This window comes from Aeromonas sp. sif2416, from assembly GCF_019218665.1.
In the GTDB taxonomy this organism is placed as follows: Bacteria; Pseudomonadota; Gammaproteobacteria; order Enterobacterales; family Aeromonadaceae; genus Aeromonas; species Aeromonas encheleia.
The window spans coordinates 1-230,686 of the sequence record NZ_JAHUXC010000003.1 but is presented as its reverse complement, the minus strand read 5'-3'; the positions used below and the strand labels follow the sequence as shown (position 1 = coordinate 230,686).

The 230,686-nt window shown below is 62.0% G+C and carries 199 protein-coding genes, 2 tRNA genes, 1 other RNA gene, 1 pseudogene and 1 riboswitch (1 of these 204 cut by a window edge); of the genes and pseudogenes, 77 read left to right on the top strand and 126 right to left on the bottom strand.

Going from position 1 to position 230,686, the window contains the following annotated elements:
* On the bottom strand, nucleotides 1-1,446 hold the 5' portion of the coding sequence (locus KW821_RS07310) for a Na+/H+ antiporter NhaC family protein (protein WP_042652340.1). 135 nt of this gene lie to the left of the window's left edge; the window shows 1,446 of its 1,581 coding nt (coding positions 1-1,446); it begins with the start codon at nucleotides 1,444-1,446; its stop codon lies off the left edge, out of view.
* An 86-nt stretch (nucleotides 1,447-1,532) separates the two neighbouring features.
* Nucleotides 1,533-1,704, bottom strand: a riboswitch (Lysine riboswitch).
* A gap of 321 nt (nucleotides 1,705-2,025) precedes the next feature.
* On the opposite strand from KW821_RS07310, the gene KW821_RS07305 reads away from it, so the two are divergent.
* Nucleotides 2,026-2,430 (top strand): H-NS family nucleoid-associated regulatory protein, encoded by a 405-nt coding sequence (locus tag KW821_RS07305; RefSeq protein ID WP_042652341.1) that lies wholly within the window; start codon nucleotides 2,026-2,028, stop codon nucleotides 2,428-2,430.
* 71 nt (nucleotides 2,431-2,501) lie between these two features.
* Here KW821_RS07305 and KW821_RS07300 read toward each other — a convergent pair whose 3' ends face one another.
* The 5 genes from KW821_RS07300 to KW821_RS07280 form a co-directional block, all read right to left on the bottom strand.
* Entirely contained in the window at nucleotides 2,502-3,065 is a 564-nt protein-coding gene (locus KW821_RS07300) for a cob(I)yrinic acid a,c-diamide adenosyltransferase (RefSeq protein ID WP_218290960.1), read from the bottom strand.
* Complete coding sequence (locus KW821_RS07295; protein ID WP_042652343.1) at nucleotides 3,062-3,292, bottom strand: DUF3820 family protein; 231 nt, start codon at nucleotides 3,290-3,292, stop codon at nucleotides 3,062-3,064. Before KW821_RS07295 ends, KW821_RS07300 begins: the two co-directional genes overlap by 4 nt.
* Nucleotide 3,293: 1 nt before the next feature.
* On the bottom strand, nucleotides 3,294-3,965 hold the full coding sequence (gene queE / locus KW821_RS07290; protein ID WP_218290959.1) for a 7-carboxy-7-deazaguanine synthase QueE: 672 nt from the start codon (nucleotides 3,963-3,965) through the stop codon (nucleotides 3,294-3,296).
* Nucleotides 3,966-4,026: 61 nt separating this feature from the next.
* Entirely contained in the window at nucleotides 4,027-4,734 is a 708-nt protein-coding gene (gene queC / locus KW821_RS07285; RefSeq protein ID WP_371317596.1) for a 7-cyano-7-deazaguanine synthase QueC, read from the bottom strand.
* A gap of 28 nt (nucleotides 4,735-4,762) precedes the next feature.
* Nucleotides 4,763-5,374: a tRNA-uridine aminocarboxypropyltransferase gene (locus KW821_RS07280; RefSeq protein WP_371317601.1), complete on the bottom strand. Its 612-nt coding sequence runs from the start codon at nucleotides 5,372-5,374 to the stop codon at nucleotides 4,763-4,765.
* On the opposite strand from KW821_RS07280, the gene rrtA reads away from it, so the two are divergent.
* On the top strand, nucleotides 5,373-5,951 hold the full coding sequence (gene rrtA, locus KW821_RS07275) for a rhombosortase (protein WP_218290956.1): 579 nt from the start codon (nucleotides 5,373-5,375) through the stop codon (nucleotides 5,949-5,951). The two genes, KW821_RS07280 and rrtA, sit on opposite strands and share 2 nt — an antisense overlap.
* A gap of 127 nt (nucleotides 5,952-6,078) precedes the next feature.
* Here the strand turns inward: rrtA and pyrF are convergent, their stop codons facing one another.
* From pyrF to cmk, 6 genes are all read right to left on the bottom strand, one after another.
* Nucleotides 6,079-6,777, bottom strand: a complete 699-nt coding sequence (gene pyrF / locus KW821_RS07270) for an orotidine-5'-phosphate decarboxylase (protein ID WP_218290955.1) — start codon at nucleotides 6,775-6,777, stop codon at nucleotides 6,079-6,081.
* Between the two features lie 157 nt (nucleotides 6,778-6,934).
* A complete protein-coding gene (lapB, locus tag KW821_RS07265; protein WP_218290954.1) occupies nucleotides 6,935-8,101 on the bottom strand; it encodes a lipopolysaccharide assembly protein LapB in 1,167 nt (388 codons plus the stop codon).
* A gap of 9 nt (nucleotides 8,102-8,110) precedes the next feature.
* Nucleotides 8,111-8,395, bottom strand: a complete 285-nt coding sequence (locus KW821_RS07260) for a LapA family protein (protein WP_042652349.1) — start codon at nucleotides 8,393-8,395, stop codon at nucleotides 8,111-8,113.
* Nucleotides 8,396-8,551: 156 nt separating this feature from the next.
* Nucleotides 8,552-8,836 (bottom strand): integration host factor subunit beta, encoded by a 285-nt coding sequence (gene ihfB, locus KW821_RS07255; protein WP_005299934.1) that lies wholly within the window; start codon nucleotides 8,834-8,836, stop codon nucleotides 8,552-8,554.
* Nucleotides 8,837-8,928: 92 nt separating this feature from the next.
* Entirely contained in the window at nucleotides 8,929-10,599 is a 1,671-nt protein-coding gene (rpsA, locus tag KW821_RS07250) for a 30S ribosomal protein S1 (protein ID WP_005327816.1), read from the bottom strand.
* A 93-nt stretch (nucleotides 10,600-10,692) separates the two neighbouring features.
* Nucleotides 10,693-11,385, bottom strand: a complete 693-nt coding sequence (gene cmk, locus KW821_RS07245) for a (d)CMP kinase (RefSeq protein WP_218290953.1) — start codon at nucleotides 11,383-11,385, stop codon at nucleotides 10,693-10,695.
* Between the two features lie 248 nt (nucleotides 11,386-11,633).
* Between cmk and ribA the strand changes: the two genes are divergently transcribed.
* Nucleotides 11,634-12,227 carry a GTP cyclohydrolase II gene (gene ribA / locus KW821_RS07240; RefSeq protein ID WP_042652352.1) on the top strand — a complete coding sequence of 198 codons (594 nt, stop codon included), beginning with the start codon at nucleotides 11,634-11,636 and terminating at the stop codon, nucleotides 12,225-12,227.
* Nucleotides 12,228-12,315: 88 nt separating this feature from the next.
* On the opposite strand, the gene KW821_RS07235 is transcribed toward ribA, so the two are convergent.
* Nucleotides 12,316-13,191: a LysR family transcriptional regulator gene (locus KW821_RS07235; RefSeq protein WP_042652353.1), complete on the bottom strand. Its 876-nt coding sequence runs from the start codon at nucleotides 13,189-13,191 to the stop codon at nucleotides 12,316-12,318.
* A 92-nt stretch (nucleotides 13,192-13,283) separates the two neighbouring features.
* Here KW821_RS07235 and KW821_RS07230 point away from each other — a divergent pair, with 92 nt between their 5' ends.
* Nucleotides 13,284-14,498, top strand: a complete 1,215-nt coding sequence (locus KW821_RS07230; protein WP_218290952.1) for an MFS transporter — start codon at nucleotides 13,284-13,286, stop codon at nucleotides 14,496-14,498.
* A 64-nt stretch (nucleotides 14,499-14,562) separates the two neighbouring features.
* Here the strand turns inward: KW821_RS07230 and KW821_RS07225 are convergent, their stop codons facing one another.
* The 5 genes from KW821_RS07225 to KW821_RS07205 all read right to left on the bottom strand — a co-directional run bounded on the left by KW821_RS07225 (nucleotide 14,563) and on the right by KW821_RS07205 (nucleotide 20,488).
* On the bottom strand, nucleotides 14,563-15,117 hold the full coding sequence (locus tag KW821_RS07225) for a VOC family protein (protein ID WP_218290951.1): 555 nt from the start codon (nucleotides 15,115-15,117) through the stop codon (nucleotides 14,563-14,565).
* Nucleotides 15,111-15,875 carry a hypothetical protein gene (locus tag KW821_RS07220; protein WP_042652356.1) on the bottom strand — a complete coding sequence of 255 codons (765 nt, stop codon included), beginning with the start codon at nucleotides 15,873-15,875 and terminating at the stop codon, nucleotides 15,111-15,113. Before KW821_RS07220 ends, KW821_RS07225 begins: the two co-directional genes overlap by 7 nt.
* A 159-nt stretch (nucleotides 15,876-16,034) precedes the next feature.
* The gene (gene nfsA, locus KW821_RS07215) at nucleotides 16,035-16,760 is read right to left on the bottom strand and encodes an oxygen-insensitive NADPH nitroreductase (RefSeq protein WP_218290950.1); all 726 of its coding nucleotides are present in this window, start codon (nucleotides 16,758-16,760) and stop codon (nucleotides 16,035-16,037) included.
* 67 nt (nucleotides 16,761-16,827) lie between these two features.
* Nucleotides 16,828-18,393 carry an AbgT family transporter gene (locus KW821_RS07210; RefSeq protein ID WP_218290949.1) on the bottom strand — a complete coding sequence of 522 codons (1,566 nt, stop codon included), beginning with the start codon at nucleotides 18,391-18,393 and terminating at the stop codon, nucleotides 16,828-16,830.
* A 154-nt stretch (nucleotides 18,394-18,547) separates the two neighbouring features.
* Nucleotides 18,548-20,488, bottom strand: a complete 1,941-nt coding sequence (locus KW821_RS07205) for an EAL domain-containing protein (RefSeq protein WP_218291221.1) — start codon at nucleotides 20,486-20,488, stop codon at nucleotides 18,548-18,550.
* Between the two features lie 169 nt (nucleotides 20,489-20,657).
* On the opposite strand from KW821_RS07205, the gene KW821_RS07200 reads away from it, so the two are divergent.
* From KW821_RS07200 to KW821_RS07185, 4 genes are all read left to right on the top strand, one after another.
* Nucleotides 20,658-21,359, top strand: coding sequence for a DUF2982 domain-containing protein (locus tag KW821_RS07200; RefSeq protein WP_218291220.1), 702 nt, complete (start codon nucleotides 20,658-20,660; stop codon nucleotides 21,357-21,359).
* 83 nt (nucleotides 21,360-21,442) lie between these two features.
* Nucleotides 21,443-22,381, top strand: a complete 939-nt coding sequence (locus tag KW821_RS07195) for a LysR family transcriptional regulator (protein ID WP_218290948.1) — start codon at nucleotides 21,443-21,445, stop codon at nucleotides 22,379-22,381.
* 53 nt (nucleotides 22,382-22,434) lie between these two features.
* Entirely contained in the window at nucleotides 22,435-23,454 is a 1,020-nt protein-coding gene (locus KW821_RS07190) for a response regulator (protein ID WP_218290947.1), read from the top strand.
* Nucleotides 23,455-23,513: 59 nt separating this feature from the next.
* Nucleotides 23,514-23,945 carry a PAS domain-containing protein gene (locus tag KW821_RS07185; protein WP_042652362.1) on the top strand — a complete coding sequence of 144 codons (432 nt, stop codon included), beginning with the start codon at nucleotides 23,514-23,516 and terminating at the stop codon, nucleotides 23,943-23,945.
* Between the two features lie 74 nt (nucleotides 23,946-24,019).
* Here the strand turns inward: KW821_RS07185 and ltaE are convergent, their stop codons facing one another.
* The 3 genes from ltaE to KW821_RS07170 form a co-directional block, all read right to left on the bottom strand.
* Nucleotides 24,020-25,036, bottom strand: coding sequence for a low-specificity L-threonine aldolase (gene ltaE, locus KW821_RS07180; RefSeq protein WP_042652363.1), 1,017 nt, complete (start codon nucleotides 25,034-25,036; stop codon nucleotides 24,020-24,022).
* Nucleotides 25,037-25,125: 89 nt separating this feature from the next.
* Complete coding sequence (locus KW821_RS07175; RefSeq protein WP_218290946.1) at nucleotides 25,126-25,842, bottom strand: short-chain dehydrogenase; 717 nt, start codon at nucleotides 25,840-25,842, stop codon at nucleotides 25,126-25,128.
* Between the two features lie 80 nt (nucleotides 25,843-25,922).
* On the bottom strand, nucleotides 25,923-26,330 hold the full coding sequence (locus KW821_RS07170) for an XRE family transcriptional regulator (RefSeq protein ID WP_218290945.1): 408 nt from the start codon (nucleotides 26,328-26,330) through the stop codon (nucleotides 25,923-25,925).
* A gap of 122 nt (nucleotides 26,331-26,452) precedes the next feature.
* Here KW821_RS07170 and KW821_RS07165 point away from each other — a divergent pair, with 122 nt between their 5' ends.
* Nucleotides 26,453-27,352, top strand: coding sequence for an aldo/keto reductase family oxidoreductase (locus KW821_RS07165; RefSeq protein WP_218290944.1), 900 nt, complete (start codon nucleotides 26,453-26,455; stop codon nucleotides 27,350-27,352).
* Between the two features lie 71 nt (nucleotides 27,353-27,423).
* Here KW821_RS07165 and KW821_RS07160 read toward each other — a convergent pair whose 3' ends face one another.
* Together KW821_RS07160 and KW821_RS07155 are read right to left on the bottom strand one after the other, a co-directional pair.
* Nucleotides 27,424-27,702 carry an RNA-binding protein gene (locus KW821_RS07160; protein ID WP_081965963.1) on the bottom strand — a complete coding sequence of 93 codons (279 nt, stop codon included), beginning with the start codon at nucleotides 27,700-27,702 and terminating at the stop codon, nucleotides 27,424-27,426.
* 217 nt (nucleotides 27,703-27,919) lie between these two features.
* Entirely contained in the window at nucleotides 27,920-28,462 is a 543-nt protein-coding gene (locus KW821_RS07155; RefSeq protein ID WP_218290943.1) for a hypothetical protein, read from the bottom strand.
* A gap of 178 nt (nucleotides 28,463-28,640) precedes the next feature.
* Between KW821_RS07155 and mepA the strand changes: the two genes are divergently transcribed.
* The 20 genes from mepA (at nucleotide 28,641) to nuoN (ending at nucleotide 49,238) form a co-directional block, all read left to right on the top strand.
* Complete coding sequence (gene mepA, locus KW821_RS07150) at nucleotides 28,641-29,384, top strand: penicillin-insensitive murein endopeptidase (RefSeq protein WP_218290942.1); 744 nt, start codon at nucleotides 28,641-28,643, stop codon at nucleotides 29,382-29,384.
* A 56-nt stretch (nucleotides 29,385-29,440) separates the two neighbouring features.
* Entirely contained in the window at nucleotides 29,441-30,031 is a 591-nt protein-coding gene (locus tag KW821_RS07145; protein WP_218290941.1) for a LemA family protein, read from the top strand.
* Nucleotides 30,028-30,759: a YgcG family protein gene (locus tag KW821_RS07140; protein WP_218290940.1), complete on the top strand. Its 732-nt coding sequence runs from the start codon at nucleotides 30,028-30,030 to the stop codon at nucleotides 30,757-30,759. The genes KW821_RS07145 and KW821_RS07140 overlap by 4 nt, the downstream gene beginning before the upstream one ends.
* 22 nt (nucleotides 30,760-30,781) lie before the next feature.
* The gene (locus KW821_RS07135; protein ID WP_042652370.1) at nucleotides 30,782-31,399 is read left to right on the top strand and encodes a TPM domain-containing protein; all 618 of its coding nucleotides are present in this window, start codon (nucleotides 30,782-30,784) and stop codon (nucleotides 31,397-31,399) included.
* A 176-nt stretch (nucleotides 31,400-31,575) separates the two neighbouring features.
* Nucleotides 31,576-31,663 (top strand) — tRNA-Ser (locus KW821_RS07130).
* A 611-nt stretch (nucleotides 31,664-32,274) separates the two neighbouring features.
* A complete protein-coding gene (locus KW821_RS07125; RefSeq protein WP_042652371.1) occupies nucleotides 32,275-33,033 on the top strand; it encodes a flagellar motor protein in 759 nt (252 codons plus the stop codon).
* Nucleotides 33,008-33,886 (top strand): flagellar motor protein MotB, encoded by an 879-nt coding sequence (locus tag KW821_RS07120; RefSeq protein ID WP_218290939.1) that lies wholly within the window; start codon nucleotides 33,008-33,010, stop codon nucleotides 33,884-33,886. Before KW821_RS07125 ends, KW821_RS07120 begins: the two co-directional genes overlap by 26 nt.
* A gap of 258 nt (nucleotides 33,887-34,144) precedes the next feature.
* Nucleotides 34,145-34,549: an NADH-quinone oxidoreductase subunit A gene (locus KW821_RS07115; protein WP_042652373.1), complete on the top strand. Its 405-nt coding sequence runs from the start codon at nucleotides 34,145-34,147 to the stop codon at nucleotides 34,547-34,549.
* Nucleotides 34,550-34,578: 29 nt separating this feature from the next.
* Nucleotides 34,579-35,253: an NADH-quinone oxidoreductase subunit B family protein gene (locus tag KW821_RS07110; protein ID WP_042652374.1), complete on the top strand. Its 675-nt coding sequence runs from the start codon at nucleotides 34,579-34,581 to the stop codon at nucleotides 35,251-35,253.
* Between the two features lie 2 nt (nucleotides 35,254-35,255).
* Nucleotides 35,256-37,061 carry an NADH-quinone oxidoreductase subunit C/D gene (gene nuoC, locus KW821_RS07105; protein WP_218290938.1) on the top strand — a complete coding sequence of 602 codons (1,806 nt, stop codon included), beginning with the start codon at nucleotides 35,256-35,258 and terminating at the stop codon, nucleotides 37,059-37,061.
* A gap of 48 nt (nucleotides 37,062-37,109) precedes the next feature.
* Nucleotides 37,110-37,652 (top strand): NADH-quinone oxidoreductase subunit NuoE, encoded by a 543-nt coding sequence (gene nuoE, locus KW821_RS07100; protein WP_042043686.1) that lies wholly within the window; start codon nucleotides 37,110-37,112, stop codon nucleotides 37,650-37,652.
* Nucleotides 37,649-39,016 (top strand): NADH-quinone oxidoreductase subunit NuoF, encoded by a 1,368-nt coding sequence (gene nuoF, locus KW821_RS07095; RefSeq protein ID WP_218290937.1) that lies wholly within the window; start codon nucleotides 37,649-37,651, stop codon nucleotides 39,014-39,016. The genes nuoE and nuoF overlap by 4 nt, the downstream gene beginning before the upstream one ends.
* 62 nt (nucleotides 39,017-39,078) lie before the next feature.
* A complete protein-coding gene (gene nuoG, locus KW821_RS07090) occupies nucleotides 39,079-41,808 on the top strand; it encodes an NADH-quinone oxidoreductase subunit NuoG (RefSeq protein ID WP_218290936.1) in 2,730 nt (909 codons plus the stop codon).
* A complete protein-coding gene (nuoH, locus tag KW821_RS07085) occupies nucleotides 41,805-42,773 on the top strand; it encodes an NADH-quinone oxidoreductase subunit NuoH (RefSeq protein WP_218290935.1) in 969 nt (322 codons plus the stop codon). The genes nuoG and nuoH overlap by 4 nt, the downstream gene beginning before the upstream one ends.
* A 9-nt stretch (nucleotides 42,774-42,782) precedes the next feature.
* The gene (gene nuoI, locus KW821_RS07080; RefSeq protein ID WP_042652379.1) at nucleotides 42,783-43,325 is read left to right on the top strand and encodes an NADH-quinone oxidoreductase subunit NuoI; all 543 of its coding nucleotides are present in this window, start codon (nucleotides 42,783-42,785) and stop codon (nucleotides 43,323-43,325) included.
* Between the two features lie 9 nt (nucleotides 43,326-43,334).
* Nucleotides 43,335-43,886, top strand: coding sequence for an NADH-quinone oxidoreductase subunit J (gene nuoJ, locus KW821_RS07075; protein WP_042652380.1), 552 nt, complete (start codon nucleotides 43,335-43,337; stop codon nucleotides 43,884-43,886).
* A gap of 85 nt (nucleotides 43,887-43,971) precedes the next feature.
* Nucleotides 43,972-44,280, top strand: coding sequence for an NADH-quinone oxidoreductase subunit NuoK (gene nuoK, locus KW821_RS07070; RefSeq protein ID WP_042652381.1), 309 nt, complete (start codon nucleotides 43,972-43,974; stop codon nucleotides 44,278-44,280).
* Nucleotides 44,277-46,124 carry an NADH-quinone oxidoreductase subunit L gene (gene nuoL, locus KW821_RS07065; protein ID WP_218290934.1) on the top strand — a complete coding sequence of 616 codons (1,848 nt, stop codon included), beginning with the start codon at nucleotides 44,277-44,279 and terminating at the stop codon, nucleotides 46,122-46,124. The genes nuoK and nuoL overlap by 4 nt, the downstream gene beginning before the upstream one ends.
* Before the next feature lie 89 nt (nucleotides 46,125-46,213).
* On the top strand, nucleotides 46,214-47,731 hold the full coding sequence (gene nuoM / locus KW821_RS07060; RefSeq protein ID WP_218290933.1) for an NADH-quinone oxidoreductase subunit M: 1,518 nt from the start codon (nucleotides 46,214-46,216) through the stop codon (nucleotides 47,729-47,731).
* Between the two features lie 43 nt (nucleotides 47,732-47,774).
* On the top strand, nucleotides 47,775-49,238 hold the full coding sequence (nuoN, locus tag KW821_RS07055) for an NADH-quinone oxidoreductase subunit NuoN (RefSeq protein ID WP_042652384.1): 1,464 nt from the start codon (nucleotides 47,775-47,777) through the stop codon (nucleotides 49,236-49,238).
* Between the two features lie 256 nt (nucleotides 49,239-49,494).
* On the opposite strand, the gene purL is transcribed toward nuoN, so the two are convergent.
* Nucleotides 49,495-53,388, bottom strand: a complete 3,894-nt coding sequence (gene purL, locus KW821_RS07050) for a phosphoribosylformylglycinamidine synthase (RefSeq protein WP_218290932.1) — start codon at nucleotides 53,386-53,388, stop codon at nucleotides 49,495-49,497.
* Between the two features lie 149 nt (nucleotides 53,389-53,537).
* Here purL and mltF point away from each other — a divergent pair, with 149 nt between their 5' ends.
* Complete coding sequence (gene mltF / locus KW821_RS07045) at nucleotides 53,538-55,031, top strand: membrane-bound lytic murein transglycosylase MltF (RefSeq protein ID WP_218290931.1); 1,494 nt, start codon at nucleotides 53,538-53,540, stop codon at nucleotides 55,029-55,031.
* 341 nt (nucleotides 55,032-55,372) lie between these two features.
* Here the strand turns inward: mltF and KW821_RS07040 are convergent, their stop codons facing one another.
* The 20 genes from KW821_RS07040 to trmJ all read right to left on the bottom strand — a co-directional run bounded on the left by KW821_RS07040 (nucleotide 55,373) and on the right by trmJ (nucleotide 74,329).
* Nucleotides 55,373-55,606 (bottom strand): zinc ribbon domain-containing protein, encoded by a 234-nt coding sequence (locus KW821_RS07040; RefSeq protein ID WP_218290930.1) that lies wholly within the window; start codon nucleotides 55,604-55,606, stop codon nucleotides 55,373-55,375.
* Between the two features lie 103 nt (nucleotides 55,607-55,709).
* Nucleotides 55,710-57,221 (bottom strand): ribosome biogenesis GTPase Der, encoded by a 1,512-nt coding sequence (gene der / locus KW821_RS07035; RefSeq protein WP_218290929.1) that lies wholly within the window; start codon nucleotides 57,219-57,221, stop codon nucleotides 55,710-55,712.
* Nucleotides 57,222-57,295: 74 nt separating this feature from the next.
* A complete protein-coding gene (gene bamB / locus KW821_RS07030) occupies nucleotides 57,296-58,480 on the bottom strand; it encodes an outer membrane protein assembly factor BamB (protein WP_218290928.1) in 1,185 nt (394 codons plus the stop codon).
* Nucleotides 58,473-59,123 carry a tetratricopeptide repeat protein gene (locus KW821_RS07025; protein ID WP_218290927.1) on the bottom strand — a complete coding sequence of 217 codons (651 nt, stop codon included), beginning with the start codon at nucleotides 59,121-59,123 and terminating at the stop codon, nucleotides 58,473-58,475. Before KW821_RS07025 ends, bamB begins: the two co-directional genes overlap by 8 nt.
* Nucleotides 59,124-59,126: 3 nt before the next feature.
* Nucleotides 59,127-60,404 (bottom strand): histidine--tRNA ligase, encoded by a 1,278-nt coding sequence (hisS, locus tag KW821_RS07020; RefSeq protein WP_042652391.1) that lies wholly within the window; start codon nucleotides 60,402-60,404, stop codon nucleotides 59,127-59,129.
* Nucleotides 60,405-60,558: 154 nt separating this feature from the next.
* Nucleotides 60,559-61,674: a flavodoxin-dependent (E)-4-hydroxy-3-methylbut-2-enyl-diphosphate synthase gene (gene ispG / locus KW821_RS07015; protein ID WP_042652392.1), complete on the bottom strand. Its 1,116-nt coding sequence runs from the start codon at nucleotides 61,672-61,674 to the stop codon at nucleotides 60,559-60,561.
* Between the two features lie 10 nt (nucleotides 61,675-61,684).
* Nucleotides 61,685-62,617 carry a RodZ domain-containing protein gene (locus KW821_RS07010; RefSeq protein ID WP_218290926.1) on the bottom strand — a complete coding sequence of 311 codons (933 nt, stop codon included), beginning with the start codon at nucleotides 62,615-62,617 and terminating at the stop codon, nucleotides 61,685-61,687.
* A complete protein-coding gene (gene tapF / locus KW821_RS07005; protein ID WP_126623341.1) occupies nucleotides 62,607-63,398 on the bottom strand; it encodes a PilW family type IVa pilus biogenesis/stability lipoprotein TapF in 792 nt (263 codons plus the stop codon). The genes KW821_RS07010 and tapF overlap by 11 nt, the downstream gene beginning before the upstream one ends.
* Nucleotides 63,399-63,410: 12 nt before the next feature.
* A complete protein-coding gene (locus KW821_RS07000) occupies nucleotides 63,411-64,514 on the bottom strand; it encodes a bifunctional tRNA (adenosine(37)-C2)-methyltransferase TrmG/ribosomal RNA large subunit methyltransferase RlmN (protein WP_042652395.1) in 1,104 nt (367 codons plus the stop codon).
* Between the two features lie 167 nt (nucleotides 64,515-64,681).
* Nucleotides 64,682-65,110: a nucleoside-diphosphate kinase gene (ndk, locus tag KW821_RS06995; RefSeq protein WP_042652396.1), complete on the bottom strand. Its 429-nt coding sequence runs from the start codon at nucleotides 65,108-65,110 to the stop codon at nucleotides 64,682-64,684.
* A 279-nt stretch (nucleotides 65,111-65,389) separates the two neighbouring features.
* Complete coding sequence (pepB, locus tag KW821_RS06990) at nucleotides 65,390-66,673, bottom strand: aminopeptidase PepB (RefSeq protein WP_042652397.1); 1,284 nt, start codon at nucleotides 66,671-66,673, stop codon at nucleotides 65,390-65,392.
* The gene (gene pepB, locus KW821_RS06985; RefSeq protein WP_218290925.1) at nucleotides 66,670-67,959 is read right to left on the bottom strand and encodes an aminopeptidase PepB; all 1,290 of its coding nucleotides are present in this window, start codon (nucleotides 67,957-67,959) and stop codon (nucleotides 66,670-66,672) included. The genes pepB (KW821_RS06990) and pepB (KW821_RS06985) overlap by 4 nt, the downstream gene beginning before the upstream one ends.
* A gap of 158 nt (nucleotides 67,960-68,117) precedes the next feature.
* The gene (gene fdx / locus KW821_RS06980; protein WP_005324284.1) at nucleotides 68,118-68,456 is read right to left on the bottom strand and encodes an ISC system 2Fe-2S type ferredoxin; all 339 of its coding nucleotides are present in this window, start codon (nucleotides 68,454-68,456) and stop codon (nucleotides 68,118-68,120) included.
* A 1-nt stretch (nucleotide 68,457) separates the two neighbouring features.
* Complete coding sequence (gene hscA / locus KW821_RS06975) at nucleotides 68,458-70,305, bottom strand: Fe-S protein assembly chaperone HscA (RefSeq protein ID WP_218290924.1); 1,848 nt, start codon at nucleotides 70,303-70,305, stop codon at nucleotides 68,458-68,460.
* Between the two features lie 28 nt (nucleotides 70,306-70,333).
* Entirely contained in the window at nucleotides 70,334-70,852 is a 519-nt protein-coding gene (hscB, locus tag KW821_RS06970; protein ID WP_218290923.1) for a co-chaperone HscB, read from the bottom strand.
* Between the two features lie 109 nt (nucleotides 70,853-70,961).
* A complete protein-coding gene (iscA, locus tag KW821_RS06965) occupies nucleotides 70,962-71,285 on the bottom strand; it encodes an iron-sulfur cluster assembly protein IscA (protein WP_042652401.1) in 324 nt (107 codons plus the stop codon).
* Nucleotides 71,286-71,300: 15 nt separating this feature from the next.
* Nucleotides 71,301-71,684: a Fe-S cluster assembly scaffold IscU gene (gene iscU / locus KW821_RS06960; protein WP_005299770.1), complete on the bottom strand. Its 384-nt coding sequence runs from the start codon at nucleotides 71,682-71,684 to the stop codon at nucleotides 71,301-71,303.
* 55 nt (nucleotides 71,685-71,739) lie between these two features.
* Nucleotides 71,740-72,954, bottom strand: coding sequence for an IscS subfamily cysteine desulfurase (locus KW821_RS06955; RefSeq protein WP_218290922.1), 1,215 nt, complete (start codon nucleotides 72,952-72,954; stop codon nucleotides 71,740-71,742).
* 52 nt (nucleotides 72,955-73,006) lie between these two features.
* Nucleotides 73,007-73,510 (bottom strand): Fe-S cluster assembly transcriptional regulator IscR, encoded by a 504-nt coding sequence (gene iscR, locus KW821_RS06950; RefSeq protein ID WP_042652403.1) that lies wholly within the window; start codon nucleotides 73,508-73,510, stop codon nucleotides 73,007-73,009.
* Between the two features lie 93 nt (nucleotides 73,511-73,603).
* Nucleotides 73,604-74,329, bottom strand: coding sequence for a tRNA (cytosine(32)/uridine(32)-2'-O)-methyltransferase TrmJ (gene trmJ / locus KW821_RS06945; RefSeq protein ID WP_218290921.1), 726 nt, complete (start codon nucleotides 74,327-74,329; stop codon nucleotides 73,604-73,606).
* Nucleotides 74,330-74,515: 186 nt separating this feature from the next.
* Between trmJ and KW821_RS06940 the strand changes: the two genes are divergently transcribed.
* A complete protein-coding gene (locus KW821_RS06940; protein WP_218290920.1) occupies nucleotides 74,516-74,932 on the top strand; it encodes a hypothetical protein in 417 nt (138 codons plus the stop codon).
* Here KW821_RS06940 and KW821_RS06935 read toward each other — a convergent pair.
* Nucleotides 74,897-75,412 (bottom strand): SCP2 domain-containing protein, encoded by a 516-nt coding sequence (locus KW821_RS06935; protein WP_218290919.1) that lies wholly within the window; start codon nucleotides 75,410-75,412, stop codon nucleotides 74,897-74,899. The two genes, KW821_RS06940 and KW821_RS06935, sit on opposite strands and share 36 nt — an antisense overlap.
* A 190-nt stretch (nucleotides 75,413-75,602) precedes the next feature.
* Between KW821_RS06935 and KW821_RS06930 the strand changes: the two genes are divergently transcribed.
* Nucleotides 75,603-76,598, top strand: coding sequence for a peptidase U32 family protein (locus KW821_RS06930; protein WP_218290918.1), 996 nt, complete (start codon nucleotides 75,603-75,605; stop codon nucleotides 76,596-76,598).
* Between the two features lie 77 nt (nucleotides 76,599-76,675).
* Nucleotides 76,676-77,548, top strand: coding sequence for a U32 family peptidase (locus KW821_RS06925; RefSeq protein ID WP_218290917.1), 873 nt, complete (start codon nucleotides 76,676-76,678; stop codon nucleotides 77,546-77,548).
* Nucleotides 77,549-77,704: 156 nt separating this feature from the next.
* On the opposite strand, the gene nlpI is transcribed toward KW821_RS06925, so the two are convergent.
* The 7 genes from nlpI to queA form a co-directional block, all read right to left on the bottom strand.
* A complete protein-coding gene (gene nlpI / locus KW821_RS06920) occupies nucleotides 77,705-78,649 on the bottom strand; it encodes a lipoprotein NlpI (RefSeq protein WP_331854090.1) in 945 nt (314 codons plus the stop codon).
* A 90-nt stretch (nucleotides 78,650-78,739) separates the two neighbouring features.
* The gene (locus tag KW821_RS06915) at nucleotides 78,740-79,108 is read right to left on the bottom strand and encodes a rhodanese-like domain-containing protein (RefSeq protein WP_218290916.1); all 369 of its coding nucleotides are present in this window, start codon (nucleotides 79,106-79,108) and stop codon (nucleotides 78,740-78,742) included.
* Between the two features lie 99 nt (nucleotides 79,109-79,207).
* Nucleotides 79,208-80,155, bottom strand: coding sequence for a protein translocase subunit SecF (secF, locus tag KW821_RS06910; RefSeq protein WP_042652411.1), 948 nt, complete (start codon nucleotides 80,153-80,155; stop codon nucleotides 79,208-79,210).
* A gap of 9 nt (nucleotides 80,156-80,164) precedes the next feature.
* Nucleotides 80,165-82,018: a protein translocase subunit SecD gene (secD, locus tag KW821_RS06905; protein ID WP_042652412.1), complete on the bottom strand. Its 1,854-nt coding sequence runs from the start codon at nucleotides 82,016-82,018 to the stop codon at nucleotides 80,165-80,167.
* An 18-nt stretch (nucleotides 82,019-82,036) separates the two neighbouring features.
* Complete coding sequence (yajC, locus tag KW821_RS06900; protein WP_033129086.1) at nucleotides 82,037-82,372, bottom strand: preprotein translocase subunit YajC; 336 nt, start codon at nucleotides 82,370-82,372, stop codon at nucleotides 82,037-82,039.
* 51 nt (nucleotides 82,373-82,423) lie between these two features.
* Nucleotides 82,424-83,560 (bottom strand): tRNA guanosine(34) transglycosylase Tgt, encoded by a 1,137-nt coding sequence (tgt, locus tag KW821_RS06895; protein ID WP_218290915.1) that lies wholly within the window; start codon nucleotides 83,558-83,560, stop codon nucleotides 82,424-82,426.
* A gap of 72 nt (nucleotides 83,561-83,632) precedes the next feature.
* The gene (gene queA, locus KW821_RS06890; RefSeq protein ID WP_218290914.1) at nucleotides 83,633-84,685 is read right to left on the bottom strand and encodes a tRNA preQ1(34) S-adenosylmethionine ribosyltransferase-isomerase QueA; all 1,053 of its coding nucleotides are present in this window, start codon (nucleotides 84,683-84,685) and stop codon (nucleotides 83,633-83,635) included.
* A 211-nt stretch (nucleotides 84,686-84,896) separates the two neighbouring features.
* On the opposite strand from queA, the gene KW821_RS06885 reads away from it, so the two are divergent.
* From KW821_RS06885 to KW821_RS06870, 4 genes are all read left to right on the top strand, one after another.
* Entirely contained in the window at nucleotides 84,897-85,343 is a 447-nt protein-coding gene (locus KW821_RS06885) for a CBS domain-containing protein (RefSeq protein WP_218290913.1), read from the top strand.
* A gap of 642 nt (nucleotides 85,344-85,985) precedes the next feature.
* Nucleotides 85,986-86,552 carry an alkyl hydroperoxide reductase subunit C gene (gene ahpC, locus KW821_RS06880; protein ID WP_042652416.1) on the top strand — a complete coding sequence of 189 codons (567 nt, stop codon included), beginning with the start codon at nucleotides 85,986-85,988 and terminating at the stop codon, nucleotides 86,550-86,552.
* A 142-nt stretch (nucleotides 86,553-86,694) separates the two neighbouring features.
* Nucleotides 86,695-88,281, top strand: a complete 1,587-nt coding sequence (gene ahpF / locus KW821_RS06875) for an alkyl hydroperoxide reductase subunit F (protein ID WP_218290912.1) — start codon at nucleotides 86,695-86,697, stop codon at nucleotides 88,279-88,281.
* A 188-nt stretch (nucleotides 88,282-88,469) separates the two neighbouring features.
* A complete protein-coding gene (locus KW821_RS06870; RefSeq protein ID WP_042652418.1) occupies nucleotides 88,470-88,715 on the top strand; it encodes a hypothetical protein in 246 nt (81 codons plus the stop codon).
* Nucleotides 88,716-88,861: 146 nt separating this feature from the next.
* Here the strand turns inward: KW821_RS06870 and KW821_RS06865 are convergent, their stop codons facing one another.
* On the bottom strand, nucleotides 88,862-90,421 hold the full coding sequence (locus KW821_RS06865) for a diguanylate cyclase (RefSeq protein WP_042652419.1): 1,560 nt from the start codon (nucleotides 90,419-90,421) through the stop codon (nucleotides 88,862-88,864).
* Nucleotides 90,422-90,781: 360 nt separating this feature from the next.
* On the bottom strand, nucleotides 90,782-91,531 hold the full coding sequence (locus KW821_RS06860; RefSeq protein WP_218290911.1) for a class I SAM-dependent methyltransferase: 750 nt from the start codon (nucleotides 91,529-91,531) through the stop codon (nucleotides 90,782-90,784).
* A 171-nt stretch (nucleotides 91,532-91,702) separates the two neighbouring features.
* Between KW821_RS06860 and KW821_RS06855 the strand changes: the two genes are divergently transcribed.
* The 3 genes from KW821_RS06855 (at nucleotide 91,703) to KW821_RS06845 (ending at nucleotide 93,225) form a co-directional block, all read left to right on the top strand.
* Entirely contained in the window at nucleotides 91,703-91,909 is a 207-nt protein-coding gene (locus KW821_RS06855) for a hypothetical protein (RefSeq protein WP_218290910.1), read from the top strand.
* A gap of 61 nt (nucleotides 91,910-91,970) precedes the next feature.
* Entirely contained in the window at nucleotides 91,971-92,678 is a 708-nt protein-coding gene (locus tag KW821_RS06850; RefSeq protein ID WP_218290909.1) for a dihydrofolate reductase family protein, read from the top strand.
* Between the two features lie 61 nt (nucleotides 92,679-92,739).
* Complete coding sequence (locus KW821_RS06845; protein WP_218290908.1) at nucleotides 92,740-93,225, top strand: VOC family protein; 486 nt, start codon at nucleotides 92,740-92,742, stop codon at nucleotides 93,223-93,225.
* Between the two features lie 187 nt (nucleotides 93,226-93,412).
* Here KW821_RS06845 and KW821_RS06840 read toward each other — a convergent pair whose 3' ends face one another.
* The 4 genes and pseudogenes from KW821_RS06840 to KW821_RS06825 all read right to left on the bottom strand — a co-directional run bounded on the left by KW821_RS06840 (nucleotide 93,413) and on the right by KW821_RS06825 (nucleotide 96,917).
* Complete coding sequence (locus KW821_RS06840; RefSeq protein WP_052445683.1) at nucleotides 93,413-93,823, bottom strand: LysR substrate-binding domain-containing protein; 411 nt, start codon at nucleotides 93,821-93,823, stop codon at nucleotides 93,413-93,415.
* Nucleotides 93,798-95,453, bottom strand: coding sequence for an SEL1-like repeat protein (locus tag KW821_RS06835; RefSeq protein WP_218290907.1), 1,656 nt, complete (start codon nucleotides 95,451-95,453; stop codon nucleotides 93,798-93,800). Before KW821_RS06835 ends, KW821_RS06840 begins: the two co-directional genes overlap by 26 nt.
* A 945-nt stretch (nucleotides 95,454-96,398) precedes the next feature.
* Nucleotides 96,399-96,540: pseudogene (locus KW821_RS06830) on the bottom strand (IS3 family transposase); the annotation flags it as partial.
* 41 nt (nucleotides 96,541-96,581) lie between these two features.
* Nucleotides 96,582-96,917, bottom strand: a complete 336-nt coding sequence (locus KW821_RS06825; protein ID WP_042652424.1) for a helix-turn-helix transcriptional regulator — start codon at nucleotides 96,915-96,917, stop codon at nucleotides 96,582-96,584.
* A 220-nt stretch (nucleotides 96,918-97,137) separates the two neighbouring features.
* On the opposite strand from KW821_RS06825, the gene KW821_RS06820 reads away from it, so the two are divergent.
* A complete protein-coding gene (locus KW821_RS06820; protein ID WP_218290906.1) occupies nucleotides 97,138-97,806 on the top strand; it encodes a hypothetical protein in 669 nt (222 codons plus the stop codon).
* Nucleotides 97,807-98,007: 201 nt separating this feature from the next.
* Here the strand turns inward: KW821_RS06820 and gcvP are convergent, their stop codons facing one another.
* From gcvP to KW821_RS06790, 6 genes are all read right to left on the bottom strand, one after another.
* Complete coding sequence (gene gcvP, locus KW821_RS06815; protein WP_218290905.1) at nucleotides 98,008-100,884, bottom strand: aminomethyl-transferring glycine dehydrogenase; 2,877 nt, start codon at nucleotides 100,882-100,884, stop codon at nucleotides 98,008-98,010.
* A gap of 265 nt (nucleotides 100,885-101,149) precedes the next feature.
* Nucleotides 101,150-101,539 (bottom strand): glycine cleavage system protein GcvH, encoded by a 390-nt coding sequence (gene gcvH / locus KW821_RS06810; protein ID WP_042652427.1) that lies wholly within the window; start codon nucleotides 101,537-101,539, stop codon nucleotides 101,150-101,152.
* 78 nt (nucleotides 101,540-101,617) lie between these two features.
* Nucleotides 101,618-102,715, bottom strand: a complete 1,098-nt coding sequence (gcvT, locus tag KW821_RS06805; RefSeq protein ID WP_218290904.1) for a glycine cleavage system aminomethyltransferase GcvT — start codon at nucleotides 102,713-102,715, stop codon at nucleotides 101,618-101,620.
* Between the two features lie 452 nt (nucleotides 102,716-103,167).
* Nucleotides 103,168-104,403: an FAD-dependent 2-octaprenylphenol hydroxylase gene (locus KW821_RS06800; RefSeq protein WP_218290903.1), complete on the bottom strand. Its 1,236-nt coding sequence runs from the start codon at nucleotides 104,401-104,403 to the stop codon at nucleotides 103,168-103,170.
* Between the two features lie 92 nt (nucleotides 104,404-104,495).
* A complete protein-coding gene (ubiH, locus tag KW821_RS06795) occupies nucleotides 104,496-105,719 on the bottom strand; it encodes a 2-octaprenyl-6-methoxyphenyl hydroxylase (protein ID WP_218290902.1) in 1,224 nt (407 codons plus the stop codon).
* A gap of 207 nt (nucleotides 105,720-105,926) precedes the next feature.
* On the bottom strand, nucleotides 105,927-106,496 hold the full coding sequence (locus tag KW821_RS06790) for a UPF0149 family protein (RefSeq protein ID WP_042652431.1): 570 nt from the start codon (nucleotides 106,494-106,496) through the stop codon (nucleotides 105,927-105,929).
* A gap of 173 nt (nucleotides 106,497-106,669) precedes the next feature.
* Here KW821_RS06790 and zapA point away from each other — a divergent pair, with 173 nt between their 5' ends.
* From zapA to KW821_RS06750, 8 genes are all read left to right on the top strand, one after another.
* Entirely contained in the window at nucleotides 106,670-107,002 is a 333-nt protein-coding gene (gene zapA, locus KW821_RS06785) for a cell division protein ZapA (RefSeq protein WP_042652432.1), read from the top strand.
* Nucleotides 107,003-107,018: 16 nt separating this feature from the next.
* Nucleotides 107,019-107,201, top strand: a non-coding RNA gene (gene ssrS, locus KW821_RS06780) — 6S RNA.
* A gap of 206 nt (nucleotides 107,202-107,407) precedes the next feature.
* Nucleotides 107,408-108,424: a LacI family DNA-binding transcriptional regulator gene (locus KW821_RS06775; protein ID WP_218290901.1), complete on the top strand. Its 1,017-nt coding sequence runs from the start codon at nucleotides 107,408-107,410 to the stop codon at nucleotides 108,422-108,424.
* 51 nt (nucleotides 108,425-108,475) lie between these two features.
* Entirely contained in the window at nucleotides 108,476-109,963 is a 1,488-nt protein-coding gene (locus KW821_RS06770) for a sugar ABC transporter ATP-binding protein (RefSeq protein ID WP_218290900.1), read from the top strand.
* Nucleotides 109,944-110,936, top strand: coding sequence for an ABC transporter permease (locus tag KW821_RS06765; protein WP_218290899.1), 993 nt, complete (start codon nucleotides 109,944-109,946; stop codon nucleotides 110,934-110,936). Before KW821_RS06770 ends, KW821_RS06765 begins: the two co-directional genes overlap by 20 nt.
* 109 nt (nucleotides 110,937-111,045) lie before the next feature.
* Nucleotides 111,046-111,999 carry a substrate-binding domain-containing protein gene (locus tag KW821_RS06760; RefSeq protein ID WP_218290898.1) on the top strand — a complete coding sequence of 318 codons (954 nt, stop codon included), beginning with the start codon at nucleotides 111,046-111,048 and terminating at the stop codon, nucleotides 111,997-111,999.
* A 78-nt stretch (nucleotides 112,000-112,077) separates the two neighbouring features.
* Nucleotides 112,078-113,175, top strand: a complete 1,098-nt coding sequence (locus tag KW821_RS06755) for a sugar phosphate isomerase/epimerase (protein ID WP_218290897.1) — start codon at nucleotides 112,078-112,080, stop codon at nucleotides 113,173-113,175.
* Nucleotides 113,172-114,314: a Gfo/Idh/MocA family protein gene (locus tag KW821_RS06750; protein ID WP_218290896.1), complete on the top strand. Its 1,143-nt coding sequence runs from the start codon at nucleotides 113,172-113,174 to the stop codon at nucleotides 114,312-114,314. The genes KW821_RS06755 and KW821_RS06750 overlap by 4 nt, the downstream gene beginning before the upstream one ends.
* A gap of 128 nt (nucleotides 114,315-114,442) precedes the next feature.
* Here the strand turns inward: KW821_RS06750 and emrD are convergent, their stop codons facing one another.
* The 4 genes from emrD to KW821_RS06730 all read right to left on the bottom strand — a co-directional run bounded on the left by emrD (nucleotide 114,443) and on the right by KW821_RS06730 (nucleotide 118,022).
* Entirely contained in the window at nucleotides 114,443-115,642 is a 1,200-nt protein-coding gene (emrD, locus tag KW821_RS06745; RefSeq protein WP_218290895.1) for a multidrug efflux MFS transporter EmrD, read from the bottom strand.
* A 449-nt stretch (nucleotides 115,643-116,091) separates the two neighbouring features.
* A complete protein-coding gene (locus tag KW821_RS06740) occupies nucleotides 116,092-116,757 on the bottom strand; it encodes a glutathione S-transferase family protein (protein WP_218290894.1) in 666 nt (221 codons plus the stop codon).
* A 17-nt stretch (nucleotides 116,758-116,774) separates the two neighbouring features.
* Nucleotides 116,775-117,383, bottom strand: coding sequence for a glutathione S-transferase family protein (locus tag KW821_RS06735; protein ID WP_218290893.1), 609 nt, complete (start codon nucleotides 117,381-117,383; stop codon nucleotides 116,775-116,777).
* A 180-nt stretch (nucleotides 117,384-117,563) separates the two neighbouring features.
* Nucleotides 117,564-118,022, bottom strand: a complete 459-nt coding sequence (locus tag KW821_RS06730; protein ID WP_042652442.1) for a hypothetical protein — start codon at nucleotides 118,020-118,022, stop codon at nucleotides 117,564-117,566.
* A 200-nt stretch (nucleotides 118,023-118,222) separates the two neighbouring features.
* Here KW821_RS06730 and suhB point away from each other — a divergent pair, with 200 nt between their 5' ends.
* The gene (gene suhB, locus KW821_RS06725) at nucleotides 118,223-119,026 is read left to right on the top strand and encodes an inositol-1-monophosphatase (protein ID WP_042652443.1); all 804 of its coding nucleotides are present in this window, start codon (nucleotides 118,223-118,225) and stop codon (nucleotides 119,024-119,026) included.
* Nucleotides 119,027-119,188: 162 nt separating this feature from the next.
* On the opposite strand, the gene KW821_RS06720 is transcribed toward suhB, so the two are convergent.
* A complete protein-coding gene (locus KW821_RS06720; RefSeq protein ID WP_218290892.1) occupies nucleotides 119,189-120,064 on the bottom strand; it encodes an OmpA family protein in 876 nt (291 codons plus the stop codon).
* Nucleotides 120,065-120,294: 230 nt separating this feature from the next.
* Between KW821_RS06720 and rnt the strand changes: the two genes are divergently transcribed.
* Together rnt and KW821_RS06710 are read left to right on the top strand one after the other, a co-directional pair.
* The gene (gene rnt, locus KW821_RS06715) at nucleotides 120,295-120,957 is read left to right on the top strand and encodes a ribonuclease T (RefSeq protein WP_042652445.1); all 663 of its coding nucleotides are present in this window, start codon (nucleotides 120,295-120,297) and stop codon (nucleotides 120,955-120,957) included.
* A gap of 271 nt (nucleotides 120,958-121,228) precedes the next feature.
* Nucleotides 121,229-122,551, top strand: a complete 1,323-nt coding sequence (locus tag KW821_RS06710) for a Na+/H+ antiporter family protein (protein WP_218290891.1) — start codon at nucleotides 121,229-121,231, stop codon at nucleotides 122,549-122,551.
* Nucleotides 122,552-123,037: 486 nt separating this feature from the next.
* Here the strand turns inward: KW821_RS06710 and KW821_RS06705 are convergent, their stop codons facing one another.
* The 4 genes from KW821_RS06705 to KW821_RS06690 all read right to left on the bottom strand — a co-directional run bounded on the left by KW821_RS06705 (nucleotide 123,038) and on the right by KW821_RS06690 (nucleotide 129,253).
* On the bottom strand, nucleotides 123,038-124,936 hold the full coding sequence (locus KW821_RS06705) for a DEAD/DEAH box helicase (RefSeq protein WP_042652448.1): 1,899 nt from the start codon (nucleotides 124,934-124,936) through the stop codon (nucleotides 123,038-123,040).
* A 185-nt stretch (nucleotides 124,937-125,121) separates the two neighbouring features.
* Entirely contained in the window at nucleotides 125,122-125,583 is a 462-nt protein-coding gene (locus KW821_RS06700; protein ID WP_218290890.1) for a hotdog fold thioesterase, read from the bottom strand.
* Nucleotides 125,584-125,693: 110 nt separating this feature from the next.
* A complete protein-coding gene (locus KW821_RS06695) occupies nucleotides 125,694-126,182 on the bottom strand; it encodes a hypothetical protein (RefSeq protein WP_218290889.1) in 489 nt (162 codons plus the stop codon).
* The gene (locus tag KW821_RS06690) at nucleotides 126,182-129,253 is read right to left on the bottom strand and encodes an FAD-binding and (Fe-S)-binding domain-containing protein (RefSeq protein ID WP_218290888.1); all 3,072 of its coding nucleotides are present in this window, start codon (nucleotides 129,251-129,253) and stop codon (nucleotides 126,182-126,184) included. Before KW821_RS06690 ends, KW821_RS06695 begins: the two co-directional genes overlap by 1 nt.
* 166 nt (nucleotides 129,254-129,419) lie before the next feature.
* Here KW821_RS06690 and KW821_RS06685 point away from each other — a divergent pair, with 166 nt between their 5' ends.
* The 3 genes from KW821_RS06685 (at nucleotide 129,420) to KW821_RS06675 (ending at nucleotide 133,450) form a co-directional block, all read left to right on the top strand.
* Nucleotides 129,420-130,346 carry a cation diffusion facilitator family transporter gene (locus KW821_RS06685; RefSeq protein ID WP_218290887.1) on the top strand — a complete coding sequence of 309 codons (927 nt, stop codon included), beginning with the start codon at nucleotides 129,420-129,422 and terminating at the stop codon, nucleotides 130,344-130,346.
* Between the two features lie 276 nt (nucleotides 130,347-130,622).
* Nucleotides 130,623-132,164, top strand: coding sequence for a TerC family protein (locus KW821_RS06680; protein ID WP_218290886.1), 1,542 nt, complete (start codon nucleotides 130,623-130,625; stop codon nucleotides 132,162-132,164).
* 164 nt (nucleotides 132,165-132,328) lie between these two features.
* Entirely contained in the window at nucleotides 132,329-133,450 is a 1,122-nt protein-coding gene (locus tag KW821_RS06675; protein ID WP_218290885.1) for an alkene reductase, read from the top strand.
* Between the two features lie 90 nt (nucleotides 133,451-133,540).
* Here KW821_RS06675 and KW821_RS06670 read toward each other — a convergent pair whose 3' ends face one another.
* Complete coding sequence (locus tag KW821_RS06670; RefSeq protein ID WP_218290884.1) at nucleotides 133,541-134,560, bottom strand: adenosine deaminase; 1,020 nt, start codon at nucleotides 134,558-134,560, stop codon at nucleotides 133,541-133,543.
* A 204-nt stretch (nucleotides 134,561-134,764) separates the two neighbouring features.
* On the opposite strand from KW821_RS06670, the gene KW821_RS06665 reads away from it, so the two are divergent.
* From KW821_RS06665 to asnB, 3 genes are all read left to right on the top strand, one after another.
* On the top strand, nucleotides 134,765-135,514 hold the full coding sequence (locus KW821_RS06665) for an HAD-IIA family hydrolase (RefSeq protein WP_042652456.1): 750 nt from the start codon (nucleotides 134,765-134,767) through the stop codon (nucleotides 135,512-135,514).
* Nucleotides 135,515-135,667: 153 nt separating this feature from the next.
* Entirely contained in the window at nucleotides 135,668-136,036 is a 369-nt protein-coding gene (locus KW821_RS06660) for a cupin domain-containing protein (protein ID WP_218290883.1), read from the top strand.
* A 193-nt stretch (nucleotides 136,037-136,229) separates the two neighbouring features.
* The gene (gene asnB / locus KW821_RS06655) at nucleotides 136,230-137,894 is read left to right on the top strand and encodes an asparagine synthase B (RefSeq protein ID WP_218290882.1); all 1,665 of its coding nucleotides are present in this window, start codon (nucleotides 136,230-136,232) and stop codon (nucleotides 137,892-137,894) included.
* Between the two features lie 130 nt (nucleotides 137,895-138,024).
* On the opposite strand, the gene KW821_RS06650 is transcribed toward asnB, so the two are convergent.
* The gene (locus KW821_RS06650) at nucleotides 138,025-139,521 is read right to left on the bottom strand and encodes a C69 family dipeptidase (protein WP_218290881.1); all 1,497 of its coding nucleotides are present in this window, start codon (nucleotides 139,519-139,521) and stop codon (nucleotides 138,025-138,027) included.
* 1,011 nt (nucleotides 139,522-140,532) lie between these two features.
* On the opposite strand from KW821_RS06650, the gene KW821_RS06645 reads away from it, so the two are divergent.
* Both KW821_RS06645 and KW821_RS06640 read left to right on the top strand, forming a co-directional pair.
* A complete protein-coding gene (locus KW821_RS06645) occupies nucleotides 140,533-141,033 on the top strand; it encodes a thioredoxin family protein (protein ID WP_218290880.1) in 501 nt (166 codons plus the stop codon).
* Between the two features lie 218 nt (nucleotides 141,034-141,251).
* Nucleotides 141,252-141,875, top strand: a complete 624-nt coding sequence (locus tag KW821_RS06640; RefSeq protein ID WP_218290879.1) for a glutathione S-transferase family protein — start codon at nucleotides 141,252-141,254, stop codon at nucleotides 141,873-141,875.
* 83 nt (nucleotides 141,876-141,958) lie between these two features.
* Here KW821_RS06640 and maiA read toward each other — a convergent pair whose 3' ends face one another.
* The 6 genes from maiA to KW821_RS06610 all read right to left on the bottom strand — a co-directional run bounded on the left by maiA (nucleotide 141,959) and on the right by KW821_RS06610 (nucleotide 147,562).
* Entirely contained in the window at nucleotides 141,959-142,597 is a 639-nt protein-coding gene (maiA, locus tag KW821_RS06635) for a maleylacetoacetate isomerase (protein ID WP_218290878.1), read from the bottom strand.
* A 106-nt stretch (nucleotides 142,598-142,703) separates the two neighbouring features.
* Nucleotides 142,704-143,702 (bottom strand): fumarylacetoacetate hydrolase family protein, encoded by a 999-nt coding sequence (locus KW821_RS06630; protein WP_042652463.1) that lies wholly within the window; start codon nucleotides 143,700-143,702, stop codon nucleotides 142,704-142,706.
* An 8-nt stretch (nucleotides 143,703-143,710) separates the two neighbouring features.
* Entirely contained in the window at nucleotides 143,711-144,871 is a 1,161-nt protein-coding gene (locus KW821_RS06625) for a homogentisate 1,2-dioxygenase (protein WP_218290877.1), read from the bottom strand.
* Nucleotides 144,872-144,921: 50 nt separating this feature from the next.
* Nucleotides 144,922-146,031, bottom strand: a complete 1,110-nt coding sequence (hppD, locus tag KW821_RS06620) for a 4-hydroxyphenylpyruvate dioxygenase (RefSeq protein WP_218290876.1) — start codon at nucleotides 146,029-146,031, stop codon at nucleotides 144,922-144,924.
* A gap of 239 nt (nucleotides 146,032-146,270) precedes the next feature.
* Nucleotides 146,271-146,921, bottom strand: coding sequence for an HAD family hydrolase (locus tag KW821_RS06615; protein ID WP_218290875.1), 651 nt, complete (start codon nucleotides 146,919-146,921; stop codon nucleotides 146,271-146,273).
* The gene (locus KW821_RS06610) at nucleotides 146,918-147,562 is read right to left on the bottom strand and encodes a TIGR01621 family pseudouridine synthase (protein ID WP_218290874.1); all 645 of its coding nucleotides are present in this window, start codon (nucleotides 147,560-147,562) and stop codon (nucleotides 146,918-146,920) included. The genes KW821_RS06615 and KW821_RS06610 overlap by 4 nt, the downstream gene beginning before the upstream one ends.
* 88 nt (nucleotides 147,563-147,650) lie before the next feature.
* On the opposite strand from KW821_RS06610, the gene KW821_RS06605 reads away from it, so the two are divergent.
* The gene (locus tag KW821_RS06605) at nucleotides 147,651-149,234 is read left to right on the top strand and encodes a GGDEF domain-containing protein (RefSeq protein WP_218290873.1); all 1,584 of its coding nucleotides are present in this window, start codon (nucleotides 147,651-147,653) and stop codon (nucleotides 149,232-149,234) included.
* Between the two features lie 105 nt (nucleotides 149,235-149,339).
* Here KW821_RS06605 and KW821_RS06600 read toward each other — a convergent pair whose 3' ends face one another.
* The 3 genes from KW821_RS06600 to KW821_RS06590 all read right to left on the bottom strand — a co-directional run bounded on the left by KW821_RS06600 (nucleotide 149,340) and on the right by KW821_RS06590 (nucleotide 153,337).
* Nucleotides 149,340-150,896 (bottom strand): PAS domain-containing methyl-accepting chemotaxis protein, encoded by a 1,557-nt coding sequence (locus KW821_RS06600; protein WP_218290872.1) that lies wholly within the window; start codon nucleotides 150,894-150,896, stop codon nucleotides 149,340-149,342.
* 119 nt (nucleotides 150,897-151,015) lie between these two features.
* Nucleotides 151,016-152,674: a fatty acid--CoA ligase gene (locus tag KW821_RS06595; protein ID WP_218290871.1), complete on the bottom strand. Its 1,659-nt coding sequence runs from the start codon at nucleotides 152,672-152,674 to the stop codon at nucleotides 151,016-151,018.
* A 96-nt stretch (nucleotides 152,675-152,770) separates the two neighbouring features.
* Complete coding sequence (locus KW821_RS06590; protein WP_218290870.1) at nucleotides 152,771-153,337, bottom strand: alpha/beta hydrolase; 567 nt, start codon at nucleotides 153,335-153,337, stop codon at nucleotides 152,771-152,773.
* A 292-nt stretch (nucleotides 153,338-153,629) separates the two neighbouring features.
* Here KW821_RS06590 and KW821_RS06585 point away from each other — a divergent pair, with 292 nt between their 5' ends.
* On the top strand, nucleotides 153,630-154,682 hold the full coding sequence (locus KW821_RS06585) for an AraC family transcriptional regulator (RefSeq protein WP_042652472.1): 1,053 nt from the start codon (nucleotides 153,630-153,632) through the stop codon (nucleotides 154,680-154,682).
* A 384-nt stretch (nucleotides 154,683-155,066) separates the two neighbouring features.
* Here KW821_RS06585 and KW821_RS06580 read toward each other — a convergent pair whose 3' ends face one another.
* From KW821_RS06580 to KW821_RS06525, 12 genes are all read right to left on the bottom strand, one after another.
* The gene (locus tag KW821_RS06580; RefSeq protein WP_256353369.1) at nucleotides 155,067-157,592 is read right to left on the bottom strand and encodes an RND family transporter; all 2,526 of its coding nucleotides are present in this window, start codon (nucleotides 157,590-157,592) and stop codon (nucleotides 155,067-155,069) included.
* 28 nt (nucleotides 157,593-157,620) lie between these two features.
* Nucleotides 157,621-158,688, bottom strand: coding sequence for a YCF48-related protein (locus KW821_RS06575; RefSeq protein ID WP_218290869.1), 1,068 nt, complete (start codon nucleotides 158,686-158,688; stop codon nucleotides 157,621-157,623).
* 97 nt (nucleotides 158,689-158,785) lie between these two features.
* Nucleotides 158,786-160,147 carry a DUF1329 domain-containing protein gene (locus tag KW821_RS06570; RefSeq protein ID WP_242379664.1) on the bottom strand — a complete coding sequence of 454 codons (1,362 nt, stop codon included), beginning with the start codon at nucleotides 160,145-160,147 and terminating at the stop codon, nucleotides 158,786-158,788.
* 31 nt (nucleotides 160,148-160,178) lie between these two features.
* A complete protein-coding gene (locus KW821_RS06565; protein WP_042652475.1) occupies nucleotides 160,179-162,083 on the bottom strand; it encodes a DUF1302 domain-containing protein in 1,905 nt (634 codons plus the stop codon).
* Nucleotides 162,084-162,546: 463 nt separating this feature from the next.
* Nucleotides 162,547-163,176: a CoA transferase subunit B gene (locus tag KW821_RS06560; RefSeq protein WP_042652476.1), complete on the bottom strand. Its 630-nt coding sequence runs from the start codon at nucleotides 163,174-163,176 to the stop codon at nucleotides 162,547-162,549.
* Between the two features lie 104 nt (nucleotides 163,177-163,280).
* Entirely contained in the window at nucleotides 163,281-163,976 is a 696-nt protein-coding gene (locus KW821_RS06555; protein ID WP_218290868.1) for a CoA transferase subunit A, read from the bottom strand.
* Nucleotides 163,977-164,148: 172 nt separating this feature from the next.
* The gene (locus KW821_RS06550) at nucleotides 164,149-165,168 is read right to left on the bottom strand and encodes a YeiH family protein (protein ID WP_218290867.1); all 1,020 of its coding nucleotides are present in this window, start codon (nucleotides 165,166-165,168) and stop codon (nucleotides 164,149-164,151) included.
* Nucleotides 165,156-166,145 carry a DsbA family protein gene (locus KW821_RS06545; RefSeq protein ID WP_218290866.1) on the bottom strand — a complete coding sequence of 330 codons (990 nt, stop codon included), beginning with the start codon at nucleotides 166,143-166,145 and terminating at the stop codon, nucleotides 165,156-165,158. Before KW821_RS06545 ends, KW821_RS06550 begins: the two co-directional genes overlap by 13 nt.
* 391 nt (nucleotides 166,146-166,536) lie before the next feature.
* A complete protein-coding gene (locus KW821_RS06540) occupies nucleotides 166,537-167,871 on the bottom strand; it encodes an MFS transporter (RefSeq protein WP_042652479.1) in 1,335 nt (444 codons plus the stop codon).
* Between the two features lie 189 nt (nucleotides 167,872-168,060).
* Nucleotides 168,061-169,113, bottom strand: a complete 1,053-nt coding sequence (locus tag KW821_RS06535; RefSeq protein WP_218290865.1) for a 3-keto-5-aminohexanoate cleavage protein — start codon at nucleotides 169,111-169,113, stop codon at nucleotides 168,061-168,063.
* Between the two features lie 58 nt (nucleotides 169,114-169,171).
* Nucleotides 169,172-170,020: a TauD/TfdA family dioxygenase gene (locus KW821_RS06530; RefSeq protein ID WP_218290864.1), complete on the bottom strand. Its 849-nt coding sequence runs from the start codon at nucleotides 170,018-170,020 to the stop codon at nucleotides 169,172-169,174.
* Nucleotides 170,021-170,105: 85 nt separating this feature from the next.
* Nucleotides 170,106-171,086, bottom strand: a complete 981-nt coding sequence (locus tag KW821_RS06525) for a quinone oxidoreductase (RefSeq protein ID WP_218290863.1) — start codon at nucleotides 171,084-171,086, stop codon at nucleotides 170,106-170,108.
* A 356-nt stretch (nucleotides 171,087-171,442) separates the two neighbouring features.
* Between KW821_RS06525 and prpB the strand changes: the two genes are divergently transcribed.
* From prpB to prpF, 4 genes are all read left to right on the top strand, one after another.
* Nucleotides 171,443-172,327: a methylisocitrate lyase gene (prpB, locus tag KW821_RS06520; protein WP_042652483.1), complete on the top strand. Its 885-nt coding sequence runs from the start codon at nucleotides 171,443-171,445 to the stop codon at nucleotides 172,325-172,327.
* A gap of 75 nt (nucleotides 172,328-172,402) precedes the next feature.
* Nucleotides 172,403-173,566 carry a 2-methylcitrate synthase gene (prpC, locus tag KW821_RS06515; protein WP_042652484.1) on the top strand — a complete coding sequence of 388 codons (1,164 nt, stop codon included), beginning with the start codon at nucleotides 172,403-172,405 and terminating at the stop codon, nucleotides 173,564-173,566.
* The gene (acnD, locus tag KW821_RS06510) at nucleotides 173,566-176,181 is read left to right on the top strand and encodes a Fe/S-dependent 2-methylisocitrate dehydratase AcnD (protein ID WP_218290862.1); all 2,616 of its coding nucleotides are present in this window, start codon (nucleotides 173,566-173,568) and stop codon (nucleotides 176,179-176,181) included. The genes prpC and acnD overlap by 1 nt, the downstream gene beginning before the upstream one ends.
* Before the next feature lie 91 nt (nucleotides 176,182-176,272).
* The gene (gene prpF / locus KW821_RS06505; protein WP_218290861.1) at nucleotides 176,273-177,487 is read left to right on the top strand and encodes a 2-methylaconitate cis-trans isomerase PrpF; all 1,215 of its coding nucleotides are present in this window, start codon (nucleotides 176,273-176,275) and stop codon (nucleotides 177,485-177,487) included.
* A 143-nt stretch (nucleotides 177,488-177,630) separates the two neighbouring features.
* Here the strand turns inward: prpF and KW821_RS06500 are convergent, their stop codons facing one another.
* The 12 genes from KW821_RS06500 to KW821_RS06445 form a co-directional block, all read right to left on the bottom strand.
* A complete protein-coding gene (locus KW821_RS06500) occupies nucleotides 177,631-177,885 on the bottom strand; it encodes a DUF6719 family protein (RefSeq protein ID WP_218290860.1) in 255 nt (84 codons plus the stop codon).
* A 368-nt stretch (nucleotides 177,886-178,253) separates the two neighbouring features.
* Nucleotides 178,254-181,490, bottom strand: a complete 3,237-nt coding sequence (locus KW821_RS06495) for an Ig-like domain-containing protein (protein ID WP_218290859.1) — start codon at nucleotides 181,488-181,490, stop codon at nucleotides 178,254-178,256.
* A 398-nt stretch (nucleotides 181,491-181,888) separates the two neighbouring features.
* Entirely contained in the window at nucleotides 181,889-185,155 is a 3,267-nt protein-coding gene (locus KW821_RS06490) for an Ig-like domain-containing protein (protein ID WP_218290858.1), read from the bottom strand.
* Nucleotides 185,156-185,594: 439 nt separating this feature from the next.
* Complete coding sequence (locus KW821_RS06485; RefSeq protein ID WP_218290857.1) at nucleotides 185,595-186,116, bottom strand: fimbrial protein; 522 nt, start codon at nucleotides 186,114-186,116, stop codon at nucleotides 185,595-185,597.
* A 10-nt stretch (nucleotides 186,117-186,126) separates the two neighbouring features.
* Entirely contained in the window at nucleotides 186,127-187,245 is a 1,119-nt protein-coding gene (locus KW821_RS06480) for a fimbrial protein (protein ID WP_218290856.1), read from the bottom strand.
* A 79-nt stretch (nucleotides 187,246-187,324) separates the two neighbouring features.
* The gene (locus tag KW821_RS06475) at nucleotides 187,325-189,877 is read right to left on the bottom strand and encodes a fimbrial biogenesis usher protein (protein ID WP_218290855.1); all 2,553 of its coding nucleotides are present in this window, start codon (nucleotides 189,875-189,877) and stop codon (nucleotides 187,325-187,327) included.
* Nucleotides 189,878-189,892: 15 nt separating this feature from the next.
* Nucleotides 189,893-190,582: a fimbria/pilus periplasmic chaperone gene (locus KW821_RS06470; protein WP_218290854.1), complete on the bottom strand. Its 690-nt coding sequence runs from the start codon at nucleotides 190,580-190,582 to the stop codon at nucleotides 189,893-189,895.
* A 9-nt stretch (nucleotides 190,583-190,591) separates the two neighbouring features.
* Entirely contained in the window at nucleotides 190,592-191,062 is a 471-nt protein-coding gene (locus KW821_RS06465; protein WP_218290853.1) for a hypothetical protein, read from the bottom strand.
* A 440-nt stretch (nucleotides 191,063-191,502) separates the two neighbouring features.
* Nucleotides 191,503-192,057: a fimbrial protein gene (locus KW821_RS06460; protein WP_218290852.1), complete on the bottom strand. Its 555-nt coding sequence runs from the start codon at nucleotides 192,055-192,057 to the stop codon at nucleotides 191,503-191,505.
* Between the two features lie 384 nt (nucleotides 192,058-192,441).
* A complete protein-coding gene (locus KW821_RS06455; protein WP_218290851.1) occupies nucleotides 192,442-192,747 on the bottom strand; it encodes a FaeA/PapI family transcriptional regulator in 306 nt (101 codons plus the stop codon).
* 113 nt (nucleotides 192,748-192,860) lie between these two features.
* Nucleotides 192,861-193,358, bottom strand: a complete 498-nt coding sequence (locus tag KW821_RS06450) for a transcription termination/antitermination NusG family protein (RefSeq protein ID WP_218290850.1) — start codon at nucleotides 193,356-193,358, stop codon at nucleotides 192,861-192,863.
* Nucleotides 193,359-194,494: 1,136 nt separating this feature from the next.
* Nucleotides 194,495-194,582: transfer RNA gene (locus KW821_RS06445), tRNA-Ser, on the bottom strand.
* A 184-nt stretch (nucleotides 194,583-194,766) separates the two neighbouring features.
* Between KW821_RS06445 and KW821_RS06440 the strand changes: the two genes are divergently transcribed.
* The 4 genes from KW821_RS06440 to KW821_RS06425 all read left to right on the top strand — a co-directional run bounded on the left by KW821_RS06440 (nucleotide 194,767) and on the right by KW821_RS06425 (nucleotide 198,533).
* The gene (locus KW821_RS06440; RefSeq protein ID WP_042652487.1) at nucleotides 194,767-195,423 is read left to right on the top strand and encodes a Bax inhibitor-1/YccA family protein; all 657 of its coding nucleotides are present in this window, start codon (nucleotides 194,767-194,769) and stop codon (nucleotides 195,421-195,423) included.
* 164 nt (nucleotides 195,424-195,587) lie between these two features.
* A complete protein-coding gene (locus tag KW821_RS06435) occupies nucleotides 195,588-195,842 on the top strand; it encodes a hypothetical protein (protein WP_218290849.1) in 255 nt (84 codons plus the stop codon).
* 1 nt (nucleotide 195,843) lies between these two features.
* Nucleotides 195,844-197,976 carry a YccS family putative transporter gene (yccS, locus tag KW821_RS06430; RefSeq protein WP_218290848.1) on the top strand — a complete coding sequence of 711 codons (2,133 nt, stop codon included), beginning with the start codon at nucleotides 195,844-195,846 and terminating at the stop codon, nucleotides 197,974-197,976.
* A 200-nt stretch (nucleotides 197,977-198,176) separates the two neighbouring features.
* Complete coding sequence (locus KW821_RS06425; RefSeq protein ID WP_218290847.1) at nucleotides 198,177-198,533, top strand: TusE/DsrC/DsvC family sulfur relay protein; 357 nt, start codon at nucleotides 198,177-198,179, stop codon at nucleotides 198,531-198,533.
* A 99-nt stretch (nucleotides 198,534-198,632) separates the two neighbouring features.
* Here KW821_RS06425 and dedD read toward each other — a convergent pair whose 3' ends face one another.
* The 7 genes from dedD to KW821_RS06390 all read right to left on the bottom strand — a co-directional run bounded on the left by dedD (nucleotide 198,633) and on the right by KW821_RS06390 (nucleotide 207,391).
* Nucleotides 198,633-199,400: a cell division protein DedD gene (gene dedD / locus KW821_RS06420; RefSeq protein WP_218290846.1), complete on the bottom strand. Its 768-nt coding sequence runs from the start codon at nucleotides 199,398-199,400 to the stop codon at nucleotides 198,633-198,635.
* Nucleotides 199,401-199,481: 81 nt separating this feature from the next.
* On the bottom strand, nucleotides 199,482-200,735 hold the full coding sequence (gene folC, locus KW821_RS06415) for a bifunctional tetrahydrofolate synthase/dihydrofolate synthase (protein ID WP_218290845.1): 1,254 nt from the start codon (nucleotides 200,733-200,735) through the stop codon (nucleotides 199,482-199,484).
* Between the two features lie 2 nt (nucleotides 200,736-200,737).
* Nucleotides 200,738-201,601: an acetyl-CoA carboxylase, carboxyltransferase subunit beta gene (gene accD / locus KW821_RS06410; RefSeq protein ID WP_042652492.1), complete on the bottom strand. Its 864-nt coding sequence runs from the start codon at nucleotides 201,599-201,601 to the stop codon at nucleotides 200,738-200,740.
* A gap of 119 nt (nucleotides 201,602-201,720) precedes the next feature.
* Nucleotides 201,721-202,530 (bottom strand): tRNA pseudouridine(38-40) synthase TruA, encoded by an 810-nt coding sequence (gene truA / locus KW821_RS06405; protein ID WP_042652493.1) that lies wholly within the window; start codon nucleotides 202,528-202,530, stop codon nucleotides 201,721-201,723.
* Nucleotides 202,531-202,691: 161 nt separating this feature from the next.
* Nucleotides 202,692-204,791 (bottom strand): FimV/HubP family polar landmark protein, encoded by a 2,100-nt coding sequence (locus tag KW821_RS06400; RefSeq protein ID WP_218290844.1) that lies wholly within the window; start codon nucleotides 204,789-204,791, stop codon nucleotides 202,692-202,694.
* A gap of 283 nt (nucleotides 204,792-205,074) precedes the next feature.
* A complete protein-coding gene (locus KW821_RS06395; protein WP_042652495.1) occupies nucleotides 205,075-206,091 on the bottom strand; it encodes an aspartate-semialdehyde dehydrogenase in 1,017 nt (338 codons plus the stop codon).
* Between the two features lie 142 nt (nucleotides 206,092-206,233).
* Nucleotides 206,234-207,391 carry a 4-phosphoerythronate dehydrogenase gene (locus KW821_RS06390; protein ID WP_218290843.1) on the bottom strand — a complete coding sequence of 386 codons (1,158 nt, stop codon included), beginning with the start codon at nucleotides 207,389-207,391 and terminating at the stop codon, nucleotides 206,234-206,236.
* Nucleotides 207,392-207,717: 326 nt separating this feature from the next.
* Between KW821_RS06390 and KW821_RS06385 the strand changes: the two genes are divergently transcribed.
* Entirely contained in the window at nucleotides 207,718-208,440 is a 723-nt protein-coding gene (locus KW821_RS06385) for a phosphatase PAP2 family protein (RefSeq protein WP_218290842.1), read from the top strand.
* A 461-nt stretch (nucleotides 208,441-208,901) separates the two neighbouring features.
* Here KW821_RS06385 and KW821_RS06380 read toward each other — a convergent pair whose 3' ends face one another.
* Together KW821_RS06380 and KW821_RS06375 are read right to left on the bottom strand one after the other, a co-directional pair.
* Nucleotides 208,902-209,729, bottom strand: coding sequence for a MetQ/NlpA family ABC transporter substrate-binding protein (locus tag KW821_RS06380; RefSeq protein WP_218290841.1), 828 nt, complete (start codon nucleotides 209,727-209,729; stop codon nucleotides 208,902-208,904).
* A 428-nt stretch (nucleotides 209,730-210,157) separates the two neighbouring features.
* Entirely contained in the window at nucleotides 210,158-210,355 is a 198-nt protein-coding gene (locus KW821_RS06375; RefSeq protein WP_042652500.1) for a hypothetical protein, read from the bottom strand.
* Between the two features lie 301 nt (nucleotides 210,356-210,656).
* On the opposite strand from KW821_RS06375, the gene KW821_RS06370 reads away from it, so the two are divergent.
* Nucleotides 210,657-211,196 (top strand): isochorismatase family protein, encoded by a 540-nt coding sequence (locus KW821_RS06370; RefSeq protein WP_218290840.1) that lies wholly within the window; start codon nucleotides 210,657-210,659, stop codon nucleotides 211,194-211,196.
* A 228-nt stretch (nucleotides 211,197-211,424) separates the two neighbouring features.
* On the opposite strand, the gene modF is transcribed toward KW821_RS06370, so the two are convergent.
* The gene (gene modF, locus KW821_RS06365) at nucleotides 211,425-212,888 is read right to left on the bottom strand and encodes a molybdate ABC transporter ATP-binding protein ModF (RefSeq protein ID WP_218290839.1); all 1,464 of its coding nucleotides are present in this window, start codon (nucleotides 212,886-212,888) and stop codon (nucleotides 211,425-211,427) included.
* Between the two features lie 317 nt (nucleotides 212,889-213,205).
* Between modF and KW821_RS06360 the strand changes: the two genes are divergently transcribed.
* Complete coding sequence (locus tag KW821_RS06360; protein WP_218290838.1) at nucleotides 213,206-215,083, top strand: S8 family serine peptidase; 1,878 nt, start codon at nucleotides 213,206-213,208, stop codon at nucleotides 215,081-215,083.
* Between the two features lie 18 nt (nucleotides 215,084-215,101).
* Entirely contained in the window at nucleotides 215,102-215,563 is a 462-nt protein-coding gene (locus tag KW821_RS06355) for a hypothetical protein (RefSeq protein ID WP_218290837.1), read from the top strand.
* A 173-nt stretch (nucleotides 215,564-215,736) separates the two neighbouring features.
* On the opposite strand, the gene KW821_RS06350 is transcribed toward KW821_RS06355, so the two are convergent.
* Both KW821_RS06350 and KW821_RS06345 read right to left on the bottom strand, forming a co-directional pair.
* Nucleotides 215,737-216,432, bottom strand: a complete 696-nt coding sequence (locus tag KW821_RS06350) for an EAL domain-containing protein (protein WP_218290836.1) — start codon at nucleotides 216,430-216,432, stop codon at nucleotides 215,737-215,739.
* Nucleotides 216,413-216,823 (bottom strand): winged helix-turn-helix domain-containing protein, encoded by a 411-nt coding sequence (locus KW821_RS06345; protein WP_218290835.1) that lies wholly within the window; start codon nucleotides 216,821-216,823, stop codon nucleotides 216,413-216,415. The genes KW821_RS06350 and KW821_RS06345 overlap by 20 nt, the downstream gene beginning before the upstream one ends.
* A gap of 939 nt (nucleotides 216,824-217,762) precedes the next feature.
* On the opposite strand from KW821_RS06345, the gene KW821_RS06340 reads away from it, so the two are divergent.
* Nucleotides 217,763-220,150: a glycoside hydrolase family 3 protein gene (locus tag KW821_RS06340; protein WP_218290834.1), complete on the top strand. Its 2,388-nt coding sequence runs from the start codon at nucleotides 217,763-217,765 to the stop codon at nucleotides 220,148-220,150.
* A gap of 84 nt (nucleotides 220,151-220,234) precedes the next feature.
* Here the strand turns inward: KW821_RS06340 and KW821_RS06335 are convergent, their stop codons facing one another.
* Nucleotides 220,235-221,212, bottom strand: a complete 978-nt coding sequence (locus KW821_RS06335; RefSeq protein WP_218290833.1) for an AraC family transcriptional regulator — start codon at nucleotides 221,210-221,212, stop codon at nucleotides 220,235-220,237.
* A 373-nt stretch (nucleotides 221,213-221,585) separates the two neighbouring features.
* The gene (gene ppsA, locus KW821_RS06330; RefSeq protein ID WP_042652507.1) at nucleotides 221,586-223,961 is read right to left on the bottom strand and encodes a phosphoenolpyruvate synthase; all 2,376 of its coding nucleotides are present in this window, start codon (nucleotides 223,959-223,961) and stop codon (nucleotides 221,586-221,588) included.
* 309 nt (nucleotides 223,962-224,270) lie between these two features.
* On the opposite strand from ppsA, the gene KW821_RS06325 reads away from it, so the two are divergent.
* Nucleotides 224,271-225,083 (top strand): pyruvate, water dikinase regulatory protein, encoded by an 813-nt coding sequence (locus KW821_RS06325; protein WP_033130900.1) that lies wholly within the window; start codon nucleotides 224,271-224,273, stop codon nucleotides 225,081-225,083.
* Between the two features lie 113 nt (nucleotides 225,084-225,196).
* Here the strand turns inward: KW821_RS06325 and KW821_RS06320 are convergent, their stop codons facing one another.
* The gene (locus KW821_RS06320) at nucleotides 225,197-225,490 is read right to left on the bottom strand and encodes a hypothetical protein (protein ID WP_256353368.1); all 294 of its coding nucleotides are present in this window, start codon (nucleotides 225,488-225,490) and stop codon (nucleotides 225,197-225,199) included.
* A 356-nt stretch (nucleotides 225,491-225,846) separates the two neighbouring features.
* Between KW821_RS06320 and KW821_RS06315 the strand changes: the two genes are divergently transcribed.
* Entirely contained in the window at nucleotides 225,847-227,223 is a 1,377-nt protein-coding gene (locus KW821_RS06315) for an amino acid permease (RefSeq protein ID WP_218290832.1), read from the top strand.
* A 261-nt stretch (nucleotides 227,224-227,484) separates the two neighbouring features.
* On the opposite strand, the gene KW821_RS06310 is transcribed toward KW821_RS06315, so the two are convergent.
* The 3 genes from KW821_RS06310 to KW821_RS06300 form a co-directional block, all read right to left on the bottom strand.
* Nucleotides 227,485-228,186 (bottom strand): SIMPL domain-containing protein, encoded by a 702-nt coding sequence (locus tag KW821_RS06310; RefSeq protein ID WP_218290831.1) that lies wholly within the window; start codon nucleotides 228,184-228,186, stop codon nucleotides 227,485-227,487.
* Nucleotides 228,187-228,241: 55 nt separating this feature from the next.
* The gene (locus KW821_RS06305) at nucleotides 228,242-228,799 is read right to left on the bottom strand and encodes a hypothetical protein (RefSeq protein WP_218290830.1); all 558 of its coding nucleotides are present in this window, start codon (nucleotides 228,797-228,799) and stop codon (nucleotides 228,242-228,244) included.
* A gap of 88 nt (nucleotides 228,800-228,887) precedes the next feature.
* On the bottom strand, nucleotides 228,888-230,686 hold a 1,799-nt coding region (locus KW821_RS06300; RefSeq protein ID WP_218290829.1), incomplete at its 5' end, for a type I secretion C-terminal target domain-containing protein.

Below are 230,686 nucleotides of genomic sequence, written 5' to 3'. Positions count from 1 at the left end.
GGCACCGAAGGCGATGGCCAGCGCATAGGGCAACTGGGTCATCACGTGATCGATGTGATGGCAGCCGGCGCCGGTGGCCGACAGTATGCTGGTACTGGAGATGGGCGAGCTGTGATCGCCGAACACCGAGCCCGCCAGCACCGCGGCCAGCATCGGCAGCATCAGGCTGATGTCGCTGGCGGCCGCCATGTCGCCGGCCAGTGGCAGCATGATGCCGAAGGTGCCCCAGCTGGTACCGGTGGCAAACGCCATGGCACAGGAGAGGATGAACACCACCGCCGGCAGCACTTCGATCGGCAGGTTGCCATTGGCCATGGAGGCCAGATATTTGCCGGTCTCCACGTCGCGCACCACGGCGCCTATAGTCCAGGCGAACAGCAGTATGTTGATCGCCGGCAGCATGGCCATGATCCCTTGCGGGGCGGCCTTCATCCAGTTTCTGGCCCCAAGCTTGAGGCGCATGGCCAGACCGATGGAGACCACCAGGCTGCACAGGGCGCCATAGACCAGGGAGGAGCCGACGTTGGTGTTCTCGAACGAGCCGAGCACGCTGAACGGCAGGCCTTTGCCCTCCAGCACGGCGGCGCCGGAATCGATCATGAAGTAGACGGTCGCCAGGGTCAGGGTCAGGATCGGCAGCACCATGTCGATCATGCCGCCATTACTCTCCTCCGGAGACTCCATGTCCAGCCCGATGGGGCGGCCCTTGGACTCGTCCCACAGCTTGCCCTCCAGCGCCCACTGCTCATGCTGACGCATGGAGCCGATGTCGAGCTGGAACGCGATCACCACCAGTACCATGATCAGGGTGAACACGGCATAGAGGTTCATCGGGATCATCTCGACGAAGGCGGAGATGGGACTCTGATCGGTCAGGCCATGGGCCGCCATGATGCCGCCCACCAGGGCGATGATGTAGGCCCCCCAGGAGGAGATGGGCATCAGCACGCAGACCGGTGCGGCGGTGGAGTCGAGCAGATAGGCCAGCTTGGCGCGGGAGATCTGGAAGCGATCGGTGACCGGACGGCAGATGGCCCCCACCGACAGGCTGTGGAAGAAGTCATCGATGAAGAAGGCAAACACCATCATGCCGGTGAGCGCCTTGGCCCCCTTGCGGGTCTTGGCACGGCGTTCGGCCCACTCGGCGAAGGCCCGGGTCGCACCGGAGACGCTCATCAGGCTGATGAGGCCGCCCAGCAGCAGCATGAACAGGATCATGTTGACGTTGTCACGGTTCAGCGCACCGTCGACCCAGACGATCTTGAGCACGGTGTTCAGCATGTAATGCAGGGAATCGAGCGGGGAGAACTGGTTGAGCAGCAGGCTGCCGGCCACGATACCGACCCCCAGCGACACCAAGACGCGACGGGTGATGATCGCCAGGGCGACGGCCAATAAGGGGGGAATGACTGACCAACCGGAGTCGGCGTAATGAACGATGTCCATGATCTCTTTGCACCTAAAGACAGCAGGTGGAGATCTACCGAGAGGATCTAAAGAAACAAAACCCGGGGCGGGCATACTCCTCAGCCCCTTCAGGTAGCGCTCCATAGTGGATGACTATGGCAGTCCTGCACCTATTAGATGCAGAACCAGCAACCCGGTATGATGGCCTGGTCACTTCGGCGCCGACTCCTTTCATCGAGCATCGCAGGCATCACCCTCCGCTCGGTTACTCATAGGCAGCGCGCCTCTACTTAAAGGTATTCGGGGCACATTTTATCGGGACACCGCGTGATAGCAAGTTTTTTGATTAAAATTCAATGTTAGTGCAGGGATCTTACGCAAAATGGTAGTCAAATGGTGCGAACAATCCAATATAGACAACATTTTCATCTACTTGAATCTCATTTGGAGATGACAACCTCAATACCTGTGCTATATCTTCCCGCCAATTATCCATCCAGCTTAATTTACCTGCCGAATTAATTAATTCAGTTTGCTTGACTTGATGCCAAACCACCCTTTAAATTATCGAAAAGCACATCTCATTTCCTTAATATTCCTGCGCGCGTGGTAGCCTATATGAACGAATTTCTGAAAGTCCTGCTGAATATCCGTAGCCTGCGGGCGACTTGCCGTGAATTGACTCTGGAACAACTGGAAGAGGGTCTGGAAAAACTCACCGCCATCGTCACCGAGCGCCAGCAGGATGAATCCGCCGAGCGTCAGGCCCGTGCAGAGCACCAGCGAAAAATTACCGAATATGCCGAGATGTTGAAGGCCGCAGGCATAGATCCAGCCGAATTAGTGGGTAGTGTTGCCATCGATGCTCCCAAGGCCGGCAAGGGCAAGCGAGCGCCCCGCCCCGCCAAATATCGTTATCTGGATAACGGGGTGGAAAAAACCTGGACCGGTCAGGGTCGCATGCCCTCCGCCATTGCCAAGGCCGTGGCCGAAGGGAAATCCGTGGAAGATTTTGCCATCTGATGCATCCCGTATTGTTCAAATAAAAAAACCTCGCCTGGCGAGGTTTTTTTATTTCCGTAGATGGTGGTCACTCAGCCCCGATCGGCCGCCTTGACCCACAACACCTCGGGGGTGCCGGTGCAGGCCAGCAGGTATCTGGCCACGGTGAAGAACCAGTCACTCAGCCTGTTCAGATAAGGCAGGATGGCCGGATTCACCTGCTCTGCACGGCTCAAGCCCAGCAGCAGGCGCTCGCAGCGCCGGGTCAGGGTACGCACCACATGAGCCTGCGCCGCCGCCCGTGAGCCACTCGGCAAAATGAAATTGCGCAATACCGGCAACTGGGCGCTATAGGCATCGATCTGTTGCTCGAGTCTGGCGGTCCAGCCCTCGTTGACTTGCCACAGGGCGGCATTCTGCGCCGCACTGGAAAAAGCCAGCTCCCCGCCCAGATCAAACAACTCCTGCTGCAACTGCACCAGCTGGGCCAATAACACCGCCTCTTGCGACGGTATTTCGGCAATAAGCAGACCTATCTGGGAATTCAATTCATCCACGGCGCCATAGGTCTCGACCCGCATATCATCTTTGGCAAGCTGGGCACCGTCCGCCAGACGGGTGAGGCCCTTGTCTCCTTGCCGGGTATATATTCTCATACTGACATCCTGTTAATAATGGGAATAATCATGGTCTCCAGCCCATTGAGCTTGATCTCGTACGCCAGCGCCAATGACTGGCCCAGGCTACCTGCTGGAAAACCTGTCCGTGCCATCCATACAAGATAGGGCTCGGGAATATCGATGATGCGTCGCCCCTGATATTTACCGTATGGCATCTTCTTCGCCAGGCTGAGCAATACCCGCTCGTCAGATAATCCATCCATATTAATCAATATTCAGATATTTGTGGGTCTGGATGGAGAGCCGCCAATTACGGGCGATACAGGTCGCCATGGCCAACTCGGTCGCCCTGGCCTTCTGGCTGATGGGCTGCAGCGCTATCATCACATCGGGACGCAGGCTGGCCGTCGCCAGCAAGGCATCGAGCTCCTCGATATGGCGTTCAGTGGCCACCGGGTGCTTGATCTCGTTGGCACGCTCGAGCGCCGACACCAGCACCGGCAAGCCCCCCTTCATGCCTATCTTGGGAGAGACGGTGACCCAAGTGTCGTCGTGGGTCTGGATCTCGCTGGTACCACTGGTCTCGATCTGCACCTGATACCCCGCCGCCAGCAAGGCCGCTGATAGCTCATGCAGGTCATACAGGCAGGGCTCACCACCGGTTAACACCACGTGGCGGGCCCGGTAACCCAGCGTCTCGAAGCTGGCCAGGATCTGCGCCGTGCTCATCTTGCTCCAGCCATCGGACTCGTTGGAACGATCAAGCACCTCGCTACTGCCCACCTCACGCGCCGGATCCACCACCCAGGTATGACGGGTGTCACACCAGGGACAGCCCACCGGGCAACCCTGCAGGCGAACGAAGATGGCGGGCAGGCCGGTGAAGACGCCCTCCCCCTGGATGGTCTGGAAGATCTCGTTGATTGGGTAGTGCATGCTGATCACGGCTTGTTGCAAAAGGCGCGGATTATACCCCAAACCGGGGCAAGACGCAGGCTCAGGATCCGCTTTTCTCACCCAGCCCGGTTTTCTCACGCAGGCGGGCCATGACCCCGACCCGATCGGCCAGATAATGGTGCAAGCCTCGGCTGCGCAGCTCGCAGGCGGGACAGCTGCCACAGCCATCCCCCAGGATGCCGTTGTAACAGGTGAGCGTCTGCTGGCGCACCCTGTCGAGCTGACCATAATGATCCGCCAGCGCCCAGGTTTCGGCCTTGTCGAGCCACATCAGCGGCGTCTCGAAGCGGATGCCGCGATCCAGCCCAAGGGAGACCGCCTGGTTGAGCGCCTTGACGAACTCGTCGCGGCAATCCGGGTAACCGGAGAAGTCGGTCTCGCAGACCCCGGTGATCACCGTCTCGGCGCCGACCTGATAGGCATAGATGGAGGCCAGGGTCAGAAACAGGATGTTGCGGCCCGGCACGAAGGTGTTGGGCAGGCCGTTGTCTTGCAGCTCGCCGCTGACCGGGATCTCGTCCCGGGTCAGGGCCGAAACCGCCAGCTCCCCCAGCATGGTCACATCCATCACCTTGTGAGCGGCGATACCAAACTCGCTGGCCAGACGGCGAGCGGTGTCGATCTCCTCCCGGTGGCGCTGACCATAGTCGAAGGTGATGGCGTGCACTTCATCATAGCGGGCCAGGGCCTGCACCAGGCAGGTGGTACTGTCCTGACCACCACTGAATACCACGACGGCTTTTTTCACGTTCATCACTCCTGTTTGCAATTCAGATTCAAGCGCGGCGACCTTGTGCAAAGTCATGCCACTGCTGGTTCAACTGGGAAAAGAGGTTCATCAGCGGGGCGAAGCGCTCGGGCTCCCCCTCCCACTGGGATAACAGATGGTAGCCCGCCTCCAGGGTCGACAGCGCCTCGGGGAACGGCTTCTTGCGAATGGAATATTGACCCGCCATGGCGCCGAGTTTGATCCTCGGCAACTGCAGCAGAGCCGGGTTGCTGTGCAACATGCGATACGCCTTGCGCCAGGTACCATCGAGCAGGATAAAATGCACCTCATGGGCTGGCGGGATGCGCTCGCGCACCTGCGCCAGGGTCAGGGCCTGATCGTCTGGCCACAGCAAATAGCATTGCACCTTGGGATCAGCGAGCAGGGCATTGAGCCAGTCGGCATCGGCGAAGCTCTCCCCCACATGAATGCGGGCCTGGCTGAGGGAAGCGGCCAGCAGGACGGCCGTGCCCTTGGGGTGAGCCACCTCGGTCGGATGCTGCAGAATGTGGAGCGGGGCAAGATGGGGCACCTGCTGAATATAATCACACAGGCAGGCTTTGAGGGCTCGGGTGCAGCGTGTACAGTAACGGCTCTCTTTGTCGTTGGGCCGTTTCATGTTGTCAGAAAAATCGGGTTTGCTCTGGGTCATCACGCTTTCGCTCGTCACTGCCTTGCTCTTCCTCACAGTACCAAATCACCTGATCTCCTTCGATCGTACCCTGATAGCCCAGGGCGAAGGGTGGCGCATCATAACAGGCAATCTGGCCCACACCAACGGATGGCACCTGCTGCTCAATCTGAGCGGCCTGGGCGTGCTCTACAGCCTGTTTCGAGAGTACCTGGGGGGTTGGCGCCTGCCCGCGCTGCTCTTGTTGCTAGGGACGGCCGTCGGCCTGGGGATCTGGTGGTGGTGCCCGCAGACCCAGTGGTACATGGGGCTGTCCGGCGCCTTGCATGGGCTCTTCGTGTGGGGCGCCTTGCAGGATATCCGTCATCGCCGCCATTCGGGCTGGCTGATGTTGCTGGGGATCCTCATCAAGCTCGGACTGGACTTCTACAGCGCCGGTGAGAGCCCGGCCTCCCTGCTGATCGGCGCCCGGGTTCACATCGAATCACATCTGATTGGCTCAGCCGCAGGCCTGTTGCTCGGCCTGCTGCCATTCGGTCTGGGTGCCCAGACCGTCAAGCCCTGAGCTCAGCTGATGGCCGGGCGGCCAGACCGCTCAGAACCTGATCACCGCATCTTCCCACATCGCTACCGTTCAACAGACAGCAGGCCGGATTGAAAATCCGGCCTGCTGTCATTCAGGGCTCGGCGCCTTATCGGCTCAGCTCGGCGTTGATGCTGGCCAGCACCGCGGCCGGATCGGCGGCCTGGGTGATGGGACGCCCTATCACCAGGTAATCGGCCCCCGCCTCTATCGCCGCCAACGGCGTCATGACGCGGCGCTGATCCCCCGCCGCCGAGCCGGTCGGGCGAATGCCCGGCGTGACCAGCTTGAAGTCGGCCCCGAGCAAGGTTTTCAACTCATGAGCCTCCTCGGCGGAGCAGACAACCCCATCCAAGCCAGACACCTTGGTGAGCTTGGCCAGCCGGATCACCTGCTCGGCCGGGCCGACGCTGAGGCCGAGGGGCGCCATGTCGGACTGCTCCATGCTGGTCAGCACTGTCACGCCGATCAACAGGGGCGCCTTGTCGCCATAGGGCGCGAGCGCTTCTTTGGCGGCCCGCATCATGCGCTCGCCCCCGCTGGCGTGGACGTTCACCATCCAGACGCCCAGCTCGGCACTGGCCGCCACCGCCTTGGCGACTGTGTTCGGAATGTCGTGAAACTTCAGATCCAGAAACACATCGAATCCCTTGGCGACCAGCTGACGTACGAATTGGGGGCCAAACAGGGTGAACATCTCCTTGCCTACCTTGAGGCGGCACTGGGCCGGGGAGATCTGTTCAATGAAGGCGAAGGCATCGGCCTCGTGCTGATAGTCCAGCGCAACCAGTACTTTGGGATCTAGCATTTCACTTCCTATGGGTTGTTGTTCACCGTCCAGACCACGGCTCAGCTTGAGGCCCTGGGATCTGGTATTTCATCATTTTTCTGAGCAGCGATTCATCGTCCAGGCCAAGGCCCAGCCTGAGGCACTTAGGCGCTGACATTTCGCCTCTTACCAGCGGCTATTCACCATCCAGGCCACGGATCGGCTTAATGGAGCCCCACTGCCGGCAGGAGGGGCACTGCCAGAACAGCGAGTGGGTGGCGAAGCCGCACTGACGGCATTTGTGAGTGGATTTGATCTTGATCTGCTCGCCGACCAGCTGCTGCAGCAGCTCCAGGCTCTCCTTGGCGGGCCCCTCCTCGGCGCTGGCCAGCTGGAAGCCGACCAGCTGATAGAAGCCCTTCATGGACGGGTGGCGGCGCAGCTGGCGCAGCACCAGCGCACGGGCCTGACTCAGGCCGTCGCGCGCCTCCACCAGATTGGCCAGGGCCAGGGTCACGCTGACACCGGCATGATCCTCCACCGCCTTCTCCAGCAGCGGGATCAGCTCCTGGCTGCGGCCCATCTGCTGATAGCAGCTGAGCAGCTTGGGCATGGCTTCGGAGGCAAAGTCCATGTCCTGCTCGAACACCCGCAGCAGCTCCTTGCTGGCCTCTTCATGCTTGCCTTCCTCCATGGCCAGCTCGGCCAGCCGCAGACTGGCGCGGGCACAGGCGGGATTGACGCCGAGCGCCCGCTTCAACTTGGCGCGCCCCGCCGCCTTGTCCCCTTCACGCAGAGCACTCTCTGCCTGCTCGCAATAGAAATGGGAGATGGGGTCGGCCAGCTTCTTGCCCTGGAACTTCTGCAGACGAACCGCGACCTCGATGGCCTTGTCCCAGTCACGCAGTTGCTGATGGATGACGAGCAGCTGCGCCAGCGCCGTCTCTTCATAGTCACCGTCCTCGCACAACTCGTTCCAGAGCGCCTCGGCCCTGTCCAGCAAGCCGGCGGCAAGGAAGTCACGAGCCAGCTCCTGCAGCGCGAGTTGACGCTGCTCCCGGGTCAGCTGGCGGGTAACGAGATTCTGGTGGATCTTGATGGCGCGATCGACTTCGCCACGCTGGCGAAACAGATTGCCGAGAGAGAGATGGGTTTCGATGGTTTCGCTGTCCACTTCCAGCAGTTGGATGAACAGATCCACTGCCTTGTCCGACTCGTCAGACAGCAAATAGTTGAGACCCGCCACATACTGGCGGGAGAATTGGTTACTCTGTTGCTGGGTGTCCTGGCGAACACTCCTGCGTCCCATGTACCAGCCATAACCAGCGGCAATAGGCAACAGCAGGAAAAGCAGTTCAAGCATCGAGGGACATTATTCCTTGGCTGTCGACCGGGCCAGCTCCAATTCGCGGGATTGACGACGCATGGTGCGATTGAGGGTGCGGTTTTGCAGTTTGAGACGCACGAAGAGCAGACCGAATACCAGCCAGCCCAGCAGGAAACCGCCGGCGAGGAAGAATCCCAGTAGCATGGAGAGCGAGAACTCGCCCTGGGCTATCAGATAATTGAACTGCACCTGTTGACCGTTTTGCGAACCGATGGCGAGGGTCAGCACAAACACCAGTACCAAGGGGATGAGGGCCAAGATACGCTTCATAGGAGCTCCCTGTCTGTGGCTAATGAGAGATTGATTATCCTTAAAATCACGGGAAGACTCTAGAGCGAATGGGAAAAGACTTCGAGAAACCGGACTATTGGCATAATCCAAGTCACAAAAATAAAAAAGGCATACCCAGGTATGCCATTTTCTGCATTATTCGATGATATTCACGCGCTCGCGTAACTCTTTGCCGGGCTTGAAGTGCGGGACATATTTCCCGGTCAGTTCAACCTTGTCCCCGGTCTTGGGGTTGCGACCCACACGGGGGGCACGATAGTGCAGTGAAAAACTTCCAAATCCTCGGATTTCAATCCGGTCGCCGTTTTGCAAGGTCGACGCCATCTGCTCAAGGATCTCCTTGATCGCGGCTTCGACATCTTTGGCCGGCATATGCATGCGGCTGGCAGCCAATTGTTCGATGAGATCTGATTTGGTCATAAGGTTAAATCTCCTTCCCCGATCACATGCAATATTCATTATGCCAAGATAAAAAAGGGCGGCGTGAAGCCGCCCTTTTCTTGCATCAAGGATTACTCACCCTTGGCGGCTTTGAACGCTTCCATCATAGCATTGCTGAACACAACTTCTTCTTGTTGGTTCAGGCTATCGATAGCAACACGCTCGTCAGCCTCGTCCTTAGCACGGACAGACAGGCTTACGGTGCGGTTCTTACGATCAACGCCCATGAACTTGGCTTCAACTTCATCACCGACAGACAGAACCAGAGTCGCGTCTTCTACACGGTCACGAGCAGCATCGGAGGCACGCAGGTAGCCTTCTACGCCGTCAGCCAGTTCGATCACGGCACCCTTGGCATCAACCTCGGTAACCTTACCCTTCACGATAGCACCTTTCTTGTTATCAGACAGGTACTTGTTGAACGGGTCTTCTTCGATCTGCTTGACGCCCAGGGAGATGCGCTCGCGCTCCGGGTCCACTTGCAGAACAACGGCTTCGATCTCGTCGCCCTTCTTGAATTCACGAACTGCTTCTTCGCCCTGGTTGTTCCAGGAGATGTCAGACAGGTGAACCAGGCCGTCGATGCCGCCGTCCAGGCCGATGAAGATACCAAAGTCAGTGATAGACTTGATTTTACCGGAAACACGGTCGCCCTTGGCGTGAGTTTCGGCAAACAGCTGCCACGGGTTGGATTTGCACTGCTTCAGACCCAGGGAGATACGACGACGTTCTTCGTCGATGTCCAGAACCATCACGTCAACCACGTCGCCAACGTTAACAACCTTGGACGGGTGGATGTTCTTGTTGGTCCAATCCATCTCGGATACGTGTACCAGGCCTTCAACGCCTTCTTCGATTTCAACGAAGCAGCCGTAGTCGGTCAGGTTGGTCACGCGGCCAGACAGACGGGTGGTCTCCGGGTAACGCTTGGCGATAGCAACCCAGGGATCTTCGCCCAGCTGCTTCAGACCCAGGGATACACGGGTACGCTCGCGGTCGAACTTCAGAACCTTGACTGCGATCTCGTCGCCAACGTTGACGATTTCGGAAGGATGCTTAACGCGCTTCCACGCCATGTCGGTGATGTGCAGCAGGCCGTCAACGCCGCCCAGATCTACGAATGCACCGTAGTCGGTCAGGTTCTTGACGATACCCTTAACTTCTTGACCTTCTTGCAGGTTGGCCAGCAGGCTTTCGCGCTCGGAGGTGTTCTCGGTTTCGATCACGGCACGACGGGAAACGACAACGTTGTTGCGCTTCTGGTCCAGCTTGATGACCTTGAACTCGAGTTCTTTGTTTTCCAGGTGAGCGGTGTCACGGATCGGACGCACGTCAACCAGAGAACCCGGCAGGAAGGCACGGATGCCGTTCAGTTCAACGGTGAAACCACCCTTGACCTTGCCGTTGATGATACCGATAACGGTAGCTTGCTCTTCGTATGCCTTCTCAAGCTGCAGCCAGGCTTCGTGGCGCTTGGCTTTTTCGCGGGACAGCTTGGTTTCGCCGAAACCATCTTCGATAGAGTCCAGAGCCACGTCAACGGTGTCGCCTACATTGATTTCCAGCTCGCCCAGGGCGTTCTTGAATTCTTCAGCAGGAATGGCAGACTCGGATTTCAGACCAGCGTCAACCAGTACAAAACCGTTCTCGATAGCAACGACGGTACCCTTGACGATGGAACCTTGACGGGTTTCAACGGCGTTCAGGGACTCTTCAAAGAGTTGAGCAAAAGATTCGATCATTGTTTGTGTCACAAATGAAACATCCACTCGCAATCCGGCACAAGCGGGGTTGTTTTAAATTATCTGCGCCATCCATGGTGCAGACGACTGACATCAGCTCGTGCTGATATCACCAAGTTGTTGCTCCGCATAGGCGAGCACCGTCACCAGCACTTCATCTATGGTCATAGACGTTGAGTCTACCACAAGAGCATCTTCTGCGGGTTTCAGGGGGGCTACGGCGCGATTTCTGTCGCGATCGTCACGTTCCCGAATCTCGGTTAAAAGACGCTCAAAGTTAACATCAAAGCCCTTATCTTGCAACTGCTTATAACGGCGCTGTGCCCGCTCCTCCGCGCTGGCGTCGAGGAAAATCTTCACCTCGGCCTCAGGGAAAACCACGGTGCCCATGTCACGGCCATCGGCGATGAGGCCAGGTGCCTGGCGGAAGGCACGCTGACGGCGCAGCAGTGCTTCGCGGACGCGGGGGAAGGCGGCGATCTTGCTGGCAGCGTTACCCGCCTCTTCGGTACGGATGGTGCGAGAGACGTCTTCTCCTTCCAGCACCACCTTGACCTGTTCGCCGTCGACCTGGAATTGCACATCCAGATTGGCGGCCAGGGGCACCAGCGCCGCTTCGGAATCGAGTTCCACATCGTGATGCAAGGCGGCCAGAGCCAGCACCCGGTAGATGGCGCCAGAATCGAGCAGGTGCCAACCCAGCTTCTCGGCCAGCAGTTGGCACAGGGTGCCTTTACCGGCACCACTCGGGCCATCGATTGTCATCACGGGGGCCATATGAGGCATAAATCTTCTCCTGCACAGGGGGTCACACATCCCTGTTGGGATGGGGAAATAGGCGCCGATTATACCCAAATGCACGGGCTCTGGCAGTCGTCAGGCCACACAATTGCGCAGAAGTCGTCGCGATTGCCCCCTTTATGACCAATCAGGCAAAGCATTCCTCAATGCAAGGTTTTGTTCTTATGGTTGTTATGGGCAAGGCGCGCTAAACTGGCCGCCTTTTTTAAGCAGCTGTAGTCAGGAGCAACCCTATGAGCAGCATTAGCCTCGTGGCTAAATCCAAGTTGCCGACCCCCTGGGGCACCTTCACGCTGGTAGGCTTTCAGGAAACCGGTACAGGCAAGGATCACGCCGCACTGGTGATGGGCGATATCGCAAATGGTGAGCCCGTGCTGGGCCGAATTCACTCTGAGTGTCTGACCGGGGATGCCCTGTTCAGCCTGCGCTGCGACTGCGGCTTCCAGCTGCAGGCTGCCATGCAGAACATCGCCAAGGCCGGTCGTGGCGTCCTGTTGTACGTGCGACAGGAGGGCCGTGGCATCGGCCTGCTCAACAAGATCCGGGCCTACCACCTGCAGGATCAGGGCGCCGACACCGTCGAGGCCAATGTGGCATTGGGATTTGCCGCCGACATGCGCGATTACACCATCTGCGCCGACATGCTCAAGGCGCTGGAGGTCAAGAGTCTCAAGCTGATGACCAACAATCCGCGCAAGCTGAAGGCGATGGAGAGCTTCGGCATCCCGGTGGTGGAGCGGGTTCCCCTGCAGGAGGGGCGCAACCCCCACAACGAGTTCTATCTCTCCACCAAGGCGGACAAGCTGGATCACCTGTTCAAGAAGTAACGAACCGATCATCCGCAGCCTCGGCAAACGCCTCCCATCGGGAGGCGTTTTTATTTGTGCGGGGCACGGCCCAATCCGGCGTGCTGCCTCATGGCTGGGCCTGCGCCAGCAAAAAATCACGCAGCGCGCGATTAGCCATGGAGAGCGGATCCCCCCGCCGCCAGGCCACACAGAGATCGAGGAAGATCGGCGGTGCGAAGGGCACCCCGATCAGCGCCGTCTCCTCATCCAGCGCCATCCGCAGGAAGGTGGTCACGGCAAATCCCTGGCGCACCACCGCCTTGAGCAGCGGGATGAGGTTGCTCTCAAAGCCGATGTTGGGCTCTATGCCCAGACCCTGCGCCAATGCCTCCATGTGTTCACGGTGATAGAAACCACGGCGGAACATGGCGAGCTCCTGGCTGAAGAATTGCGGCAGCGAGACGGCGCCGGCCTGGCGCAGCGGGTGCTCCTCCCCCACCACCATCAGCATCTCCTCGCGCAGCAGCTGGGCCCCCTCCAGCCCGGGCGGCAGATCGCTGGTGATGAGGATGGCGAGATCCAGGCTGCCATCCACCATGCGGCTGAGCAGCTCGCGGGTGCCGGCCTCCTCCACCCGGATCTTGAGGCCCGGGTAGCGATGCTTGAACGCCATCAGGATCGGGGGGAAGTAATAGGACCCCATCATGTAGGGGATGCCGATGCGCACTTCACCCCGCTCCAGCCCCTTGAGCTCGGCCATCTCCGCCTCGGCCTGATGCATCTGCAGCAGCAGGCGCTCGGCATGGCGGCAGAGCACCTCCCCCTCCGGGGTGAGCCGCACGCTGCGATCCTGCCGATCGAATAGCCGCAGCTCGAGCTGCTGCTCCAGCTTGGCGATGGCCATGCTGACTGCCGGCTGCGCCACGTGCAGCCCATGGGCTGCCCGGGTGAAGGAGCCGGCGTCGCGCACCGCCAGCAGATAGGTTAGCTGTTTCAGATCCATATCAATTATATTTATCAGATTGATAACATAAATATATTATATTTATATCAAGCGACCCACTACTCTGCAAAAAAGTCGTCGGGACAACGCATATGATCGAAGCAGGTAGTCGCGAGTGGATACGCGCCACCCTGGCCCTGAGCCTGGGATCCTTCCTGGTGTTTCTCAATCTCTACCAGACCCACCCATTGTTACCCCTGCTGGCGGACGTCTTCTCCGTCAGCTCACTGTCGGCGGGCTGGACGCTGGCGGGCTGCACCGCCGGGCTCGCGGGCTCACTGCTGATCTGCGCCCGGCTGGCCGATCGCTTCGGGCGACGCCGGATCATGCTATGGACGCTGACCGGCGCCATCCTGCTCTCCCTGTGCATTCCCTGGGTGACCCAATTCGAGCAACTGGTGACGCTGCGCATCCTGCAAGGCGTGCTGCTGGCTGGACTGCCCGCCACCGCCATCGCCTACATGGGGGAGGAGTTCAGCAAACGCGCCCTGCTCTCTGCGGTCGGCGTCTACATCGCCGCTAACTCCCTCGGCGGGATCGCGGGCCGGGTAGTCGGCGGCCTGCTGGCCGGCTGGTTTGGAGATTGGCAACATACCTTCCTCGGGATAGGGCTGATAAGCCTCGCCCTGCTACCGCTGGTCATCTGGCTGCTGCCGGCCCAGACCCGTTTCGTGGCCGTGGTGGCGGCGCCCGGACAACTGCGCGGGGCCATCAAAAGCCACCTAAGCAACCCGCTGCTGGTCGGTGCCTATCTCATCGGCGGGCTCAACTTCATGGTCTTCCTGAACCAGTACAGCTATCTCACCTTCCTGCTGGCCAAGGCCCCTTTCTCATTGCCGACCCAGTGGCTGGGGATGCTGTTCCTGACCTACCTCACCGGTACCCTGGCCTCCTCCCTGAGCGGGCGCGGCGCCCAGCGCTGGGGTGCCCAACGGCTGCTGCTGGCCGGGATAGCGCTGATGGCGCTCGGCAGTCTCATGCTGTTGCATGGCTCGTTGACCGCCATCCTCGGCGGTCTGCTCATCTCGAGTTTCGGCTTCTTCCTCGCCCACGCCTGTGCCAGCGCCTGGGTCGGCCAGCATGTGGAGCACAACCGGGCGCTCGCCTCGTCACTCTATCTGGTGGGGTACTACCTGGGGGCCAGTCTGGGGGGGCTCTACTTGCACCCCTTCTGGGAGCGGGGAGGTCTGGGGGGATTGGTGCTCGGCATCGAGCTGGTGCTCTGTGTCACCGCCGCCCTGAGCCTCTGGCTCGGCCAGCTGAAGGGGCGCAGCGTGCGTCCCCTCTCCTGTCACTCCTCCTCCTGAGGCTCCAAGCCCAACAAGATCAGGCCCCGATGTCGGGGCCTGATCTTGTTGGGTACAGACGGGTTCACAGGCCGTCGTAATAGTCCGTCGGCACCGGCACCACGGCGCCGCTGCGCAGCTCCTCATCGATCACCTCGCTCAGGGGGCGCAGGTGAAACTTGATCTGCCCGGAGGGTAGCATCAGCCCCACATCCGGGTTGCGGCCATCATCGATGTTGCCGGTCTTGAACGGCAGACCGGGATGGTTTGCCACCAATTCATGCAACGACGGCACCACCAGCTCGATGTGCTCGAGCCCCGCCTGATGGCTGCGGCCCGGCTTGGGCGCGGCCAGCTCGATGCAGGGCACGCTCAGCGCTTGCCAGCACAGGGGTTGATGCAGCCGATAGGTGGCGATGGGGCGACCCCCTATCATCCCCTCCACCAGCAGCACGCCATGGCGGGCCAGTTCGGCTTTCAGGCTCAGGTATTCGGGCAGGCTGGCGGCACGGTAGCAGAGGTGATCCACCACAGGGGTAGTGATCTCCCCCATCAGCGGCGTCAATTCGGCCAGCAGTTGGCCGACGAATGGGGCCATGGGCCCCAGTGTGGTATCCAGTGGATGGGACATGATCACCATTTCTTCTTGGGTTGGAACAGGACGTCCAGCTCGTCCGCCTCTTTGTCCTTGATGGTCTGCAGCTCCTTCTCGCTGTGCTGCTGCAGATGCTCTTCCAGCTGACGCATCCCCTGACGCATGTCCTCTTCCCGCGCCAGCAGGTAGGGATCCTTGTCGGAAACATTGACCAGCGCCCCCAATCCCTTGGTGTAGAGCTGGCGGCAGGTGCCGTATTGCCCCTGGATCTGGGCATCCATGGCCCGCTTGATCAGGTTGGCGATGTTGATCTTGAGCTGCATCAGCTCGAGGCGGCGATCCTCCTGGGCGAAGCCGTGGGGATCTATCTTGCCCTTGTTGTGCTCGACCCGCAGCACGGCCCGCATCTTCTTGGCCAGCTGCAACATCTGGATGGCCTGGCGATCGGACTCCGGGGTCTTGAAGTGGCCCTCGTCCTGGCCGCTGTAGTTCTCCTGCACGCTCTTGATTTGGGTCTGGACGTCGGCGATGCGCTGCTTGATCTGGCCGCTCGGCATCACCTGCGCGATGGCGCGGTAGGCGTCCAGGATCCGGTGTTGCAACAGCAGCACCATGTTCTTGGAGAAGGGCACCAGGTTGACGTTCAGCAGCACTTCTTCGGTCTCGTCCGCCACGGCTTTGTGGCGGGCGATGGCCTGGCGCTTGTCCGCCTCGGCCTTCTGTTTGTATTGCTGCACCACGTTATAGGCGATAACCAGAAACAGGAGTGCGCCAATAGACAGCAATATCAAGGTCAAAATCATAGGATGTTCAAACTCCTGTCCCAAATCAATTGCGTGATCCTACAACAGCTTACCCGCATTAGGTAGCGCGGGGTTCTGCCCTGCCTCACAGAATGCAAGCCGGCGCCGCCGCGGGTCGCGACAGGCACGCGCCATCACTCATATCGCCCGCGGCCCTCATTACTTGAGGCAAAAACCCTTGGATTGCAGGAATCCCAGCATGAAGGGGCGCGCCTCCTTGCCGAGGATCGCCTTGATCTGGCCGCTCCAGGTCTGCTGCTTGTTGTTGCCGCTGCGGGCCAGGTAGTAGTCGTGGATCTGCCGATCGTAATCCGCCAGCAAAGGGAGATCGAGCTCGCCCGGATAACGGTTCTCGTGCACGACAAGATCGCGGGGCAGCCTGGGCTTTTGCTCCGGCTGCTGGGCGGGGTGGCCAAGGCAGAGGCCGAACAGGGGGATCACCTGATGGGGCAGCCCCACCGCCTCGCTCACCGCCGCCGGGTTGTTGCGGATCCCGCCGATGTAGACGCCGCCGAGCCCCAGGGATTGGGCGGCCAGCAGGGCATTCTGGGCCATCAGGGCGCCGTCGATGGCCCCGATCAGCAGTTGCTCCACGAAGCCGGTCTGGGCGTCCGGCACTATCTGGCTGTGGCGTTGATAGTCGGCGCAAAACAGCAGGAACTCCGCCGCCTCGGCCACATAGGCCTGGTGCCCGGCCAGCTCGGCCAGGGTGGCGCGCAGCGCCTTGTCCGTCACCCGGATGATGCTGTTGGCCTGCAGGAAGCTGGAGCTGGAGGCGGACTGGGCGGCGCTCAGGATCTGATCGAGCTGCCGGGGGGTGATGGGCTCGGGGGTAAACTGGCGAATGGAGCGATGGGCGAGAATAAGATCGATGGTCGGGTTCATGGTGCCTCCGGAAAGAAGGCCTCACTTTACCCAAAAAAAGCGAGGGGCCCAAGGCCCCTCGTCACCCTCAGGGGGCAGGATACACATAGGGCGCCTGCAACCCGAGCGGGAAGCCCATCGCCCAATACAGCAGTAGGAAGATGCTCCAGCTCACCAGGAAGGCCAGCGAATACGGCAGCATCATGGAGACCAGGGTGCCGATCCCGGTGCTCTTCACATACTGCTGGCAATAGACCACCACCAGCGGGAAGAACACCATCAGCGGGGTGATGATGTTGGAGGCGGAATCCCCCACCCGGTAGGCCGCCTGGGTCAGCTCGGGGGAGATCCCGACCGCCATCAGCATGGGCACCAGGATGGGGCTGATCAGCGCCCACTTGGCCGAGGCCGACCCCACCACCAGGTTGACGCTGGCGGTCAGCAGTATGATGCCGACTATGGTGACCTCCCCCGGCAGCGCCAGGGCATGCAGCACCTCGGCGCCGGACAGCGCCAGCAGGGTGCCCAGATTGGAGTCACCGAAGGCCTTGATGAAGAGTGCGCAGAAGAAGGCCATCACCATGTAGGAGCCCATCTTGTTCATGGTGGCCGACATGGCATCGATCACATCCTTGCCGCTCTTGAAGTTCCCCGCCACGAAGCCGTAGACGATGCCAGGCAGGATAAACAGCAGGAAGATGAGCGGCACTATGGACTTCATCACGGGCGCGGCGAAGGTGGTCAGCGAGCCATCTGCCGCCCGCATCGGCGAATCGCCCGGTGACAGGGCCAGTCCCAGCAGCACTATGGCCGCCAGCATGGCAAAGCCGGCCCAGTTGAAGGCGCGGCTCTCCTGCGCGCTGTAGCGTCCCATCTCGTCGGCGCTCTCGAGCTCCTCGTTGAGGGGGATGTGTCTGAGACGCGGCTCCACCACCTTCTCGGTGATGAACCAGCCCACGCAGATGATCAGCAGGGAGGAGGCACCGGTGAAGAAGATGTTGCACAGGGTGTTGACCATGTAATCGGGGTCGAGCAGCTGGGCCGCCGACTGGGTGAAACCCTGCAACAGGGCATCACCGCCCGAGGGGAGGAAGTTGGCGGCAAAGCCACCGGAGACCCCGGCAAAGGCCGCGGCTATCCCGGCCAGCGGGTGGCGCCCGGCGGCGTGGAAGATGATGCCACCTATGGGGATGACCAGCACATAACCCGCATCGGCCGCCGTGTGACTGACGATGGCCACCAGGATCAGCATGGGGGTCAGGAAACGGGCGGGGGTGACTTTCAGCAGCTTCTTCAGGCCGGTGTTGATGAAGCCGGACTGCTCGGCCACCCCGACCCCCAGCATGGCCACCAGCACTATGCCGAGCGGGGCGAAGCTGGTGAAGGTCGTGACCATGCTGGCGAGGAACTCGGCCAGGCCAGCCCCGGTCAGCAGGTTGTTGACCACGACGGCCTCCCCGGTACGGGGATTGACCAGATCAAAGGAGAACTGGGAGAGGATCCAGGAACCGACCCAGACGATCAGCAAGGCATAGAGGAACAGCATGGCGGGATCCGGCAGTTTGTTGCCTGCCTTCTCGACCCCGTTCAGGAAGCGGTTCAACCAGCCGTTGGGCGGGCTGGCCGGACGCTCGTTCACTGTGGCTTGACTCATTATGGTGATACTCCATTACCAAGGAATGAGCGCGCATCCTAGCGACAAACTCCAATGAATCCCATGATATAAGCCATAAATTCGATTAATTACGTTTAATTTTGCATAAAATACTCAAGAAACGGGATATACCGCACATTATCGAATACCGGATTCAATCGCCCACCAGCGGATAATGCCCTGCTTTGCCGTGGATCCCGAAGCCCGCCGCCACCACCTGCTCCGCCGTCAGCGGGGTGCTGAACAGGAAACCCTGGAACACATGACAGCCCTGGGCGCGCAGGGCCGCCAGTTCGTGCTCGTCCTCCACCCCCTCCGCCAGGATGCCGAGCCCGAGACTGGTGGCCATGGCGACGGTGGCCCGGATCACCGGCAGATTCAGACCGACCACGAAGGAGCGATCCAGCTTGATGGTATCGATGGGCAGGCGGTTGAGGTAGGCAAGGGAGGAGTAGCCGGTGCCAAAGTCGTCGATGGCGATCTTGATCCCCTGCTCGCTCAGGGCGTCGAGGATCTCGATGCAGCCCTTCATGTCCAGCATCAGCACGGTTTCGGTCAGCTCCAGCGTCAGCAGCCTGGCATCGACGCCAAACTCCCTCAGCTGCTCGGCCACCAGCTCCGGCAGGGAGGGGGTGAGCTGGAAGCCGGACAGATTGACCGAGACCGGCACCCTCACCTGGTATTGCTGCTGCCACGCCCCCATCTGGGCCAAGGCGGTGGAGAGCACCCAGCCCCCGATCTCGCGGATCAGCCCCATGTCCTCGGCCAGGGGAATGAACTCCGCCGGAGAGACCTGCCCCAGCACAGGGTTGTACCAGCGCAGCAGTGCCTCGTAACCGATCAGCCTGCCCTGCGCCACATCCACCAGGGGCTGATAGCAGAGGCTCAACTCCCCCCGACCTATGGCCTTGGCCAGGAACTGTTTCAGGGTCAGCTTGCGGTGCAGGCTCTGCTGCATGCTGGGGGTGAAGCGCTGCCAGCGCAGGCGGCCCATCTGCTTGGCCTGATACATGGCCATGTCGGCGCGGGTGATCAGGTTGTCGCCGTCATCGGCGTCGTCCGGATAGATGGCGATGCCGATGCTGCCGCCTATGGTGACCTCGGGCACCCCACTCAGCTGCAGTGGCTTGGTCATCTGGGAGAGCATGAGATCCGCCACCTCCTGCGCCCGTTCGCTTGACTGGTTGAGCGGCACCAGGGCCGTGAACTCGTCACCGCCGAGGCGGGCCAGTTCGACATCCCGCGGGCAGATCTGCTTGAGCCGGCCAGCCACCCGCTCCAGCAGGCGATCCCCCGCCTTGTGGCCATAGTTGTCGTTGACCAGCTTGAAGTTGTCCAGATCCATGAACACCAGGGCGAAGCGCCCCCCCAGGCCGCAATAGGCCTCGAGGGACTTCATCAGGCCATAGCGGTTAAGCAGGCCGGTGAGGGAGTCGTGCCAGGCCAGGTGGCGGTGCTCCAGCTCCTCGAGCTTGCGATCCGTGATGTCACGCATGGTGAGCAGGATCCTGGCCCCTTGCTGGATGTGGCGAAACTGGTACTGGAACCAGCGCATCCCCTTGAGGGTACGGCACTCCCCCTCGGCCACCACCTCGTCGAGATGGGACAGACGCCGGTAGAAGGCCTCATCGCTGCCGGAGAAGATCTGGGTCAACTGGGTGATGGCATTGCCGAAGCACAGATCGAAGTGATGGTTGCCGCTCTCGAGCCGTCCCTTGTTGTCGAACAGACAGGCCAGGGTATCTCCGGCGGCGAGCGACGACTCCTGATAGAGGGTGTCGGCATCGATCACCGCCTCCGTCATCATCATCAGGCGTCCGGCGATCTCGACCCCGGAGAGGCGCAGGTAGACCTGCTTCCTGACCCCTTTGGGGGAGATGGTCCACCACTCGTTGTAGCTGCGGCCCTGCTGGAAGTCGCCGAGATAGCGCTGCAGCAGCAGGTCGATGGCGGCGGCCATGTCGGCCGAGAAGTCGCGGGATTGCAGCTCGGTCAGTGAGCTCGCCTCCCACAGCACCAGTGCGGCGCCATTGGCCCAATAGATGTGGTGATGCTGGATGTCATAGATCCAGATGGGGGTATGCAGCACATCTATCGCATTCAGTAAGCGTTCGTCTAGCGTATTCATGTTGGGAAGTGATTCATGATGGAGCTCATAGCAACACCAGCCACGATGACGCGCCGAGCGGGGCCCTCGTGCTGGTACAAAATCAGATCCAGCCCATAATCTGGAAAAAAGCATGCGAAAAAAGGGCCGACTTCATATGAAAACGCTACATGTGATACCCATGGTCAGAAAAAATGGACTCACACTGGTATGGCTGGGCATAGCCGTAACCATTGCTATGATTTTTATACTTTTTTTGCTCCGCGAACAACCCTTAATCCCCGCCATGATCGGGCTGCTGGCTGGCTTGATGATGACGCTTATCGGGGCCCTGAAACTAAGTGAGCCTCATTTAAGCCTCTCCCTGTGTCACGATTGCCTGCAATATCACCATAAGTACGGGGGTTGGATCCTGAAATGGAGAAATATTCAGCGGATCGACCAGCCACGTATCCATTTAGGGTGGGATCTGGTCGCCCTGCCCTACATCGGCTTGAAAATTAAGGATTACGACGATTTTTTGACGCTGATCACACCCAGGCTGGCCGTCCGCCTGCTGACCGAGCAACGGGCCGTGTTGCTGCAGGCGATCAACAGCGAGCGGCCGGAATGCCTGAGCGGAGGCTGCGGCGCCAGCCTGCTGGGAGAGGGCTTGCTGGAAGAGAGCCGGTTCCGCTCCCCCTCCGGCCAGCGTTACGAGGGGGTCATCGCCATGCTGGGCAACCGCATGGTCCGCCTGCGCGATCTGCTGGGCTATGACCTGCTGGTGCCCGACAACAGCCTGGATCGGGCACCCGCCGAATTTATCCGCCTATTGAACCAGTACAGACGCGAGTCGAATCTAATCCAGATCAATTAAACGCCGGATTGCGCTTGCCAAGCCGGGTGACTGTTTCATATGGTCACTGGCTTGTTACATTCAGAACACCCCTTATACCGCTTATGAAGTACATCGAAGAGTTCTATCTGTTCGTCAAGGTGGTGCAAGAGGGCGGTTTCTCCCACGCCGCTGCCGCGCTGGGCATGCCGACCGGCACCATCAGTCGACGTATTTCCCAGCTGGAAGAGCAACTCGGCTGCACCTTGCTGCACCGCTCCACCCGCAAGCTGCGCCTCACCGACGAGGGGCTGCGTTATTATGAGCGCCTGTGCACGCCGCTGGCCGAGATAGAGCAGGCAGCCGGCGAGATCCAGGGCCAGGAAACCGACATCAGCGGCGTGATCCGCCTAGCGGCCCCCATCGCCCTCTCCAATACCATCCTGATCGACATGCTGGCCGACTTCGGCCTGCGCTACCCCAAGGTGCAGTTCGACATCAGCCAGACCAATGATCACCATCCACTGTGCGAGCAGGACAGAGACCTGATGTTCTTCAACGGCGAGCTGCCCCAGGTGCTGCCCAACGCCCAGTGCCTCGGCCACATCGAGTATGGGCTGTTCGCCTCCCCCCTCTACCTGGAGAAGATGGGGACCCCGTCCCACCCGGCCCAGCTGGAGGAGCACGATCTCATCTATTGCTGGCCGCATCAGCACTGGCAGCTGATCGGGCGGGACGAGCAGAGGGTGCAGGTCAAGCGAGCCGCCCGGCTGACCGTCCATCAGACCCAGGCCGCGGTGCGGGCCGCCCGCCGTCACCTCGGCATCGTCAACGCCCCGCTGCACTATGTGCACCCCTTCCTGCAGGACGAGCAGCTGGTGGCCGTCTTGCCGGACTGGCGCTCGGATCGGCGCCCCTTCTACATGCTGCGCTGCCAGCCCCAGTTCACCCCGTTGCGTGTTAAGATGTTCGCCGAATTCGTCGAGAAATACTCCGCCCACTACCGCAATCGCCAATGGGACGAGCAATTTTCACCGGCCACCCCCCTGCCCCATTGCATCTGACGGTTGGCGGCCCACACTTAGCGCAACTCTCGTGACACAGGTCTGCTAACACCATGAATGTATTGATATGTGATGACTCCGGGTTTGCGCGAAAGCAGCTGGCCCGGGCCCTGCCTGCGGACTGGAACGTCATGCTGCACCAGGCGGCCGACGGCCTGGCAGGGATAGAGCAGATCCTGATGGGGCACGGCGATCTGATCTTTCTGGATCTGACCATGCCGGAGATGGACGGCTACGGGGTGCTGGAGACGCTCAAGCGAGAGGGGCTGCGCAACAAGGTGATCGTGGTCTCCGGCGATATCCAGCCGGAAGCCTATCAACGTGTCATGGCGCTGGGAGCCCTGGACTTCATCAAGAAGCCGGCCGCCCCCGAGACCCTGCGCGCCCTCCTCCAGCGCCACGGCCTGTGGCAGGAGGCGAGCACCGCGAGCCGCGAGCCCACAGCCCCCGTCCACCCGGTGTTGGCCGAGAGTACTATTCCGTTCAACGCCGAGCTGCGCGATGTCTATCAGGAGCTGGCCAACGTCGCCATGGGTCAGGCCGCCGATCTGCTGGCACGCCTGCTCGACGCCTTCGTGCTGCTGCCCATCCCGAACGTCAATGTGCTGGAGGTCTCCGAGCTGCACATGGCGCTCTCGGCCGCCGCCGAGTCGGATACCCTCTCCGCCGTCTGCCAGGGCTTCATCGGTGCCGGCATCGCCGGGGAGGCCCTCATCCTGTTCCACGACGCCAGCTTCCAGGATCTGGCCCGGCTGATGAAGCACCAGGGCGTGCTGGATCACGGTGCCGAGCTGGAGCTGCTGATGGATACCGCCAACGTGTTGATCGGCGCCTTCCTGCGCGGCTACGCCAGCCAGCTCGATACCCCCTTCAGCCAAGGCCATCCGGTGGTACTCGGCCAGCACAGGTCCATCCAGGATCTGATCCGCACCAACCAGAGCCGCTGGCGCCGCACCCTGGCCATCGAGATCAACTACAAGATCCGGGACTACGAAGTGCAGTGCGATCTGCTGCTGCTGTTTACCGAAGATTCCATCGCCACCATGAACAACAAGATCATGCACATGCTCTAGCGGTTTGCTCCCATCGCCAGCATCCATAACAACATCAAGCACATTCTCCAGGAGTGACCATGGAAATCCGTGAATTTCATTGGCTGATGAACATAGTACAGAACCTGGACGTGGGGCTGGTGGTGCTCGACAGGGAGTACAGAATACAGGTGTGGAACGGCTTCATGGAGAGCCACAGCAGCCGGCTCGCCGGCGAGGTGCGCGATCGGGTGCTGTTCGACCTCTTCCCCGACGTGGATCGGGCCTGGCTGGAGCGCAAGGCCAACATGGTGTTCAAGCTCAACAACCGCGCCTTCAGCACCTGGGAGCAGCGCCCCTACCTGCTGCGCTTCTCCAACTACCGCCCCATCACCGGCTCGGCGCCCCACATGTACCAGAACCTGACCCTGGTGCCGCTGGCCGACTTCGGCGGCCAGGTCACTCACATCGCCATCATGATCTACGACGCCACCGACGAGGCCATGCTGATGCTGGACAGACGGCAGGGCTGAGACGCAGTTTCGACCTCATGAAGAAGGGCGCCCCGGGGCGCCCTTCTTTCGATCATCTGTGACCGAAGCCACTGTTAGCGCCCCATGTACTCGGTGAAGGCGTCGATCACCTCTTCGATGTCGTCGTCATTGATCTGCAGATGGGTCACCAGCCGCAGTTCGCCGTAGCCGGAGAAGAGGATGCCCCGCTCCTTCATGAAGGCGAGCAAGGGGGCGCTCTCACCAGAGCTCAGCCGCAGGAACACCATGTTGGTCTGCACCAGGTCCGGATCCAGCTCGATGCCGGGCAAGGCCGCCAGCCCCTCGGCCAGCCGTCTGGCACGGCGGTGATCGTCCGCGAGGCGGGTCACATGCTGCTCCAGGGCGAACAGCCCGGCCTGGGCCAGGCTCCCCGCCTGGCGCATGCCACCGCCGAGCATCTTGCGCAGCCGTCTGGCCCGTGCGATCAAGTCCTGTGCCCCCACCAGCAGGGATCCCACCGGTGCCCCCAACCCCTTGGAGAGGCAGATGGAGACGCTGTCGAAGGGGGCCGCAATCTCGTGCACCGCCTGACCGCTCGCCACCACGGCATTGAACAGCCGGGCGCCGTCCAGGTGCAGCCGCAGCCCCTGGCTGTCGGCGAAGCGGCGCATCTCGTGCAGATAAGCCAGCGGCAGTACCTTGCCGTTGTGGGTGTTCTCGAGGCAGATGAGTCGGGTCTGGGCAAAATGGGCGTCATCGGGGGCGATGGCGGCGCGCACATCGGCCAGCGCCAGGGTGCCATCGGCCTGCATGGGCACCGGCTGCAGGGCCACCGAGCCCAGCACGGCCGATCCTTGCGCCTCATAGCGATAGATGTGAGCGGCATTGCCGAGCACGGCCCCTTCCCCACGCTGGCAGTGACTCATCATCGCCAGCAGATTGGACATGGTGCCCGATGGCACAAACAGCGCCGCCTCTTTGCCCAGCAGCTCGGCGCCGCGGCGCTCCAGCGCGTTGATGCTGGGGTCTTCCCCATAGACATCATCGCCCACCTCGGCGTGCAGCATGCTCTGGCGCATGGCATCCGTGGGCTGGGTGACGGTATCACTTCGTAAATCGATATAGCGCATGACATCCTCCTGATGCAGGAGGATGAAGTTAGCCAGCCAGGGCTGACTTGGCAAGCAAACCGTCGCGGGAATGTGAGCCCGCTGACGGCTCACCAGGGCAGCGGCCGCCCCTGTAAGTCCACAAATGAGCCCGACTGCGCCAGCGACAGGCCCGCGATGAGATCCAGCAGTTGCGGCGCCACCAGGTTGGGATCTTGCAGGCTGCCCGGGGGCAGGTCGTGCAGGAAGGGTTGCTGCATGGGGGTGTCCATGAGTCCGGGGTGGACCGTGATGACCCCGGCCCGGGGGAAACGTTCGGCCCACTCGGCGGCCAGGATCCTGGCGCCCATGTTGAGCGCGGCCTTGCTCATCCGGTAGCTGTAGCGGCTGGTCGAATGTGGACCGCCCACCTCTTGGCTGCCCAGGCTGCCCGCCAGATCGGAGAGGGAGCAGAGCCACAGACGGGCATCCGGCGGCATCAGCCGGCTCAGGCTGGCGCCGAGGGCAAGGTGCGGCCAGGCATTGGCCTGCAGGCTCTCCCCCAGCCACTGGGGTATGACCTCTTCCACCCGCCGCTCCGGCATGAAGTTGAGATCATAGAGCAGGCCTATGGTGTTGATCACCACGCTCGGCAGCGTCGCGGGCTCATAGAGGGTGAACAGCGCCTCGAAGGAGAGCGGGTCCACCTCCTGCAGCGGGAAATAGCGGGCCGGATCCAGCCCCTTTGGCGGCAACCTGCCCGCCAGCTGCCACTCCTCGCCACGCTTGGCCAGCTCCCGTGCCAGCGCCGTGCCCAAGCCTCCACTGCCCAGGATCAGATAGCCCATATCACTACCCTTGAATTTGCCGTTTGTTTAGAGGGTATCAGAATAATGGCCGACGGCAGCTCAGGCCGCCTCTCCCTGACTCAGGCATCACCCAGATGGCGGCCAAATTCACGGGCCCGCGCCAGGTCCAGAAAACCGTCTGCCTGCTTGTGGCTGCGCAAAAACTGGTAATAGGCGAGCAGGGTCACCAGCTGGTGCTCGTCGGGCTGGGGGGAGTTCGGCATCCGCTCCTGCAGCAGAATGCCCGCGGCGGCCAAGGCCTCCCTGTCGACTACCTCGGCCTGACGATAGAGGTAGCCACAGCCGGTGGCGAGCCACTCAAGCGAGCAGTTGGCCCCCATGGCGATCTGGTTGGCCTTGCCCAGACCGGGTTCGGCCCCCTTCAGGTATTTGCGCAGCAGCGCCTCACTCAACCCCACCTTGCGGGCGAAGGCGCTGACGCTGCCCTCCCCGATCAGGCTCTGCAGCCTGGTGGCAAATCCTTCCATTTATCCCTTCCCCCAGAACCAAAGTTCGAATTTGCGAGGGGCGCATTATTGCCTTGTCCAACAGAAGAGACCAAGATGCTGGCAGCATTTATTCCTCTTCATCTATCCGCCTAGGAGTCACCATGTCCGTATCCCGTCTCGCCCTGCACGCCCAGGGTCCGACCTTCTCCCGCCTCATCATGGGCTACTGGCGCCTGATGGAGTGGCAACTCTCCCCGGCCGCGCTGCTGGATCTGCTGAAATACCACCTGGATCTGGGGGTGACCACCATAGATCACGCCGACATCTACGGCGGTTATCAGTGCGAGGAGGCCTTCGGTCACGCCCTGCGCCTCGAGCCCTCCCTGCGCAGCCGGATGGAAATCGTCAGCAAGTGCGGCATCGCCCTCACCGCCAAGCCGGAGCATGCCCTCAACCACTACAACACCGGCAAGGCCCACATCATCGCCAGTGCCGAGGCCTCCTTGCAAAAACTCGGCACCGACCATCTGGATCTGCTGCTGATCCACCGCCCGGATCCGCTGCTGGATGCCGATGCGGTCGCCGATGCCTTCATCACCCTCAAGCAGGCGGGCAAGATCAAGCACGCCGGGGTATCCAACTTCAGCGCGCGCCAGTTCGAGCTGCTGCAATCGCGCCTCGACTTCCCGCTGGTCACCAACCAGCTGGAGATCTCGCCGCTCAACCAGGACTGCACCCTGGACGGCACCCTGGATCAGTGCCAGCAGCTGCGCATCAAGCCGATGGCCTGGTCCTGCCTCGGTGGTGGACGGCTGTTCAACGATCCCGCCTATGGCCCGCTGCGCGCCGAGCTCGAACAGATCCGCCTCGAAGTGGGTGCCGAGCACATCGAACAGCTGGTCTACGCCTGGGTGATGATGCTGCCGAGCCAGCCGCTGCCGCTCATCGGCTCAGGCAAGCGGGAGCGGATCGCCGCCGCCGTCGCCGCCGAATCCATCCAGCTCAGCCGCCAGCAGTGGTTCCGCATCCGCAAGGCCGCGCTCGGTTACGACGTGCCCTGACCCTCGCAGGCAAACCGCACAAACAAAAACGGCATGGAGTGATCCATGCCGTTTTTCGTTATCGAGACGATTCAACGATGGCGCTGAGGGCGACCACGAGGTGCATCTGTCTTCGGTTTGGCCTGATTGACTGTGATAGTGCGGCCGCCTATTTCGGTGCCATGCAACCCGGCGATGGCCTTCTCGGCATCCCCGTTGACAGGCATTTCAATGAAGCCAAAACCCTTGGACTGACCGGTATCGCGGTCGATGATGATATCGACCTTCTCTACCTCTCCAAATTGGCTGAACACATTTGTCAGTTCGTCGGCCGTCATCCGGTACGACAGATTACCTACGTAAATCTTCATGCCATCCACTCTCGATTCAAGGTGCCTTATCTATGCATCCACCGACCTGGAAGTAAGGGCACAACCCCCAGGCCGGACCTGCCATGGCATCATGCCGTGGCACTCCCCACCCCGTAGTCCAAGTCATTGATCTCTTGGACTAACGGAGCAGGAAAGATCAATTCGAATCAGAGGCAGTATCTGAGCTTTATGGCAAATTGTCGAGAAAATAGTCAACTCATATGGGTTGCAGCACGCTCAGCACCTCGCCGAGGGCACGACGGCCGTGCCAGGCTCGCTTAAAGCCGAAACGGTAGATACCGGGCGCCACTTCGTGGGTACCTTCCCGGCTCAGCCCCAGCAAGGCTGCGGCCTCGGCCAGGGTGTCGGCATCGAGTGCGAGATCCAGGCTGAAGTCGAGCCACTGACCATCGTGACCCACCTTGCGATCCCGCGCTATGCCGACCAGCGCCGATCTGGGCAGGGCCAGCGCCTTGTCGTCGCCGCCGTTGAGCAGATAGAGGTGGCGCTCGTCCCAGGCGAGCTCGGCCAGCCGCCAGCGCTGCCAGTTGCGCGGCAACACCATCATCAGCAGCACTATGCCGCCAAACACCAGGCCGACCCAGGGCAGCAGCCCCATCTCGGGGTAACCCAGCCCCAGCGCGGCCACGACTGTGCCCAGGCTCGCCAGCAGCAGGCCGATCATGACCCCGTAGAAGCGTCGCACCGGGGGCATCAGCCAGCGTATTCCCGCCTGCGCTGCCAATTCACTGACTCTCATCTCCAGATCCTCTCTCGATTGGAACGGTCTTGGCGTTCCTGTTTGGCGTTGGCACGCATTGTGCGTGAGCCGGCCCGCCCGTGGCAACCCGCTTGGCGATGCGGATGACGACCGGCCGGCTCTGTTGATATGATTGAGGTTCTCTGAGCCCAGCCACGCCACCATCGTCGAGAGTCTCATGCTTGCCACCACCCTGCTGTTCATGACCAGTGCCCTCTACGCCGAGGCCATTGGCGGTTACTCGGCCGGTTGCCTGACCCATGCCATGGCCCTGCCGCTGGAGGGACCCGGCTATCAGGTGATCCGCAGCAAGCGGCTGCGCTACTACGGCCATCCCGATCTCATCCACTACCTCACCCAACTGGCCAACCAGACCCGGCTGGCCGGCATGCCGGATCTCTATATCGCCGATCTGGCCATGGCGCGGGGCGGCCCCTTCAGCTCCGGCCATCGCAGCCACCAGACCGGCCTCGACGCCGACATCTGGTTCCGGATGGCCGATCGCCCCATCAGCAAGTGGGAGCAGGATGCCCCCAAGGAGTGGGCGCTGATCGACGAGCCCAGCTACCGGCTGCTGCCGGGCCGCTTCGGGCCGCAGCAACTCACGTTGCTGCGGCTGGCCGCCAGCCAGCCCGAGGTGACCCGCATCTTCATCAACCCCGTGCTCAAGGCCGAGGTGTGCCGGCGCGCGAGTGACGAGCCCTGGGTGCACAAGCTGCGTCCCTGGGTTGGCCACTTCAGCCACTTCCACGTCAGGTTGCGCTGTCCGGCGGGCAGCCCGGATTGCCAACCCCAGGCGCCGATCCCGCCAGGCAACGGCTGTGGCGCCGAGCTGGCCTCCTGGATCAAGGACAAACCCCAGTTGCCCAAGGTGTCAATGAGCTACCAGGCCCCGGTGCTACCGAGCCGTTGTGGCGGCTGACCACAAGCTGGTATGGTGTCAGCGCCGAATCAAATAGATCCAATGGAGACAACAAGATGGCCACTTCTCTCTGGCGCACGCCCACGCAGAGCCTGTTGATGCTGACCCTGCTACTGGGGTTGACCGGATGCGGCATGAACAACATCCCGACCCTGGATGAACAGGTCAAGGCGAGCTGGGGCCAGGTCGAGAACCAGTACCAGCGCCGCGCCGACCTCATCCCCAACCTGGTGGCGACCGTCAAGGGCTATGCCAACCACGAGCAGGAGACCCTGAAGGCGGTGACCGATGCCCGCGCCCGGGTTGGCAGCCTGCAGCTAAGCGATCCGTCCCAGCTCAAGGCGTTTGAAGCCGCGCAGGATCAGCTCTCCAGCGCGCTCTCCCGACTGATGGTGGTGGTCGAGCGCTACCCGGATCTCAAGGCCGATCAGCAGTTCCTCACCCTGCAGGCCCAGCTGGAGGGCACCGAGAACCGCATCGCGGTGGCTCGCCGCGACTACATAGAGGCGGTGCGCCAGTTCAATACCGAGATCCGCACCTTCCCGGGCGTCATCTGGTCCAAGCTGCTCTACTCGGACTTGACCGCCAAACCCAGTTTCAGCGCCAAGCCGGGTGCCGATGAGGCGCCCAAGGTCAGCTTCCAATGAGCTCAGTGATCCGCTGGCTGCTGCCCTGCCTGCTGCTGTGGGCGACGGCATTGCAGGCGGCCCCCGCGTTTCCGGCCCTCAGCGGCCGGGTGGTGGACGAGGCGAGCCTGATGTCGCGCAAGCAAGCCCATCAGCTCACCCAGCAACTGGCTGCCTTCGAGAAGCGCAGCGGCATCCAGCTGGTGGTGGTGTCGGTCGACAGCCTGGATGGCAACACCATCGAAGAGTACGGCTATCAGCTGGGTCGCCACTGGGGCATAGGTCAGAAGGCGCTCAACAACGGCGTGCTGCTGCTGATCGCCCAGGATGAGCGCAAGGTGCGCATCGAGGTGGGTTATGGCCTGGAGGGGGCCCTGCCCGATGCCATCGCCGCCAACATCATCCAGACCCGGATCCTGCCCGCCTTCAAACGCGGCGACATGGTGGCCGGCATAGTCGCCGGCAGCCAGGCCATCATGCAGGCCCTGGCCGGTGAGTACCAACCGGCGGATGCAGCCAAGCAGGACGACAAGCTGGGGGGGCCCTGGCTGTTCATCCTGGCGGTGATCGTGATGCTGGTGCTGCACAACCTGCGAGGTGGCGGCGGAGGTGGCTCGGGCGGGCGTCGCCGGGCGGCCTATCTGGCCACGGGCTTCGGGGCAGGTCGTTCCGGCGGCGGTTTCGGTGGCGGCGGCTTCAGCGGTGGCGGCGGCAGTTTTGGGGGCGGTGGTGCCTCCGGTGGCTGGTAATCAGGGATAAAGAGACAACACAATGATTTCTAAACAGTTTTATCACACCTTGCAGGCCAGGGTACGGCAAGCCGAACAGGCAACGGACGCCGAGCTGGTCACGGTGCTGGCCCCAGCCAGCGACGGTTATCGCTACATCCCCACCCTGTGGGCCGCGCTGCTGGCCATGCTCACCCCCCTGCTGGTGTTCCAACTCGGCTTCTGGCTCGGCTGGTACGAGATCCTGCTGGTGCAATGGTCGGTCTGGCTGCTGCTCAGCCTGCTGTTCCACTGGACCCCCATCAAGATGCGGCTGATCCCGAGGAAGGTGCGCCAGCACCGGGCCGCGCTGATGGCCCGCCTGCAATTTGTAGAGCAGGGGCTGCACCGCACCCGGGACAGGCTGGGGGTGCTGATCTTCGTCTCGGTGGCCGAGCACTATGTGGAAATCCTGGTGGACGATGGCATCGCCCAGCACATCGACAACGCGCAGTGGCAGCAGATCATCGATGACTTCGTGGTGCGGGTGCGCAACAAGGAGGTCGAGCAGGGTTTCCTCGAGTGTGTGGAGCGCACCAGCGCCATCCTGACCGATGCGTTCCCGGCCACCCGGGATCAGAACGAGTTGCCCGACAGCCTGATCATCCTGGACAAACCCTGATCCGGCTTAAAAAACCGGCATTCTGTTCAAGGGATAGGCATTCGATAAAGATTCTGAAAAATAAGGGGAAAAGTGTTTGACCCCGGGTCAGCTTTCCCCTAAATTACGCCCCGTTCCAGCGCAATGGCGCAACGAACCGGTGTTGGCTGAACACCTTAAACAGCAGACAAAAATTTGGTGAGGTGTCCGAGTGGCTGAAGGAGCACGCCTGGAAAGTGTGTATACGGCAACGTATCGAGGGTTCGAATCCCTCCCTCACCGCCAAATAAAGCAAAAGGGCCTGTCGCAAGACAGGCCCTTTTGCTTTATCCGGTGATGGGCGGCTCGGTTCTAACCCTGGTTCGACAAGGGGGCAGGACAGCCCCCTTGGACAGCCGCAGGCTGCCCGCAGGGCGAGCGCCAGGGATGGCGCGAGTCAATCCCGACCCACCGCCAAACAGTAAAACCCGACCTCATGGTCGGGTTTTTGCTTTGAGGGCTCGTCGCAAGACGGGCCCTTTTGCTTTATCCTGTGACGGGCGGCCCGGTTCGGCCCCTGGTTCGACAATAGGGCAGGCCACCCTCCCGGACGGCCAAAAGCTGCCCATAGGAAGTCCGTGCAATCCCGATTGAACACCCCATCGTAAGAACCCGCCCCCCAGCCGGGCTTTGCTGGCTGGCACCCCCTGGTTGCCACCGCCTCTCCCCTGCTCGACTCGACTGTAAAAACCACTTTCTCCCCTTCCCCTCATGATTCTCTCTCCCCGGCCGAAAACAAGGGGGATGCCGGCATCGGTTTGGCCTCTCAGATATTGCTCATCGATTGGATATCGTTTTGAAAAACTGATAGTTAAATGGCTACACTAGCCGCATTCAATACATAGGGACCTGGATACATGAGTCTGATCGGTTTGCTATTTGCCTTGGCAGCCATATTGGGTGGCAACATGATCGAGGGCGGGCATCCGAGCGCCCTGCTCGATCTGCCCGCCTTCCTCATCGTGATCGGGGGAACCGTGGGGGCCGCCCTGACTCAGTTCCCCTTCTCCGTCGTCGGTAAAACGTTCAAACGCTTCAAGTGGCTGCTTACTCCCCTCAAGCTCGACATGCTGGAGCAGGCCCAATTGCTGGAAACCCTGGCGGGCAATGCGCGGCGCAGCGGCATGCTGGCGCTGGAGGGCATGATCGACGACATCAAGGATCCCTTCCTGCAGAAGGGGGTGCAGATGATGGTCGACGGTTACGAGAAGACCAAAATCCACGAGGTGCTGGAGAACGAGATTGAGTTCGAGCAGGAAGATCTCGAGCAGACCGTCAAATTCTACGAGGCCATGGGCGGCTACTGCCCGACCATGGGGATAGTCGGTGCCGTGTTCGGCCTGATCCATGCCATGGGGCTGCTCGATCAGCCCGACAAGCTGGGGGGTGCCATCGCCGTGGCCTTCATCGCCACCATCTACGGGGTCGGCGCCGCCAACCTGATCTTCCTGCCGTTTGGCAACCGCTACAAGGGCTTCGCCCACCAGATCCGCCACTACAAGGAGATGACCCTGACCGGCATCCTCTGCATCGTCGACGGCGAGTCACAACAGCGGCTGCAAGTGACCCTGGAACCCTACCTCGGAGGCCATGGTGGCGAAAAAGAAAAAGGCTGAGGCGCCGGAGAACCATGAGCGCTGGCTGGTCTCCTATGCCGACTTCATGACCCTGCTGTTCGCCCTGTTCGTGGTGCTCTACTCCTTCGCCATGGCCAAGCAGTCGGAAACCCGGGTGCTGATCCAGGGCTTCATCGAATCCCTCGGCAAGATCGGCCTCATCTCCCTGCCCGCCGGCTCCCCCGTGATGCAGGGCGGCACCGGCATCCTGGAGCCCGAGTCCAAGACCACTCCGGGGACCTCCGACAAGGAGAAGGTGCTGGAGACGGAGGCCCCCACCTCGGCCGCCGACCCCTTCAACGAGACCATAGGCGCCTCGGAGAAACCCAGTGCGACCGAAGCCTGGCCGCACAAGACCAAGGAGCAGGAATGGGCCACCCTCACCAAGCAGAAGCTGGAGCAGCAGCTCAAGAACCAGATTGAATCCAAGGATCTGGAGGTGGAGCAGCTCGGCAGCCAGCTGGTGATCCGCATCGGCGAGAAGAGCCTGTTCCCCGCCGACTCGGCCTTCCTCCAGCCCCAGTTCATTCCCCTGGTCAACAAGGTGTCCGATGTGCTGGCCGACATCCCCGGCATGGTGGTGGTGACCGGCCACACCGACAACTCACTGACAGCGGTGGAGCTCTATCGCAACAACTGGGAACTGTCGGTGCTCAGATCCGCCGCCATCGTCCATATCCTGCTGACCAACCCCAAGCTCGATGCCAGACGGATCGTGGCCCAGGGCGTGGCCGACACCCAGCCTCGCTATGCCAACGACACAGCTGCACACAGGCAAGCCAACCGGCGGGTGGAGATAGTGCTCTCCCAGGGCAAGGCGGCGGAGCAAGCCCTTCCCCTCCTCGCCCCCTGATGAAAAGACCCCGCATTGCGGGGTCTTTCGCTTTTCCGATTAGTTTATTTTTCAAGCGAACTTGCCATTTTCTTTACCCCGTAAAAGCGATTGAAAATGATTCTCAAACAGGAAGATTGACCTTGCTAGCAAAAAGCGATTTTCCTCCCGCTGATTAATAATTAATCCTTTGAAATGACATGTAAATCAGTATGGAACTGGCATAATACGTAGCATCCTTGTTAAGTCACATGATTAATTCGGTTAGGGAAAACTCCTATGTTTGCTGATATTGCTGTCCAGCATTGGGCCTTTGCTGTCTATGTCATTGGGGCCATCTGCATCTGCCTGACCATGATAGGCGTCGCGGCCTTGCTGGGGGGGCGAGCCTATGGCCGCGCCAAAAACCGACCCTTCGAATCCGGCATCGAATCCGTCGGCAACGCCCGTCTGCGTTTCTCCGCCAAGTTCTATCTGGTCGCCATGTTCTTCGTCATCTTCGACGTCGAGGCGCTCTATCTCTTCGCCTGGTCCGTTTCCGTACGAGAAAGTGGCTGGGTCGGCTTCATCGAAGCCACCATCTTTATCACCCTGCTGCTGGTAGGCCTCATCTACCTGTGGCGTATCGGTGCCCTCGACTGGGCCCCGAAGAAGCGCGTCCTGACTGACAAGAAGCCAGACTGATTTACCGATTATTCCTTTGAGGTTGCACCATGAAGTACACCCTGACCCGGATTGACCCGGATGCGCCCGTTGAGCGCTACCCCCAGGAACAGCGCCAGACCGTCGATGATCCGCTGGCGCAACAGGCGAGCCGCGGCATCATGATCGGGCGGCTCGAGGAGGTGTTGCAAGACACCGTCAACTGGGGCCGCAAGAACTCGCTCTGGCCATACAACTTCGGTATCTCTTGCTGCTATGTCGAGATGTGTACCGCCTTCACCTCCCCCCATGACGTGGCCCGCTTCGGCGCCGAGGTCATTCGTGCCTCGCCACGCCAGGCGGACTTCATGGTGATCGCCGGCACCCCCTTCATCAAGATGGCCCCCGTCATCCAGCGCCTGTACGAACAGCTGCTCGAGCCAAAGTGGGTCATCTCCATGGGCGCCTGCGCCAACTCGGGCGGCATGTACGACATCTACTCAGTGGTGCAGGGCGTGGACAAGTTCCTGCCGGTCGACGTCTATATTCCCGGTTGCCCGCCCCGCCCCGAGGCCTTCCTGCAGGCCCTGATGCTGTTGCAGGACTCCATCGGCAAGGAGCGGCGCCCCCTCTCCTGGGTGGTGGGCGATCAGGGGATCTATCGCCCCGAGATGCCGGCCGAGAAGGATCGCAAGCGGGAAGAGCGCATCCAAGTCACCAACCTGCGCACGCCGGATGAGATCTGACCATGAAATTGACCCGAGAGTTTCCCAATAACTACAGCATGGCCCAATGGCAGCCCTCCGATCACGCCGATGCCCAGGTGGTCGGCGAGCTGTTTGCCCATTTCGGCGCCGAGCGCTTCACAGTCCAGACCACCCGCACCGGGGTGCCCGTGCTCTGGCTATCCCGCGACCTGCTGCTGGATGTGGTCGGCTTCTTGCAAAAGCTCCCCTCCCCCTTCGTGATGCTGTTTGACTTGAGCGCCACCGACGAGCGGATGCGCAGCCATCGCCACGGCCTGCCCGAGAGCGACTTCACCGTCTTCTACCACCTCATCTCCATCGATCGTAACGCCGATGTGATGCTGAAGGTGCCGCTGATGGAGAGCGATCTGCACCTGCCGACCATCAGCCGCCACTTCCCCAACGCCAACTGGTACGAGCGGGAAGTCTGGGATCTGATGGGCATCACCTTCGATGGCCACCCCCACCTCACCCGCATCATGATGCCCAAGAGCTGGCAGGGTCACCCGCTGCGCAAGGATTACCCGGCCCGGGCCACCGAGTTCGATCCCTTCATGCTCGATGCGGTCAAACAGGATCAGGAGCAGGACAACCTGCTGTTCAAGCCGGAAGAGTGGGGCATGAGCCGGGGCAACGAGAACGAGGACTACATGTTCCTCAACCTCGGCCCCAACCACCCCTCCGCCCACGGCGCCTTCCGGCTGGTGCTGCAGCTCGATGGCGAGGAGATCCGCGACTGCGTGCCCGACATCGGCTATCACCACCGTGGTGCCGAGAAGATGGGTGAGCGCCAGTCCTGGCACAGCTACATCCCCTACACCGACCGGGTCGAGTACCTGGGCGGGGTGATGAACAACCTGCCCTATGTGCTGGCGGTCGAGAAGCTGGCGGGGATCACCGTGCCCAACCGGGTCGACATGATCCGGGTGATGATGTCGGAGCTGTTCCGCATCCAGAGCCACCTGCTGTTCCTCGGTACCTATATCCAGGACGTGGGGGCCATGACCCCGGTGTTCTTCACCTTCACCGACAGGCAGAAGATCTACCTCATCATCGAGGCCATCACCGGTGCGCGCATGCACCCGGCCTGGTTCCGCATCGGCGGCGTGGCGCACGATCTGCCGATCGGCTGGGCCCGCCTCATCCAGGACAACCTGCTGAGCTGGCTGCCCAAGCGGCTGATGGAGTATGAGAAGGCCGCCATGCGCAACAGCATCTTGCGCGGTCGCACCATAGGCGTCGCCGCCTACAACACCGCGCAGGCGCTGGCCTGGGGCACCACGGGCGGCGGTCTGCGCGCCACCGGCCTCAACTTCGACGTGCGCAAGTGGCGCCCTTATTCCGGCTACGATCAGTTCGAGTTCGAGGTGCCGGTGGGCAGCAATGGCGATGCTTACGATCGCGCCACCGTGCGCATCGAGGAGATCCGCCAGAGCATGCGCATCATAGAGCAGTGCATGAAGAACATGCCGGAGGGACCGTTCAAGGCGGATCACCCGCTCACCACACCGCCGCCAAAAGAGCGCACCCTGCAGGACATCGAGACCCTGATCACCCACTTCCTGCAAGTGTCCTGGGGGCCCGTGATGCCGGCCGCTGAGTCCTTCCAGATGATAGAGGCGACCAAGGGGATCAACAGCTACTACCTGACCAGCGACGGCTCCACCATGAGCTACCGGACCCGGATCCGCACCCCGAGCTTTGCTCACCTGCAGCAGATCCCCTCGGTGATCCGCGGCCAGATGGTGTCGGATCTCATCGTCTACCTGGGCAGTATCGATTTCGTTATGTCGGATGTGGATCGTTAAGTCCCCGCAGTGACGGGACAAGAAGAATAAACGACAAAAGGTTAAGTCATGAGCCAGCAATGTCAGTGCAAAAATACATCGTCCTCAGCGGGACAGAGTGCGTGTCAGGGCAAGGGCGACGGATTCGCCCTGAGCCAGGCCGAGCGCGACGCCATCTTGCATGAGACGCACCACTACGAAGATCCCCGCGCCGCCAGCATAGAAGCACTCAAGATAGTGCAGCAGGCGCGCGGCTGGGTCCCGGACGGTGCCATCCATGCCATCGCCGCCGAGCTGGGCATCCCCGCCAGCGACGTGGAAGGGGTCGCCACCTTCTACAGCCAGATCTTCCGCCAGCCGGTCGGCCGCCACATCATCCGTGTCTGTGACAGCATGGTCTGTTACATCAACGGCCATGAGCAGTTGCTGGCGGGTCTGAAAGATGTGCTGGATCTGGCCCCCGGCCAGACCTCGGCCGACGGCCGCTTCACCCTGCTGCCGGTCTGTTGCCTCGGCAACTGCGACAAGGGGCCGGCGCTGATGATCGACGACGACACCTTCGGCGGGCTGGATGCGATCGGCCTGCTTAAAACCCTGGAGGCTTACCCATGAGCCTGGCATCCCTTGGCACCGCCAACCGCACCCCCCGAGCCCCCGAGACCCATCCCCTCACCTGGCGGCTGCGCGACGATGGCCAGCCGGTCTGGATCGAGGAGTACCAGGCCAAGCAGGGCTACGAGGCCGCCCGCCGCGCGCTGGGCCAGATGAGCCCGGACGAGATCGTCAGCACCGTCAAGGACGCGGGCCTCAAGGGCCGCGGTGGCGCCGGCTTCTCCACCGGGGTGAAGTGGGGCCTGATGCCCAAAGACGAGAGCATGAACATCCGTTACCTGCTCTGCAACGCCGACGAGATGGAGCCGAACACCTACAAGGATCGGCTGCTGATGGAGCAGCTACCCCACCTGCTGATCGAGGGGATGATCATCTCCGCCAAGGCGCTCAAGGCCTACCGCGGTTACATCTTCCTGCGTGGCGAGTATGTGGATGCCGCCATCCACCTGCGCCGCGCGGTGGAAGAGGCCAAGGCCGCCGGCCTGCTCGGCAAGAACATCCTGGGCTCGGGCTTCGACTTCGAGCTGTTCGTCCACACCGGTGCCGGTCGTTACATCTGCGGCGAAGAGACGGCGCTGATCAACTCCCTGGAAGGGCGCCGCGCCAACCCGCGCGCCAAGCCCCCCTTCCCCGCCGTCTCCGGCGTCTGGGGCAAGCCCACCTGCGTCAACAACGTCGAGACCCTGTGCAACGTACCCGCCATCATCGGCAACGGCGTGGCCTGGTATCAGGGGCTGGCGCTGCCGGGCTCGGAGGATCACGGCACCAAGCTGATGGGCTTCTCCGGCAAGGTCAACAATCCTGGCTTGTGGGAGCTGCCGTTCGGCATCACCGCCCGCGAGCTGTTTGAGAACTACGCCGGTGGCATGAAGGCCGGTTATCGCCTCAAGGCGTGGCAACCGGGCGGCGCCGGCACCGGCTTCCTGCTGCCCGAACACCTGGACGCCCAGATGTATGCGGGCGGCATCGGCAAGGTCGGCACCCGCATGGGCACCGGCCTCGCCATGGCGGTGGATGACAGCGTCAACATGGTCTCCTTGCTGCGCAACATGGAAGAGTTCTTCGCCCGTGAATCCTGCGGCTGGTGCACCCCCTGCCGCGACGGCCTGCCCTGGAGCGTCAAGCTGCTGCGGGCACTGGAGCGCGGCGAGGGCCAACCCGAGGATCTCGCCACCCTGGAGCAGCTGTGCAGTTTCCTCGGCCCGGGCAAGACCTTCTGCGCCCATGCCCCCGGCGCCGTCGAGCCCCTTGGCAGTGCGATGAAGTACTTCAGGTCCGAGTTCGAGGCCGGGGTCAAGGCCCCCCATGACAATCACAAGCTGTTCAAGGGTATCCAGCCCAATCTGCTGGGCGAACGCTGGTAACACGAGGCGTCATGCCTGCTGCGAGCCATGGATTTTATCTAATTTGATGTCAGGGAAGTTGTATGGCCACCATTTATGTAGACGGTAAAGAGTTCGAGGTAGACGGCGCAGACAACCTGCTGCAAGCCTGTCTGTCGCTGGGTCTGGACGTCCCCTATTTTTGCTGGCACCCGGCGCTCGGTAGCGTCGGTGCCTGCCGCCAGTGTGCGGTCAAACAGTATCAGAATGCCGATGACAAACGCGGCCGCCTGGTCATGTCCTGCATGACCCCGTCCACCGATGGCACCTATATCTCCATCGAGGACGAAGAGGCGAAAGAGTTTCGCAAGACGGTGGTGGAGTGGCAGATGACCAACCACCCCCACGACTGCCCGGTGTGTGAAGAGGGCGGCGCCTGCCACCTGCAGGACATGACGGTGATGACAGGCCACAACAGCCGTCGCTACCGCTTCACCAAACGCACCCACCAGAATCAGGATCTCGGCCCCTTCATCAACCACGAGATGAACCGCTGCATCGCCTGCTATCGCTGCGTGCGCTACTACAAGGATTACGCCGGTGGCGAGGATCTGGGCGTCTATGGTGCCCACGACAACGTCTACTTCGGCCGGGTCGAGGATGGCACCCTGGAGAGCGAGTTCTCCGGCAACCTGGTGGAGGTCTGCCCCACCGGCGTCTTCACCGACAAGACCCACTCCGAGCGTTACAACCGCAAATGGGACATGCAGTTCGCCCCCAGCATCTGCCAACAGTGCTCGGTCGGCTGCAACATCAGCCCGGGTGAGCGCTATGGCGAGCTGCGCCGCATCGAGAACCGTTACCACGGCGCGCTGAACCACTACTTCCTGTGCGACCGCGGCCGCTTCGGCTACGGCTATGTCAACCTGGCCGACCGCCCCCGCCAGCCCCTGCTCCATGATGGCAACGACCGACTCGCCATCACGGTCGACGGCGCCCTCAACCGCGCCGCCGATGCCCTGCGCACCGCCGCCGGCGTCATCGGCATCGGCTCGCCTCGCGCCTCGCTGGAGAGCAACTTCGCCCTGCGCGAGCTGGTAGGTGCCGACAACTTCTATTGCGGCGTCGAGCAGAGTGAATGGGAGTGCCTGCAGAAGATGCTGCATATACTGCAGCACGGCGGCGTGCGTACCCCCAGCCTGCGCGACATGGAGGATGCCGACGCCATCCTGGTGCTGGGTGAAGATGTCACCATGAGCGCCGCCCGCATCGCCCTGGCCCTGCGCCAGGCGGTCAAGGGCAAGGGCCGCGAGATCGCCCGCAAGCTGAAGGTGGACCTGTGGCAGGTCGCCGCGGTGCAGACCCTGGCGCAGAACGATCGCTACCCGCTACTCATCACCAGCCTGGATCAGACCCGCCTCGACGATGTGGCCAGCGGCACACTGCATGCGCCCCACGCCGATCAGGCCCGGCTCGGCTTCGCCATCGCCCACCTGCTCGATGGCTCGGCCCCGACCCCGCACGACTTGAGTGCCGATCAGCAGGCCCTGGCCACGCGCTGGGCCGAGCTGCTCGGCAATGCCAAGAAGCCGCTCATCATCGCCGGCTCCGGCGCCCGCTCCCAGGCCCTGCTCGAGGCGGCCAGCAACATAGCGCGCGCCCTCAAGGGCCGTGCCCAGGAGGTGAGCCTGGCGCTGGTGGCGCAGGAAGCCAACAGCCTGGGGCTGGCCATGCTGGCCGCATCGGATGCGCCGCTGGAAGCCGCCCTGAGCCGTATCGAAGGGGAGGAGAAGCTGGCGCTGATCACCCTGGAGAACGATCTCTATCGCCGCGCCCCGCGCAACCGGGTCGATGCCGCCATCAAGCGCCTGCAGCACCTGCTGGTGGTCGATCATCAGGATACCCAGACCGCCCAGCAGGCGCACCTGGTGCTGCCTGCCGCCAGCTTCGCCGAGGCCGACGGTACCCTGGTGAACATGGAAGGTCGCGCCCAGCGCTTCTTCCAGGTCTATGCCGCCGCCTTCTACGACGCCGACATCCAGGTGCGCGAGAGCTGGCGCTGGCTGGCCGCGCTGCAGGGGGCGCTGGATCACACGCCGCTGCGCTGGGCCACCTTCGACGAGGTGAGTGCCGCCTGCGCCGCCTCAGTGCCGCTGCTGGCCGCCATGCTGGAGGCCGCGCCCAACGCCGGCCTGCGCATCCGTGGCATGAAGCTCGCCCGCGAGCCGCACCGCTACAGCGGCCGCACCTCCATGCTGGCGGATCAGAACGTGAGCGAACCCAGGGTGGCTCAGGATCCGGACTCCCCCTTCAGCTTCTCCATGGAAGGCTACGCCGGTGCCCGCCAGCCGATGCAACAGGTGCCGTTCGCCTGGGCGCCGGGCTGGAACTCCCCCTCTGCCTGGAACAAGTTCCAGAGCGAGGTGGGTGGCAACCTGCGAGCCGGCGATCCCGGTCGCCGTCTGCTGGAGCCGGGTGAAGACAGCCTCGGCTGGTTCGAGACCATCCCCGCCCCCTTCGGCGCCCAGGCGGCGCTGCAGGTGGTGAGCTACGAGCAACTCTTTGGCGGGGAAGAGCTCTCCGCGCGCAGCCCCGTCATCCAGGCGCGCATGGCCGCCCCCGAGCTGGTGCTGAACCCGGGCGACGCCGCCCGCTTCGCCCTCCATGCCGGCAACCTGGTGGCCTTCTCCTGGGGCGGCCACCACTGGCGGCTGACCCTGCGGGTCAGCGAGCGGCTGGCACAGGGGCTGCTCGGTCTGCCGCTGGGCGCCCATGGCCTGCCGACCGCGCTGCACCAGGCCTATGTGACTGATCTGCAGGAGGCCATAGCATGAGCGATGGAATGATCGACCTGTTGCTGGAAGTCGGCAAGGCGCTGATCGTGCTGGTGGGGATAGTGGGGGCCGGTGCCTTCATGAGCTTCATCGAGCGCCGTCTGCTGGCGCTGTGGCAGGACCGTTACGGCCCCAACCGGGTAGGCCCCTTCGGCTTGCTGCAGCTGGCGGCCGACATGGTCAAGATGTTCTTCAAGGAGGACTGGATCCCGCCGTTCGCCGATCGCCGGATCTTCGTGCTGGCCCCCATCATCGCCTTTACCTCCTTCATCCTGGCGTTTGCGGTGGTGCCCATCACCCCCACCTGGGGGGTGGCGGATCTCAACGTGGGTCTGCTCTACATCCTGGCCATCGCGGGGCTGGCGGTCTACGCCGTGCTGTTCGCCGGCTGGTCGAGCAACAACAAGTACTCCCTGCTCGGCAGCCTGCGCGCCTCGGCCCAGACCCTCTCCTACGAGGTGTTCCTCGGCCTCTCCCTGATGGGGATAGTGATCCAGACCGGCAGCTTCAACCTGAGAGAGATCGTCGAGGCGCAGGCCGGCCTGTGGAACGTGGTGCCCCAGATCCTGGGCTTCGTCACCTTCCTGTTTGCCGGCGTCGCCGTCACCCACCGTCACCCGTTCGACCAGCCGGAGGCCGAGCAGGAGCTCGCCGACGGCTATCACATCGAATACGCGGGCATGAAGTGGGGTCTGTTCTTCGTGGGCGAGTACATCGGCATAGTGCTGGTCTCCTCCCTCATAGTGACCCTGTTCTTCGGTGGCTGGCACGGCCCCTGGTTGCCGCCCTTCATCTGGTTTGCGCTGAAGACCGCCTGCTTCATGGTGTTCTTCATCCTGCTGCGGGCTTCCCTGCCCCGCCCGCGCTTCGACCAGGTGATGTCCTTTGGCTGGAAAGTCTGCTTACCGCTTACCTTGCTCAACATGCTGGTAACCGGCGCCGTAGTGCTGATAAATGTGCAGTGAGGCACGACTATGAAAATTACTAGCATTATCAAGGGTGTTGGCACCCAGTTACGCAGCCTGGGGATGGTGTTCTCCCATGCCTGGCGGCCCCGTGAGACCCTCAGCTATCCGGAGCAGGCGGTCTATGCCGCCCCTCGTTTCCGCGGTCGCATCGTGCTGACCCGGGATCCGGACGGTGACGAGCGCTGCGTGGCGTGCAACCTGTGCGCCGTGGCCTGCCCGGTCGGCTGCATCTCGCTGCAAAAGGCGGAGCGGGACGATGGCCGCTGGTACCCGGAGTTCTTCCGCATCAACTTCTCCCGCTGCATCTTCTGCGGCCTGTGCGAAGAAGCCTGCCCCACCACCGCCATCCAGCTCACGCCGGATTTCGAGATGGGTGAGTATCGCCGCCAGGATCTGGTGTACGAGAAGGAAGACTTGCTGATCAGCGGGCCCGGCAAATACCCGGACTACAACTTCTACCGCATGAGCGGGATGGCGATCGACGGCAAGCCCAAAGGGGAAGCCGAGAACGAAGCCAAGCCCATCGATGTCAAGAGCCTGCTGCCCTAGGAGTCAATCATGGAACTGGCATTTTATGCCGCGGCCCTGGTCGCCGTTTACAGTACGCTGCGGGTGATCAGCACCAGCAATCCGATGCATGCGCTACTCAATCTCATCATCTCGCTCATCGCCGTGGCCATGATCTTCTTCTGCCTGGGGGCCTCCTTCGCAGGCGCCCTGCAGGTGATCGTCTACGCCGGCGCCATCATGGTGCTGTTCGTGTTCGTGGTGATGATGCTGAACCTGGGGTCATCCCAGGATCAGGAGCGCAACTGGCTCACCCCCATGACCTGGGGTGGACCCGCCCTGCTCTCCCTCGTCCTGCTCGGCTTTCTGGCCTATGGCATCCTCGGAGTCACCGGTGGCGAGCTCGGCCTGACCGACGTCAGCGCCAAGGAAGTCGGCATCGCCCTGTTCGGCCCCTATGTGCTGGCGGTGGAGCTGGCCTCCATCCTGCTGCTGGCGGGTCTGGTCACCGCCTATCACCTCGGTCGTGAAGACAAGAGCGGGGAAGTGCTCTCCGTCCCCAAACCCACCGCTCGCCCGTCCCAGGAAGGAGGTCAGTCATGAACGGAATCCCAATGGTGATGCATGACCTCTTGCTGGCAGCTGGCCCCCTCTCCCTTTCTATCCAGCAAGCGCAAGGAGAATGGCTATGAACGGAATCCCAATGGAATACGGCCTCCTGCTGGCCGCCATCCTGTTCTGCATCGGCCTGTGCGGCCTGCTAATTCGTCGTAACTTGCTGTTTATCCTCATGAGTATCGAAATCATGATGAATGCGTCCGCGCTGGCGTTCGTGGTGGCTGGCAGCCGCTGGGCCCAGGCCGACGGCCAGATCATGTACATACTGGTGATTTCTCTGGCGGCAGCGGAGGCCAGCATAGGCCTGGCCCTGTTACTGCTGCTCTATCGTCGTTACCACACCCTGAACGTGGACACTGTGAGCGAGATGCGCGGATGAGCCTCTTATACCTGACTTTCCTCTTTCCCCTGTTGGGATGGCTGGTGCTGGCCTTCTCCATCGGCCGCTTCGGTGAGCGCAGCTCGGCACTGATCGGCGTCGGCAGCATCGGCCTGTCGGCCCTCACCACCCTCTGGGTCGGCCTCGACTTCATGACCAAGATGCCGGTGGGCGGCGTCTACACCCAGACCCTGTGGCAGTGGATGTCGGTGGGGGAATTCACCCCCACCTTCCGCCTGGCGCTGGATGGCCTGTCGCTGACCATGCTGGGGGTGGTGACCGGGGTGGGTTTCTTCATCCACCTGTTCGCCTCCTGGTACATGCGCGGGGAAGAGGGCTATTCGCGCTTCTTCACCTACACCAACCTGTTCATCGCCAGCATGGTGTTCCTGGTGCTGGCCGACGATCTGCTGTTCGTCTACCTGGGCTGGGAAGGGGTGGGGCTGTGCAGCTACCTGCTGATCGGCTTCTACTACCGCAATCCGGCCAACGGCGCCGCCGCCCTCAAGGCGTTCGTGGTGACCCGGGTCGGTGACGTCTTCCTCGCCATCGGCCTGTTCATCCTCTACCGCGAGCTCGGCACCCTCAACATCCATGAGCTGCTGGTGCGCGCCCCCGTGGTGTTCGCCGAGGGCTCCCCTGCCCTGTCGCTGGCCTGCCTGATGCTCTTGGGCGGCGCGGTCGGCAAGTCTGCCCAGCTGCCGCTGCAGACCTGGCTGGCGGATGCCATGGCGGGTCCGACCCCGGTCTCGGCGCTGATCCACGCGGCCACCATGGTGACCGCCGGCGTCTACCTCATCGCCCGTACCCACGGTCTGTTCCTGCTGGCCCCGGAGATCCTGCATCTGGTGGCGCTGGTGGGTGCCATCACCCTGGTGCTGGCAGGCTTTGCGGCCCTGGTGCAGACCGACATCAAGCGGATTTTGGCTTACTCCACCATGAGCCAGATCGGCTACATGTTCCTGGCCCTCGGGGTCGGTGCCTGGGAGGGGGCCATCTTCCACCTGATGACCCACGCCTTCTTCAAGGCGCTGCTGTTCCTCTCCGCCGGCGCCGTCATAGTCGCGACCCACCACGAGCAGAACATCTTCAAGATGGGGGGCCTGCGCAAGAGCCTGCCGCTGGTCTATGCCTGCTTCCTGGTGGGGGGCTCGGCCCTTGCTGCGCTGCCGCTGGTCACCGCCGGCTTCTACAGCAAGGACGCCATCCTGTGGCAGGTGCAGGCCAGTGGCCAGAGCGCCCTGCTGTGGGCCGGTCTGGTGGGGGCCTTCCTGACCTCCCTCTACACCTTCCGTCTGATCTTCATCGCCTTCCATGGCAAGCCCCAGACCGAGGCCCACGCCGGTCACGGCCTGGCCCACAAGCTGCCGCTGCTGGTGCTGCTGGTGCTCTCCACCGCCGTCGGCTCCATGATAGTGCCGCCGCTGGCCGGGGTACTGCCGGCCGGCCCGGGTGACAGCATCGAGGAGGGACGCCACAGCCTTGAGATCCTCTCCGGGATCATCGCCGTGGCAGGCATCGCGCTGGCCGCCTTCCTGTTCCTCGGCGAGCGTCGCCTGGCGAAGGGGATCGCCGAGAGCGCTCCTGGTCGTCTGCTCAGTACCCTCTGGTTCAATGCCTGGGGCTTCGACTGGCTGTATGACTGGATCTGGGTCAAGCCCTACCTGCTGGTGACCCGACTGCTCGGCAAGGACCCGCTGGATCGGATGATGAACCTGCCCGCCGTGCTGGCCCAGAGTGGCCACCAGCTACTGGCCTGGACTGTGTCCGGCAAGTTGCGCTGGTACGCAGCCTCCATGGGGATGGGCGCCGCCCTGATCCTGGCCCTGCTGTTGCTCGGCTGACCCCGATGCGGTCCCTGAACTCACGGCAGGCCCGCTGGGCCTGCACTGCAGCTAGCAGCATGACTAGCAAATAGACGAGAGCTGATATCGTGACCTTACTCTGGATCTTGTTAATTCCTTTTATCGGCGGCTTGCTCTGCTGGCAGATGGAGCGGCTCGGTGGGCAATTCGTTCGCTGGGTGGCGCTGCTGTCGATGAGCGCCTGCCTGTTGCTCTCCGGTGCCATCTGGCTCAGCGGTGACTTCTCCCTCGCCAATCCGGGCCTCCCGGTCTGGGCGGCCGAGTGGCAACAGCCCTGGATCCCCCGCTTCGGCATCTCCCTGCACCTGGCGGTGGATGGCCTCTCCCTGCTGATGGTGATGCTCACCAGCTTCATCGGCGTGCTGGCCATCCTCTGCTCCTGGAAGGAGATAGTGCAGCGCATCGGCTTCTTCCACCTGAACCTGCTCTGGATCCTGGGCGGCGTGCTCGGCGTCTTCATGGCGGTGGATCTGTTCCTGTTCTTCTTCTTCTGGGAGATGATGCTGGTGCCGATGTACTTCCTGATCGCGCTCTGGGGCCACTCGGTCACCGACGGCAAATCCCGGATCAACGCCGCCACCAAGTTCTTCATCTACACCCAGGCCAGCGGCCTGGTCATGCTGGTCGCCATCCTCGGGCTGGTGTTGACCCACCACGCCGCCACCGGTGTCTTCACCTTCAACTACCTCGACCTGCTCAACACCCCGATGAGCAAGGGCGTGCAGTGGCTGCTGATGCTGGGCTTCTTCGTCGCCTTCGCGGTCAAGATGCCGCTGGTGCCGCTGCACGGCTGGTTGCCGGACGCTCACAGCCAGGCGCCGACCGCGGGCTCGGTGGATCTGGCGGGCATCTTGCTGAAGACCGCCGCCTACGGCTTGCTGCGCTTCACCCTGCCGCTGTTCCCCGAGGCTTCGGCCGAGTTCGCCCCCTATGCCATGCTCCTTGGCCTGTTCGGCATCGTCTACGGCGCCCTGCTGGCGTTCGCCCAGACCGACATCAAGCGGCTCGTGGCCTACACCAGCATCTCCCACATGGGCTTCGTGATGATCGCCATCTACTCGGGCAGCGAGCTTGCGCTGCAAGGGGCTGTGGTGCAGATGATCGCCCACGGCCTCTCCGCCGCCGGCCTGTTCATCCTGTGCGGCCAGCTCTACGAGCGGCTGCACACCCGGGACCTGCGCCTGATGGGCGGTCTCTGGGGCCGACTGCGCTACCTGCCAGGGGTGATGTTGTTCTTCTCGGTGGCCTCCCTCGGCATGCCGGGCACCGGCAACTTCATCGGCGAGTTCCTGATCCTCATCGGCAGCTTCCAGGTGGCCCCGGTCATCACCGTCATCGCCACCTTCGGTCTGGTGCTGGCCTCGGTCTACTCCCTCATCATGCTGCAACGGGCCTGCTTCGGTGCACCCAAGGATGAGAAGCCGCTCAAGGGGCTGGATGGCCGGGAACTGGCCATGATGCTCACCATCGCCGGCCTGCTGGTGCTGCTCGGCCTCTATCCCCAGCCCGTGCTCGACACCGCCAGCAGCAGCCTGCTGAGCGTGCTGCACTGGTATGCGCTGCCAAGCACAGGAGCGCTGCAATGATGCTTTCTCTTTCGCCTTCTTCGTCCACGTCAGGAGCACTGTCATGACGTTCACCGCTTCTCAACTGCTGGCCCTGCTGCCCCTGCTGCTGACCACCGGGGCCATGGTGGCCCTGATGCTGGCCATCGCCTGGAAACGCTGCGATGACACCGCCTTCGCGGTGACCATCACCGGCCTGAACCTGGCCCTCTTCTCCCTGCCCATAGTGATGGCCCAGGGGGATCAGGGTGTCACCCCGCTGCTGCAAGTGGACAGCTATGCGGTCTTCTACATGGGGCTGGTGCTCATCGGCGCCCTGGCGACCTGTACCTTCGGCCGCTCCTGGCTCAAGGGCTATCCGGACAACCGGGAAGAGTTCTACCTGCTGCTGCTGATCGCCACCGCCGGCGGGCTGGTGCTGGCGGGCTCCCGCCACCTCGCCTCCCTGTTCATCGGGATCGAGATGCTGACCCTGCCCATGTTCGGCCTGGTGGGCTACGCCTACCGCGAGCGTCATTCGCTGGAGGCCAGCATCAAGTACATGGTGCTCTCCGCCGCCGCCACCGCCTTCCTGCTATTTGGCATGGCGCTGCTCTACGCCCAGGCGGGCAGCCTGAGCTTCAGCGATCTCGGCCTGACCCTGGCCCAGAGCCCGGCTCACCATCCGCTGCTGATGGGCGGCCTGGGTCTGATGCTGGTGGGCTTCGCCTTCAAGCTCTCCCTCGCCCCCTTCCACCTCTGGACCCCGGATGTGTACGAAGGCGCCCCCGCGCCGGTGGCCACCTTCCTCGCCACCGTCAGCAAGATCGCCGTGTTCTGCGTGCTGCTGCGCTTCTACCTGGCGGTGCCGGCCACCTCGGATCCCATGATCCACTGGCTGCTGGCGGCCATGGCGGTCATCTCCATCGTCATCGGTAACCTCTTGGCGCTGATCCAGACCAACATCAAGCGGATGATGGGTTACTCCTCCATCTCCCACTTCGGCTACCTGCTGGCGGTGGTGGTGGCGAGCCGCCTCGGCCAGATGCCGGTGGAAGCGGCCGGGGTCTACCTGCTGATGTACCTGTTCACCAGCCTGGGGGCCTTCGGCGTCATCAGCATGATGTCCAGCCCTTATCGCGGCAAGGATGCAGACTCCCTGCACAGCTACCGCGGCCTGTTCTGGCACAGACCCTACCTGACCGCCGTCATGACGGTGATGATGCTCTCCCTGGCGGGCATCCCCATGACGCTCGGCTTCATCGGCAAGTTCTACCTCATCGGGGTCACGGTCGATGCCCAGCTGTGGTGGCTCTCCGGCGCCATAGTGCTCGGCAGCGCTCTGGGGCTCTACTACTACCTGCGGGTCATGGTCACCCTCTATCTGCGGGAACCCGGCATGCAGCTGCGCGATGCCAAGGCCGACTGGGCCTTCTCCTCCGGCGGACTGGTGGTGCTGCTCTCCGCCATCCTGGTGGTGGCGCTGGGTATCTACCCCCAGCCGGTCATCAGCCTGGTGCAGGGTTTCCAGAACGTGGTGCTGCGCTAGCATCACGCTCAGTCCCAACAAAAAACCGGCCCCCGTGGCCGGTTTTTTTATCTCCATAACTTGCCGAGGTACGTGTCGCGTCGGCTCGGCTCGCCGGCCAACCCCTCCCCCTTCAGCCCGCTCTGCCATCTGCCATCTGCCATCTGCCATCTGCCATCTGCCATCAACTCACAGAACCGGATGACAGGCTCATGAACCAATAAAAAAACCGGCCACGGGGGCCGGTTTTTGATTTTCTGCGCAGTACGGGGCGGGATTAACCCAGGCGTACCCGTGCGTTTCTGAACATCCGCATCCAGGCACCATCCTCGCCCCAGTTGTCCGGGTGCCAGGAGTTCGCCACCGTGCGGAACACCCGCTCCGGGTGCGGCATCATGATAGTGGCGCGACCATCAAGGGTGGTGACTGCGGTGATACCATCCGGTGCGCCGTTCGGGTTGGCCGGGTATTGCTCGGTCACCTGACCGCGGTTGTCGACGAAGCGCAGCCCCACCAGACCGCTGGCCTGCAGCGCGGCAAGGTGAGCAGCATCGCGCACCTCCACCCGCCCTTCACCGTGGGAGACGGCGATGGGCATCACCGAGCCCTGCATGCCCGCGAAGAAGGCGGAGGGGGAATCCTGCACCTGCACCAGGCTGAAGCGGGCCTCGAAACGCTCGGAGCGGTTTCGCACGAAGCGCGGCCACAAGTCGGCCCCCGGGATCAGGGTGCGCAGGTTGGACATCATCTGGCAGCCGTTGCACACGCCCAAGGAGAGGGTATCGCCGCGCTCGAAGAAGCGCTGGAACTGCTCGCGGGCGCCGTCGTTGAACAGGATGGACTTGGCCCAGCCTTCCCCCGCCCCCAGCACGTCGCCGTAGGAGAAACCGCCGCAGGCCACCAGGGTCTGGAACTGGCTGAGCTCAACACGACCAGAGAGGATGTCACTCATATGCACATCCACCGCGGTGAAGCCGGCACGATCGAAGGCCGCGGCCATCTCCACGTGGGAGTTGACCCCCTGCTCGCGCAGCACCGCCAACCGGGGGGAGGCCCCACGGGCGATGTAGGGGGCGGCCACGTCTTCACTCGGGTTGAAGCTCAAGCTGGCGTGCAGACCCGGATCCGCGGCGTCCTGACGGGCGGCGTGCTCCTGATCGGCGCACTCCGGGTTGTCGCGCAGGCGCTGCATCTGCCAGCTGGTCTCGCCCCAGGCGGTACGCAGGGCGGTGCGGCTGGCGCGATAGAGCTCATGGCCCTCCCGCTGCAACGAGATGATATCGCCGTCACAGGCGGTGCCCAGCACGTGGGAGCAGGCCGCCAGACCGTGACCGGCCAGCAGGGTCAGCACCGCTTCCTTGTCGTCGCGGCGCACCTGGATGACGGCACCCAGCTCCTCGTTGAACAGCGCCGGCAGCAGCTCGCCACCGATGCGATCGAGCTGGATGTCGAGGCCGCAATGACCGGCGAAGGCCATCTCGGTCAGGGTGACGAACAGGCCGCCATCGGATCTGTCGTGGTAGGCGATGAGCTTGCGATCCGCCACCAGCGCCTGGATGGCGTTGAAGAAGCCCTTGAGCTGGACCGGGTTGTCGAGATCCGGTGCGCTGTCGCCGAGCTGGCGATAGACCTGGGCCAGGGCCGAGGCGCCGAGGCGCTGCTTGCCGTTGCCCAGATCGATCAGGATGAGATCCGTCTCGCCGAGATCGGTGCGCAGCTGCGGGGTGACGGTGTTGCGCACGTCCTCCACCCGGGCGAAGGCGGTGATGAGCAGGGAGAGCGGCGAGGTGACGCTGCGCTCCTCGTCATCCTGCTGCCAGCGGGTCTTCATGGACATGGAGTCCTTGCCGACCGGGATGGTGATGCCGAGCGCCGGGCAGAGCTCCTCGCCCACCGCCTTGACCGCCTCGTACAGGCCGGCATCTTCCCCCGGGTGACCGGCGGCGGCCATCCAGTTGGCGGAGAGCTTGACCCGCTTCAAGGAACCGATGTGGGCCGGTGCCAGGTTGGTCAGCGCCTCGGCCACCGCCATGCGGGCGGAGGCGGCGTGGGAGAGCAGCGCCACCGGGGTACGCTCGCCCATGGACATGGCTTCGCCGTGATAGCTGTCGTAGGTGGCGGCGGTGACCGCGCAATCGGCCACCGGGATCTGCCAGGGGCCGACCATCTGATCGCGGTTGACCAGGCCGGTCACGCTGCGATCGCCGATGGTGATGAGGAAGGATTTCTCCGCCACGGTCGGCAGGCGCAGCACCCGCTCGGCCGCCTCGCTCAGGGTGATGCCGTCCAGCTGCAGCGCCTTGCCACGGGCCGGCAGGCTGGCCACGTCGCGGTGCATCTTGGGGGCCTTGCCGAGCAGCACGTCCAGCGGCAGATCGATGGGCTGGTTGTCAAAGTGGCTGTCGGAGAGGGTGAGATGCTTCTCTTCGGTGGCGGTGCCGATCACGGCATAGGGGGCGCGCTCGCGCTCGCACAGGGCCTTGAACAGCGGCAGCTTGTCCTGGGCCACGGCCAGCACGTAACGCTCCTGGGATTCGTTGCACCAGATCTCCAGCGGGCTCATGCCCGGCTCGTCGCTCTGGATGGCGCGCAGGTCGAAGCGACCACCGCGTTCGCCATCGTTGACCAGCTCCGGCATGGCGTTGGAGAGGCCACCGGCCCCCACGTCGTGGATGAAGACGATGGGGTTGTCATCGCCCAGCTGCCAGCAGCGGTCGATCACTTCCTGGCAGCGGCGCTCCATCTCGGGGTTGTCCCGCTGCACAGAGGCAAAGTCCAGATCCTCGGCGGACTGGCCGGAGGCCATGGAGGAGGCCGCGCCGCCCCCGAGGCCGATGTTCATGGCCGGGCCACCCAGCACGATCAGGGCGGCCCCGACCGGGATCTCCCCCTTCTGCACGTGCTCGGTGCGGATGTTGCCGATGCCACCCGCCAGCATGATGGGCTTGTGGTAGCCCCGCACCTCGACGCCGTTGTGGCTCGGCACCTTCTCTTCGAAGGTACGGAAGTAACCGAGGATGGCCGGACGACCGAACTCGTTGTTGAAGGCGGCGCCGCCGAGCGGCCCCTCCTGCATGATGTCAAAGGCGCTGACGATGCGGCTCGGTTTGCCGAAATCCTGCTCCCAGGGCTGCTCGAAGCCGGGGATGCGCAGGTTGGAAACTGAGAAGCCCACCAGACCCGCTTTGGGCTTGGCGCCACGGCCTGTCGCACCCTCGTCGCGGATCTCGCCGCCGGAGCCGGTGGCCGCCCCCGGGAAGGGGGAGATGGCGGTCGGGTGGTTGTGAGTCTCCACCTTCATCAGGATGTCGACCCGCTCCTGGTGATACTGGTACTCACCGCTGGCGGGGCTCGGGAAGAAGCGGCCACCCTCGCTGCCTTCCATCACGGCGGCGTTGTCTTTATAGGCAGACAGGACATGATCCGGCGTCTGCGCGAAGGTGTTCTTGATCATCTTGAACAGCGACTTGGGTTGCTGCTCGCCGTCTATGGTCCAGTCGGCGTTGAAGATCTTGTGACGACAGTGCTCCGAGTTCGCCTGGGCAAACATGTAGAGCTCGATGTCGTTGGGATTGCGGCCAAGCCGGGTGAAGTTCTCCACCAGGTAATCGATCTCGTCATCGGCCAGGGCCAGGCCCAGTGCCACGTTGGCCTCAGCCAGCGCGGTGCGGCCACCGGCCAGCACATCCACCTGGGTGAAGGGGCGCGGCTCCTGATGGGCAAACAGGGCGCTCGCTTGGCTCAGCTCGTCGAACACCGTCTCCATCATGCGATCGTGCAGCAGGGCCGCCAGCTCGCCGCGCTGGACGGCGGTCAGGGCCTGCTTGGGCTGCAGATAATAAGCAATGCCGCGCTCCAGCCGCTTGACCTGGTTCAGGCCGCAGTTGTGGGCGATGTCGGTTGCTTTGGAAGACCAGGGGGAGATAGTGCCGGGACGGGGGGTAACGAGAAACAGCTGACCGCTGGGGGTGTGTTCTGGGATGGTCGGGCCGTAGCGCAGGAGCTGGCCCAAGGTCGCTCGCTCGGGCGGCGACAAGGGGGATGATAGCTCGGCAAAGTGCACATATTCGGCATAGACGCTCTCTATCTCTACTCCTCTCTGCACGCAGCTTTGCAGCAGCTTGTGGACACGAAACTCAGACAGTGCTGGGGCACCACGCAAGATTTCCATATACCTTTCTCACCAAGTTTTAGAGTGTGGGGGGATTTGAGACGCGCGTATTATAGGGATCAGGCCCACAACGGACAAACGTTTTTCTCACTTAGACCGATGTGACTCGCTCCACACACTCTGGTATAAAGGAGCCTCTTTTTTGACAAATGCCGATTTTTTCAACAAGGGTATTCAACTACTTGCGCTGCATTTTTCGACTGTGTATCGGGATGTTGCTGACGCTGGCCCTGGCCGGCTGCGACTTCTATTCCCCCTCCAGCCAGCTGGAGCAGATCCGTCAACGGGGCGAGATCCGGGTTGGCACCCTCTATGGCCCCACTTCCTATTACCAACGTGACGACATCGCCCAGGGCTTCGATTACGAGCTGGCGCAGAACTATGCCGACTGGCTGGGGGTCAAGCTGACCATCATCCCGGCCTACAGCACCGCCGGGCTGGTCGAGCTGCTGGAGCAGGGCAAGCTGGATCTCGCCGCCGCCGCCATAGTGGTGACGCCGGAGCGGCGCAAGCTGTTTCGCTTCGGCCCCGGCTTCTACCAGGTCTCCCCCAAGCTGGTCTATCGCAATGGCTCCCCCAAGCCGAAGGATCTCGGCGACATCAAGGGCACCATAGTGGTACCCGCCGGCTCCACCGGGGAGGATCTGATGAAGATACTCGCCAAGCAGTACCCCAACCTCGACTGGAGCACCAACCGGGATGCGGATGTGGAGGAGCTGCTCAAGCAGGTCGCCGACGGCAAGCTCGACTACACCGTGGTACAGGACACCGTGCTGGCCCGCGCCCAACGCTACTACCCCGAGCTCACCGAGGGGCTGACCCTCGACAAGAAGCAGGCCGTAGCCTGGGCCATGACCAAGCTGCCCGATGACAGCCTCTATGCCAGCATCATCGACTTCTTCGGCCAGCGCTTCATGGACGGCTCCATCGCCAAGCTGGACGAGAAGTACTTCGGCCATGTGCAGAACTTCGACTTCGTCGACACCCGCACCTTCCTGCAGCGGGCCAAGAGCCGGCTGCCCAAATACCAGGAGCTGTTCCAGACTCACGCCAAGGAGATCGACTGGCGCCTGCTGGCGGCCATCAGCTATCAGGAGTCCCACTGGGATCCGGAGGCGCGCTCCTATACCGGGGTGCGCGGCATGATGATGCTGACCGAGCCCACCGCCAAGGCGATGGGGGTCAGCAACCGGCTGCACCCGGAGGAGAGCATCAAGGGCGGCGCCCGCTACCTGCAGGAGATGATGGAGAAGGTGCCGGACTCGGTGCCGGACGACGAGAAGGTGTGGTTCGCCCTCACCGCCTACAACATCGGCTACGGCCACATGATGGATGCGCGCCGCCTGACCAAGGAGCTCGGCAAGAATCCCGACGCCTGGAGCGATGTGAAGGAGGTACTGCCGCTGTTGCAGCAGGCCCGCTGGCATCGCAAGGTGCGCTACGGCTATGCCCGGGGTGGCGAGGCGCGCAACTACGTCAACAACGTGCGCCAGTACTACCAGAGCCTGCTCTGGCTCGACAACGAGCAGCAGAAGGCCCACCGCCGCGAGGAGCTGGACGAGGATGACAACAGCGAGCCGGCAGCGAGCGGTGAGCACCCCACCATCATCGCCGAGGTGGTCAAGCAGATCATCGCCCCTTGACCCGGGTGTGTTATCCGGCTGAGTTCTCTGTTAACATCGTTCCAGGCCTGAGCCTGTCTGACAGGTGCTTATCGCAACATATTCATCAAGTTGCGATACTGATGACAGAATGCACCGACGGGCCTCAACATCAGTGCCAGGATGACCAGGGAGGAGAACAAGATGCGAACTCGCAGAAGAGCCACGTTGACCAGGAAGACCAAGTGTTCCTGGAGCCCAAGACGCAAGCTCAAACTCAATGACATGAAACGCAAGATATGGCGCCGAAACCGCTCCTACACCTTGCTGATCGCAGAGCACACAGAATAAAAAACCCGGCAAATGCCGGGTTTTTTATTGCCTCACGCCGACTCGACCGGACTCACCGCAAGGAGCACTGCCCGCTTCGAGACCAGGCTGTTGCAGTGATTGCAGAAGTAATCCACCGCCCCGCAGGCCCTCAGCCGCTCCAGCGCCTGCTGGCAGCTCGGGCAGCGGGCCAGGATCCGGTAGCGGGTCTGGCATTGGCCACAGGCGGTCTCGCCGCTGCGGCTGTCCAGCTCGGCGCTACAGGCCGGGCACGTCAGGATGCTCATCGATGACTCCTCATGAAGTGAATGAGCGCCGGGTGGGCCCAGGGCTCATCAACCTCTCGGTTCAAGGTAAAAAAACGGCTGCCGCGGGGGCAGCCGTCTCGGCTTATTTCTTGCTCTTGGTCCGCGCCTTGAGCAGGCGATCCCGTTGCCGCTCCTGGCTCAGGGTCAGGGTGTTCTTCCTGCCCTCGAAGGGGTTGACCGATTCCTGGAATTCAACCCGGATCGGGGTGCCCATGATCTTCAGGGACTTGCGGAAGTAGTTGATCAGATACCGCTTGTAGGAGTCCGGCAGATCGTTCAACTGGTTGCCGTGAATGACGATGCGCGGCGGGTTGTAACCACCGGCGTGGGCATACTTCAGCTTGACCCGGCGACCGTTCACCATGGGCGGCTGGTGATCTTCCTGCGCCATCTGCATGATGCGGGTCAGCATGGCGGTGCTGGTACGGCGGGTGGCGGACTGGTACGCCTCCTGGATGGACTCGAACAGGTGGCCGACACCGCTGCCGTGCAGGGCGGAGATGAAGTGCACCCGGGCGAAGTCGATGAAGCCGAGGCGACGATCCAGCTCGTTCTTGACATCCTCTTTCACCTTCTGATCCAGGCCATCCCACTTGTTCACCACCAGTACCACTGAGCGGCCGGAGTGGAGCACAAAGCCGAGGATGCTGAGATCCTGATCGGTGATGGTCTCGCGCGCGTCTATCACCAGCAGGCAGACGTTCGCATCCTCAATCGCCTTGAGGGTCTTGATGACGGAGAACTTCTCCACCGTCTCGTGCACCTTGCCACGACGACGCACCCCGGCGGTGTCGATGATGACGTACTTCTGATCGTCACGCTCCATCGGGATATAGACGGAGTCGCGGGTGGTGCCCGGCATGTCATAGACGATGACGCGGTCTTCACCCAGCATGCGGTTGGTCAGGGTCGACTTGCCGACGTTGGGACGACCGACGATGGCGAACTTGATGGGCAGGTCGGCGAACGGGGTCTCCTTGGTGTCTTCCCTGGTGTCCAGCTCACCGGCGGCAACCATGCGCAGCAGGGCTTCTTCGTCGAAGTCCTCTTCCAGTTCCTCTTGCGCATCCTCCTCGCTGCCAGCGGCGGCCTCGACCAGCTCTTCCAGGTGGGGGGCCAGCGCCAGTTCCAACAGGCTCAGCACGCCACGACCGTGGGCGGCGGCGATCTGGTAGACCTCCCCCAGCGCCAGAGCGTAGAACTCGGACACGGCGGAATCACCGTCGATGCCGTCGGTCTTGTTGGCGACCAGGAACACCTTCTTGTGAGTCTTGCGCAGGTGCTCGGCGATGGCTTGATCCGCCGCCGTCAAACCCGCCCGCGCATCCACCATAAACAGCACCACATCGGCTTCTTCGATGGCCAGCAGGGACTGCTCGGCCATCTTCAGCTCGATCCCCTCCTCGGTGCCATCGATACCGCCGGTATCGACCACGATAAATTCCAGCTCGCCCAACTTCGCCTGGCCGTATTTGCGGTCCCGGGTCAGGCCGGGAAAATCGGCGACCAAGGCATCCCGGGTACGGGTCAGGCGGTTAAACAGGGTGGATTTCCCCACGTTGGGGCGGCCCACCAGGGCTACTACAGGAGTCATAAAAGCCTCATTCTCAAGACGACAAAGGCTCCGGGTCCGAAGACCAGGAGCCGGATATTCAGATTGAAGGGTGATCAGGGACGCTGCAAGGCGTACAACTTGCCACCACGGCTCTGCACATACAGGGTGTCACCGTCCACCAGGGGGGCGGCATAGAGACCACTGCTGTCGAGCTGCTGCATCGCCTTGATGGTACCGTCGGTACGATCCAGCCAATACAGGTAACCTTCCACATCGCCGACCACCACATAGTCACCGAAGATGACGGGGGCGGTGACGCTGCGATTCTCCAGCTGGGTGTTGGACCACAGCTCCAGTCCGTTGCGACGATCGACCGCAAACAGGTGGCTGCGACTGTCGGTCAGCACTATGGCGTTGCCGGTGACAGCCAGGTCGCGATAGCCGGAATACTTGCGTTTCCACACCTCGTCCCCTGTCATCAGCTTGCGCGCCATCAACTGACCATTGTAGGCGATGGCATAGAGCTCATCACCGGCGATGAGCGGGGTCGCATCCACGTCCACCATGCGATCCAGTTCGGTCGCACCGCGGGGATCCGCCACCTTGGACTGGCGCACCGGCTGGCCATTGCTGAGCAGGGCGATGCCGACCTTGCCATCGGCACGGCCATAGAGCACGGCGCCGTTGGTGATGACGGGGGCACTGGCACTGCGCAGGGTCAGCGGGGGCTGCTCCTCGGACAGGGTCCACTGCTGCTTGCCTTCGTCGGTGTCCAGGGCAATCAGGCGACCGGAGGTGGTCAACACCACCACCCGACCATCCTCGACCGCCGGGCTCGCCACCACTTCACCCGGCACTGTGGTCTGCCACAGCACTGCCCCGTCCGCCTCGTTCAGGGCGTAGACCACCCCGTTCTCGGAGCCGAGGAACAGCTTGCCGTAGCGAGAGACCAGACCGCCGGAGAGACGGGCGCTGCGCTTGTCGACATTGGCCGGCAGTTCCGCCAGATCCACGCTCCACAGCACCTGACCGCTCTTGCGATCGAAGGCGGTGACATCGCCATCCCGGGCGGCGGCATAGATATGATCTTCTTCCACTGCAGGTTTCAACTGGGAGTAGAAGTCACCTATGCCATCCCCGACGGAGGAAGACCACTGGGTATCGGCGGTGAACGCCGACTCCACCACCGGCAGCGCGGCCATCGGGGTCAGATCTTCTTCCGAGCTGAACAGGGAACAGCCCTGCAAGGCCAGGGAGACCGCAGCCCCCAGCATCATTCGTTTGTACAGATTACGCATCCGGTGCCCCACCCGCAGTCACGGCTGGCAGCGCCAGATCGTCCATCTTCAGCTTGAGCTCGGCGCTCGCCTGCAGGCCGCCGGCATCCGCCGCCGCCTGGTAGGCTTCGCGCGCCTCTTCCGGCTTGCCCTGCTTGAGCAGCACATCGCCACGGGCCTCGGCAATCTGGGCCTTGAAGGCGTCGTTGTTGATCTTGGTGAGCTGGGCCAGGGCCTCGTCGGCCTTGCCCTGATCGTTCAGGACCCGGGCCAGACGCAGGGCGGCGATGGGCTTGAGGCTCTCGTCCCCGCCTGTCGCGACCAGGGTCAACTGCTCGACCGCCAGATCCAGCTTGTTGGCCTTGACGGCAGCCGCCGCCAGTTGCAGGGCCGCCAGCTCGGCGTAAGCATCGCCCTTGTGTGCCGTGATGAAGCTCTTCGCCTGCTCAAGGGCTGCATCGTCGCCCTTGGCCAACTGGGCGGTCATCTCGTTGTAAGCCTGGGAGGCGGCCTCCTGGCTGGTCAGCTGATGCTCGTTGTAATAGCGCCAGCCAAAGAGGCCGACCAGGCCGATCACAGTCCCTGCAAGTACCGAGGTCCCGTTCTCTTTCCACCAGCTCTTGATGACTTCGACCTGTTGTTCTTCGGTGGTATAAACTTCCACAGCTTATTCTCCTTTAGCTGCCAGCAGGGCGATGGCGGCATCGACCGTAACGGTCTGTTGCTCGGCCTGGCCACGCAGATACTTGATGGTGATCTCCCCGCTTTGCACCTCGGTCTCGCCGAGGATCAGGGCAATGGCCGCGCCGCTCTTGTCGGCACGCTTGAGTTGTTTCTTGAAGTTGCCGCCACCGCAATGGCTCATCAGCCGCAAGTCCGGCAGCGCATCACGTAGCCGCTCGGCCAACTGGAAGCCGGCTTGCTCTGTGCCCTCGCCCACCATGGCGAGATAGACATCCACCGCCGGGCGGATGTCGGCGTTGAGCTCGAGGGTCTCCAGCATCAGCACCAGTCGCTCCATGCCCATGGCAAAGCCGACCGCCGGGGTCGCTTGACCACCGAGCTGCTCCACCAGACCGTCATAGCGGCCACCGGCCAGGACTGTGCCCTGGGCACCCAAGCTGGTAGTGACCCACTCGAATACGGTGAGGTTGTAATAATCGAGACCGCGCACCAACCGCTCGTTCACCTCATAGCGAATACCGGCCGACTCGAGCAGGCGCTTGAGCCCCTCGAAGTGGGCCAGGCTCGCCTCGCCAAGGTGATCGAACAGGCGGGGGGCGTCCGCCAGTATGGCCTGCACCTTCTCATCCTTGGAGTCGAGCACCCGCAGCGGGTTGCTGTACATGCGGCGCTGGCTCTCTTCGTCCAGCTGATCCTTGTACTGCTCCAGATAGGCCACCAGCGCATCGCGGTAAGCGGCACGCTCCTCAGTCTGGCCCAGGGTGTTGAGCTGCAGGGTGACGTGATCGCTGATGCCGAACAGCCGCCACAGGCGATGAGTCAGCATGATGAGCTCGGCGTCGATGTCCGGCCCGTTGATGCCAAACAGCTCGACCCCGAACTGATGGAACTGGCGATAACGGCCCTTCTGGGGACGCTCGTGACGGAACATGGGGCCCATGTACCACATCCGGCGTTCCTGGTTATACAGCAGGCCGTGCTCGATGCCGGCACGTACGCAGCTGGCGGTCCCTTCCGGACGCAGGCTCAGGCTGTCGCCGTTGCGATCCTCGAAGCTGTACATCTCTTTTTCGACCACATCGGTCACTTCACCGATGGCGCGTTTGAACAGATGAGTCTGCTCGACGATGGGCATGCGCACTTCGCTGTAGCCATAACTGGCCACGACCTGGCGCAGGATCTGTTCCACTTTCTGCCATACCGGGCTCTGCTCCGGCAGGCAATCATTCATACCGCGAATCGCTTGGATCTGTTTTGCCACGTTGATACTCGAGAAAAAGACGTGAAATTTGGCCGCATTATAGGGATTTTCGACCCCGAGGTAAAATCAGGGTGCCCAGATGCGGGATTTAAAATCAACTACCTAAAGCCGGGGCCACCCCAGGTGGCCCCGCTCTGGTTGAACCTTTACCGGTTCAACCCTTGTCTATCTGGATCTGGTTGGCCGGATCCAGCATGGCCGCCCGGGCACGGATGCGCCGCTCCAGGGTCGGAATGAGATCCTTGTTGTCGAGCCGGTCGACCCGCTGCCCCCCTTCGTAGAAGGCACTCTTGTTGGCGGCCCCCGCCAGCCCCAGATCCGAGACCAGCGCCTCGCCCGGGCCGTTGACCACACAGCCGATGATGGAGACATCCATCGGGGTGATGATGTCTTCCAGCCGCTCTTCCAGGGCGTTCACCGTGCTTATCACGTCGAACTCCTGACGCGAGCAGGAGGGGCAGGCGATAAAGTTGATGCCACGGGAGCGGATGCGCAGGGACTTGAGGATGTCAAAGCCCACCTTCACCTCTTCCACCGGATCGGCGGCCAGCGAGATGCGGATGGTGTCACCGATGCCATCGACCAGCAGCATGCCGAGCCCGATGGCCGATTTCACCGCGCCGGCGCGGAAACCGCCCGCCTCGGTGATGCCGAGGTGCAGCGGCTGCTCGATCTGCTTGGCCAGCAGGCGGTAGGCACCCACGGCCAGGAAGACGTCGGACGCCTTGACGCTCACCTTGAAGTTGTCGAAGTTGAGGCGATCCAGGTAATCCACGTGGCGCATGGCCGACTCGAGCAGGGCTTCGGGGGTCGGCTCGCCGTATTTCTCCTGAATATCGCGCTCCAGGGAGCCACCGTTGACCCCGATGCGGATCGGGATGTTGTAGTGGCGCGCACAATCCACCACGGCGCGTACCCGCTCCTCGTTGCCGATGTTGCCCGGGTTGATGCGCAGGCAGTCGGCGCCGTATTCGGCCACTTTCAGGGCGATACGGTAGTCGAAGTGGATGTCGGCGACGATGGGAATGCGAGTCTGCTGCTTGATGAGCTTGAAGGCTTCAGCCGCCTCCATGGTAGGCACCGAGACCCGGACTATGTCCGCCCCCACCCGCTCGATCCGCTGGATCTGCTCGACGGTGGCGGCCACGTCCGTGGTCTTGGTGTTGGTCATGGTCTGCACAGTGATGGGGGCATCGCCCCCAACCGGCACGTTGCCGACCATGATCTGCTTGGATTTACGACGAATGATGGGGGATTCGTGAGCGGACATGGCGGACAGATTACTCCTGCGGCAGTGAGAAGCGAGCAGTCCGGCCGTTGTTGTAACGGCTCATGTCGAAGGACTTGCCCTGATATTCGAGATTGACCGCCATCGGCGCGCCAACGATGAATTTGAGTGGCTCGGGTCCTTCCAGCACGAGTACGTCATTTGCCTTCTTCAGACCGCTGAACAGGGTCTTGCCGTTGGCATCCTTGACATCCAGCCAGCAGTCGGCGGTGAAGCTCATCTTGAGCTGGGGCAGCTTGCCCGGCTCGGTGCTGGCTTCATCGGCCGGAGCCACGGTCGCCACCGCGGCAGACGCCTCGGTTGTCACCGCGGCGCTGACCTCGACGACGGCCGGCTCGAGGGCAACGGCATCGCTCACCACGGGATCGACGGCAATGGCCACCGCCTCGGAGGCGACGGGCAGCACGGGATCGGCCACGTCTATGGCGGTCACCGAGTTGGCACTCGGCATGTTGCCGGTCGTCCCCATCTCGGTCGCCGCCAGGGCGTCATCACCGGCGGAGCGACGAGCCGTGCTCTGCCACCACCAGGCGATGGAGAGCGCGATCAGCACCAGGATCACCAACCAGGTCACCACCTTGAGCCGACTGTCGTTGGCTTGCTGGCGGGAGCGGCGGGAGAAGCTCTGCATGTCGATGTTATCGGGTGGCGTCAGCCCCAGCTTGTCGTAAGCCGCCAGTATGGTCTCCTCGGGGATGCCGACCAGCTTGGCATAGGCACGCAGATAGCCGCGGATAAAGGTATGAGAAGTGTGCTTGTCATAGCTATCCGCTTCGATCTCGGAAATCAGGGTCAGACGAAGGTGAATGCGGGACGCAACTTGCTCTCGTGTCCAGCCGAGCTGCTCACGGGCGTTGCGCAGCAGTTGGCCTGGGCCTACTGCCTGGGAGTCGTCTTGAAAATCGTGTGGCTGTTCAGTAGTCATTGGCTAAGTAACGCTTGGCTTGTTGCGAAGTGGGATATTGCTTTACCAGCTCAGTCCCGAATTGGTGAAGTAATGCCGGCTTGTCCATGGCTTGCGCCAGCCGTAGCCTCAACCAGAGGCTGTCCTCGTTTTCGTCTGCCACCTCGGCAAAACGAACGAGGTAAGACTGCACGTCAGGCAGCTTGCCATCTTTCATGGAAAGCTCGGCCATGTCCAGCAATAACCTTGGATTGCGAGGATTATACCCCAAGGCCAGACGATAGTATTCGCCAGCCTTATCATTTCTATTATTTTGCAGGGCGCAGAGCGCCGCATTCTCGTAGGTATCGGCGATCTTGACGTAATCCGGCTGGCTGACCGCCTGCATGAAGGCCTTCTCGGCTTCGTCGAAACGACCCCGGTTACAGAGGAAGGCACCGTAGTTGTTCATCGCGTCAGCATTGGTCGGATCTATGTCGAGGGCCTTGCGATAGTTGGTCTCGGCCGCCTTGAAGTCTTCGACCTGCTGGTAGAAATAGGCGAAGCCGATATAGACCTGAGGGTTGCTGGGGTCGTACTGCAGGGCGCGATCAAGATTGAACTTGGCCTGTTCGGCATTGCCCTGGCGCAGATATTGAATGCCCAGATCGAGACGCGTCTGGGCAGCCGCCTTGAAGTCGGGTCCCACTTCACGCTGGGTCGAATTCTGGCCAGCGTAAGTGGTCTCGGTGACACAGCCTGGCAGCGCGCAGAGCGCCGCCACTACGATCAATGTACGGATATCCATTTCCTGTCTATACAATGGCTTAGCGGTTCAAACCATTTTGACGGAAATCCCATCCCGTTGCATCCGATTTTTCATGGTGCGTTTGGTACGGTCGATCACCTCCCCCACCAGCTGGCCACAGGCCGCGTCTATGTCTTCTCCCCGGGTCTTGCGCACTATGACGGTGAAGCCATATTCCATCAACACCTTGGAGAAACGGTCGATGCGACTGTTGCTCGGCTTGCCAAAGGGGTTGCCCGGGAAGGGGTTGAACGGGATCAGGTTGATCTTGCAGGGGGTGTCTTTGAGCACCTTGGCCAACTCGTGGGCCTGCTGCATGTCGTCATTGATATGATCGAGCAGCACATACTCCACGGTCACCCGGCCACCGTTGGCATTGGACTTGGCCAGATAGCGGCGTACCCCGGCGAGGAAGTTCTCGATGTTGTACTTGTCGTTGATCGGCATGATCTCGGAGCGCAGCTCGTCGTTCGGCGCGTGCAGGGAGATGGCCAGTGCCACGTCAATCTGGTCACCCAGCATGTCAAGGGCAGGCACCACCCCTGAGGTCGAGAGGGTGACGCGACGCTTGGAGATGCTGAAACCGAAGTCATCCATCATCAGCTTCATGGCCGGTACCACGTTGGCCAGGTTGAGCAGCGGCTCACCCATGCCCATCATCACCACGTTGGTGATGGGACGCTTGCCACCGACGACCTTGGCGGCGCGCCACACCTGACCGATGATCTCGGACACCTTCAGGTTACGGTTGAAGCCTTGTTGGGCGGTGGAGCAGAAGGTGCACGCCAGCGCGCAGCCGACCTGGGAGGAGACGCACAGGGTGGCCCTGTCCCCTTCCGGGATATAGACGGTCTCGACTTCCTGATCGCCGACCTGCAACGCCCACTTGATGGTGCCGTCGGAGGAGCGCTGTTCGCGGCTGATCTCAGGTGCACGGATCTCGGCGATGGTCTTGAGACGCTCACGCAGCGCCTTGTTGACGTTGTTCATCTGATCGAAATCATCACAACCAAAGTGATAGATCCACTTCATTATCTGATCTGCCCGGAATGGCTTCTCGCCCAGCTCGACGAAGAAGGCACGCATGGCATCCCGATCGAGATCCAGCAGGTTGGTTTTTGTTTCGCTCATCAATGGCCTCAGCTCACACACTTCATAAATTATTGGCTGACTTACGTCAGGGGGCGGCATTGTACAAATAATGGGTCTGGCTTTCCACCTGGAGAATAAGAGGAGTTGGCCCAAAAGACCAAAAAACAAAAGGGAGCCGAGGCTCCCTTGGTCATCAACGGGTGAAATCAGCCGCGCGGGCAGATCTCGTCGTCGGAGAAGAAGTAGGCGATTTCACGGGCGGCAGAGGCCGGGGCATCGGAGCCGTGTACGGCGTTGCGATCGATACTCTCGGCGTAGCAGGCACGCAGGGTACCGGCCAAGGCCTCTTTCGGGTTGGTGGCACCCATGATCTCGCGATGGCGACGGATGGCCTCTTCCCCTTCCAGCACCTGCACCATGACGGGACCGGAGGTCATGAAACCGACCAGCGCATCATAGAAAGGCTTGCCCTGATGCTCGGCGTAGAAACCGGCGGCCTGCTCGCTGCTCAGGTGCAGCATCTTGGCGGCGATAACCTTCAGGCCAGCGCTCTCGAAACGGTTGTAGATGGCACCGATCAAGTTCTTGCTGACAGCATCCGGCTTGACGATAGAAAAGGTACGTTCGATAGCCATTGAGATCTTTCCTTAACTACAGAGTTTTATTGTAAGAATCCATGTTCGGCGGCGATTATACGTAAACAAAAACCGAAATAACACACAAAAAAGCAACTTTTTATTAAACAAACACATCGCTAAAACAACATCACCACTCATCTTGTCCCAGTGCGTCGGGAAAAAATGTGCGCTTGTGCACGATCACCGTGTTAACCCGCTAAAACTGTATCTATTGCTCAAGAAAACAGCACCATCGAAAAGGGCACCCTGGGGTGCCCTCGTTCTTCGTCATGCCGCTCAGCGCGTCTCCGCCAGCAGGGCTTGCGCTATGGTGCGCATCCCCAGGGTATTGGCGCCCGGTGACCACAGGTTGTCACCGTTCTCGCTGAAGCAGGCGGCGAGATCGACGTGCAACCAGCCCTGCCCTTCGTTGGCCACGAAGCGGGAGAGGAAGCCCGCCGCGTTGGAGGCACCGCCCGGGCCACCCCCCGGCACGGGGCGGCTGTTGGCCGTGTCGGCATAATGGGACGGGCACTGCTGCCGGTGCCAGGGCTCCAGCGGCAGCGGCCAGGCTGGCTCCTGCTCGGCATCCGCATAGGCCATGGCACGGCTCACCAGCCCCTTGTCCAGCCCGAACAGCGCGTTGTAGCGTCCCCCCAGCGCCATCACCGCCGCCCCGGTCAGGGTCGCGGCATCGATGACCAGCGGAGCCCCCGACTCGGCGGCGAGCTGCAGGCCATCGGCCAGCACCAGTCGCCCCTCGGCATCGGTGTTGACGATCTCCACAGTGGTGCCGTTCTTGTAGGTGAGGATATCCCCCAGCTTGTAGGCATGGCCGGAGACCAGGTTCTCGGCACAGCAGAGGATGAGCTTCACCCGCTTGTCGAGCCCGCGCAGTATGGCCAGCGCCAGCGCCCCTGTCACTATGGCGGCGCCTCCCATGTCATGCTTCATGGTCAGCATGCCCTGGGAAGTTTTCATGGAGTAGCCACCGGAGTCGAAGGTGATGCCCTTGCCCACCAGGGCGGCGGCCACCGGGGCCTTGGGATCCCGGCTTGGATTGAAGTCCAGCTCCAGCATCACCGGCTCGCGATCGCTGCCACGACCGACCTGATAGAGCCCGACCCAGCCCGCCTGCTGCAGCGCCTCCCCCTTGAGGATGCGATGGCTGATGCGATCCGGCGCCAGCTCGGTGATGAAGGCGGCCGCCTCCACCGCCAGATCCAGCGGCCCCAGCTGTTCCGGGGTGGCATTGGTCATCTCGCGCACCCAGCGGCCGCACAACCAGCGCGCCTCCAGCTCCTCCCTGTCCTCTTCGGAGGAGGTCGCCCACTGCAGCTCGACCTCGGCCTTGGGGGTCTGCAGGCCCTGGGCAAAGGCCCACTGCTGCTCGCGTTCCCAATGACCGCAGAGCGCGGCCTTCTGGATCCCCTGACCACAGAGGCGGCGGGCCGCCTGCTGAATGTCCAGCAATGGGGTAGCGGTCACCAGATGGATCACCATGCCATCGGTGCGGTGCGAGAGCAGCGCCCCCTCGCCCCACTCGGGGGCGGCAAATTCGCGACTCAGCCAGACGTTCATGCACACACCTCCTGCAACCAGCGGGCGATAGTGCGCAGGCCGTGGCCCTTGGCGCCGGTCGCCCACAGCTCGTTGCCCGATTTTTGATAGGAGGCCGCCAGATCCAGGTGCACCCAGCCCTTGCCCTCATCGCGCACGAAGCGGGACAGGAAGGCGGCCGCGGTGGTGGCACCGGCGGTGCCTTCGGCGGAGGCCACGTTGCCCAGCTCGGCGAAGGCCGAGGTGAGCTGGCCCGCATGCCAGGACTCGAGCGGCAGGGGCCAGGCCTTCTCGTGTTCAAGCTTGGCAGCGACCAAGGCGCGCTGTTGCTCGGTTTCATCCAACGCAAACACCGCGTTGTAGTCGCGGCCGAGCGCGGTCTTGGCGGCGCCGGTCAGGGTGGCGGCATCGAGGATATGGGCGGCGCCACTGTCGCTCGCGGCCAGCAGGCCATCGGCCAGCACCAGGCGCCCTTCCGCGTCTGTGTTCTGGATCTCGACCGAGATGCCGTTCTTGTAGGTGAGGATGTCACCGAGCTTGAAGGCGTGGCCGGAGACCAGGTTCTCGGCGCAGCAGAGGATCAGCTTGACCCGCTTGTTCAGCCCGCGGCTGATGGCGAGCGCCAGGGCGCCGGTCACCATGGCGGCACCGCCCATGTCGGACTTCATCGGCAGCATGTTGTCAGAGGACTTCATGGAGTAGCCACCGGAGTCGAAGGTGATGCCCTTGCCCACCAGGGCGGCCACCACGGGGGCGTGGCGATCCCCGGTCGGGTTGTAGTCCAGCTCCAGCAGCACCGGCTCGCGCTCGCTGCCACGGCCCACCGACCAGATCCCGATATGTCCGGCCTCACGCAGCGCCTCACCGGCGGTGATGCGGGCGGTCACCTGATCGCCACCCAGGCCGCGGATCAGCAGCAGGGCCGATTCCGCCAGGCTCATGGGATAGATCTCTTCCGGGCAACCGTTGGTCACCTCGCGCACCCAGCGGGTCGCGCGGATCAACGCATCCAGCTCGCTGGCCTCGGTGGCACTCTGCTCGCCGAAGTGCACCTCACGCTGCCCCTTGGCGGCATAGAAGCCTTGGGCGAAGGCGTAACGGCGCTCCAGATCCCAACCCTCGCCGGCCAGGCTTACCCGCTTGATGCCGGTCGATTCGAGTCGGCGGGCCGCGCGCTGGATAGTGCGCAACGCATCCTTGTCCAGATGGATCAGGGTCTCGTCACCGCTGAAACTGAGCAGGGCGCCTTCGCCCCAGACGGCGGCGGCAGCCTGGGCGGATAACCGTACGTTCATCATGTCAGCCATCTTCTCTTGCTTCCTTTTTTATGGGCACTTGCATTAACGAATAGGGGAATAACGAATACAAAAAAGGCCGTACCCCCGAGGGTTACGGCCTTCACCATATCATCACTGCGCCATGAGATGCTGCACGTGCAATTCACTCATGTGTAATTAACGTCGCATCAATGGCGTTCGGAGGCGAGGTTGATGGTGTACTTGGGCAGTTCCACCACCAGATCCTCGTCCGCCAGACGGGCCTGGCAACTCAGGCGGGATTCCGGCTCCAGCCCCCATGCCTTGTCCAGCATGTCATCTTCCAGCTCATCGCTCGGCTCGAGGGAGTCGAACCCCTCCCGCACCACGCAGTGGCAGGTGGTACAGGCGCAGGACTTCTCGCAGGCATGCTCGATCTCGATGCCGTTGCGCAGGGCGATGTCCAGTATGGTTTCACCGGTCGCGCCCTCGAGGGCAGCGCCGTCCGGACAGAGTTCGGGGTGAGGCAGAATGATCAGTTTTGGCATATTACACCTTGTTGACGTTTTGGCCGGTCAGCACCTTGCGAATGGAAGCATCCATGCGACGGGCCGCAAACTCGCCACTGACGGCATCCGCCGCCTCGATGGCATCTTTGATTTGATTGGTGGTGCCCGTGGCACGCATGGTCAGCAGGTGGGCGATGGCAGAGTCGATCTCGGCACGCTCGGTCACGCTCAACAGCGCCTCGCCATCGGCGGCCAGGGCGGCATTGAGGCTCTCGACTACGCGATCGGCCTCGACCTTCTGCTCCGCCAGCATGCGGGCCTCCATGTCCTGCTGGGCATTGGCGATGGAGGCGCTCAGCATGCCGAGGATGTCCTCCTCCGCCAGCCCGTAGGAGGGCTTGACCTGGATCTCGGCCTGCACGCCGGAGGATTTCTCCATGGCGCTGACCGACAGCAGCCCGTCCGCATCCACCTGGAAGGTGACGCGAATGTGGGCGGCGCCGGCCGCCATCGGCGGAATGCCGGTCAGGGTGAAGCGGGCAAGGGAGCGGCAATCCGCCACCAGCTCGCGCTCCCCCTGCACCACGTGGATCGCCATCGCGGTCTGGCCATCCTTGAAGGTGGTGAACTCCTGGGCGCGGGCCACCGGGATGGTGGTGTTGCGCGGGATCACCTTCTCGGCGAGGCCCCCCATGGTCTCGAGGCCGAGAGAAAGCGGGATGACGTCCAGCAGCAGCATCTCGGCGTCGGGCTTGTTGCCCACCAGGATGTCGGCCTGGATGGCGGCACCGATGGCCACCACCTTGTCCGGATCTATGCTGGTGAGTGGCGGACGCTGGAAGAACTCCCCCACCAGCTCGCGCACCAGCGGCACCCGGGTGGAGCCCCCGACCATCACCACCTCCAGCACTTCCACCTGCTCCAGACCCGCGTCGCGCAGGGCGCGACGGCAGGCCAGCAGGGTGCGCTTGACCAGCGGCAGGATGAGCGCATCGAACTGGGCGCGGCTCAGCTCCCCTTGCCAGCCGGCGAAGCTGCAGGCCACGCTGTCGGCATCGGTCAGGCCGTGCTTGACGGCGGCCGCCACATCCAGCAACTCGCGCTGGGTGCGGGCCTCGAGCTGGCCGCTCAGGCCGGCCTGCGCCTTGATCCAGTCCGCCAGCAAGTGATCGAAGTCATCGCCACCGAGGGCGGAGTCGCCACCGGTCGCCATCACCTCGAACACGCCGCGATGCAGGCGCAGGATGGAGATGTCGAAGGTACCGCCGCCGAGATCATAGACGGCGATCACCCCTTCCTGACCGGAGTCGAGGCCGTAGGCGATGGCGGCCGCGGTCGGCTCGTTGAGCAGGCGCAGCACGTGCAGACCGGCCAGCCGGGCCGCATCCTTGGTGCCCTGACGCTGGGCGTCATCGAAATAGGCAGGCACCGTGATGACCACGCCGTCGAGGGCGCCACCGAGCGAGGCGACGCCACGTTCGGCCAGCGTCTTCAGGATCTCGGCCGAGACCTGCACCGGGTTGACCAGCCCTTGACGGGTCTGCAACTGGGGCATGCCGTTATCGGCGGCGACGAACTGATAGGGCAGCTGGCGGGTATCGATGTCGGCCAGCGCCTTGCCCATCATCCGCTTGACGGAGACGATGGTGTTGTGGGGATCGAGGGCGGCTTCGCGCTTGGCGTCGAAGCCAACCCGGATGGCGTCGGCCTGATAGTGCACCACCGAGGGCAGCAGATCGCGCCCCTGCTCGTCACACAGGGTGTCGGCGTGGCCGCTGCGCACGGCGGCGACCAGGGAGTTGGTGGTGCCGAGATCGATGCCAACGGCACGTTTATGCTGATGAGGTGCGGCGCTCTGGCCGGGCTCGGCGATTTGCAGTAATGCCATGGGTAATCAAAATTCCAGCGTTAGAGGTTCAAGACTCGAACAGCGAGTCTTCGAATCGTTCCAGCTCCTCGAGGAGCTTGTCGACAAACTTGAGTTTGCGCACGCAATCGGCGGCGGTCTGATCCTCACCCGCGGTGAGACAGTCGGTCAGCCGTTGCATCAGCGACTGGTGATCATGCCTGATCTCGCGGCGAAAATCTTCGATGGCGCGCTCAGGACTGGATTCCCCCTTCAACTCGGCGAGACGCTCGCGCCACTCCAGCTGTTGCATCAGGAAGGCGGTATCTTGCAGGGTCTGTTGCTCGCCACGGATGTCGGTGCCACGCAGGGAAAGCAGATACTCGGCTCGGCGCAGGGGCGCCTTGAGGGTGGTGAAGGCATCGTTGATCTGGGCGGCACGCTGCACCGCGGCCAACTGCTCCCGTTCCGGGGCTGTGGCAAAACGATCGGGATGGAACTTGGTCTGCAACTGGCGGTAGGTCTCTGCCAGTTGGCGGATATCGAGCTCGAAGCCCTGTGCCAGCCCGAACAGCTCGAAATGATTCATCTTGGATCCTCAGACAAGGAAGCTTGCGCCGCAATCACACTCGTCTTGAGAGTTGGAACGGCCGGATGGGAAGTCACCTTCCCGTCCAGCCGTATTGATTACCAACGCCTCAGACACTGAAGCTTTCGCCACAACCACACTCGCCCTTGGCGTTGGGGTTGTTGAACTGGAAGCCCTCGTTGAGGCCCTCCTTGACGAAGTCCAGCTCGGTGCCATCCAGATGGACCAGGCTCTTGGCGTCGATGATGATCTTGACGCCCTTTTGATCAAACACCTGATCCTCAGCGGTCAACTCATCCACGAATTCGAGCACATAGGCGAGCCCAGAACAGCCGGTGGTCTTGACGCCGAGGCGCAGGCCGATGCCCTTGCCCCGGTTGGTCATAAAAGAGGAAACCCGCGCCGCTGCGGCATCTGTCATGGTAATGGCCATACTGCTCTCCGGACCTTAGAGACCTTTCTTCTGCTTGTAATCGGCGATGGCGGCCTTGATGGCATCCTCCGCCAGAATGGAGCAGTGGATCTTCACCGGTGGCAGGGCCAGCTCTTCGGCGATGTCGGTGTTCTTGATGCCGGCAGCCTCGTCCAGAGTCTTGCCCTTGACCCATTCGGTCACCAGGGAGCTGGAGGCGATGGCGGAGCCGCAGCCGTAGGTCTTGAACTTGGCGTCTTCGATGATGCCGTCGTCGCTGATCTTCAGTTGCAGTTTCATCACGTCGCCACAGGCCGGGGCGCCGACCATGCCGGTCGCGATGCTGGGGTCGTTCTTGTCGAAGCCACCTACGTTACGGGGATTCTCGTAGTGGTCGATTACTTTTTCACTGTAAGCCATATCTAACTCCTGCTAATTCCGTTGTTCACCAAACCCTTGCCTCTCTGGCAAGCGATCAGTGATGAGCCCATTCGACCGTGTTCAGATCGACACCGTCCTTGAACATCTCCCACAGGGGGGACATCTCGCGCAGACGACCGATGGAGTCGCAGATGAGCTTGATTGCGTAATCAATCTCTTCTTCCGTGGTGAAGCGACCGATGCTGAACCGGATGGAGCTGTGTGCCAGCTCATCGTTCATCCCCAGGGCGCGCAGCACGTAGGAAGGCTCCAGGCTGGCAGAGGTACAGGCTGAACCGGAAGAGACCGCCAGATCCTTCAACGCCATGATGAGGGATTCACCTTCCACGTAGGCGAAGCTGACGTTCAGGTTGCCCGGGACGCGATGCTCCAGATCACCGTTGATATAGACTTCTTCGATATTCTTGATGCCATGCCACAGACGCTGGCGCAGGGCCATGATGTGCTGGCTCTCGCTCGCCATCTCTTCCTTGGCGATGCGGAAGGCTTCGCCCATGCCGACGATCTGGTGGGTCGGCAGGGTGCCGGAGCGCATACCGCGCTCATGACCACCACCGTGCATCTGGGCTTCCAGGCGCACCCGCGGCTTGCGGCGCACGTACAGGGCACCGATCCCTTTCGGGCCGTATACCTTGTGGGCGGACATGGAGAGCAGGTCGACCTTGAGCGCTTCCACGTCAACCGGGATCTTGCCGACGCTCTGGACCGCGTCCACGTGCAGCAGGATCTTGCGGGAGCGGCACAGCTCGCCGATGGCGGCGATGTCTTGGATCACGCCGATCTCGTTGTTGACATGCATGATGCTCACCAGGACGGTGTCATCGCGCAGGGCGCCTTCGATCTGCGCCAGAGTGAACAGGCCGTTGGGCATCGGCTCGAGGTAGGTCACCTCGTAGCCTTCACGCTCCAGCTGGCGGCAGGTGTCGAGCACCGCCTTGTGTTCGGTCTTGGAGGTGATGATGTGTTTGCCCTTGCCAGCATAGAAGTGGGCAATGCCCTTGATGGCCAGGTTGTTGGATTCGGTCGCGCCGGAGGTGAAGACGATCTCGCGAGGGTCTGCACCGATCAGCTCTGCCACTTGATTACGGGCCTGATCCACCGCCTCTTCGGCCTGCCAGCCGAAACGGTGAGAACGGGAGGCAGGATTGCCAAACAGGCCATCCATGGTGAGGCACTGCATCATTTTTTCTGCGACACGCGGGTCCACCGGACAGGTTGCCGAATAATCAAGGTAAATAGGCAGTTTCATGTTTTTCTCCGTTACGACGGGGTCACACAGCGACCCGTCGTGGAAAGCACGTTTATAGTTGGACTTTCAAGCTCACATCACCGCGTTCAGCCCGTTCAACCAGGGACAACACGGTCTTCATTTGTTCATCTTGCTTGCCAGCGATGCGTCGCACGTCGGCTTGACCCACCAGCTCCGCCAGGGTGATGTCCCCCAGGAAACTGGAGATGCGCTCGCTGAGATCGCGCCACAGGGAGTGGGTCAGACACTGGGTACCGCCATGGCAGCCCCCCTTGCCGAGACACTTGGTCGCATCGACCGACTCATCGACCGCGGTGATCACCTGACCCACCGAGATCTCGCCAGGGGCCAGTCCGAGACGATAACCGCCACCCGGACCACGCACGCTGCTCACCAGCCCATGTTTGCGCAGACGGGCAAACAGTTGCTCCAGATAGGACAAGGAGATGCCCTGGCGCTCTGAAATATCAGCCAGGGGCACGGGCCCCTGCTCTGCATGCAACGCCACGTCGAGCATGGCTGTCACAGCGTAACGTCCTTTTGAGGTCAGTCTCATATGCCTTACCGTCTTGCGAACAAATCAATATGGGCACATGGTCACATACCCGACTAAAACAGTCAAGTATATGGTTGAGTAAATCAGTCGGGATTAATCCTGCGGCCGGGCTTTCTGCACCGAGGTGAGAATACCGCGCAATATATTCAATTCAACCACTTCCGGCCGGGCACGATTGAACAGACGACGCAGCTTGCTCATCACATGACCGGGGTGCTCCTCGGTGATGAAACCGGTCTTCTGCAGAGTCTGCTCCAGGTGCAGATAGAACCCTTCCAGCTGCTGCGCACTGGGATAATCGACCCGCTCCTCGTCGGATTCGGGCAACTGATCCTGCAGCCAGCGCATCCGCACCTCGTAGCAGAGGGTCTGCACCGCCATGGCCAGGTTGAGGGAGCTGTACTCGGGATTGGCCGGGATGGCCACGTGGTAGTGGCACTTCTGCAGCTCGTCATTGGTGAGGCCGGTGCGTTCACGGCCAAACACCAGAGCGACCGGGTGCTTCACTCTCTCCGTCACCAGCTTCTCGCCCGCCTCGCGGGGGTCCAGCATGGGCCAGCTCAGGGTGCGGGAGCGGGCGCTGGTGCCGATGACCAGACCACAGTCGGCGATGGCGTCATCCAGCGTCGGGACGATGCGGGCGTTGACCAGCACATCGCTGGCCCCTGCCGCCAGGGCGATGGCGTTGTCATCTGGCAAGGCTTGCGGATCCACCAACACCAGCTGAGTCAGCCCCATGGTCTTCATGGCGCGTGCCGCGGAGCCCATGTTGCCGGTGTGAGAGGTGTTTACCAAAACGATACGAATCTGATCCAACATGCCCAGTCAATCTTCAGTCAAAAAATGGCGCGTAATTGTAACATAACCAATCGCTATTTTGGCACCGGTTCTGGCGCCACATTTAAGCACAAAAGTGGCCATTCGTATAACCAACCAGCATGAGCGCCGAAAAAGCGCGAGCTAACCTTAAAGAGTGCAAGGTGCATCACCCGGAGTCGCCACCCCATGCTGCCCGCCTGGCTCTACGAGCAGTTACCCAACCTCTACCTGCTGCTGTCGGCGGGGCTGCTGCTGTTCGCCCAGACCCCGCTGCTCTGGCTGGCAGCGGCCCTGCTGTTTGTGGCGGGTGCCCTGGTCTGGATGATGCGCTCCAACTACAGGCGCACCGATCTCGTCATCTTCCCGGCCAAACACTGGTTTCAACCCGAGTGGTGTTACGAGGCCCTGCCCTTCGCATGGCTGGCGCTGGGGCTCTTGCTGCTGCGCCTGCCCGACACCACGGCGCTGCTCGCCCTGCTACCCTGCCTGTGGGGCTGTCGTTGCCTGTGGGCCCGCCGCCATCGCCGCCACCATGCCGAGGGCATAGCACGGCACCTGAGGCGCAGCTCAGCACACCGGCGCGGGCACTGGCTCCTGCGCTGAACGGGTGCGCTCGACCAGGGTCGCCAGATCCATCAAGGGATACTTCATCAGGCTGGGCAATGCCTCAAGATCCAGGCTGTCCAACAGGTTCTTCAGCTCCAGCCCCAGCTCGGTATCCCCTTCGATCTTCAGCCTGCGCTGGAAGAAGAGGGAGTCCGGATCTTCCTTGCGACCGGCGATCAGGATGAGATCGTGACTGCAGCCACTGAAGCAGACATCGGCCGCCTCGCAGTCACGGGCCACCACCAGCCTGCCCTCCTGCGCGCTGATGAACCAGCTGAGTTCGAGATCGGAGACCTCGACCTTGAGCCACTTGCCCGCTAGGAAATCGAAGTCCCCGTCCAGGATGGCCTCCTTGAACACCTGCGCCAGCAGGCGCTCCATCAGACTCTGTTGCAGGGTGAAGGGCACCAGCTTGAGCGGGCGGCGCAAGATACGGGGTGCCTGTTCGACCAGGCGACGTTGCAGTTGTTGGAACACGATAAACTCCCAGTTTTTTGCGCATTCAAGCACAGGGGCCGTGGCAGGATCCTGTTGAAAATCAAACTTGTGCCGACTTACCTCAAGAAGGGTAAAGCCACCTAAAGCTGCCTCAGGTCAAAAAGTGGGGACGCGTCGATGCATACAATCGAGCCACTTTTGCATTTTTTGCCCTCTCGGAGCGTACCCGATGGAATTACTCTGTCCGGCAGGCAGCCTGCCGGCGCTGAAAACGGCCGTGGATAACGGGGCCGATGCGGTCTATATCGGCTTCAAGGACGACACCAATGCCCGCCACTTTGCCGGTCTCAACTTCACCGACAGCAAGCTGGAAAGGGCGGTGGATTACGTACACCAGCACGGCCGCAAGCTGCACATCGCCATCAACACCTTCGCCCACCCGGGATCTGACGCCAGGTGGAAGCAGGCGGTGGATCGCGGGGTGGCACTCGGAGCCGATGCCCTGATCATCGCCGATCTCGCCGTGCTCGATTATGCCAGCCGTCACCACCCCGACATGGAGCTGCACGTCTCGGTGCAGGCCAGCGCCACCAACGCCGCCGCCATCCGCTTCTACCAGCAGCACTTCAACGTCGGCCGGGTGGTGCTGCCGCGGGTGCTCTCCATGCATCAGGTCAGGCAGCTGGCCCGCGAGACCGACGTCGGCCTAGAGGTGTTCGCCTTCGGCAGCCTCTGCATCATGGCGGAGGGGCGCTGCTACCTCTCCTCCTACATGACGGGGGAGAGCCCCAACACGGTGGGGGCCTGCTCGCCGGCCAAGTTCGTGCGCTGGGAGGAGACCCCGACCGGCCTCGAATCCCGCCTCAACGAAGTGTTGATCGACCGTTACGGTCCCGGGGAAAACGCCGGTTACCCGACCCTGTGCAAGGGGCGCTTCGAGGTGGATGGCCAGACCTATCACGCCCTGGAGGAGCCGACCAGCCTCAACACCCTGGGCCTCCTGCCCGAGCTGTTCCAGACCGGGATCCAGTCGGTCAAGATCGAGGGCCGCCAGCGCAGCCCCGCCTATGTGGAGCAGGTGACCCGGGTCTGGCGCGCCGCCATCGACAGCTACCAGGCCAATCCGCAAGCCTATAACGTCAAGGCCGAGTGGGATGCCCAGCTCGCCCGCGTCTCAGAGGGGAGTCAAACTACCCTGGGCGCCTATCATCGCCAGTGGCAATAAGGAGACCCCATGCCATTCCTGCTCGGGCCAGCCGGCTCTGCCGCCAGCCTCTTCCGTCAGCGCGAGGACCTCATCTGATGCAATTCTCTCTCGGGCCCCTGCTCTTCTACTGGCCCAAGGCCGACACCCAGGCCTTTTACGACGCCGCGGCCCAGAGCCAGGCCGACATCATCTATTTGGGGGAGACGGTCTGCAGCAAGCGCCGCGAACTCAAGGTGGACGACTGGATCACCCTGGCGCGCCAGGTGGCTGGCTCGGGTAAGCAGGCCGTGCTCTCCACCCTGGCGCTGATCTCGGCCCCCTCCGAGCTCAAGGAGGTCAAACGGCTGGTCGACAACGGCAGCCTGCTGATCGAGGCCAACGATCTCGGCGCCGTCCAGCTCGCCCGGGAAGCCGGCCTGCCCTTCGTCTGCGGGCCGGCCATCAACGCCTACAACGCCGACGTGCTGCGCATGCTGCTTAAGAACGGAATGACACGCTGGGTGATGCCGGTGGAGCTCTCCCGCGACTGGCTGGTGCAGCTCAGTCAGGATCTGGGCCCGGCCCGCCAGCAGTTCGAGGTGGAGGTGTTCGCCTACGGCCATCTGCCGCTCGCCTACTCGGCGCGCTGCTTCACCGCCCGCTCCCTCGACAAGCCCAAGGATGGCTGCGAGCTCGCCTGCATCCACTACCCCACCGGGCGGCTGGCCAGCAGCCGCGAAGGGCAGAAGGTGTTCAATCTCAACGGCATCCAGACCCAATCCGGCTACTGCTACAACCTTGGCAACGAGATCAAAGGCATGGAGGGCTTGGTGGACGTGGTGCGCCTCTCCCCCGAGGGGATGGATACCCTGGACATGCTGGCCCGCTTCAAGGCCAATCAACAGGGTCAGGCCCCCCTGCCCCTGCAGCAGGAGCGGGACTGCAACGGCTACTGGCGCCAGATCCCCGGCATGAGCCTGGTGGAATGATCCGGGAACCCCAGACAGCAAAAGGCCTCGGTGCGTCGACCGCCACGGCTACTGAGACCAGAAATCCCCGGCGTGAGCCTGGTGGAATGATCCGGGAACCGCAGACAGCAAAAAGGCCTCGTTGAGAGGCCTTTTTTACATCGCTCGCATCCAGTATCAGGAGGCTTGCTTGCTGCTCTTGCCCTGTGCACTGGCACCAGGCGGCAGCGGCTTGCGCGCCATCAACTCCAGTTCGAGCAGGGCATAGCGGTGCTCGATGAAGTCATACACGTTGTTGGCGAGCGCCAGCTTGAAGTAGCTGATGGCTTCCTTGCGGTTGCCCTTGGCCAGCTCAAACTTGCCGAGGTAGAAATAGGTTTCACACAGGCGCTCTGCCAGCTCCCGGTTATCCTTCACCCCTTTCACCACGTTGCCCATCAGCTGGGTGGCGTTGATCTCGCCGGTATAGAGGCGCACCAGATCCCAGTTCCAGGCGTCGTCGTCATACTTGCCCAGCCGCTCTCGCATCCGGCTCATGGCCGCCGAGGCATTGAGCTTCTGCTCGGCCAGATAGAGCCAGAGCACCCGGTAGGGATCTTCCGGCTGCGCCTCGTAGAACCGCTTCATGTCGGCGGCAGCCAGCTCGGGACGGTTGCCATAGTAGAGCGCTATGCCACGGTTGAGGTAGGCGTAGTCGTAATCCGGGGCCAGTTCGAGGGCGGAGTCGAATGCCTCGTAGGCCTCGTCATAGTTCTGTTGCTGAACCAGATAGACACCGATGAAGTTGTAAGCCTCGGCAAAATCGGGTTTTTCCCGCAAGGCGCGGTTGAAATCCAATCTGGCAAGGGAACGCAACCCGACCCGGTCAAACACCACGGCACGCTCATAAAACAGTTCGGCCCGCTGCTCTGTCGTCAATTCCATTTCACTGAGCATCTGCCCGAGTCGCGCCAGCGCCAACTCGCTCTGGTAAGAGACCTGCAGAGGGGTCGCCAATACCAGTGAAGCGGGTTGCGGCTTGGGAACTTGAGGAGCTTCAACCTGACTGCTACTGCTGCATCCCCACATGGGGAGCAACAACAGGATACCCGTGAGGTATCCAATCCCTTTCCTGACGTTCAATGAACACTCCGACGCTTACGCTTGACCCGCCATATGGTAAAGGTCCACCGACAGTTTGTCATGTGGCGGAACCCCTATCCTTCAAATAAATCAGGATTCGACAGGGTATCCGGCATCACTCCAACCACGAAAGCCCCCATCGACACTGACCACCCGGCTATAACCCATCTTCTGCAGGTTGGCGGCGGCCAGGATGGAGCGAAAACCCCCACCACAGTAAAGATAAAGCTCGGTGGCCGGATCCGGATAACGGGTCTCGATGTCCCGCTCTATCACCCCGCGACCCAGATGCTCGGCCCCCGGCAGGTGACCTTTCGCCCATTCGTTATCTTCCCGCACGTCGATCAGATGAAAGGCCCTGCCCTCCTCCTGCCAGCGTTTGATCTGATGCACGTCAGTCTCTTGCACCTGGGTGCGAACGGCCTCTACCAGCGCCAGAAAACGGGGATTGTGATGCATGGCTTGCTCCTTGTTCTCGCACATTTTACCCAATTAATGGGGAGCATAATGACTCACCCTGACCCTAAGAGAAAGGGCGCCTTGTGGCGCCCTTGTCGATTACGGCAGGATCTCTTGTTGATCCGCACCCTCTTTTTCCACCTGGGTCGGCAGCATGTGCTCCCGCTTGACCCCGAAGAACATGGCAGAGGCACTCGCTACATAGATGGAGGAGTAGGTCCCGAAGGCCACCCCGATCACCATGGCGATGGCAAAACCGTGGATCAGCGGACCGCCCTTGAGCAGCAGCGCCACCACCACCACGAAGGTCAACCCCGAGGTGATAATGGTCCGGCTCAGGGTCTCGGTCATGGAGAGATCCATGATCTCGGCGGTATCCCCCTTGCGCACCTTGCGGAAGTTCTCCCGCAGGCGGTCGAACACCACTATGGTGTCGTTCAGGGAGTAGCCCACCAGCGTCATCAGCGCCGCCAGCACGGTCAAGTCGAACTCGTACTGGAAGTAGGCGAAGATGCCGAGGGTGATGATGACGTCGTGCGCCAGGGAGAGGATGCCCCCCATGGCCAGACGCCATTCGAAGCGCACCGCCACGTAGGCCAGGATACAGAGGATGGAGGCCAGCATGGCCAGGGCACCGTCTGTCGCCAGCTCGTCACCCACGGAAGGACCGACGAACTCGACGCGCTTGAGCACGGCGCCTTCATCGATCAGCTTGGCAGCCGCCAGCACCTCGTTGCCCTGCTGTTCCACCTTGACCCCCTCTTTCGGGGTCATGCGCACCAGCACGTCGCGGCTGGAGCCGAAGAATTGCAGGGTAGCCCCTTCAATCTTCTGCTGATCCAGTGCCTCGTGCATCTTGTCCAGGCTCACCGACTGCTGGAACCCCACCTCTATGGTGGTGCCACCGGTGAAGTCCAGCCCCCAGTTCAGACCGCGATCGAACAGGCAGAACAGGGCGAACATCGTCAGCAGGGCAGAGAACACCATTCCCGACTTGGCGAAGCGCATGAAGGGGATCGGCTTTTCAAAATGTAGAATCTGAAACATGTCTCTTCCTTAGATCGGCAGCTTGTCGATGCGCCGTCCACCCCAGGCCAGATTGATAATGGCGCGGGATACCGTGATGGCCGTAAACATGGAGGCGGTCAGACCGATGCCCAGCGTCAGGGCGAAGCCCTTGATGGCGCCGGTGCCGATACCGAACAGGATCACGCAGGTGATGAGCGAGGTGACGTTGGAGTCGGCGATGGTCGAGAAGGCACGGTCGAAGCCCATGTGAATGGCTTGCTGCACCCCGCGGCCGTTGCGGATCTCTTCACGAATACGCTCGTAGATCAGCACGTTGGCATCCACCGCCATACCCAGCGTCAACACAATACCGGCGATACCCGGCAGGGTCATGGTGGCACCCGGGATCATCGACATGATGCCGACGATCAGCACCAGGTTCATGCTGAGGGCCAGGTTGGCTACCCAACCGAAGGCACGGTAGTAGATCCCCATGAACAGCACGATCACCAGCATGGCCCAGCCGATGGCTTCCATCCCGCTGTCGATGTTCTGCTGACCCAGGCTCGGGCCTATGGTGCGCTCTTCCACGATCTGGATGGGCGCAATCAGGGCACCGGCACGCAGCAGCAGCGCCAGGTTGTGGGCTTCGTTGGCGTTGTCGATCCCGGTGATGCGGAACTGGCTACCCAGTCGTGACTGTATGGTCGCGACGTTGATCACCTCTTCCTGCTTGCGGAACTTGCGCTTGCCATCCGGGCCAGGCTGACCCACCGGCTTGTACTCGATGAACACGGTCGCCATGCCCTTACCAACGTTGTCCTTGGTAAAGTTGGCCATCTTGTTGCCACCCTGGCCATCGAGCTTGATGTTGACCTGGGGACGGCTGTATTCGTCGAAACCGGACTGGGCACCCACTATGTGGTCACCGGTCAGGATGATGCGCTTTTGCAGCACCACGGGACGGCCGTTGCGATCGTTGTAGACCTTGGAGCTCGGCGGCACCCGGCCATCGGCGGCAGCCTGGATGTCGGCGCTCTCATCGACCATGTGGAATTCCAGGGTCGCGGTCGCGCCCAGGATCTCCTTGGCACGGGCGGTGTCCTGGATACCGGGCAGCTCGACCACGATGCGCTCGGCACCCTGTTGCTGCACCAGCGGCTCGGCCACACCCAGCTCATTCACCCGGTTACGGATGATGGTGATGTTCTGCTCGAGGGCGTACTTCTTCACTTCCTTGATCTTGGCGTCACTCAAGCCGGCCAGCAGGATGAAGTCGTCACCCTTCTGCTCGGTGGTGAAGGTGAGATCCGGATTCTGGCGGCGCAGGAAAGAGGCGGCCTTGGCCTGATCTTCTTCCTCGCGGAACACCACCTGCACCTGATCGCCCACCCGGCGCACGCCGGAGTAACGGATCTTCTGGGTACGCAGCTCGGTGCGGAAATCCTGCACCATCTGCTCTTGCTGCTTGGTCAGCGCCTCGGCCATGTCCACTTCCATCAGGAAGTGCACACCACCGCGCAGGTCCAGACCCAGCTTGAGCGGCGCCGCACCTATGGCTTCGAGCCAGGCCGGCGTGGACGGAGCCAGGTTCAGGGCCGTGATAAAGTTGTCGCCCAGCTTGCCGGCGACGACATCGCGCGCCTTGAGCTGATCTTCGGTGTTGTTAAAACGGACCAGGATGAAGCCGTGTTCGAACGCCGCATGCTTGACCGGGATCTGAGCCGCCTCGAGCGTCTCCTTCACCAGATCCAGCGTCTCTAGTTTGACTTCGGCGCCGCGGCTGGCAGATACCTGCAGGGCCGGGTCTTCGCCGTAAAGATTGGGGGCTGCATATAGAAAACCGATGGCGATCACGAAGACCACCATCAGGTATTTCCACAGCGGATAGCGATTTAACACGCTGTGCTCCTCGGGAGATTAAAGGGACTGGATAGAACCCTTGGGCAGAACGGCAGAGACGAAATCACGTTTGATGGTGACTTGAGTCTGATCGTTCAGGGCCAGCACCAGGTATTCGCTATCGGCGGAAACCTTGGCGATCTTGCCAACCAGACCGCCGGAGGTGAGCACTTCGTCACCCTTGGCCAGGGAGCTCATCAGATCACGATGAGTCTTGGCACGCTTGGCCTGGGGACGATAGATCATGAAGTAGAAGATAAGGCCGAACACGGCCAGCATGATGATCATTTCCATGCCACCACCCTGTGCACCCGGAACCGCGCCTTCTGCATATGCCTTGGAGATAATGCTCATTTAACAACCTCTTGTTTGATGTAGATTTGATAACTAGATTATAAATCGTTGTTATTTCACGTCATTTTCAGCTATCGGAGGCACAGGCTTCCCTTGCCGACGGTAAAACTCAGTTACAAAGTCGTCTAATTTACCCTGCTCGATCGCGTCCCGCAAACCCTGCATCACCCGTTGGTAATAACGCAGGTTATGGATGGTATTCAGACGAGCGCCGAGGATCTCGTTGCACTTGTCCAGATGGTACAGATAGCTGCGGGTGTAGTTCTTGCAGGTGTAGCAATCGCAGTCCGCGTCCAGGGTGCTGGTGTCTTCGCGATACTTGGCGTTGCGGATCTTGACCACCCCATCGGTGGTGAACAGATGGCCGTTGCGGGCGTTGCGGGTCGGCATCACGCAGTCGAACATGTCGACGCCGCGGCGCACCCCTTCCACCAGATCCTCCGGCTTGCCGACGCCCATCAGATAGCGTGGCTTGTCGGCCGGGATCTTCGGGCAGACGTGCTCGAGGATCCGGTGCATGTCTTCCTTGGGCTCACCCACGGCGAGGCCACCGACCGCGTAGCCGTCGAAACCGATCTCCAGCAGGCCGTTCAGCGACACATCCCGCAACTCTTCATACACGGAACCCTGGATGATGCCGAACAGGGCGTTCTTGTTGCCCAAAGCATCAAACTTGTCGCGGGAGCGCTTGCCCCAGCGCAGGGACATCTCCATGGACTTGCGCGCCTCTTCGTAGGTCGCCGGATAGGGGGTGCACTCGTCGAAGATCATCACGATGTCGGAGCCCAGATCGTACTGGATCTCCATGGATTTCTCGGGGTCGAGGAAGATCTTCTCACCGTTGATGGGGTGACGGAAATGCACGCCCGCCTCGGTGATCTTGCGGATGTGACCCAGGCTGAACACCTGGAAACCACCGGAGTCGGTCAGGATCGGGCCCTGCCAGTTCATGAAGTCATGCAGATCACCGTGGGCGCGCATCACCGCCTGCCCCGGCCGCAGCCAGAGGTGGAAGGTGTTGCCGAGCAGGATCTGGGCGCCGGTCTCGCGCACCTCTTCCGGGGTCATCCCCTTGACGGTGCCGTAGGTGCCGACCGGCATGAAGGCCGGGGTCTGCACCACGCCGCGTTCGAATACCAGCTGACCGCGACGGGCGCGGCCGTCGGTGGTTTTCAGTTCAAATTTCATTGCTACCTCGATTCAGTCAGAGAAACAGTCTGACAGCAGAGGACCCGATGGGCCCGGTATAAAGGGCGAGGCTTATGCCTGCGCCCGGCGACGGGTGACGAACATGGCGTCCCCGTAGCTGAAGAAACGGTATTGCTCGGCCACGGCCGCCTGATAGGCCGCCATCACATGGTCATAGCCGGCGAAGGCGCTGACCAGCATGATCAGGGTCGACTCCGGCAGGTGGAAGTTGGTGACCATGGCATCGACGATCTGGAACTCATAGCCCGGGAAGATGAAGATGTCGGTGTCGCTGAAGAAGGGCGCCAGCGGCTTGCCCTGGGCCAGGCTCACCTTGGCCGCGCTCTCCAGAGAGCGCACCGAAGTAGTGCCCACCGCAATCACGCGGCCACCACGAGCCCGGGTCGCGTTGATGGCATCCACCACCTCCTGTGGCACTTCGGCATACTCCGAGTGCATGTGGTGATCTTCGATCCTGTCCACCCGCACCGGCTGGAAGGTCCCCGCACCTACATGCAGGGTGACGAAGGCCGTTTCAACCCCCTTGGCGCGGATCTTTGCCAGCAGGGGCTCATCGAAGTGCAGCCCCGCGGTCGGCGCCGCCACGGCGCCCGGCTTCTGGTTGTAGACGGTCTGGTAGCGCTCCTTGTCGGCGTCCTCGTCGGGCCTGTCGATATAGGGCGGCAGCGGCATGTGACCGATGGCCTCCAGGATCTCCAGCACCGGACGCGGGTCCAGGAAGTGGATCTCGAACAGGGCGTCGTGGCGGGCGCGCATCTCGGCCTCGACCCCACCATCCAGGTTGAGGCGGGTGCCGGGCTTGGGCGACTTGGAGGAACGCACGTGGGCCAGCACGCTGTGCTCGTCCAGGATGCGCTCCACCAGCACCTCCAGCTTGCCGCCGCTGGCCTTCTGGCCAAACATGCGCGCCGGTATGACCCTGGTGTTGTTGAACACCAGCAGATCGCCGGGGTTGAGCCGGTCCAGCACATCCACAAATTGACCATGGCGCAGGGCGCCGCTTTGACCATCGAGCTGCAACAGACGACTGGCGGTACGTTCCGTCATGGGATAGCGGGCAATCAGCTCGTCTGGCAGATCAAAATGAAAATCGGATACTTGCATCTTTCACCTCGGGGGAATCGGCGGCTAGTCTAGTTATCCCCTTCCAGCAAGGCAACCCAAAAGACCAAAAACCCAAGAGAGACAAGGGATAGCGCTCGTTTTTGTGACACCTTGCCGGTTAATGATTCTTTAATGATCTGTATTGACCCTGATCATGTTTTGGCGCCAGCGGCTGGACTATGGTGAAACCAGAGACACAAGGAGTCCCACCATGATGACCCTGTCCGAAATCATGACCGAACATCTCTTCACCCTGGGGCCACAGAACAGCGTCAAACAGGCGATGGATCTGATGCAGCAGGAGCGGATCCGCCACATCCCCATCGTCGACGAACACCATCACCTGCTGGGCCTAGTCACCCTCTCCGACATCCTGGCCACCCGCGAATCCAAGCTGCTGCTGATCAACCCGGAGCGGGAGGCCGAGTTCACCGACAGCGTCCAGCTCGACGAGATCATGACCCACCAGGTGGCGAGCGTGGATCCCCACGCCGGCATCAAGGAGGCCGCCCTCTACCTGCAGCGCCACAAATATGGCTGCCTGCCGGTCATCCGGGGCAGCAAACTGGTGGGCATAGTCACAGAGTCGGATTTCATCGCCGTCGCCATCAACCTGTTGGAGCTGATGGAGGAGCAGGAGCCACCTGTGGACTTCTGATCGCCCAATCCTGTAATTAAATTACAATAAAAGCGTTTTCAGCGGAAAAATCGGCCATTAATCTGAAAGTCTTTCATTTTGATTGAAAAATTACACCACAACCTTGATTTGTGATCGCCGTCACACTATGATGCCCGTCATGCAATTATTGCCGAAGGGGAGATAAGGGATTGTGCACCCGGGTCTTCTCTTCATATGTCTGCAAGTTTGCACACCCCGTAGTAAGTCTTTGCTGTAAAGCATTTGTTATATCGCCATTCCTTGTTTGATGACCCGGCCCTATCCTCGCGATAGCGCCGGGATTTTTTTATCCGCCTCTCCCTGCCCCTCTTTCGCGCCACAGGCCGATTGCCGCCCTAGCCTCCTCACATTTCATAAAACAAGATCCCATCCGGGCCTTGAAAATGTGAGCTACAGGACAGAAATTGAACTTCGCCAATGAGTTATCTTCGAAGGCCTGAGATATTCATGTTAGGTACAGTTGCGATGGGCTATCTAATAAGTAGATTTAAGTGATTCAAAATTGTGGCTTTAACCGATTAGCGAAAGGCCCTATGATGACCCCATCGAAAGTTAAGCGCCTCGTCTGGCAAGACTCTTCACTACCGGACGGGCATATGTACATCACCAAGGAGCAAATACATGTCTACCTATATCAACACTGAAATCAAGCCGTTCAACGCTACCGCCTACCACAATGGCAAATTCGTTCAGGTGTCTGACGCTGACCTGAAAGGCAAGTGGTCCGTGGTGTTCTTCTACCCGGCTGACTTCACCTTCGTTTGCCCGACCGAGCTGGGCGACCTGGCCGACAACTACGCTGCATTCAAGAAGCTGGGCGTCGAGATCTACGCCGTCTCTACCGACACCCACTTCACTCACAAGGCCTGGCACGACACTTCTGACACCATCAAGAAGATCCAGTATCCGATGATCGGTGACCCGACCGGCGCCATCACCCGCAACTTCGGCGTGATGATCGAAGAGGCTGGCCTGGCTGACCGTGGTACCTTCGTGATCGACCCACAGGGCGTCATCCAGATCGTTGAAATCAACGCCGGCGGTATCGGCCGTGACGCTCTGGAACTGCTGCGCAAGGTCAAAGCTGCCCAGTACGTTGCCGCTCACCCGGGTGAAGTGTGCCCGGCCAAGTGGCAAGAAGGCGATGCCACCCTGGCCCCGTCCCTGGATCTGGTAGGCAAAATCTAAGCCTCCTGCTCTCCAAGACCGGCCCACTCAAGGGCCGGTCTGCTTTCTGGCTCAGTGCTTTCTGCGTTCACTGTTTTTTGCATCCAGTGCTTTCTGTATCCAGTAATAGTGCCGACCCGCCATAACAAGAAGGAATTCGAAGATGTTAGATACCAACCTCAAACAGCAGCTCAACGGTTACTTGCAGTACATCGTCAATCCCATCGAGATCAGCGTGTCCGGCAATGACAGCGACAAGTCCGCGGAGCTGCTGGCCCTGGCCACAGAAATCAGCGACATGTCCCCCAAGATTTCCATGACCGATGGCACTGCCGCTCGCAAGCCTTCCATGAGCATCGCGCCGAAGGGCCAGGCCCCGCGTGTTCATTTTGCCGGCATCCCCATGGGTCATGAATTCACCTCCCTGGTGCTCGCCCTGCTGCAAAGCGGCGGCCACCCCTCCAAGGCCGATCCGGCCGTGCTGGAGCAGGTCAAGAACCTGAAGGGTGAGTTCCACTTCGAGACCTATATATCCCTCTCCTGCCACAACTGCCCGGACGTGGTACAGGCCCTGAATCTGATGGCCACCCTGAACCCCGGCATCACCCACACCATGATCGACGGTGCCCTGTTCCAGGATGAGGTGAATGAGCGTCAGATCATGGCGGTGCCGAACGTCTACCTGAACGGTCAGCCGTTCAGCCAGGGCCGCATCTCGCTGGAAGAGATCGTCGCCAAGCTCGATACCGGCGCAAGCGAACGCAAAGCCGCCGAGCTGAGCGAGAAAGCTCCCTACGACGTATTGGTCGTCGGCGGTGGCCCGGCTGGCGCGGCCGCGGCCATCTATGCCGCCCGTAAAGGGATCCGTACCGCCATCGTCGCCGAGCGTTTCGGTGGTCAGGTGATGGACACTGTCGGCATCGAGAACTTCATCTCCGTGCCCTACACCGAAGGCCCCAAGCTGGCTGCCAGCCTGGAGCAGCACGTCAAGCAGTACGGCGTGGAAGTGATCACCGAGCAGCGCGCCGCCGCCATCAGCAAGGATGGCTACGTGAACGTGGAGCTCGCCTCCGGCGCTACCCTCAAGAGCCGCGCCGTGATCCTGGCCACCGGTGCCCGCTGGCGCGACCTTAACGTGCCGGGCGAAGTTGAATACCGCACCAAGGGCGTGGCCTACTGCCCGCACTGCGACGGTCCCTTCTTCAAGGGCAAGCGGGTGGCGGTGATCGGTGGCGGTAACTCCGGCATAGAAGCGGCCATCGACTTGGCCGGCATCGTCGAGCACGTCACCGTCGTGGAATTCGCCGATACCCTGCGTGCCGACGAGGTGCTGCAGAAGAAGGCGCGCTCCATGGGCAACATCGACATCATCATGAGCGCCCGCACCACCGAAGTGATCGGTGACGGCAGCAAGGTGGTTGGCATGGATTACGAAGACCGCACCACGGGTGAGATCAAGCACCTGGCGGTGGCCGGTATCTTCGTGCAGATCGGCCTGGTGCCAAACACCGAGTTCCTCAAGGGGAGCGAAGTAGCACTGACCCGCTTTGGCGAGATCGAGATCGACACCAAGGGCGCGACCTCACTGCCCGGTGTCTACGCCGCCGGTGACGCCACTACCGTGCCGTTCAAGCAGATCATCATCTCCATGGGTGCCGGTGCCACCGCCGCGCTGGGGGCGTTCGATTACCTCATCCGCAATGCGGCGCCGGAAGCCGCCGCCGTCAAGGCCGATGCTGTGACCGCCTGATAGGCCCATCGCCAACAAAAAGCCGACTCCCTGGAGTCGGCTTTTTTTATCTCCCTTGCAGGCCAGGCATGAGAGAGACAGTGCCTCCCTGACCAGACGGCTTGCTAGCCCTGACCTCCCCGCCCCAATCGATAACCCCAGCATAGGCGGGCTATCCTTAATGGGATCTCATCACGGAGGTAGTCAAAATGAGGCTCATGTTGTTGTTGGCAGGCCTGCTCTTCGCCGGCACTGCCTTCGCGTTTCACTGTCCCATGGACATGAAGAGGATTGACGATGCCCTGGCCGCGGGCCCTCCCATCAGTGCCGAGCGGCTGGCGGAGGTGAAGCAGCTGAGGGCCGAGGGCGAGACCCTGCACAAGGAGGGCAAGCATCAGGAGTCCATAGATACCCTGGCCAAGGCCATGACCCTGCTTGGCATCGACAAGACCTGATCCCGCCTGCACATCCTGGCGACGAGAGGCATCATCCGGCCGGTGATGCCCAACGCAGAGGCGATACAAACAACAAGGCCCTCGCCATGGCGAGGGCCTTGTCATGCGGGAGCCGTATCACGCTCATCGAGCAAACGGTATGCCGCTTACTCTCCCTCGATGCGATAGATGCGGTTCTTGCCAGCCCGTTTGGCCTGATACATCGCATTGTCGACCATGGCCAGCAGCTCCTCGGGGGTGCGGCCATTGCTGCTGCCGATGCCGGCACTGAAGGTGACCAGCATCCCCTTCTCCCGCCACTTCAGCTCGCTGACGCGGCAACGCCACTGCTCCATCAGCAGCTCGGCCTCCGCCAGCGTGCCGTGTTCGAAGAGGGCGACCAGCTCCTCGCCGCCGTAACGGCACAGGGAAGCACTCTCACCCAACAGCTCCTGACCCAGCTCGACGCTGCGACAAAGCGCCGCATCTCCGCCGGTATGGCCATAGACATCGTTGATCTGCTTGAAGTTATCCAGATCGACCAGGGCCAGCACGAAGGGGCTTCCCTCCTCATGCAGCTGACGAAGGCGCCCATCCAGGAAGCGTCGATTGTAGATGCCGGTCAGGGCGTCCCTGTGTGCCATGTCAAACGACTCTTGCAGGTGATCAGACACCTGATTCAGCGCCTGATCCAGCAGCGCCATCTCCGGGAACACCGGCAGGACGCTCGATGAGGGACCCCCCATTGCGCCGGCACCGAGTTGGCGGATCCGGTTGACCAGGCTGTCGATGAGCACCAGCAACCGTAGGCGGAAGAAGGCCGACATGGTGATGAAGAGCGCGCAGGCGACGACCAGCAGCCCCAGGGCGAGGCTGCCCCCCAGCACGGCCACCGAATCTCGCCTTGGCTGGACAGTGATGGCCAGCCAATGTTCACGCTTGGGTAGCGTCCCATAGGCCACATACTCGTTGCTCTGCTCCGAGTAGAAGGAGCCGGATTGCGAGGTCAGGCGCGCCAGCCAGGGGGCCTGCAATATCTGGCCGTTGTAGGCCGACTGCGAGCTCACCAGGATCTGGTTGGTGCGGCGATCAATCACCATGTGGCTCAAGGCGTTGTCCCCGTACAGCATGTCTCTGAGCATCTGCGACCATTCCGCGACGTTCACATCGGTGCCGATGACACGGGCCCCCTCCTGCTGGCCATCCGTCAGCCGATGGGCGAGGGTCAGGATATAGTCGCCGGTTAAGATGTCCTGATAGGCCGGCGTCCAGTAAAACGTCCGGGCCGCCAGCGCCCCCTTGAACCAGGCGCGGGAGTTCACATTGACCCTGGCGTTCACCCAGGCCTGATCCGCCTCCTCGCTGCCGGAGAAGAAGCGTCCGGTCGAGTCGGCATAGAAGATCAGCGTGATCAAGGAGTCGAGGGCGGCCTTGTTACCCCAGAGTTCGCGGTATTCCTGCCGGGCCCGAGTCGACGAGATCACCGGGTTCAGTTTGTCCGCGGTAACCTCGACGGCCATCAGCTGCTCGATGTGATCGAGCATTCTCGCCTCGGCGACCACGGCCATGCTGTTGAGACTGACCAGCTTCTGCTCAACGACCACCCCATGGTTGTAGACCGAGAGGGCAAACATGCCACCGATCCCGAGCAGCATCGGCAAGGCCAACAGCCAGAGATAGCCCGTGATAAAGGCAAAATTTTTCTTCGTGCGTTTGAAAATCAACATACTTGGGGTCCTGCTCATCACCTCGTGGTGCAACCTGCATGCGGCATGGCCCCATCGGAGGGCGCACAGTATGCCGCCATCACTTTAGGGGTAGTGAATCATTTTCCCGACCTCATTCAACTGTGATTCAGGCAACTTTTTCATCGAAATGAGGTTTCGTTAAGTGGAACAGAGAGATAGGAGATATTTTCTGGTTAAAAAAAACCAGTAGGCAAGCCCGCCGGTTTCGCCCTCCGCGAGGAGGTATCCTGGAACAAGGGGACAAACGGAGCACTTCGTCGGCAGACAGCGCCATCGGCAGGGGCTTTAATGAACATCACCCTGCCCGTGTCTCCCCTTGGTGTCCCCCATCGCCCGGGGCTAGACCCGGCCGCTGTAGACCAGGGTGCAATAGTTGAAGGCTATCTGGCCATCGACGGCGCAGCGGGCAAACTCGCGGCGGATCAGCGCCGTCAGTCCCTCATAGGCCGGTGTGCCCATGGCGGGCGCATAGGAGGAGGAGTTGAGCCGCCCCAGTACCCCATCGAGGTCGAACAGCTGGCGGTTCTCGAAACGATCGAGCCGATAGTCCCCCTCGAAGAAGGCGCGAAAATCGGCCTCGCCGAGATTGCGATGGTTCACCTCCTCATAATCCCCGGAATAGGTGCGCAGCCCCGCCTCATAGGCCTCGAGGAAGTGGGTATTGGTCAGCCTGTCGTTCCAGATCAGCGCAACCCGGCCACCGGGCCTGAGCAGCCGACGACATTCGGCTTTGAAGGCGGCGCGGTCGAACCAGTGGAAGGCCTGGGCGACGGTGACGAGATCCACGGCGCCCGCAGGCAAGCCGGTGGCCTCCGCACTGCCACTGTGCCAGCTGAGGTTGCCGGCCCCCGCCAACAGCCGCTCGGCGGCGCTGCGCATCTCGGCATTGGGCTCCACCGCCCACAGCTGACTCACCCTGGGCGCCAGCAGCGCCGTCAGTATGCCGGTGCCCGCCCCTATGTCGGCGACCACAGCCGAGGGCCCCATGCCGAGCTCCTGCGCCAGAAAATCCAGCATGGCCGCCGGGTAGCCGGGGCGATACTTCACATAGGCCTCGACCCGGGCCGAGAATCGCTGGGTACTGTCCATTGCTCACTCCTCTCTGGTTATCTCTGTGCCAACCCTGCGCCACGCCGCCCACTGGCAATGATTCAGGCATGGGCGCGCGTCGCCCTCCCCTGGTGGCCAGATTCACTATGCCACTACACTCAACACAGCACGAGCACATCAGGTCGGCTATCCAGCACCGCAGGAGTCCCCATGCCGAGATCCCACTATCTACTCCCCCTCATCGCGGCCCTGCTGAGCGGATGCGGCGCCGAGGTGGTTGGCACGGCCGTGATCAACGGGAAACTGCAGGCAGAGCAGGCGGAACAAGCCAAGGTGCAGGCGGAGCAGCTCAAACTGCAGCTCGATGAGGCCATGAGAGCCACCCAGGCTGCCGCTTCCGCGGCCAACGCCCAGTAAACACACCGCCCCGTACCGGCTCACCCCTTTACCCGACTCGCATCACCACAGGAGGATTGCCATGAGAAGAGTCATCGTCTCTGCCTTTGTGTCCCTCGACGGCATCATGCAAGCCCCCGGCGGGCCAAAAGAGGACCCCACCGGCGGCTTTGCCCTTGGCGGCTGGATGTTCAACTATGCGGACGACAGCATGGACATCTCGGCCGCGGGCTTCGACGGCAAGGATCGCGAGCTGCTGCTCGGGCGCAGAACCTACCAGATCTTCGAGGCCTACTGGCCTTATCAGCCCCATGATCACCCCATCGCCAAGACGCTCAACGCCGCGAAGAAACACGTCGCCTCGCGCACCCTGACGCGGCTCCAGTGGCACAACTCGAGCCTGCTTGAGGGCGATGTCGTCGCGGCTGTCATCGCCCTCAAGGGCCAGCCTGGCCCCGATCTGCAGGTGATTGGCAGCGGCAACCTGATCCAGACGCTCCAGGCCGCGACCCTGGACCCGTCGCTGGGTATGCCACTGCCGGGTATGCCGCTGATAGACGAGTACCACCTCTGGACCTTTCCGGTGGTGCTTGGCCGGGGCAAGCGCCTGTTCGGCGAGACGGCCAGGCCATCGGCACTGCGGCTGGTGCGCTCCCGGGTGTCAGACTCCGGCGTGCTGATGAGCACCTATGTGCCAGACGGCGATATCCAGCCCGGCACCTTCCCCGGCAGCGCACCGAGCGAGCTGGAGTTGGCCAGGCGCCAACGGATGGCCAATGATAAATGGTGACGAAAAAGGACCCGCCTCCCTTGTGGCGGCGCAGGACGGCCTATCAGGATGGAGAAATGACATGAATACCCCCGCAAAGAACACCATTTGCCTCTGGTATGACGGCGACGCAGAGGAGGCGGCGCAGTTCTACGCCAGCACCTTTCCCGACTCCTCCGTCGGTGCCGTCTACCATGCGCCTTGCGACTTTCCGTCTGGCAAGCAAGGGGATGTGCTGACGGTCGAGTTCAGGGTGATGGGGATCCCCTGCCTCGGGCTCAATGGCGGACCCGGGGTCAGGCACAACTGGGCGTTCTCGTTTCAGGTCGCCACCCAGACCCAAGCCGAAACGGATCACTACTGGCACGCCATCATCGACCACGGCGGCCAGGAGAGCGAGTGCGGCTGGTGCCAGGACAAGTGGGGCATCTCCTGGCAGATCACCCCGGTCGCGCTGTTGCAGGCGATCACCGATCCCGACCCCGCCGCCGCCAGGCGCGCGTTCGAGGCGATGATGCAGATGAGAAAGATCGACATCGCGACCATAGAGGCGGCGCGCCGCGGCTGAGATTATTATCGCCTCAGGACGCATCTCGTATAAAAACAAAGCCCTCGCCAACTGGCGGGGCTTTTACTGGGGATAAAACGGCTGGTTCAAGTGGGAAACTGATTGCCTATCAAATGCCATATCAGGCACCGTACCACAAACCTTTAGTCAGACAACATCACCTCGATAAAGGCCTTGGCCGCCGCGGTCAGGGTTTTATGGAGGCATAGAACAGCGAAAAAACGCGCAGGCGCCCGCGCAGTTCCGGCATGATTTCCACCAGAGTGCCGCGCGCAATCCGCTCGGCGACGATGAAATCATAAGCCTGACAAATACCCAGCCCGCTCTCTGCCAGCGACACGACACCGAGGGGATCATCTGTGACCTCCAGCGCGGCCTCCGGCATCCAATCCACATCCACGCCCCCCTCGCACAATTGCCAGGGGAGCGCGCGGCCGGTGCTGGGGATCAAAAACAGAATACAGCGATGGGTTTTTAATTCCGCCAACGAAGAAGGCATGCCCATGCGCTCGATATAGTCGGGCGCCGTGAATAGCCCCAGGGGTACCTCTTCCAGCTTGCGCGCCAGCTCGTTACGGCTTGGATGGATACTGCTCAAAATAGCGACCGGCCAGTGCCTGCGCCGCTGCCAGTGCGGCGGGGGGCAATTCCTTGGCCACAGCGTCGCGCCACTCAGCCGCCTTGCCACTGCCGTTGGCCGCGGCAACCGAGAACCAGGCATATGCCTGTTTGACATCCTTCGGCACCCCTTGGCCGCTGGCATACATCATCCCCAGGCTGGTTTGCGCCCCGGCATACCCCTGTTCGGCGGCCTTGCGGTACCAGGCCGCGGCCTGCTTGAAGTCCTTTGGCACCCCATCGCCGCGGTAATACATCACCCCCAGGCTGGTTTGCGCCCCGGCATACCCCTGCTCGGCGGCCTTGCGGTACCAGGCGACCGCCTGCTGGTCATCTTTTGGTACCCCCTGCCCGTGTTCATACATCACCCCCAGACTGGTTTGCGCATTGACCTCACCCTGCTCGGCGGCCTTGTGATACCAGGCGAGCGCCTGCTTGAAGTCCTGTGGTACCCCATCGCCGTGGTAATACATCAGGCCCACATTGTTTTGCGCATCGGCATCCCCCTGCTCGGCGGCCTTACGGTACCAGACGAGCGCCTGCTGGTCGTCCTGTGGCACCCCTTCACCCCGTTCATACATCACGCCCAGATTGAACTGCGCTTTGGCATATCCCTGCTCGGCGGCTTTACGATACCAGGCTAACACCTGCAGGAAGTCCTGTGGCACCCTTTGGCCGCGGTAATTCATCACCCCCAGGTTGTTCTGCGCCATGGCATACCCCTGTTCGGCGGCTTTGCTGATCCAGGCGAGCGCCTGCTTGAAGTCCTGTGGCACCCCTTCGCCGTTGTAATACATTACCCCCAGGTTAAATTGCGCATGGGTATCCCCTTGCTCGGCTGCCTTGCGATACCAGGCAGCGGCCTGCTTGAAGTCCTGTGCTACCCCCTGGCCGCGGTAATACATCAGTCCCAGGTTGTATTGCGCCCCGGCATCCCCCTGCTCGGCGGCTTTGCGGTACCAGGCGAGCGCCTGCTGGTCGTCCTGTGGCACCCCTTTGCCGTGGTCATACATCACGCCCAGGTTGAATTGCGCATTGGCCTCCCCCTGCTCGGCGGCTTTGCGATACCAGGCGAACGCCTGCTTGTCGTCCTGAGACACCCCTTGGCCGGTGGCATACATCAGGCCCAGGCTGCTTTGCGCCTTGGCATCCCCCTGATCGGCGGCTTTACTACTCCAGGTGAATGCCTGCTTGAAATCCTCTGGCACCCCTTGGCCGGTAGCATGCATCAGGCCCAGGTTAAATTGCGCCTGGACATCCCCTTGTTCGGCGGCCTTGCGATACCAGGCCGCGGCCTGCTTGTAGTCCTGTGACCCCCCTTGACCGCGGTAATACATCAGGCCGAGGTTGTATTGCGCCCCGGCATCCCCCTGCTCGGCGGCCTTGCGGTACCAGGCAAGCGCCTGCTTGAAGTCCTGCGGCACCTCTTCGCCCGTGGCATACATCAGGCCCAGGTTAAATTGCGCCTTGGCATCACCCTGCTGAGCCAGAGCGACAACATCGCCTGCCGGGGCCTTCACGCTGGCTTTCTCTTGCTTGTCTGTTGTCGGCTCCGCTTGCCGATCGGGGCAACCGGTTACCAGCAACACCGCCAACAACGGTGCCAACATCGTTTTTTTCATCCCTGGATACCGCCCTGCTGATGTTTGTTCCCCTTTCGCATTGTAGTGCAGCCGGTTATTGAGTCTCCAATCACCACGGGATGGATGGCGCTGCCAGAACTCGGTGGCCTGGTGCAACCACAGAGCGCAGTCTCGATGGATGTCCGGCTGGGTGGATTGAGAGTCCTCAGGGGAGTTTTATTGCGAGCGATGAACATGCCGCGGCCTTGTTGATCAAGGCCGAGACCGGGCCACCACCAACGCCGCCAGAATACGAATAAAAAAGACCCTGCCAATGCAGGGTCCTCTAGTTTCCAACTTCAATGTCACGATTTCCAACTTAAATGGCCGTGATCATCACCACCTGATCACGACCATTTAAGTTGGAAACAGGCAGGTCAAAAAATTCAATAAGTTATCGATACCCAATGTGACATTTAAGTTGGAAACTCAAAAGCGAACCTCCACCTGTACCACAAGCAAATAAGGCATTGAAGTTGGAAACCAATCTCCGTTTGACCTGATAGCGTTCATGTAACTTAATTACAAAAATAGGTGACTATTGCAGGTGGCTTCACCTGCGAGGCGGGCAGCGAAAAATCCACTTCGATGCATAACGCCTCACGGTTGAAGTCGTCTATCACATTGAACAACCGTACCGATGCGTATTCCGGCCAAGTTGAACAGCGATTCCGGAATCTGTGTACACCATTTCCGGAAAGGATGCCGACAGGGAGTACTCGAGCAGAAGCTGAGCTTTGAGGGGAGGCATCTTTTCGACTCGCCGAACAAGCCAGCAGCCAAGCACAGCACAGCACAGCACGGCACGGCACGGCACGGCACGGCACGGCAGTTATCATGCCCACAGGTCGAATCATGACCGTTCATTTGGCTCCAGAGTACGTGTCCAGAGCAGTCCGGAATAGGTGTTCATTTACGGCCGGAATATGCAACCGAGCGGCCATCAGACAGTTGGGCATGCATGAAGTCCATCGACCAGCAACTATTGGACCGCCAACGCCGCCGGTTTGGCACGTACCAGCCGTTTCCTGGGCTTTATCCGCAAGTTGAGTGCCAGTTCCAGATAAATCCGGTGAGCTAAAGATCCTGTATATGAATGGATATTGATGAACTCGATTACCATTCGCTGACCACTTTTTTACTTTGTGTGTCGGGTGTACCGGACGCTCTCCGCCGTTTTTTTCCTGCTAACTTGGCAAGTTGAAGTGGTGAGACGGGCACTGGGGGCAGGAAGCTATCAAGCTGGTCGGCAATATTCATTGCTCGCATCAATCTGACGACGGTGACTAGATCGGCATTGCCTGTCTCGGCGTGGATCACTTTCTTGCGAGTCACACCTGCCAGTGTTGCAAGTGCTGCCTGAGTGATATTGAGATTCAACCGTACCCGCTGCAATCTCACCCCCAGCTCTTGGGTGATAGCATCGACAGGATCGCTATTGGAGATGTTCATGTTATGTTCCATTATCGGGACACTGGAGCCTTTTTATGCCGTTAAGTTCCATATATGGAACATAATAGAAATGACGAGTAACACCGTCAAGGTTCCTTTTGGGGAACTAATTTGGCAATAAATGCCATATAAATCCGTTTTCAGCTCTATCGTATTTGCTAAATATTCAACGGGCCACCGTACAACAGGCGGGTCATCGAGAAGCCTCAGGAGCAGTAACATGACGCATCAAACCCTCACCGTAGAAAATAGCCGCATTCGCGTCACCGTCAGCCGCGACCTAGCCGATCAATTCCTGCCAACGGGCGTTATCGGTCGCGATGAATCCCCCGGTCAGGCGCAACGTGGTCGTCTGCTTTCTGCCGCGATGGGCAAATTGGCCAGCGCAACCGAATTGCGCCTTCGGCTCACTAACGCTATCGAGCTGGCTGATGTACTCGCGCTGGCCCACAAGCTCCTGGTGCGTGATTATCTGGAGGAGCACAGTCACTACAACGTCAACGAGGTGATCATGCGCCTCGAAGAGGGTCATCTCATGCACAAATACATGGCCCAAGAGGTCACGCTTGCCAACGAGTATGCTCGCGGTGTCTTGAAGCCAATTTCGCAAGACGACGCCCGTCTTTACGTGGCGTCAAAGGTGATGGCTGGGGTGCTCTCCCCCCATGAATGCAGGCAACTGGAAACCCGCGTTGAGCTATTGCTGAGCCGCATTGGCATCGATGCAACAGAGGCCCTGGATAAAGCCCGTCACGCCTTGCAAGCGCAGGCCAACATCGCGCACTACTATCACATGTGTCGTGCCAATATGACGGGTTGGGAGATTGAGGTCATCGGGGAACTACCGGCCCAAGTGGGCCTATCTCGGTTGCTGCCAAAGGACGATTGATGTATCGCAATCCCAGACCCGATAAAGTCTGCTGATACAGGGTTTTATCGTTTCCAATTTTAATGACCGCGAGCACCCATGAATCGCTCTAAAAAGATCAAATCTGATCTGTTTTGTAATTTAATTGCATATTTTATGGACGAGAATAAAAAAGACCCTGCCAATGCAGGGTCTTCTAGTTTCCAGCTTAAATGGCCGTGATTACTTGGCGTAATCCTCGGTCGGGATGCAGGAGCAGAACAGGTTGCGATCGCCATAGACGTCGTCGATGCGGTTGACCGAGGGCCACAGCTTGGCGGCGCGCACGGCGTCGGAGGGGAAGACCGCCTCGGCGCGGCTGTAACCGCGTGCCCACTGCTCGTCCATCACATCATCCTGGGTGTGGGGCGCGTTGACCAACGGGTTGTCGGTCAGGCTCCAGTGGCCGTCCTGCACCTTGCCGATCTCGGCGCGGATGCGGGTCATGGCCTCGACGAAGCGATCCAGCTCGCGCTTGGATTCGGATTCGGTCGGCTCGACCATCAGGGTGCCCGCCACCGGGAAGCTCATGGTCGGCGCGTGGAAGCCGTAGTCCATCAGCCGCTTGGCCACGTCCATCTCGCTGATGCCGGAGGCTTCCTTGAGCGGACGGATGTCCAGGATGCACTCGTGGGCCACGCGGTTGTTGCGACCGGTGTAGAGCACGGGGAAGGATTCCCCCAGCTTCTTGGCCAGGTAGTTGGCGTTGAGGATGGCGACCTGGGTGGATTTCTTCAGCCCCTCGTCACCCAGCATGGCGATATACATCCAGCTGATGGGCAGTATGCTGGCCGAACCGAACGGAGCCGCGGAGACGGCACCGTTGTTACGGCTCTCCTTGTCGGTCTTGACCACCGCATGACCGGCCACGAACGGCGCCAGGTGCTGCTTCACGCCGATGGGGCCCATGCCAGGGCCGCCACCGCCATGGGGAATGGCGAAGGTCTTGTGCAGGTTCAGGTGCGACACGTCCGCGCCGATAAAGCCCGGTGCGGTGAGGCCCACCTGGGCGTTCATGTTGGCACCGTCGAGGTACACCTGACCGCCATATTGGTGAACGATGTCGCACACCTCCTTGATGGTCTCCTCGTACACCCCGTGGGTGGAGGGGTAGGTCACCATCAGGCAGGAGAGCTGATCCCCCACCTCGGCGGCCTTGGCACGCAGATCGTCGAGATCCACGTTACCGAACTTGTCGCAGGCGGTGACGATGACCTTGAGGCCCGCCATCTGGGCGGAGGCCGGGTTGGTGCCGTGGGCCGATGCCGGGATCAGGCAGACGTCGCGATGGCCTTCGCCGCGGGACTCGTGGTACTTCTTGATGGCCAAGAGGCCCGCGTATTCGCCCTGGGCGCCGGAGTTCGGCTGCATGCAGACGGCGTCATAACCGGTCACCTTCACCAGCCAGTCTTCGAGGTCTGCCAGCAGCAGCTGGTAACCCTTGGTCTGGGCCAGCGGAGCGAAGGGGTGCAGCTTGCCAAACTCGGGCCAGGTCACCGGGATCATCTCGGCGGTGGCGTTGAGCTTCATGGTACAGGAGCCGAGCGAAATCATGGCGTAGTTCAGGGCCAGATCCTTGGCTTCGAGACGGTGGATGTAGCGCAACATCTCGGTCTCGGAGTGGTACTTGTTGAACACCTCGTGAGTCAGCACCGCATCGCTGCGCAGCAGATCCTGCGGGATGGCCTGATGAGCCTGCGCCTTGGCATCCAGTGCCTCGACATCCAGTCCGTGCCCTTGGCCCAGGAAGAGGTCAAACAGCTCGGCCACGTCGCCGCGGGTGGTGGTCTCGGACAGGGAAACCCCGACGGCGCCATCCAGATCGGCCCGCAGGTTGATGTGCAGAGCCTCGGCCTTGGCGATCAGGGCTGCCTTGTCGGCACTCATGACAGTGATGGTATCGAACCAGCTGTCGTGCTTGAGGTTCAGCCCCTTGGCCTTGAGCCCCAGCGCCAGGATGCTGGTCAGACGGTGCACCCGGGAGGCGATGGTTTTCAGCCCCACCGGGCCGTGGTAGACGGCGTAGAAGCTCGCCATGTTGGCCAGCAGCACCTGAGCGGTACAGATGTTGGAGTTCGCCTTCTCGCGGCGGATATGCTGTTCACGGGTCTGCATCGCCATGCGCAGCGCAGATTTGCCACGGGAATCCTTGGAGACGCCGATGATGCGACCCGGCATGGAGCGCTTGTAGGCGTCGCGGGTGGCGAAGAAGGCGGCGTGCGGGCCACCGTAACCCATGGGCACGCCGAAGCGCTGAGCGGAGCCGAACACCACGTCGGCCCCCAGCTCACCCGGGGATTTCAGCAGCAGCAGGGAGAGCATGTCGGCGCCGACGCAAGCCAGCCCCTTCTGGGCCTGGACCGCGGCGATCAGGGCGCGCAGATCGGTCACATTCCCGGTGGTACCCGGGAACTGGAACATGGCACCGAACACCTCCTCGCTCACCGCCTGGGCGGCCGGGCCGACGCTCACGTCGAAGCCGAAGTGCACCGCGCGCTCCTTGACCACGTCGATCACCTGGGGGTGCACGTCGTCGGCCACGAAGAAGAGGTTGGATTTGGACTTGGCCATGCGCTTGGCGAGCGCCATGGCTTCGGCGGCGGCGGTGGCCTCATCCAGCAGGGAGGCGCTGGCCAGATCCATGCCGGTCAGATCCAGGGTGAGCTGCTGGAAGTTGAGCAGCGCCTCGAGACGGCCCTGGGCCAGCTCCGGCTGATAGGGGGTATAGGCGGTGTACCAGCCCGGGTTTTCCAGCACGTTACGCAGGATGACGTGGGGCACGTGGGTGTCGTGATAACCCATGCCGATGTAGCTCTTGGCGATCTGGTTCTGGGCGGCGTAGCCCTTGAGCTTGGCCAGCGCCTCGACTTCGGTCATGGGGGCACCGATGCCGAGCGGGCCCAGGCGGCGGATGGCGGCGGGGACCGTCTGTTCGATCAGATCGTCCAGGCTCTCGGCACCCACTTCGGCCAGCAGGGCACGCAGTTCTTCCTCACCCGGGCCGATGTGGCGACGGATGAAATCGGTTTTTTGCTCGAGTTCAAACAGTGACTGGGTCATTTCCCTATTCCTGATAGATGTTCCTGATAGCCGGCACGGGCCGACTCCACTCATGTTCTGGGCACCGCGGGCACTCTTCTGGCGCGGGCGGCACCGGATGCTGCGGGAGCATCGGCGGGGGGTCGCGATGCTGGCGCCGGCTCACCCCCCTGATGCGGGTGACAAGCGGATTGGCGCGGGCGACTTCACCCCGTCCACCTAGCGACGGACGCCGGTGGGCTGTCATACAAAAAAGCCCTGCAAATCATTGCAGGGCCCGACAGTCTTACTCTTCGTCTACCACGTTCTGGTAGCCTTCGGCATCCAGCAGGTTGGCCAGCTCAGCGGCGTCATCCAGCTTGATGCGGAACAGCCAGCCGGCGCCGTAGGGGTCGGAGTTGACCAGCTCGGGGCTGCCTTCCAGCTCTTCGTTGATGGCGATGATCTCGCCGCTCACCGGGCTGTAGATGTCGGAGGCGGCTTTCACCGATTCGGCCACGGCGCAGTCTTCACCGGCGCCAATTTGCTTGCCCACTTCCGGCAGATCGACAAACACCATGTCTCCCAGCAAGTCCTGGGCGTGTTCGGTGATACCGACCACGGCCTCACCGTTGGCTTCAACACGGACCCACTCGTGGGAGGTGGCATATTTCAGTTCGCTCGGGATATGGCTCATTTGTGCTTCCTTTATGCTCTTGGATCGCTTCAACAAAAATGGTTCGGCGAAGGGGCACCCCTTCGCCGCGATGGATGATTACACCAGGGGCTGGCCGTTACGGACGAAGGCCGGCTTGGTGACTTTGACGGTGACCAGCTTCTTGCGGATCTCCACCTGGGCCTCGGCGCCGATGTCACGGGGCACCCGCGCCAGGGCAATACTGTAGCCCAGGGTGGGGGAGAAAGAGCCGGAGGTGATCACACCTTCGCGAGACTCACCGCTGGCGCTGGTGAAGGTGATCGGCATGCCGGCACGCAGCACCCCTTTCTCTTCCATCACCAGGCCCACCAGCTTGGGCTGGGTACCGGCGGCCTTCTGGGCCTCCAGCGCGGCGCGGCCGATAAACTGGCGGTCACCAGGTTCAAAAGCCAGGGTCCAGGCCATGTTGGCGGCGAGCGGGCTGATGCTCTCGTCCATGTCCTGGCCGTAGAGGTTCATGCCGGCTTCCAGACGCAGGGTGTCACGGGCACCCAGGCCGCAGGGGGCCACGCCGTTATCCAGCAGCGCCTGCCACAGGGCACAGGCCTGCGGCTCGGGCACCACGATCTCGTAGCCATCTTCCCCGGTGTAGCCGGTGGTGGCGATGAACAGATCCCCCGCCTGCACGCCGAAGAAGGGCTTCATGCCGGCGACGGCCGCGTTTTGCTCGGCGTTGAACACCTTGGCCGCCTTGGCCTTGGCGTTGGGGCCCTGCACCGCGATCATGGCGAGCTCGGGGCGCTCGGTCACACTCACGGCGAAGTCGATGGCGTGGTGGCGGATCCAGGCCAGATCCTTGTCGCGGGTGGCGGAGTTCACCACCAGGCGGTAGAAGGTATCGGTCAGGTAGTAGGTGATGAGGTCATCGATGACGCCACCGTCCGGATTGAGCATGCCGCTGTAGAGGGCCTTGCCGGGGACGGTGAGCTTGGCCACGTCGTTGGCCAGCAGGTGTTGCAGGAAGGCTTTGACCCGCTCGCCGGTCAGGTCGACGATGGTCATGTGGGAGACATCGAACATGCCCGCATCGGTGCGCACCGCGTGGTGCTCTTCCAGCTGGGAGCCGTAGTTGATGGGCATTTCCCAACCGTGGAAGTCCACCATCTTGGCGCCAGCTTCCAGGTGTTTGGGATGCAGTACAGTAGTCTGGATCATCGCTGTGTTTCCTTAAGCGTTAGCGACAACACTCGCAATCCGTCCCATCTCGCTTGAACATCAGGAAGGGAGACAGGATCACAAGGTCTGTGCTCGTTCCCGCCCTTGCGGGCAAGAGTGATTCCTTGAACGGAGCGGATTATATGACAAGAGCGCTAGGGCGCCGCTCAAAAAAAACTAATCCGCTCACGGCAAACTGACACCAGACACTAAGGTAAAAACAGTGATAAAAACAGTACATGACCGACATTTGCGAGATTTAATGTTGATTTTTACCGTTCCGTCACAATTTGCAGAAAAACGTTTCGCCTGGCGCCAACATTAAAGGCTGACACCCCGCAGGGGCAATCAGCCTCGTCAGATTAGTTTTGTTGTTAAAAACCCCGAGTAATATTAGATTTTTTCACCCTTGGCTAGCGCCGGCGGCTCGCCGTCCGGCCCGGATCACCCTCTTACTTCAGCCGGGTCGGCAAATTTTTCCCCTTGGCCAAGGCGGGTAACTCACCGTCCAGCCCCATGGCGGCCCGGATCACCCCTTGCTTGAGCGGCGTCAGCCCATCGACCGCCCGCAGCCCCACCCCGCGCATCAGCTTCTTGAGCGGATGGTTGCCGCTGAACAGCCGCTTGAGCCCCTCCATCGCCGCCAGCATGCGGGCGGCCTCGCTCTTGCGCCAGCGCTCGTAGCCGCGCAGGTTGGCCAGCAGGCCGATGTCCACCCCCGCGCTGTGGCTGCGCAGCAGTTGCTCGGCCAGGGCCGCCGCATCCAGCAGGCCCAGGTTGACCCCCTGCCCCGCCAGCGGATGTATGGTGTGGGCCGCATCCCCCACCAGCACCAGCCGTTCGCGGGCAAAATCGCGGGCATAGCGGGCGGTGAGCGGGATGGCGCTGCGGGCCCCCTCCACCTTGCACAGTCCCAGCCGGCCGTCGAATGCCGTGGTGAGCTGGCGGTTGAACTTTTCGTCATCGCAGGCGCACAGCGCCTCGGCGCGGGCGGCGGGCACCGACCAGACGATGGAGCAGAGATCTGGCTGCCACAGGGGCAGGAAGGCGAGCGGGCCGTCCGGGGTGAAGATCTGGCGCGCCACCGCCTCATGGGGCTCCTGGGTGCGCACCGTCGCCACCAGGGCGTGGTGGCCATAATCCCAGCTGGTGAGCGGGATGTCGGCCTGGCGACGCACCCAGGAGTGGGCCCCGTCGGCCGCCACCACCAACCTGGCCGAGAGGGCACGGCCGTCGTCCAGCAGCAGGACTGAGCCCGCCGGGCCGCTCTGCAGGCTGGCGGCCCGGGCCGGGGTGAGCAGGCTGATGTTGCTCGCCCCCGCAATGGCATCCAGCAGCGCCAGCTGGATGACCCTGTTCTCGACGATGTGGCCGAGTGCCGGTTGGCGCAGACTGGCGGCATCGAAGTCGATATGGCCGAAGCTGTCCTGCTCCCACACCTGCATCCTGTCGTACGGCTGCAGGCGCCGCGCCGCGATCCCGGCCCAAGCACCGACCCCTTGCAGTATCTGCTGGCTGGCGAGGCTCAGGGCGCTGACCCTGTTGTCCGGCGCGTCCCCGAGCGCGGGATCGGGCAGTTGCCCCTCCACCACCACCACCTTGAGCGCACTCTCCCTGAGCGCGGCGGCGAGCCCAAGGCCCACCATGCCACCACCCACGATCACCACATCCACCGTCTGCATTTGCATCATCTATTTCCTTTCATACCCGGCCGCACCGGGCCACCGGGAACATAAACCGGGGCAGGTCTGGCCTGCCGGTCGGACGCTCGACGCATCCCTCACCTTGTCGCCGTCTGGCTGACGAACCCCAGCGTCTGGGCTGCCAGCGGTGCCTTGAGGCAGGGCAGCCGTCCCATCAGGGAGAGCGCCAGGTTGCGGCCCGCCACCAGGGGTGCGTGGCCATTGGAGAAGAGCTGGGCCAGGGACGAGGTCAGCCAGATGGTGTGGGCCTGATCCTCCTGGCGCCGCCGCCAGTAGCGGCTCAGCACCCCGAAGCTGCCGATCTCTTCCCCGGCCGCCAGCGCCTGGGCCACCGCCTGGGTGAGCAAGTCCAGATCGCGCATGCCGAGGTTGAAGCCCTGCCCGGCGATGGGGTGCAGCAGATGGGCGGCATTGCCCACCAGCACGGTGCGCTGGGCCAGCGGGTAGTCGGCGGCGGTCAACACCAGTGGATAGAGGTGGCGCTGGCCGCTGCGCTCGAAGCGCCCGAGCCGCCAGCCAAAGGCCTGCTGCAGGTGGGTCAGGAAGGCGGCGTCATCCAGCGCCATCAGTGCATCCGCCTCGGCTCGGGCGACGCTCCACACCAGGGAGGAGAGCCCGTCCTGCATCGGCAGCAGCGCCAGCGGCCCCCCCTCGGTGAAACGTTCGAACGCCCGGCCGGCCGGATCTTGCGCCGTCCTGACGGTGGCGATGATGGCGCTCTGCTCGTAGTCGTGGCGGGTCACCGCCAACTTGAAGTGCTGGCGCACGAAGGAGTTGCCCCCATCGGCCGCCACCAGCAGCCTGCTCTGGTAACGCTCACCGCTCGCCAGGGTCAGGACCACCCCCTCTTCGAGCGGCTCAATGGCCGAGAGCTGGGCCGGGCAGCACATCCGGATATGGGGGCAGGCGGCGATCCCCCGCTGCAGCTCGATGCCCGCCGCCGACAACTCGATCACCTGACCGAGCGCGGGCAGTCCGTACTCCGCAGCCGACAGCCTGGCCTGGCCGGGATGACCCCTGTCCGAGACGTGGATGTCGGTGATGGGGGCGCAGTGAGGGGCGAAGCGGGACCAGAGACCGTGGCGCTCAAGCGCCTCGCAGGTACCGGCCGAGAGGGCGATGGCACGGGCATCGAAGCCGGGATGGGCATTGAGTTCGGGGGCGCTCGCCTCCAGCAGCAGGATCTGCAGGGGCGCACCGGTCGGCCCGCGCAGGGCCGCGAGGGAGAGCGCCAGCACGGCGCCACTCATACCACCGCCGACGATAGCCACATCGACGTGAACCAGAGAGGATTGAGACATGAGATGAGGGGAAGCAGCTAAAACATGGGCTCATGCTATCACAAAGCCGGGGGGCGGGATGCGAAGCCACGGGCAAAAACCGATTCTGGGCCATCGCTTAGCCGGGCAATCCGCTGCCAGGCTTGGCCCTCCCCAATACAACGCTCCCATACACAAAGAGCGCCCTTCGGCGCTCTTTTCATGCAATGACGGGCACAGTCCCGGAGATCAGTGCAGGGTCGGCGGCGTGTTCGGGGCATCGGGGCGCTTGCCGAACTCTTCGAAGGTCATCATGACCCCGAGGCGCACGTGCTCGTAGAGCACCAGGAAGGAAGCTTCGTTCTCGTCATCCTCCTGATCGAATTCGGCAGAGACCTGGGTGATGCTGGCGATATCCTGGATCATCTCCTGCAGCTCTTCCGAGGCCTTGGACAGCTCCTGCTGCACCACGCCGAAACCGGCAAGGAAGGCCTGGGACCAGTCCACCAGGGCGTCGATACGCTCATCGAGCGGCTCCTCGTCGCTTGGCAACAGCAGCTCGACCCCTTTCTGGGCCATCAGGCTCTCGATCACCTCGTGATAGAGATCGGTCATCAGCTGGCGCACCGGTGCCGGCAGGCCGAAACCGTCGTTGACCAGATCGTTGAAGGGGGGCAACCAGCTCTTGTCATCCAGTGCCACGCCACCGCAGACCAGGCCACAGATCACGCCATGGGCCTCGACAGCCGTAGCCATCAGCTCGTGCTGTTCCATCAGGTCGGCCACGACCGCGTATTTCGGGGGGTTCGTTTTGCTCATCGAAGATCCGCTCAAAGTTCAGGCAAATATGCAAAATTTATGGCAAGGATCCTAGCATTCTCCCCCTTCCAGGGCCAGCAAGGCCTTGAAACTTCTGTATCTGCGCTATATAGTCCCGCCCAGTTGTCCACGTGGATAAAGGCGGAAATCAGCCCCGCCGTATTGAGGAAGGCATGAGCATAGAGGCCGTAGAAATCGTCATCTTGGGACGTCCCTACAAGGTATCCTGTCCCCTGGGACAGCAGGATGCCCTGCGCCAGGCCGCCGACCAGCTGAGTGACAAGCTTATCGAGCTGCGTCAACGCTCCAAGGTCTCCAGCAATGAACAGCTTGCCATCATGGCGGCGCTCAACTTCTGTCATGAGCTCTGCCTTGAAAAAGACAAGAACCACCAATATTCTGAGACCATGGACAAGCGGATCAAGATGCTGCAGCGCACCATCGAAGCGGCCTTGATCGAGCATGGACAATATGGTGATTCCAGCGAGCAGGGCCTGCAGCCCTAAACGCGACCCGTTTTAAAATTCCCTGGGATGTGCGTCAGCCGGTTCAAGTCCCCGAGCCGATAATTATACCCAACAGGAGTTCTATCTTCTGACTATTGCGCATGCTCGGCCCGACCGAGAAGCCTGCGGTCAGTTTAGATCTCCGCCTTGAACTCACGGTTCAAGGGCCCAAACCGGCAACGGCATCTCCGGGGTACCTACAGTAAAAAGCCCGTCATCATGATGACGGGCTTTTTTTATCCGCGGCCCGCGCCCAGCCCCTCCAACACCGCAAAACCTCTATTAAAAATACGCACAATATCAATGTGATATCTATTTGTTATTTTTTTGTTACTTCATCCTTGCGAACTCTCCCGGTCTCACCTAAAAATGTAATCGATTACATTTTAAACACAGGAAGCTGGAATGAGCCGCACCCCCGCCCCCGTCAATCCCATCTCCATGGCCGCCGTGGCGGCGCGGGCCGGGGTGTCGGTCGCCACCGTCTCCAGGGTGCTGAACCATCAGGAGGGGGTCACCGGCAAGACCCAGGCCAAGGTCAACCTCGTCGTCGAGGAGCTCGGCTACCGGGTCAATCAGCTGGCCAACAGCCTGCGCACCGCCAGAAGCTGGCTGCTGCTCATCATGGTGCCCGACCTCACCAACCCCTTCTACATCGAGATAGTGCGCGGCATAGACCGGGTGGCCCGCCAGCACGGTTACTTCGTGCTGCTGTGCGACACCGGCGCCGATCCGGGCCGGGAGCGCTCGGCCTTCGAGCTGCTGCGCACCCACAGAGCCGACGGCGCCATCTGTCTGGATCCCGACTCCATCCAACTGGGGCTGAGCCAGGAGATCAACGCGCTGCCCTGGGTCGCCTGCTGTGAGTTTGACCCTGCCATGCCGGTTCCCTACGTGGGCATAGATAACCAGGCGGCGGCGGCGGAGGCGATCCGCTATCTGCTGAGCCGGGGCCACAGCCGCATCGCGCTGATAGGCGCGGATCCCGCCTACCTCTACGCCCGCCAGCGCGAGGCAGGGGTCCGCCAGGCCCTGGCAGAGGCCGGGCTGACCCTGAAGGAAGAGTGGAACATCCGGGTCACCAGCTTCAGCTTCCTGGCCGGGGCCGAGGCGGCGCAGCGCTTGCTCCGTTGCCCACAACGCCCGACCGCGGTCTTCGCCGTCGCCGATGCGCTGGCCATCGGCCTGATGCACAGCCTGCAAGAGGCGGGGCTGCGCATCCCGGACGACATCGCCATCATGGGCTTCGATGACATCGCCATGAGCGCCCAGCTCAATCCGCCGCTCACCACCATGGCGCAACCCATGGACGAGCTCGGTGCCGAGGCCGCCCGCCTGCTGCTGCAGCGCTTGAACGCCCCCGACACCCCGCTGACCAGCCGCCTGCTCCCCCATCGGCTCGTCAGCAGAGGGAGCGCCTGATGCAAGCCCCCACAAGCAGGCCATTCTGGCTGATCACAACAGGAGAAACTGATGAGCCTCAGTGTCGAATTTAGCGGCGTCTGCAAGGACTTTGGGCCCATCCGGGTGCTGCACGGGGTCGACTTCAGCCTGGCGCCGGGGCGGGTCTACGGCCTGCTGGGGGAGAATGGCGCCGGCAAGTCCACCCTGATGAAGATCCTCGCCGGTTACGAGCCGATCAGCGCCGGGCTGATCCGCATCGATGGCGAGGTGCGCGGCTGGCACTCCTCCCGCGAGGCGGAGCAGGCGGGCATAGTGCTGATCCACCAGGAACTCAACCTGGCCGAGCACCTCACCCTGACCCAGAACCTGTTCCTCGGCCATGAGCTGACCCGGGGCGGCCTGCTGGACGAGCGCACCATGGCGACCCAGGCACAGCACTATCTGGAGCTGGTCGGGCTGCAACGCGCCCCCGCCACCAGGGTGCGCCAGCTCATAGTGGCGGAGAAGCAGCTGGTGGAGATCGCCAAGGCGCTGTCACGCCAGGCCCGCCTGCTGATCATGGATGAACCGACCGCCACCCTGACCCCGGGGGAGACGGCGCGGCTGTTCGCCCTCATCGCCAGGCTCAAGGCGCAGGGCACCACCATCATCTACATCTCCCACAAGCTGGACGAGGTCCAGCGCATCACCGACGAGGTGGTGGTCATGCGCGACGGCCGCTTCGTCAGCCGGGGCGAGACATCGTCGTTCAGCCGTCAGCAGATGGCCAACCTCATGGTGGGGCGCGAGATGTCGGACATGTTCCCGCCCAGGCTGCTGCCGCCGGAGGGCACGGAGATCGCCCTCGCGGTGAGCGGGCTCTGCGTCCCCGGCTGGGTGGAGGATCTCGACTTTGAGGTGCGCAGCGGCGAGATCTATGGCTTCGCCGGGCTGGTAGGGGCCGGCCGCACCGAGGCCTTCGAGGCCATCCTCGGCTTGCGTGAGCGCAAGGCGGGCAGGATCCAGCTGGCAGGCAAGGAGGTGCGCATCGACAGCCCGCGCGCCGCCGTGCGCCAGGGGCTCACCTATCTGCCGGAGGATCGCAAGGGCAAGGGGCTGCACCTGCAGCTCGGGCTGGCCGAGAACCTCACCCTGATGACGCTGGCACGCTATGCCCACCCCTGGCTGGACAAGGGGGCGGAGCGGGCGGCCCTCAGCAAGGCTATCAATGATTTCGGCATCAAGGCCGGCTCCCACTCGGCCCGGGCCCGCATGATGTCGGGGGGCAATCAGCAAAAATTGGCCCTCGCCAAGTTTCTGCACCCGGACCCCAGGGTCATCGTCCTCGACGAGCCCACCCGGGGGGTGGATGTCGGTGCCAAACGTGACATCTATTTCCTGATCCAGCGACTGGCCGCCGAGGGGCGCGCCGTCATCGTCATCTCGAGCGAGCTGATCGAGCTGATCGGCCTGTGCCACAGAGTCGCCGTGCTGCGGGCCGGCCGCCTCCAGGCGGTGCTGCCCGCCCATCATCTGACCGAAGAGGAGTTGATCGCCTATGCAACAGGTACCCACTGAAAGCCGCAAAGAGCGGTTACTCTCCCTGCTATCGGGCACGGGCCCGCTGCTGGGGCTGATCCTGCTGTGCCTGCTCGGGACCCTGCTCAACCCCGATTTCGCCACCCTGGACAACCTGCTCAACGTGCTGACCCGCACCGCCTTCATCGGCATCATAGCGGTGGGCATGACCTTCGTGATCATGTCCGGCGGCATCGATCTCTCGGTCGGCGCCATGGCCGCCCTGATCGCCGGCGCCATGATCCTCGTCATGAACCGGCTCGGCGCCGGGGCGCTGGCGGATGCCCCCCTGCTGGTGGTGATCCTCGGCATAGGGCTGGCCCTGCTGCTCGGCCTGTTGTTTGGCGCCGGTCACGGCCTGCTCATTACCAGGGGCAAGATTGAGCCCTTCATCGTCACCCTCGGCACCCTCGGCATCTTTCGGGCCGTCCTGACCTATCTGGCCGATGGCGGCGCCCTGACCCTGGACGATGCCCTCAGCGATAGCTACAGCCCCGTCTATTACGGCAGCCTGCTGGGCGTTCCCATCCCGGTCTGGGTCCTGCTGCTGGTGGCGCTGGCGGGGGGGCTGCTGCTCAACCGCACCGCCTTCGGCCGCCATGTGCAGGCCATCGGCTCCAACGAACAGGTGGCGCGCTATGCTGCCATCCGGGTCGATCAGGTCAAGCTGATCACCTATGCGCTGCTCGGGCTCTGCGTCGGCATCGCCACCCTGCTCTATGTGCCGCGTCTCGGCTCCGCCACCCCCACCACCGGGCTGCTGTGGGAGCTGGAGGCCATCGCCGCCGTGGTGGTGGGGGGCACCTCCCTCAAGGGGGGCGAGGGGCGCATCTTCGGCACCCTGGTGGGTGCCATACTGCTGTCGGTCATCAGCAATATCCTCAATCTGACCAGCATCATCAGTGTTTACCTCAATGCCGCCGTGCAGGGCATCGTGATCATCATGGTCGCCTTCATGCAACACAGGCGTTGAGACTGTTGTGGACAGGAAGGCGAAGAAACGGCAGTGAAACGAGCGGCGGGGTCTTCCCTCGCCAGCGACAAGGAACGGGCGCAAGCCCAACAGTCAAGAGGCTATCAAGATGAACAAGATGCTACATACCCTGGGCGCCTGCGCCCTTATGATCGCTGCCGGCAGCGCCTCGGCGGCCGAGAAGATGACCCTGGGGGTCTCCATCCCGACCGCGACCCACAGCTTCACCGCCGGCATCGTCTGGTGGGCCAACAAGGCCAAGGAGGATCTGGAGAAGGTCAATCCCGATCTCAAGGTGATCGTCAAGACCGCCGCCAATGCCCCAGAGCAAGCCAACCAGCTGCAGGATCTGCTGACGGTCAACAAGATAGACACGCTAGTCATCTTCCCGTTTGAGTCAGCCTCCCTGACCAAGCCGGTCGCCCAGGTCAAGCAGAAGGGGGTCTATGTCACCGTGGTCGATCGGGGGCTGACCGACGTCAGCGCCCAGGATGCCTACGTGGCCGGGGATAACACCGCCTTTGGCAAGCTGCCGGCCGAGTTCATGGCCAAGACCCTCAACGGCAAGGGAGACATAGTCGCCCTGCGCGGCATTCCGACCACCCTGGACAACGAGCGCTTCGAGGCCTTCAGCGGGGTGATGAAGCAGCATGGCGGCATCAAGATCCTCGACGCCAAATATGGCAACTGGAACCGGGATGATGCCTTCAAGGTGATGCAGGACTTCCTGACCCGCTTCAAGCACATCGACGCCGTCTGGGCCGCCGATGACGACATGGCGGTGGGGGTGCTCAAGGCCATCGATCAGGCCAAGCGTACCGACATCAAGCTGGTGTTTGGTGGCGCCGGGGCCAAGGGGGCGATCAAGACCCTGATGGACGGCAGCGATCCTCGCATCCAGGCCAACGTCTCCTACTCCCCCAAGTTCATGTATGACGCCATCATGCTGACCGCAGAGGCCCGCCTCAAGGGCGAGCGCCTGCCGGCCAACACCATCATCCCCTCGGTGCTGATCACCCCGCAAACGGCCAAGGAGTTCTACTTCCCCGACTCCCCGTTCTAAGGGATGGCTGGCGACCGGAGGCTCCGGTCGCCAGCCTGTCGTCCTGAGACTCATCCCTCTTCTTATTCAGGAGTGCCCATGAAGACCATCAAGGGACCGGCCATCTTCCTCGCCCAGTTCATGGGGGAGCAGCCGCCATTCGATACGCTCACCGGCCTGGCAGACTGGGCCGCCGGCCTCGGCTTCCAAGGCCTGCAGCTGCCGACGGACCCGCGCCTGTTCGATCTGGGCCTGGCGGCTGGCAGCCAGGATTATTGCGACGAGATAAGCGGCCTGCTGGCCGAGCGGGGGCTGGTCATCACCGAGCTCTCCACCCATCTGCAGGGCCAGCTGCTGGCCGTCCACCCCGCCTATGACAGCCTGTTCGATGGCTTCGCCCCGGCGGCGGTGCGCGGCAAGCCCGCCGCCCGCACCCAATGGGCCGCCGACCAGCTCAAGGCGGCCGCCCTCGCCTCCCGCCGGCTCGGACTCAACGCCCACGTCACCTTCTCCGGCGCCCTCGCCTGGCCCTATCTCTATCCCTGGCCCCAGCGGCCCGCCGGGCTCATCGAGGAGGCCTTCGCCGAGCTGGCCCGGCGCTGGCTCCCCCTGCTGCAGGCCTTTGACGAGGCCGGGGTCGATGTCTGCTACGAGCTGCATCCGGGGGAGGACCTATTCGATGGCACCACGCTGGAGCGCTTCCTCGAGGCGACCGGCGAACATCCTCGCGTCAACGTACTCTACGACCCCAGTCATATGCTGTTGCAGCAGCTCGATTACCTCGCCTTCCTCGACCACTATCACGAGCGGGTGCGCGCCTTCCACGTGAAGGATGCCGAATTCAGGCCGTCGGGGCGGCAAGGGGTCTATGGGGGCTACGCCCCCTGGCTGGCGCGGGCGGGACGCTTTCGCTCCCTGGGGGATGGCCAGATCGACTTTGGCGCCATCTTCAGCAAACTCGCCCAGTACGACTACCCCGGCTGGGCCGTGCTGGAGTGGGAGTGTGCCCTCAAGCACCCGGAGGATGGCGCCGCCGAGGGGGCCGACTTCATCCGCCGTCACCTGATCCGGGTCGCCGAGCGCCCCTTCGATGACTTCGCCGGCAGCGGCCTGGCGCGGGAGGCGGTCAGAAGCCTGCTCGGCCTCGGCGATAGCTTGAGCGGTAATTCGGGCGGCAAGATGGGAGAGAAAAAATGACGAGACGACTGCGTCTGGGCATGGTGGGGGGCGGCCAGGGGGCCTTCATCGGCGCCGTGCATCGGCTGGCGGCCCGCATGGACGATCACTATGAGCTGCTTGCCGCGGCCCTCTCCGCCGATCCCGCCAACGCCCGGACGAGCGCCCTCGCCCTAGGGCTGGATCCGGCCCGCGCCTACGAGGATTACGCCAAGATGGCCCAGGCTGAGGCGGCCCGGCCCGACGGCATCGAGGTGGTGGCCATCACCACCCCCAACCACCTGCACGCCCCGGTGGCGCGCGCCTTTCTCGAAGCCGGCATCCACGTGATCTGCGACAAGCCGCTGGCGCTGACCCTGGCCGAGGGGGAGGAGCTCGCCCGGCTCGCCCGCCAACAGCGGCGATTGTTTGCCCTGACCCATACATACTCCGGCTACCCCATGGTGCGCCACGCCCGCGAGCTGGTCGCCGCCGGTGAATTGGGTGAGCTGCGCTACGTGCAGGTGGAGTACCTGCAGGACTGGCTCGCCAACCCCATCCCCGCCGGTCAGAACAAGCAGGCGGACTGGCGGGCCGATCCGGCCCGCGCCGGACGGGCGGGTTGCCTCGCTGACATCGGCACCCACGCCTACCAGCTGGCGGCCTTCATCACCGGGCAACTGCCGAGCGAGCTCGCCGCCCTGCTGCACAGCTTCGTGCCGGGGCGGCTGGTGGACGATCATCTGCAGGTCTGGTTGCGCTACCCCAAGGGAATGCGCGGGTCGCTCAACGCCAGCCAGGTCGCCAGCGGCGAGGAGAACCGGCTGCAGATCCGCCTCTATGGCGACAAGGCCAGCCTCATCTTTCGGCAGGAGGAGCCCAATGCGCTCTGGCTGACCCCCATTGGCGGGGCCAGCCAGCGGCTGACCCGGGGCCGGGTGGAGAGTGCGGCGGCGCGCCACGCCAGCCGGGTGCCCGCCGGTCATCCCGAGGGCTATCTGGAGGCCTTCGCCCAGCTCTACACAGACGCGGCCTTGCAGATCCACGCCCTGGCAGCCGGTCTGGCGCCGCCCCCCGAGAGCCTGGCCCTCACCACGGTGGAGGACGGGGTGGCGGGGATGCGCTTCATCGAGGCCAGCCTGGCCAGTCACGCCGCCGGGCGCTGGCTCAAGATCTCCTGACGCCTGAATGGCAGCAGGAGGGGCCTATCGCTAGCAGCCCGGACGGCGGCCCTCCCCCTGCTGGCACCAACACCGGACAATAAAAAGCCCGCCGACGAGGGCGGGCTCTTCACCTATCTTCGATGCACTCAGACAGCCATCTGCTCGTGGGGCGAGCCATGGTGACGCAGCCAGGTGAAGCTCAGCACCACCAGCAACACCATCAGCGTCATGATGGCGCCCAGGGTCACCTGCCCCTCCATCGGGAAGCAGGCGGCCAGCAGGGTGACTATACCCGCCCCCAGGTTCTGCATCCCCCCCAGGATGGCGCCGGCGGTCCCCGCCTGCCCCGGGAAGGGCTCGATGGCGCAGGAGGTGGCGGTCGGGTAGAGGATGCCGCTGCCGATGAAGTAAACCGCCGCGCCGCCCACCAGGGAGGCCGCGCTCACCAGCCCGAACAGGCCAGGCACCAGTATGATGAGCGAGCCCAGCGCCAGGAAGACGATGCCAAGGCGCATCAGCTTGCCCTGACTCAGGCGGAAGCTCAGCTTGGCGGAGAGCCACGCGCCGAACAGGTAGCCGGGCAGCGGCAGCACGAACAGCACGCTCACGGTGCGCGCGCTCAGCTTCAGCACGTCGCCGAGCAGCACGCCCGCCGCCGCCTCAAACACCGCCAGGCCGGCGAAGGTCGCCATCAGGCAGAGCAGGTTGCCCTGGAAGCGCGGGTTGCCAAGCACGTGGCGATAGGCGGCACCCACCCGCAGTGGCTGTTGACGCGCGGTCACCGACAGGGTCTCACCAAACCAGGCCAGCAGGGCCAGGGTGGTCAAGGCGCCGAAGCCGAACAGGAACCAGTAACCGGCGCGCCAGTTGAACAGCTCGGTCAGCCAGCCCCCCAGCACGGGCGCCAGCAGCGGGGAGAAGATCACTCCCATGCTCACCAGGCTGTTGGCCCGGTTCAGCTCGGCGCCGCTGTAACGATCGCGCATCACGGTGCGGCTCATGGCGCCACCGGCACCTGTGCCCAGCCCCTGAATGAAGCTGCCGATCAGCAGCGCCATGAAGCTCGGGATCAGCTGAATGGTCAGGGTACCCACCAGAAACACCATCATGCCAATGAGCAGCACCGGGCGACGGCCGATGCGATCCGACAGCGGGCCATAGACAAACTGGGAGAGCCCGTACGGAATGAGGTAACAGGCCATCACCGCCTGCAGCTGGCCGGAGGCCACATCGAAGTCCCCCGCCATCATGGGAATGGAGGGCACATACAGGGTCTGGGTCATCTGACCCACGGCGACCATCAGAATGGTCAGAAGAAATAGGGGGTAAAAACTGTGCCGATACATATCTCAGTCCCGCAAATCATCAAAAAGCTGCCGCACCCCTGGCAGATAGCTGCGAAGGGGATCCAAACAAGGATCAATCAAGGGTAAAAAAACAAGGCGGAGAACCCGCACCGGCCGGGAGCAGGACGCTCCCTTGGCTTGCGTGAATCTTAGTGATTCAGGTCACAAAAAACGAACGAATCTTTATAATCAGCTTTCCCTAGTTTTTCTAATATAACTATCTCTATGCCCCTTTCCGGCTCGCCAAATCAAGGTGTTATCTGCTCGGCGACCTGGCCTGTTCATAGCGGGCCTGATGACTACGAGAGCCGCACGCGGCCATGGGCAGAGAGGCCGTGGATCATGGGTCCGGCGCATCGGGGACGGGAGTTGTTCAGGCAAAATCGGATGACGGGCGGAATAGAAGGAACAGATAAAAGAGATGGCCCCATGACGGGGCCATCTTGACCTCAGCGGGTCATCATCTGCTGCACCCGCTTGGCCGCCTCTTCAGGCGTCTCTTCCTTGCGGGGCGGAATGTTGACCCCCTTCTGACACGCGGGCTTGGCGGCCATCCGCTCCATCCAGGCTTGCAGATGAGGCAGGCCATCGATGGAAATCCCGCTCCAGTCATGGATCCGCACCCAGGGCCAGGTGGCGATGTCGGCGATGCTGTACTCGTCGGCCAGGTACTCGTGATGGGCCAGATGGACGTCCAGCACCTCAAACAGGCGGCGCCCCTCCTTCTGATAGCGTTCGATGGCCGCTGGGATCTTCTCCGGGAAGTAACGGTAGAAGACGTTGGCCTGTCCCATCATGGGGCCGACCCCGCCCATCTGGAACATCAGCCACTGGATGGCCTGGGAGCGGCGCTTGGGGTCCTGCGGCAACAGCTTGCCCGCCTTCTCCGCCAGATAGAGCAGGATGGCACCGGATTCAAACACGGCGAAGTCACCGTTGTCCCGATCGACGATGGCCGGGATGCGGCCATTGGGGTTGATCGCCAGAAAGTCGGGCTGCTTCTGATCCAGCGCCGACAGGTCGAGTGGGATCACCCGGTAGGGAAGGCCCAGCTCTTCGAGGGCAATGCTGACCTTGAAGCCATTGGGGGTTGCTGCAGTATAGAGATCGATCATCGTGGGCTCCTTGTGATTCAAGCCTGGGCACTTGGACGGGCGCTGACCCGTTCATGCCAGTCCTGCAAATGCAATTGGTTGGGGGCGATGCGCAGTCCGACCACCTTGCCAAAATCTATGGTACAGAGGGTCAGGATATCGGCGATGGTGAAGCGCTCTCCCGCCACATAGGGGACCTCGGCCAGCCGCTCGTCCAGCTTGCCAAACCAGGTCAGTGCGCTTTGCTTGCACTCCTCCCCCCACTCGGGAAAGGGGGTCTCGCGATCCTTGTAGAACCCGGTGATGTGGCGAAACGCCATGCCGGTGGGCAGCCAGAGGTTGAACTCGATGAAACGGCTCCACATCTCTATGGTCGCGCGCTCCAGTGGCGTGGTACCGAACAGGTTAGGGTCGGGATAGAGCTCTTCGAAGTAGCGGCAGATGGCCAGGGTCTCGCTGATGTGGGTGCCGTCATCGAGTTCCAGCACCGGGATGCGTCCGGCCGGGTTCTTGGCCAGAAACGCCGGGCTCAGGTTCTCCCCTGCCCCCAGGTCCACCTGCTGATAGGTCATCTCGACCCCCTTCTCCGCCAGAAACATCCTGACCCGGCGGGCGTTGGGGGCGCGCTTGAGCTCATACACCTTCATCTCATTCTCCGTTGATAGCCATCCTGTTCTCGCCGTACCCCGCCGGCTCTGAGAGTGACACAAAGCCGCGGCGCAATACCGGTCAGTTGAAACATCTTACCCCTCCACTCTGGCGTAAGATGTTTCCTTGTTTCTTATGACAAATATTGCGCCGCTTGAACAGTCCATCAGTGGAGATAACTAGCTGAGCAGCCCCGCGGATTGGCGCTGGCGCAGCAGGGTGAGACGGGCCAGCAGGGGGAAATAGGACTCCAGCTTGCTCTGCAGCACACGGCTGCAGGCGGGATCCGCCAGCTCGGCCTCGTCCAGCACTATGCCGTTGGAGACGAAGTAGAAACGCGGATCCCGCACATCCGGCCCCTGGGTGGGCAGGTTGTCGGCCTGCCGGCTCACCCGCAGCGGCAGGACGGGCAGTCCCAGAGGTGCATTGCCGAGCGGCCAGGCAAACTCGGGCCAGGCAACATCATCCTCTTCCTGCAACAGGATGGCGGCCTCCCCCGGCTCCGGCCGCCATTGCGCCGGTTGAACGACGCGCACCTCGTCGACGCAATGACCCTCACCGCTGACGGCTTGCAACGCGATCAGCACTCCCTGTGCCGTCGCAGCCGATGGTTTTTGACTGATTAATGACAGATTCATGGTTCATATCCCTATGCTCACCACAGCCTGTTATTCAGCTGCCGCGATAAGACTAGACCAAAAAGAGCCTTTATTGGAGCCGTCAGATCTGGCAATCGTCAACGCGCAGGAACCCATGTATAACGGTTGCCATTCCTGAATATCCTGATAAGATACCGCGTCCTTTTGTCCCCCGTTCTTTAACATCCAGTGGTGAACCTATGCATCCGATGCTGAATATCGCCGTGCGCGCTGCGCGCAACGCCGGTCAAGTTGTAGTAAAAGCCTTCTCCCAGCCTGAGAATATCGAGGCTATCCAGAAAGGCAGCCATGACTTCGTGACCAACGTTGACCGTGAAGCCGAAGCGGCCATCATTCACACCATCAAAAAATCTTACCCGGAACACAGCATCATCGCTGAAGAGTCTGGTGAGATTGCCGGTACCAATCCGGACTACCAATGGATCATTGACCCACTGGATGGCACGACCAACCTGGTCAAAGGCATTCCGCACTTTGCCGTCTCCATCGCCCTGCGCGTCAAGGGCAAGACCGAACAAGCCGTCGTTTACGATCCTATCCGTGACGAGCTGTTTACCTCGACTCGTGGTAACGGCGCCCAGCTGAACGGCTACCGCATCCGTGTCGGCAAGGCCAAAGAGATGGCTGGCACCGTACTGGCGACCGGTTTCCCGTTCAAGCAGAAGCACCACATCGAACCCTATCTGAAGATGTTCCAGAGCATGTTCATCGAGTGTGCAGATATACGTCGCGCCGGCTCCCCCGCGCTGGATCTGGCCTATGTGGCCGCCGGCCGCATCGACGGCTACTGGGAAATCGGTCTCAAGCCTTGGGAAACTGCCGCCGGTGAGCTGCTGGCCAAGGAAGCCGGTGCCATCGTCACCGACTTCGTGGGTGGTCACAACTACGAAAACTCAGGCAACATCGTGGTCGCCAACCCGCGCGTCCTGAAAGAGATGCTCGGCAAGATCCGTGAGAACCTGCCGGACTCCCTGGCCAAATAAGCCGGTGTTTTCCAATAAAAAGCCAGTCAGCTCAGCTGACTGGCTTTTTTTATGGCCGTCGTACGGGAAGAACGTGCCTTCGCAGGTTGCAAGGGAGGTGCGGCGACAAGCGCCAACATGGGGCAGACAGGAATGTAGAGAGGATAGAGGCTGCACCGTCAATCAGATGGTGCCGTTGCGCCCCATGTTGATCACCACGCGCCGGTTCTTGGCACGGCCACCTTCGGTTTCGTTGGATGCCACGTGTTGCTTCTCACCGTGCCCCTCCACCGAGATCTTGCCCTCCTCGACGCCAAGATCCATAAATACCTGCTTGATGGCGTCGGCCCGCTTCTCGGAGAGCTTCTGATTGGGCCAGCGCCCGCCATAGCTGTCGCTGTAGGCGTCGATCACCACCACGTCTATGCTCTTGTCCGCCTTCAGATACTCGCCGATCATCGCCAGCCGCCGCTTGGAGGAGGGGGACAACTCGTCGCTGTTCTTGTCATAGGAGAGCACGCTGAACGCGATGTCGTTGAAGTTGTAAGGTAGCAGGCCGCTCAGGCAGTCCATGAAGGCCTGGTATTTGACTCTGAAGTTGACCGAGGAGAGCGACACCCGCACCGGCCTGTCCTGGCGATACCAGTCGCGATACTGGAAGGTGGGCATGCGCCCCCCCTCCAGCTCATCCAGCATGGTCCAGGCGGTCTGGCCGGCCACCAGGCCGTCAAACTGCTGGTAGAACTGCAGCTGGCTGATCTCGCGGCCAGCCACGCCAGGTCGCCAGATGGGGGGCATGATGCCGAGGCTCACTCGCTGGGTTCGCGCCTGGGGGCGCTGCCCCTTCAGCTCGAAATCCAGGTTGATCTTGCGACCGGCACGGCTGACGAAGGCCCCCGTGCCCCAGCGGGGAATGGGGTGCTCGAGGCGACACTCCACCTGGGTGTCCGAGGTCAAACGCCAGACGGATTGATCCAGGCCGGCACCAAATTCGGTGACCCCCGCCTGCAACTGCATACTCACTGATATGCTGACCAACCCTAACACCCAAGCATTCAACGGCTTGCCCTCCATACGATCTCGGATTAGATATCGGCAGGGGCTGGGCAAGCTTTAGCAACAAACCAATGTGGCCTGAGGAGAAAAGCCAAGCGAGTGGCCTCAGACTGGCAAGCGGCAGTGCATCGGCCAAAAATCGCGGGCAAGGCCGCCGCTGACCGGTCGTCCGGGGGGACAAGGGCGCGCTTTTTTGCCATAATGCCGCCTTCTTTCACGCCGACCGAGATACCATGACCGACGCCGTTCACACCCTCAAGGGCCGCTTTCGTGGCTTCTACCCCGTCGTCATCGATGTTGAAACCGCCGGGTTCAATGCCAGCACCGACGCCCTGCTGGAGATCGCCGCCTATACCCTCAAGATGGATGAGCAGGGCTGGCTCCTGCCCGATCAGGTCTTTCATTTTCATGTCGAGCCATTCGAAGGCGCCAACCTGGAGAAGGCGGCGCTGGAGTTTACCGGCATCGATCCCTTCAATCCGCTGCGCGGTGCCGTCAGCGAGAGAGAAGCGCTGACCGAGATCTTCAAGGGCATTCGCAAGGGAATGAAGGAGCACGACTGCGGCCGCGCCATCATAGTGGCCCACAACGCCACCTTCGATCACGGCTTCGTGATGGCCGCCGCCGAGCGGGCCGGCCTCAAGCGCAATCCGTTCCACCCCTTCGCCACCTTCGATACCGCCGCCCTCTCCGGCCTGGCCCTGGGCCAGACGGTGCTGGCCAAGGCCTGCCAGAGCGCCCGCATCCCGTTTGACAACAAAGAGGCGCACTCCGCCCTGTATGACACCGAGCGCACCACCGAGCTGTTCTGTCATATCGTCAACCGCTGGAAGAGCCTGGGTGGCTGGCCACCGGTCAACCCGGATGAAGTCCCCGCCGACGACAGCCCCCAATAGTCGCGCCGGAGCATGAGAAAGAGGCTGCCGTGGCAGCCTCTTTCCATGAGGCCGCTGGGCACCACCTCATGCCATCTGGTTCGACCAGAACGGCATAAACAGGGCCATCCAGCACCGTTTTTAGCATTCCATCCCGGCCATTCCGGATTAGCTCGGCAGGAATGCCGTGAAGAGGCTATTTTGCCGATTTTTTTCTCGACATTTGTCACGTTTTTCGCAAACTAGCTGACTTTCACACGACAGACAGCAACACAATCTATAAGGAAATCAAATGAATCCTGTTGTTATCGCGGTTGCGCTGATGCTGGTGCTCAGCCTGCTGCGGATCAATGTGGTGGTCTCCCTCGCCATCGGCGCCATCGTGGGCGGCCTGGTCGGCGGGCTCTCACTGGAGACGACGCTCAGCACCTTCAGTGGTGGCCTGGGTGGCGGCGCCGAGATCGCCCTCTCCTATGCCATGCTGGGGGCCTTCGCGGTTGCCATCTCCCGCTCCGGGATCACCGACTTGCTGGCCCGCAAGGTGATCAGTCAGCTGGGCAAAGATGCCAGCACCTCTCGCATCCTCTGGGTCAAGACCCTGCTGCTCTCCTCCGTGCTGGGGGTCTCCATCTCCTCCCAAAACCTGATTCCGGTGCACATCGCCTTCATTCCCATCCTGATCCCGCCGCTGTTGCACGTCATGGCCCAGATGCAGATCGATCGCCGCCAGGTGGCCTGCGTCATCACCTTCGGCCTGACCGCGACCTACATGCTGTTGCCGGTGGGCTTTGGTGGCATCTTCCTCAACAACATCCTGGCCAAGAACCTGATCGATAACGGCGTGCCGGTCGAGCATGGCCAGCTGCCGCTGGCGATGGCCATTCCGGTGCTGGGCATGTTCATCGGCCTGCTGATCGCGGTCTTCATCACCTACCGCAAGCCACGCCAGTATGATCTGGAGAAGATCCTGGCCGCCGAGCCGGAGACGGTCGAGCTCAACCTCAACCACATCTGGGTCGCCCTGCTGGCCATCGCCGTCGCCCTGGGGCTACAGCTGATGACCAACAGCATCGTACTCGGTGCGCTGGCGGGCTTCGTCATCTTCACCTGCGGCGGCGTCATCAAGTTCCGCGAGAGCCAGGATGCCTTCACCCAGGGCGTGCGCATGATGTCCCTCATCGGTTTCATCATGATCTCCGCCGCCGGCTTTGCCGCCGTGATGAAAGAGACCCACGGGGTGGAGAGCCTGGTGCAATCCGTCTCTGCGGTGATCGGGGATCAGAAAGGGCTCGCCGCCTTCCTGATGTTGCTGGTTGGCCTGCTGATCACCATGGGGATAGGCTCCTCCTTCTCCACCGTGCCCATCATCGCCACCATCTATGTGCCGCTGTGCATCCACCTCGGCTTCTCCCCCATGGCCACCATCGCCTTGGTGGGAGCCGCCGGCGCGCTGGGGGATGCGGGCTCTCCCGCCTCCGACTCGACCCTGGGCCCGACCTCGGGCCTCAACGCCGATGGTCAGCACGATCACATCTGGGACAGCGTGGTGCCCACCTTCATCCACTACAACATCCCGCTCATCATCTTCGGCTGGATTGCCGCCATGGTGCTCTGAGTTGGCAATAAGATAGCTGCATACGAAAAGGCGACCCCAGGGTCGCCTTTTTTGTCTCTACAGGGAGGCGCCTCGGCCTCGTAATACCGCCGAGTGGACTCACTCCTGCTCACCCGGCAGAACCAGCGCGGGGCCACAGAGCCTCCCTCTCCCCTGCCCAATCCCCACTGCCAGGTCAGCATGGTCCCGCTGGAACCCAACGTCCCCCAAGGAACATGCCCACCCTGAACAGGGTTGTGAGCCAGCCCCTCGCCGCCTCCCTCTGGCCATAGCTGAATGGCTGACTAATGGGCGATCGGGGCATACTCCCCCAGACTCAGCAAGACGGCCCGCCGACTCCTCTTCTGCCATCACAGCTAGTGGGATGAGGCAGAGTGTGCCCGTTGGCGTAGAGGAGATAAGAGCGGCTCAGCCTTTCCACCACCCTGGCCAATGTCCATAAAAAAGGCCGCTCGATGAGCGGCCTTTTATCAGTGCGATCTGGACTTAGCTGTCACGGCGCTTGGGGCCACCGAACTTGCGATCCTTGTTGAAGCCACCTTCACGGCGCTCCCCGCTCTTGTTGAACGGACGGTCACCGCTGGGACGGCGATCCTTGTTGAAAGGACGGTCCTTGTTGAAGGCGGGACGATCGCTGGACGGACGGGGAGCAGTGTTGCTGCCGGCCGGCACTTCGGTGTAGTGGCTGATCTGCAGCGGACGCTGACAGACACGGGCCTTCTTGATCACTTCCAGCACATCGGCGGTCATGCCCTTGGGCAGATCGACGGTGGAGAAGTCATCGGCGATATCGATGTTACCGATGAAACGGCTCTCGATGTTCGCTTCGTTGGCGATGGCGCCAACGATCTGGCCCGGCTTGACACCGTGGTTAGCACCCACGTCTACGCGGTAACGCTCCATCTCTACGTCAGGATTGTCTTTGAGCGGGCGCGGCTCCAGGGACGGCATGCGACGGGCAGGACGATCACCACGGTCGGCGAAATCACGGGGAGCACGATCACCGAAGTCACGGCGCTCGAACTCACGGCCAGCACGATCGCTTGCCGGTTCAGTGATGGAGTCATCCAGCAGCAGCGGTTGGTCACCCTGCACCAGCTTGGCCAGGGCGGCAGCCAGCTCCAGCGGATCGGCAGAATCTTCTTCGATCAGCTCGTTCACCAGGTTCACGTAGATCTCAAGCTCTTCGCCCATCATGGTTTCCCGGATGCGCTCCTTGAACTTGGTCATGCGGTGCTGGTTGATGTCCTCGGTGCTCGGCATCTTCATCGGCTCGATGGCCTGACGAGTAGCGTGCTCGATGGCGCGCAGCATGCGGCGCTCGCGGGGAGCCACGAACAGGATGGCCTCACCCTTGCGACCGGCACGGCCGGTACGGCCGATACGGTGAACGTAGGATTCGGTATCGTACGGAATGTCGTAGTTCACCACGTGAGTGATGCGCTCAACGTCCAGACCACGGGCGACGACGTCGGTGGCGATCAGGATGTCCAGCTGGCCTTGACGCAGCTTGTCGACGGTACGCTCACGCAGCTTCTGCGGAATGTCACCGTGCAGGGCTTCACAGGCGTGACCACGGGCGGCCAGCTTGCCGGCCAGCTCTTCGGCCGCGTTCTTGGTGCGCACGAAGACCAGCACAGCCTCGTACGGTTCCACTTCCAGCAGACGGGTCATGGCGTCCAGCTTGTGCAGACCGGTTACCTGCCAGTAGCGCTGGCGGATGGTCGGTGCAGTGGACGTCTTGGTGATGATCTTGATCTCTTTCGGCTGCTTCAGGTGCTTCTGGGCAACACGGCGGATCTGGTCCGGCATGGTGGCAGAGAACAGGGCAACCTGACGGGTGGCCGGGCACTGTTCCATGATCCAGTCCACGTCGTCGATGAAGCCCATACGCAGCATTTCATCGGCTTCGTCCAGCACCAAGGCTTTCAGGCCGGAGAGGTCCAGGTTCTTGCGACGGATCAAGTCCATCACACGACCCGGGGTACCCACGACAACCTGAGCACCACGACGCAGGGCGCGGGTCTGGGTTTCGTAGGAGGAACCACCGTAGATCGGCAGGACATGGAAGTCCGGCATGTGCTTGGCGTAACGTTGGCACGCCTCAGCAACCTGCAGCGCCAGTTCACGGGTCGGTGCCAGCACCAAAACCTGGGTGTTACGGTTACCAGCTTCCAGACGAGACAACAGAGGCAAGGCAAAAGCAGCGGTCTTCCCTGTACCGGTTTGCGCCTGCCCCAGCAGATCGTGTCCCGCCATCAGGTGGGGGATTGCTGCGGCCTGGATGGGAGACGGGCGCTCATAGCCCACGTCCTGCAGCGCTTTCAATACAGGCGCGGCCAGTCCAAGCTCACTAAAAAGGGGCAGTTGTTCGGTATCAGACATAGATTCGATTCTTCCAGATTAAGGCAGGCGGCTAACACCGCGGAATAGCAAAAAGGCGGCGATTATAGCGCCACTTTGTTCTGCTGTCTTGAAAAATGTGATAAGCATCTCAAGACGTTGGCAATTATAGAGGGATCTCGCGACTATGGCTTGCTTATTTTGCACGCATGGTGCGTTATTGCAGATCACTTCTCGCGAAAGTCCTTGTCCAGCTTGTGTTTTAACACCGCCATGGTGAGCCGGCTGGTACACAACAAACGCGCCCTTTCATCCCGAATTTCAATCTGCCAGACCTGGGTAGTGGCCCCCAGATGCAGGGGCGAGCAGCGCCCTGTCACCACCCCTTCCCGTTTGGCCCGCAGATGGTTGGCGTTGACCTCCAGCCCCACGCAGTAGCTGTCCGGTCCGACCGCCATATTGGCAGCCAGCGACCCCAGCGTCTCCGCCAGCACCACTGAGGCGCCGCCGTGCAGCATGCCGAGTGGCTGATGGGTGCGGTGATCCACCGGCATGGTGGCCTCCAGCCAGTCGGGGCCAAAGGCCGTGTAGTGGATGTCGAGATGGGCCATCAGGGTATTGCGAGAGCTGGCATTGAGCCCGTCGAGGCTCATGGGTTTGCGCCAGATGGGGGCGATATCTTGATTCATGACGAGATGACTCCTTGTATGATCAATGGGTTGAAACATGCTGCGTCAGAGAGAGCGCACAAGAAGAGATGCCCCGCAGTGCAGGGCATCCGGCAAAAATGATAACCGACTCACCAGGGGTAGGTCACCCCTGGCCACTCGGCCCAGGGCAGCTCCCGCCCCGGCAAGCGCGGGGCTGACCAGCGCCACGTATTGCCAAGCCAGGCGCGCAACTCGCGCTCCAGCTCGCCATCGCTGAGCGGTGCCTCGGCCACCTTCCAGAAGAACAGCTCCACTTCCACCTCCGGCAATACCGAGGGGTAGAGATAGACCCCGCCCCAGAACTGGGGCTCCCGCTCAGGGCTCCACAGGCCATAGGCGAAGGAGCGCTTGGCCAGAAACTCGGAGCGCTGCCACTCCAGATCGGCCTCGTGCTGACCCAGGCTGAAGTGGGCGGAGGGCCAGACATCGTCGGGCCGAAACAGCTGTTGCAGCTGCTGCCGCTCCCGCAGCATGGCGACGAACTCCACCACCGCCTGCTCCGGGCTGGTCGGCAGCAGCAGGAAGTGCGGGTGCCGAAAGGCGGGCGGCACCCGGAACCGTTTGGGCAGGCTCAGCATCAGAGCAGTTCCAGCAAGGCCTGCAACGGGTGCTTGAGTTTCTCCCCTTCCATGCGTTTGACCTGGCTGCGGCAGGAATAGCCGGTGGCGAGGCAGCGGGCCTTCGGCAAGCGGGCCAGCGGCTCGGCCCAGCTTAAGGAGTAGATCCCCTTGGAGTTGTCCACCTGCTTGGCGTCGTGACCATAGGTGCCGGCCATGCCGCAGCAACCGACCGAGACCGGCTGCAATTTGGCGCCGAAGCGGCCGAACAGCGTGCTCCAGTCGCCATGGGTCGAGGGCTTGGCGGTCTTCTCGGTGCAGTGGGCAAACAGATACCAGGGCTCGGCCTGCTCGCCATCCACAACTTTAGCTTCGGGGGCGGGCAAGGTGTCTGCCGGAAGAGAGAGCAGCCACTCCTGGGGCAGCAGCACCTGGAAGTCGCCACGGGCGGCGCCCAGCGCCTTCACATACTCATCCCGATAGCAGAGCACCAGGGAGGGATCCACCCCCACCATGGGGATGCCCAGGGCCGCGATCTTGTTGAGGAACTGGGCACTGTTGGCCGCGGTGCGGGCGAAGGCACGCAGGAATCCCTTCACGTGTTGCGGCTTGCCGTTGGGCTTGAACGGCAGCAGATAGGGCTGATAGCCCAGCTTGCTGGCGAGTCTCACCAGGTCCCGCACCACGGGGGCGTCGTAATAGCTGGTGAAGGGATCCTGCACTATGAGTACCACTTTGGCACGCTGCTCTGGGCTCATGGCCTCGAGGCCCGGCAGATCGAAGTAGCGGGCGCGGTGATCGCGCAGGGCGTCGGCCAGGGTCGGCACCGAGAGCAGCGGCACATCCACCATGCCGATGCTCTTCTCGGTCGCCTTCTGGGCCCACTCCTTCTCCAGGAAGAAGTTGACCAGTTTCGGCGCCTTGGCCAGCAGCGGCGCATAACTCTCGACGGTGCCGACGAAGTAATCCTTGGGACCGCGCAGATAGCGGCTGTGATAGAGCTGCATGAAGCGGGCGCGGAAATTAGGCACATCCACCTTGATGGGGCACTGGCTGGTGCACGCCTTGCACGCGAGACACCCCTCCATCGCCTCCATCACCTCGTGGGAGAAGTCATACTGGCCACGGGCGCGGGCCACCGTATTGCGGAACTTGTCGACGATGGCCTTGATGCGCAGTCCGCCGCTTTGCAGCGCCACCTCTTCCGCGAGGGGATCGAAGCCCTGCTCCGCCAGCTGGCGCAGCCATTCGCGCATCAGGCCCGCCCGGCCTTTCGGCGAGTGGCGCCTGTCCTTGCTGATCTTGACCGAGGGGCACATGGGGGAGTCGGTCTCGAAGGTGAAGCAGAGGCCGTTGCCGTTGCAGTCCATGGCGCGGGTGTAGCTTGTCCGCACCGCAATCGGGATCTGGCGGTCGAACTTGCCGCGCTTGGGGCCGTCTACCGACACCAGCTCGGCGCCGCTGCCATAAGGTATACAAATTTTGCCGGGGTTGATGCGGTTGTCGGGGTCGAAGGCCCCCTTCACCCGCTGCAACTCCTCCCACAGCTCGCCGAAGAAGGCGGGGCTGTACTCGGAGCGGAAACCCTTGCCGTGCTCGCCCCACATCAGGCCACCATATTTGGCGGTGAGCGCCACCACCTGATCCGAGATGCGGCGCAGCAGCACCTCCTGCTCGGGATCGCACAAGTCCAGCGCCGGCCGCACGTGCAGCACGCCGGCATCGACGTGGCCGAACATGCCGTAGTCGAGGCCATGGCCATCGAGCAGGGCGCGAAACTCCATGATGAAGTCGGCGAGGGATTCCGGCGGCACTGCGGTATCTTCGGTGAAGGCCACCGGCTTCTTGCGCCCCTCGGCGTTGCCGAGCAGCCCCACCGATTTCTTGCGCATGCCATAGATGGTCTCGATGCTCGGCAGGTGGCTGCACACCTGATAGCCGATGATGCCGGCCTCGCCGCGCGCCAACAGCCCATCGATGCGCCGGCACAGCTCGGCCACCTTGGTCTGGTGCTCGGCTTCGTCGGTGTCGGCAAATTCGACGATGTTGAGCCCCTGCAGATCCTTGCCGGGCACGTCCTCAATGAACGCCTTGACCGAGTGCCAGATGATGTCGGCGCGGGCCAGCCCCAGCACCCGGGAGTCCACCGTCTCCACCGACAGGGCGTGGGCCTGCACCATGAAGGGGGCATTCCTGAGGGCCGAGGGGAAGCTGTCGTACTTGACGTTGACCAGGGTGCGATAGCGCGGAATGGCCGTGATATTGAGTCTGGCCTCGGTGATGAAGCCGAGCGAGCCTTCAGAGCCGCACAACACCCGACTCACATCCAGGGTGTCGCTGTCGGGCTGATAGAGATGCTTGAGATCGTAACCAGTCAGGAAGCGGTTGAGCTTGGGGAAGATCGCCTCTATGTCGGCGCGGCGCTCGCGGCCGATGCGGTACAGGGTGCGGTAGATCTCCCCTTCCCGGTTCTCGAGGGCCAGCTTGTCGGCCAGACGCGAACCGGTGACAGGCTCCGTGGTCATGAGATCGCCGTTCTCCAGCACGGCTTTCAGGCCCAGCACGTGATCCGAGGTCTTGCCGTAGACGAGGGAGCCCTGCCCCGAGGCATCGGTATTGACCATGCCCCCTAAAGTGGCGCGGTTGGAGGTGGAGAGATCCGGCGAGAAGAAGTAGCCGTGGGGTTTCAAATAGGCGTTGAGCTGATCCTTGATCACCCCGGCCTGGGCCCGTACCCAGCCTTCCTCCAGATTAATTTCCAGGATCTGGTTCATATGGCGCGAGAGATCGACGATAATGCCGCCGCCCAGGGACTGGCCATTGGTGCCGGTGCCGCCGCCGCGAGGGAAAAAACTCAAGGCGGCATAGGCGCTCTCCTGAGCCAACCTGAGCATGACCGCAATGTCATCCGCGCTACGCGGATAGAGAACCGCCTGAGGTACGACCTGATAGACGCTGTTATCCGTCGCCATCGCCAACCGGCTTGCATAAGACTTTTCGATATCACCACGAAATGCGCTGCGTCCTAGCAACTCAAGAAACTGCAGGGTTGTGGGTGACAAACTGTCCTGGTAATCGAGTCTCGGGATCATGAATCCTTGTTCCCATCCTTTGCTTGATGCCGGAACTCCGGCGACAACGACCGCCAGGCCCGCCTCTATCGGGCTGCCTTGGCCGATCCGCTCACTGAGCGGGCAGTATATCAGCTAGAAAACCGCTTGCGCTCTGCAATCTTCACCATTTGAAAGGAGGACTTTTATGGCTCACCACAGCCATGTTATCAGTACGTTTGTCAGCACCGAGAAACAGGCTCTGACCCTGTCACTGTTCGGCTGCATCAGCTTCGCCATCTTCGGGATCGGCTACGGCCTGTTCGTCGGTTCCAACGCCATCATGCTCGATGGCATCTTCACCCTGTTCAGCATGGGCATGACGGGTTTAGGGTTAATCACCGCCTACCTGGTGACCCGCCCCTCCGACGATCGCTTCCAGTACGGCTACGCCCACTTCGAACCCATCACCAACGTCATCAACGGCACCGTCATCCTGCTGCTCTGCCTCGGCGCCTTCTATAGCGGCATCACCTCCTTGCTGGAGGGCGGACGGGAGATCGATCTCGGCCACGCCCTCATCTACGCCGCCGTCTGCACCTTCTTCTGCGCCATCATCTACCGGATCGAGGCCGGCGTCGCCGAGCGGCTCGACTCCGAACTGGTGCGGGTCGACTCCAAGGAGTGGCTGGTCGACACCCTGCTCAGCGCCACCCTGCTCATCGGCTTCGTGGTCGCCATCGGCCTCGAGGCCATCGGTTACGGCCACTACAACCGCTACATAGACCCCGTGCTGGTCACCCTGCTCGCGCTGTGCGCCACAATGATCCCCATCAAGGTGCTGAGCCGCAACCTGCGGGAGGTGCTCAAAGTGGCGCCCAAGGGGGATGTGCCCCAGCGGGTCGAGCACGAGATCGAGGCCCTGCGTCAGCGCCATGGCATCGAGTGCTACAGCCATCTGGCCAAGAGCGGGCGCCGCTTCGATCTCGAACTCAACATCCTGGTCGCCCCGGATCAGGAGTGGCCCGTCGAGCGCCAGGACGCCCTGCGCCAGGAGCTCTGGTCCCGCCTCGGCGACACCCTGGGCGATGCCTGGCTCTCGGTCTGCTTCACTCGCGAGAAGCGCTGGCTCTGATCTGCCCCGTGGCGAAGGCCCTTGCCGGCCTTCGCCCATCGACCGGCAATCGCATCATCCCCCTTGCCAACGCCGCCATTCCCGTTATCATCGGGACTCATTTTCGCTAAAAGGTACAGTTGCCCATCATGGACAACCCTCGAAGTTGCTCATTTATTCCCCCCGTCAAAACCTATCTCTATCTGCTCAACCAACGCCTCTGAATCGCGCCGTCGCTATCGCTTTCTAGTTCGGCACCCTTGCCGCCATCTGCGTCTGTTCAATTGAGGTCATGTCATGGAATTTTTACTGGACCCTGCCATCTGGGTCGGTCTGTTCACCCTGATCATCCTGGAGATAGTGCTCGGGATCGACAACCTGGTGTTCATCGCCATCCTGGTGAAGAAGCTGCCCCCCGCCCAGCGGGACAAGGCGAGGCTCATCGGCCTGTCGCTGGCCCTGCTGATGCGCCTCGGGCTGCTCAGCATCATGTCCTGGCTGGTCACGCTCACCCAGCCCCTGCTGCAACTCGGTGAGTTCGCCTTCTCCGGCCGGGATCTGATCCTGATGGGCGGTGGCCTGTTCCTGCTGTTCAAGGCCACCACAGAGCTGCACGAGCGGCTGGAGGCCAAGCCGGAGGAGCAAGGCCCGGCCGGCGTCTATGCCGGCTTTGGGGTGGTGATCGCCCAGATCCTGGTGCTGGATGCGGTCTTCTCGCTGGACTCCATCATCACCGCGGTCGGCATGGTGGATCACCTCGGCGTCATGATGGCCGCGGTGACCATCGCCATGGTGGTGATGGTGCTCGCCTCCAAGCCGCTGACCCGCTTCGTCAACGCCCACCCGACCGTGGTGGTGCTCTGCCTGAGCTTCCTGCTGATGATCGGCTTCAGCCTGGTGGCCGAAGGCTTCGGCTTCCACATCCCCAAGGGCTATCTCTACGCCGCCATCGGCTTCTCGGTGCTGATCGAGTTCTTCAACCAGCTCGCCCAGCGCAGTACCCAGCGCCATGAGTCCAGGCAGCCCCTGCGCGAGCGCACCACGGCCGCCATCTTCAAGCTGATGGGCGGCAGCCGGGCCAGCCAGCTCCAGCAGCAGGATGAGGAAGAGGATCAGGGTGCCCCCCGCCCCATCAGCTTCGGGGACGAAGAGCGTTACATGGTGACCGGGGTGCTCTCCCTGGCGGAGCGATCCATTCGTACCATCATGACCCCTCGCGCCGAGATGGAGTGGATCGACCTCAACGACTCCATCGACGAGATCCGCGCCCTGCTGCAGCGGGCACCCCACAGCCTGTTCCCGGTCTGCGACGGGGAGCTGGACGAGATCATCGGCGTGGTCAAGGCCCGGGATCTGCTGTTTGCCCTGAACGAGGGCCAGTCCCTCGCCCAGCTCGCCAAACAGAACGACCCCATCATAGTGCCGCAGACCATCAACGTGATCCGGCTGCTGGCGGAGCTGCGTCAGGCCAAGGGCAGCCTCATCCTGGTGGCGGACGAGTTCGGCGTCATCCAGGGGCTGGTCACCACCCACGATCTGCTGGAGGCCATCGTCGGCGAACTGCCGGACGAGGACGAGACCCCGGACATAGTGCCCGACGGCGAGGGCTGGCTCATCAACGGCAGCACCAACATCCACCATGTGGAGCAGGTGCTGGAGTGCGATGGCCTGGTGAGCGACAGCGACGAGTACGTGACCCTGGCGGGCATGCTGCTCTCCCACTTCGGCGTATTGCCCGACGCGGGCCAGCAGCTGCGCCTCGGCCAGCTCTGCTTCGAGGTGCTGGCGGTGAGCGAGCGGCGCATCGAGCGGGTGCGGGTGACCCCGCTGAACGGCTGATAGCTCTGCCATGCCTTGATATGAAGAGAGGGCCCGCGGGCCCTCTTTCTCATGGTGCTAGGCAAATTGCTGCGTGAGCGACAATTCTCTTCTGCAATTACCCCTCTTTTTCACAATGACACCGGGGGGTAGAGTCGCCTCAATCCCACCATGAGGAACTCAACATGCCACACGATGCCCTGTTCTGCCCCCTGCGCCTCGGCCAACTGCACCTTAACAACCGAATCGTCATGCCGCCCATGACCCGCTCCCGCGCCAGCCAGCCCGGCGATGTGGCCAACGCCATGATGGCCACCTATTACGCCCAGCGCGCCGAAGCCGGCCTCATCGTCAGCGAAGGCACCCAGATCGATCCCCTTGGCAAGGGCTACGCCTGGACACCTGGCATCCATAGCGCCGAGCAGGTCGCGGGCTGGAGACTGGTGACCGAGGCCGTGCACGCCAAGGGTGGCACCATCTTCGCCCAGCTCTGGCACGTGGGCCGGGTCACCCATCCGGACAACATCGGCGGTGCCCAGCCCATCTCGGCCTCGGCCATCCCGGCCGCCGGCGTCAGGGTGTTCGTCGACAACGGCAGCGACGCCCCCGGCTTCGTCGAGACCGCCACCCCGCGCGCCATGAGCCAGCAAGACATCGACGCCGTGGTCGGCCAGTTCCGCCAGGCCGCCCGCAACGCCATGCTGGCCGGCTTCGATGGCATAGAGCTGCACGCCGCCAACGGCTACCTCATCAACCAGTTCCTCGACTCCGAGTCCAATGCCCGCACCGACGGCTACGGCGGCTCGCTGGCAAACCGGCTGCGCTTCCTGAGAGAAGTGACCGAGGCGGTCAGCGGCGAGATAGGGGCGGATAGGGTCGGCGTACGGCTCGCCCCGCTCACCACCCTCAACGGCACCGTAGATGCGAATCCACAGGAGACCTATCTGGCCGCGGCCAGGCTGCTGGGGGATCTCGACGTGACCTATCTGCACATCGCCGAGGCGGACTGGGACGATGCCCCGCTGATGCCGGAGGACTTCAAGCAGGGGCTGCGGGCGGCCTTCCCCAACACCCTCATCTATGCGGGCAAGTACGACGGCGCCCGGGCACGGGCCGCGTTGCAGGCGGGCTGGGCCGACATGATTGGCTTCGGTCGCCCCTTCGTGGCCAACCCGGATCTGCCGAACCGGCTGCGCCACGGCTACCCCTGGGCCCCGCACGATCCGGCCACCCTGTTTGGCGGCGCCGAGCAGGGGCTGACCGACTACCCCCTCTATCAAGAGAGCCGCGAGCCGCAATCCGCCTGAGGCGAGGAACGAGCCAGCAAGCCATAAAAACCAACGCGCCCCTGAGGGCGCGTTGTGCTTTGTCGCGGCTGCAGCCGTTCACACAGAGCCCTAGTTGAGGGTAACCCCGTGACAGGCGGCGTAGCATAGGATCTCCCGGGTCAGCCGTGCCTTGTCTGCCAGATCGAGCCAGCTCGCCTCCACCCCGTTGAGGGACAGCCGGCAGAGCTGCTCCCGGCTGGCGCCGAGCTCCGCCACCAGCGCCTGGAAGTTGGCGGCCATGTAGCCGCCGAAGTAGGCGGGATCATCGGAGTTGATGGTGACGCACAGCCCCTGCTCCAGCAGCTGGAGCACGTTGTGATCGGCCATCTGCGCGAACACCTTGAGCCGGGTGTTGGAGAGCGGGCAGACGGTGAGCGGCAAGCGGGTGTCCGACAGGTAGCGCAGCAGTTCGGGGTCGTCGACACAGCGCACCCCGTGATCGATGCGCCTCACCTGCAGCTCGTTGATGGCCTGCCAGATGTAAGACACCGGCCCCTCCTCCCCGGCATGAGCCACCACCGGCAGCCCCAGCGCCCTGGCCTGGGCGAAGACCCCGGCAAACTTGGTGGGCGGGTTGCCCAGCTCCCCCGAGTCGAGCCCGATGCCGTGGATCCGCTCCAGGAAGGGCTCGGCCTCACGCAGGGTGAGGAAGGCCGCTTCCTCGCTCAAGTGGCGCAGGAAGCTCATGATCAGCCGCCAGCTGATGCCAAAGGCCAGCGCCCCTGCCTGCAGCGCCCGCTCTATGCCGCCGAGCACTGTGGCCAAGGGGATGCCGCGGACACTGTGAGCCTGGGGATCGAAGAAGATCTCCACGTGCACCACCTGCTCGGCGGCGCAGCGCTCTAGGTAGGCCCAGGTGAGATCGAAGAAATCCTGCTCGGTGATGAGCACACTGGCGCCGCGGTAGTAGAGGTCGAGGAAGGATTGCAGGCAGTCGAACTCATAGGCGGCCCGCAGGCTCTCGACATCGGGCCAGGGCAGGGCCACCCCGTTGCGGCTGGCCATGGCAAACATCAGCTCAGGCTCGAGCGTGCCTTCGATATGCAGATGCAGTTCCAGCTTGGGCAAGCCGGCAATAAAGTTATCCATGATGACGGCTCCATCGTCAGACCCAGTACGGGCGCCCCCTTGAGGCGCCCTCCCTCTGCCCCCATTGTGCACCTATCTGGCGCGGCGGGGGAGACTTGTCATCAAAGCGCCTTATAATGGCGACACAAAAAATCATAACCGATTGAAGACATTCAAAGTCGGCGCCCGCCTCGCGTCCGCTCTTGCGCCCTACAAGGAGTTCTTATGAAGAAAAACGTCATCTGTGATATCGACGGCGTCATACTGCACAACAACGATCTGGTGCCCGGCGCCGACCGTTTCGTCCATCGCCTGCTGGAGCAGGGCAGCAAGCTGCTGTTTCTCACCAACTACCCGGCCCAGACCCAGAAAGATCTGCAGAACCGCTTCCGCTCCGCCGGCATCGAGGTGCCCGAAGAGTGCTTCTATACCTCCGCCATGGGCACCGCCGACTTCCTCAAGCGCCAGGATGGCAAGAAGGCCTATGTGATCGGCGAAGGGGCCCTGACCCACGAGCTCTACAAGGCCGGCTTCACCATCACCGACATCGATCCCGACTTCGTGGTGGTGGGCGAGACCCGCAACTACAACTGGACCATGATGCAGCTGGGGGCCAAGTTCGTGGATCAGGGGGCGCGCTTCATCGCCACCAACCCCGATACCCACGGCCCCATGATGTACCCCGCCTGCGGCGCCCTCTGTGCCCCCATCGAGCGGATGACCGGCAAGAAGCCCTTCTACGTGGGCAAGCCGAGCGCCTGGATCATCCGGGCGGCACTCAACCGGATGGAGGCGCACTCCGATGACACCATCATCATCGGCGACAACCTGCGCACCGACATACTGGCGGGCTTCCAGGCCGGCCTCGAGACGGTGCTGGTGCTCTCCGGCGTGAGCAAGGTGGCCGACATCGACCGCATGCCGTTCAGACCGAACCACATCTTCGACTCAGTGGTCGACATCGATATCGTCTGAGCCCGCACTCGGGGCATCCTCTTGCCCCTGCAGGGCGACCCCTTGGCAAGGGGAGGTAGATCGTTTAACTTAACTGCAACATTGTTAAGAAAAGTAAACGAAAACGGGATCGGGACGATCCCGTTGCCCCCTCCGCCATCGCAAGGAAGCCCCATGAAGAACCTGAATGACTGGATCCTGCTGGACCAGCACCCCGTCTCCCCCACCCCGCTGACACCTCCGAGCAATCGCATCAGGGCGGGCAATCCAAGCCAGACCCTGTGGAATCACTACTCGGATCCGAGCCAGCAGTTTCACGTGGGCTTCTGGGCCTGCGAGCCGGGACGTTGGGCCGTCCACTACACAGAGCACGAATATTGCCAGCTGCTGGAGGGTGAGGCGCGGATCCACGACGGCCAGGGCGGCCAGTTGCACCTCAAGGCGGGGGATCAGTTCGTCATCCCGGCGGGCTTCGTCGGCGAATGGGAGACCCTCATCTCTTGCCGCAAACTCTATGTGATCTTTGAACCCGCCGCGGCCTGACGCGCACGTCAAGTACCCGCTCTTTTCCTGCCGCTTGTCCATGCCGCCAGCTTGACGCTTGCGGCATGATTTTCTGCGGTTTTCCCGCTTGCAAAAGGGTTTTACGCTAGGCATTGTGATTGGCGAGGAATGTAAATGGAATTTCGAGCCCAAACGTGGGGGGCTCACATAAAAATCAAGAGGATTACCGCCAATGTGTTCTATTTTCGGCATTCTGGACATCAAATCCGATGCAGCAGCCCTGCGCAAATCGGCCCTGGAGATGTCCAAGCGACTGCGTCACCGCGGCCCCGACTGGTCCGGCGTCTACAGCTCCGACAAGGCCATACTGGTGCATGAGCGCCTAGCCATCGTCGATCCGGGCAATGGCGCCCAGCCGCTCTACAACCCCGAGCGCACTCACGTATTGGCCGTCAACGGCGAGATCTACAACCACAAAGAACTCGAGAAGAGCCTCAAGGTCGACTTCCAGTTCCAGACCCACTCCGACTGCGAGGTGCTGCTGGCACTCTACAAGGAGAAGGGCCCGGCCTTCTTGGACGATCTCAACGGCATCTTCGCCTTCATCCTCTATGACGCGGAGCAGGATGCCTATCTCATCGGCCGCGATCACATGGGGATAATCCCGCTCTATACCGGCCGCGACGAGCACGGCAACTTCTATGTCGCCTCCGAGATGAAGGCCCTGGTGCCTGTGTGCAAGAGCGTCGAAACCTTCCCGCCCGGACATTACCTCTGGAGCAAGGATGGCGAGCTCAAGCAGTGGTACCAGCGCGACTGGATGGAATACGACGCGGTCGAACAGAACGTCAGCGACAAGGCCGAGCTCAAAGCCGCGCTGGAAGCGGCGGTCAAGCGCCAGCTGATGTGTGACGTCCCCTATGGCGTGCTGCTCTCCGGTGGTCTGGACTCGTCCGTCATCTCCGCCATCACCAAGCTCTACGCCGCCCGTCGGGTGGAAGACGATGGCAAGAGCGAGGCCTGGTGGCCGCAGCTGCACTCCTTCGCCGTGGGCCTGGAAGGCTCGCCGGATCTCGCCGCCGCCCGCAAGGTGGCCGACCATCTGAACACCATCCACCACCAGATCCACTTCACCGTGCAGGAAGGTCTGGATGCGCTGACGGATGTCATCTATCACCTCGAGACCTATGACGTCACCACCATCCGCGCCTCCACGCCGATGTACCTGATGGCCCGTTACATCAAGGCGATGGGCATCAAGATGGTGCTCTCGGGCGAGGGCTCGGACGAGCTGTTCGGTGGTTACCTCTATTTCCACAAGGCGCCGAACGCCCGGGAATTCCACGAAGAGAACGTGCGCAAGCTCGCCTCCCTGCACCTCTATGACTGTCTGCGCGCCAACAAGTCGATGGCCGCCTGGGGCGTGGAAGGCCGCGTGCCCTTCCTCGACAAGGAGTTCATGGATGTGGCGATGCGCCTGCAGCCCGCCGACAAGATGTGCGGCAACGGCAAGATCGAGAAGCACATACTGCGCGAAGCCTTCGAGGAGCTGCTGCCCCACGAGGTGGCCTGGCGTCAGAAGGAGCAGTTCTCCGACGGCGTGGGTTACTCCTGGATCGACAGCCTGAAAGCCATGGTCGAGGTCGAGGTGACGGATCAGATGTTCGAGGCGGCGGCGTTCCGCTTCCCCATCAACACTCCGCTCACCAAGGAGGCCTACTACTATCGCGCCATCTTCGACGAGCACTTCCCGCTGGAAGCGGCCGCCCGCACAGTGCCCTATGGCAAGTCGGTCGCCTGCTCCACCCCGACCGCATTGGAGTGGGATGCCAAGTTCAAGGAGATGGCCGACCCCTCAGGTCGCGCCGTGATGGACGTCCACCAGCAGAGTTACTGATCCGCTGACGGACAGCCCGTTGGCCCAAGCGCCAACATCAAAAAAGCCCCTTTCGAGGGGCTTTAATTTTTGGTCATTGTTCGCAGACGCTCGTCGGTTCAGCTGGCCGCCGTTGCCACGTTTAGCGGCATCAATCCTTCTTCGCCTTGTTGGCAAAGAAGATATCGGCCTGAATGTCCTGAGTGCGGACGGTAAAGATCTGGTTGGTCAGCGCCTCGGTCAGTGCCTCCGCATCCTTCATCACCCGCAGATTGAAGTCGTTGAGCATGCTGGTGGCCGCGGCCTTGTCCGTTTTCACCGTCTTCAGATAGCGGGCTTCCACCTCTTCTTGCTCTTTGGCGATCTCCGTCTCCCAGGCCTTGTAAGCCTGCTTCACGATCGGGGCCAGTTTGGGGTAATCCGTCATCACCAGGGTCTGCAGCTTGCGATACTTCCAGTAGATGGAGTCGCTGTCCGCCTTGTCGCTGCCCAGGGCATAGTGGGCCGGATACGCCTCCAGGCCGCTGTAATAGGGCACAAATGCGGTCAGATCCGCCATCCCGAGGCCCACATAGGTCACCTCCCCCACCTCTTTCGGCATCCAGGGACGCACTTGCATCACATGGGCCTCATAGGTGCGAAACACGCTGATGGGGCGCCAGGGCTCCTGCCCGTTCAACCCCTTGCCGTAGGGGTCGTGCTCGGTGCCATCATAGTGATTGCGCAGCACCGCCTTGACCTCATCCAGGGTCATCTTCTTCTCGGGAGTCAGATAGACCGGGAATTGCCGGCCCGCATCCACCGCCTGCTTGAGCGAGGGGTTGAACATCTGCTGTATGGTCCAGACCCTGGGATCGTTGTAGGTACGATCCCGCTCGTCATCGCGGGTATAAGCCTTCGAGAAATTGAAGGCCCCATCCTTTTGTGGCTGGTAGAGCCCCTTCTGCGTCGCAAACTCGATGAGATTTTTCGAGCCCATCATGTCGGCACTCTTGGGATCGTATTGCTGCAGGCGCCCCTGATTGCCCGAGGCGAAATACTGGTTGTTGGGCACACGCTGCGCCATCCAGTGGTGACCGGTCGCGGTTTCCAGATACCAGAGCTCGTTATCGTCCACGACGGCAACGCCGAAGCCCTCACCCGCCCCTATGGTCTCGATGATGTTGCCAAGCAGGGCGACCGCCTCACGGGCCGTGCCGGCGCGGGAGAGCAGCACATCCGGAATGTCATCCTCGGTGATGCCCTTGTCCTCGACGTAAGGATCGAAGGCGAGCGCCGCCGGCGAGGCGAAGATAGATTCGGTACCGCTGACCCCGACGCCTTTCTCATTGAAACCGGTCGCACCGTGCAGCTGGGTCTTCCAGTTCGGCACAGTGGTGTAACGCAGGGAGTTTTTCGGCAAGGGGTAGCTGAAATCATTGGCGCCGTTGTGGGCCTTGGAACTGTGCACGCCGCTCTGCCCCTGCTTGGCCGGATGGATCACGAAATGCTGGGCTTTCAGCGCATCGCTGTCGGCACTGCGGGCCACCATCATGGAGCCATCGGCGGTGGCCTCACTGCCGACCAGCAGGGTCGTACAGGCGAACGCCGAAGAGACCAGCGCCAGGTTGATAGAGAGTGCGACGACGCACTTCTTGAAGGAATGCATAATATCTCCTTGTGGCAGAATTAACGTAACGCTCGGCCCTCCCATATCGGGATGAATATAGGTAAGGCGGTGGTATGTTCGGTGAATATATATTCCCTGTGACAGGCCGGCTGATTATTCACGCCACCTAGCCCAAGGCAATAGGTCAGAAAGTTTATTTCCCGACAGGCGATAAGAGTTCAGGAGTGGTGCGGACAGGCCACCCATCATAAGCAATGCGTCTCACATGTCATGCACCCCAGATTGGCACAGACCCATGTTCCCGATAGGCGACCCTTCATATCTGCCTGAGTGTGGCGATACTAGGTTTTATCCACTGACATAAATGTGACAAAAGGCTCAAAACACCAAAAACGCATTTTTTTCAATTTAAAGTGTCGCCAAATCTGGCAATGGCAGAATCCTTGTCACGATTCAGCGCCCCGTTGCGGGAGCCCTATCCCCACAGCCCTGGAGTCGCACTATTGTGTGCACGCCGAGCCCCTTAAAGGCCTCAACGAGCCGATTAAATGACACTGGAAGCTTAAATATATGGATTCTTAACGCTGGGTTATCTTATATGTGGAGCCTGAGCGCATAGCTATATGGAAAGTACAGCTTACCGTTAGCGTCTGCACGGCTTGCATAAGATCATCATCACCATGGGGCCTGACGATGCTATATAAACGAACATGACGACGGCTTATTATTCACCATTTCCAAGCCATCAATAGCCTCGATATTCAAGATTTATTCCGCCCTCCCACTCATCCCCTTAAATACCCGCGTTCATTTTGCCTGTGACTGCACGCAATCGATCGTAATAAAGGGAATGCAGACATTCCGTCCGACGCTCTTTGCTGGTTTGACCACAAGCACGACTGCCCCACACTGGCCAAGATAGGGGCTCCTGCCTCTCCCCCATTCCCGTTTTTCGCATATTCACTGCCACTCTGGCTACTTGGCGAAGGGGCTCGCTCGTGTCACATTGTTCCGGCTTGGAAGCAACAAAAACAACACAAGGAGAATCTGATGAAGCGACTGCTATTGCCGCTGGCGCTTGGCGCCACCCTGTTCCACGGCGCGGCCCTAAGCGCCACGCCACTCTGGACCCAGGCCCTGCCCGATTACAGCCAGACGTATGACGAGAGTCGGGATCCGGCGCAGGATCTCGCCGCGGCGACCGCCAAGGCAAAGAGCGAGGGCAAGAAGGTGTTGCTGCTGGTGGGCGGTGAATGGTGCAGCTGGTGCCAGGAGATGAACCACTTCCTGGATAGGGAGCCGGACCTGGCCAGCCAGCTCAAGCAGACCTTCGTGGTGGTCAAGGTGAACGTCAGCAAGGAGAACAAGAACGAGCCCTTCCTCAAGCGCTACCCCGAGTATCTGGGGGTGCCTCACTTCTATGTGCTGGATGCGCAAGGCAAGCTGCTGGAATCCTTCAACACCGGTCTGCTGGAGCAGGGGAAGAGCTACGACGAGACGAAATTTGGCAAGTTTGTCGCCTTCTTCCAGCCCAAGACAACCCGTGGCTGAATAACCGGGCCATGATGCAAACGCCCCGCACGGTCGGCTGACGGTACGGGGCGTCGGCTGTGTATCCCGCACTTGCAGTCATTGGCCTCAGGGCCGAGCATCCGGTTACGACTTTTGGCGCAGGTAGAGATCGCTCAGCAGTAGCCATCGATTGCTCCGCTTGAGCGATGCAAGGCGGTCATCAATGAATCCCCGACTTTCCATGCAAGGATGAAGAGATGTTACGGATATTGGGCAAGGCCTCGTCAATCAATGTGCGCAAAGTGCTTTGGACCTGCGCCGAAATAGATCTCCCTTTCGAGCGAGAGGAATGGGGTACTGGCTTCAAACCGACTGATACCCCCGAATTCCTGGCGATGAATCCGAACGCAATGGTGCCGGTCATTCAGGATGGTGGTTTCACACTGTGGGAATCGAACGCCATCATCCGCTACCTGGCCTCGCGCTACGGTAACGCCACTCTCTACCCAACCGAAGCTCGCGCGAGGGCCATGGTCGATCAATGGATCGATTGGCAATCGTCGGACTTGAACCGGTCTTGGAGCTACGCATTCATGTCGCTGGTCAGGCATTCACCCTTGCATCAGGACAGCCGGGCACTCAGCGCAGGTTGTGCGGATTGGTCCAGATACATGCAGATCCTGGATCGGCATCTCCAATCAACGGGGGCTTATGTGGTTGGGAACAACTTCTCGCTCGCAGACATCCCCATCGGTCTGTCAGTCAACCGCTGGCTAGAAACGCCATTTGACCGTCCATCACTGCCGGCAGTGAGTGACTATTACCAGCGATTAGGTCGTCGGCCTGGCTTTCGCCTGTATGGCTGTAACGGAACGCCATAAGGTGAGTAGAGCGGGATGGAGTCGGCAGATCTGAATACTGCAGGTTGGGCTGGTGTTACAAAGACCAACCTGCACACACAATCTCAGCCCTGCGCATCCGGCTGATTGGCGGGGGCGGCCTTGATAAAAGCCTGCAACTGCTCGCAGTTGGCGACGATGCGGGCAATGGTGGGATAGTCATCCAGCGTCATGTTGTAACGGCGGGCGTTATAGACCTGAGGCACCAGCATGCAGTCGGCCAGGGTCACCTCGTTGCCGACGCAATAGACACCGGCAGTGGTCATCAGCAGCGGCTCCAGGGCCTTGAAGGTCTCGTCAATCCAGTGGCGATACCAGGCATCACGCGCCGTCTTGCTCTGTCCCAGCTCCTGCTCCAGATAGTTGAGCACCCGCAGATTGTCCAAAGGGTGAACGTCGCAGGCGATCATGTTGACGATCTGGCGCACCCTTGCTCGCTCCTGGGCGGCCGAGGGCATCAGCGGATGGGCGGGATAGGTTTCGTCGAGGTATTCCATGATGGCGACCGACTGGCCGACCTGCACCTCGCTGTCGATGAGAAAGGGCACCAGCCCCTGCGGATTGATCCGGCGGTAAGCCTTCTCCTTCTGCTCGCCCTTGCCCAGATGCACCGGGTGCTGCTCATAACTCAGTCCCTTGAGTTGCAGCACCAGGCGCACCCTGAAACTCGCCGATGAACGCCAATATCCAAACAACTGCAGCATAACTCTGTCCCTCTTACGCTGGCGGACGGCGAGTGGCGAACGAAAATCGGCAGGTGGCCACCACCTGCCGTCTCCCCCGCCGACTCCCCCGTCGGCCACGGCTTCCTTAGCTCGTCTGGCTGGCGCCTCCTTGCGTGACGCGCTGCAAAATGGTGCCAAACAGACTCATTCCATTGCGATCCAGCATCGCGATGGACACTGTATCACCAAAGCGCAGGAAGGGTGTAGTGGCCTGACCTGACTCGATTATTTCCAGCATGCGCAGCTCGGCGAGGCAGGAAGATCCGGCGCTGCGGTCATAGTTGGAGACGGTGCCTGAGCCTATGATGCAGCCCGCCCCGAGCGGCCGGGTCTTGGCGGCGTGGGCGACAAGTTCATGGAAGTTGAAGGTCATGTCCACCCCCGCGTTGGGGGCCCCGAACAGGCCACCGTTGAGGTGGGTCATGAGCGGCAAGTGCACCTTGCCCTCCTGCCAGTCGCTGCCCAGCTCGTCCGGGGTGATGGCCACCGGCGAGAAGGCGCTGGAGGGTTTGGACTGGAAGAAGCCAAAGCCCTTGGCAAGCTCACCCGGGATGAGGTTGCGCAGGCTGACGTCGTTGACCAGCATCAGCAGCTTGACGTGGGTGGCTGCGGCCTCCGGGCTCGCCCCCATGGGCACGTCGTCGGTGATGATGGCCACCTCAGACTCGAAGTCGATGCCCCACTCCTCGGATCCCATGACGATGGGGCCACGGGGGGCCAGGAAACTGTCGGAGCCGCCCTGGTACATCAGGGGATCGTGCCAGAAGCTGTCCGGCATCTCGGCGCCGCGGGCCTTGCGCACCAGCTCCACGTGGTTGACGTAGGCGCTGCCATCGGCCCACTGGTAGGCGCGGGGCAGCGGGGAGAGACAGGCCGCCTCATCGAACGGGAAGGCCTCGGGGCAGGCACCGGCGTTCAGCGCCTCATAGACGGCGGCAAGCCGCGGGGCCGTCTCGGCCCACTCATCCAGCGCCCCTTGCAGGGTGGGGGCGATCGCGGTGACCCGCACCGCCCGACTCAGATCACGGCTCACGACCAGCAAGGCGCCATCGCGCTTGCCATTGTTCAGGGTTGCCAGTTTCATAAAAGTCCTTATTTGCCGCTGTGGTCGGGGGTGAGTGCCGGGCGCAGCCAGCTGTTGACGTAGCGCGGGTTCTCCACCCCCTCGCACAGGCTGCCGACGCTCAGGGCGTCGCGGGTGTCGAGCATCACCGCCACCTCGTCGGTGAAGGTCTTGGCATGGGCACGGCCGGCCGCGAACGCCTTGGGATGCGGGCCATGGGTGAAGCCGGCGGGATGGAAGGTGACCATGCCCCGCTCTATGTTGTCCCGGCTGAAGAAGTCGCCGGCGTGGTAGAACAGCACCTCGTCAAAATCGTCGTTGCTGTGGTAGAAGGGCACCCGCAGGGCGCCGGGATCGCTCTCGATGGGGCGCGGCACGAAGGTGCAGACCACGAAGCGGCTCGCCACGAAGGTGGAGTGAGCCGAGGGCGGCAGGTGATAACGGTGGCTCATCAACGGGCGGATGTCGCGCCAGTTGAGGCGCACCACGCAGAGATCCCCGTGCCAGCCCTGAGCATCGAGCGGGTTGAACGGCCAGCTGATGACCGACACCTGATCGTGACGCTTGACCTGCAGCGACCAGGGATTCTCATCCTGCTGGGCCAGGAAGGCGTCGTCGATGGCGGGCACGTCCAGCGCCGCCGGATCGAAGATGGCGTGCTGACCCACCAGCCCTTTGTCCGGCAGCTGATAGCTGTCCCCCGTCGCCTCTATCATCAGGATGAACAGCGGCGCGGTCGGCTCGATGCGCCACATGGTGCCACGGGGGATCACCACATAGTCCCCGTCCCTCAGGGTCAGATGGCCGTAATCGCAGTAGAACTCCCCGCTCCCCTCGTGGATGAACAGCAGCTCGTCGCCGTCGGCGTTGCGCACCAGAAACGGCATGGTCTCGTGCAGGCGCCAGATCCGGTAGCGGCAGTGGGCATTGTGCAAAATGTCCGGCATCACCCAGGGGGAGAGGGAGCTCACCTCCTCCTGCAAGCCGTTGAGATCGAACGCCCGCGGCCGCAGCGGCCCCTCCCAGTTGATCCAGTCGGTGGGGGCATGCTTGTGGTGCATGTGCGTGGCGGGGCCGAAGAAACCGGCCCGCCCCAGTTCGCGCTCATAGATGGCCTGCTCGGGCAGATCGGCATGAGCCTGGCGGGAGTGGGTCCCCTCCCGGTGGGGGAAACTGATCCAGTTACGCATGGCTGAGTACCTCGTATGAAATGAATACCGCTCGACGGTCTCGCATCCCGTTACGCATCGCTGGGCTCACCGCTCAGCACACCACGGCGGATCTGGTCCAGCTCGATGGATTCGAACAGTGCCTGGAAGTTGCCCTCGCCGAAGCCTTCGTTGCCCTTGCGCTGGATGATCTCGAAGAACACCGGGCCGATGACGGTGTCGGTGAAGATCTGCAGCAGGATGCCATCCTTGGTCGGCGAACCGTCGATCAGGATGCGCAGCGCCTTGAGCGCCTCCAGATCCTCCTGATGCCCCTCCACCCGGCTGTTGACCTTCTCGTAGTAAGTCTCCGGGGTCGGCATAAAGCCGGTGCCACGGCCACGCAGGGTGCGGATGGTCTGATAGATGTCGCCGGAGGCCAGGGCTATGTGCTGGATCCCCTCCCCCTTGTACTGGCGCAGGTACTCCTCGATCTGGGACTTGTCGTCGGAGGATTCGTTGATGGGGATGCGGATCTTGCCGCAGGGGGCCGTCATGGCGCGGGAATGCAGGCCGGTCAGCTTGCCCTCGATGTCGAAGTAGCGGATCTCGCGGAAGTTGCCGATCCGCTCATAGAAGTTCGACCAGAGATCCATGTTGCCGCGCTGGACGTTGTGGGTCAGGTGATCGATCTCGTACAGCCCCGCATCCACCTCGGCCATGCGCGCCTGCCAGTCGGGGTAGAACACGAAGTCCACCTCGTAGATGGAGCCCTTGTCACCGTAGCGGTCGACAAATGACAGGGTGCTCTCGCCGATGCCGTAGATGGCGGGGATGTTGAGCTCCATGGGCCCTATCTTGCCGACGAACGGCTTGGCCCCCTTGCCGATGGCATGTTGCTGGGCCTTGCCCGCATCCGCCACCCGAAACGCCATGCCGCACACGCTAGGCCCGTGCAGGCTGGCGAACTGCTCGGCCTGGGAGTGGGGCTCGGCGTTGACCACGAAGTTGATGTCCCCCTGGCGGTAGAGCCAGCACTGCTTGTGCTTGTGCTGCGCCACCTCGGCGAACCCCAGCGAGACGAACAACGCCTTGAGGGCGGCGATGCCCTTGGGATCCGGCGCCGTGTATTCGACGAATTCGAAGCCATCAGTGCCGAGCGGATTGATGGTGTGGGAACGGGAAGAGGAAGTGGTCGTCATGATGCGCTCCTTGCGGCGCTGCCCTGTGGCAGCTGCCATGGCCAAACCGATGCAGATCCGCGCTGGGGGATCTGGTGTTAACAACTTGTTTCATTAGAGGCAGCGGGCGCGCAGAAGAGAAGAGGCGGGATGACGATAGTTTTTCCGGTTACCCCGTCAAAGATGTAAATGAATTATGACATTGAAGGCGCAGCCTTGCGGGGCAACCCATGGCGACCCGCAGGGCTGTCAGCCCTGGCTTACAGCCGCCACTGTCTGGGTTCGATATGGGGCAGGTGCTCCCGCACCCGTTGCAGGCGAGCGGAGCTGGGATTGATGAGCCAGGCCTCTGCCCCCAACGCCAGCAAGGGCAGATCGTGCGGGCTGTCGCTCAGGGCCAGGGCGACCTCGAGATCCAGGATCCGCGGCAGTATCTTGTGTTGGCCATGACAGTAAAAACGCGGCATCAGGCCACCGAAGCGGTAGTGCATCCGCGAGCCGATGATCCGGTGCGGCATGCCTGGCAACTGCCGATGAAGCTGGCCACGCACCAGGGCGCGGGGGCTGGCGGAGAGCACCCAGCAGCGCTTGCCCTCGGCCACCAGCAAGGCGCGCGCCTCCTTGAACAGGCCAGGGCGGGTACGGCAATAGTCCCGCACCAGAGCGCGCCAGCCGAGGGGCGAGAGCCCCAGGGTGATGGCCCACCAGATGAGCGAGATCCCCCGCCGCCGCTGGTTCGGCAATAGATAGACAAGCCCGCCCAGCGCGATCACCGGTAGCAGCAACAGCGGCCAGCGACGGCGGCGCAGTATGTAACGAAGCAGGCCGGCGTGGCTGTCGCCCGGGGCCAGGGTGTCGTCAAAGTCCGCCAGGATCCAGCCCGTGGGCAAGGCCCCCAGCTCGTGGCTCATTCGCTCAGCCCGGCGATGGCGGCATGGAGTTCGGGGGTGAGAAACTCGGCCCCCTCCTCCGGCGGGCAGATGAAATCGAAGGGCGCACCATCCAGGCAGAAACTCAGCCGCCAGGCATGCAGGTAGCCGCGATCCGCCGGGGTGCCGCCGTAGCGCTCGTCCCCCAGGATAGGCGCCCCTATGCTTTTCAGGGCGACCCGGATCTGGTGGGTCTTGCCGGTCTGGGGCTTGATGCGATAGAGCCGCAAGCCTTCGCGCACCGGGCAGGAGTCGAACCAGCTGATGGCGGGATTGTCCAGGCTGCGTGCCAGCATCCAGCTGCCGCCTCGCCCTTTCTGCATGTCGCCCTTGACCCAGCCCTGCTTCTTCTTCGGCTTGCGATCCGAGAGCGCCAGGTACTGCTTGCTCACCCGCCGCTCGGCAAACGCCATGCTGAGCGCCCGATTCGCCGCCGGGGTGCGGGCCAGCAGCAACAGCCCCGAGGTCATCTTGTCCAATCGATGCACGGGGTAGAGCTCCAGCCCGGTCTCGGCACGCATCAGATTGATCAGGCCGGGCGCGCCCGCCTCATCATGCATACCAAGGCCTGGCCCCTTGTTGATCACCATAAAATCTTTCTGCTGCGACAGTATCCGGTACATCTAGAACCCTTTAGAATGACATTTATTAATAAGTTGTGATCGGGCGACTGGCCACACCCCATGGACCTTCAGCACAAGAATCGCACGGATGAAGAGATGCTTGCTTTGGCTGCTATTGCTCGTTGCCAGTTCCCCCCTCCAAGCCGGTGAGCGCTCGCTCGACTCTCCCGATCGGGTAGTCCTGCAGCTGCGCTGGCTGCACCAGCCCCAATTTGTGGGCTACCACATGGCCAAGGCCAAGGGCTTCTATGCCGATGTCGGCCTGGATGTCGAGATCCGGCCGGGTGGCAAGGGAATAAGCCCGGTACAGGAGGTGCTGGCCGGGCGCGCCGATTTTGGCGTCGGCAACACCGAGGTGCTGACCAGCTATGCCCATGGCGAGCCCCTGCTGGCCCTCGCCAGTGTCTATCAGCACTCCCCCTCGGTGTTCCTGGCCCGTCGTGACAGCGGCATTCTCACCGTTGCGGACATGAGGGGCAAACGGATCATGATGTTTCCCGGCCATCAGGATGCCGAGCTGCTCGCCACCCTCTACTATCAAGGGCTGCACGAGCGCCAGCTCACCCCCATTCCGACCTCGGTCAATATCGACGATCTGATCGAGGGCAAGGTCGATATCTTCAACGCCTATCTCAGCAACGAGCCCTTCTACCTGGAGGAGCGAGGCATCGCGGTCTCCATCATCAACCCTCGCAACTACGGCATCGACTTTTACAGCGACATCTTGTTCACCACCCAGGCGCAAGAGCGGATCGACCCGGCGCGGGTGGAGCGCTTTCGCGCCGCCAGCCTGAAGGGGTGGCGCTACGCGCTGTCCCATCCGGCGGAGGCCATTGCCCTGCTGCGCAAGGAGTATGGCGTCAACCGCAGCCAGGCTCACATGGAGTACGAGCTGCAGATGAGCAAGGAGATGATACAGCCGCTCTATGTGGAGATCGGGTATATGAATCCGGACCGCTTCGGCCACATCATGGAGCAGCTGACGGAAATAGGCCTCATCCCGCGGCCCCTGCCGCTGGCAGACTTCCTCTATCAGGCCCCCTCGGAGCAGTGGGCATTCTGGCGCCCCTGGTTCTTGCTGAGCCTGGCCGTGGGCGCCCTCATCCTGCTGCTGAGCATCTACCTGCTCATCAACAACGAGCGACTCAACCGGGAAGTTGCCCTGCGCAAGCTGCGAGAGCAAGAAATATTACAGCTGGCGCGCCAGGATCCGCTCACCGGGCTGCCCAATCGCCTGAGCCTGATGGAGCAACTGGAGCTGCAGATCCAACACCCCGATCCCGGCTGCCTGCTGTTCTGCGATCTCGACAGCTTCAAGCAGGTCAACGACAGCTACGGCCACAGCTGTGGCGATGCCCTGCTCTGCCAGCTGGCGGAGCGGATCAATCACAGCCTCGGCCACCGACGTTTCTTCGCCAGGCTGGCGGGGGATGAGTTCGTGCTGTTGCTGCCCGACCACGACAGCTGGCAGGCCGAAGAGGTGGCCGAGGTGATCCGGCTGGCCATGATCCCGCCCTTCGAGGTCAATGGCCACTCCCTGTCGGTCGGGATCAGCGTGGGGGTCAGTCCCTACCAGGCCTGCTGGAGCGCGGAGCAGTGGCTGATCAACGCCGATCAGGCCATGTATGGCGACAAGGGCATAGTGCTGGAGAAACAGCGGACCCTGGGTTGAGTCGCCCCTCCCGGGCTTTCTCGTCACCAATCCATGCAGTCCTCATGCAACAAGGCCACCCTGGGGTGGCCTTGTTGCATTTTCTGCATTGAGACGGTCCCCGAGTCAGCCGAAGGTCTGCCCCAGAGACTTGAGTTGCCGTGCCTTGGTGAGCAGGATATCGCTCGATTCGTTCACCACCTGCATCTTGCTGCTGTTGGTGTGGGAATGCTGGGAGATGACGTTGACGTTCTGACTGATGTCCTCGACCACCACCTGCTGCTGCACCGCCGCGGCCGAGATCTGGGTCGAGAGCGCCACCACCTGCTCAATCTCCGTCAGCACCTGCTGCAGGCTGTCCGATCCCTGCCGGGTCAGGGCCACGCAGGACTGGGTCTGCTGCAGGTTCTTCTGCATCATCCCCTTCCAGTCGTTCAGGGTGCGCTGGATCTGCCCTATGCTGCCCTGGATCTGCTCGGTCGCCTTGTGGGTACGGGTCGACAGGGTGCGCACCTCATCGGCCACCACCGCGAAGCCGCGCCCCTGTTCCCCCGCCCGCGCCGCCTCGATGGCCGCGTTGAGGGCCAGCAGGTTGGTCTGATCCGCTATCCCCTGGATCTCGTTCATCAGCACCCCGATGCGCTCCGACTCGTCGGCCAGCGCCACCGCCGCACTGAAGGCGTGCTCGGCCTGGGTGGCCAGCTCGGTGATGCCCTGCTGGGTATCCCCCAGCTGCCGGTCGGTGTGCAGGCAGTGCACCTTGGCCTGGGCTATCTGGCTATCCGTATCCTCAATGTTGCGGGCTATCTCGTGGGCCGTTGCCGCCATCTCCGTGATGGCCGCCGCCACCTGCTGGGTCTGGATATCCTGCTCGGCGATGTCGGCGCTCGCCTCACTGGAGGCCGTCTTGAGGTGCACGGCCAGATCCTGCAGGGAGAGGGTCGCATCCTCCACTCGCCCCAGCACGGTCCGGATCCGGGCCTGCAGCAGCTTGATGTGGAAGTCCGCGATAGCCTTGGGCTCATTGCCCGAGTAGATGAGCCGGGTCAGGCTGTCATACTCGCTGGCCAGCTGGCGCAGGTAACGGGGGGTGCCGATCAGCTCGTGGCGATAGAGCAGGACAAGCCAGGCCAGCGGCAGCAGCATAAACAGCGGCCCCCAGGCGCCCAGCAGACGGAGGCTCCCCCCGAGCATCGCCAGCAGCCCGAGCAGGGCCACCCCATGGCGCACCCAGCGGCCCAGGGCGACACCGCCGCGGCGCTCCCCGCGCTCACTCGCCTTCAGCCTGGTATAGGTGCGGGTGGCAATGGCCTTCAGCTCGGGTTCGGCGCGGCTGCGCACCGACTGGTAGCCACTGATCCTGCCCTGCTCGAAGATGGGGGTGACATAGGCATCCACCCAGTAGTAACGGCCATCCTTGCAGCGATTCTTGACCATGCCGCGCCAGGGCTTGCCCTGTTTCAGCTTGCCCCAGAGATCGGCAAAGGCCGCCTTTGGCATGTCCGGATGGCGCACCATGTTGTGATGCTGACCTATCATCTCCGCCTGGCTGTAGCCCGCCACCCGGCAGAAATTTTCATTCGCGTAGGTGATGACACCCCGCATATCCGTGGTGGAGACCAACTGCTCATGGGCGGAAAAATCTACTTCTTCATCAACGAGATGACTCTGCGTCTTACTCATGGCACACGCCTTTTGTGTTAAAACTCAATTAGCGTAGTCAAGGCGATTGACCCCGACAATAAAGGCCCTCATTCCGTAGGGAAACTGAGGGCCTTTCTGTTCATTTCATGACGCTGCGCTCAATTTTCCCTGGTCGCGCTCAGCTCCTGCTCCCGGATCAGCTTCTTGTTGACCTTGCCGACACTGGTCTTGGGGATCTCCTGCACGACCCGGATCTGGCGCGGAATGGCCCAGCGGTTGATGCGGCCGCTATCGACGAAGTGCTGCAGGTGGGTCGCGATGGCTTGTTGATCCAGGTGGTTCCCCTCCTTGCACACCACCAGCGCCAGCGGGCGCTCGCCCCACTGCTCGTCCGGGATCCCCACCACGGCCACCGCGTGAACGGCGGCGTGGGCGCTGATGAGATTCTCCAGCGCCAGCGAGCTTATCCACTCACCGCCGGTCTTGATCACGTCCTTGATGCGATCCTTGATCTCCACCGTGCCGTGGGGATCGATGGAGGCCATGTCCCCGGTGTGCAGCCAGCCGCCCTGCCAGAGCTCGGCGCCCTTTTCCGGCTCCTTCAGATAGCCCTGCGCCAGCCAGGGGGCGCGTGCCACTATCTCCCCCATGGCCTGGCCATCGTGCGCCACCTCCCGGCCCTGCTCATCGATGATGCGCAGATCTACCAGCGGGATCGGGGTGCCGGTACGGATCCGCAGGGGGAGCTGCTCCGCCATGGGCAGCGCCAGCTCCTCCTCGCTCAGATGGACCACGCACAGCAGCGGGCAGGTCTCCGACATGCCATAGCCGGCGTGGATCAGGATCCCCTTGCGGTGTGCCTGGGTGGCCAGCCCCAGCGGCAGGGCACTGCCCCCCAGCAGCATCTTCCAGCCCTCAAACGAGGTCTGTCTGGCCTCCTCGCAGTCGAGGATCATCTGCAAGATGGTCGGCACGCAGTGGGAAAAGGTCACCCCCTCCTCGCGATAGAGGCGCACCAGCTTGTTGGGCTCATAGCGGCCCGGATAGACCTGCTTCACCCCGAGCATGGTCGCCACATAGGGCACGCCCCAGGCGTGAACGTGGAACATGGGGGTGATCGGCATGTAGACGTCATCGGATTGCAGCAGCGACTGACCCGCGTGGGCCGCCAGGGTGCCGAGCTCGTTGAGGGTGTGCAGCACCAGCTGACGGTGGCTGAAATAGACCCCCTTGGGATCCCCCGTGGTGCCCGTGGTGTAGAACAGGGTGGCCACCGACTGCTCATCGAAATCGGGGAAGTCGAAGTGACAATCCGCGTCGGCCAGCAGTGCCTCGTACTCGCCCTGGCTGGGCAGGCTGGTGGCCTGAGCCTCGCCATCGGTGAGCTGGATATAGCCGCGCACCGTGGGGAGCGCGCTCTGGATGGATTCGAGGATCGGCAAGAAGTCATCGTGCACCAGCACCAGGTGATCCTCGGCGTGGTTCATGGTGTAGGCGATCTGCTCCGGCGAGAAGCGCACGTTGACCGTGTGCAGCACGGCGCCAATCATGGGCACCGCGAAGAAGCACTCGAGGGAGCGGTGGCTGTCCCAGTCCAGCAGGGCGACGGTGTCGCCGGGCCCGACCCCGGCCGCGGTCAGCATGTTGGCCAGGCGCTGGATACGCTGGTTGAGGGTGCGATAGTCGTAGCGCAACCTGTCTGCGTAGACGATCTGCTGATCGGGGTGGTAGCGCACTCCCGACAGTAACAGACTCTTGATCAGCAACGGATAAGCATGGGCTCCCTGCGCTGGCGGTATGATCCTGGTCTTCACCATATTCACTCCTTGCGATTCATATGCTCAATGCGATGACTGACGAAGGGGGCATCCCTCCCCCCTGTGAACTAACCTTGCCTGCGCCGCGCCTGCCGCTCAGGCATCGAGACTCAACAACAGGGCCTCCGCCTGGGGCCAGGGGCCGAAGCCGCTGGCCGGGTTGAGGTGACCCACCTCCCCGATATCGACCAGCTCACTCCCCCAGTCGTGGGCCAGGGCGCGCACCGCATCCTGGCTGGCCAGGGGATCGTTGCGGCTCATGGCCACCAGACTGGGAAAGGGCAGGCGCGTGCGGGGTAGCGGGCGCCAGCCACCGTCCGCCATGGCTTGCGGGCTGGGGTAATGGGCCGGCCAGCTGGCGTCCAGATCCGGTGGCGTGACCAGCAGCGCCCCCTTGATCGCACCTTGATGGCGCGCGGCCCAGTGCGCCGTCATCAGCACCCCGGCGCTGTGCGCCACCAGGATCACCGGCCCCTCTATGGTCGCCAGCGCCTGCTCGATGGCGTCGACCCTGGCCTGGCAGCTGAGCTTGTCCGAGGTCAAAGGCGGCACCGTATGCACCTTGGCCAGACGGGCCGCGAGCAAGGTTTGCCAATGATCCGATACATGGTCACGCAGGCCGGGCACGATCAATACCGTGGCCCTGGTGTGCAATTTATTCATCTCACTCCCTCATGCTGGCTCGGCGCGGGCCAAGCGATTGAGAGACACAGTAAGGCGCCCCGCCGCCGGCTGCTTTACCTTGGGTGCCATGGGCTTGTCATTTTGTGACAGGGGGAACGAGGCGGTGGCGACCGCTTGGCCAGCGAAAAACGCGGCCCCCAGAATGGTGATCAGATGAAACACAGGACTAATTGACTAGTGACAAGTCGCTTCTCATTTTGTAAATGAAATGATAAAAGTAGGTTAATAACAAGCAAGTCAGCATGTGAGCCGTTGTCATTGGAGCTGTAATATGACCCTCTTCGCCAGAGCCGCTACCCTTACCAATTATCTCGACGTCGCCCGCCAATTGGGATTGAACACCCCCAGCCTGCTGGCACAAGCCGGACTCAGCGCCTCTGTGCTGGATGTCCCCAACCAACGGGTTCCCGTCTCGGCCATCGTCAAGTTGCTCGAGCTGTCGGCCCGAGTCGGTGCTTGCAGCAGCCTGGGTTTGCGCATGGCGGAACACCGCCAGCTGTCGGACTTTGGCGAGGTCAGCCTGCTGCTCAGCTACCAGCCCAATCTGCGTGAAGCCCTGCAGGTGATGGTGCAATACATCCAGCTGTTCAACAATTCGCTGGCGATCTTCATCGAGGAGGCGGGCAAGACCGTCATCATCCGCGAGGAGATCATCACAGACGCCCCCATGCCGTCACGCCAGGTCACCGAGCTGGCGGTGGGCGTCATGTATCGCTTCTGCGCCGCCCAGGTCGGCGTCGGCAGCAACTGGCACCCCATCAGCGTCAACTTCACCCATGATGCGCCGGCGGATCTGAGCCTTCACAAGCGCCTGTTTGGCTGCAAGCTGGAGTTTGGCAGCGAGTTCAACGGCATAGTGTGCCAGTCCGTCGATCTGGACGTTCCCAACCCCCTCGCCAATCAGGCCATGGCCCGCCATGCGCGCCAGTACCTCGACACCCTGCTGGTGGAGACCCAGCAATCCGTGCTGGTGGAGGTGCGCAAGGCCATCTACCTGCTGCTCCCCATGGGGCGCGCCACCATAGAGCAGATCGCCAGCACCCTGGGGATGAACGTGCGCACCCTGCAGCGTCATCTGGAAGAGAGCGGCGCCACCTTCAGCGAGCTGGTCAACGAGGTGCGACGGGATCTGGTGATCCGCTACCTGAAGAACGCGGGCTACTCCCTTGGTCACATCGCCGACATGCTCGGCTACTCCATGCCCAGCTCCTTCACCCGCTGGTTCAGCGCCCAGTTCGGCATGCCCCCCGCCACCTGGCGCTCCCGCCACAAGATAGTGCCCAAGGCGGTCCAGAGTGCCCGCACCAGCCTGGCCTATGGCTGAGTGACCCCCTGCGGGAGGCGACCCTCCCGATGCCGAGATAACAAGGTCATGAGATAACAGAGAGGGGAGGCAACATGCCTCCCCTCTCTGTTACTGCTTCTCCTCGCTTGCTATTGCTTTCCCCTCTCTGATTGCCCCTCCCTTTGTCAGGCCTGCCGACAACCCCTCACTGACATCGACAGCGGCAGCAGCGGCGGGCAACTGACGAGCATGGCTTGGGTTACGTCTGATGAGGAGGGTTCGACGTGGGTGGCAAAGCGGTGCGCCCTGAGGGTCGCGACATGCCGACCGACAGACGTAAGAGAGGGAGGCATCCTGCCTCCCTCTTATTGCTTTCTGGGTTCTCAATCATCCAAGCCTGGCGTGCTCGTCCACCCTCTCCTCTTAACCGACGTCGGCACTGGCGGCCATCTGGTTAGGCGTTACCTTGGCGGCGTCTGGCGAAGAGGGCTCCTCCTTTGCCTGAGGGGACGCTGCAGCCAACCCCTTGGGGCCGGAGAGCAGGAAGTAGGACAGCGCCGGGATCCCGATCAGTGCCCCCAGCATGTTCCACAGGAACATGAAGGTGAGCAGTATGCCCATGTCGGCCTGGAACTTGATGGGGGACCAGGCCCAACCCACCACGCCAGCCGCCAGGGTGATGCCGACCAGGCCGACCACCCGGCCGGTGAAGGCCACGGCGTTGCGATAGGCCTCCATCAGCGGCATGCCCTGGCGCTGGTAGTGCAGCTGCACGCTCAGCAGATAGAGCGCGTAGTCCACCCCTATGCCGACCCCAAGCGCGATCACCGGCAGGGTCGCCACCTTGACGCCTATGCCCATGGCCACCATCAGCGCCTCGCACAGCACCGAGGTGAGCATCAGCGGCACCAGAGCCACCAGGGTCGCCCGCCAGCTGCGGAAGGTGATGAGGCAGAACAGGGTCACCGCCAGATAGACGTAGAGCAGCATGGTGCGGTTGGCCTCGTGCACCACCATGTTGGTGGCGGCCTCGATGCCGGCGCTGCCCGCGGCGAGCAGGAACTGGCGATCCGCCGTGCTGTTCTCGCGGGCGAACTTGTCGGCGATGGCCACCACCGCATTGAGCGTCTCGGCCTTGTGATCCTTGAGGTAGGCGATCACCGGCATCACGGAGCAGTCGGTGTTGAACAGCTCGGGGGCGTTGACCGAGGCCTGCTGGGCGGCATAGTTCAGCACGTTCTGGTTGCGCTGGATGCTGGCGAGCTTGGGGTTGCCCTCGTAGGTGCCGGCGGTGATCTGGCGTACCGCATTGACCAGCGACGAGGTGGCCTGTACCCCCGGATACTGCTGCAGATCCCAGGCCAGGCGGTCGGCCAGGATCAGGGTCTTGTAGTCCAGGCAGCCTTCCGGCGCCGTCTTGATCATCACCGCGAACAGATCGCTGGAGAGCGCGTAGTGACGGGTGATGTAGCCGTTGTCCAGGTTATAGCGCGAGTCGGCCCGCAGCTCGGGCGCCCCGCTGTCGAGATCGCCGATCTTCAAGTGCTGGCTGACCAGGAAGCCCCCAACCCCCATCGCCAGACCCGCCAGCACTATGCCGGTGGCCCAGTTGCGGGTGGTGAAGCGATCGAGCAGATCCCACAGCTTGCCGAAGCCCCGGTGCGCCTCGGCGCGGTTATCGATCCGCAGCGCCCGCTCGGCCGCCTTGCGACCGACCCCCACGAAGGAGAGCGCCACCGGCATCAGCAGCAGGGAGGTGAAGATGAGCACCGCCACCCCGATGCTGGCGGTGATGGCAAGATCCTGAATGACCGGGATGTCGATCAGCATCAGCACCGCGAAGCCGACCGCGTCGGCGAGCAGCGCGGTGACCCCGGCGAGGAACAGCCGGCGGAAGGTGTAACGGGCGGCGATCAGGCGATGGGTGCCGCGGGCTATGTCCTGCATGATGCCGTTCATCTTCTGCGCCGCGTGGGAGACGCCGATGGCAAAGATCAGGAAGGGCACCAGCACCGAATAGGGGTCTATGGCGTAGCCGAGCCAGGCGACTATGCCCAGCTGCCACACCACGGCGATGAGGGAGCAGCCCACCACGAGCAAGGTGCTGCGCACGCAGCGGGTATAGAGGAAGATGATGCCGAGCGACGTCAGCACCGCCAGGCCGAAGAACATGATCACCTGGATGAGGCCGTCGATCAGGTCCCCCACCAGCTTGGCGAAGCCGATCACCCGGATCTTGTACTTGCCCTGCCCCTCCTCGCCCGCCTGATGGGGCGCCCCGGCGAACTCAATCTTGTCGCGCAGCTGCTCGATGCGCTGGGAGAACTGGTGGTAGTTGAGCGGCTTGCCGGTGGCCGAGGCCTTGTCCAGCAGCGGCACTATCAGCATGGTCGACTTGAAGTCGTTGGCCACCAGGCTGCCGACGATGCCGGCCCGGTTGATGTTCTGGCGCAGTTGATCGATATCGGCAGGGGTGCCCTTGTAGGAGTCGGGCATCACGGGGCCGCCCTGGAAGCCCTCCTCCGTCACCTCGGTCCAGCGCACCGCCGGGCTCCACAGGGACTTCATCCAGGCACGGTCCACCCCGTCGCCGAGGAACAGCTCGTCGTTGACCTGCTTGAGCACGGCCAGGTAGTCGGGATCGAAGATGTCACCCTGGCTGTTCTCCACCACCACCCGCACCGAGTTGCCAAGGCCCCGCAGCGAGTTGCGGTTCTCCAGGAAGTTTTTGATGTAGGGCTGGCTCTGGGGGATCATCTTCTCGAAGCTGGGGGACAGGGTCAGCCTGGTCATCGCCATGTAGCCGAACACCAGGGTGGCCAGCGTCATGAAGAGCATGAATAGCGGCCTGTGGTTGAACACCATCCGCTCCAGCAGATTGCCGCTGCGCTTGTCGAACTGTGCCAGGTCGCGGATCACCGGCATGGTCTCTTGCTTCACATTGCTCATGTCTGCGTTCTCGCTCTCGTTATTCTCGTTATTCGGCGGCCAGGGTGCGCACACCACGGCTGCCGACCAGCGCCAGCGTCCCGCTCGCGGTCAGCGCCGCGCCGGCCACCGGTGAGGGTTCGGCCTGGGGCAGTCGCTGCAGAGGGCCGTTGCCATCCTGCACCCGCAGCATCTGGCCGGCCTGGGTGAACAGGCGATAGTGGCCATCGCTGCCTTGCACCGCCGCGCTGATGCTGATGGGCAGGCCACTGTCGAGCTGGGCCCAGTTGTTGCCCCCGTCGGTGCTGCGGAACACATGGCCGCGCAGGCCATAGACGATCAGCTCGCCGGCCCTGCCGATCACGCCAAAGTAGCTGCCTTCATAGGGGGTGGGAACGTCGAGGAAGCGCTGCCGGGTCTCGTCCCACTTGCGCAGCAGGCCCTGCTCACCGACCAGATAGAGTCCGTCGCCGGTGGCGTTGATGGCATTGAGGTGAAACCCCTGCGGGTTGTCGGTGCGATCCTGCAGCGGCGTCCAGCTCTGGCCGCCATCCTCGGTGCGCAGGATCAGGTTGAAGACGCCGACCACGTAGCCGAGTCGGTCGTTGGCGAACCAGACGTCGAGCAGCGGCTTGTCGGCCCCCTCCTCCACCAGTCGCTGGCCCTCTTCGGTCAGGGCGGCCCACTGTTCGTTGTCCGGCTCGGCCTTGGCCAGGGCCGAGTAATGGCGCAAGACCAGCTCGCCGATCTGGCGGCCGTCCAGCTGTTTCTGCCAGCTGGCGCCGGCATCCTGGCTGTGCAGCACCACCCCATCGCCGCCCACCGCCCAGCCCTGTTCGGGGGTCGGGAAATAGACCGCATTGAGATCGGCGCTCACCGGCACAGTCGCTTGCTGCCACTGCTTGCCGGCATCGTCGGAGTAGAGAATATGGCCGCGCTGCCCCACCGCCACCAGCCGCTGGCCGGCCGTGGCCAGGTCCAGCAAGGGGCTGCGCTGGGCCAGCGCGCTCGGTTTGGCCGGCAAGTCCAGCACGTCAACATAGTCGGACGCCTGCGCCGCGCTCGGTGTCAGCAGGGCGCAGAACAACCACGGTGCCAACTTCTTGAATGAACCCATACCACGTCCTTTTGTCAGGGCGCGCCGGGGGACTGTGCCCCCGGCGCCAACATCAAGGGGCCCGACCCCCTTCCCGAGGGCCGGGCCACGGTGACGATTAGCGGATCCCGGCCCCGGCCAGGGATTCGGGCGACCACTTGGCCTTCGACAGGGAGGCGCCATACTTGATGCCGCCGTAGGGACCCACCACACCGTTGATGTTGTAGGAGCCCGCCACCAGGTCATAGATCATGAACGGGGTGGCATCCGGGGTCTGCTTGTCGTAGCTCTGGCTCAGGAAGGCGAAGGAGCCGCGATAGAGCTGACCACGGGCGTCGTACTGGTCGGAGGCCAGCGCCATCCAGCTGTCTTCGTCGATGTAGAAGCGACGCTTGGCATAGATGTGGCGCTCACCGGCCTTCAGCGAACCTTCCACCACCCAGACCCGGTGTTTCTCCCAGCGCACGAAGTCCGGCGACAGGGTGTTGGGGGTGGTCAGCGCCCTGGCATCGGGCTCATAGGTCAGCTTGTAGGTGTTGTAGGGCACGATCATCTCCTGCTTGCCCACCAGCTTCCAGTCGAAGCGATCCAGCGCCCCGTTGAAGACGAAGACGTCGTCATAGGTGCCGGCGCCCGAGGTCCCCGGGTTCGGGGTGTCATAGGCCAGGTTCGGTGCCAGCTTGACCCGGCGCTGCCCCGGCAGGTACTGCCAGGCCTTGCGCGGTTGCTCCAGGGGGTTGGCGGCATCGCGCAGCATGATGGCCTCACCGGCACGACGGGCGGGCCCGGTGTAGTACAGCTTCATCTGGTAGTAGGTGTCCCTGGCCGAGATGGGCTTGGCCATGTCCTCGTAGATGGCGTAGTTGATGAAGGCCTGACCTGTGGTGGAGAGCGCCGCCACACCGGACGAGTCGACGTTCCAGGAGTCGTACTTGGTGGCGATGTTCACCCCCTGATAGCGCAGCAGGAAGTTCCACATCACCTCGGCCCCCGACTGGGGGATCGGGAAGGGAATGCCCGGCAGCACGTTGTCCACCGCCAGCCCGCCTTCCAGGGTCTTGGCGCTGAGCGCGTTCTTCTTGGTGTTGTCCAGCACCGCCTGTGGCAGGGCCACGCTGCGGTGCGTCGGGTAGACATCGACCCTGAAGTCCGGGAAGCGGGTCAGCAGCTCGGCGGTGGTCGCGGTCAGCTGGCCCTTGTACTGGGCCAGGTTCTTGCCGTCGATCACCAGCAGCGGCTTGTCGCTGGCATAGGGATCGGGGCGCATGCTGTCGCCGGCCTTGAAGCTGGCGGGCGGGGTGGTCAGGCCCCCGGTGTAGGCCGGGATGCTGCCATCGCTGTTGGCCGCCACTTCGGCGCCGACCTGCGTCAGGCTGCTGCCCAGTTTGCCCGCCTCGGTGGCGGTGACGGCCGCCTCGGCCTGACCGATGAGGGCCAGGGTGAGGGATACGGCCAGCACTGTCCGTTCACATTTCATCATGTTGTACTCCTGCTCGGTGACTCACCGAGGATCAGTAAGAGGTCTTCAGGGTCAGATAGATGGCGCCTCTGTCTTCCGTGGTGGCGCCGCCACCGGAGAAGGAGGAGTAGCCGCCTGCGTAGCAAGTGTTGCGTTGGGTCGCGTCCAGCGCATTCGGGGTAGAGCCATCGGTGCCGCCGTCGTTGCAGTCGGCCGACTTGCCGAAGGAGTCCACGTATTTCAGGTCGACGAAGTACTGGTTGTAGATGGTGGCGCCCAGCCCGACGGCGTAGTTGCCGGTGTCTTTCGCCCCGCCGGCCTGTACCGGGGAGATGCCCGCCAGGCCCCAGTTGACCGACAGCGGCATGCTCATGTCGACACCCGGGAGCACCTGATACCAGATAGGCGTGAAGTTGACCGCCAGCCCCCAGTTGTCCGTGGTCGGCTTGTCGATGCCGGTGTAGCTGTCCTCGCCCTTGTAGAGCGCCTTGTTGTGATCGTTCAGATCCAGCAGGTTGCTGTAGTAGAGCTCGCCGAGCAGGGCGGCCGCATCGAACAGCGGGGTGTCGGCTATGGTCATCAGGCCGTTGAGGGTCCAGTGCAGGGTCTCGCCGGTGGCGCTGTAGCCATCGGAGTCATCGGTGATCACCCCGGTACTGTCGTGGCGCGGAGGCAGGGCCCCCAGGCCGGCGGCCAGTCCACCCGGGCCCGAGGCACTGAGCAGCGCCGGGATGCTGGAGAGCGGCATGTTGTGGCGATAGTTCAGGTCGCTGCCGACGCTGACCCCGGCCACGTCCTTGGAGAGGCTGAGGCCGAAGATGTCGATGTCTTCGCCATAGGCCAGGGAGTAGCTGGTGGTCGAGATGGAGTTGCGCAGGTTGAGAATGGGGTTGGCGGTGGCGCCGCGGACGCTCAGGCCACGGGCATCCAGCACCGCCTGGGGCAGGATGTCGGCGGTACGGCGGTAGAAGGCGCCCAGAGTGCCGTCCAGTGCCTCCGGTGACCACTTGGCCATGATGCCCCAGTCGCCGTGCTTGCCCGGCTCTATGTCTTCACCGCGGCGAATGTTGCTCAGGGTGCCGCTCGGCCCGGCCAGGCCAGGGCCCCCGGTGTGACCCAGCAGGAAGGACTGGGCGCCGAAGCCCACCAGATCCGAGCTGCCGTAATAGGTGCCCGCCTCCGGCAGACGCGCGGCATCCCACTCGAGGAAGTACTGGGCGGCGAAGGTCAACTCCGGGTTGAGGGTGAAGGAGGCCGAGATCTGGTTGCGCGGCACGAACAGCTCCTTGGCCTCGGTGCCCGGGGAGGCCGCCAGCTTGGCGAGATCCAGGCCGGACTGGCCATAGCTCATCGAGTGCACCGGGTTGAGCAGGGTCTCGCCCCAGTAGAGGTTGTGCTGGCCGACCTTGACGCTGACCAGGGATTCGTCGCCCACCTCGGAGCTGAAGAACACGAAGGCGTCGAGCAGCTCGCCGGAGGGACCGTGATAGTAGCGATCGGCGTAGTCACTCAGGTGACGGTTGCCCGCCACCGGGGGCAGCCCGACGATGCCGGAACTCGCGCTGTTGCCGTTGATGAAGGGGTTGTCATCGGCGCCGACGTCGTTGTAGGCGTAGTCATACCAGCTGGCGGCGCTGATGCGAAAACCCTTGTTGCCCTGATTGACCACGTCCAGCTCGGTCAGCAGGTCGAAGCGGGTGGCGACGGTGTCACCGGAATCCTTGAAGTTGTAGTCGCCATCGTTGTTGTTCGGGGTGGCGAGCATGCGGTCGTCGGCACTCTCGGTACGCATGCCGTAGTTGAACTTGCCGGTGTTGTCGAAGCGGACAGACCAATCCTCGCTGTCCGTGTCGATCTCTACAGCCTGGGCGGCTGGCATGAGGGCGGCCATGATGGTGGTGGCCAGCAGGCTGAGGCGAAGGGCGCCGCAGCCATGACTCGATTGCTTGTAATCCATTACAGTCTCTCCGAGTGTTGTCGTCGTTTTGTTATTTTTGTTGCCGTTTCCGTTGGCTTTTTTATGGCGCTGGCCGGGGCGTTTCGCCGGGTTTGGCAAGCTGGCCGTTGGCCGGTTGCCTCCCCTGGGTATCGCTTGTCCGAGTGCGCTCTGTGTTCTTAGTGCCGACTGTAAGGCCTCGCTCAGGGGGCGCGCTTGCCATTGAACGTCAGTCACTTTTCATTTGGTGACAACCGCCGCATCCCGCGGCTGGCGTGGGATTCGCTCGTCGTCGACCGGCCCCATACAGCCCCTGTTCAGCTGAAAACGGTGATCTGGGCGACAGAAAAGGTGCGAAGGAAACCGGGGAGGAAAACCAGCGGGAGGTGACGGGTCGGTGCAGGATAGCCAAGGGGCAAGAGACGTACGTGGTGAAAAAAACAACGGGGAGTGCGCGAGCGCCCTCCCCGTGGATGGCTAACCGTCAGCGCAGTATGGTGCAGCCGGTGGCGGCTTGCAGCGCCTCAAACTCGATGCCGGGGGCCATCTCCACCAGGCGCAGGCCGGCGGGGGTGACATCCAGCACCGCCAGATCGCTGATGATGCGATCCACCACCCCGACCCCGGTCAGCGGCAGGTTGCACCACTCCAGGATCTTGTGCGCGCCGCCCTTGGCGCAGTGCTCCATCAGCACCACCACCCGCTTGACGCCCGCCACCAGATCCATGGCGCCGCCCATGCCCTTGACCATCTTGCCCGGGATCATCCAGTTCGCCAGATCGCCGCGCTCGGACACCTGCATGGCGCCCAATAAGGCCAGGTTGATGTGACCGCCGCGGATCATGGCGAAGCTCTCGGCGCTGTCGAAGAAGCTGCTGCCGGGCAAGGTGGTGATGGTCTGCTTGCCGGCGTTGATGAGATCCGGATCCAGCTCCTCCTCCCCCGGGAAGGGACCTATGCCGAGCAGGCCGTTCTCGCTCTGCAGCCAGACCTCCATGCCGCTCGGGATGTAGTTCGCGACCAGGGTCGGCAGGCCGATCCCCAGGTTGACGTAGAAGCCGTCTTGCAGCTCCAGGGCGGCGCGTTGCGCCATCTCTTCACGGGTCCAGGCCATGTGATAAATCCTTTCTCACTGTGCGCAGCTCGCTGCGCTGTTCAAAATGGGGGGAATCGAGTGCCCGTCGCGGCAGCTCAACACCGGCATGAGCGCTCGCTCGGTCAGCTCCTCAGGGTGCGTACCTCGATGCGCTTCTCGGGATGGGGGTTGAGCACCAGCCGCTGCACGTAGATGCCGGGCAGGTGGATCTCGTCGGGGGCCAGCTCGCCCACCTCGACTATCTCCTCCACCTCGGCCACGCAGATGCGCCCCGCCTTGGCACAGAGCGGATTGAAGTTGCGCGCCGTCTTGTTGAACATCAGGTTGCCCGCCTTGTCGGCCCTGGCGCCCTTGATCAGCGCCAGATCGGCGGTCAGGGCGCGCTCCATGACGAACCACTCACCGTCGAACTGGCGGGTCTCCTTGCCCTCGGCGATAAGCGTCCCGTAACCGGTGCGGGTGAAGAAGGCCGGGATGCCGGCGCCGCCGGCTCGCAGCTTCTCCGCCAGGGTACCCTGGGGGGTGAACTCCAGCTCCAGCTCGCCCGCCAGGTACTGGCGCTCGAACTCCTTGTTGCCCCCGACGTAGGAGGAGATCATCTTCTTGATCTGGCGGCTGTAGAGCAGCGGCCCCAGCCCGAACTCATCCACCCCGCAGTTGTTGCTGATGATGGTGAAGTCGCGCTTGCTGCTCTCGCCCAGCGCCTCGATGAGCCGCTCGGGGATGCCGCACAGGCCGAAGCCACCCGATGCGATGGTGATGCCGTCCTGCACCAGATCGCTAAGAGCGGCCTGGGCGCTGGGATAAATCTTGTTCATAAATACCTCTCTGGCTAATCCATTGGCCACGGGGGCGCTGTCGTGTTTATTGCATTTTCTTGATTTGACGTGATGTCACGATCGTCCGATTACGCTCACGCTTCGAACCCATGAATTCAATTGGTGGTGTAGGTTCGATTAGTCGCGCAGCGGCGTAATCGGACGTTTGTTATCAAGGCTTCATGCCCCAGTGCATCAGCAGCAGGACCAGGGCGGCGAGGAAGGCGGTCTCCCCCACCATCAGCAGGATCGGCTTGATGCCCACCCTGGCCAGCTCCTTGAGCTGCGTCTTCATGCCGATGGCGCTGATGGCGATGACCAGACACCAGCGCGACAGATCGTTGGTCCCCCCCTGCACCACGGCGGGCACCCAGCCGGTGCTGTTGATGCAGGCCAGCACCAGGAAGCCGACGGCGAACAGGGGCAGCAGCGGCGGACGCTTGCCGGAGGCGGGATCCGCCCCCTGCATGCGGGTGATCATGGCGGCCACCACTATCACCGGCAGCAGCATGGCGACCCGCATCAGCTTGACCACGGTCGCCACGTCCCCGGTCTCGGTGGACATGCTGTAGCCGGCCCCCACCACCTGGGCGACGTCGTGGATGGTGGCGCCGAGGAATACCCCGGACTCCACCGGCGTCAGCTCGAAGAAGCGGGCGATCATCGGGTAGAGGATCATCGCCAGGGTCGAGAGCACCGAGACCCCGATCACGGTGAACAGGGTGGCCCGCTCCTTCTGCGGATGGTTGGGCAGGGACGCGGCCAGGGCCAGGGCGGCGGAGGCGCCGCAGATGGCGGTGGCCCCCCCGGTCAGCATGCCGAACAGGCGCTGGAACCCCATCAGCTTGGCCGCCACCACCGAGAGTCCTATGGTGACCACCACCAGGGTGACCACCAGCAGCACCGGCATCCAGCCCAGCTCAGCTATCTGGCCGAGGGTGATGCGCATGCCGAGCAGGGCGACCCCGATGCGCAGCACGCTGCGCGCCGTGAACTCGATGCCCGCCTTGCAGGTCCCTTCGGCGGAGAGGAAGTTGAGCCCCATGCCGAGCAGCAGGGCAAACAGCAGCACGGGGGCGCCGTAGTGTTCGGACAGGAAGGTCGCGGCGGCCGCGACCGTGATGCTGACCGCCATGCCGGGCACCAGTTCGCGCACCCGCTGATAGCGATCTGTCATGGCTAGGGTGTGCATGGGATAGACTCCTGCGGTTCGATGACGATAAACAGGCTCTCACCCTCCTGCTCGACCGGATAACGGCCGACCCTGAGCTGATCCGAGTTGAGCAGATAGCCGGTGTGCAGGTTGAAGCGCAGGCCGTGGGCGCAGCACTGGATCACCGCCCCCTCCAGCCGGCCCCCGCACAGGGAGGCGCCCTGGTGGGGACAGCTGTCATCGATGGCGTGGAACTGGCCGTCGATGTTGAACAGCGCCAGGCTCTTGCCTTGCGCCTCGATCAGCGCCCGCTTGCCCGGCGCGGGCACCCGCTCGGCCGGCACGGCGATGCGCCGCCCGCAGGCCGGCGCTTGCCGAGCCAGCGCCTGGTGCAGCGCGGCCAGCAGTTGCTCGGCGGGCTGTGCCCCGGACAGGGTCAGGGCCTCGTCGATGACGAAACTCGGCACCCCCTGGCTGGCCGCCCCGGCGACGTCACACAGGAAGGGGGCCCCATCCCCCTGCAGGCTGCCCACCAGCGCGGCGGACGAGAATCCCGCCGCCTCGGCCAGGCCCAGCAGGGTGGCGCCATCCCCCAGATCGGCGCCCCGCTGGAAGTGCGCCACAAAGAGTTGCTCCAGCAGCGCCTCCCGCTGCGCCGCCGTGCCCAGCTGGCTGGCTCGCTGCCACAGCCGATGGGCGTCGGCCGTGTTCGGCATGCGGGGGATGTTGCCAAAGTCCAGGCTGAGTCCGACGCTGGCCGCGGCCTGCTGCACCTGGGCCTGGCGCAGCCGCACCGCCTGCACAGAGCCGAGGCGATGCAGATAGAAGCTGTTGAAGTCATCCCCCTGCACCGGCAGATAGGGCAGCAACTGCACCCCGCGCCAGCTCACGGCGACCTGCACCTCGGGCCGCTCGACCCGCAGCCGGGCCAGGGCCTGCTCCAACTGGCGCTTGCCGATGAGACACCAGGGACAGATAAAATCGAAATAGACTGCAATGTTCAGGGTACGACTCATGCCCTTTCCTCCGGGTTCTCGGTCCCTGTCCGGCGCTCTGCCGCGGGACAGCTCATATCCATCAAATCGAAATAGCCCCCTGTGTTCGGGGCACCGCTCATGCCCCTTCCTCCGGGTTCTCGGTCCCTGTCCGGCGGCCAGCCGCAGGACAGCTCACATCCATCAAATCGAAATAGCCCCCTGTGTTCGGGGCACCGCTCATGCCCCTTCCTCCGGGTTCTCGGTCCCTGTCCGGCGGCCAGCCGCAGGACAGCTCACATCCATCAAATCGAAATAGCCCCCTGTGTTCGGGGCACCGCTCATGCCCTTTCCTCCGGGTTCTCGGTCCCTGTCCGGCGGCTTGCCGCAGGACAGGGAAAATCACCATGGTTCCCTGTTGTCAGGGTACGACTCAGGCCCTTGCCTCTGTGGTATGGGCGGCGCCGGTGACGGGGGCGCAGGCAACGGGTGGCTCGGACTCCCCTTCCAGCCTGGCGACATCCTTGTGGTAGTGGCGCTTGCCGTAGAAGAAGACGGCCGCCGCCGCGATGCTGATGAGCGGCACCAGCTGGAAGGCGTTGTCCAGGCCGATATGGTCGGAGACGCGGCCGGTGATGAAGGGGCCGGGGGCCAGCCCGAGCAGGTTGTTGGCCAGGGTCAGGGTGGCGAAGGCGGTGCCGTGCACGCTGTAGTGGGTCAGGTTGGCCACCATGGCGCCCGCCGGGCCCGAGGTGCCGGTGGCGATGAACATGCCAAGGCAGATGAGGGCCAGCTGGGGCAGCCCGAATGGCAGGGCGAAGGCCAGCGACAGCAGGGCGCAGCTCCCCAGGCAATAGCCAATGGCCAGGCTGATCTTGCGATCCGGCCGATCCCGGCACAGCTTGTCACTGAGCATGCCGCACAGGATCATGCCGGCGCCGCTGCACAGCACTATGATGGCGGCCACCACCCCCGCCCTGTCCGTGTCCATCCCGTAGAAACGGTTCAGGTAGCTCGGCATCCAGACGATCACGGTGCCGCCGACGAACAGCTGCAAGCCGCTGCCGACGTAGGCCGAGAGCACGGAGCGCGTGGAGTAGAGGGTGCGCAGCGGCTTGCCGTGCGCCTTGCCAGCCGCCCTGGCTCCCGCCGGGGCGATCCGCGCCTCCTTGACGATGAGGGGGTAGATGGCCGCCAGCAGCAGGCCGAACAGCGCCATGCCGGCGAAGGCCCAGCGCCAGCCCAGCAGATGGGCCAGCACGCCGCCGGTGGCCATGCCCAGCACAGAGCCGAACATGCCGCCCGAGATGAAGGCGCCGGACAGGGTGGCCCGCATCTCCCGCGGGAACACCGACACCACCACGGCGATGCCGACGCTGCCATAGGCGGCCTCCCCCACTCCCACCAGGAAGCGGGCGATGAACATCTGCTCGTAACTCTGGGCCAGGGCGCAGCCCAGGGTCGCCAGGCTCCACAGCATGGCCATGATGGCCAGGCTCTTCACCCGACCGAAACGGTCCGCCAGCAGGGAGAGCGGGAAGGTCAGCAGCCCGACCATCAGCGCCACTATGCCGCTGAGCAGGCCAAGCTGGGTATCGGAGAGGGTCCACTCCCCCTTGAGCATGGGGAAGACGGCGTTGAGTACCTGGCGCGACATGTAGTCGGAGATGAGCAGACCAAAGGTCAGCGCAAACACAATCCAGGCATAGCGACGCGGTACGGCAGCCTTGCCAGCGTCGACATCGTCATTGATATGATAGGTAGCCATACAGTCCCTCGTGCTACGACAAATTGGGTGGGGTACTCAAGCAGCGAGCCTGCGAGTCACCCACCGCCTTCCTTTGGTGATAGATGACTCAATTGCCCGCCCCCCGCATGTTGCAAGGGCAAACGTCATTTGGCAAACAGAGTTATAGGGGTCGCAGCCTCTCTTTAGTCGAGCTGCGACCCATCTGGCTCAGACGCCCCGTGGCACGCCTTTTTCCCCGGCACGGCGATTCGGCGCCATGCCGTTGGCCTGCAGCGTCTCTTCGATGCTGTCGTACTGGACACCGATGCGATAGATGGCGCGGGCCTCCTTGCCGTTGGCCACCTCACGCCCCAGCTCGTGGGCGACCCGCACGCACTGGCGGATCTGCTCGACCGAGCTCATGCGCTGGCCGTGCTGGCCTATGATGGTGTCCTCGATGCCGCAGCGCGGGTGCAGCCCAATGGACATGGCCATCATGTTGAAGGGCAACACGTTCTTGAGCAGGGATTCGGCGGTCAGGGTGCAGCCATCCGGTGCGCGGTGGACGAAGTTCATGAAGTTGAACGGGTTCGGGCCGTCGAAGCCGCCGCCGATGCCGATCCAGGTCAGGTTGAGCGGCCCCATGTAGACGCCCCTGCGCACCAGCCGCTCCAGGGTCTCCATGGCGTGCATGCCGGTCAGCTGGAAGTGGGGCTGGATGCCGTTGGCCATCAGGCGCTTGAGGTGCTCGGCCACCCAGGCCGGACCGGCCGGGACCGTCATCTCGCTGTAGGCCGCCTTCAGGGCCGGGTGCTCCAGGGAGGTGCCCGCCAGGTATTCCGGGTAGAGCAGCTCCATGATGTTCATCTGGGTGGTGTTGATGGCGACCGTGACCTGATCCGGCTTCGGCGTCAGCTCGGCCAGCATGTGGCGGGTGTCGTCCGACAGCCACTTGGCCGCCTCCCCCTCGCCTTCCGGCGCGAAGGAGATGGAGCCGCCGACCTGGATGATCATGTCAGGCACCGCCTTGCGCACCCCGGCGATCAGCTCGTTGAACTTGGACAGGCGCTTGGAGCCGGAGCCATCCAGCTCGCGCACATGCAGGTGCAACACGGTAGCGCCCGCCTCGTAGCAGTCGACCGCCTTCTGGATTTGCTCCTCCATGGTCACCGGGATGTCTTCCGGGAAGTCACCAGGCGCCCACTCGGGACCGTACGGGGCCACGGTGATCACCACTTTTTCCATGTTTTCCGGGTGCAGGGAATCGTCAAAGAATTGCATCTGTTCTCTCCTTGAATGAAGACTGGCTGTGTGCCGGGCAACCCTGCCCGGCGTGATATCAGAAGGGTTGGTCGCCCATGATCCCGGCCCGCTCCATCTTGCGGTGGCAGGGCGGATAGTCCATGGCGGCATAATGCTGGGTGCTGCGGTTGTCCCAGATGGCGATGCTGTTGGGCTGCCAGCGCCAGCGCACCTGATACTCGGGGACATAGGCCTGGCTTATCAGATAGCGCAGCAGATCGCTGCCGCCCATGCTGTAGTCCTGCCCGTAGCGCACGTGCTCCGGGGTGTGGTAGTTGGTGAAGTGGGTGGCGAAGGCGTTGACGAACAGGATCTTCTCGTCGGTGTCCGGATGGGTGCGTACCACGGGGTGCTCGGCATCCGGGAACTGGGCCTTGAGCGCCAGCCGCTTCTCGATGGGCATGGCCGCCCCGAAGCTCGCCTCTATGCTGTGGCGGGCACGCAGGCCGGCGATCTTCTGCTTGATCTCCTCCGGCAGCTTCTCATAGGCCACCACCATGTTGGCCCAGAGGGTGTCGCCCCCCACCGGCGGGCACTCCACGCAGCGCAGCACGCAGCCGAAGGGCGGCTTGTCGCGCCAGGTGGCGTCGGTGTGCCAGGCGTTCTCGTAGCGATCGTTCGGCACCTCCGGCGACTTGTAGATGCGCACCAGTCCGGGATGATCGGGATCGCTGCCCGCCACCGGGTGATCCTCCAGCTCGCCGAAGCGGCGGGCGAAGGCCACGTGATCGCTGCGGCTGATATCCTGCTGCCGCAAGAACAGTACCCTGTGCTTGAGCAGCAGGGAGCGGATCTCGGTGAACAGCCCTTCATCATGAACGGCATCCGCCAGGTTGACGCCACTCAGTTCCGCTCCGATATGGCAGGTCAGTTGTTCTACACGCATGTCATGCACTCCCTCGATGACAAGTCTGTTGCGCCATGCGCCTCGCAGGCCGGCCCCTCCCATGAGGGGCCGCCTCGCGCGCTTGCTAGATAACGAAAACCGATGAGCCCGTGGTCTTGCGCGACTCGAGATCGCGGTGGGCCTGCACCGCATCCTGCAGTGCGTACTTCTGGTTGATCTCGATCTTGATCCGGCCGCTGCCCACGTGGTCGAACAGCTCGTTCGCCAGGGCCGTCTTCTCGGCCGGGTCGGCGATGTAGTCGGCCAGAGCCGGACGGGTCAGATAGAGGGAGCCCTTCATCGCCAGCAGCTGCGGGTTGAACCCCTCGATCGGGCCTGAGGCGGTGCCGACGCAGACCATGAGGCCGCGGCGTTTGAGGGAATCGAGCGAGCCCAGGAAGGTGTTCTTGCCGACGCTGTCGAACACCACGTTGACGCCGGCGCCCTCGGTCAGTGCACGCACCCGCTTGGCCACGTCTTCATGGCTGTAGTCGATGGTGAAGTCACAGCCGTGGGCCCTGGCCACCTCGGCCTTGGCCTCGCTGGAGACGGTGCCAATCACGGTCAGGCCGAGCAGCTTGGCCCACTGGGCGACGATGAGGCCCACCCCGCCCGCGGCGGCGTGCAGCAGGATGCTGTCACCGGGTTTGAAGTCGTGGATGCGGCGCATCAGGTAGGCGGACGTCAGGCCCCGCATGGTCATGGCGGCCGCCGTCTCGAACGCTATGTTGTCCGGCAGCTTGATGAGCGGGGCGGCGGGGATCAGGCGCTCGGTCGAATAAGCACCGAGGGTGTTGAGGAAACCGGTGTAGGTGACGCGATCGCCCACCGCCACATGGGTGACGCCCTCGCCGATGGCCTCCACCACGCCGGCCCCCTCGACGCCCATGCCGTTGGGCATGGGGATGGGGTAGGTGCCGTTGCGAAAATAGGTGTCGGCATAGTTCAGGCCGACCGCGGCATGGCGCAGGCGGACCTGGCCCGGACCGGGTTCACCGACCGCCACCTCTTCGTAGCGCAGCACTTCCGGGCCCCCGGTTTCATAAAAGCGTATGGCGTTGGCCATCTCAGTTCTCCAATCCGTTCGTGAGTGAAACTCTTCGTCCGGATTGAATCTAGGGGGTTACGTAAACGGCCGCTTTTCATCGGGCGACAGCCACTTTTCATCTCATGACAACCCCGCTCGAATTCGTTGCCCCCCCTCGGGGAAGGCGCCAGAATCGGCCCTGACCCACCATGACGGCGCCGCGACGGCGACCGCCCATGTTGTTGGCAATGAGAGATACTTGATTGAATTAAATGGAATTATCCAAGAGGCAGCCGCCTGAGTCTGCCGATTGGCGGGCCTTTGACTTAAGCATAATTGACGTTAACGTCAACGTAGTGTGAGATGGGTATATCCGCAGCATGAAAGGAGTCACTATGTCTAACTTATCCCATTCGGCCGGGGCGCGTTTTCGCACCGCGCTGGCCAACGAGAAACCCCTGCAAATCGTCGGCACCATCAACGCCTACATGGCGCTGATGGCCGAGCGTAGCGGCTTCAAGGCGCTCTATCTGTCCGGTGCCGGGGTGGCCAACGCCTCCTTCGGCCTGCCGGATCTGGGCATGACCTCCATGAACGACGTGCTGATCGATGCCGAGCGGATCACCGCCGCCACCCAGGTGCCGTTGCTGGTGGATATCGACACCGGCTGGGGCGGCGCCTTCAACATAGCCCGCACCATCCGCGCCTTCGAGCGGGGCGGTGTCGCCGCCGTCCACATGGAAGATCAGGTCGCCCAGAAGCGCTGCGGCCACAGACCCAACAAGGCGGTGGTGAGCATGGCCGAGATGGTGGATCGCATCAAGGCGGCGGTGGATGCCCGCACCGACGAGAACTTCGTCATCATGGCCCGCACCGACGCCCTGGCAGTGGAAGGCATCGAATCCGCGCTGGAGCGCGCCGCCGCCTACGTGGCCGCCGGGGCCGACATGATCTTCGCCGAGGCGGTGACCAAACTCGACCAGTACGACCGCTTCAAGCAGGCGGCCGGGGTCCCCATCCTCGCCAACATGACCGAATTCGGCCAGACCGAGCTGTTTGACAAGGGCCACCTCGCCGATCACGGCGTCGATATGGTGCTCTACCCCCTGAGCGCCGCCCGCGCCGCCAACCAGGCCGCCCTCAACGTCTATCAGCAACTGCGCCAGGATGGCCACCAGCGCGCCGTGGTCGACAGCATGCAGACCCGGGAAGCGCTCTATGACTTCCTCGGCTACCACCACTACGAGCAGACACTGGATCGCCTGTTCACCAAGGAATGACAGACCCGCCGGTCGCCCCCTGTGTGACAGGTAACGGGCGGCCGACAGGCTCAAATGTATAAGGAGAGACAAGCAATGAGCGCAATCACCGAGACCACCACCCCCGTCTTCAAGGCAAAAAAATCCGTGGCCCTGAGTGGCACCGCCGCCGGCAACACCGCCCTCTGCACCGTGGGCCTCAGCGGCAACGACCTGCACTACCGTGGCTATGACATCCTCGATGTCGCCACCAGCTGTGAATTCGAGGAGATTGCCCACCTGCTGGTGCATGGCCATCTGCCCAATGTCGCCGAACTGGCCGCCTACAAGGCCAAACTCAAGGCCCTGCGCGGCCTGCCCTCCGGCGTCAAGACCGCACTGGAGCAACTCCCCCCCTCCGCCCATCCGATGGACGTGATGCGCAGCGCCGTCTCGGTGCTGGGCTGTGTGTCGCCGGAGAAGGACGACCACAACCACCCGGGTGCCCGCGACATCGCCGACAAGCTGATGGCCTGCCTCGGCTCGGTGCTGCTCTACTGGTACCACTTCAGCCACAACGGCAAACGCATCGAGGTGGAGACCGACGATGACTCCATCGGCGGCCACTTCCTGCACCTGCTGCACGGACAGACACCACGCGACTCCTGGGTGCGCGCCATGCACACCTCGCTGATCCTCTACGCCGAGCACGAGTTCAACGCCTCCACCTTCACCGGTCGGGTGATCGCCGGCACCGGCTCCGACATGTTCTCCTGCATCACCGGTGCCATCGGCGCCCTGCGCGGGCCCAAGCACGGCGGCGCCAACGAGGTGGCCTTCGAGATCCAGAAGCGTTACGACAATCCCGACGAGGCGGAGGCCGACATCCGTGCCCGCATCGAGAAGAAGGAGGTGGTCATCGGCTTCGGCCACCCTGTCTACACCGTCTCGGATCCGCGCAACAAGGTGATCAAGGAGGTGGCCCGCGAGCTCAGCAAGGAGCAGCACAACTCCAAGATGTTCGACATCGCCGAGCGGCTGGAGTCGACCATGTGGGACGCCAAGAAGATGTTCCCGAACCTCGACTGGTTCAGCGCCGTCAGCTACCACATGATGGGCGTGCCCACCGCCATGTTCACCCCGCTGTTCGTGATAGCCCGCACCTCAGGCTGGTCGGCCCACGTCATCGAGCAGCGCATCGACGGCAAGATCATCCGACCGAGTGCCAACTACGTGGGCCCGGAGGATCTGGTGTTCGTCCCGCTCAAGGATCGCAAGTGATGAACAGCCACTATCGCAAGCCCCTGCCCGGCACGGCGCTGGACTACTTCGACGCCCGTGCGGCGGTCGAGGCCATCCAGCCCGGCGCCTGGGACAAACTCTCTTATACCGCCCGCGTCCATGCCGAGAACCTGGTGCGCAAGTGCGACCCGGCCATCCTCGGCGAGTGCCTCGGCCAGATCGCCTTGAATAAACGCGATCGCGACTTCCCCTGGTTCCCGGCCCGAGTGGTGTGCCACGACATCCTGGGTCAGACCGCGCTGGTGGACTTGGCTGGACTGCGTGATGCCATCGCCGATCAGGGTGGTGACCCCGCCCAGGTCAACCCCGTGGTGCCGGTGCAGCTGATCGTCGATCACTCGCTGGCCGTGGAGTGTGGCGGCTTCGATCCCGATGCGTTTGCCAAGAACCGCGCCATCGAGGATCGCCGCAACGAGGATCGCTTCCACTTCATCAACTGGACCAAGCAGGCGTTTCGCAACATCGAGGTGATCCAGCCGGGCAACGGCATCATGCACCAGATCAACCTGGAGAAGATGTCGCCGGTCATTCACAACGACAGGGGCATCGCCTACCCGGACACCTGTGTCGGCACCGACAGCCACACCCCCCACGTCGACGCCCTCGGGGTGATCGCGGTGGGCGTGGGCGGGCTGGAAGCCGAGAACGTGATGCTGGGGCGCGCCTCCTGGATGCGCCTGCCGGAGATCGTCGGCGTCGAGCTCAGTGGCAAGCCGCAACCCGGCATCACCGCCACCGACGTGGTGCTCTCCCTGACCGAGTTCCTGCGCAAGGAAAAAGTGGTCGGCGCCTACCTGGAGTTCCGTGGTGAGGGCGCAGGCGCCCTGACCCTGGGGGATCGTGCCACCATCTCCAACATGGCGCCGGAATACGGCGCCACCGCGGCCATGTTCTTCATCGACAGCCAAACCATCGACTACCTGCGGCTCACCGGCCGTGATAGTGAACAGGTCAAGCTGGTGGAGACCTATGCCAAGGAGGCGGGCCTCTGGGCCGACTGCCTGGCGAATGCCCAGTACGAGCGCGTGCTGCACTTCGATCTGTCCAGCGTGGTGCGCACCCTGGCGGGCCCCTCCAACCCGCACCGCCGCCTGCCGGTTTCCGACCTGGCCGCCCGCGGCATAGCCGTGGATCTGGACAAGGCCCGCGCCCAGGAGGCCGACGGCCTGCTGCCGGACGGCGCCGTGATCATCGCCGCCATCACCAGCTGCACCAACACCAGCAACCCGCGCAACGTGATTGCCGCCGGCCTGCTGGCGCGCAACGCCAACCAGCTTGGCCTTACCCGCAAACCCTGGGTCAAATCGTCCCTGGCACCGGGCTCCAAGACGGTGGCACTCTATCTGAAGGAGGCGGGCCTTGACCACGAGCTGGAGCAGCTCGGGTTCGGCATAGTGGCCTTCGCCTGCACCACCTGCAACGGCATGTCCGGCGCACTGGATCCGGCCATCCAGCAGGAGATCATCGATCGCGATCTCTATGCCACCGCCGTGCTGTCGGGCAACCGCAACTTCGACGGTCGCATCCACCCCTATGCCAAGCAGGCCTTCCTCGCCTCGCCGCCGCTGGTGGTGGCCTATGCCATCGCGGGCACCATCCGCTTCGACATCGAGAAGGATGTGCTGGGGGTGGTGGACGGGCGCGAAATCCGCCTGAAAGACATCTGGCCGTCGGATGACGAGATCGATGCGGTGGTCAAGGCGTCGGTGAAGCCGGAGCAGTTCCGCCAGGTCTATATCCCCATGTTCACCATAGAGGAAGACCATGGCCCCAAGGTCGCCCCGCTCTATGAGTGGCGCGAGATGAGCACCTACATCCGTCGCCCGCCCTATTGGGAAGGGGCGCTGGCGGGTGAACGTACCATGAAGGGCATGCGACCGCTGGCGGTGTTGCCGGACAACATCACCACCGATCACCTGTCGCCCTCCAACGCCATCATGCGCAGCAGCGCGGCCGGTGAATACCTGCACAAGATGGGGCTGCCGGAGGAGGACTTTAACTCCTACGCCACCCACCGTGGCGATCACCTGACCGCGCAGCGCGCCACCTTCGCCAACCCTCAGTTGGTGAACGAGATGGCGGTGGTCGATGGCCAGGTGAAAAAAGGGTCGCTGACCCGCATCGAGCCGGAAGGCAAGGTGACGCGGATGTGGGAAGCCATCGAAACCTACATGGCCCGCAAGCAGCCGCTGATCATCGTGGCGGGCGCCGACTACGGCCAGGGTTCGTCCCGTGACTGGGCGGCCAAGGGCGTGCGGCTGGCAGGGGTGGAGGTGATAGCGGCGGAAGGCTTCGAGCGCATTCACCGCACCAACCTGATCGGCATGGGGGTGCTGCCGCTGGAGTTCAAGCCGGGCACCACCCGCCTGACCCTGGGGCTGGATGGCACCGAGACCTATGACGTCAAGGGTGCACGCACCCCGCGCACCGATCTCGTGCTGGTCATTCACAGGCGAAACGGCGAAACGGTCGAGGTGCCGATGACCTGCCGTCTCGACACCGCCGAAGAAGTCTCGGTCTACGAGGCCGGTGGCGTGCTGCAGCGCTTCGCCCAGGACTTCCTGGAAGCGACCACGCACAAGGCCGCCAGCTGACCTAGCGCCCCCTCCCCGGGGGATGAAAAGGCGGCAGCCATCATGGCTGCCGCCTTGTATCCCGAATTCAACACAGATCAGGACAATCCTCATGGCCCATCAATCTCCGGCTCACCCAGGCCAAGTGAAAATTCCGGCCACCTATATTCGCGGCGGCACCAGCAAGGGCGTGTTCTTCCGCTTGAGTGATCTGCCAGAGCGCTGCCAGCGACCGGGCCCGGCCCGCGATGCGCTGTTTATGCGGGTGATCGGCAGCCCCGACCCCTATTCTGCCCACATGGACGGCATGGGCGGCGCCACCTCTTCCACCTCCAAGTGCGTGATCCTGTCGAAAAGCAGCCAACCGGATCATGATGTGGACTACCTCTACGGCCAGGTCGCCATCGACAAGCCGTTTGTGGACTGGAGCGGCAATTGCGGCAATCTCTCCACCGCGGCCGGCACCTTCGCCATCCAAGCGGGGCTGGTCGATCCCGCCCGTATTCCGGATAACGGCACCTGCGTGGTGCGGATCTGGCAGGCCAATATCCAGAAGAGCATCATCGCCCACGTACCGATCACTAACGGCCAAGTGCAGGAAACCGGCGACTTCGAGTTGGACGGAGTAGCCTTCCCGGCAGCCGAGGTGGTGCTGGAGTTTCTCAACCCGTCTGACGATGGTGAAGATGGCGGCGCCCTCTTCCCCACCGGCAATCTGATCGATGACCTGGAAGTTCCGGATTCTGTGGTAAAGGGCGGCACCCTCAAGGCGACCATGATCAGCGCCGGCATTCCCACCGTGTTCGTCAATGCCGAGGCCATCGGCTATCAGGGCACCGAGCTGCGCGAAGGGATCAACGGCGACCCCGAAGCACTGGCCCGTTTCGAGGCCATCCGTATCGCCGGCGCCCTGCGCATGGGCCTCATCAAGACGCCCGCCGAGGCGGCTACCCGCCAGCACACCCCCAAGATTGCCTTCGTCGCACCCGCTAGGGAGTACCGCACCGCCAGCGGCAAACAGGTGCAGGCCGGTGAGATCGACCTGCTGGTGCGCGCGCTCTCCATGGGCAAGCTGCACCACGCCATGATGGGCACCTGCGCGGTGGCCATCGGCACTGCAGCGGCCATCCCCGGTACGCTGGTGAACCTGGCGGCCGGTGGCGGCGAGCGCGAGGCGGTGCGCTTCGGCCATCCGTCCGGCACCCTGCGGGTCGGCGCACAGGCGATGCGGGTGAATGGGGAGTGGACGGTGACCAAGGCCATCATGTCGCGCTCCGCCCGCATCCTGATGGAAGGCTGGGTGCACGTGCCGGGGGATGCCTTCTAGCGAGCCCCCTCTCCTCTCGTCAAAACAAGAAGGCCCAAGCAGTTGCTTGGGCCTTCTTAATGGTAATAACCGTCTCCGGGCATGATATTCCGATGCCTGATGGCAAGGGCCCCTCCCCGACTCATCGGTTGCAAGCACGCCGGTTACTGCGGGCGCCGCACGCACTCGACGTGACGCGGGATATTCTTGCCCGCATTGCCGCCGATCAGCTTCTTTACCTGGCCATCCGGACATTGGCCGTCGTCGACATAGACCACCTTCCCCTGCGGAATGCTCCCTGGCGGGGGGTCTTGCTTTAGATATTCGACGGAGATGGGGGTGAGCATTGTGCAACCCGAACCGCCCATCACCGCAACCAGCATCGCCAGCGACACCCCTCTTTTCCATGCAACAGCCATAGGCCACTCCCTCTCTGTGATCCGCATGCGCACACAAGGTTCAGACCCAGCGCCGCTCTGACCCAGCCAGTGTAGTCACCGATCACCGCCGACCGATAGCCTCCCCCGGCGGCGCACCGACGGATTCAGACACAAAAAAAGCCCAAGTGACAGGGTCACTTGGGCTTTGTACTCCATTACATCATAAAAGCAGACAAGCAGGATGCTATCTGTCACATCCTGTCAGGATCTTCGGCTGACACCGTCATGGCACCGGGGCGGACAGCCCATATACCCAGGCTGTCCGCACGCCAGCTGCCGCCAGACTCGCTATCCCTCCTCGCCATGCCCCCCTGCGCTTGAGGGTGAGCGTTGGTCACCAGCACAAATTACTCTGCTGCCCGCCGGCACGACACAAAATGGAAGTAAGCGTCGGAAACCGAAGAATGGTTGCCATACATAGTGCTGAACGCATAGTGCTTGCCGCCACTGCTATAATCGCCCGTCCAGTGATAGGAGCTAGTCGGCCAACCGGCAGCTATCGACAAGTCACCGAACTCCGCAAAGAGTCCCTGGTACTCAGCCAGGGTTGGCAGGCGAAAACCTTGCCCCAGGTAAGTGCAATAGTTGTTTCCGTTAGGCCATGTCATCAAGACGTAGGGCTGTCCATTGTGTTTAATTGTGCTGTCATATGGGATCCCCGCGGCATCCACCTCGCTTTGCAGCGGCGGACAAGTCCATTCGGCACCAAAACTGTCGACCAATATGCCTATACCACAGCCAGTACCATAAGCTGGCATGGGGTAATACACGGTTAGCTGCGTAGTGGCACTGACCCCTGAACTATCCTGCATCGTCGCAGCAATGGTGGTGGCACCAGCAGCAATCCCCGTGGCCAGGCCGCCGCCATTGATGGTGGCAATGGCGGTGTTGCCGCTGCTCCAGGCGACGCTGGCACTCGCATCCACGACGCTCCCGTCGGACATGGTGGCCATGGCGGTGAACTGCTTGGTTTCCCCTATCAGGAACGAGTCATCTGCCGGCGCAACGACCAGGGAGACCGTTGTCGCGGGCAGCTTCGCACAGGTCACATACTGATAACCGCTGTCATTGCCGGGACCGTTATCGTTGCCGTAAGACATATCGATCTTGTTGTGAGTCCCTTCATTCACCCCTGCGGTGCCCGTCCAGTAGTACATAGCGGTCGGCCAGCCAGCGTAGCTCTCCGGGTTACCGATCTCGTCATACAGAGCCTTCATCTCCTCCACGGGCGGCAGGTAATAGCCCTCCCCCAGGGCGGCGCAGTAGGCACTCGCCTCCGGCCAAGTCAGCAGGGCATAGCTGATGCCGTTCTCGCCGTAAGCGCCGGAATAAGGGTAACCAGCGGCATCGGCCTTCGAGGTAGTCAGCGGGCAGGTCCAGGTCTTGCCTGCCGCATCCGTCAGGGTCTCATTGCTACAAGCAACCGCAACCGTCAACTCGGCCGTGTCGCTAAGCCCCGTGCCATCCAGCGCCATCGCCGTGATGGTGCTGATGCCCCCTGCCACCCCGGTCGCCAGCCCGGTGTTGCTGCCGACGGAGGCGATGGCGAGGTCGTCGCTGCTCCAGCTGACCAAACTGGTCACATCCTGGCTGCTGCCATCGGACAGGGTCGCACTGGCGTTAAACTGCTTGCTCTGCCCCACTACGACCGCGGCGCTCTCCGGGGTCACGGTCAGCTCTGTCATGACGGCGCCGGTCACATTCAGGGCCGCGCTGCCGGACTGGCCGCTGGCGCTATCGGTGGCGGTGATGTTGGCACCGCCCACGCTCACCCCGGTCGTCAACCCGCCGATGACGGTGGCTACCCCGATGTCGTCGCTGCCCCAGCTGGCGGTGCTGGTGATGTCTTGGGTGCTGTTGTCGGACAGCTGGGTGGTGGCGCTAAGCTGCACACTCAGCCCGGCCGGCACCGTGGCCGGATCCGGCGTGACCGCCACTCCCATCACGACGGCATCGCCCACCTCCAGTGAGGCGCTGTCGCTCAGAAACAAGCCATTGATGCTGCCAGCAGCGCTGATATAGGTCGGGCCAATATTCACCCCGGTCGCCACCCCGCTGCTGCCATCGACGGTGGCGATGCCGCTGTCGTCGCTGCTCCAGCTGATATTGCTGTTGACGGTCAGCACCTGGCTGGTGCCGTCCGACATCAAGGCGCGCACCGTGAACGCTTTGCTCAGGCCAACGGGCACCGCCTCGATGCCCGGGCTCACCTCCAGGCTGGTCACCTCGGCGCCGGTCACCGTCAGGGGCGCCTGGTTGCTGACCTGCACGCCATTGACGACGGCGGTGGCAGTGATGTCGGTGCTGCCCACGCTCACCCCGCTGGCCAGCCCTTTATCCACGGTGGCAACGAGCGGATCGCTCACCCAACTGGCACTGTCGGTCATCGGCAGGCTGGTGCCGTCCGACATCAGCGCGGTGGCGTCGTATTGCTGGGCCAGGCCGATGGGGACCGAGCCCCTGGCCGGGGTCACCTGCAAGGCGGTCACGGTCGCATCGGTCACGGTCAGCTGCGCGCTGCCGCTGAAGGGCTGACCGTTGACGAGGGTGCTGGCGTTGAGGGTGGCGGTGCCGGCATGGGCCCCCGTGGCCAGACCGGTGGTACTGATGGTGGCCAGAGCGGGCTCGCTGCTGTGCCAGCTGACATCCAGCACCGGCTGGCTGCTGCCATCGGACAGCATGGCGGTCGCACTGTACTGTTGCGGCAAGCCGATCGGCGCCCTGAGCCGGGGCGGGGTCAGTTGCAGGCCGGTCACGGTGGCACTGTTCACCTTCAACTGCGCCGAGCCGGAGAGATCCTGACCATTGAAGTAACCCGAGGCCATGATGGCCACGCTGCCAACACTTAGCCCCCTGGCCTGCCCCCATCTGTCCTGCTCATTGCTGACGGTCGCGGTGGCGGTGTCGCCACTGCTCCAGCTGACGAACTCAGTAACCAGCTGGCTGGTGCCATCGGACAGCACGGCGGTCGCGACTAAGGGCTGCGCCAAGCCGACAGCCGTCGTGCTCATGGCGGGGGTCACCTGCAAGGCGGTGACGGTGGCATCGCTCACGGTGAGCTCTGCCGCGCCGCTGACCGTCTTGCCCTGGAAGAGGCCGCTCGCGCTCAGGCTGGCCATGCCCGCCCCTACCCCGCTCGCCAACCCTTGCGCGACGGTGGCGGTGCCCGCATCATTGCTGACCCAGTTCAGGTCGCGGGTCACGTCCAGGGTGGTGCCATCGGAGAGCTGCAGGATGGCGGTGAACTGCTGGTTCAGACCGGCGGCCACCCTGGCCGCAGCGGGCGTCACCTGCAGCCCGGTGGCCTGGGCACTGCTGACCTCCAGCTGCGCCTTCGCCTCGACGGGGGCACCATTGGCCCCTACTCCCGACGCCGTGATGGTGACGAGGCCCGGTGCGACCCCGGTCGCCAGGCCCGCGCTGGTGATGGTCGCGATGGCGCTGTCACTGCTGCGCCACTGGACGTCGCCGAGGGCCGTCACATCCTGCACCTTGCCATCGCTCAGCACCGCCTGCGCCATATACTGCTGCGTCAGCGCCACCGGGATGCGCCCCTGGGGCGGGGTGATCTGCAAGGAGACCATGGTAGTCGCGCCGCTCCCGGAGTCCGTAGATGACGAATCGTCGCCATCACCGCCACCGCATGCGGCCAACAACAAGAGCGCTATGGATGCGCATACCCACCTGCATAATTTTTTCATCATTTATCCCTAATGACTTGTTCATCATATGTTTGCCCGGCTGTCATCCCTGGCGAGACGACAAGGATGCCGACGGCATGAGCGGTGATCAGGCAGCGAGACCTGACTCCTGGACTGATGCCATCAGCGAAGCACTCGAGGAAGGAACTGATAGCGTCGGGCGGGCTCGATGATGAGGAACAGGGAGGGCGCCAGCAGCTCGCCCCCGGCGATCCACTGGCGCCCTCCCTGCACAAGGCAGTGATTAATGGCTGGCGGGGCATAACCCCGCCAGCCCAAGGTCAACTCGCGGGCCGGGCACAGGTCACGAGATAGGCAGTGCTCTCGTATTGGTAGTGTACATACCCATACGCCAGCTCGATGTCGTAGTACTTGGGCGTATAAACACCATCATCCATGTATAACGTAGACGTCCAATACTGCTTAGCGATCGGCCAATCGGCGTACATCTCCATGCTGCCGTACGTGCGATATAACTCCTTCAGCTGATCCTTGGAAGGCAGATAGAAGCCACCGCCCAGATCGGTGCAGTACCTGGCTGCATTTGCCTGCGTTAACAGAACATAAGTCTTATCGACACCGGCGTAATCGGGCTCTGTATGGAGCCCGTTGGCCCATATACCCAGAGCATCCCCCTCTTCCTTGGTGATAGGGCAGGTAAACGTCAGCCCTCCCGCATCGACCATGCCTTTCACACAACCGGTCCAATCCGGCAAGCCATCCCAGACCACTTCCAGCTGCGCCGTGGCGCTGATCGAGGAACCATCTTGCATCGTCGCGGTGATGACGGCGTTCCCTATGGCAACCCCCTTGGCCAAACCGCTGCTGTTGACGGTGGCCACGGCGGTGTTGCTGCTGCTCCAGGCGACGCCGCTGCTCAGAACCTGAGTCTCCCCGTTGGACAGGGTCGCGGTGGCGACATACTGCTGGCTCGTCCACTCCATTATCGAGGCGGTGGCTGGCGTCAGGGCCAGGGAGACCACGCTGGGCGGAGGCAGCTTGGCACAAGTCACATACTGATAACCGCTGTCATTGCCAGGACCGTTATCGTTGCCGTAAGACATATCGATCTTGTTGTGAGTCCCTTCATTCACCCCCGCGGTGCCCGTCCAGTAGTACATAGCGGTCGGCCAGCCAGCGTAGCTCTCCGGGTTACCGATCTCGTCATACAGAGCCTTCATTTCCTCCACGGGCGGCAGGTAATAGCCCTCCCCCAGGGCGGCGCAGTAGGCACTCGCCTCCGGCCAAGTCAGCAGGGCATAGCTGATGCCGTTCTCGCCGAAAGCGCCGGAATAAGGGTAACCAGCGGCATCGGCCTTCGAGGTGGTCAGCGGGCAGGTCCAGGTCTTGCCTGCCGCATCCGTCAGGGTCTCATTGCTACAACCAGTCGCAACCGTCAACTCGGCCGTGTCGCTAAGCCCCGAGCCATCCAGCGCCATCGCCGTGATGGTGCTGTTGCCCGGCGCCACCCCGGTCGCCAGACCGGTGTTGCTGCCGACGGAGGCGATGGCGAGGTCGTCGCTGCTCCAGCTGACCAAACTGGTCACATCCTGGCTGCTGCCATCGGACAGGGTCGCACTGGCGTTAAACTGCTGGCTCTGCCCCACCGCGACCGCGGCGCTCTCCGGGGTCACGGTCAGCTCAGTCATGACGGCGCCGGTTACATTCAGGGTCGCGCTGCCGGACTGGCCGCTGGCGCTATCGGTGGCGGTGATGTTGGCGCCGCCCACGCTCACCCCGGTCGTCAGCCCGCCGATGACGGTGGCCACCCCGATGTCGTCGCTGCCCCAGCTGGCGGTGCTGGTGATGTCCTGGGTGCTGTTGTCGGACAGCTGGGTGGTGGCGCTAAGCTGCACACTCAGCCCGACCGGCACCGTGGCCGGATCCGGCGTGACCTCCACCCCCATCACGACGGCATCGCCCACCTCCAGTGAGGCGCTGTCGCTCAGAAACAGGCCATTGATGCTGCCAGCGGCGCTGATATAGGTCGGGCCAATATTCACCCCGGTTGCCACCCCGCTGCTGCCATCGACGGTGGCGATGCCGCTGTCGTCACTGCTCCAGCTGATATTGCTGTTGCCGGTCAGCTCCTGGCTGGTGCCGTCCGACATCCAGGCGCGCACCGTGAACGGTTTGCTAAGGCCAACGGGCACCGCCTCGATGCCCGGGCTCACCTCCAGGTTGGTCACCTCGGCGCCGGTCACCGTCAGGGGCGCCTGGTTGCTGACCTGCACGCCATTGACGACGGCGGTGGCATTGATGTCGGTGGTGCCCACCCCCACCCCACTGGCCAGCCCTTTATCCACGGTGGCAACGAGCGGGTCGCTCACCCAACTGGCACTGTCGGTCATCGGCAGGCTGGTGCCGTCCGACATCAGCGCGGTGGCGTCGTATTGCTGGGCCAGGCCGATGGGGACCGAGCCCCTGGCAGGAGTCACCTGCAAGGCGGTCACGGTCGCATCGGTCACTGTCAGTTGCGCGCTGCCGCTGAAGGGCTGACCGTTGACGCTGGTGTTGGCGTTGAGGGTGGCGGTGCCGGCATGGGCCCCCGTGGCCAGGCCGGCGGCACTGATGGTGGCCAGACCAGGCTCGCTGCTGTGCCAGCTGGCATCCAGCACCGGCTGGCTGCTGCCATCGGACAGCATGGCGGTCGCGCTGTACTGTTGCGGCAAGCCGATCGGCGCCCTGAGCCGGGGCGGCGTCAGTTGCAGGCTGGTGACGGTGGCGCTGCTCACCTTCAGCTGCGCCGTGCCGGAGAGATCCTGACCATTGAAGTAACCCGAGGCCATGATGGCCACGCTGCCAACACTCAGCCCCCTGGCTTGCCCCCATCTGTCCTGCTCATTACTAACGGTCGCGATGGCGGTGTCGGTGCTGCTCCAGCTGACGAACTCAGTGACCACCTGGCTGCTGCCATCGGACAGCACGGCGGTCGCGACTAAGGGCTGCGCCAAGCCGACAGCCGTCGTGCTCATGGCGGGGGTCACCTGCAAGGCGGTGACGGTGGCATCGCTCACGGTGAGCTCTGCCGCGCCGCTGACCGTCTTGCCCTGGAAGATACCGCTCGCGCTCAGGCTGGCCATGCCCGCCCCGAGGCCGCTCGCTAACCCTTGCGCGACGGTGGCGGTGCCCGCATCATTGCTGACCCAGTTCAGGTCGCGGGTCACGTCCAGGGTGGTGCCATCGGATAGCTGCAAGATGGCGGTGAACTGCTTGTTCAGGCCGGCTGCCACCCTGGCCGTAGCGGGCGTCACCTGCAGCCCGGTGGCCTGGGCATTGCTGACCTCCAGCTGCGCCTTCGCCTCGACGGGGGCGCCATTGGCCCCCACCCCCGACGCCGTGATGGTGACGCGGCCCGGTGCGACCCCGGTCGCCAGGCCCGCGCTCGTGATGGTCGCGATGGCGCTGTCACTGCTGCGCCACTGGACGTCGCCGAGCGCCGTCACATCCTGCACCTTGCCGTCGCTCAGCACCGCCTGCGCCACATACTGCTGCGTCAGCGTCACCGGGATACGCCCCTGGGGCGGAGTGATCTGCAAGGAGACCATGGTAGTCGCACCGCTCCCGGAGTCCGTAGATGACGAATCGTCGCCATCACTGCCACCGCATGCGGCCAACAACAAGAGCGCCATGGACGCGCAGATCCACATGAATATTTGTTTCATCGTATGTCCTAATAAGCTGTTCATCTTGTGCTTCTGGCTATCCTTGCCCGGTCGTCTGCGCGACAGAGCAGGTGGCAAGCCCCCATTCCGACGCAACAGATGCCAGTCAGGCGCACCGGGGTGCGCCTGGTCGTCATGGCCAGTCCCGATCGCCGGGATCACGCCATCACAGGGGGCAAATGAAAACGATATAACCGGATTCATCGGGATATCGAGCAGGGTGAGCTGTGGGCGCCAGAGCAGGCATGGGGTCAAGCAGATGCCGCTAGAGGGCGTGGCATGGCCAGAGTCTCTGGCCGGATCTTGGCAGCCACCGAGCGGCTTATGGGTATTCCACATTCAAGACGGCCTGAGCGGTGAAGGTGCCAGGCTCTGGCACCTGCCCGGTGCCGATGGGAGCCGCATAGAAGAGCACTGTTCCATACCCGTCCTGCAAGGGTACCGACAGGGTGCCGGTATTGGGCACGATCCAATAGGCGCTGTCGGCCACGTCACTCTGGGTCGACAACGCCACCCCCAGGCCAGGCTTGCCGGTCTCGATGAGCAAAGGGTTATCCGCCGAGGCCGCCGCGTTCACCCGCAGCGTCACCGGCGTGCCCATGTCCACACAGGCGATGGGCATAGAGACCGTCTGGATCAATCCAGGTTGGGAAGGCGGTGCACCCAGCCGGATGCTGTTGGTCGGGAAGGTCCCGAAGTCCACGATTTCTGCCGCATTGTTGTTGATGACGCAGCCCGGTTGAACCAGGGTGGCACGCACCTCCACAGTGACGTCTGCCGCTCCGGCAAAGAAGGCGGCACCGCACAAGATGAGACCGATAGTCGTGGCTATTCTGCTTTTCATCATGCCCGCCTCATTGATAGGAAAAAGTGACACCCACGAGGGCCGTCGCCGTGCCGGACGTCATGTCTCCGGTCTGGATATACCGAAAGCCGAGAGGAAGGTTGAACACGCCACCATTGGGGCCGCTCAAGCCCAATGGGTATTGGTTGATACCATGGGCTCCTGCGTCATCGGGCCCCAATAGGTAGGGTGTGCCTGTCCCGGGATTGACCACCTGGACACCAAGCCCACCGGCGGTGCTGGCAGCTGTCAGGTTCACGATATCGGTTCTATTGCTGGCGTTGGTCTGATCCGAGAGTGTCACCTTGATTTCGACATTGGGATCACACTGCAGATTGATCATGCTGGGAATAGTGCCTGTGGTACTGCCTACGGCAGAAAAATCACGGGTACTCAGCTCGCCAAAATCGATATAGGTATTCGCCGGAGACGTCACATCGCAGCCCCGGGCGGCAACATTGACCGTGACGGATCGTTGGCCGACCATCTCCTGGTACATTTGTCCGGCACTATCCCGGCACTCCAGTCGTAAAAAGTCTTCGATATGGGGGATGACATAACTTCCAGCAGGCAGAGACATCCCTGGCATGGCATAGAGCACATAGCGGAACCTGGCATCTATCGCGTCGGTTCCGGGGGCCCGGGCGGCATTGGGTGTTGGGTACCACAGGCTGGGAACCGCCGTGATGGCCACCGCATCGCTATCTGGCGCCGAGGTATCCCTGGTCGGGACTATGACTCCAAAATAAGGGTTACCCGATGAAATGAGGTTGTGCATCTTGCCATTGAACATGACGCTTTGAGGCGTCATTGCGGCAAGGGCAGAGATCTTGCCTTCAGTATCTTTTATCGTCGGAGAGGACGGGTGGCATGTATTGGACGATGTCAGACCTGAATTTGCTACCAAATAAGCTTCACCGTTATTCTCGGGAACTGAAATATTTATCTGGCTACTCGTCGGCCCTAAATATGTCTTGGCCATGGCCGCTGGCCCATAAAGTCCCCCCGCAATAAGACAACACCATAATCCACCGACGGTCACGGCCCGTTTTTTATTGACGAAAGTACTATTTCTATCCATGTGGTTCAGAACATCCCGGTCAGCTGCAAAATCAAGCAAAACACCCATCACCCACACCTTTGCATTTAAAAGACAGGAACACATATATCAATCAATCACATGGATCGCTGATAGCAACGTATTTATCCTAACGGCACTCGAGGGCTAATCTGGCGATCGGTTCCTGTGTCGCGGGCTCTGGCAGTTGGTAATTTGCCGCACAACGCTGACCCTGGCCCTCACCCCATTGGATAGCCAGCGAACCTTCATTGGCCAGGCCGGAGAGATAGGCAATCCCCTCCTCACTCACAATGCCTGATACGCCCTCATTCTCACTGACAACATTTGCGCCAAAGGGTACTGGCTTGCCATTGAACGTCAGTGTGAACAGCCCTCGTCCCCCTTTCTTGGTCTCGAGTTCTGCACGCACCAGTGCACCATTGGTCGGCACCACGAGCGCTACGGCCTCGTCAATCTCCACATCGTCTTGCAACGAATTGACATCCAGCGCGACGCGGTTAAAACGATAACTGGATGCATAGGGAATGACGGCATAGCCATCGGAATCGGTGGTTGTGCCTATGGTATTTTCAACCACCGCCCCCTCCGCCCCCGGGGCCGCCACCAGAATATTGGTGTTACCCAAGGGTTGACTGAACGTCACGCCATCCGCATGCACCACAATGCCGCCCGCCCCACCATAGGTAATCTGTTGATTATCTTCACTATAATTATAGCCAAGCTCGACATTGCCTTTGGACCCCTGGTACTGAACATGCGCATTGCCATTGGCACCCACGCCCTTGCTGGTATACCCCTGCTGCACGCTGTAATTCAGGTTCTTATTGTCCAAGGCAGTTCCGCTCAGCCCCACCCTATTCGTGACCTGACCATTGGCATCGTAACTGACACCGTAGTCCGCATAGGCAGAGGAGTAATCATCAGCCGTCGCCAACCATCTCCCTATGGGGAAGGAGAGGTTCAGCGAGATGACCTTGTCCTCCTCCACCTCAAAGGCACTCTGGTTATGGCTGTATGCGATCGAATATGTGACGTCACTCCAGACACCGGAATAACCCATCTGCAGATACTTATCTTCTTCGTCAGTATCCCAATAATTTTGCACTCGCGCGCTCAAATAAAGTGACTCAGCCTCACCAATTTGCTGGGATATACTGCCTTCCAGTCTGGCACGCTTGGCATAATGAAGGTCATAACTGTTTATCGGCTCATCAAGGTCTGAACCATCCTGATCACTGTCATCATTTTCTTCATAAGAACCAGACATGGATTTATAGGTGCTATCGGCGAAAGTGTAATATCCCTGCGTCGAATAGTGGGCACCCAATAACTGCAGGTCAGTTCCAAACTCTACCAGTGACTTGGCATAGAGAAGGCTAAGGGATTGACCTGATGACTCAGTATCGTCTGGCAATATTGTGTTGGCATGAGATAGTTCGGCCGAGATAGCACCGAAGTTGCCCATATTTTTACCAATGCCTACCGCAAAGGATTGATAATCTGATGACAGTTGCGTGCCACCAAAGAGCGTCACCGTTTCCTGGACACCCATAGCAAGCGAACCCTGAATGAATTCAGGCTCTTCCTGTGCGTCACTGCCAGAACGATATTTACCCACGGTAACATCATATTTCACCCGACCTTCACGGAGTAAATTAGGAATGGATGCGAAAGGCACCACATAATGGCTGGTGCTGCCATCATTTTCCTTCACTTCAACATCAAGGTCACCGTTGGTTGAGGTTGCAAACAGATCCTCAATCAGAAATGGGCCCGGTGGCACATGTGTCTGGTAAATCACAAAACCATTTTGCTTGATGGTGACGCTGGCATTGCTCTTGGCAATACCGCGTACCGATGGCGCGTAGCCCTGCAAGCTACTGGGATACATTTGCTCATCGGAGGCCAACTGGACACCACGAAAAGCAACGCTGTCAAATATATCTGAGCCGGTGCTGCTATCACCAATGACAAGCTCACTTTTCAATGGAATAATAGCCCGCGCAAGATAATTACTTACACTCTGCAGTTCGTTAGTCTCATCCCCCTTGTTCCAGGTAGAATAATTCCTGAAGCGCCATGCTCCCATATTGAAACCGGTATTCAGCGAGACGAAATAATCGTCACCGATATCCTCCTCGCCGATACTGTTACTGCCACTGAACATATAGTTCAACATCAATGCATTGATACCCTCATCCCAGAGATCTTCTGACACTTCTCCTACTACACGCTTGGTCATGGCAGCCTGCGGAATACTCAAATCAAGTCGTAAACGCTCGAAATAGAATACAAAATCAGCCCCCGGGATCAGGGTTCGAATATCGATGGGCTTGGCCATGCCCTCTGTCGTGCCTGACTGAAATTCAGACAGGGCTTGGGCATCGACTCCCAGAGCAATCAGCTCATTGGCAGAAAGCACAGGGCTTAAACCATCGCCATCTTTCTCGGATGTACTGGCGACAAATACTACGTCTCTGGTTTCAATGAACTGACCGTTCAAAGAGATATCGATCCGATAGGTTCCCGGTAACTGCTCATTACTTTCAAATGCAGCAAGGTCCGCCACCGAGGACGGATCACCGGATAAAAATGCGGGGTTAAACTGGACGTCAGCCTGAACATCAGAGATAACGCCCAATCCCACCAATAATACGGCCAGTAGCTTCGGATTCAACATTGCTTCCACCCATTATTACTTGGGGCAAATGGCCGATTTGGTTTGAGCACCGTAATCATTGATAGATTGAAACGTCACATTACCAACCAAATTGCCAACATCAACACTCTTTGCTTCTTGTGGCGGCACCATCATGTTCGCTATTTTTGTCTGTCCAATCTGCAGGTTGACCATGGTAACAAAATAGGGGGATGGGTTGCTGACCTTCAACATGCCGCGCTCGATATTACAACGTAGGGCCGTGGGTGCTTCATCTGGGGCCGCGGGTAATCCTTGGGGACGGATAAATAGCTTGATGACACTCTGAGTGGCAATCTGCAGGGTATTGCTATTTTGAGCGGCATCAGGTACTGCCGGAATGGCTTTGGCATTAAGGTAGTACACACTCTCACGATCATTTGGCAAGGCGTTGGCCCCTACATAAATAATTCTGAGAGTATTTTCTTTATTTGGCATCAGTTTAAAAAGAGGAGGAGTTATCACAAAATCATTGCTTTTATTCCCCTCGCTATCTGCGACCCAGGATTGGATCAGGAAGATTGCATCTTCATCGGTGTTAGTCACCGCCAGTGATACCTGTTTATTACCCTGAGGATAAATCACACGAGTGGCACCCAGTACTACCCCACCCGCCTGAACGGCAGTGGTAATAAAGAGAAGAGCCGCCCCTACAAATAGGGAATAGATGTTTTTGTGCGCTATCATAAATACCTCTCAAGGATAGGCGACTAAAAAATAAACAGGAACACTGATAGGTGCTTCACTGGACATGGGCACCAAAAACTTGAATTTAGATTGGAAGCGAAAGACCGGGCCATTCACGAAATGCAAGAGCGTCGGCTCATTGTCAACCCGAATAACCACACGGCCATCGGACCAATCCCAGGTTTCCTCATCATTCTCGGTCAAACTGTCTATGAAGCGCGACTCATCGTCGCCCTCGACGCCACTGAAACGGGCATTCACATTCTGGCTGACCAATGGGAGGCATTCACTCAGCCTGATCTCAAACAACTTCGCATCTATCCACTCTGCTGAGGCGGCACGCCCCTCCTGCCATGGTATCAACTGGTTTACTTCGGGGGCGCCAACGGCGCAAGTTGAGTAAACGACGCGGCCTTCAAGGTTGATATCACCGTCAGTACGTACCTTCCTGCCTTCATCTGCGGCGGCACCGAGCGACATTGTCACTCCCAGAATGGACAACAACGTCCCCTGCAATATTCTTCGCACCGACTGACCTCTCCGCAATGACCGATAACAGGATGCAACCCCTATGAATGGTTGGACTCAGGCCATCAAAGGGACCCTCACCCCATGCTCACACCGCATCGAGTCGCAATGGCATGTCACTTTTCATAAGCGGCAAGAACTTGTTTTACGGGCTAACATACCCCCTCTACTTCCTCAGTAGGGCATACCGTACCACCATAAAGTCACCCGGATGCCCGCCTTGGCTGGCAGAGAATATCGGGGTGGGCGGCAGCAGTAATAATGGGGAATACAACTTCATGCACTGCTGGCACGGATATCAAAACCCCATGCCATATAAAATTTGCTCTTAGTCATAAAGGGTGACTCGCTTGGCGAGTCACCCTTTCACTCTAAGTTACCTGCCGCTCTATTTATTCGTAATGCACGTTGAAATTGGCCACGCTGCTGACGGGGCCCGGCGTAACCACTGTGCTAGTGGAGAAGTAATCGACTGACAGCGGGATGACGGTAGTGCCATCCACGAGGGTTACCGTGCTGGATGGCACCCCAGTGTTGATCTCCAGCACGGCACCATCCGGCCCCATCAGCACCAGACCCACACCCTGAGCGCCACCGCCGCCCGCCGAGTTGGCCAGCACAGAGGACTTGCCCTCAACGGTCGCGCCAGTGAAGGACACCGCGGCAGTGGCCTGTACGGTGGTATCACAGTCGACCAGTTTAATTTCGAAGCTTTCCGGTTGGTTCGCTGGTGCATCCGCCGTTGAGTTGAACGCTGCAGTACGTACCTGATCCAGATAGACGGTTTGATCCATGGAGTCAGAGCTCACCGCACATGCCGCATTCACGACTTCACCGTTGAAATAAACGGAGCCACCGGTAACAACAGTCGGCGCTTCGATAGCGAACGCATTCAGGCTGATACCAGAGGACAGAACAACTGCTACGGCTAACAGGGACTTTTTCATAAAAACTTTTAACCTCAAATGAATGTGTAAACAATAAATATAAAACTTATCTACTCCGGGGTTTCTGAACGAACTTTGCGTTCTGAACCTTAATGTATGACAAGAAAATAAAGGTCATTTCAAATAAACAAGCGCACATTAGAATACATGCATTGCCAATGTACAATCTCGATATTACATAACCCTGACACGAGCTGCCCTGATAGTTCACGTCCCTGATGGTTTACATTATTATAATCAAGCAACTCAAGATAATGAATCTTGACGCTATTTAATTGAATTGCAAGTCTACTCATTAAGATATTTTGTAAATTGTTAGCGACGCCCAGCTCTTTACCGCTGCAAGGTAGACATACTAATATTAAAGGCTAATGGATTTATAACTCAACCTGCCGTTATCGATAGCCCATACTTATCAATAGCGGTGGGTATAATTGCTCCATTAACCTCACGCAGGCGTGGATACCAGCGCAAGGAGTTGTTAACGTTTTGATACGAGCAAAAAATTCTGCCTTCATCTGCAAGTGCCAACAAGTACAAGCGTGCAGAATAAATGGTCTTGTCGCATGCGTCTGCAATTTCTCGTGTCTTGGGCCAGTCATTATAATCTGGTGGACTCCCCGCCATCGTCGGGCAGAGTGATAATAATGCTTGGTATACTCGCTCTTTTTTTATGTCAGACTTCTTCATGACACACCCCACACCTTATTTTACTCTTCATTTATTACAGTTTTATTAATTAAAGCTTAAACAGTCATAATAGAAGGCATCTAAAATAAAATAGGCAACAAGCAAGTTTGAAATCAGCTTTGAATTGCCTCTGCCAATGCATAGAGCAGGGCGCTGCGTGCCACTCCATCTTTTTCCTCGATGACCTTTTGTATCTGCTGACGCTGTGATGCGGTAAGAAGAGGCTTTTGTTTAACCTGATTCTCACGACTCATTTCAGTACTCGCTGGCAAGGCCCCATCAGGATTTACAGTCAGCATCAGTTGCATTATTTCATCGACCACTACTTCATGCAGAGGACTTATCATTCCAGCAAAGCGAACAAGATGGCTCATGCCAGGGCAGGCAGCAATTTTTGAGGTGTGTAGTATTTCAGAATCGAAGCGAATGAAAATATAACCAGGAAACAAAGGTTCAAAAACCGGTCTGGAATGCCCTGGGCGATCCAGCCTGGGCTGGCGATAACAGATCTGAGGAATAAACACTTCAACATTCAGGTGCTCCAAGAATACCTGAGCTTTAAGTGCATTATTTTTCCCCGTCTTATGACAGGCAAGGTACCATCGTTCCATAATATATTCCCATGTCGACTAAACTTACACATTGGAAATTAATGACTACCGGGTAGGCTCCGCCAAAATCGCGCCCAGTGAGCGCAACTTAAAAATTATGAGAGAGGCATTTGACTACAGTAAATACAAACAATATAAGAGAGGCATTTGACTACAGTAAATACAAACAAGTAGATGGCGTAAACAAATCGACTTGCTGTCATCAAACTGACACAAATCCATGTTAACCGAAAATCAACTCCAGAACGAAACACTGGATAGACATAGGATATCGCTAAATAGGTGTTTTTAAAACACTCTTTACAGCTCAATAAGCTTCTTCAGCAACAAGAAACGAGATCATGTTCCGTTTTGCATTGCGGTCGCAATCTAAACACCGCAGGACGACGCAATTGTTCGACATATTCGATCGGAGATCGCGTGTATAAAAAATTTTTATAATTAGCCAAACTCGTTTTTTATACTCCACAAACTGAATGCCAGCTTAACCATGCCAAGATTAATGTTTTCAGATACCCTCTCGTGGCTATAATGACTAGTTTTTGATTAATTCACATCGACATGGCACCTTCATATACCTGTGCTCCCCCGCCCATAATACAGGCAACATTTGAGCCTTCAGTGCAAGAAAAGCAAGGTCCCCCCCTTGTTCACTTCACCGAGATGCCACTTACCCTTGTTGCCGTACCGGTTTTTTCATGTCATCAGCGCCTCAGCCAACAGATAGTCGAGGACCCACCTCGTATACCAGGTGGGTCGATACCTCATGTAGCAGGAGATGCCATTACCGGAAGGCATGACACTGCCGAAAGGCGCGACTGCGTGACCGAGCTGGGACCTCGAGCTGTGGGGTGAGATAAGGGCACTGGTCCACCTAAAGAGGGCGATCACCTGTCTTTATCCTTCCCTAGACGGTTTATGAAATGATGAGCCCTATGGAAAAACGTCGTTCAAACAGGTCTCAGGAAAGAGGGAACGACTACAACGGTAGGATGAAGAGAGCAAGTGGCCGACTTGTGGGCTCTAAGGCGCTGCAAACGCCTTGGGTAAGATGAAGGGCAGGCGTGTCTAGGATGTACTAGAACAGCAGGTACAAAAAAGCCCAAGCGATGAATCGCTTGGGCTTTCTCTGAAGATGGCGGAGGAGGTGGGATTTGAACCCACGGATGGTCGCCCATCGCCGGTTTTCAAGACCGGTGCATTCAGCCGCTCTGCCACCCCTCCGAACGGCGTGCATACTACGTCAGGCCCTCGTTCATATGCAATACATATTTACTCTGGGATAGTAGGGCGCAACAGGCTGGGGGGCCGCTTGAAATCAGCGCTCGTCATCCACACATTCAGTGCATACAATGCGTTAACGAAGCGGAATCTGCCGCCTCAACCCGGAAATCAAGAGGACACCAAGATGGATACCCGTTCTATCTACACTGGCACCCAGAGTGCCGCGCGTGACACCAACAAGGTGCTGCGCAACACCTATATGCTGCTCTCCCTCACTCTTGGCTTCTCTGCCGTGGTGGCCGGGGTTGCCACCGTGATGAACATGCCGCCCCTGCACTGGGCCGTGTTCCTGATCGGTGTCTATGGTCTGATGTTCCTGACCCAGAAGAACCGCGAAAACGGCATGGGGCTGGTGTTCACCTTCGCCCTGACCGGCCTGCTCGGCTATAGCCTGGGCCCCATCATCAACATGTATATGAATAATGGTGGTGGCGAGATAGTGATGACCGCGCTCGGCGGCACCGCGCTGACCTTCTTCGGGCTGTCGGCCTATGCTCTGACCACCAAGCGTGACCTCTCCTTCATCGGCGGCATGCTGTTCGTCGGTTTCTGGGTGCTGCTGGTGGCCATGGTCGCCAACATCTTCCTGCAGATGAGCGCCCTGAGCCTGGCCCTGTCCGCCATGTTCATGCTGTTCTCCTCTGGCGCCATCCTGCTGACCACCCAGCAGATCATCCGCGGCGGCGAGACCAACTACATCTCCGCCACAGTGACGCTCTATGTGTCCATCTACAACATCTTCCTGAGCCTGCTCAGCCTGCTCGGCGGCAACCGCAACTGATGAACAACCCCGCTTCGGCGGGGTTTTTATTGGCACCTATTTTTGTCAGGATAAGTTGTAAATCAAGGATATGAAGCTAAGTGGCCCTGATCCAAATCAGGGCCACTTCGTTGCCGACGGGTTATGCTTTCGCTTTCGTTTCGCTCAAGGGTTGCGTCTATCCCATGCCCATGGATTTCTCCGGCCTGCTGCGCCGTTTACTAGCCGACAGCCACATCGATTTCACTTCGCTCAAGGGTGAGCCTGGCATGCCCATGGACTTCTCCAGCCTTTTATTGCACCGCCTGCTGACCGACAGCCACATCGATTTCACTTCGCTCGAGGGTGAGCCTGGCATGCCCATGGACTTCTCCAGTTTGTTGCGCCGTCTGCTGACCGACAGCCACATCGATTTCACTTCGCTCAAGGGTGGTGCCTAGCATGCCCATGGACTTCTCCAGTTTGTTGCGCCGTCTGCTGACCGACAGCCACATCTACTTCGCCCTCAAGGTGCTGCTGGCCATCGTCGGGCTGCTCGCCTTCGCGCTGATCAGTGGCGACATCTCGCTGACAGTGCTGCTCTCCCTCGGGGTGGTGGCGGGTGCCATCGCCGAGACAGATGACAGTCTGTGGGGCCGGGTCAAGAACCTCGCCATGACGCTGGTCTGCTTCCTGTTTGCCTCCCTCTGCGTGCAGTACCTCTTCCCGACCCCCTGGCTGTTCGCCCTCGGGCTCGCGGGCTCGACCTTCATCTTCGTGATGGTGGGGGCGCTGGGCCAACGTTACGCCACCATCAGCTTCGGCTCCCTGCTCATCGCCATCTACACCATGCTGGGGGCCGCCAAGGCGCCGGACCTCTTCTACCAGCCGCTGGCGCTCGGCGCCGGCGCGCTCTGGTACGGGCTGGTCTCCCTCGTCTGGCTCTGGCTGCTGCCCTACAAGACGCTGCACGAGCAGCTGGCCCAGAGCTACTTCGCCCTCGGCCGCTACCTGCTGGAGAAGTCCCGCTTCTTCCCGGCCGACGAGCACGGCGCCCAGGCCATTCGCCACAACCTTGCCCAGCTCAACATCAACCTGGTCAATGCCCTCAACCTGACCAAGACCGCGCTCAACGCCCGCCTCAGCACCCGCCATCAGGCGGCGCCCGAGCTCGCGAGCCTGCTGCGGCTCTATCTGCTGGCGCTGGAGATCCAGGAGCGCGCCACCTCCAGCCACTACCCCTACAGCAAGCTGGAGGCCGAGCTCAAGCAAGGCATAGTGCTGGACGGCTTCCAAGAGGTGTTCCTGCAACTCTCCGAGGCCTGCCAGCGGCTCGGCTACGCCATCCTGGTGCACAAGCCCTATGCCCACCACAAGCGCATCCACTGGACCCTGGAGGCGCTCGGCGATCAGCTGGAGTTCACCCACCTCAAGCAGCACTATCCCAAGACTCTGCTGACGCCGATGAAGTTCCTGCGCCGCAACCTCTCCAGCATCAACCAGCTGCTGGCCAGCGCCGAGGAGCTGCAGAACCCGGCGCTGCCCTCAGCCAACCTGCCCACCCTGGCAAGGCCGACGCCGCTGCCGCTGCTGGCCCTGCTCAAGCAGCACCTCACCCCGAACTCCATGGTGTTTCGCCACGCCCTGCGCCTCTCCCTCGGGCTGGTGGTAGGCTACGGCATACTGCAGGCATTCAGCCTGGACAAGGGTTACTGGATCCTGCTGACCGTGCTGTTCGTCTGCCAGCCCAGCTACAGCGCCACTCGTCGCCGGCTGGTGCAACGCATGCTCGGCACCTTCGCCGGCCTGCTGATCGGCGTGCCCGTGCTCTGGCTGTTCCCCCAGCTGCACCTGCAACTGGGGATCATGGGGCTGGCCGCCTTCCTGTTCTTCACCCAGGTGCGCAGCAACTACAGCGCCGCTGTCTGCTTCATCACCCTCTATGTGCTGATGGCGTTCAACCTGCTCGATGGCATCGGCTTCGCCATCCTGGGTCCGCGCCTGCTCGACACCTTCCTCGGCTGCCTGCTCTCCTACGCGCTAGTGGCCTGGCTGTGGCCGGACTGGCAATACAAGCGGCTGCCGACGCTGATCGCCAACTCCCTCTCGGCCAACGCCCGCTATCTCTCGGCTGTGCTCGCCAGCCTGCACCGCCAGCGGGATGAGTCCCTCGACTACCGGGTGGCCCGCAAGTGCGCCCACCTCGCCGACAGCGAGCTGGCCATGGCCTGGCAGAGCATGCTGGTGGAGCCGAGCAAGCGTCGCCGCTTCCTCGAACTCTGTTTCACCCTCACCTGGCGCAACCACGCCCTGCTCTCCTACATCTCGGCGCTGGGGGCCCATCGCGACAAGCTAGAGCCCATCCCCGAGCTCGACGAGATCAGCCGCCACATCAGCCATACCCTGGAGCGGGCCGCCGGTCATCTGGCCGGCGAGGTACCGGCCCAGCTCGAGGGACAGTGCCCGCTCATCGCCCCGGACAGCAGCGAGGAGCAGCTGATGCTGACCCAGCAGCTCAATCACATCAGCCAGCTGGCGGATGAGCTGCTGATGCTGGCCAACGATGGCCAGCTGCTCACCCAGCAAGGACAATGACCTAGTCAGCGTCACGACAGTGCCGGCGGATAAGAGGCTGATCCTGGTCCATATGGATGGCCAACTGCGCACCCGGCAGGGACAATGACCTGATCAGCACCAAGACAGTGCCGGCGGCTGAATGGCTGCCGCCGGTTGCTCAGTTGGGATCAAGACGCTACCATGCCCGCCCAATCCTGATAGCCCCCGAGGAGCCCCTTATGTCTGAGCAGCAGCCCGAAACGCACGTGCTGGAATTCAATGGCCACATCATAGAGACCGATGCCAAGGGCTATCTGCGTCATATCGAGGACTGGAGCGAGGCGCTGGCGCTGGTGCTGGCCGAGCAGGAAGGCATAGTGCTGGAGGAGCCGCACTGGGAAGTGGTGCGCTTCGTGCGGGCGTTTTATCTGGAGTTCAACACCTCCCCCGCCATCCGCGCCCTGGTCAAGGCGATGGAGAAGCAGTACGGCCCCGAGAAGGGCAACAGCCGCTACCTCTACAAGCTGTTCCCGGAAGGGCCCGCCAAGCAGGCCACCAAGATAGCCGGCCTGCCCAAGCCGGTGAAATGCATCTAAAAACCGGCCCGGTCTCTCGCTGAGAGATCATGAACCGGTTCTAAAAAAATACCGCGCCTAGGCGCGGTATTTTTTTGTTCGGCGTTAGTCAAACCCGCATCAGGGGTTGTACGCCACCACCGAGCCGCTGAGCCCGGTCATCTGACCTATCTTGCTCTGCATGCCCTGCAGCTTGGCCTTGGAGACATCCGGCCCGATGAAGACCCGGTTGAGCTGCCCCTGCACCGGCGTTCTCGGCGAGGTGTGGGCCGAATAGCCCGCCGCCCGCAGCTTGCTCACCAGCGCATTGACGCTGTCCACGTTCTTGAAGGCGCCGAGTTGCAGGATCCAGCTGCCCTGGGCAGGCGCGGCCGCGGCGGGCGCCGGGGTCGTGGGCTGCTGCACCATCTTGCTCGCAATGAGATCATCCATCGACTTGATCTGGCCGACCTGCGACTTGTTCTCCACCGGCTTCTTCACCTCGACCGGCTTGGGCGGTACCGGCTTGGGCTTGGGCGGCTCGACCGGTTTCTTGGCGATCACCTCGGGTTTGGGCTGCGGCTTGGGCTGAGTCACCGGCTGCTGCGCCTGGGCGGCTGACGGCTGATTGGCTGCCAGGGTCACAGCCCCCCCGATCTCCTCCACCTGCCACTGCTCGGCCGCGGCGGCCTGCTGCTGGCTGGCCACATGCTCGGCCGGCAGGGTAGTGGCCGCCGAGACCTGCAGCGCCGGCTTGGCCGGCTCCAGTTCCGGGCGCAGCGGGATCTTGGCAAACGCCTCGTCCTTCTGCTCCAGCTTGTGGCCGTCCATCAGATCCGGCAGAAAAATGACAACCAGGGCGACCAGGATGACGGTCCCCACCAATCTGTTTTGAAACTTCGAAGCCAAGTTAATTTCCACCCATGTTACTTAGACTCAACTGCCTGCAATCTTGCGGACATCGACGATGCGAAGAGCAGGTCGGGCAGCTCAGGCGCTCGCCGCCAGCACGTCGGCGACAGTGTAAAACGAACCAAAGACGATGACCATATCATCAGGACTCGATGCGGCCAGGGCAGCCCGATAAGCCGCGCGAACGCCGTCAAAGGTCGCCGCCGGGCCCTGCTCCCCGAGCGCCGTCGCCAGCTGGGCCGCCGAGGCGGCGCGGGGGCCGTCGAGGCTGGCCAGGAACCACTCGTCGACGAGGCCCTTGAGCTCGGCCAGCGACCCCGTCATGTCCTTGTCCTTGAGCATGCCGACCACGGCGCGGCGCCGCCCCTGACAGGGGATCTGCCGCAGCTGGCTGGCGAGGTAGGCCGCCGAGTGGGGATTGTGGGCCACATCGACGATCACCAGCGGGCTGGTCTGCAGTCGCTGCATCCGGCCCGCCAGCCGTGCCTCTGCCAGCCCCTGCCGGATGGCCGCCTCCGGCAATGGCAGCCCGAGGGACTCCAGCGCCGCCAGCACTGTCACCGCGTTCATCAGCGGCAGCGCGGGCTTGGGGAGATCGAGCCAGTGTTGCAGGCCGTGATAATCCCAGCTGGTGTCGTGCTCATCGCCGTGGAAGTCGCGGCCGACCTGACGCAGGCAGGCGCCGAGACGCTGTGCCTCGCTGGCGATGGTGGCAGGCGGGTTGGGCTCGCCGCTGATGGCAGGCTTGCCGGCCCGATAAACACCGGCCTTCTCCACCGCCACCGCCTCGCGGGTATCCCCGAGCCAGTCGCAGTGATCCAGCGCGATGGAGGTGATCATGGCGACATCGGATTCCACCACATTGGTGGCGTCGAGCCGTCCCCCCAGCCCCACTTCCAGCAGCAGCACGTCCGGCGCGGCCCGGCAGAACAGCCAGAGCCCGCCGAGGGTCGCGAACTCGAAGAAGGTGAGTGCTATCTCGGCGCGGGCGGCTTCCACCGCGGCGAAGGCGGCGCAGTGCTCGCTATCAGCCAGCTCGGCGCCGTCGACGCGCACCCGCTCGGTGAAACGCAGCAGATGGGGTGAGGAGTAGACCCCGACCCGGTAGCCGGCGGCCATCAGTATGCTGGCGGCCATGGCGCAGGAGGAACCCTTGCCGTTGGTGCCCGCCACCGTGATCACCTTGAACGGCAACCGGGTGAGACCCATGCGACGGGCGACGGCCCCGACCCTGTCCAGCCCCATGTCGATGTTGACCGGGTGGATCTGCTCCAAATAAGAAAGCCAGTCGACCAGCGACCGGCTTTGGGATTGTTGCATGTGCGAACTCATGTTCAGTCTTCGATGACTTGCTGGTTCATCAGCTTGGCCAGCAGGCTGGCCAGGCGATTGCGCATCTCGCGCCTGTCGATGATGAGATCGATGGCGCCCTTCTCCAGCAGGAACTCGGAGCGCTGGAAGCCTTCCGGCAACTTCTCGCGCACCGTCTGCTCGATGACGCGCGGGCCGGCGAAGCCGATCAGCGCCTTGGGCTCGCCCACGTTGATGTCACCCAGCATGGCCAGGCTGGCGGAGACGCCACCCATGGTGGGGTCGGTCAGCACCGAGATGAAGGGCAGACCCGCCTTGGTGAGGCGATCCAGCGCCGCACTGGTCTTGGCCATCTGCATCAGGGAGAACAGCGCCTCCTGCATCCGCGCCCCACCGGAGGTGGAGAAGCAGACCAGGCCGCGGCCTTCCTTCATGCACTCCTCGACGGCGCGCACGAAGCGGGCACCGACCACGGAGGACATGGAGCCCCCGATGAAGGAGAACTCGAATGAACAGGCGACGACCGGCACCCCCTTGAGGGTCCCCTTCAACACCACCAGCGCATCTTTCTCTCCCGTCTCTTTCTGAGCGGCAGACAAACGATCCTTGTAGCGCTTGGAATCCTTGAATTTCAAGATATCTTGCGGTTCCAGCTCGGCACCGATCTCGGTGCGGCCCGGCTCGTCGAGGAAGCTCTCGAGGCGGGCGCGGGCGCTGATCCGCATATGATGATCACACTTGGGGCACACTTCGAGGTTGCGCTCCAGTTCTGCCCGGTAGAGCACCTGTTCGCAAGCACTGCACTTGGTCCAGACCCCTTCCGGGATGTTGTGACGACGCGGTGTAGTGATCTTGCTCTTGGGAAGGATCTTCTCAAGCCAGCTCATGGAATTCCTTAATGCTTTTGTGCCTGACAAAACGCATCGGGCCTAGATTGTTCAATGACTTAACGGCTCGATGGCAATAAATAACGGGTCATTAAACCACAAATTTTCGGGCCCAGTTACTAAAAACTGGTCGTACCCGGTGCCGAGTCAGGCAGCCAGAGCGGGCCGAGCGGCAACTGCGGCAGGGCAAACTCCGCCGGGTAATCCACGTCCACCAGATAGAGGCCCCCCGCCTTGGCGGTCGGGCCGGCCAGATTGCGATCCCTGGCGGCCAGCACCTCGGCGATCCATTCCACCGGTTTGAGCCCCTGCCCCACCAGCAGCAGGGAGCCGGTGATGTTGCGCACCATGTGGTGCAAGAAGGCGTTGGCGCGGATATCCAGCACTATATAGGGCCCCTCCCGGCTGACACAGAGGTGGGTCACGTTGCGCCAGGGGGTGTTGGACTGGCAGGCGATGGCCCTGAAGGTGCTGAAATCGTGCTCCCCCAGCAGGCTCTGACCCGCCTGGTGCATCAGCGCCGCGTCTATGGTCTCGTGGTAGTGGCTGACACCGCTGCCGAGGATGGCGGGGCGATAGTTGTGGTTGTAGATGACATAACGGTAGCGACGGGCGGTGGCGCTGAAGCGGGCGTGGAACTCCTCCCCCACCTCCTTGACCCAGCGCACGGCGATGTCAGGCGGCAGGTTGGAGTTGAGGCCCAGGGTCCAGGCGGACTCCGCGCGCACCGCATGGGTATCGAAGTGGATCACCTGGCCGGTGGCATGCACCCCGGCATCGGTGCGACCGGCGCACTGGATGGCCACCGGATGGTTGGCGATGCGGCTGATGGCCTTTTCCAGCTCGGCCTGCACGCTGATCACTTCGCGCTGACGCTGCCAGCCGAAATACCGGCTGCCGTCATATTCAATACCTAGGGCAATTCGCATGGATAACTTTTGTCTTATAAGGAAACGATGAAAGAAACGGGGCGGATTATACGCGCTCAGGGCCAAAAGTCCCAAACCACAGCGCGGCCGGCATGGCGAGAGCCATCAACAGCAAGGGCAGCCCGCGGGCTGCCCTTGTCATCATCCCAGACCGACGGGGTCTATCCCAACCGTCTGAGCAGCTTCTCGGCCTCGGCACGCTGGTGTTCGCTGCCCTGGGCCGCCGCCTCGCTCAGCAGCTCGCGAGCGCTCTCCTTGTCGTCGATCTCGAGGTAGGCGCGTGCCAGATCCAGCTTGGCCCCCACCCCGCCATCGTCGGCATCCACATCGAAACCGGTAGACTGGGGCAACATCTCGGGGAAGCCATCCAGCCCCACGTCCAGGGAGAAGCCCTGATAGGGTTCCTGCTCGGCACTGCTGGCATTGGCCTCGGCCAGCAACTTGTCGATCTCGACATAGTCGTTCGCCTGCGCCTGCGCCCGTGGCTTCAGATCGCTCGGATGGGAATCCACCTCGGTGAAGGCGTCCTCGAAATCGGCAAGCGCCAGCTCGTTGGGATCCCAGGCCGGCGCCGCAGTTGCCGCCTTGGCCTGGGTGGGCTCGAGTCCCAGCTCCGCCAGCATGTCGTCAATGTCGTCCTTGCCATAACCGCTGGCATCGCTGCGCGCCGCCTGATCGGCCGCCGGCTCGTCGAAGCCGGATTCGAAATCGCTCAGGTCGAAGTCGGCGAGCTCCTCGTCGCGGCGGGAGCGAGTCGCCTGCTGATCGTGATCCCGCGCCAGATCGGCATCCAGCTCGGCAAACAGCGCCGCCTGCAGCTCCTCCTCACTCATGATCTCGTCGCGGGAGCGGGTGGAGGGATTGAACTCCCCTGCCAGATCGAGATCCGGCTCGGAGGGCAGCTCGAAGGCGTCCTCGTGGGCCAGATCGAGCTCGGGCACCAGATCCGGATCCCGGCCGGGATGCACTGCGGCGGGTTCTTCGTCGAACGCCGACAGGGCCAGATCGCCGTCATCGCTGAAGATGACATCCGTCGAGTCTTTGGGCTCGGCCACCGCCACATAACCGTCCGGCCCATTGAGATCCGGCATGGGGTGCATGGGTTCGTCGTCGGCGATGCCGACCGTCATCAGCTGATCGAACTCGCTGCTCTCTTCGCTCATCACCATGGAGGTCGATTCGGAGAGGCTCTTCTCCTGCTCTTCCAGCTCACGACGGGCACGAGCCCGCAGCCAAAGCGTCACCAGCGCCAGCACCAGCAGCACGGGCAGCAGTATGATCATGGCGAGGTTGAGCGGTGAGGCGAGCAGCTCCATCAGCCAGTTCTGCTTGGGCGCAGGGGCCACCACCGGCGGCACCGGCTGGGCCTTGAGCTCGGCCACCTCTTTTTGCAGCGCGGTCTGATCCTGCAGCTGGGCCTTGAGGGTCTCCACCTCTTCGGTCAGGGCCTGCAGGCGCAGCTTGAGCCTGTGGTTCATCTCGGTGACCTGACCGAGCTGGGCATTGGCGTCTTCCAGCGCCAGCGCCATCTCGGTGGAGGGCTTGCCGACCGGGGTACCCAGATCCGCCGGCAAGGGGGCTGGGGCGCTCGCCAAGGCGGCGCTGGCCGTTGCCGCCTTGGCGACGGCCAGCTCGGTGGCGGCTTGCGGCGGGCTCACCTTGGGCGCTGCCGCCGGGATGGGCGCCGCCTTGGCAACCGGGGCCTTGGCCGGCACGGCGGCGGCCTTGGTCTCCGCCGGGCTGACGGGCTGGGCCTGCTTGCTGGCCAGGTATTTGGGGCTCAGCCCCTTCCAGCTGGCGTTGTCGCTGTTGAAACGCTGACGCGCCTGCGCATCGGTGATGCGGCTCGCCTCGGCGGCCGTCGGCAGCAGAATGCGGGAGCCCACCAGGATGTGGTTGATGTTGCCATCGGCAAAACTGCGGGGATTCTTGTCGTAGATCGCCACCATGGTCTGGTAGACGCTCACCCGGCTGGAGGGGCGATGCTTGCTCGCCAGGCTCCACAGGGTATCGGTGGGACGGACCGGGCCATAGCTGCCCGCCTGGGTGCTGGCGGTCTGACGCACTATGGGCTGCGCCTTGGGCAGGCTGGGTTGTGCCACCGGCTGGGCCTGTGGCTGAGGTTGAACCAGCGGCGGCGCGGCGTCATCCGGCCCCTTCAGCTCGACAAAGAAAGGTTCTTTCCCCGACTCATCGGCCTGAACCGTGCCCAGAAGACCCAATGCGAGTAGCGTTGCCAGCGTTATGCGGGAATGTCCCATATTCGTTCCTTCGTATGACGGCCCTATCACATTGAAAAATCTGGATAGTTACCCCAAAACAATCGGCTCAATATAAATCAGGCTAGCGTCTCAAGCCAGCAATCCGACACATTTAGCACCCCACTCCTGCCAGAATGCTGGCAAGAGTGTAGGAAAAAACTTAATCGACTGATATCACGCAAAATTTTTAAAACTGGAGAGTGCGGTGCCGGTCACATCCGGGCACCGCCACCAGCACCGGCCAAGGGGCGGGGTTCCCTCCCCGCCAGGGCCGGTGTCAGCCTCAGAGGTAGTCACGTACCAGCAGTTCGGCGATCTGCACGCTGTTGGTCGCCGCGCCCTTACGAACGTTATCGGCCACGATCCACATATTGATACCGCTCGGGTGAGAAATATCCTGGCGCACCCGGCCGACCAGCACCTCGTCCTTGCCGGTGGCGTCGCGCACCGGGGTCGGGTAGTCGGCGTCGTCATCGAACAGGGTGACGCCCGGGGCGTTGCGCAGCAACTCCTTGACCTGATCCGCGTCCAGCGGCTGATGCAGCTCGACGTGCACCGCCTCGGCGTGACCGTAGAACACCGGCACCCGCACGCAGGTCGGGTTCACGGCGATGTTGGCATCCCCCAGGATCTTCTGGGTTTCCCACACCATCTTCATCTCCTCACGGGTGTAACCGTTGTCGGTGAAGGCGTCGATCTGCGGGATCAGGTTGAAGGCGATCTGCTGCGGGTAGAGGGTCGGCTCCACCGGACGGCCATTGAGCAGGTGCGCGGTCTGGCCGGCCAGCTCGCTCACCCCTTCCTTGCCGGAGCCGGAGACGGACTGGTAGGTCGCCACGTTGATGCGAGCGATGCCCACCTCGTCGTGCAGGGGCTTGAGCGCCACCAGCATCTGGATGGTGGAGCAGTTCGGGTTGGCGATGATGTTGCGATTGCGAAAATCCGCCAGCGCGTCCGGGTTCACTTCCGGGATCACCAGGGGGATGTCTTCGTCGTAACGGAAGCAGGAGGTGTTGTCGATGACGATGCAGCCATGCTCGGCGGCGATCGGTGCCCACTTGGCAGAGATCTCGGCCCCGGCGGAGAAGAGCGCGATCTGCACCTGGCTCCAGTCAAAATCTTCCACGTCCAGGATCTCGCGGTTCTTGCCACCAAAGCGCACGGTATCACCGGCGCTGCGGCTGGAGGCCAGCGGATAGAGGGTGGCGACCGGGAAGGCACGCTCCTCCAGGATCTCGATCATGGCCTGACCCACGGCGCCGCTCGCGCCCAATACCGCTACGTTGAATTGCTGACTCACTGATGTTCTCTCCTTTATGGATGCCGATGACGCCCTAGGGCATCACCGCTGGCAGGCGAACCTGCCTGATAGCGGGTTTGGCGGTGCCAAACCACACAGGGGGCGGACCTGAGTCCGCCCCCTCGTTGATATTGAACCCGATTCAGATCGGGCGGATGACAAAGCCCAGTCGGGCCAGCATGTCGCTGGCGAAGGGGCCACTGACCTGCAAGGAGGAGAGCTCCCGCCGCTCCGGGTAGTGCTTGCGCTGCTCGTCGAAACTGCCTGGCAGATCGATGCGATTGCGAAAACGGGCATCGTCCCGGCGCACGTCATAGATAAGGTGGACCAGCTGCTTTATCAACGCCTGATCCGTGGCCTGGCCCGGCGTCAGCTCGCGCACCTCGGGGGCAGGCAAGAGCGCTTGCAGATCCTGGCGCGGGGCGCGGCCCTGCTGCTGGCAGAGCGCCTGATAGAGCATCCAGGTGCCACGCGCCTTGCCCTCCAGGCTGTAGCCGGCGATGTGCGGGGTCGCGAGCTCGGTATGGGGTACCAGAGCGCGCAGGGGTTCCGGCTCCCCTTCCCACACGTCCATCACCAGCCGCAATGGCTCGCCACCCAACTGACGGGCGAGCAGGGCCTGATTGTCCCACACCTCGCCACGGGAGGCATTGATGAGGAACTGCCCTTGTGGCCTTGCCGCTATCTCGCGCTCCCCCAGCAGGTGGAAGGTGGCATCGACGCCTTCGCGGGTGAGGGGCACGTGGAAGCTGACGATATCGGCCGAAAGCGCCGTCTGGTAATCGACGAAGCCCGCGGCCCCCTCGGCACCATTGTTTGCAGTCGTGATGGCATTCGCCTCGCGGCGGACCCGCGGCGGATCGCAGCGCAGCACCCTCATGCCGAGCGCCTCGGCCTTGCCCGCCACACATTCGCCGGTGTTGCCGGCGCCGATGACGGCGAGGCTCATCTCGCTCAGGTTGAGCTCGTGGCGCTCCGCCAGCACCAGCAGGGCGGAGAGCACATAGTCCCCCACCGAATATTTGTTACAACCGGGGGCGCTGAAGAAGGGGATGCCCCGCTCGGCCAAGAGCGCCTTGTCGATGTGATCCGTGCCTATGGTGGCGGTGCCCACGAAGGCCAGCCGCGGACAGCTGGCGAGCAGTTTGGCATCGACCCGGGTCACCGAGCGCACCAGCAGCACCTCGGCATCCTGCAGATCCGCCGCCGCTATCTGCCGCCCCGGCAGGGGTACCACCTCGCCAAACTCGGCAAACAACTCGCAGGCGTGGGGCATGTTTTCATCAACGACGATCTTCATCGGGCTCTCTTCTTGGTAACTGAATGCGCGCAACCGGCCACAGGCGCGCCATTCTAGCCCATATGGCGCAAGTTTTCAGAGGCATCTTCTCGGGCCGGCCGCGGCCACCGGCATCCTGCCCCAGCCCAGATGACCGGCGTTTCCAGCCGCCACGGCTCGGGCCGCCCTCCGCGCTCAGGCAATGGTGCCCCATGCCATCGAGCCCAGAGGCGGATATGTAACAAGCTGTTGCCCCCCGGCCCCGCGGCTTGACCGGCGACCCTGGGCTGGCACAATGGCGCCTCTTCCATCACCGCCACCGAACCGCCCCCGTGACCAGCCCTGTTATGTCGACTCATGTTTCTTCCTTGCCGCGCCGCCAGGTGCTGGGTTTCAGCGCCGCCCTGATCCTGCCGCTGCTGCTGCTGACCTGCCTGCCCTGGCAACCCTTCCTGACGAACGCCCTGCAATCGGGCTGGCTGTGGGGGCCCTACGCCCTCACCCGCATGGTGGACTTGCCCGGCCTCGCCGTCACCATCGCCGCCCTGTTGCTGCTGACCCGACACAAGCTGACGCTGAGTCAACCCGCCCTGCTGGCCCTCGGTGGCGCCCTGTTGGCGGTGCTGGCGGGGGACTGGGCCATCAAGAGCCTCATCAAGCAGCTGACCCAGGAGCCGCGTCCCTATCTGATCTGGCTGGAGAGCCAGAATCTGATCCCCGCCATCCCGCAGTTCTACGCCGCCGGCGTGGCGGAGCGCAGCGAGCAGGTGCATGCGGCCAGCCAGCTGCTGGCGCTGCCCCGGTGGCTCGGCAACCACTGGCAGGCGGAGGTAAACTACGCCTTCCCCTCCGGCCACAGCATCGCCGCCATGAGCCTCGCCCAGTTCTTCGGCCTGATCTGGCTGGCCCGCGCCCCCCGCGGCGTCTGGCTGCTGCCGCTGTGGGCCATCGGTATCGCCCTGTCACGCACCCTGATCGGCATGCACTGGCCACTGGATGTGCTGGCGAGCGCCCTGCTCGGCAGCCTGACCGCGCTGTTTGCCGCCCGCTGGTGGCTGCACCGCTACTGACTTGTCAGCAAGATACGCGGCGCATGCCCTGTCACAGACCTCACCCTGCATGGGTTGACGAGCACTCTGCTCGGCAACCTGACGCGCTGTTTGCCGCACCGTCTGCGGGTGGCTGCACTACTACGGTTCCCTCTCCAGATGCTGCACCAGGGCGTGGCGCATGCCCTGCCACAGATCTCGCCCTGCATGGGCTGACGAGCACCCTGCTCGGCTGCCTGATCGCGCTTTTTGCCGCACCATCTGCGGGTGGCAGTACCACTACTGATCCCTCTCCAGATACTGCACCAGGGCGCGGCGCATGCGCTGTCACAGATCTCGCCCTGCATGGGTTGACGAGCACTCTGCTCGGCAGCCTGATCGCGCTGTTTGCCGCACCGTCTGCGGGTGGCTGCACCACTACTGATCTCCGAGATGAAAAAACGGGCACCTTGGTGCCCGTTTTTTCATCGCAGGTGCTGCCCTCAGCCCTTGCTCTGCCCCAGCCAGCCCTGCGGGTATTTGTAGCCAGCGAAGCGCTTGGCGGCATAGGCCTTGAACTCGGGAGAGTTGTAGGCGGCGATCACATCCTTGGCGAACGGCTTGTCGGCATCGGCGCTCTTCACCACCACCCAGTTGATGAAGTCGTAGCTGCGCTCGAGGAAGAGCCCCTCGCTGAACGGGATGCCGCTGGAGGCGGCGAAGTTGCCATTGATGACCGAGAAGTCCACGTCCTCCCGTGAGCGCGGTAGTTGCGCCGCCTCCAACAGCACCAGCTTGATGTCGTGCGGATTCTTCACCACGTCGAACTCGCTCGCCTTGAGCGGGTTGATGCCCTCCTTCAGGGTCAGCCAGCCCAGATCCTGCAGCATCAGCAGCGCCCGCGCCTGGTTGGTGGGATCATTGGGGATGGCCACCGTACTCCCCTCTTTCAGCGCCTTCAGATCGCTCAGCTTGCCCGAATAGAGCCCCATGGGGCCGGTCGGCACCTGAGTGATGGGGGCCAGCGACAGCCCTCTATCCTTGGCGAAGCTCTCCAGATAGGGCTTGTGCTGGAAGCAGTTCACATCGAGCGAACCATCGGCCAGGGCGATATTGGGGGTCACGTAGTCGGTGAACTCCACCAGCTTAACCTGGTAGCCCTTGGCCTCCAGCTGCGGCTTGATGGAGTCGGTCACCATGTCGGCAAAGTCCCCCACTGTGGTGCCGATCACTATCTCTTTCTTCGCCTCATCAATGGCAAAGGCTGACAATGGCAGGCTGCTGGCGAGCAGAGCGAGGGCGGAGAGCTTGAAGAGGGAACGGCGCTGCATGGGGACTCCTTGTCAAAATGATCGTCGAAACGGTGGCCGGGTTGCGATCCCTGCTTTTCGAGCAGAACCACCACAACCATCTAGCCATCCAAATGGCTGATTAAGCTCACCATAACAGAGCCTCCGCCCTTCGCCAAGCGACAAAATCGGCTGAGCTTGCGCAAAGATGGCGAGCACCAGTGCCGATGCCGAGGCGCGGCCCGTCACCGCTCCTCGCGCGAAAATCTTTGATAAGCCACACAATAATGATGAGCAGGATCTCGCCATCCCGGCCTCATCCGGCATAGGATGGTCATTTGGTGCCCTTCCGTCTGGGCGACGAGTAGCGCAGCCCGACCGTGCGGGCGCCATACCTCCATAGCAAAAAGCCCCGGCGTCATCGACACCAGGGCTTTGGGAATACACCGACGGATTGAACCGACAACGCCTTACTTGACCGCCTTGCTGGCGTTCTCCATCGCCTGCTTCTCGGCGGCGCCGAGGATGGCAGTCTGGCGATTTTGCTCTGCCAGGTAGCAGGTATCCTTGCTGATCCCCTGCGCCTGGCAGTCCGCCATGCGCTGGGCAGGGCTGGAACAACCGGCCATCAGACCAGCGACGGACATAAGCAGAATGATTTTCTTCATGGTGATTCCCATCGTTAAGTTAATCGCGGCGCACTCTTGAACAAGGGCTGGAACTGCTTTAATAACAAGATCTTCCCACTCGTTCGGCCGGACTCGTTGCCAAATTTGGCGACACTGGTCTTAGCACTGTCAGGTGCTTTTTCATGGCCCGACTCTAGCGCCGTCCACCCGGTGCGTCACTGGCGCTCTGGTAACAATTTGTTTCTCTCTATATAAAAAGGGGTATCGCGCCGAGCCTGCTCGCCGCTCCCCATGCCGTTCGCGGGCCACCTAGCACGCGATCCCTTGATAAGGAGTCACCATGTTGATCACCTCCACCACAGGCCTGCTGGTCGTCGATATTCAGGGCAAGCTGGCCCGCCTCGTCGAGGAGAGCGAGCCCCTCATCGCCAATACCGCCCGGCTGGTGCAAGGCGCCCAGGCGCTGGGCTTGCCGGTGATCTGGCTGGAGCAAAATCCGGACAAGCTCGGGGCCACGGTGCCCGAGCTGCAGCAGCTGCAAGCCGGGGCACAGGTGCTGCCCAAGTTCAGCTTCGGCGCCCTGGGGGAGCCGCAGGTGGCGGCGGCGATCCAGCAGAGCGGTGTCAGCCACTGGCTGGTATGCGGCATCGAGGCCCATATCTGTGTCTATCAGACGGTGCAGGGGCTGCTGGACGGGGGCGCCCAGGTGTCATTGGTGGTGGATGCGGTGTCGTCCCGCACCGCCGCCAACAAGACGGTGGCCGTCGATCAATTGGCGGCACTGGGGGCACGGCTCAGCTCGGTGGAGATGTGCCTCTATGAGCTGCTGGGGGATTGCCGCCATCCGGCATTTCGCCAGATCCTGGCCCTGGTGAGATAAGCGCCATGATGGATAACATGGCGCCCTTTATGTTTGGTCTGGTCGCTTTCCAAGTCGCACTTGCAGTGACCATGATCGGCATGGCGGCTACCCGTCTCTATCTGGGCTGGCTCTGGATGGGTGCCATGCTCTTTTACACACTCTGGTGGCTGCTCCTGGGCTACCCCCCACTCCTTCCCGAGGGGTGGTCAACGCCGTCCCAATAAAGAGCACCGAGGCCCGGGCCAATCACAATGACTCACCCGCCCCCAGCCTCTCTTGCAGATAGCGATAACCACCGGCGCCGTCGGGCACGAAGCTCAGCCTGTGGGTGAGACCGGGGGGCGCATCCTCGGGATGGTGGGAGACGAACAGCAGCTGGGTGCCTTGGCCTATGAGGCGCACCACCATCTCTCGCACCAGATGGCGGTTGAGGGGATCCAGCCCCTGCAGCGGCTCGTCCAGGATCAGCAGCGGCGGATGCTTGACCAGCGCCCTGGCGATCAGCACCAGCCGCTGCTGGCCGAAGGAGAGGGAGTGAAATGGCAAGGCCCCCTGCGAGGCGAGCCCGAGCAGGGCCAGCCACTGGTTGGCCAGCGCCAGCTGGCGATCGCCGGGGCGGCTGTAGAGGCCGATGGAGTCATAAAACCCCGACAGGATCACCGTCAGCACAGAGCCATTGACTCTGTAGTCGAGATGCAGCGCCGGGCTGACCAGACCGATGTGACGCTTGATCTCCCAGATGCTCTCGCCGCTGCCACGGCGTACCCCGAACAGCACGAGATCGTTGCTGTAGCCTTGCGGATGATCGCCGGTGATGAGGGCGAGCAGGGTCGACTTGCCGGCACCGTTCGGGCCAACCAGCTGCCAGTGCTCCCCCTCCCCAATGGTCCAGTCGAGCCCGTCGATCACCCGCTGCTCGCCATAGGCGACCCGCAGGTTGCGCATCTGCACCCGGGGGCCGGCGGGCAAGGGGGTGGGCGCCGTGAGCGGCGGCGGCAGCCGCGGACTCTGCCCCTCGACCCGCGCCAGCTGGGCCACCTCCGGGCTCCCCAGCACATCGTCGCGCTGCCCCGCCAGCAGCAGACACAGCTCCCCGAGCAGGCCGAGGTGGCTGGCGAAGGGGGGGATCTCGTCGAATCGATTGACGATGATCACCAGGCGCAGCCCCTGTGTCACCAGATCAGCCAGCAGCGCCATCAGCTCGAGGCGCGAGCCCTGATCCAGGCCATCGAACGGCTCGTCCAGCACCAGCAGCTCGGGCCTCGCCAGCAGGGCGCGGGCCAGCAGCAGCTTGCGTCCCTCACCGCTCGAGAGATAACGGTAGGGACGATCCCACAGCGCCGCTATGCCAAAGCGCGCCAGCAGCGCCTGTGCCTGCGGCGCCTCCCCCACCTCCAACATCAGGGTCGATACCTTATACCCCGCCTCCTCTTCTTCCCCCAGCATGTCGGTGTTGCGCCGCTGCCAGTCCTGCTCCCCCAGCTGCTGCTGCGACTCGAAGGAGAGGCGCACGGCATTCAGCCGGCCCAGGGCCTGCCCCGAGCGCAGGCTCAGCTCGCCGCACAGGGCCGAGGCCAGCGCCGTCTTGCCGCTACCGTTGCTGCCGACGAAGGCCCAGCACTCTCCCTGGGCAAGAGTGAGTTCGGGGATGAAGAGGGTACGGTCACCGCGAAGGGCCAGCCTGGCCGAGTGCCACTGCAATAGGGTCATGGATCCATCCTGATTGTCTGTCTGCCGTTACCTTAACAGGGTTCACATCAGACCACAGCCATGGCGATTCCCCCCAGCGGGCGAGCAGAGGCACACCTAACAACAGAACGATCTATAGACAAAAAGATCACTAATGACAGATGCGAATAGCTCTCAATAAAACACGAGCGTCGTCACATTGATACCCCCATATGGGCTCAAATGGGGTTTATATGAACCCCTTCACAACTCTGAATTGAGAGTCTTTTGAATCGTGTCTTCTCGTGTATAGATGCCAGCGCACCTCGGACGGTGCGCCCTTAAGATGGAGTTTATCAATGAGAAAGACATCGTTAGCGTTGGCAATCACGGCCCTGCTCTCGGCCCTGCCTGCCGTCTCGGTTCAGGCCAATGAGAGTTGTACCCCCCTCACCGGCAGAGAGGCAGGCATGGATACCGGTCGCGGCAGCGCAGCGCGTTGCCTGCCCGGCATCAACCCTCTACAGGATCAACAGTGGCACCTGCTCAACAGTGGCCAGGATGCCTTCAGCCCCCGCGCCGGCGTGGCAGGCAATGACCTCAACCTCTGGTGGGCCCACCGCACCGAGGTGCTCGGTCAGGGCATCAACGTGGCCGTGGTGGACGATGGCCTGGCCATCGCCCACCCGGATCTGGTCGACAACGTCCGCCCCGGCTCACGCAACGTGGTGACCGGCGGCGACGACCCGACGCCAACCGATCCGGACAGTGCCCACGGCACCTCGGTGTCCGGCATCATAGCCGCGGTGGATAACGCCATCGGCACCAGAGGCGTGGCGCCCCGCGCCCAGCTGCAGGGGTTCAACCTGCTCGACAACGACAGCCAGCAGTTGCAGCAGGATTGGCTCTATGCCCTCGGCGACAGCCCGGCCAGCGGCGATAACCGGGTCTTCAATCAGAGCTACGGCATGAGCCTGGTCGATCCGCAAAGAGCCGACGGGCTGGACCAGCTACAGCTGGATCGCCTGTTCGAGCGGATGACCCAGCAGGCGCAAGGGGCGGCCTACATCAAGGCGGCAGGCAACGGCTTCAGCCGGATTGCCGCCGGCAACTATGCCCTCAACCGCAGCGGCGGCGACCTCAGGTTGCCGTTTGAAAACAGCAACATAGATCCCTCCAACAGCAACTTCTGGAACCTGGTGGTCAGCGCCAGCAACGCGAACGGGGTGCGATCGTCCTACTCCAGCGTCGGCAGCAACGTATTCCTGACGGCCCCCGGCGGGGAATACGGCACGGACGCGCCAGCCATGGTGACCACGGATCTGCCCGGCTGCGACATGGGTTACAACCGGCTGGACGATCCCAGCACCAACCGGCTGCACGGCAATCCGCAACTGGATGCCAGCTGCGACTACAACGGCGTGATGAACGGCACCTCCTCGGCCACCCCCAATACCGCCGGGGCCATGGCGCTGCTGATGTCCGCCTATCCGGACCTGTCGGTGCGGGATCTGCGCGATCTGCTGGCCCGCAGCGCCACCCGCCTCGATGCCGAGCAGGCGCCGGTGCAGCTGAGCTACACCGCCGCCGATGGCCAGCGCCGTCAGGTGACGGGGCTGGAAGGCTGGGAGCGCAACGCCGCCGGCATCTGGTACAGCCCGACCTATGGTTTCGGGTTGGTGGATGTGAACCGGGCCCTGGTCGATGCCGCCACCCATGAGCCCCTGCCGCCGCTGGTGCAGCTGCCGTGGCAGCAGGTGACGGTGCGCGATCGCGCCGCCGGGGCCATCCCGGATCTCGGCAGCGCCCCGACCCGCTCCGGCGCCCGGGTCGATCAACCCCTGACCGTGGAGGCGGTGCAGGTGCTGGTCAGCCTGGATCACCAGCGCCTACCCGATCTGCTGATCGAGCTGGTCTCCCCCTCCGGCACCCGCAGCGTGCTGCTCAACCCCAACAACAGCCTGGTGGGCCAATCCCTCGACCGGCAGCAGCTGGGTTATGTGCGCACCCGGGGACTGCGCGACATGCGCATGCTCTCCCACAAGTTCTACGGCGAGCAGGCCCAGGGCGAGTGGCGACTGGAGGTGACCGACGTCGCCAGCGGCAACCGCCAGGTTGCACTGCGCAACCTCAGCACCAACGCCCGCAGCACCCTGACCGAGCGCAACAACAGCCAGCCTGGCCAGTTGCTCAACTGGTCCCTGCGGGTGCTCGGCCATGACGCCGCCCCTCTCTAATTGCACAGGAGTCACAACATGAAACACAGCTTACTCAGCCTTGCCCTGGCAGGCCTGCTGGCCTCGCTCTCCACTCAGGCCATGGCCGGGGAATCGGTGCTGATCGACGGCAAGCAGTACAGCACCATAGAGGTGAACGGCCAGACCTACCTGACGCCGGACAACGGCAGCAAGAAGCGGGTTGCCCGCAGCCTGGACGGCCAGGCAACCCAACCCAGCCTGCGCAGCGGCGACATCCTGCTGCAAGGAGCGGCCAGCCCCGAGCTCACCGTCAGCGGCACCCTGCTGGTGGAGGCCGACGACAATCAGGCCAGGGCACTGGCCACGCGCCACGGCCTGCGCTTCAAGCAGAGCAGCGGCGGCATCGCCCTGCTGGAGGCACAGTCCGGCACCGATCTGAACGCCGTCGCCACCCGGCTCAAGCAGGAAGGAGTGAAGGTGCAGGTCGAACTGGCCGGCGCCGAGCAGCAACCCAGGTGATCTGCTCCCCGAGCCGAACACCTCATGCCATCAAGGGGGCCATTGGCCCCCTTGTCTTTAGCCGTATTGGCTAAATTAGATGACCCCCACCTTCAACCAGCTCGATCCTTGATAGGTGCCTATCGCAAAGGTGAGGGAGCTTGATGTCGGGTAGCCAGGATCCGCTCATGCTATTAATGCCAGGTCGTATGTCGTGCCGCTCTCGCTCGCCAATGAAACCCCTGCCCTTGGACGAGACCCTGTGCCGTCACAAAAGAGAGATGATGTCTGTTTTCAACTCCCTCGACGAGGACTCGCTCACTTCCCCATATTGCAGATGTATTTTCGATGAAGCTGGCATCATTTCTGTTAAAACATTGCCAAAAGAAGTGCTTGTTTATCTTGATACCATCAAAAGCCTGCAGCAACTCATCTGCAATAGTATGGACGGCTTCATCGGCATTGTTTATCCAGAATTTCACACCGAGTTTTCTAAGCTGAAGAATATTTTTCAGTGTTGCATCAGAGATGCCATCAAGAACACTTGAATTATCAAACTCGATGTTGATCCCAAACTGGAATACGAAAGGCAGGAAATCTTCCCAAGAGACCATCTTGCTAAATATGATGGGATTGATATTGATGAACACAGTGTGGTAAAGATGTTCATCATGCCTGTTCAGCTTCTGAAAAAACTCCAGTTGCCGCATAAAAAGAGAGACCAGGGTATGCTGTCTTACATCGCCTGGATAATGTTCACTCAATACCGTCTTGTTGGCACTCAGTGAAACCACTTCAAATGACACTATATTTCCAGTGTTGAGCTCAACAATAGGTTCCAACGTATGCTTGATATATTTAGAATTTTTGTCATATGTCTTGATCGTCATGGCTATTCTCGATAGTCAATCCTGAACGATAAGGATAAAAAATGTATCCGGCGCGAGCTACTGTAACCAGACAGCGGCAATCTTGATCAACCCTCCTTAGCAGTTTCCTGATATTGGACAATGCGACCGACACTGTGTTTTCACAGACAACTCGACCACTCCAAACGCTATTAAGAATTTCATCTTTAGACACCAGATAGCCACTATTGCGGACCAAATACCTTAAAACACTGGCCTCCCTGGTTCCCATCTTTATAACTTGCAACTGCTCAGTGCCAGCAAAATTAAGGAATGTAAATGTGCCATGAGTTAAATCAATAACAACGCTACCATCCTTATTGACAAGATACGTTATCATTGTATGCCTTCTTATTACTTCCAGTTCAAGCATGACCAGCCTCCGTGTTAACCAGTAACTGACGACTCTGCACCTTCGATGAGTTCCGTCATTACCAACCCAATTACCATCTTCAGGCTGAACAACGTTATTCTCACAGAATTAACAGGTGAATTAATGATAATAAAATAATTTATTCACAATAAATAAAAAATGATTAATAACAACTACATAGGTAGCATCAACCACCAACAAGGACCCTTTTGGGTCGGAATTAATCACCAACCAATCATATCATTGCGATATTAAAACCTAAAATTATTACCTTTGTTAAATAAAATGGTAGAGCTTTGGCTCGATAAAATAACAAAACAATGACGGCCATAGCGGCGGCCAGACCGATGAAATACTTGATAGTCGGGAAGCCATTGGATTAAGCAATGGCTTTATCAGTGAGGATAGTTTGACGATGGGGTGTGAACGCGCATACAGAGCATCCATTGGCATGTTGATGACTGCGCAAATAACGCTCGTCCGTTGTGTGCTTTACATAGCGTCACCGAACTCTAATATCGCCACCCGGCTCAAGCAGGAAGGGGGGAAGGTGCAGATAGAGCTGGCCGGCGCCGAGCAACAACCCAGGTGATCTGCTCCCCGAGCTGAACACCTCATGCCACCGAGGGTGCCATAGGCCCCCTTTCTCCGCTCACACCTCCCCCCATGGAGACAAACCGGCCCGCCCACCCAGGCTCCCATGCGACCGCGGTCACAACTTCACACCCTTGCCCCCAACTGCACATTTCGCGCCCCGCCGAGGCAAGGCGGGCCGACGCCGACTTGCTAACCTGCCTGCGGCCCGGGCTCATGGCCACGCACGGCCCACCCGACGCCTTCATCGATATCCATGGCAAGCCGCCAGCAGAGCGGCCCGGTCAGCTCCCGGAGTCGGTATCACACTTACCTTTTTATTCAGACAGTTACGAGGAGGCATCCATGCCTATCACCACCACAAGAATGAAAGCGGTTTCACTTTCCGTCAGCCTGGCCCTGGCCGGGATCCTGGTGGGTTGCAACCAGAACGACTCCGACGCCCCCATCGTCAAGGATGACGCCTATTACCGTGCCCAGGCCGAAACCATGGTGGCCAGGCTGACCCTGGACGAGAAGCTGAGCCTGCTCTCCGGCCCCGGTTATGGCAGCGCCAACGGCGCCGTCAACGTCAAGCAGGATGTCGCCGGGGTGGCGGGTTACATCAACGGGGTGAGCCGCAGCGCCGACGGCATCGATATCCCGGCCCTGAAGCTGGCCGACGGCCCGGCGGGCCTTAGGATCAGCGCCAACCGCGACGACGACAGCGCCACCTACCATGCCACCGCCTGGCCCATCGGCTCACTGCTGGCCTCCAGCTGGGACGTCGAGCTGGTCGAGTCCGTGGGGGAAGCCATGGGGGATGAGGTCAGGCAGTACGGGGTGGACATACTGCTGGCGCCGGGCATGAACATTCAGCGTAACCCGCTCAATGGCCGCAACTTCGAGTACTACTCGGAAGATCCGCTGCTGACCGGCAAGATGGGCGCCGCCATGGTAAACGGGGTGGAGAGCAACGGGGTGGGCACCACCATCAAGCACTTCTTTGGCAACAACTCCGAGACCAACCGCAACCAGATCAACGACATCGGCGAGCCGAGAACCTTCCGCGAGATCTACCTGCGCGGCTTCCAGATCGCCGTGGACGAGGCCCAGCCCTGGGCGATCATGACCTCCTACAACAAGGTCAATGGCACCTATGTGAACGAGCGCAGGGATGCGGTGACCGAGGTGCTGCGCGACGAGTGGCAGTTTGACGGCCTGGTGATGTCCGACTGGTTCGCCGGCGACGTGGCCAACAACGCCTACAAGCAGGTGCTGGCAGGGCAAGATCTGATCGAGCCTGGCAACGTCAAGGAGCAGCTGCAGCAATCCATCGACCACGGCGATCTGAGCGAGGCCAAGGTGACCGAAGCCGCCGTCCATATCCTGACCCAGGTGATGAAGAGCCCCTCCTACAGCCAGCTGGCCGTCAGCAACAGCCCGGATCTGACCGCCCATGCCAAACTGGCTCGGCAGGCCGGGGCCGAGAGCATGGTGCTGCTGCGCAACGAAGCCGCCGCCCTGCCGATAGCCGCGACCAGCAAGGTCGCCAGCTTTGGCATCAACCAGATCAACACATACAAGGGTGGCACCGGCAGCGGGGACGTGAACGCAACCGGCACCACCACCATAGCCCAGGGGCTGGCCAGCCGCTTCCCGGTCAACGGGGCGCTGCAGAGATACTACGGCGTTTTTTATGAGGCCAACAAGGTCTATCACGAGGGCCAATTCGGCTCCAAGGGCTTCTATAGCTGCGCAGAGGCCGCCGTCAGCCCCGAGCTGACCGGCTTGATCGCCACGGCCGCCAGCGAGCAGGACGTGGCGGTGATCAGCCTGGGCCGTCAGGCCGGTGAGGGAGCGGATCGCAGCAACAGCAAGGGCGACTACCTGCTCGGCGATGACGAGACTGCCCTCATCGAGGCGGTAAGCAACGCCTTCCACGCCCAGGGTAAAAAGGTGGTGGTGGTGCTCAACGTCAACGGGGTGATAGATACCGCAGAGTGGAGTCACAAGGTGGACGGCATCCTGCTGGCCTACATGGCGGGTCAGGAGACCGGCCACGCGGTGGCGGATGTGCTCTCCGGCGCGGTCAACCCGAGCGGCAAGCTGGCCCAGAGCTTCCCGCAAAGCTATGCCAGCGTCCCCTCCTCGACCAGCTTCCCCGGTGAGGACACCGACGGCGACGGCGAGCCGGACGATCTCTATTACAACGAGGGGATCTACGTCGGCTATCGCTACTACAGTACCTTCGACAAGGCCGTCTCCTACCCCTTCGGCTTTGGCCTCTCCTACACCAGCTTCGGCTACACCAGCCCGGCCATCGCCAGCAATACCCTGGCCGATGGCGCGGCCGGCAGCATAGTGCTGACGGCGACCATCACCAACACCGGCGGCGTGGCGGGCAAGGAGGCGGCCCAGGTCTACATCACCGCCCCCGAGGTCAAACTGAAAAAACCGACCATAGAGCTCAAGGCCTTCGCCAAGACCAAACAGCTGGCCCCTGGCGCCGCCGAGCAGCTGAGCTTCACCATTCCGGCCAGCATACTCGCCAGCTTCGATGAGGCCAGCAACCAGTGGATCCTGGAGCCGGGCAGCTACAGCGCCTACATCAGCCCCTCATCGGACGTCTCCGCCACCACCCCCGTCACCTTCAAGCTGAGCAAGGAGATAGTGGTGAGCAACACCACGGCGGGCGCCCTGGCCTTGCCAAGCGGCGTGGATGCCGCCACCGTCACCACGGTGACAAAATAAGAGGGCGGGAGCGGCGCCCCGGCGCGCGCTCCCATGAGGACCCCTAGCACCTTGACGGGACCAGGCCTGCGCCTGGTCCCGTTCTTATTGGCGGGTATTGCGGTAGGCCAGCGGGGTCATATTGGCGTTGGCCTTGAAGAAGCGGTTGAACGCACTCTGGGAGGAGAAGCCCACCAGATCGCTGATATTTTGCAGCGGCTGCTCCCTCTCCCCCAATAACCGGCAGGCCTCCATCATCTTGACCCGCTTCAGGATGGCGGAAAAACTGCTGCCCTCCCCCTGCAATTTGCGGTTCAGGGTCCAGCGGCTGATATTCATGGCCGAGCAGACGTCCTTGAGGAGATGGTCATCGCACTCCATGACACCGCCGCGGATCCGGTGACGGATAAGATCCGCCACCAGATTGGCAAAGGGCACCCGCTCATCGATGTCGGTGCAGATGCTATCCAGCTGGCTTGTCTGCAAGCGGCACAGCAGTCCGTTGTAGCTATCGACGCGGGTATCCAGCAGGGCATTGCCGATGAGCAGGGTGTTGCCCGGCTGATCCCAGCGGCAGTGGGTACCGAAGAAGTGATCCAGCTGGCGGTGATGGACAGGCGGCCTGCCGACGAACCCCACCGACACGGCGAGGGCGGGCACATAGGCCCGCAGGATCCGGAAGAGGATGACAAAATTGGGGATGGCCTGGCTCGCCCCCAGGGCGGCAGGTCCTTGATTGATGTACTCATATTGGGTATGCAGCGCCCCCAACCTCACCTGGTAATCGTCGCAGTTACCGATGACGGTGCGATAGCGCAGCAGGGACTCGATGGCGGCGCGAGGGGACGGCTGGTTCAGGCAGAGGCTGATGAGCACCGGATAGTGCTCATAGAGCTGAGCGATCTCATAGGACAAGATGCCCTCGTGAAATCCGCTCAGATAGCCCTGCATCAGACTCAGCAGGCGGTAATGGCTCTGGGCCAGGATCCGGCCATGCTCACGGTTGATATCGAATGGGGTCAGACCGGCGGCCAGCAGCAGGGCGTCCGGATCTCCTCCCTGTTGCTGACAAGCCGTCAGCATTCTCCTGAGAACTTGATTTGCTACGCTCTGTGCCATCTGCCTACCCTGGCCTCATTAAACACCAACAACTGATTGATGGGCGAGTACAGGCGGAACCTCTTTCTCCAACCCGGCTCGCATGACCTAAAAATGCGGATCCGCCAGCCTGTCCATGACGTGGCAGGCTCATTATGGGGGGATGAGGAAGGGCGCCGATGTAACGGAGTGTAAGACCACGATCTGGCACGCTATTTTGGCGCAGGAGACAACCGGCATCGGACAAAAAACAAAATAGAAATGCACCGTATTCCGACATAAAAACGGCGCCCTCTCGGGCGCCGTTTTCATTTATCACAGTGCGTCACTATCGCCGTATGGCATCCGCAAGCGCGGCTCAGCTGGCCTGGTGCTGCTCGGCCAGATAGAGCCAGGTGTCGACCACGGTATCCGGGTTGAGCGATACAGAGTCGATGCCCTGCTCGACCAGCCAAGCGGCGAAGTCCGGGTGATCGGACGGGCCCTGGCCGCAGATGCCGACATACTTGCCCGCCTTGCGCGCGGCCTTGATGGCCATCGCCAGCAGCGCCTTGACCGCCTCGTTGCGCTCATCGAACAGGTGGGCGATGAGGCCCGAATCCCGGTCCAGTCCGAGCGTGAGCTGGGTCATGTCGTTGGAGCCGATGGAGAAGCCATCGAAGTGTTGCAGGAACTGATCCGCCAGCAGGGCGTTGGAGGGCAGTTCGCACATCATGATGACCTTGAGGCCCCGCTCGCCGCGGCGCAGGCCGTTCTCGGCCAGGATCTCCACCACCTGCTCCGCCTCGCCCACGGTGCGCACGAAGGGGATCATCACCTCGACGTTGGTCAGACCCATGACGTCACGCACCCGCTTCATCGCCTCACACTCCAGCGCGAAGCAGGGACGGAAGCTGTCGGCGATATAACGGGAGGCGCCACGGAAGCCGATCATGGGGTTCTCTTCGTGGGGCTCGTAACCACGACCGCCCACCAGGTTGGCGTATTCGTTGGACTTGAAGTCCGACATCCGCACTATCACCCGCTCCGGCCAGAAGGCGGCAGCCAGGGTGGCGATGCCTTCGGTCAGCTTGGCGACGTAGTATTCACGGGGGCTGTCGTAGCCGGCGATCATCTTGGCTATGGTGGCCTGCAGCTCGGGGCTCTGCTGATCGAACTCCAGCAGGGCCTTGGGATGCACGCCTATCATGCGGTTGATGATGAACTCCAGGCGCGCCAGGCCCACGCCGGCGTTTGGCAGCTGGGCGAAGTCGAAGGCCCGATCCGGGTTGCCGACGTTCATCATGATCTTGATGGGCAGGCGCGGCATGTTGCCCACCTCGGTCACCGCCACCTCGAAGTCGAGTTCGCCGTCGTAGATGAAGCCGGTGTCCCCTTCCGCGCAGGAGACGGTGATGAGCTGACCCGCCTCGATGCGAGCGGTGGCGTCGCCACAACCCACCACGGCCGGGATGCCCAGCTCACGGGCGATGATGGCGGCGTGGCAGGTGCGGCCGCCGCGGTTGGTGACGATGGCCGAGGCCCGCTTCATGATGGGCTCCCAATCCGGATCCGTCATGTCGGTAACCAGCACGTCGCCGGGCTGTACCTCGTCCATCTGGCTGATGGAGGAGATGACCCGCGCCGGGCCAGAGCCGATCTTGTGGCCGATGGCACGCCCCTCGATCAGCACCTTGCCGCCGGACTGCTTGAGCGCGAAACGCTCCAGGGTGTTTGCCTCCTGACGGCTGCGCACCGTCTCGGGACGGGCCTGGACTATGTAGAGCTGGCCGTCCTGACCATCCTTGGCCCACTCGATGTCCATCGGGCGGCCGTAATGTTGTTCGATGATGAGCGCCTGTTTCGCCAGCGCCATCACCTCGTCGTCGCTGATGCAGAAGCGGTTGCGCTCGGCATCCTGGGTGTCGACGATCTTCACCTGACGACCGTGACCGGCGTCCTCGGAGTAGGTCATCTTGATGAGCTTGGAGCCCAGCGTCTTGCGCACCACGGCGGGGCGGCCGGCCTTGAGGGTTGGCTTGTGCACATAGAACTCGTCCGGGTTGACGGCCCCCTGCACCACCATCTCGCCGAGGCCCTGGCTACCAGTGATGAAGACCACGTCGTTGAAGCCGGATTCGGTATCCAGGGTGAACATGACGCCGGAGGAGGCCAAGTCCGAGCGCACCATGCGCTGCACCCCGGCCGAGAGCGCCACGCCCTTGTGGTCATAGCCCTGATGCACCCGGTAGGAGATGGCGCGATCGTTGAACAGCGAGGCAAACACATGCTTGATGGCGGTCATGACGGAGTCGATGCCGCGCACGTTGAGGAAGGTCTCCTGCTGACCGGCGAAGGAGGCATCCGGCATGTCCTCGGCGGTGGCGGAGGAGCGCACCGCGAAGGACGCTTCGAGCCCGGCGCTCAGCTTGTCATAGGCCGCACGCACGGCCTGCTCCAGCGCGGGCTGGAACGGCGCGTCCACCACCCAGTCACGGATCTGCTGACCGGCCCGGTTGAGGGCGGCGATGTCGTCCACGTCCAAGCTGTCGAGCAGGTCGTGGATCTTGCCGTTGAGACCGCTTAACTCCAGAAACTCGTTAAACGCAAAGGCAGTGGTCGCAAACCCGCCAGGGACGGATACACCGGCACCGGAGAGGTTGCTGATCATCTCGCCAAGGGATGCATTCTTGCCGCCGACTCGTTCTACATCCTGCATTCCGAGCTGTTCGTACCAGAGTACGTACTGTTGCATTTGCATGTCTCCAGATTGGTGGGCCAGGGTGCCTACGCACCTGCTGTGCCAAATTATGTGTTTTTGTTGGTGTGCTGTTGCCAACGACCATGAAAACGTTTTCTACTTATTGTCAAAAAAATCCCCGTGCAAGATTTGGGGATGGTCGTCTGACACAGACATTCTACAATGCCGATACAAAAAGGTAACGACTCAGGTTTGCAAGCGAGTTCACAACTTGGAAACAGCAGACCGGTTGACAAAAGTGATATGGTTTCGAGAGATACTTCCTGCTCGCAACCCCGCCAGCCCGCATCACAGGAGCGCATCGTGCACACCGTATTCTATGTATCCGATGGCACCGCCATCACCGCCGAGGTGTTCGGCCATGCCGTGTTGAGCCAGTTTCCGCTGGTGTTCGAACAAGTCACCATTCCCTTCGTGGAAACCCTGGAGAAGGCCCGTCAGGTACGGGCCAGGATCGATGAACAGTTTCGCCAGACCGGGATCCGCCCCATCCTGTTCCACACCATAGTCGACGCCCTGGTGCGGGAAGAGGTGCTCAAGGCCCAGGCCAGCAGCCACGATTTTCTCAACACCTTCGTCAGCCCGCTGGAGCAGGAGCTGGGGATCAAGGCCGAGCCCAGGCTGCATCGCACCCACGGCATGGAGAACCGCAAGCTGTATGACGATCGCATCGAGGCGGTCAACTTCGCGCTCACCAACGACGACGGCATCACCACCAGGGAGTACGACGAGGCGGACATCATCCTGATCGGCGTCTCCCGCTGCGGCAAGACGCCGACCAGCCTCTATCTGGCGCTGCAGTTTGGCATCCGCGCCGCCAACTATCCCTTCATCGAGCAGGACATGGGCACGCTCGAGCTGCCAACGCCCCTCAAGGCCAATCGCCACAAGCTGTTCGGCCTCACCATAGCGCCCCAGCGGCTGCACGAGATCCGCAACCAGCGCCGCGCCAACAGTCGCTACTCCTCGCTGGTGCAGTGCGAGCAGGAGCTGGCAAGCGTGGAGCGGCTGTTTCGCCAGGAGGCGATCCGCTTCCTCGATACCAGCTCTCATTCGGTGGAGGAGATCAGCGCAAAAATTCTGGAGGCAACCGGGCTGCGTCGCCAGCTCTGCTGATAGAGCGAGCAGGCACGGCGACCCTATCGAGGGATAGGCCGCCGGCAAGTTGGCAATACGGATGAGGGGCAGTAAAAACGGAGCCAACAGTGAACCTGTGGCTCCGTTTCATATCAGGAGTGGGGAGGCATGGGCGGGTTGTTGAGCTCTCTGTTGTTCATCAGCATGGCATGAAAGTTCAGCAGGCCATGGCGTCTTCGTATCCGCTCGCTCAACCAGCAGGCGGGCAGCAAGCCCACACCGGCGGCCACCGCCAGCACCATGGTGACATGCGCCACCAGATAGTCGCCTCCCTGCCATCCCCAGACCAGCCCGCAGGCCGCAGCCATGGTCAGCAACATGGGGAAGAGCCAGAGCGCCAGCCAGAGGGCGACGGTCAGCAGGGCACCCACAATACGCTCGATCATATGAGTCCTTATTTGACAAAGAGCAATAAGCCCACAACAAAATAGCCGAGTCAATAGCCACAAAACCAATCGAACACAAAACCAGCGATCGCTTCACAACCCCCTTCCCAGATCATGAAAAACCTGATTAGAGCCGAAAAAACCACCCGAACATGAGGAAATCAGGTGCATTGGCGGTCGATTATCACTATTCTGCTCGGGTTGGTAGCTGCCACAAAAAACAACAAGTGGCACGCCGTAACGAAATTAATACGGATTTCGTCACGTTTTCAGCACAGAGTGCCGACCGGCTCACAGGATGTGGGGCGGCAGACGAGACGACAGACGAGTGACTTCAGCGACGTAAGGAAGGAAGAATGGATCTTCAACAAAACGGCGAAGAGTTGAAACGCGGCCTGAAAAACCGCCATATCCAGCTCATCGCATTGGGCGGTGCCATAGGTACCGGCCTGTTTCTCGGCATTGCCCAGACCATCAAGATGGCGGGCCCCTCGGTGCTGCTCGGCTATGCCATCGGCGGCTTCATCGCCTTCCTCATCATGCGCCAGCTCGGCGAGATGGTGGTGGAAGAGCCGGTCGCCGGCTCCTTCAGCCACTTCGCCTACAAGTACTGGGGTGACTTCGCCGGCTTCGCCTCCGGCTGGAACTACTGGGTGCTCTACGTGCTGGTCAGCATGGCTGAACTCACCGCGGTTGGCATCTATGTCCAGTACTGGTGGCCCGAGATCCCGACCTGGATGTCGGCCGCCTTCTTCTTCGTGCTGATCAACGCCATCAACCTCTCCAACGTCAAGGCGTTTGGCGAGATGGAGTTCTGGTTCGCCATCATCAAGGTGGTGGCCATCGTTGGCATGATTGGCTTTGGCGGCTATCTGCTGTTCTCCGGCGGCGCCGGTCCGGAAGCCAGCGTGACCAACCTGTGGGCTCAGGGCGGCTTCTTCCCCAACGGCATCAGCGGACTGGTGATGGCGATGGCGGTGATCATGTTCTCCTTCGGCGGGCTGGAGCTGGTCGGTATCACGGCGGCAGAAGCCGATGATCCCGAGAAGAGCATTCCCAAGGCCACCAACCAGGTGATCTACCGCATCCTGATCTTCTATATCGGCGCCCTGGCCGTGCTGATGTCCCTCTACCCCTGGGTCAAGGTCGTCGAAGGCGGCAGCCCCTTCGTGATGATCTTCCACGCGCTGGACAGCAACCTGGTGGCCACGGTGCTCAACATAGTGGTGCTGACCGCCGCGCTCTCCGTCTACAACAGCTGTGTCTACTGCAACAGTCGCATGCTGTTTGGCCTGGCCAAGCAGGGTAACGGCCCGCGCAGCCTGCTCAAGACCAACAAGAGCGGTGTGCCACTGGTCGCCCTCTCGGTGTCTGCCGCCGCGACCCTGCTGTGCGTGCTGATCAACTACCTGATGCCGGGCAAGGCCTTTGGTCTGCTGATGGCGCTGGTGGTCTCCGCCCTGGTCATCAACTGGGCCATGATCAGCCTCGCCCACCTCAAGTTCCGCAAGGCCAAGCAGACCGAAGGGGTAGAGCCCAAGTTCAAGGCATTCTGGTACCCGTTCGGCAATTATCTCTGCCTGGCCTTCATGGCCGCCATCCTGGTCATCATGTACCTGACCCCGGGCATGGAGATCTCGGTGATGCTGATCCCGGTCTGGCTGGTGGTGCTGGCGATCGGCTATCAGTTCAAGCGCAAACGTCAAGGACGGGTTGCCGCCGAAATCGGCTGACCTGCCCCTCCCTGATTTGATTCAAATGCCGGTCTCTGACCGGCATTTTCATATCCGGGCCCTGCAGCCATAACAACTGCAGAAGCCCAGCGAACACCCTCCCCTATCCCGACGCATGCCTGCCGGGTCATCTGCCAGCACCCCATGCCCCTCGAGCCGTCGCTATCTTGCAGACCAGCGGTGCGCCGCTGGCGCTGACAGCAAAAAGCCCGAGACAATCGCCTCGGGCTTTTTCACACTAGTGGTCAACGGGTCGCGGCATCACTCCAGCAGGAAGACGGCTTCCACGTTGTCCGTGATGCTGATCTGCTGCTGTTGATAGCTGTTCTCCATCATGTCTGCGGCAGGCGCGGCGGCGGCCTTGAGGGCCCGGCTATAGACCGGCATGGGGGCGCTGTTGCGATACTCGACGCTGTAGACCTTGCCGAGCTTCATGCCGAAGGCCTTGGCCAGGGATTCCGCCTTGCCCTTGGCGTCAGTCACGGCGCCAAGACGGGCCTGCTCCTTGATGGTCTGGGGCGACTTGAGGCCGTATTCAATCTGGGAGACGGACTCCAGACCTGCTTCGAGCGCGGTATCCATCAGCTGGCTCAGCTTGTCGAGCTGGTAGAGTTTGACCGCCAGCTGGCGCTGGGCACGGTAACCCACCATCTCGGGTTTCTTGTTTTGCGGATATTGATACTCGGGGGAGACCACCAGATTGCCAGCCTCCACATCGGTACGCTTGATGCCCAGCCCTTCCAGCTTGCCAAAGAAGGCGGCTACCTTGGTATCGACCTGCTGCTTGGCCTTGATACCCTGCTTCTCCAGCGCGGTCACGGAGACGTTGAGGGTCAACATGTCGGGCTCGGCCTTCTGCTCGGCGTAGCCACTGACCACCAGATGCGGTGCCTGGGGCACCTCGATGGCCAACAAAGGGGCACTGACAACCAGGGCAGACAGGGTAAGAAGGGAACGCCACATAGAAAAAACCTCAATCGATTAGAGTGAGGTCATTATGCCCGTCGTCGAATGAGATTCATATGTCGTGCAGGGGGGGGATATGGTCCAGCACCTGGTTGGTCATATCGATGTTGATGCTGATCTCGCTGCCAAGCAGACTGCCATGACTCGCCATCAGGGGGGCTGACTCGCGCGCACCGAGCAGGCTCTCTTCTTCGAAATGGAAGGAGTCCCACGACAGAACATGTCCCTGGGAGGGCAATACCGGCTCCGGCGCCGTGATAACCGCCAGCGAACTCCAGTCAAAATCGTCCCCATGGCTGAGCAGATCCTGCAAGGAGCTGTCACTCAGGCTCTGCAGTGAGTACTCCTGTTGTCCCAGCTCGTGGCCAACCAGCACCACCATGTGGGGCAAGAGTGCATCCTCTGCCGGTGTGAAGCTGATGCTGGATGCGGCGAAGTCCACATTGAGCGACCCCGCGACCTCACCATCCTCGTTCTCCAGATCCAGGGCACTGATCTTGTCACCCGTCATCGTGGCCTGATAGCCAAAGCGGCCGGTGCAGAGGATGCTATCCTGCCCGTCCCAGCTGTAGCGAATGCCATCGATGTCGACCCAGTTGAATGGTTCCATATCTTCCTCACATCTTCGATCCTGCCTATCTTAACGCCCTTCATCCGCCAGCAACAGAGGGCAGGCAGCCTGCCCTCCATCTGCGTCATCAGGGGTGCGGATCCATCTTGAGGTTACCATCGTTAAGCAGTTGCTCGATGATGGCCAAGTTTGTGGTGGTAGTGCCACCATGGGTCAGATCAGGCCCTCCCTGGAACATCACCGTCAATTGCCCACCCCCCGCCGTGCTGCCATTGGTATCGATAGTCAACTTGTTATTGACCGTATCGAACGTCAAATAGCTGTTGAGGGCACTGGCTAACACACTGTTGTTGGCACTGCCCGGTACATTGTCCAGTAATTGCGACAGATCCAGCACATCACTATTACTGCCTGTGCCCAGTGTGAAGTCGGTTATCTTGTCCACACTGCCATCGGCCTCCCCTGTTAGCCACTTGAAGGTATCCTTGCCATCTCCCCCCGTCAGGATATCGTTACCCAACCCGCCAATCAGTAAATTGTCCGCTCCATTACCGATCAGAGTATCGCTGCCAGATCCCCCGATCGCACCTTCAATGGAGCTGTATGTATCTCCTGTAGCGTGGCCGCCTGAGCCGGTGCCGGTGAGCAGATCGATGGTATGCGCAGCCGCATCGTCGCTGTAATCCACCAAGTCATGCCCCCCACCACCGGAGATCACATCATGTTGCGAACTTCCTGCGAGAACATCATCACCGCCAGTGCCGGTCAGGGTATAACTTCCATCCCCCGATACGACTCCGACATGGAGGGTAGAAGTAGCCGTTGTGTCACCGTCTCCATCCGTTCCTTGAATGCCAAAAGACAGATCCTGATCTGCAGGCAATATTCGTGTAGAGACGGTTGCCGCAGTGAAACGCACGCCTTGCCCAGATCCAGCGATGCCCTCAATGGTCAGCGTATTGAAGCTGAACGCTGGATCAATCACCGTACTAGTACCACTCACCACTATGGTTCCCGTCTGGGTATAGTGAGGATCGGACGGATCCAAAAGAGTGTTTACAGCGGTCCACTGTATGGTCAAAGAACCATTGATGCTGTTGTTGGTCAGCGTCAATTTATCGATCAACTTGGGATCGGATGTAGAAGGATTGTCGCCCGCAGCCCCCACATTATGAAACTCCATGGTGACACTCTCACCATTACCTAGGAACTGATTGTCGACACCAAAGCCCTGGGTAGAAGAGTTCACCCCATTACCGCTACCAGTAAACTCTATCCGCCCATCCGTCGTTTGTATCCACGGCTGTGGTCCTCCTGCCGTCAGATTCAGCAATGAGAACGTCTCGTCACGGGCTACCTCTGGGTTGATCAGATTGAACTGATAATGCCCGTCAGCAAACACGGTCAAGGAAAACAAGCTGCTTCCACTGGCACTTGCCAACAATGTAGTGCTCAGCAGAGTGCCATCCGGATTGGACTCGCTGGACGAGCTGTAATTCACGCCTGCTATGGCTGGCCCAGTTATGTTCAAAGCAGATAGACCGTCGGCGCCGGGTTTTACATCAAAGAACCCGATCAGAGACGTCGATGGTTCATTCGCCATGAAGCCTGACATGAAGCTGCCCAGTATTGGGACATCATCAACGATGCGCACTATCAGCTGGTCACTGGCACTGGTGCCACCCACCCCGTTCACCCCGATGGTGATGCTGTCATCAAACCCGGTGGGCGTCGCACCCAGCTTGCTGTCGTTGTCGATGGTCGCACTCAGGGTGTAGCTGTAGTTCACCGTCCCGCCGCTGGCCGTGCCCACGTAACTCAGCAGCGTCAGCACCCCTTCGCCGGTGTTGACCGTCTGGCTACCGTTAAACCCTTGCACCTGGGCCAGGGTGTAGCTGGTCCCCCCTATCACCACATTCAAAATCC

Coding starts and splice junctions, on each gene's coding strand:
- KW821_RS07305 (WP_042652341.1), top strand. CDS start 2,026: ATGAACGAATTTCTGAAAGTCCTGCTGAATATCCGTAGCCTGCGGGCG.
- KW821_RS07300 (WP_218290960.1), bottom strand. CDS start 3,065: ATGAGAATATATACCCGGCAAGGAGACAAGGGCCTCACCCGTCTGGCG.
- KW821_RS07295 (WP_042652343.1), bottom strand. CDS start 3,292: ATGGATGGATTATCTGACGAGCGGGTATTGCTCAGCCTGGCGAAGAAG.
- queE (WP_218290959.1), bottom strand. CDS start 3,965: ATGCACTACCCAATCAACGAGATCTTCCAGACCATCCAGGGGGAGGGC.
- rrtA (WP_218290956.1), top strand. CDS start 5,373: ATGTTGTCAGAAAAATCGGGTTTGCTCTGGGTCATCACGCTTTCGCTC.
- KW821_RS07280 (WP_371317601.1), bottom strand. CDS start 5,374: ATGAAACGGCCCAACGACAAAGAGAGCCGTTACTGTACACGCTGCACC.
- pyrF (WP_218290955.1), bottom strand. CDS start 6,777: ATGCTAGATCCCAAAGTACTGGTTGCGCTGGACTATCAGCACGAGGCC.
- lapB (WP_218290954.1), bottom strand. CDS start 8,101: ATGCTTGAACTGCTTTTCCTGCTGTTGCCTATTGCCGCTGGTTATGGC.
- KW821_RS07260 (WP_042652349.1), bottom strand. CDS start 8,395: ATGAAGCGTATCTTGGCCCTCATCCCCTTGGTACTGGTGTTTGTGCTG.
- ihfB (WP_005299934.1), bottom strand. CDS start 8,836: ATGACCAAATCAGATCTCATCGAACAATTGGCTGCCAGCCGCATGCAT.
- rpsA (WP_005327816.1), bottom strand. CDS start 10,599: ATGATCGAATCTTTTGCTCAACTCTTTGAAGAGTCCCTGAACGCCGTT.
- cmk (WP_218290953.1), bottom strand. CDS start 11,385: ATGCCTCATATGGCCCCCGTGATGACAATCGATGGCCCGAGTGGTGCC.
- ribA (WP_042652352.1), top strand. CDS start 11,634: ATGAGCAGCATTAGCCTCGTGGCTAAATCCAAGTTGCCGACCCCCTGG.
- KW821_RS07235 (WP_042652353.1), bottom strand. CDS start 13,191: ATGGATCTGAAACAGCTAACCTATCTGCTGGCGGTGCGCGACGCCGGC.
- KW821_RS07230 (WP_218290952.1), top strand. CDS start 13,284: ATGATCGAAGCAGGTAGTCGCGAGTGGATACGCGCCACCCTGGCCCTG.
- KW821_RS07225 (WP_218290951.1), bottom strand. CDS start 15,117: ATGGTGATCATGTCCCATCCACTGGATACCACACTGGGGCCCATGGCC.
- KW821_RS07220 (WP_042652356.1), bottom strand. CDS start 15,875: ATGATTTTGACCTTGATATTGCTGTCTATTGGCGCACTCCTGTTTCTG.
- nfsA (WP_218290950.1), bottom strand. CDS start 16,760: ATGAACCCGACCATCGATCTTATTCTCGCCCATCGCTCCATTCGCCAG.
- KW821_RS07210 (WP_218290949.1), bottom strand. CDS start 18,393: ATGAGTCAAGCCACAGTGAACGAGCGTCCGGCCAGCCCGCCCAACGGC.
- KW821_RS07200 (WP_218291220.1), top strand. CDS start 20,658: ATGAAAACGCTACATGTGATACCCATGGTCAGAAAAAATGGACTCACA.
- KW821_RS07195 (WP_218290948.1), top strand. CDS start 21,443: ATGAAGTACATCGAAGAGTTCTATCTGTTCGTCAAGGTGGTGCAAGAG.
- KW821_RS07190 (WP_218290947.1), top strand. CDS start 22,435: ATGAATGTATTGATATGTGATGACTCCGGGTTTGCGCGAAAGCAGCTG.
- KW821_RS07185 (WP_042652362.1), top strand. CDS start 23,514: ATGGAAATCCGTGAATTTCATTGGCTGATGAACATAGTACAGAACCTG.
- ltaE (WP_042652363.1), bottom strand. CDS start 25,036: ATGCGCTATATCGATTTACGAAGTGATACCGTCACCCAGCCCACGGAT.
- KW821_RS07175 (WP_218290946.1), bottom strand. CDS start 25,842: ATGGGCTATCTGATCCTGGGCAGTGGAGGCTTGGGCACGGCGCTGGCA.
- KW821_RS07170 (WP_218290945.1), bottom strand. CDS start 26,330: ATGGAAGGATTTGCCACCAGGCTGCAGAGCCTGATCGGGGAGGGCAGC.
- KW821_RS07165 (WP_218290944.1), top strand. CDS start 26,453: ATGTCCGTATCCCGTCTCGCCCTGCACGCCCAGGGTCCGACCTTCTCC.
- KW821_RS07160 (WP_081965963.1), bottom strand. CDS start 27,702: ATGAAGATTTACGTAGGTAATCTGTCGTACCGGATGACGGCCGACGAA.
- KW821_RS07155 (WP_218290943.1), bottom strand. CDS start 28,462: ATGAGAGTCAGTGAATTGGCAGCGCAGGCGGGAATACGCTGGCTGATG.
- mepA (WP_218290942.1), top strand. CDS start 28,641: ATGCTTGCCACCACCCTGCTGTTCATGACCAGTGCCCTCTACGCCGAG.
- KW821_RS07145 (WP_218290941.1), top strand. CDS start 29,441: ATGGCCACTTCTCTCTGGCGCACGCCCACGCAGAGCCTGTTGATGCTG.
- KW821_RS07140 (WP_218290940.1), top strand. CDS start 30,028: ATGAGCTCAGTGATCCGCTGGCTGCTGCCCTGCCTGCTGCTGTGGGCG.
- KW821_RS07135 (WP_042652370.1), top strand. CDS start 30,782: ATGATTTCTAAACAGTTTTATCACACCTTGCAGGCCAGGGTACGGCAA.
- KW821_RS07125 (WP_042652371.1), top strand. CDS start 32,275: ATGAGTCTGATCGGTTTGCTATTTGCCTTGGCAGCCATATTGGGTGGC.
- KW821_RS07120 (WP_218290939.1), top strand. CDS start 33,008: ATGGTGGCGAAAAAGAAAAAGGCTGAGGCGCCGGAGAACCATGAGCGC.
- KW821_RS07115 (WP_042652373.1), top strand. CDS start 34,145: ATGTTTGCTGATATTGCTGTCCAGCATTGGGCCTTTGCTGTCTATGTC.
- KW821_RS07110 (WP_042652374.1), top strand. CDS start 34,579: ATGAAGTACACCCTGACCCGGATTGACCCGGATGCGCCCGTTGAGCGC.
- nuoC (WP_218290938.1), top strand. CDS start 35,256: ATGAAATTGACCCGAGAGTTTCCCAATAACTACAGCATGGCCCAATGG.
- nuoE (WP_042043686.1), top strand. CDS start 37,110: ATGAGCCAGCAATGTCAGTGCAAAAATACATCGTCCTCAGCGGGACAG.
- nuoF (WP_218290937.1), top strand. CDS start 37,649: ATGAGCCTGGCATCCCTTGGCACCGCCAACCGCACCCCCCGAGCCCCC.
- nuoG (WP_218290936.1), top strand. CDS start 39,079: ATGGCCACCATTTATGTAGACGGTAAAGAGTTCGAGGTAGACGGCGCA.
- nuoH (WP_218290935.1), top strand. CDS start 41,805: ATGAGCGATGGAATGATCGACCTGTTGCTGGAAGTCGGCAAGGCGCTG.
- nuoI (WP_042652379.1), top strand. CDS start 42,783: ATGAAAATTACTAGCATTATCAAGGGTGTTGGCACCCAGTTACGCAGC.
- nuoJ (WP_042652380.1), top strand. CDS start 43,335: ATGGAACTGGCATTTTATGCCGCGGCCCTGGTCGCCGTTTACAGTACG.
- nuoK (WP_042652381.1), top strand. CDS start 43,972: ATGAACGGAATCCCAATGGAATACGGCCTCCTGCTGGCCGCCATCCTG.
- nuoL (WP_218290934.1), top strand. CDS start 44,277: ATGAGCCTCTTATACCTGACTTTCCTCTTTCCCCTGTTGGGATGGCTG.
- nuoN (WP_042652384.1), top strand. CDS start 47,775: ATGACGTTCACCGCTTCTCAACTGCTGGCCCTGCTGCCCCTGCTGCTG.
- purL (WP_218290932.1), bottom strand. CDS start 53,388: ATGGAAATCTTGCGTGGTGCCCCAGCACTGTCTGAGTTTCGTGTCCAC.
- mltF (WP_218290931.1), top strand. CDS start 53,538: ATGCCGATTTTTTCAACAAGGGTATTCAACTACTTGCGCTGCATTTTT.
- KW821_RS07040 (WP_218290930.1), bottom strand. CDS start 55,606: ATGAGCATCCTGACGTGCCCGGCCTGTAGCGCCGAGCTGGACAGCCGC.
- der (WP_218290929.1), bottom strand. CDS start 57,221: ATGACTCCTGTAGTAGCCCTGGTGGGCCGCCCCAACGTGGGGAAATCC.
- bamB (WP_218290928.1), bottom strand. CDS start 58,480: ATGCGTAATCTGTACAAACGAATGATGCTGGGGGCTGCGGTCTCCCTG.
- ispG (WP_042652392.1), bottom strand. CDS start 61,674: ATGTCCGCTCACGAATCCCCCATCATTCGTCGTAAATCCAAGCAGATC.
- KW821_RS07010 (WP_218290926.1), bottom strand. CDS start 62,617: ATGACTACTGAACAGCCACACGATTTTCAAGACGACTCCCAGGCAGTA.
- KW821_RS07000 (WP_042652395.1), bottom strand. CDS start 64,514: ATGAGCGAAACAAAAACCAACCTGCTGGATCTCGATCGGGATGCCATG.
- ndk (WP_042652396.1), bottom strand. CDS start 65,110: ATGGCTATCGAACGTACCTTTTCTATCGTCAAGCCGGATGCTGTCAGC.
- pepB (WP_042652397.1), bottom strand. CDS start 66,673: ATGAACGTCTGGCTGAGTCGCGAATTTGCCGCCCCCGAGTGGGGCGAG.
- pepB (WP_218290925.1), bottom strand. CDS start 67,959: ATGGCTGACATGATGAACGTACGGTTATCCGCCCAGGCTGCCGCCGCC.
- fdx (WP_005324284.1), bottom strand. CDS start 68,456: ATGCCAAAACTGATCATTCTGCCTCACCCCGAACTCTGTCCGGACGGC.
- hscA (WP_218290924.1), bottom strand. CDS start 70,305: ATGGCATTACTGCAAATCGCCGAGCCCGGCCAGAGCGCCGCACCTCAT.
- hscB (WP_218290923.1), bottom strand. CDS start 70,852: ATGAATCATTTCGAGCTGTTCGGGCTGGCACAGGGCTTCGAGCTCGAT.
- iscA (WP_042652401.1), bottom strand. CDS start 71,285: ATGGCCATTACCATGACAGATGCCGCAGCGGCGCGGGTTTCCTCTTTT.
- iscU (WP_005299770.1), bottom strand. CDS start 71,684: ATGGCTTACAGTGAAAAAGTAATCGACCACTACGAGAATCCCCGTAAC.
- KW821_RS06955 (WP_218290922.1), bottom strand. CDS start 72,954: ATGAAACTGCCTATTTACCTTGATTATTCGGCAACCTGTCCGGTGGAC.
- iscR (WP_042652403.1), bottom strand. CDS start 73,510: ATGAGACTGACCTCAAAAGGACGTTACGCTGTGACAGCCATGCTCGAC.
- trmJ (WP_218290921.1), bottom strand. CDS start 74,329: ATGTTGGATCAGATTCGTATCGTTTTGGTAAACACCTCTCACACCGGC.
- KW821_RS06940 (WP_218290920.1), top strand. CDS start 74,516: ATGCTGCCCGCCTGGCTCTACGAGCAGTTACCCAACCTCTACCTGCTG.
- KW821_RS06930 (WP_218290918.1), top strand. CDS start 75,603: ATGGAATTACTCTGTCCGGCAGGCAGCCTGCCGGCGCTGAAAACGGCC.
- KW821_RS06925 (WP_218290917.1), top strand. CDS start 76,676: ATGCAATTCTCTCTCGGGCCCCTGCTCTTCTACTGGCCCAAGGCCGAC.
- KW821_RS06915 (WP_218290916.1), bottom strand. CDS start 79,108: ATGCATCACAATCCCCGTTTTCTGGCGCTGGTAGAGGCCGTTCGCACC.
- secF (WP_042652411.1), bottom strand. CDS start 80,155: ATGTTTCAGATTCTACATTTTGAAAAGCCGATCCCCTTCATGCGCTTC.
- yajC (WP_033129086.1), bottom strand. CDS start 82,372: ATGAGCATTATCTCCAAGGCATATGCAGAAGGCGCGGTTCCGGGTGCA.
- tgt (WP_218290915.1), bottom strand. CDS start 83,560: ATGAAATTTGAACTGAAAACCACCGACGGCCGCGCCCGTCGCGGTCAG.
- queA (WP_218290914.1), bottom strand. CDS start 84,685: ATGCAAGTATCCGATTTTCATTTTGATCTGCCAGACGAGCTGATTGCC.
- KW821_RS06885 (WP_218290913.1), top strand. CDS start 84,897: ATGATGACCCTGTCCGAAATCATGACCGAACATCTCTTCACCCTGGGG.
- ahpC (WP_042652416.1), top strand. CDS start 85,986: ATGTCTACCTATATCAACACTGAAATCAAGCCGTTCAACGCTACCGCC.
- ahpF (WP_218290912.1), top strand. CDS start 86,695: ATGTTAGATACCAACCTCAAACAGCAGCTCAACGGTTACTTGCAGTAC.
- KW821_RS06870 (WP_042652418.1), top strand. CDS start 88,470: ATGAGGCTCATGTTGTTGTTGGCAGGCCTGCTCTTCGCCGGCACTGCC.
- KW821_RS06865 (WP_042652419.1), bottom strand. CDS start 90,421: ATGTTGATTTTCAAACGCACGAAGAAAAATTTTGCCTTTATCACGGGC.
- KW821_RS06860 (WP_218290911.1), bottom strand. CDS start 91,531: ATGGACAGTACCCAGCGATTCTCGGCCCGGGTCGAGGCCTATGTGAAG.
- KW821_RS06855 (WP_218290910.1), top strand. CDS start 91,703: ATGCCGAGATCCCACTATCTACTCCCCCTCATCGCGGCCCTGCTGAGC.
- KW821_RS06850 (WP_218290909.1), top strand. CDS start 91,971: ATGAGAAGAGTCATCGTCTCTGCCTTTGTGTCCCTCGACGGCATCATG.
- KW821_RS06845 (WP_218290908.1), top strand. CDS start 92,740: ATGAATACCCCCGCAAAGAACACCATTTGCCTCTGGTATGACGGCGAC.
- KW821_RS06835 (WP_218290907.1), bottom strand. CDS start 95,453: ATGTTGGCACCGTTGTTGGCGGTGTTGCTGGTAACCGGTTGCCCCGAT.
- KW821_RS06825 (WP_042652424.1), bottom strand. CDS start 96,917: ATGAACATCTCCAATAGCGATCCTGTCGATGCTATCACCCAAGAGCTG.
- KW821_RS06820 (WP_218290906.1), top strand. CDS start 97,138: ATGACGCATCAAACCCTCACCGTAGAAAATAGCCGCATTCGCGTCACC.
- gcvP (WP_218290905.1), bottom strand. CDS start 100,884: ATGACCCAGTCACTGTTTGAACTCGAGCAAAAAACCGATTTCATCCGT.
- gcvH (WP_042652427.1), bottom strand. CDS start 101,539: ATGAGCCATATCCCGAGCGAACTGAAATATGCCACCTCCCACGAGTGG.
- gcvT (WP_218290904.1), bottom strand. CDS start 102,715: ATGATCCAGACTACTGTACTGCATCCCAAACACCTGGAAGCTGGCGCC.
- KW821_RS06800 (WP_218290903.1), bottom strand. CDS start 104,403: ATGCAAATGCAGACGGTGGATGTGGTGATCGTGGGTGGTGGCATGGTG.
- ubiH (WP_218290902.1), bottom strand. CDS start 105,719: ATGTCTCAATCCTCTCTGGTTCACGTCGATGTGGCTATCGTCGGCGGT.
- KW821_RS06790 (WP_042652431.1), bottom strand. CDS start 106,496: ATGAGCAAAACGAACCCCCCGAAATACGCGGTCGTGGCCGACCTGATG.
- zapA (WP_042652432.1), top strand. CDS start 106,670: ATGAGCATAGAGGCCGTAGAAATCGTCATCTTGGGACGTCCCTACAAG.
- KW821_RS06775 (WP_218290901.1), top strand. CDS start 107,408: ATGAGCCGCACCCCCGCCCCCGTCAATCCCATCTCCATGGCCGCCGTG.
- KW821_RS06770 (WP_218290900.1), top strand. CDS start 108,476: ATGAGCCTCAGTGTCGAATTTAGCGGCGTCTGCAAGGACTTTGGGCCC.
- KW821_RS06765 (WP_218290899.1), top strand. CDS start 109,944: ATGCAACAGGTACCCACTGAAAGCCGCAAAGAGCGGTTACTCTCCCTG.
- KW821_RS06760 (WP_218290898.1), top strand. CDS start 111,046: ATGAACAAGATGCTACATACCCTGGGCGCCTGCGCCCTTATGATCGCT.
- KW821_RS06755 (WP_218290897.1), top strand. CDS start 112,078: ATGAAGACCATCAAGGGACCGGCCATCTTCCTCGCCCAGTTCATGGGG.
- KW821_RS06750 (WP_218290896.1), top strand. CDS start 113,172: ATGACGAGACGACTGCGTCTGGGCATGGTGGGGGGCGGCCAGGGGGCC.
- emrD (WP_218290895.1), bottom strand. CDS start 115,642: ATGTATCGGCACAGTTTTTACCCCCTATTTCTTCTGACCATTCTGATG.
- KW821_RS06740 (WP_218290894.1), bottom strand. CDS start 116,757: ATGATCGATCTCTATACTGCAGCAACCCCCAATGGCTTCAAGGTCAGC.
- KW821_RS06735 (WP_218290893.1), bottom strand. CDS start 117,383: ATGAAGGTGTATGAGCTCAAGCGCGCCCCCAACGCCCGCCGGGTCAGG.
- KW821_RS06730 (WP_042652442.1), bottom strand. CDS start 118,022: ATGAATCTGTCATTAATCAGTCAAAAACCATCGGCTGCGACGGCACAG.
- suhB (WP_042652443.1), top strand. CDS start 118,223: ATGCATCCGATGCTGAATATCGCCGTGCGCGCTGCGCGCAACGCCGGT.
- rnt (WP_042652445.1), top strand. CDS start 120,295: ATGACCGACGCCGTTCACACCCTCAAGGGCCGCTTTCGTGGCTTCTAC.
- KW821_RS06710 (WP_218290891.1), top strand. CDS start 121,229: ATGAATCCTGTTGTTATCGCGGTTGCGCTGATGCTGGTGCTCAGCCTG.
- KW821_RS06705 (WP_042652448.1), bottom strand. CDS start 124,936: ATGTCTGATACCGAACAACTGCCCCTTTTTAGTGAGCTTGGACTGGCC.
- KW821_RS06700 (WP_218290890.1), bottom strand. CDS start 125,583: ATGAATCAAGATATCGCCCCCATCTGGCGCAAACCCATGAGCCTCGAC.
- KW821_RS06695 (WP_218290889.1), bottom strand. CDS start 126,182: ATGCTGAGCCTGCCCAAACGGTTCCGGGTGCCGCCCGCCTTTCGGCAC.
- KW821_RS06690 (WP_218290888.1), bottom strand. CDS start 129,253: ATGATCCCGAGACTCGATTACCAGGACAGTTTGTCACCCACAACCCTG.
- KW821_RS06685 (WP_218290887.1), top strand. CDS start 129,420: ATGGCTCACCACAGCCATGTTATCAGTACGTTTGTCAGCACCGAGAAA.
- KW821_RS06680 (WP_218290886.1), top strand. CDS start 130,623: ATGGAATTTTTACTGGACCCTGCCATCTGGGTCGGTCTGTTCACCCTG.
- KW821_RS06675 (WP_218290885.1), top strand. CDS start 132,329: ATGCCACACGATGCCCTGTTCTGCCCCCTGCGCCTCGGCCAACTGCAC.
- KW821_RS06670 (WP_218290884.1), bottom strand. CDS start 134,560: ATGGATAACTTTATTGCCGGCTTGCCCAAGCTGGAACTGCATCTGCAT.
- KW821_RS06665 (WP_042652456.1), top strand. CDS start 134,765: ATGAAGAAAAACGTCATCTGTGATATCGACGGCGTCATACTGCACAAC.
- KW821_RS06660 (WP_218290883.1), top strand. CDS start 135,668: ATGAAGAACCTGAATGACTGGATCCTGCTGGACCAGCACCCCGTCTCC.
- asnB (WP_218290882.1), top strand. CDS start 136,230: ATGTGTTCTATTTTCGGCATTCTGGACATCAAATCCGATGCAGCAGCC.
- KW821_RS06650 (WP_218290881.1), bottom strand. CDS start 139,521: ATGCATTCCTTCAAGAAGTGCGTCGTCGCACTCTCTATCAACCTGGCG.
- KW821_RS06645 (WP_218290880.1), top strand. CDS start 140,533: ATGAAGCGACTGCTATTGCCGCTGGCGCTTGGCGCCACCCTGTTCCAC.
- KW821_RS06640 (WP_218290879.1), top strand. CDS start 141,252: ATGTTACGGATATTGGGCAAGGCCTCGTCAATCAATGTGCGCAAAGTG.
- maiA (WP_218290878.1), bottom strand. CDS start 142,597: ATGCTGCAGTTGTTTGGATATTGGCGTTCATCGGCGAGTTTCAGGGTG.
- KW821_RS06630 (WP_042652463.1), bottom strand. CDS start 143,702: ATGAAACTGGCAACCCTGAACAATGGCAAGCGCGATGGCGCCTTGCTG.
- KW821_RS06625 (WP_218290877.1), bottom strand. CDS start 144,871: ATGCGTAACTGGATCAGTTTCCCCCACCGGGAGGGGACCCACTCCCGC.
- hppD (WP_218290876.1), bottom strand. CDS start 146,031: ATGACGACCACTTCCTCTTCCCGTTCCCACACCATCAATCCGCTCGGC.
- KW821_RS06615 (WP_218290875.1), bottom strand. CDS start 146,921: ATGAGCCACGAGCTGGGGGCCTTGCCCACGGGCTGGATCCTGGCGGAC.
- KW821_RS06610 (WP_218290874.1), bottom strand. CDS start 147,562: ATGTACCGGATACTGTCGCAGCAGAAAGATTTTATGGTGATCAACAAG.
- KW821_RS06605 (WP_218290873.1), top strand. CDS start 147,651: ATGAAGAGATGCTTGCTTTGGCTGCTATTGCTCGTTGCCAGTTCCCCC.
- KW821_RS06600 (WP_218290872.1), bottom strand. CDS start 150,896: ATGAGTAAGACGCAGAGTCATCTCGTTGATGAAGAAGTAGATTTTTCC.
- KW821_RS06595 (WP_218290871.1), bottom strand. CDS start 152,674: ATGGTGAAGACCAGGATCATACCGCCAGCGCAGGGAGCCCATGCTTAT.
- KW821_RS06590 (WP_218290870.1), bottom strand. CDS start 153,337: ATGAATAAATTGCACACCAGGGCCACGGTATTGATCGTGCCCGGCCTG.
- KW821_RS06585 (WP_042652472.1), top strand. CDS start 153,630: ATGACCCTCTTCGCCAGAGCCGCTACCCTTACCAATTATCTCGACGTC.
- KW821_RS06580 (WP_256353369.1), bottom strand. CDS start 157,592: ATGAGCAATGTGAAGCAAGAGACCATGCCGGTGATCCGCGACCTGGCA.
- KW821_RS06575 (WP_218290869.1), bottom strand. CDS start 158,688: ATGGGTTCATTCAAGAAGTTGGCACCGTGGTTGTTCTGCGCCCTGCTG.
- KW821_RS06570 (WP_242379664.1), bottom strand. CDS start 160,147: ATGATGAAATGTGAACGGACAGTGCTGGCCGTATCCCTCACCCTGGCC.
- KW821_RS06565 (WP_042652475.1), bottom strand. CDS start 162,083: ATGGATTACAAGCAATCGAGTCATGGCTGCGGCGCCCTTCGCCTCAGC.
- KW821_RS06560 (WP_042652476.1), bottom strand. CDS start 163,176: ATGGCCTGGACCCGTGAAGAGATGGCGCAACGCGCCGCCCTGGAGCTG.
- KW821_RS06555 (WP_218290868.1), bottom strand. CDS start 163,976: ATGAACAAGATTTATCCCAGCGCCCAGGCCGCTCTTAGCGATCTGGTG.
- KW821_RS06550 (WP_218290867.1), bottom strand. CDS start 165,168: ATGCACACCCTAGCCATGACAGATCGCTATCAGCGGGTGCGCGAACTG.
- KW821_RS06545 (WP_218290866.1), bottom strand. CDS start 166,145: ATGAGTCGTACCCTGAACATTGCAGTCTATTTCGATTTTATCTGTCCC.
- KW821_RS06540 (WP_042652479.1), bottom strand. CDS start 167,871: ATGGCTACCTATCATATCAATGACGATGTCGACGCTGGCAAGGCTGCC.
- KW821_RS06535 (WP_218290865.1), bottom strand. CDS start 169,113: ATGCAATTCTTTGACGATTCCCTGCACCCGGAAAACATGGAAAAAGTG.
- KW821_RS06530 (WP_218290864.1), bottom strand. CDS start 170,020: ATGCGTGTAGAACAACTGACCTGCCATATCGGAGCGGAACTGAGTGGC.
- KW821_RS06525 (WP_218290863.1), bottom strand. CDS start 171,086: ATGGCCAACGCCATACGCTTTTATGAAACCGGGGGCCCGGAAGTGCTG.
- prpB (WP_042652483.1), top strand. CDS start 171,443: ATGTCTAACTTATCCCATTCGGCCGGGGCGCGTTTTCGCACCGCGCTG.
- prpC (WP_042652484.1), top strand. CDS start 172,403: ATGAGCGCAATCACCGAGACCACCACCCCCGTCTTCAAGGCAAAAAAA.
- acnD (WP_218290862.1), top strand. CDS start 173,566: ATGAACAGCCACTATCGCAAGCCCCTGCCCGGCACGGCGCTGGACTAC.
- prpF (WP_218290861.1), top strand. CDS start 176,273: ATGGCCCATCAATCTCCGGCTCACCCAGGCCAAGTGAAAATTCCGGCC.
- KW821_RS06500 (WP_218290860.1), bottom strand. CDS start 177,885: ATGGCTGTTGCATGGAAAAGAGGGGTGTCGCTGGCGATGCTGGTTGCG.
- KW821_RS06495 (WP_218290859.1), bottom strand. CDS start 181,490: ATGGTCTCCTTGCAGATCACCCCGCCCCAGGGGCGCATCCCGGTGGCG.
- KW821_RS06490 (WP_218290858.1), bottom strand. CDS start 185,155: ATGGTCTCCTTGCAGATCACTCCGCCCCAGGGGCGTATCCCGGTGACG.
- KW821_RS06485 (WP_218290857.1), bottom strand. CDS start 186,116: ATGAAAAGCAGAATAGCCACGACTATCGGTCTCATCTTGTGCGGTGCC.
- KW821_RS06480 (WP_218290856.1), bottom strand. CDS start 187,245: ATGGGTGTTTTGCTTGATTTTGCAGCTGACCGGGATGTTCTGAACCAC.
- KW821_RS06475 (WP_218290855.1), bottom strand. CDS start 189,877: ATGTTGAATCCGAAGCTACTGGCCGTATTATTGGTGGGATTGGGCGTT.
- KW821_RS06470 (WP_218290854.1), bottom strand. CDS start 190,582: ATGATAGCGCACAAAAACATCTATTCCCTATTTGTAGGGGCGGCTCTT.
- KW821_RS06465 (WP_218290853.1), bottom strand. CDS start 191,062: ATGTCGCTCGGTGCCGCCGCAGATGAAGGCAGGAAGGTACGTACTGAC.
- KW821_RS06460 (WP_218290852.1), bottom strand. CDS start 192,057: ATGAAAAAGTCCCTGTTAGCCGTAGCAGTTGTTCTGTCCTCTGGTATC.
- KW821_RS06455 (WP_218290851.1), bottom strand. CDS start 192,747: ATGAAGAAGTCTGACATAAAAAAAGAGCGAGTATACCAAGCATTATTA.
- KW821_RS06450 (WP_218290850.1), bottom strand. CDS start 193,358: ATGGAACGATGGTACCTTGCCTGTCATAAGACGGGGAAAAATAATGCA.
- KW821_RS06440 (WP_042652487.1), top strand. CDS start 194,767: ATGGATACCCGTTCTATCTACACTGGCACCCAGAGTGCCGCGCGTGAC.
- KW821_RS06435 (WP_218290849.1), top strand. CDS start 195,588: ATGCCCATGGATTTCTCCGGCCTGCTGCGCCGTTTACTAGCCGACAGC.
- yccS (WP_218290848.1), top strand. CDS start 195,844: ATGCCCATGGACTTCTCCAGTTTGTTGCGCCGTCTGCTGACCGACAGC.
- KW821_RS06425 (WP_218290847.1), top strand. CDS start 198,177: ATGTCTGAGCAGCAGCCCGAAACGCACGTGCTGGAATTCAATGGCCAC.
- folC (WP_218290845.1), bottom strand. CDS start 200,735: ATGAGTTCGCACATGCAACAATCCCAAAGCCGGTCGCTGGTCGACTGG.
- accD (WP_042652492.1), bottom strand. CDS start 201,601: ATGAGCTGGCTTGAGAAGATCCTTCCCAAGAGCAAGATCACTACACCG.
- truA (WP_042652493.1), bottom strand. CDS start 202,530: ATGCGAATTGCCCTAGGTATTGAATATGACGGCAGCCGGTATTTCGGC.
- KW821_RS06400 (WP_218290844.1), bottom strand. CDS start 204,791: ATGGGACATTCCCGCATAACGCTGGCAACGCTACTCGCATTGGGTCTT.
- KW821_RS06390 (WP_218290843.1), bottom strand. CDS start 207,391: ATGAAGATCGTCGTTGATGAAAACATGCCCCACGCCTGCGAGTTGTTT.
- KW821_RS06385 (WP_218290842.1), top strand. CDS start 207,718: ATGTCGACTCATGTTTCTTCCTTGCCGCGCCGCCAGGTGCTGGGTTTC.
- KW821_RS06380 (WP_218290841.1), bottom strand. CDS start 209,729: ATGCAGCGCCGTTCCCTCTTCAAGCTCTCCGCCCTCGCTCTGCTCGCC.
- KW821_RS06375 (WP_042652500.1), bottom strand. CDS start 210,355: ATGAAGAAAATCATTCTGCTTATGTCCGTCGCTGGTCTGATGGCCGGT.
- KW821_RS06370 (WP_218290840.1), top strand. CDS start 210,657: ATGTTGATCACCTCCACCACAGGCCTGCTGGTCGTCGATATTCAGGGC.
- modF (WP_218290839.1), bottom strand. CDS start 212,888: ATGACCCTATTGCAGTGGCACTCGGCCAGGCTGGCCCTTCGCGGTGAC.
- KW821_RS06360 (WP_218290838.1), top strand. CDS start 213,206: ATGAGAAAGACATCGTTAGCGTTGGCAATCACGGCCCTGCTCTCGGCC.
- KW821_RS06355 (WP_218290837.1), top strand. CDS start 215,102: ATGAAACACAGCTTACTCAGCCTTGCCCTGGCAGGCCTGCTGGCCTCG.
- KW821_RS06350 (WP_218290836.1), bottom strand. CDS start 216,432: ATGACGATCAAGACATATGACAAAAATTCTAAATATATCAAGCATACG.
- KW821_RS06345 (WP_218290835.1), bottom strand. CDS start 216,823: ATGCTTGAACTGGAAGTAATAAGAAGGCATACAATGATAACGTATCTT.
- KW821_RS06340 (WP_218290834.1), top strand. CDS start 217,763: ATGCCTATCACCACCACAAGAATGAAAGCGGTTTCACTTTCCGTCAGC.
- KW821_RS06335 (WP_218290833.1), bottom strand. CDS start 221,212: ATGCTGACGGCTTGTCAGCAACAGGGAGGAGATCCGGACGCCCTGCTG.
- ppsA (WP_042652507.1), bottom strand. CDS start 223,961: ATGCAACAGTACGTACTCTGGTACGAACAGCTCGGAATGCAGGATGTA.
- KW821_RS06320 (WP_256353368.1), bottom strand. CDS start 225,490: ATGATCGAGCGTATTGTGGGTGCCCTGCTGACCGTCGCCCTCTGGCTG.
- KW821_RS06315 (WP_218290832.1), top strand. CDS start 225,847: ATGGATCTTCAACAAAACGGCGAAGAGTTGAAACGCGGCCTGAAAAAC.
- KW821_RS06310 (WP_218290831.1), bottom strand. CDS start 228,186: ATGTGGCGTTCCCTTCTTACCCTGTCTGCCCTGGTTGTCAGTGCCCCT.
- KW821_RS06305 (WP_218290830.1), bottom strand. CDS start 228,799: ATGGAACCATTCAACTGGGTCGACATCGATGGCATTCGCTACAGCTGG.